Annotated in this window: 197 protein-coding genes, 2 tRNA genes, 1 pseudogene and 1 riboswitch (1 of these 201 running past the window's edge); of the genes and pseudogenes, 123 read left to right on the forward strand and 77 right to left on the reverse strand. The window is 66.2% G+C overall.

The window, feature by feature from the left end; genetic code table 11:
- The 3 genes in view from gcvPB to Q9Q95_RS08625 are tightly spaced (at most 23 nt apart) and all read left to right on the forward strand, a layout consistent with a single transcriptional unit that may run on beyond the window.
- Positions 1-717, forward strand: partial view of an aminomethyl-transferring glycine dehydrogenase subunit GcvPB gene (gcvPB, locus tag Q9Q95_RS08615; protein WP_306095999.1) — the 3' portion only. The gene continues 912 nt to the left of window position 1, outside the view; the window shows 717 of its 1,629 coding nt (coding positions 913-1,629); its start codon lies off the left edge, out of view; the stop codon is at positions 715-717.
- A 23-nt stretch (positions 718-740) separates the two neighbouring features.
- Positions 741-1,133 carry a DUF6481 family protein gene (locus Q9Q95_RS08620; RefSeq protein WP_306096000.1) on the forward strand — a complete coding sequence of 131 codons (393 nt, stop codon included), beginning with the start codon at positions 741-743 and terminating at the stop codon, positions 1,131-1,133.
- 19 nt (positions 1,134-1,152) lie between these two features.
- Positions 1,153-1,746 carry a DUF938 domain-containing protein gene (locus Q9Q95_RS08625; protein WP_306096002.1) on the forward strand — a complete coding sequence of 198 codons (594 nt, stop codon included), beginning with the start codon at positions 1,153-1,155 and terminating at the stop codon, positions 1,744-1,746.
- Positions 1,747-1,927: 181 nt separating this feature from the next.
- Here Q9Q95_RS08625 and Q9Q95_RS08630 read toward each other — a convergent pair whose 3' ends face one another.
- Positions 1,928-2,806, reverse strand: a complete 879-nt coding sequence (locus Q9Q95_RS08630) for a DMT family transporter (protein ID WP_371876717.1) — start codon at positions 2,804-2,806, stop codon at positions 1,928-1,930.
- 121 nt (positions 2,807-2,927) lie between these two features.
- On the opposite strand from Q9Q95_RS08630, the gene proS reads away from it, so the two are divergent.
- From proS to Q9Q95_RS08655, 5 genes are read left to right on the forward strand one after another with little or no spacing between them, the layout of a single operon-like run.
- Complete coding sequence (proS, locus tag Q9Q95_RS08635; protein ID WP_306096006.1) at positions 2,928-4,454, forward strand: proline--tRNA ligase; 1,527 nt, start codon at positions 2,928-2,930, stop codon at positions 4,452-4,454.
- A gap of 51 nt (positions 4,455-4,505) precedes the next feature.
- A complete protein-coding gene (locus Q9Q95_RS08640; protein ID WP_306096008.1) occupies positions 4,506-5,105 on the forward strand; it encodes a TIGR02466 family protein in 600 nt (199 codons plus the stop codon).
- Positions 5,106-5,118: 13 nt separating this feature from the next.
- Positions 5,119-6,141 carry a pectinesterase family protein gene (locus tag Q9Q95_RS08645; RefSeq protein WP_306096010.1) on the forward strand — a complete coding sequence of 341 codons (1,023 nt, stop codon included), beginning with the start codon at positions 5,119-5,121 and terminating at the stop codon, positions 6,139-6,141.
- Between the two features lie 32 nt (positions 6,142-6,173).
- Positions 6,174-6,524, forward strand: coding sequence for a DUF6152 family protein (locus Q9Q95_RS08650; RefSeq protein WP_306096012.1), 351 nt, complete (start codon positions 6,174-6,176; stop codon positions 6,522-6,524).
- 3 nt (positions 6,525-6,527) lie between these two features.
- The gene (locus tag Q9Q95_RS08655; protein ID WP_306096014.1) at positions 6,528-7,013 is read left to right on the forward strand and encodes a DUF6644 family protein; all 486 of its coding nucleotides are present in this window, start codon (positions 6,528-6,530) and stop codon (positions 7,011-7,013) included.
- A 6-nt stretch (positions 7,014-7,019) separates the two neighbouring features.
- Here the strand turns inward: Q9Q95_RS08655 and Q9Q95_RS08660 are convergent, their stop codons facing one another.
- The 6 genes from Q9Q95_RS08660 to Q9Q95_RS08685 are packed head-to-tail and all read right to left on the reverse strand — an operon-like array spanning position 7,020 to position 17,116.
- Positions 7,020-7,352 carry a PilZ domain-containing protein gene (locus tag Q9Q95_RS08660; protein ID WP_306096015.1) on the reverse strand — a complete coding sequence of 111 codons (333 nt, stop codon included), beginning with the start codon at positions 7,350-7,352 and terminating at the stop codon, positions 7,020-7,022.
- Positions 7,353-7,402: 50 nt separating this feature from the next.
- On the reverse strand, positions 7,403-8,860 hold the full coding sequence (glpD, locus tag Q9Q95_RS08665) for a glycerol-3-phosphate dehydrogenase (RefSeq protein WP_306096017.1): 1,458 nt from the start codon (positions 8,858-8,860) through the stop codon (positions 7,403-7,405).
- Between the two features lie 10 nt (positions 8,861-8,870).
- On the reverse strand, positions 8,871-10,226 hold the full coding sequence (locus Q9Q95_RS08670) for a peptide MFS transporter (protein ID WP_306096019.1): 1,356 nt from the start codon (positions 10,224-10,226) through the stop codon (positions 8,871-8,873).
- A gap of 10 nt (positions 10,227-10,236) precedes the next feature.
- Positions 10,237-12,045, reverse strand: a complete 1,809-nt coding sequence (locus Q9Q95_RS08675; protein ID WP_306096021.1) for an Svx/AvrXca family virulence/avirulence protein — start codon at positions 12,043-12,045, stop codon at positions 10,237-10,239.
- Complete coding sequence (locus Q9Q95_RS08680; RefSeq protein ID WP_306096022.1) at positions 12,045-14,786, reverse strand: DUF5695 domain-containing protein; 2,742 nt, start codon at positions 14,784-14,786, stop codon at positions 12,045-12,047. Before Q9Q95_RS08680 ends, Q9Q95_RS08675 begins: the two co-directional genes overlap by 1 nt.
- 8 nt (positions 14,787-14,794) lie before the next feature.
- Entirely contained in the window at positions 14,795-17,116 is a 2,322-nt protein-coding gene (locus tag Q9Q95_RS08685) for a DPP IV N-terminal domain-containing protein (protein ID WP_306096025.1), read from the reverse strand.
- A gap of 159 nt (positions 17,117-17,275) precedes the next feature.
- On the opposite strand from Q9Q95_RS08685, the gene Q9Q95_RS08690 reads away from it, so the two are divergent.
- The 5 genes from Q9Q95_RS08690 to Q9Q95_RS08710 all read left to right on the forward strand — a co-directional run bounded on the left by Q9Q95_RS08690 (position 17,276) and on the right by Q9Q95_RS08710 (position 24,817).
- Positions 17,276-18,022: a FadR/GntR family transcriptional regulator gene (locus Q9Q95_RS08690; protein WP_371876719.1), complete on the forward strand. Its 747-nt coding sequence runs from the start codon at positions 17,276-17,278 to the stop codon at positions 18,020-18,022.
- A 66-nt stretch (positions 18,023-18,088) separates the two neighbouring features.
- A complete protein-coding gene (locus Q9Q95_RS08695) occupies positions 18,089-20,473 on the forward strand; it encodes a glycoside hydrolase family 127 protein (RefSeq protein WP_306096027.1) in 2,385 nt (794 codons plus the stop codon).
- Between the two features lie 23 nt (positions 20,474-20,496).
- On the forward strand, positions 20,497-21,492 hold the full coding sequence (locus tag Q9Q95_RS08700) for an Ldh family oxidoreductase (RefSeq protein WP_306096354.1): 996 nt from the start codon (positions 20,497-20,499) through the stop codon (positions 21,490-21,492).
- A gap of 2 nt (positions 21,493-21,494) precedes the next feature.
- A complete protein-coding gene (locus tag Q9Q95_RS08705; protein WP_371876720.1) occupies positions 21,495-23,258 on the forward strand; it encodes a DUF885 family protein in 1,764 nt (587 codons plus the stop codon).
- Positions 23,259-23,260: 2 nt separating this feature from the next.
- On the forward strand, positions 23,261-24,817 hold the full coding sequence (locus tag Q9Q95_RS08710; RefSeq protein WP_306096030.1) for a family 43 glycosylhydrolase: 1,557 nt from the start codon (positions 23,261-23,263) through the stop codon (positions 24,815-24,817).
- 33 nt (positions 24,818-24,850) lie between these two features.
- Here Q9Q95_RS08710 and Q9Q95_RS08715 read toward each other — a convergent pair whose 3' ends face one another.
- Genes Q9Q95_RS08715 through Q9Q95_RS08730 form a run of 4 tightly spaced genes read right to left on the reverse strand, consistent with a single transcriptional unit; the run spans position 24,851 to position 28,126 of the window.
- The gene (locus Q9Q95_RS08715; protein WP_306096031.1) at positions 24,851-25,300 is read right to left on the reverse strand and encodes a hypothetical protein; all 450 of its coding nucleotides are present in this window, start codon (positions 25,298-25,300) and stop codon (positions 24,851-24,853) included.
- 35 nt (positions 25,301-25,335) lie between these two features.
- The gene (locus tag Q9Q95_RS08720; RefSeq protein ID WP_306096033.1) at positions 25,336-25,725 is read right to left on the reverse strand and encodes a hypothetical protein; all 390 of its coding nucleotides are present in this window, start codon (positions 25,723-25,725) and stop codon (positions 25,336-25,338) included.
- Positions 25,722-26,900 carry a Xaa-Pro peptidase family protein gene (locus Q9Q95_RS08725; RefSeq protein WP_306096034.1) on the reverse strand — a complete coding sequence of 393 codons (1,179 nt, stop codon included), beginning with the start codon at positions 26,898-26,900 and terminating at the stop codon, positions 25,722-25,724. Before Q9Q95_RS08725 ends, Q9Q95_RS08720 begins: the two co-directional genes overlap by 4 nt.
- On the reverse strand, positions 26,897-28,126 hold the full coding sequence (locus Q9Q95_RS08730) for an FAD-binding oxidoreductase (protein WP_306096036.1): 1,230 nt from the start codon (positions 28,124-28,126) through the stop codon (positions 26,897-26,899). The genes Q9Q95_RS08725 and Q9Q95_RS08730 overlap by 4 nt, the downstream gene beginning before the upstream one ends.
- 71 nt (positions 28,127-28,197) lie before the next feature.
- On the opposite strand from Q9Q95_RS08730, the gene Q9Q95_RS08735 reads away from it, so the two are divergent.
- The 5 genes from Q9Q95_RS08735 to Q9Q95_RS08755 all read left to right on the forward strand — a co-directional run bounded on the left by Q9Q95_RS08735 (position 28,198) and on the right by Q9Q95_RS08755 (position 33,831).
- A complete protein-coding gene (locus Q9Q95_RS08735; protein WP_306096038.1) occupies positions 28,198-29,112 on the forward strand; it encodes a dihydrodipicolinate synthase family protein in 915 nt (304 codons plus the stop codon).
- Between the two features lie 8 nt (positions 29,113-29,120).
- Positions 29,121-30,119 carry a 4-hydroxyproline epimerase gene (locus Q9Q95_RS08740; RefSeq protein ID WP_306096040.1) on the forward strand — a complete coding sequence of 333 codons (999 nt, stop codon included), beginning with the start codon at positions 29,121-29,123 and terminating at the stop codon, positions 30,117-30,119.
- A gap of 61 nt (positions 30,120-30,180) precedes the next feature.
- Positions 30,181-30,831: a GntR family transcriptional regulator gene (locus tag Q9Q95_RS08745; RefSeq protein WP_306096041.1), complete on the forward strand. Its 651-nt coding sequence runs from the start codon at positions 30,181-30,183 to the stop codon at positions 30,829-30,831.
- Positions 30,832-30,855: 24 nt separating this feature from the next.
- Positions 30,856-32,271, forward strand: coding sequence for an amino acid permease (locus Q9Q95_RS08750; protein ID WP_306096042.1), 1,416 nt, complete (start codon positions 30,856-30,858; stop codon positions 32,269-32,271).
- Between the two features lie 48 nt (positions 32,272-32,319).
- Complete coding sequence (locus tag Q9Q95_RS08755) at positions 32,320-33,831, forward strand: glycoside hydrolase family 27 protein (protein WP_306096043.1); 1,512 nt, start codon at positions 32,320-32,322, stop codon at positions 33,829-33,831.
- A gap of 88 nt (positions 33,832-33,919) precedes the next feature.
- Here Q9Q95_RS08755 and Q9Q95_RS08760 read toward each other — a convergent pair whose 3' ends face one another.
- Entirely contained in the window at positions 33,920-36,658 is a 2,739-nt protein-coding gene (locus tag Q9Q95_RS08760) for a TonB-dependent receptor (RefSeq protein ID WP_306096045.1), read from the reverse strand.
- Positions 36,659-36,966: 308 nt separating this feature from the next.
- Here Q9Q95_RS08760 and Q9Q95_RS08765 point away from each other — a divergent pair, with 308 nt between their 5' ends.
- Positions 36,967-39,885 (forward strand): TonB-dependent receptor domain-containing protein, encoded by a 2,919-nt coding sequence (locus Q9Q95_RS08765; RefSeq protein WP_306096047.1) that lies wholly within the window; start codon positions 36,967-36,969, stop codon positions 39,883-39,885.
- 97 nt (positions 39,886-39,982) lie between these two features.
- On the opposite strand, the gene Q9Q95_RS08770 is transcribed toward Q9Q95_RS08765, so the two are convergent.
- On the reverse strand, positions 39,983-40,147 hold the full coding sequence (locus Q9Q95_RS08770; protein WP_306096048.1) for a DUF899 family protein: 165 nt from the start codon (positions 40,145-40,147) through the stop codon (positions 39,983-39,985).
- Between the two features lie 302 nt (positions 40,148-40,449).
- Here Q9Q95_RS08770 and Q9Q95_RS08775 point away from each other — a divergent pair, with 302 nt between their 5' ends.
- From Q9Q95_RS08775 to gluP, 6 genes are all read left to right on the forward strand, one after another.
- Positions 40,450-40,830, forward strand: coding sequence for a hypothetical protein (locus Q9Q95_RS08775; RefSeq protein WP_306096050.1), 381 nt, complete (start codon positions 40,450-40,452; stop codon positions 40,828-40,830).
- Between the two features lie 139 nt (positions 40,831-40,969).
- Positions 40,970-42,016, forward strand: coding sequence for a LacI family DNA-binding transcriptional regulator (locus tag Q9Q95_RS08780; RefSeq protein WP_306096051.1), 1,047 nt, complete (start codon positions 40,970-40,972; stop codon positions 42,014-42,016).
- A gap of 119 nt (positions 42,017-42,135) precedes the next feature.
- Positions 42,136-45,021 (forward strand): TonB-dependent receptor, encoded by a 2,886-nt coding sequence (locus Q9Q95_RS08785; protein WP_306096054.1) that lies wholly within the window; start codon positions 42,136-42,138, stop codon positions 45,019-45,021.
- 151 nt (positions 45,022-45,172) lie between these two features.
- Positions 45,173-46,669, forward strand: a complete 1,497-nt coding sequence (locus Q9Q95_RS08790; protein ID WP_306096057.1) for a tryptophan halogenase family protein — start codon at positions 45,173-45,175, stop codon at positions 46,667-46,669.
- A gap of 19 nt (positions 46,670-46,688) precedes the next feature.
- Positions 46,689-48,107 (forward strand): glycoside hydrolase family 30 beta sandwich domain-containing protein, encoded by a 1,419-nt coding sequence (locus Q9Q95_RS08795; RefSeq protein ID WP_306096059.1) that lies wholly within the window; start codon positions 46,689-46,691, stop codon positions 48,105-48,107.
- Positions 48,089-49,366, forward strand: a complete 1,278-nt coding sequence (gene gluP, locus Q9Q95_RS08800; protein WP_306096060.1) for a glucose/galactose MFS transporter — start codon at positions 48,089-48,091, stop codon at positions 49,364-49,366. Before Q9Q95_RS08795 ends, gluP begins: the two co-directional genes overlap by 19 nt.
- Here gluP and Q9Q95_RS08805 read toward each other — a convergent pair.
- Complete coding sequence (locus Q9Q95_RS08805) at positions 49,308-50,255, reverse strand: AraC family transcriptional regulator (protein WP_306096062.1); 948 nt, start codon at positions 50,253-50,255, stop codon at positions 49,308-49,310. The genes gluP and Q9Q95_RS08805 overlap by 59 nt on opposite strands.
- A 368-nt stretch (positions 50,256-50,623) precedes the next feature.
- On the opposite strand from Q9Q95_RS08805, the gene Q9Q95_RS08810 reads away from it, so the two are divergent.
- The gene (locus Q9Q95_RS08810; RefSeq protein WP_306096064.1) at positions 50,624-51,535 is read left to right on the forward strand and encodes a diiron oxygenase; all 912 of its coding nucleotides are present in this window, start codon (positions 50,624-50,626) and stop codon (positions 51,533-51,535) included.
- A 25-nt stretch (positions 51,536-51,560) separates the two neighbouring features.
- Complete coding sequence (locus Q9Q95_RS08815) at positions 51,561-52,124, forward strand: OsmC family protein (RefSeq protein WP_306096066.1); 564 nt, start codon at positions 51,561-51,563, stop codon at positions 52,122-52,124.
- A 20-nt stretch (positions 52,125-52,144) separates the two neighbouring features.
- Here the strand turns inward: Q9Q95_RS08815 and Q9Q95_RS08820 are convergent, their stop codons facing one another.
- Both Q9Q95_RS08820 and Q9Q95_RS08825 read right to left on the reverse strand, forming a co-directional pair.
- Positions 52,145-52,828 carry an HPP family protein gene (locus tag Q9Q95_RS08820; protein ID WP_306096069.1) on the reverse strand — a complete coding sequence of 228 codons (684 nt, stop codon included), beginning with the start codon at positions 52,826-52,828 and terminating at the stop codon, positions 52,145-52,147.
- Positions 52,829-54,490, reverse strand: coding sequence for an amidohydrolase (locus Q9Q95_RS08825; protein WP_306096070.1), 1,662 nt, complete (start codon positions 54,488-54,490; stop codon positions 52,829-52,831).
- A 60-nt stretch (positions 54,491-54,550) separates the two neighbouring features.
- On the opposite strand from Q9Q95_RS08825, the gene Q9Q95_RS08830 reads away from it, so the two are divergent.
- On the forward strand, positions 54,551-55,795 hold the full coding sequence (locus Q9Q95_RS08830) for a threonine ammonia-lyase (RefSeq protein WP_306096072.1): 1,245 nt from the start codon (positions 54,551-54,553) through the stop codon (positions 55,793-55,795).
- A 441-nt stretch (positions 55,796-56,236) separates the two neighbouring features.
- Positions 56,237-57,022 carry an arginyltransferase gene (locus Q9Q95_RS08835; protein ID WP_306096074.1) on the forward strand — a complete coding sequence of 262 codons (786 nt, stop codon included), beginning with the start codon at positions 56,237-56,239 and terminating at the stop codon, positions 57,020-57,022.
- Position 57,023: 1 nt separating this feature from the next.
- Here Q9Q95_RS08835 and Q9Q95_RS08840 read toward each other — a convergent pair whose 3' ends face one another.
- The 5 genes from Q9Q95_RS08840 to Q9Q95_RS08860 form a co-directional block, all read right to left on the reverse strand.
- Positions 57,024-57,821 carry a transglutaminase family protein gene (locus tag Q9Q95_RS08840; protein ID WP_306096076.1) on the reverse strand — a complete coding sequence of 266 codons (798 nt, stop codon included), beginning with the start codon at positions 57,819-57,821 and terminating at the stop codon, positions 57,024-57,026.
- Positions 57,818-58,753: an alpha-E domain-containing protein gene (locus Q9Q95_RS08845; protein ID WP_306096359.1), complete on the reverse strand. Its 936-nt coding sequence runs from the start codon at positions 58,751-58,753 to the stop codon at positions 57,818-57,820. Before Q9Q95_RS08845 ends, Q9Q95_RS08840 begins: the two co-directional genes overlap by 4 nt.
- 199 nt (positions 58,754-58,952) lie before the next feature.
- Entirely contained in the window at positions 58,953-60,416 is a 1,464-nt protein-coding gene (locus Q9Q95_RS08850) for a circularly permuted type 2 ATP-grasp protein (protein WP_306096078.1), read from the reverse strand.
- A 105-nt stretch (positions 60,417-60,521) separates the two neighbouring features.
- Positions 60,522-61,133 (reverse strand): redoxin domain-containing protein, encoded by a 612-nt coding sequence (locus Q9Q95_RS08855; protein WP_306096080.1) that lies wholly within the window; start codon positions 61,131-61,133, stop codon positions 60,522-60,524.
- A 13-nt stretch (positions 61,134-61,146) separates the two neighbouring features.
- Complete coding sequence (locus tag Q9Q95_RS08860; protein WP_306096082.1) at positions 61,147-63,180, reverse strand: protein-disulfide reductase DsbD; 2,034 nt, start codon at positions 63,178-63,180, stop codon at positions 61,147-61,149.
- Positions 63,181-63,252: 72 nt separating this feature from the next.
- On the opposite strand from Q9Q95_RS08860, the gene Q9Q95_RS08865 reads away from it, so the two are divergent.
- Positions 63,253-64,878 (forward strand): alkaline phosphatase family protein, encoded by a 1,626-nt coding sequence (locus Q9Q95_RS08865; RefSeq protein ID WP_306096084.1) that lies wholly within the window; start codon positions 63,253-63,255, stop codon positions 64,876-64,878.
- A gap of 293 nt (positions 64,879-65,171) precedes the next feature.
- Here the strand turns inward: Q9Q95_RS08865 and Q9Q95_RS08870 are convergent, their stop codons facing one another.
- The 14 genes from Q9Q95_RS08870 to Q9Q95_RS08935 all read right to left on the reverse strand — a co-directional run bounded on the left by Q9Q95_RS08870 (position 65,172) and on the right by Q9Q95_RS08935 (position 79,788).
- Complete coding sequence (locus Q9Q95_RS08870) at positions 65,172-66,095, reverse strand: right-handed parallel beta-helix repeat-containing protein (protein ID WP_306096086.1); 924 nt, start codon at positions 66,093-66,095, stop codon at positions 65,172-65,174.
- Positions 66,096-66,256: 161 nt separating this feature from the next.
- Positions 66,257-66,847, reverse strand: coding sequence for an outer membrane protein (locus Q9Q95_RS08875; protein WP_306096088.1), 591 nt, complete (start codon positions 66,845-66,847; stop codon positions 66,257-66,259).
- Positions 66,848-66,991: 144 nt separating this feature from the next.
- Positions 66,992-67,870: a 3-hydroxyisobutyrate dehydrogenase gene (gene mmsB / locus Q9Q95_RS08880; protein ID WP_306096361.1), complete on the reverse strand. Its 879-nt coding sequence runs from the start codon at positions 67,868-67,870 to the stop codon at positions 66,992-66,994.
- A gap of 137 nt (positions 67,871-68,007) precedes the next feature.
- Positions 68,008-68,784 (reverse strand): enoyl-CoA hydratase, encoded by a 777-nt coding sequence (locus Q9Q95_RS08885; protein ID WP_306096089.1) that lies wholly within the window; start codon positions 68,782-68,784, stop codon positions 68,008-68,010.
- A 117-nt stretch (positions 68,785-68,901) separates the two neighbouring features.
- Positions 68,902-69,942 carry an enoyl-CoA hydratase/isomerase family protein gene (locus Q9Q95_RS08890; RefSeq protein WP_306096091.1) on the reverse strand — a complete coding sequence of 347 codons (1,041 nt, stop codon included), beginning with the start codon at positions 69,940-69,942 and terminating at the stop codon, positions 68,902-68,904.
- A gap of 238 nt (positions 69,943-70,180) precedes the next feature.
- On the reverse strand, positions 70,181-71,326 hold the full coding sequence (locus tag Q9Q95_RS08895; RefSeq protein ID WP_306096092.1) for an acyl-CoA dehydrogenase family protein: 1,146 nt from the start codon (positions 71,324-71,326) through the stop codon (positions 70,181-70,183).
- Positions 71,323-71,823, reverse strand: coding sequence for a hypothetical protein (locus tag Q9Q95_RS08900; protein WP_306096093.1), 501 nt, complete (start codon positions 71,821-71,823; stop codon positions 71,323-71,325). Before Q9Q95_RS08900 ends, Q9Q95_RS08895 begins: the two co-directional genes overlap by 4 nt.
- Positions 71,820-72,755 carry a polysaccharide deacetylase family protein gene (locus tag Q9Q95_RS08905; protein WP_306096096.1) on the reverse strand — a complete coding sequence of 312 codons (936 nt, stop codon included), beginning with the start codon at positions 72,753-72,755 and terminating at the stop codon, positions 71,820-71,822. Before Q9Q95_RS08905 ends, Q9Q95_RS08900 begins: the two co-directional genes overlap by 4 nt.
- Complete coding sequence (locus tag Q9Q95_RS08910) at positions 72,752-73,261, reverse strand: hypothetical protein (RefSeq protein WP_306096098.1); 510 nt, start codon at positions 73,259-73,261, stop codon at positions 72,752-72,754. Before Q9Q95_RS08910 ends, Q9Q95_RS08905 begins: the two co-directional genes overlap by 4 nt.
- Before the next feature lie 65 nt (positions 73,262-73,326).
- Positions 73,327-74,856, reverse strand: a complete 1,530-nt coding sequence (locus Q9Q95_RS08915) for a CoA-acylating methylmalonate-semialdehyde dehydrogenase (protein ID WP_306096100.1) — start codon at positions 74,854-74,856, stop codon at positions 73,327-73,329.
- Between the two features lie 266 nt (positions 74,857-75,122).
- Positions 75,123-75,902: an ABC transporter ATP-binding protein gene (locus tag Q9Q95_RS08920; protein WP_306096102.1), complete on the reverse strand. Its 780-nt coding sequence runs from the start codon at positions 75,900-75,902 to the stop codon at positions 75,123-75,125.
- The gene (locus tag Q9Q95_RS08925) at positions 75,893-76,864 is read right to left on the reverse strand and encodes an iron ABC transporter permease (RefSeq protein ID WP_306096104.1); all 972 of its coding nucleotides are present in this window, start codon (positions 76,862-76,864) and stop codon (positions 75,893-75,895) included. The genes Q9Q95_RS08920 and Q9Q95_RS08925 overlap by 10 nt, the downstream gene beginning before the upstream one ends.
- Before the next feature lie 115 nt (positions 76,865-76,979).
- Positions 76,980-77,804, reverse strand: a complete 825-nt coding sequence (locus Q9Q95_RS08930) for an ABC transporter substrate-binding protein (protein WP_306096106.1) — start codon at positions 77,802-77,804, stop codon at positions 76,980-76,982.
- Between the two features lie 145 nt (positions 77,805-77,949).
- The gene (locus Q9Q95_RS08935; RefSeq protein ID WP_306096363.1) at positions 77,950-79,788 is read right to left on the reverse strand and encodes a TonB-dependent siderophore receptor; all 1,839 of its coding nucleotides are present in this window, start codon (positions 79,786-79,788) and stop codon (positions 77,950-77,952) included.
- Between the two features lie 122 nt (positions 79,789-79,910).
- Positions 79,911-80,097, reverse strand: a riboswitch (cobalamin riboswitch).
- A 105-nt stretch (positions 80,098-80,202) separates the two neighbouring features.
- On the opposite strand from Q9Q95_RS08935, the gene Q9Q95_RS08940 reads away from it, so the two are divergent.
- Positions 80,203-81,516: a methyl-accepting chemotaxis protein gene (locus Q9Q95_RS08940; protein WP_306096107.1), complete on the forward strand. Its 1,314-nt coding sequence runs from the start codon at positions 80,203-80,205 to the stop codon at positions 81,514-81,516.
- Positions 81,517-81,591: 75 nt separating this feature from the next.
- A complete protein-coding gene (locus tag Q9Q95_RS08945) occupies positions 81,592-82,179 on the forward strand; it encodes a DUF4142 domain-containing protein (protein WP_306096109.1) in 588 nt (195 codons plus the stop codon).
- A 143-nt stretch (positions 82,180-82,322) separates the two neighbouring features.
- Here the strand turns inward: Q9Q95_RS08945 and Q9Q95_RS08950 are convergent, their stop codons facing one another.
- Complete coding sequence (locus Q9Q95_RS08950; RefSeq protein ID WP_306096111.1) at positions 82,323-82,766, reverse strand: polymer-forming cytoskeletal protein; 444 nt, start codon at positions 82,764-82,766, stop codon at positions 82,323-82,325.
- A 4-nt stretch (positions 82,767-82,770) separates the two neighbouring features.
- Positions 82,771-83,379, reverse strand: coding sequence for a hypothetical protein (locus tag Q9Q95_RS08955; RefSeq protein ID WP_306096113.1), 609 nt, complete (start codon positions 83,377-83,379; stop codon positions 82,771-82,773).
- Between the two features lie 298 nt (positions 83,380-83,677).
- Between Q9Q95_RS08955 and rpsL the strand changes: the two genes are divergently transcribed.
- From rpsL to rpmD, 25 genes and pseudogenes are all read left to right on the forward strand, one after another.
- The gene (rpsL, locus tag Q9Q95_RS08960) at positions 83,678-84,049 is read left to right on the forward strand and encodes a 30S ribosomal protein S12 (RefSeq protein WP_029936467.1); all 372 of its coding nucleotides are present in this window, start codon (positions 83,678-83,680) and stop codon (positions 84,047-84,049) included.
- Positions 84,050-84,103: 54 nt separating this feature from the next.
- Positions 84,104-84,574: a 30S ribosomal protein S7 gene (gene rpsG / locus Q9Q95_RS08965; RefSeq protein ID WP_306096115.1), complete on the forward strand. Its 471-nt coding sequence runs from the start codon at positions 84,104-84,106 to the stop codon at positions 84,572-84,574.
- 187 nt (positions 84,575-84,761) lie between these two features.
- Positions 84,762-86,858: an elongation factor G gene (gene fusA, locus Q9Q95_RS08970; RefSeq protein ID WP_306096116.1), complete on the forward strand. Its 2,097-nt coding sequence runs from the start codon at positions 84,762-84,764 to the stop codon at positions 86,856-86,858.
- A gap of 79 nt (positions 86,859-86,937) precedes the next feature.
- On the forward strand, positions 86,938-88,134 hold the full coding sequence (gene tuf, locus Q9Q95_RS08975) for an elongation factor Tu (RefSeq protein ID WP_306096118.1): 1,197 nt from the start codon (positions 86,938-86,940) through the stop codon (positions 88,132-88,134).
- A 272-nt stretch (positions 88,135-88,406) separates the two neighbouring features.
- A pseudogene (locus Q9Q95_RS08980) lies at positions 88,407-88,631 on the forward strand (GIY-YIG nuclease family protein); the annotation flags it as partial.
- A 253-nt stretch (positions 88,632-88,884) separates the two neighbouring features.
- Positions 88,885-89,196 carry a 30S ribosomal protein S10 gene (gene rpsJ / locus Q9Q95_RS08985; protein ID WP_010545719.1) on the forward strand — a complete coding sequence of 104 codons (312 nt, stop codon included), beginning with the start codon at positions 88,885-88,887 and terminating at the stop codon, positions 89,194-89,196.
- A 276-nt stretch (positions 89,197-89,472) separates the two neighbouring features.
- Positions 89,473-90,231, forward strand: a complete 759-nt coding sequence (rplC, locus tag Q9Q95_RS08990; protein WP_306096132.1) for a 50S ribosomal protein L3 — start codon at positions 89,473-89,475, stop codon at positions 90,229-90,231.
- A 2-nt stretch (positions 90,232-90,233) separates the two neighbouring features.
- On the forward strand, positions 90,234-90,863 hold the full coding sequence (rplD, locus tag Q9Q95_RS08995) for a 50S ribosomal protein L4 (protein WP_306096135.1): 630 nt from the start codon (positions 90,234-90,236) through the stop codon (positions 90,861-90,863).
- Positions 90,856-91,176, forward strand: a complete 321-nt coding sequence (locus Q9Q95_RS09000; protein WP_306096137.1) for a 50S ribosomal protein L23 — start codon at positions 90,856-90,858, stop codon at positions 91,174-91,176. The genes rplD and Q9Q95_RS09000 overlap by 8 nt, the downstream gene beginning before the upstream one ends.
- Positions 91,176-92,027, forward strand: coding sequence for a 50S ribosomal protein L2 (rplB, locus tag Q9Q95_RS09005; protein ID WP_306096138.1), 852 nt, complete (start codon positions 91,176-91,178; stop codon positions 92,025-92,027). The genes Q9Q95_RS09000 and rplB overlap by 1 nt, the downstream gene beginning before the upstream one ends.
- Before the next feature lie 6 nt (positions 92,028-92,033).
- The gene (gene rpsS / locus Q9Q95_RS09010; RefSeq protein WP_029936458.1) at positions 92,034-92,309 is read left to right on the forward strand and encodes a 30S ribosomal protein S19; all 276 of its coding nucleotides are present in this window, start codon (positions 92,034-92,036) and stop codon (positions 92,307-92,309) included.
- Positions 92,309-92,686, forward strand: a complete 378-nt coding sequence (gene rplV / locus Q9Q95_RS09015; protein WP_306096146.1) for a 50S ribosomal protein L22 — start codon at positions 92,309-92,311, stop codon at positions 92,684-92,686. Before rpsS ends, rplV begins: the two co-directional genes overlap by 1 nt.
- The gene (rpsC, locus tag Q9Q95_RS09020; protein WP_306096148.1) at positions 92,686-93,393 is read left to right on the forward strand and encodes a 30S ribosomal protein S3; all 708 of its coding nucleotides are present in this window, start codon (positions 92,686-92,688) and stop codon (positions 93,391-93,393) included. Before rplV ends, rpsC begins: the two co-directional genes overlap by 1 nt.
- Before the next feature lie 14 nt (positions 93,394-93,407).
- Positions 93,408-93,839 carry a 50S ribosomal protein L16 gene (gene rplP / locus Q9Q95_RS09025; RefSeq protein ID WP_306096150.1) on the forward strand — a complete coding sequence of 144 codons (432 nt, stop codon included), beginning with the start codon at positions 93,408-93,410 and terminating at the stop codon, positions 93,837-93,839.
- A 4-nt stretch (positions 93,840-93,843) separates the two neighbouring features.
- Positions 93,844-94,047 (forward strand): 50S ribosomal protein L29, encoded by a 204-nt coding sequence (rpmC, locus tag Q9Q95_RS09030; protein ID WP_306096153.1) that lies wholly within the window; start codon positions 93,844-93,846, stop codon positions 94,045-94,047.
- Positions 94,048-94,059: 12 nt separating this feature from the next.
- Entirely contained in the window at positions 94,060-94,329 is a 270-nt protein-coding gene (rpsQ, locus tag Q9Q95_RS09035) for a 30S ribosomal protein S17 (RefSeq protein WP_306096155.1), read from the forward strand.
- Positions 94,330-94,402: 73 nt separating this feature from the next.
- Positions 94,403-94,771: a 50S ribosomal protein L14 gene (rplN, locus tag Q9Q95_RS09040; protein WP_306096157.1), complete on the forward strand. Its 369-nt coding sequence runs from the start codon at positions 94,403-94,405 to the stop codon at positions 94,769-94,771.
- Positions 94,771-95,088 (forward strand): 50S ribosomal protein L24, encoded by a 318-nt coding sequence (rplX, locus tag Q9Q95_RS09045; RefSeq protein WP_306096158.1) that lies wholly within the window; start codon positions 94,771-94,773, stop codon positions 95,086-95,088. Before rplN ends, rplX begins: the two co-directional genes overlap by 1 nt.
- Complete coding sequence (rplE, locus tag Q9Q95_RS09050) at positions 95,081-95,668, forward strand: 50S ribosomal protein L5 (protein WP_306096160.1); 588 nt, start codon at positions 95,081-95,083, stop codon at positions 95,666-95,668. The genes rplX and rplE overlap by 8 nt, the downstream gene beginning before the upstream one ends.
- A 19-nt stretch (positions 95,669-95,687) precedes the next feature.
- The gene (gene rpsN / locus Q9Q95_RS09055) at positions 95,688-95,993 is read left to right on the forward strand and encodes a 30S ribosomal protein S14 (RefSeq protein WP_100283870.1); all 306 of its coding nucleotides are present in this window, start codon (positions 95,688-95,690) and stop codon (positions 95,991-95,993) included.
- 10 nt (positions 95,994-96,003) lie between these two features.
- Complete coding sequence (rpsH, locus tag Q9Q95_RS09060; RefSeq protein WP_100283871.1) at positions 96,004-96,399, forward strand: 30S ribosomal protein S8; 396 nt, start codon at positions 96,004-96,006, stop codon at positions 96,397-96,399.
- Entirely contained in the window at positions 96,399-96,932 is a 534-nt protein-coding gene (gene rplF / locus Q9Q95_RS09065) for a 50S ribosomal protein L6 (protein ID WP_306096162.1), read from the forward strand. The genes rpsH and rplF overlap by 1 nt, the downstream gene beginning before the upstream one ends.
- Positions 96,932-97,291 (forward strand): 50S ribosomal protein L18, encoded by a 360-nt coding sequence (gene rplR / locus Q9Q95_RS09070; RefSeq protein ID WP_306096381.1) that lies wholly within the window; start codon positions 96,932-96,934, stop codon positions 97,289-97,291. The genes rplF and rplR overlap by 1 nt, the downstream gene beginning before the upstream one ends.
- 2 nt (positions 97,292-97,293) lie before the next feature.
- Positions 97,294-98,055, forward strand: a complete 762-nt coding sequence (gene rpsE / locus Q9Q95_RS09075) for a 30S ribosomal protein S5 (RefSeq protein WP_306096163.1) — start codon at positions 97,294-97,296, stop codon at positions 98,053-98,055.
- Between the two features lie 5 nt (positions 98,056-98,060).
- Positions 98,061-98,240 carry a 50S ribosomal protein L30 gene (gene rpmD, locus Q9Q95_RS09080; protein ID WP_019369689.1) on the forward strand — a complete coding sequence of 60 codons (180 nt, stop codon included), beginning with the start codon at positions 98,061-98,063 and terminating at the stop codon, positions 98,238-98,240.
- A gap of 105 nt (positions 98,241-98,345) precedes the next feature.
- Here the strand turns inward: rpmD and Q9Q95_RS09085 are convergent, their stop codons facing one another.
- Complete coding sequence (locus tag Q9Q95_RS09085; RefSeq protein WP_371876721.1) at positions 98,346-100,052, reverse strand: DUF4157 domain-containing protein; 1,707 nt, start codon at positions 100,050-100,052, stop codon at positions 98,346-98,348.
- Between the two features lie 211 nt (positions 100,053-100,263).
- On the opposite strand from Q9Q95_RS09085, the gene rplO reads away from it, so the two are divergent.
- The 18 genes from rplO to Q9Q95_RS09175 all read left to right on the forward strand — a co-directional run bounded on the left by rplO (position 100,264) and on the right by Q9Q95_RS09175 (position 120,465).
- Positions 100,264-100,803 carry a 50S ribosomal protein L15 gene (rplO, locus tag Q9Q95_RS09090; protein ID WP_306096165.1) on the forward strand — a complete coding sequence of 180 codons (540 nt, stop codon included), beginning with the start codon at positions 100,264-100,266 and terminating at the stop codon, positions 100,801-100,803.
- Between the two features lie 160 nt (positions 100,804-100,963).
- Complete coding sequence (secY, locus tag Q9Q95_RS09095) at positions 100,964-102,325, forward strand: preprotein translocase subunit SecY (RefSeq protein WP_306096166.1); 1,362 nt, start codon at positions 100,964-100,966, stop codon at positions 102,323-102,325.
- A gap of 102 nt (positions 102,326-102,427) precedes the next feature.
- Positions 102,428-103,081: an adenylate kinase gene (locus Q9Q95_RS09100; protein WP_306096167.1), complete on the forward strand. Its 654-nt coding sequence runs from the start codon at positions 102,428-102,430 to the stop codon at positions 103,079-103,081.
- 78 nt (positions 103,082-103,159) lie between these two features.
- Positions 103,160-104,176 (forward strand): polysaccharide deacetylase family protein, encoded by a 1,017-nt coding sequence (locus tag Q9Q95_RS09105; RefSeq protein WP_306096168.1) that lies wholly within the window; start codon positions 103,160-103,162, stop codon positions 104,174-104,176.
- A gap of 25 nt (positions 104,177-104,201) precedes the next feature.
- Positions 104,202-104,702, forward strand: a complete 501-nt coding sequence (locus tag Q9Q95_RS09110; protein WP_306096171.1) for an SRPBCC domain-containing protein — start codon at positions 104,202-104,204, stop codon at positions 104,700-104,702.
- Positions 104,703-104,710: 8 nt separating this feature from the next.
- Positions 104,711-104,920: a hypothetical protein gene (locus Q9Q95_RS09115; protein WP_306096173.1), complete on the forward strand. Its 210-nt coding sequence runs from the start codon at positions 104,711-104,713 to the stop codon at positions 104,918-104,920.
- A 112-nt stretch (positions 104,921-105,032) separates the two neighbouring features.
- On the forward strand, positions 105,033-105,194 hold the full coding sequence (locus tag Q9Q95_RS09120) for a hypothetical protein (protein WP_306096175.1): 162 nt from the start codon (positions 105,033-105,035) through the stop codon (positions 105,192-105,194).
- A gap of 102 nt (positions 105,195-105,296) precedes the next feature.
- Complete coding sequence (locus tag Q9Q95_RS09125; protein ID WP_306096177.1) at positions 105,297-105,989, forward strand: response regulator transcription factor; 693 nt, start codon at positions 105,297-105,299, stop codon at positions 105,987-105,989.
- The gene (locus tag Q9Q95_RS09130; RefSeq protein ID WP_306096179.1) at positions 105,989-107,332 is read left to right on the forward strand and encodes a HAMP domain-containing sensor histidine kinase; all 1,344 of its coding nucleotides are present in this window, start codon (positions 105,989-105,991) and stop codon (positions 107,330-107,332) included. The genes Q9Q95_RS09125 and Q9Q95_RS09130 overlap by 1 nt, the downstream gene beginning before the upstream one ends.
- 259 nt (positions 107,333-107,591) lie before the next feature.
- Positions 107,592-107,960: a 30S ribosomal protein S13 gene (gene rpsM / locus Q9Q95_RS09135; protein ID WP_306096181.1), complete on the forward strand. Its 369-nt coding sequence runs from the start codon at positions 107,592-107,594 to the stop codon at positions 107,958-107,960.
- Between the two features lie 14 nt (positions 107,961-107,974).
- Positions 107,975-108,364: a 30S ribosomal protein S11 gene (rpsK, locus tag Q9Q95_RS09140; protein WP_066652168.1), complete on the forward strand. Its 390-nt coding sequence runs from the start codon at positions 107,975-107,977 to the stop codon at positions 108,362-108,364.
- A 102-nt stretch (positions 108,365-108,466) separates the two neighbouring features.
- Positions 108,467-109,537 carry a DNA-directed RNA polymerase subunit alpha gene (locus Q9Q95_RS09145; RefSeq protein ID WP_306096185.1) on the forward strand — a complete coding sequence of 357 codons (1,071 nt, stop codon included), beginning with the start codon at positions 108,467-108,469 and terminating at the stop codon, positions 109,535-109,537.
- 133 nt (positions 109,538-109,670) lie between these two features.
- Positions 109,671-113,330 carry a hypothetical protein gene (locus Q9Q95_RS09150; protein ID WP_306096187.1) on the forward strand — a complete coding sequence of 1,220 codons (3,660 nt, stop codon included), beginning with the start codon at positions 109,671-109,673 and terminating at the stop codon, positions 113,328-113,330.
- A gap of 220 nt (positions 113,331-113,550) precedes the next feature.
- Positions 113,551-115,833, forward strand: coding sequence for a TonB-dependent receptor (locus tag Q9Q95_RS09155; protein WP_306096189.1), 2,283 nt, complete (start codon positions 113,551-113,553; stop codon positions 115,831-115,833).
- Positions 115,834-116,047: 214 nt separating this feature from the next.
- Positions 116,048-116,470, forward strand: coding sequence for a 50S ribosomal protein L17 (gene rplQ, locus Q9Q95_RS09160; RefSeq protein WP_306096191.1), 423 nt, complete (start codon positions 116,048-116,050; stop codon positions 116,468-116,470).
- Positions 116,471-116,551: 81 nt separating this feature from the next.
- On the forward strand, positions 116,552-118,699 hold the full coding sequence (locus Q9Q95_RS09165) for a prolyl oligopeptidase family protein (RefSeq protein WP_306096193.1): 2,148 nt from the start codon (positions 116,552-116,554) through the stop codon (positions 118,697-118,699).
- A 49-nt stretch (positions 118,700-118,748) separates the two neighbouring features.
- Complete coding sequence (locus tag Q9Q95_RS09170; RefSeq protein ID WP_306096195.1) at positions 118,749-119,330, forward strand: hypothetical protein; 582 nt, start codon at positions 118,749-118,751, stop codon at positions 119,328-119,330.
- A 76-nt stretch (positions 119,331-119,406) separates the two neighbouring features.
- Positions 119,407-120,465, forward strand: coding sequence for a serine hydrolase (locus Q9Q95_RS09175; protein ID WP_306096197.1), 1,059 nt, complete (start codon positions 119,407-119,409; stop codon positions 120,463-120,465).
- A gap of 24 nt (positions 120,466-120,489) precedes the next feature.
- On the opposite strand, the gene Q9Q95_RS09180 is transcribed toward Q9Q95_RS09175, so the two are convergent.
- Positions 120,490-122,448 (reverse strand): beta-N-acetylglucosaminidase domain-containing protein, encoded by a 1,959-nt coding sequence (locus Q9Q95_RS09180; RefSeq protein WP_306096200.1) that lies wholly within the window; start codon positions 122,446-122,448, stop codon positions 120,490-120,492.
- A gap of 236 nt (positions 122,449-122,684) precedes the next feature.
- On the opposite strand from Q9Q95_RS09180, the gene Q9Q95_RS09185 reads away from it, so the two are divergent.
- The 11 genes from Q9Q95_RS09185 to Q9Q95_RS09235 all read left to right on the forward strand — a co-directional run bounded on the left by Q9Q95_RS09185 (position 122,685) and on the right by Q9Q95_RS09235 (position 131,696).
- Positions 122,685-123,074, forward strand: coding sequence for a hypothetical protein (locus tag Q9Q95_RS09185; RefSeq protein ID WP_306096202.1), 390 nt, complete (start codon positions 122,685-122,687; stop codon positions 123,072-123,074).
- Positions 123,075-123,155: 81 nt separating this feature from the next.
- Positions 123,156-124,712, forward strand: coding sequence for a glutamine-hydrolyzing GMP synthase (gene guaA / locus Q9Q95_RS09190; RefSeq protein WP_306096204.1), 1,557 nt, complete (start codon positions 123,156-123,158; stop codon positions 124,710-124,712).
- On the forward strand, positions 124,712-125,308 hold the full coding sequence (locus tag Q9Q95_RS09195) for a hypothetical protein (protein WP_306096207.1): 597 nt from the start codon (positions 124,712-124,714) through the stop codon (positions 125,306-125,308). The genes guaA and Q9Q95_RS09195 overlap by 1 nt, the downstream gene beginning before the upstream one ends.
- Entirely contained in the window at positions 125,293-125,721 is a 429-nt protein-coding gene (locus Q9Q95_RS09200; protein ID WP_306096208.1) for a GNAT family acetyltransferase, read from the forward strand. Before Q9Q95_RS09195 ends, Q9Q95_RS09200 begins: the two co-directional genes overlap by 16 nt.
- Positions 125,718-126,065 (forward strand): ArsC family reductase, encoded by a 348-nt coding sequence (locus tag Q9Q95_RS09205; RefSeq protein ID WP_306096210.1) that lies wholly within the window; start codon positions 125,718-125,720, stop codon positions 126,063-126,065. The genes Q9Q95_RS09200 and Q9Q95_RS09205 overlap by 4 nt, the downstream gene beginning before the upstream one ends.
- 71 nt (positions 126,066-126,136) lie before the next feature.
- Complete coding sequence (locus Q9Q95_RS09210) at positions 126,137-126,577, forward strand: hypothetical protein (RefSeq protein ID WP_306096212.1); 441 nt, start codon at positions 126,137-126,139, stop codon at positions 126,575-126,577.
- Positions 126,578-126,625: 48 nt separating this feature from the next.
- A complete protein-coding gene (gene panB, locus Q9Q95_RS09215; RefSeq protein WP_306096215.1) occupies positions 126,626-127,483 on the forward strand; it encodes a 3-methyl-2-oxobutanoate hydroxymethyltransferase in 858 nt (285 codons plus the stop codon).
- A gap of 79 nt (positions 127,484-127,562) precedes the next feature.
- Entirely contained in the window at positions 127,563-128,270 is a 708-nt protein-coding gene (locus tag Q9Q95_RS09220; protein ID WP_306096216.1) for a tetratricopeptide repeat protein, read from the forward strand.
- A complete protein-coding gene (locus tag Q9Q95_RS09225) occupies positions 128,267-129,589 on the forward strand; it encodes a PQQ-binding-like beta-propeller repeat protein (RefSeq protein ID WP_306096217.1) in 1,323 nt (440 codons plus the stop codon). Before Q9Q95_RS09220 ends, Q9Q95_RS09225 begins: the two co-directional genes overlap by 4 nt.
- 175 nt (positions 129,590-129,764) lie before the next feature.
- Positions 129,765-131,135, forward strand: a complete 1,371-nt coding sequence (gene der / locus Q9Q95_RS09230) for a ribosome biogenesis GTPase Der (RefSeq protein WP_306096218.1) — start codon at positions 129,765-129,767, stop codon at positions 131,133-131,135.
- 141 nt (positions 131,136-131,276) lie between these two features.
- The gene (locus Q9Q95_RS09235) at positions 131,277-131,696 is read left to right on the forward strand and encodes an Hpt domain-containing protein (protein ID WP_306096384.1); all 420 of its coding nucleotides are present in this window, start codon (positions 131,277-131,279) and stop codon (positions 131,694-131,696) included.
- Between the two features lie 90 nt (positions 131,697-131,786).
- Here Q9Q95_RS09235 and bfr read toward each other — a convergent pair whose 3' ends face one another.
- From bfr to purL, 6 genes are all read right to left on the reverse strand, one after another.
- The gene (bfr, locus tag Q9Q95_RS09240; protein ID WP_306096219.1) at positions 131,787-132,269 is read right to left on the reverse strand and encodes a bacterioferritin; all 483 of its coding nucleotides are present in this window, start codon (positions 132,267-132,269) and stop codon (positions 131,787-131,789) included.
- Between the two features lie 90 nt (positions 132,270-132,359).
- Positions 132,360-132,530, reverse strand: coding sequence for a bacterioferritin-associated ferredoxin (locus Q9Q95_RS09245; RefSeq protein ID WP_135965161.1), 171 nt, complete (start codon positions 132,528-132,530; stop codon positions 132,360-132,362).
- Between the two features lie 76 nt (positions 132,531-132,606).
- Positions 132,607-133,833: a DUF418 domain-containing protein gene (locus tag Q9Q95_RS09250; RefSeq protein WP_306096223.1), complete on the reverse strand. Its 1,227-nt coding sequence runs from the start codon at positions 133,831-133,833 to the stop codon at positions 132,607-132,609.
- Positions 133,834-133,844: 11 nt separating this feature from the next.
- Positions 133,845-134,519: a nitroreductase family protein gene (locus Q9Q95_RS09255; protein WP_306096226.1), complete on the reverse strand. Its 675-nt coding sequence runs from the start codon at positions 134,517-134,519 to the stop codon at positions 133,845-133,847.
- Positions 134,520-134,556: 37 nt separating this feature from the next.
- Entirely contained in the window at positions 134,557-134,982 is a 426-nt protein-coding gene (locus tag Q9Q95_RS09260) for a hypothetical protein (protein WP_306096227.1), read from the reverse strand.
- A gap of 183 nt (positions 134,983-135,165) precedes the next feature.
- On the reverse strand, positions 135,166-137,385 hold the full coding sequence (purL, locus tag Q9Q95_RS09265; protein ID WP_306096229.1) for a phosphoribosylformylglycinamidine synthase subunit PurL: 2,220 nt from the start codon (positions 137,383-137,385) through the stop codon (positions 135,166-135,168).
- 183 nt (positions 137,386-137,568) lie between these two features.
- Here purL and Q9Q95_RS09270 point away from each other — a divergent pair, with 183 nt between their 5' ends.
- A complete protein-coding gene (locus Q9Q95_RS09270) occupies positions 137,569-137,925 on the forward strand; it encodes a hypothetical protein (protein ID WP_306096231.1) in 357 nt (118 codons plus the stop codon).
- 16 nt (positions 137,926-137,941) lie between these two features.
- On the opposite strand, the gene Q9Q95_RS09275 is transcribed toward Q9Q95_RS09270, so the two are convergent.
- From Q9Q95_RS09275 to aroQ, 5 genes are all read right to left on the reverse strand, one after another.
- Positions 137,942-139,402, reverse strand: coding sequence for a phospholipase D-like domain-containing protein (locus Q9Q95_RS09275; protein WP_306096233.1), 1,461 nt, complete (start codon positions 139,400-139,402; stop codon positions 137,942-137,944).
- Positions 139,399-139,737 carry an arsenate reductase (glutaredoxin) gene (gene arsC / locus Q9Q95_RS09280; RefSeq protein WP_306096235.1) on the reverse strand — a complete coding sequence of 113 codons (339 nt, stop codon included), beginning with the start codon at positions 139,735-139,737 and terminating at the stop codon, positions 139,399-139,401. The genes Q9Q95_RS09275 and arsC overlap by 4 nt, the downstream gene beginning before the upstream one ends.
- A gap of 72 nt (positions 139,738-139,809) precedes the next feature.
- Positions 139,810-141,165, reverse strand: a complete 1,356-nt coding sequence (accC, locus tag Q9Q95_RS09285; RefSeq protein ID WP_306096237.1) for an acetyl-CoA carboxylase biotin carboxylase subunit — start codon at positions 141,163-141,165, stop codon at positions 139,810-139,812.
- A gap of 2 nt (positions 141,166-141,167) precedes the next feature.
- A complete protein-coding gene (gene accB, locus Q9Q95_RS09290; RefSeq protein ID WP_306096239.1) occupies positions 141,168-141,647 on the reverse strand; it encodes an acetyl-CoA carboxylase biotin carboxyl carrier protein in 480 nt (159 codons plus the stop codon).
- 35 nt (positions 141,648-141,682) lie between these two features.
- Positions 141,683-142,117: a type II 3-dehydroquinate dehydratase gene (gene aroQ, locus Q9Q95_RS09295; protein WP_306096241.1), complete on the reverse strand. Its 435-nt coding sequence runs from the start codon at positions 142,115-142,117 to the stop codon at positions 141,683-141,685.
- Positions 142,118-142,296: 179 nt separating this feature from the next.
- On the opposite strand from aroQ, the gene thiS reads away from it, so the two are divergent.
- The gene (gene thiS / locus Q9Q95_RS09300) at positions 142,297-143,301 is read left to right on the forward strand and encodes a sulfur carrier protein ThiS (protein ID WP_306096243.1); all 1,005 of its coding nucleotides are present in this window, start codon (positions 142,297-142,299) and stop codon (positions 143,299-143,301) included.
- A 35-nt stretch (positions 143,302-143,336) separates the two neighbouring features.
- Here the strand turns inward: thiS and Q9Q95_RS09305 are convergent, their stop codons facing one another.
- Entirely contained in the window at positions 143,337-143,930 is a 594-nt protein-coding gene (locus Q9Q95_RS09305) for a class I SAM-dependent methyltransferase (RefSeq protein WP_306096244.1), read from the reverse strand.
- A gap of 92 nt (positions 143,931-144,022) precedes the next feature.
- Between Q9Q95_RS09305 and Q9Q95_RS09310 the strand changes: the two genes are divergently transcribed.
- Positions 144,023-144,193, forward strand: a complete 171-nt coding sequence (locus tag Q9Q95_RS09310; RefSeq protein WP_306096246.1) for a CsbD family protein — start codon at positions 144,023-144,025, stop codon at positions 144,191-144,193.
- Positions 144,194-144,259: 66 nt separating this feature from the next.
- Here the strand turns inward: Q9Q95_RS09310 and Q9Q95_RS09315 are convergent, their stop codons facing one another.
- From Q9Q95_RS09315 to Q9Q95_RS09325, 3 genes are all read right to left on the reverse strand, one after another.
- Complete coding sequence (locus Q9Q95_RS09315) at positions 144,260-144,499, reverse strand: hypothetical protein (protein WP_306096247.1); 240 nt, start codon at positions 144,497-144,499, stop codon at positions 144,260-144,262.
- A 39-nt stretch (positions 144,500-144,538) separates the two neighbouring features.
- Positions 144,539-146,191 carry a thiamine pyrophosphate-dependent enzyme gene (locus Q9Q95_RS09320; RefSeq protein ID WP_306096249.1) on the reverse strand — a complete coding sequence of 551 codons (1,653 nt, stop codon included), beginning with the start codon at positions 146,189-146,191 and terminating at the stop codon, positions 144,539-144,541.
- An 87-nt stretch (positions 146,192-146,278) separates the two neighbouring features.
- On the reverse strand, positions 146,279-146,797 hold the full coding sequence (locus Q9Q95_RS09325; RefSeq protein WP_306096250.1) for an outer membrane protein: 519 nt from the start codon (positions 146,795-146,797) through the stop codon (positions 146,279-146,281).
- A 302-nt stretch (positions 146,798-147,099) separates the two neighbouring features.
- On the opposite strand from Q9Q95_RS09325, the gene Q9Q95_RS09330 reads away from it, so the two are divergent.
- From Q9Q95_RS09330 to Q9Q95_RS09355, 6 genes are all read left to right on the forward strand, one after another.
- Positions 147,100-147,807 carry a CoA transferase subunit A gene (locus Q9Q95_RS09330; protein WP_306096252.1) on the forward strand — a complete coding sequence of 236 codons (708 nt, stop codon included), beginning with the start codon at positions 147,100-147,102 and terminating at the stop codon, positions 147,805-147,807.
- A complete protein-coding gene (locus tag Q9Q95_RS09335; RefSeq protein WP_306096254.1) occupies positions 147,804-148,880 on the forward strand; it encodes an HAD family acid phosphatase in 1,077 nt (358 codons plus the stop codon). Before Q9Q95_RS09330 ends, Q9Q95_RS09335 begins: the two co-directional genes overlap by 4 nt.
- A complete protein-coding gene (locus Q9Q95_RS09340; protein ID WP_306096256.1) occupies positions 148,877-149,191 on the forward strand; it encodes a DUF5076 domain-containing protein in 315 nt (104 codons plus the stop codon). Before Q9Q95_RS09335 ends, Q9Q95_RS09340 begins: the two co-directional genes overlap by 4 nt.
- Entirely contained in the window at positions 149,191-149,835 is a 645-nt protein-coding gene (locus Q9Q95_RS09345; protein WP_306096258.1) for a 3-oxoacid CoA-transferase subunit B, read from the forward strand. The genes Q9Q95_RS09340 and Q9Q95_RS09345 overlap by 1 nt, the downstream gene beginning before the upstream one ends.
- 154 nt (positions 149,836-149,989) lie before the next feature.
- Positions 149,990-151,198 carry a hypothetical protein gene (locus Q9Q95_RS09350; protein WP_306096260.1) on the forward strand — a complete coding sequence of 403 codons (1,209 nt, stop codon included), beginning with the start codon at positions 149,990-149,992 and terminating at the stop codon, positions 151,196-151,198.
- A 44-nt stretch (positions 151,199-151,242) separates the two neighbouring features.
- Complete coding sequence (locus Q9Q95_RS09355) at positions 151,243-151,923, forward strand: ferritin-like domain-containing protein (protein WP_306096262.1); 681 nt, start codon at positions 151,243-151,245, stop codon at positions 151,921-151,923.
- 111 nt (positions 151,924-152,034) lie between these two features.
- Here the strand turns inward: Q9Q95_RS09355 and Q9Q95_RS09360 are convergent, their stop codons facing one another.
- Complete coding sequence (locus tag Q9Q95_RS09360) at positions 152,035-152,184, reverse strand: hypothetical protein (RefSeq protein ID WP_306096264.1); 150 nt, start codon at positions 152,182-152,184, stop codon at positions 152,035-152,037.
- A 429-nt stretch (positions 152,185-152,613) separates the two neighbouring features.
- Between Q9Q95_RS09360 and Q9Q95_RS09365 the strand changes: the two genes are divergently transcribed.
- The 13 genes from Q9Q95_RS09365 to nadA all read left to right on the forward strand — a co-directional run bounded on the left by Q9Q95_RS09365 (position 152,614) and on the right by nadA (position 164,512).
- Positions 152,614-153,576 carry an NAD(P)-dependent oxidoreductase gene (locus tag Q9Q95_RS09365; protein WP_306096266.1) on the forward strand — a complete coding sequence of 321 codons (963 nt, stop codon included), beginning with the start codon at positions 152,614-152,616 and terminating at the stop codon, positions 153,574-153,576.
- Positions 153,577-153,635: 59 nt separating this feature from the next.
- Positions 153,636-154,475, forward strand: a complete 840-nt coding sequence (locus tag Q9Q95_RS09370) for a cytochrome c (protein ID WP_306096267.1) — start codon at positions 153,636-153,638, stop codon at positions 154,473-154,475.
- Between the two features lie 222 nt (positions 154,476-154,697).
- On the forward strand, positions 154,698-156,140 hold the full coding sequence (leuC, locus tag Q9Q95_RS09375; protein ID WP_306096269.1) for a 3-isopropylmalate dehydratase large subunit: 1,443 nt from the start codon (positions 154,698-154,700) through the stop codon (positions 156,138-156,140).
- A gap of 345 nt (positions 156,141-156,485) precedes the next feature.
- Entirely contained in the window at positions 156,486-157,115 is a 630-nt protein-coding gene (gene leuD / locus Q9Q95_RS09380; RefSeq protein WP_306096271.1) for a 3-isopropylmalate dehydratase small subunit, read from the forward strand.
- The gene (locus tag Q9Q95_RS09385; RefSeq protein ID WP_306096272.1) at positions 157,078-158,073 is read left to right on the forward strand and encodes an NADPH:quinone oxidoreductase family protein; all 996 of its coding nucleotides are present in this window, start codon (positions 157,078-157,080) and stop codon (positions 158,071-158,073) included. Before leuD ends, Q9Q95_RS09385 begins: the two co-directional genes overlap by 38 nt.
- A gap of 226 nt (positions 158,074-158,299) precedes the next feature.
- A complete protein-coding gene (locus Q9Q95_RS09390) occupies positions 158,300-158,623 on the forward strand; it encodes a DUF1476 domain-containing protein (protein ID WP_306096273.1) in 324 nt (107 codons plus the stop codon).
- Positions 158,623-158,859 carry a BolA family protein gene (locus tag Q9Q95_RS09395; RefSeq protein WP_306096275.1) on the forward strand — a complete coding sequence of 79 codons (237 nt, stop codon included), beginning with the start codon at positions 158,623-158,625 and terminating at the stop codon, positions 158,857-158,859. Before Q9Q95_RS09390 ends, Q9Q95_RS09395 begins: the two co-directional genes overlap by 1 nt.
- A gap of 5 nt (positions 158,860-158,864) precedes the next feature.
- Positions 158,865-159,197, forward strand: a complete 333-nt coding sequence (gene grxD, locus Q9Q95_RS09400) for a Grx4 family monothiol glutaredoxin (RefSeq protein ID WP_025494857.1) — start codon at positions 158,865-158,867, stop codon at positions 159,195-159,197.
- Between the two features lie 558 nt (positions 159,198-159,755).
- Complete coding sequence (locus Q9Q95_RS09405; protein WP_306096278.1) at positions 159,756-160,124, forward strand: BlaI/MecI/CopY family transcriptional regulator; 369 nt, start codon at positions 159,756-159,758, stop codon at positions 160,122-160,124.
- On the forward strand, positions 160,121-161,626 hold the full coding sequence (locus tag Q9Q95_RS09410) for a M56 family metallopeptidase (RefSeq protein WP_306096280.1): 1,506 nt from the start codon (positions 160,121-160,123) through the stop codon (positions 161,624-161,626). Before Q9Q95_RS09405 ends, Q9Q95_RS09410 begins: the two co-directional genes overlap by 4 nt.
- A gap of 265 nt (positions 161,627-161,891) precedes the next feature.
- Positions 161,892-162,749, forward strand: coding sequence for an MBL fold metallo-hydrolase (locus tag Q9Q95_RS09415; protein WP_306096281.1), 858 nt, complete (start codon positions 161,892-161,894; stop codon positions 162,747-162,749).
- On the forward strand, positions 162,731-163,429 hold the full coding sequence (locus Q9Q95_RS09420) for a DUF4230 domain-containing protein (RefSeq protein ID WP_306096283.1): 699 nt from the start codon (positions 162,731-162,733) through the stop codon (positions 163,427-163,429). Before Q9Q95_RS09415 ends, Q9Q95_RS09420 begins: the two co-directional genes overlap by 19 nt.
- A gap of 54 nt (positions 163,430-163,483) precedes the next feature.
- Entirely contained in the window at positions 163,484-164,512 is a 1,029-nt protein-coding gene (nadA, locus tag Q9Q95_RS09425; protein WP_306096285.1) for a quinolinate synthase NadA, read from the forward strand.
- A gap of 124 nt (positions 164,513-164,636) precedes the next feature.
- Here the strand turns inward: nadA and Q9Q95_RS09430 are convergent, their stop codons facing one another.
- The 5 genes from Q9Q95_RS09430 to Q9Q95_RS09450 form a co-directional block, all read right to left on the reverse strand.
- A complete protein-coding gene (locus Q9Q95_RS09430) occupies positions 164,637-165,035 on the reverse strand; it encodes a Dabb family protein (RefSeq protein WP_306096287.1) in 399 nt (132 codons plus the stop codon).
- 149 nt (positions 165,036-165,184) lie between these two features.
- The gene (dinB, locus tag Q9Q95_RS09435) at positions 165,185-166,282 is read right to left on the reverse strand and encodes a DNA polymerase IV (RefSeq protein WP_306096289.1); all 1,098 of its coding nucleotides are present in this window, start codon (positions 166,280-166,282) and stop codon (positions 165,185-165,187) included.
- Positions 166,283-166,332: 50 nt separating this feature from the next.
- Positions 166,333-166,716: a type II toxin-antitoxin system VapC family toxin gene (locus Q9Q95_RS09440; RefSeq protein ID WP_306096291.1), complete on the reverse strand. Its 384-nt coding sequence runs from the start codon at positions 166,714-166,716 to the stop codon at positions 166,333-166,335.
- Positions 166,713-166,955 carry a type II toxin-antitoxin system Phd/YefM family antitoxin gene (locus tag Q9Q95_RS09445; protein WP_306096293.1) on the reverse strand — a complete coding sequence of 81 codons (243 nt, stop codon included), beginning with the start codon at positions 166,953-166,955 and terminating at the stop codon, positions 166,713-166,715. Before Q9Q95_RS09445 ends, Q9Q95_RS09440 begins: the two co-directional genes overlap by 4 nt.
- A gap of 132 nt (positions 166,956-167,087) precedes the next feature.
- Positions 167,088-167,408 (reverse strand): hypothetical protein, encoded by a 321-nt coding sequence (locus tag Q9Q95_RS09450; protein WP_306096294.1) that lies wholly within the window; start codon positions 167,406-167,408, stop codon positions 167,088-167,090.
- A gap of 163 nt (positions 167,409-167,571) precedes the next feature.
- Between Q9Q95_RS09450 and nadC the strand changes: the two genes are divergently transcribed.
- A complete protein-coding gene (gene nadC, locus Q9Q95_RS09455; RefSeq protein ID WP_306096296.1) occupies positions 167,572-168,417 on the forward strand; it encodes a carboxylating nicotinate-nucleotide diphosphorylase in 846 nt (281 codons plus the stop codon).
- Between the two features lie 180 nt (positions 168,418-168,597).
- On the opposite strand, the gene Q9Q95_RS09460 is transcribed toward nadC, so the two are convergent.
- Together Q9Q95_RS09460 and Q9Q95_RS09465 are read right to left on the reverse strand one after the other, a co-directional pair.
- Positions 168,598-169,008 carry a DUF4112 domain-containing protein gene (locus tag Q9Q95_RS09460; RefSeq protein WP_306096386.1) on the reverse strand — a complete coding sequence of 137 codons (411 nt, stop codon included), beginning with the start codon at positions 169,006-169,008 and terminating at the stop codon, positions 168,598-168,600.
- A 22-nt stretch (positions 169,009-169,030) separates the two neighbouring features.
- On the reverse strand, positions 169,031-170,488 hold the full coding sequence (locus tag Q9Q95_RS09465; protein ID WP_306096298.1) for an ABC transporter substrate-binding protein: 1,458 nt from the start codon (positions 170,486-170,488) through the stop codon (positions 169,031-169,033).
- Between the two features lie 177 nt (positions 170,489-170,665).
- Here Q9Q95_RS09465 and Q9Q95_RS09470 point away from each other — a divergent pair, with 177 nt between their 5' ends.
- Entirely contained in the window at positions 170,666-170,899 is a 234-nt protein-coding gene (locus tag Q9Q95_RS09470) for a hypothetical protein (RefSeq protein WP_306096300.1), read from the forward strand.
- A gap of 5 nt (positions 170,900-170,904) precedes the next feature.
- Here the strand turns inward: Q9Q95_RS09470 and Q9Q95_RS09475 are convergent.
- From Q9Q95_RS09475 to aroA, 7 genes are all read right to left on the reverse strand, one after another.
- Positions 170,905-170,991 (reverse strand) — tRNA-Leu (locus tag Q9Q95_RS09475).
- 79 nt (positions 170,992-171,070) lie between these two features.
- On the reverse strand, positions 171,071-171,349 hold the full coding sequence (locus Q9Q95_RS09480) for an HU family DNA-binding protein (protein WP_306096301.1): 279 nt from the start codon (positions 171,347-171,349) through the stop codon (positions 171,071-171,073).
- 175 nt (positions 171,350-171,524) lie between these two features.
- Entirely contained in the window at positions 171,525-173,237 is a 1,713-nt protein-coding gene (rpsA, locus tag Q9Q95_RS09485) for a 30S ribosomal protein S1 (RefSeq protein WP_306096302.1), read from the reverse strand.
- A 267-nt stretch (positions 173,238-173,504) separates the two neighbouring features.
- Complete coding sequence (cmk, locus tag Q9Q95_RS09490; RefSeq protein ID WP_306096303.1) at positions 173,505-174,134, reverse strand: (d)CMP kinase; 630 nt, start codon at positions 174,132-174,134, stop codon at positions 173,505-173,507.
- A 61-nt stretch (positions 174,135-174,195) separates the two neighbouring features.
- Positions 174,196-174,918, reverse strand: coding sequence for a hypothetical protein (locus Q9Q95_RS09495; RefSeq protein ID WP_306096304.1), 723 nt, complete (start codon positions 174,916-174,918; stop codon positions 174,196-174,198).
- 82 nt (positions 174,919-175,000) lie between these two features.
- Positions 175,001-176,002, reverse strand: coding sequence for a hypothetical protein (locus tag Q9Q95_RS09500; protein ID WP_306096305.1), 1,002 nt, complete (start codon positions 176,000-176,002; stop codon positions 175,001-175,003).
- Between the two features lie 454 nt (positions 176,003-176,456).
- A complete protein-coding gene (gene aroA / locus Q9Q95_RS09505; protein ID WP_306096306.1) occupies positions 176,457-177,785 on the reverse strand; it encodes a 3-phosphoshikimate 1-carboxyvinyltransferase in 1,329 nt (442 codons plus the stop codon).
- A 101-nt stretch (positions 177,786-177,886) separates the two neighbouring features.
- On the opposite strand from aroA, the gene Q9Q95_RS09510 reads away from it, so the two are divergent.
- Together Q9Q95_RS09510 and Q9Q95_RS09515 are read left to right on the forward strand one after the other, a co-directional pair.
- A complete protein-coding gene (locus Q9Q95_RS09510) occupies positions 177,887-178,204 on the forward strand; it encodes a TIGR02300 family protein (RefSeq protein ID WP_306096308.1) in 318 nt (105 codons plus the stop codon).
- Between the two features lie 88 nt (positions 178,205-178,292).
- A tRNA-Ala gene (locus tag Q9Q95_RS09515) sits at positions 178,293-178,368 on the forward strand.
- Between the two features lie 579 nt (positions 178,369-178,947).
- Here Q9Q95_RS09515 and Q9Q95_RS09520 read toward each other — a convergent pair.
- Positions 178,948-179,433 (reverse strand): MucR family transcriptional regulator, encoded by a 486-nt coding sequence (locus Q9Q95_RS09520; RefSeq protein WP_306096309.1) that lies wholly within the window; start codon positions 179,431-179,433, stop codon positions 178,948-178,950.
- A 396-nt stretch (positions 179,434-179,829) separates the two neighbouring features.
- Between Q9Q95_RS09520 and Q9Q95_RS09525 the strand changes: the two genes are divergently transcribed.
- The 6 genes from Q9Q95_RS09525 to Q9Q95_RS09550 all read left to right on the forward strand — a co-directional run bounded on the left by Q9Q95_RS09525 (position 179,830) and on the right by Q9Q95_RS09550 (position 185,498).
- The gene (locus tag Q9Q95_RS09525; protein WP_306096311.1) at positions 179,830-181,968 is read left to right on the forward strand and encodes a TonB-dependent siderophore receptor; all 2,139 of its coding nucleotides are present in this window, start codon (positions 179,830-179,832) and stop codon (positions 181,966-181,968) included.
- On the forward strand, positions 181,965-182,282 hold the full coding sequence (locus tag Q9Q95_RS09530; RefSeq protein WP_306096312.1) for a ketohydroxyglutarate aldolase: 318 nt from the start codon (positions 181,965-181,967) through the stop codon (positions 182,280-182,282). The genes Q9Q95_RS09525 and Q9Q95_RS09530 overlap by 4 nt, the downstream gene beginning before the upstream one ends.
- Positions 182,279-183,775 (forward strand): PepSY domain-containing protein, encoded by a 1,497-nt coding sequence (locus tag Q9Q95_RS09535; protein ID WP_306096314.1) that lies wholly within the window; start codon positions 182,279-182,281, stop codon positions 183,773-183,775. The genes Q9Q95_RS09530 and Q9Q95_RS09535 overlap by 4 nt, the downstream gene beginning before the upstream one ends.
- Complete coding sequence (locus tag Q9Q95_RS09540) at positions 183,772-184,116, forward strand: DUF3325 domain-containing protein (protein ID WP_306096316.1); 345 nt, start codon at positions 183,772-183,774, stop codon at positions 184,114-184,116. The genes Q9Q95_RS09535 and Q9Q95_RS09540 overlap by 4 nt, the downstream gene beginning before the upstream one ends.
- Before the next feature lie 104 nt (positions 184,117-184,220).
- Positions 184,221-185,225 (forward strand): LacI family DNA-binding transcriptional regulator, encoded by a 1,005-nt coding sequence (locus Q9Q95_RS09545; RefSeq protein WP_306096318.1) that lies wholly within the window; start codon positions 184,221-184,223, stop codon positions 185,223-185,225.
- A gap of 105 nt (positions 185,226-185,330) precedes the next feature.
- Positions 185,331-185,498, forward strand: a complete 168-nt coding sequence (locus Q9Q95_RS09550) for a hypothetical protein (protein ID WP_306096320.1) — start codon at positions 185,331-185,333, stop codon at positions 185,496-185,498.
- 37 nt (positions 185,499-185,535) lie between these two features.
- Here Q9Q95_RS09550 and Q9Q95_RS09555 read toward each other — a convergent pair whose 3' ends face one another.
- A complete protein-coding gene (locus tag Q9Q95_RS09555) occupies positions 185,536-186,828 on the reverse strand; it encodes an MFS transporter (RefSeq protein WP_306096321.1) in 1,293 nt (430 codons plus the stop codon).
- Positions 186,829-186,979: 151 nt separating this feature from the next.
- On the opposite strand from Q9Q95_RS09555, the gene pgsA reads away from it, so the two are divergent.
- Genes pgsA through Q9Q95_RS09570 form a run of 3 tightly spaced genes read left to right on the forward strand, consistent with a single transcriptional unit; the run spans position 186,980 to position 188,225 of the window.
- Positions 186,980-187,534, forward strand: coding sequence for a CDP-diacylglycerol--glycerol-3-phosphate 3-phosphatidyltransferase (gene pgsA, locus Q9Q95_RS09560; RefSeq protein ID WP_306096323.1), 555 nt, complete (start codon positions 186,980-186,982; stop codon positions 187,532-187,534).
- Positions 187,534-187,785: a molybdopterin converting factor subunit 1 gene (gene moaD / locus Q9Q95_RS09565; protein ID WP_306096325.1), complete on the forward strand. Its 252-nt coding sequence runs from the start codon at positions 187,534-187,536 to the stop codon at positions 187,783-187,785. Before pgsA ends, moaD begins: the two co-directional genes overlap by 1 nt.
- Positions 187,782-188,225 (forward strand): molybdenum cofactor biosynthesis protein MoaE, encoded by a 444-nt coding sequence (locus Q9Q95_RS09570; protein ID WP_306096327.1) that lies wholly within the window; start codon positions 187,782-187,784, stop codon positions 188,223-188,225. Before moaD ends, Q9Q95_RS09570 begins: the two co-directional genes overlap by 4 nt.
- Here Q9Q95_RS09570 and Q9Q95_RS09575 read toward each other — a convergent pair.
- The 5 genes from Q9Q95_RS09575 to Q9Q95_RS09595 form a co-directional block, all read right to left on the reverse strand.
- Positions 188,222-189,217 carry a cupin-like domain-containing protein gene (locus Q9Q95_RS09575; RefSeq protein ID WP_306096329.1) on the reverse strand — a complete coding sequence of 332 codons (996 nt, stop codon included), beginning with the start codon at positions 189,215-189,217 and terminating at the stop codon, positions 188,222-188,224. The genes Q9Q95_RS09570 and Q9Q95_RS09575 overlap by 4 nt on opposite strands.
- 19 nt (positions 189,218-189,236) lie before the next feature.
- Entirely contained in the window at positions 189,237-190,136 is a 900-nt protein-coding gene (locus Q9Q95_RS09580; protein ID WP_306096331.1) for a hydrogen peroxide-inducible genes activator, read from the reverse strand.
- A 194-nt stretch (positions 190,137-190,330) separates the two neighbouring features.
- A complete protein-coding gene (gene ahpF / locus Q9Q95_RS09585) occupies positions 190,331-191,911 on the reverse strand; it encodes an alkyl hydroperoxide reductase subunit F (RefSeq protein ID WP_306096333.1) in 1,581 nt (526 codons plus the stop codon).
- Between the two features lie 235 nt (positions 191,912-192,146).
- Positions 192,147-192,710: an alkyl hydroperoxide reductase subunit C gene (gene ahpC / locus Q9Q95_RS09590; RefSeq protein WP_306096334.1), complete on the reverse strand. Its 564-nt coding sequence runs from the start codon at positions 192,708-192,710 to the stop codon at positions 192,147-192,149.
- Between the two features lie 237 nt (positions 192,711-192,947).
- On the reverse strand, positions 192,948-193,706 hold the full coding sequence (locus Q9Q95_RS09595) for a sulfite exporter TauE/SafE family protein (RefSeq protein ID WP_306096336.1): 759 nt from the start codon (positions 193,704-193,706) through the stop codon (positions 192,948-192,950).
- 156 nt (positions 193,707-193,862) lie between these two features.
- Here Q9Q95_RS09595 and epsC point away from each other — a divergent pair, with 156 nt between their 5' ends.
- The gene (epsC, locus tag Q9Q95_RS09600; RefSeq protein WP_306096337.1) at positions 193,863-194,555 is read left to right on the forward strand and encodes a serine O-acetyltransferase EpsC; all 693 of its coding nucleotides are present in this window, start codon (positions 193,863-193,865) and stop codon (positions 194,553-194,555) included.
- Complete coding sequence (locus Q9Q95_RS09605; RefSeq protein WP_306096339.1) at positions 194,555-194,893, forward strand: DUF2794 domain-containing protein; 339 nt, start codon at positions 194,555-194,557, stop codon at positions 194,891-194,893. The genes epsC and Q9Q95_RS09605 overlap by 1 nt, the downstream gene beginning before the upstream one ends.
- An 89-nt stretch (positions 194,894-194,982) precedes the next feature.
- On the opposite strand, the gene Q9Q95_RS09610 is transcribed toward Q9Q95_RS09605, so the two are convergent.
- Positions 194,983-195,218 (reverse strand): hypothetical protein (locus Q9Q95_RS09610; protein WP_306096341.1); only part of this gene is annotated, 236 nt, incomplete at its 5' end.

The following is a 195,218-nucleotide window of genomic DNA, read 5'->3' on the forward strand; positions in this document are numbered from 1 at the left end:
GGCATCGACGCGATGCACATCAATCTGCACAAGACCTTCTCTACGCCGCATGGCGGCGGCGGGCCGGGCTCGGGGCCGGTGGTGTTCTCCGAAGCGCTGACGCCGTACGCGCCTCTGCCGTTCGTCGAGAAGCAGGGCGATCATTTCGTTCTGGTCGAGGAAGAGACGGCGGGCGAGCATCACGCATCGAGCTTCGGCCGGATGGTCGCGTTCCATGGCCAGATGGGCATGTTCACCCGGGCGCTGACCTATATCCTCAGCCACGGCGCCGACGGGCTGCGCCAGGTCGCCGAGGATTCGGTGCTCAACGCCAATTACATCCTGCGCTCGATGGAGGATGTGCTCGACGCGCCCTTCGCCAAATCGGGGCCGTGCATGCACGAGGCGATCTTCAGCGATAAGGGGCTGCCCGAGGGATTCTCGACGATCGATGTGGCCAAGGGGCTGATCGACGAGGGATTCCATCCGATGACGGTATATTTCCCGCTGGTCGTGCACGGGGCGATGCTGGTCGAGCCTACCGAGACCGAAAGCAAGGCCACGCTGGATCAATTCATAGGCGCCTTCCGTTCTGTGGCCGAACGGGCTAAGGGCGGCGATCTCGCGATCAAGACCGCGCCGCATTTCGCGCCGCGCCGGCGACTCGACGAGACCCTCGCCGCGCGCAAGCCGGTGCTGGTGTACAAGGAGCCCCAACGGGCGGAAGCGGCGGAATAGCCGCGCAGGAGTTTGATTACCGAATGACGTATAACGATACTTTCCGCGACCGCGCCGGTCGCTCGGCCGATGCCAAGAAGGCGCTGCTCGAGAAGCTCAAGGCCGCGCCGAAGCTGAGCGAGGCCGAGCTGGCCGAGCGCAAGGCCGCGCGTCTGGCGCGCGAGAAGGCCGAGGAAGATGCGCGCGCGGCGAAGCTGGCGGCGATCCAGGCCGAGAAGGATGCGATCGAAAAGGCCAAGGCCGACGCCGAGGCGGCGAAGCTCGCGGCGCAGCGCGAAGCCGAGGCGCAGGCCGCGGCCAAGGCAGCCGAGAAGGCCGAGGCGGCACGGGCAGCCAAGGAAAAGCTGGCCGCATCGTTCATGCTGCCGAGCAAGGGCAGCGAGAGCCGCTACCCGGCGCGCAAGGGCAAGAAGTAAGCGCTTCGGTGCGCCCGGCATGAGCCCCCGCCGCTACGCCCCGGCCACCGAACGCAACCGCGAATCGATCGCGGCGGTGCTCGCGGCCGAATTGCCGACGAGCGGGCTGGTGCTCGAGATCGCCAGCGGCAGCGGCGAGCATTGCGCCGCCTTTGCCGAGCGATTTGCCGCGCTGCAATGGCAGCCGAGCGATCCGGAGGAAGCGGCGCGCGCGTCGATCGACGATTGGTGCGCCGAACGGCCGAATGTCCTGCCGTCGCTCGCGCTCGACGCCGCGGCGGAAAGCTGGCCGATCGCTGCCGCGGACGCCATTCTCTGCGTCAACATGGTGCATATCAGTCCGTGGGAAGCGACCCTGGGGCTGATGGCGGGGGCGAGGCGGCTGCTCGCGCCGGGCGCGCCGCTGGTGCTTTATGGGCCGTATCGCCAGCGCGACGTGCCCACCGCCGAATCGAACGAGGCGTTCGACATCTCGCTCAAGGCGCGCGATCCGCGCTGGGGGCTTCGCCATGTCGAGGACGTATCGGCCGCCGCCGCGACGCGTGGACTGGCGCTTCAGCGGGTCGTGACGATGCCCGCGAACAATCTGACATTGGTGTTCCGGCGGAATTAGATCTGTCGCTGTCAAATCCCCCTCCCTTCAAGGGTGGGGTTAGGGTGGGTAGCCTCGGGCGAGGCTCGATGCCTCGTCCGAGGCTTGCTGCTGCGAGGCCGCTGAGTCCCTTGAGCGCGCAGACGCGCGCACCCACCCCCCGGCCCCTCCCTGCAAGCAGGGAGGGGAGCCAAATGAGTCTTTACGAAGCCGCGGCGTCGCTGACGCCTTCGGTGTTGCGCAGGTGGAGCAGGCGCTCGCGCCAGACGATGTAGAGCCCGCTGGCGATGATGATCGGCGCGCCGAGCCAGGTCCATGGCGTCGGCCAGGCGCCGAAGATCAGCCAGCCGTAGAAGGTGCCCCAGATCAGGCTCGAATAATCCATCGGGATCACGGTGGAGACCGGCGCGAAGCGCACCGACGCCGTGAGCGCGAGCTGCGCGACGCCGCCGACCACGCCGATCGCGACGAGGTTCGCCCATGTCACCCAATCGTGCGACTGGAGCTGGAAGGCATAGGCCACGCCGAGCGGCGGCAGCGACAGTACCGAAAACCAGAAGACGGTGGTGCCGGCGCTCTCGGTCTTGCCGATCTGGCGCAGGGTGATCGCGACGACCGCGACGAACAAAGCGGCGAGCAATCCGACCACCGCGCCGAATAGCGGAAACTGGCCGCTGCCGGGCTGGGCGACGATCAGCACGCCGGCGAAGCCGAGGATCACTGCGCCCCAGCGGTGCCAGCCGGTCTTCTCGTGGAGCACCAGCGCGCCGAGAATGGTGGCGAAGATCGGCACGGTGAACTGGAGCGTCGTCGCCTCGGCGAGCGGCAGCAGCAGCACCGCGCCGAACGTGAAGACCATGCCGGTGAGGCCGATCGCCGTGCGGGTGACATGCGCGCCGAAGCGGCTGGTGCGGATCGAGCCGAGGCCGGGCCCCATCATGATCCACGCAGTGACGATCGGCACCGCCCAGAGCTGGCGGTGGAACATCGTCTCGACCAGAGTCGCGCCGCGCGTTTCGGCGAGCTTGATCAGCGCCGACATCGTCGACAGGCACAGGATCGCGATAAGACGCAATGCCAAGCCTTTGAAGACGCTTTCGGTTCGCGCTGGTGCCACGCCCGCCCGGTTAGGCGGCGGTGTTGCGCCGCACAACCCCGCATAGGTGCTACCCAGCGCGCGATTCCCCCGCTAATCGGGCGGCATGATCAAACACGCTCTCAACGTCACCCGCGAACAGGATTTCGCCGCCTGGTATCAAGCCGTCATCTCGGAGGCCGATCTGGCCGAGGAGAGCGGCGTGCGCGGCTGCATGGTCATCCGGCCGTGGGGATACGGCATCTGGGAACGGATCCAGCGGCTGCTCGACGATCGCATCAAGGCGACCGGCCACGAGAATTGCTATTTCCCGCTGTTCATCCCGCTCTCCTATTTCGAAAAGGAGGCCGAGCATGTCGACGGTTTCGCCAAGGAGATGGCGGTGGTCACGCATCACCGCCTCGTCCAGAAGGACGGCAAGCTCGTTCCCGATCCCGAGGCGAAGCTCGAAGAGCCGCTCGTCGTGCGGCCGACCTCGGAGACGGTGATCGGCGCGGCCTTTTCGCGCTGGGTGCAGAGCTGGCGCGATTTGCCGGTGCTGATCAACCAATGGGCGAACGTGGTGCGCTGGGAGATGCGCACCCGGATGTTCCTGCGCACCTCCGAGTTCCTCTGGCAGGAGGGGCATACCGCGCATGCCAGCGAGGCCGAGGCGCGCGAGGAGACGATGAAGATCCTCGAACTCTATCGCAGCTTCGCCGAGGATTGCCTCGCAATGCCGGTGGTCGCGGGCGAGAAGCCCGAGAATGAGCGCTTCCCCGGCGCGGTCTCGACCTATTCGATCGAGGCGATGATGCAGGACGGCAAGGCGCTCCAGGCGGGGACCAGCCACTTCCTCGGCACCACTTTCTCGAGCGCGCAGAACATCAGGTTCCAGAACGCCGAGGGCGAGCTCGAGCTGGCGCAGACGACGAGCTGGGGCGTCTCGACCCGAATGATCGGCGGCGTGATCATGGTGCACGGCGACGACGATGGCTTGCGCGTGCCGCCGCGGATCGCGCCGTGGCAGGTGGTGATCGTGCCGATGCTGCGCGATCAGCCCGAGGATTCCGAGATCGTCGCTTATTGCAAGACGCTGCAGCAGGAATTGTCGGTGTTCGGCGTGTTCGGCGAGCCGGTTCGCGCGCTGCTCGACCTGCGCCCGGCCAAGGCGGCGACCAAACGCTGGGGCTGGGTCAAGAAGGGCGCGCCGATCGTGATCGAGGTCGGCGGGCGCGACATGGCCGGCGGCAACGTCTCGGTGATCCGCCGCGACCGGCTCTATCGCGAGGACGGCAAGCTCGACAGCATCGTGGTCGCGCGGGGGCAGTTCGTCGACGAGGCGACGCAGATGCTGGAGAGCATCCAGCAGGCGCTGCACGCGCAGGCGCGCGCGCGGATGGACGCCAATATCCGCCGCGACGTGAGCGATTTCGCCGCGCTGGAAGCGGCGTTCGAAGGCGACAAGCCGGGCTGGCTCGAAGTGAACTGGTCGCGGCCGAGCGGTGCCGAGCTCGACAAGGTGGTCGAGCGGCTCAAGGCGCTCAAGCTCACCTTCCGCAACGTGCCCGGCGACGCCGCAGCGGCGGAGGGCGCGTGCATCTTCACCGGCGCGCCCGCGGTCGAGCGGATTTTGGTCGCGCGTGCGTATTGATCTTCCCCGGATCGTCGTCCCGGCGTTCGCCGGGATGACGGGGTAGGGCTGGTGCGCACGCTTTTTTCCACGCTGCTCTATCAGCAGAAGCTCGGCGACGACGCGTTGATCGAGGAGCTCGAAGCCTCGTGCCTTCAGCTCGCCCAGGACGATCGGGCGGGGCGCAGCTGGGCGAAGGAGCATGGCTATCAGGGCTATACCTCCTACGCCTCGCTCGACGATCTGCCGATTCGCGATCCCGCATTCGCCGATTTGAAGCGCCTGCTCGACAAGCATGTCGCGAAGTTCGCCGAGGCCTGCGGGTTCGATCTGGGCGGCAGGAAGCTCAAGCTCGACAGCCTGTGGGTCAATGTCCTGAACGGTGGCGGCGGGCATAGCGGGCATGTCCATCCGCACAGCGTGGTCTCGGGAACGGTCTATGTCGCGCTGCCCTCGGGCGCGCGCGGGCTGCGGCTCGAGGATCCGCGGCTGGCGATGATGATGGCGGCGCCGCCGCGGCGCGCCGATGTCGCCGAGGCGCTGCGCAGCTTCGTCGAGGTGGTGCCCGAGCCGGGTACGGTGCTGCTCTGGGAGAGCTGGCTGCGGCATGAGGTGCCGCCCGGATCGGGCAAGGGCAAGAGGATCAGCGTGAGCTTCAACTATCGCTGGTAGCGGGAGGGGGGACATGGTCGATCGACGGACGTTGCTCGCCGGTGTGCTGATGCTTCCGGCGGCGGCGCGCGCCGGGGAGCAATGGGACGCGATCGTCGATCCGCGCACCGGCACGCTCGGCAAGGCGCTCGATCAGGCCGCGGTGGCGGGGGGGCGTCCCTTTCGGATATTGGTGCGCGAAGGCGCCTTGGTCGAGAAGCCGACGATCACCGTTCCCAACGTCACGATCGTCGGAAGCGGGCGGAACACCGTACTCAGCTTCGGCAGCTATGCCGGGCTCAAGCACCCCGACGGCGCCAATACGGGCACCGGGCGCACCGGCACGCTGACGCTGGCCGCGCCGGGAACGACGCTTCGCAACCTCACCATCCGCAACAGCTTCGATTATATCGGTGCGAAGCGCGACAGCGCCGGCAATGGCGCGCAGGCCGTGGCGCTGGTGATCGGGCGCGAAGCCGACCGGACGCTGATCGAGCATTGCTGGCTCGAAGGCTATCAGGACACGCTCTACGTGCAGGGCCGGTCGCGGATCGCCGACTGCCGGATCGCCGGCGGCGTAGATTTCATCTTCGGCGGCGCGGCGGCTTGGTTCGAGCGCTGCGAGATCGTCACCCGCTTCGTCCCGAACGTTCCCGAATTCGGCTATCTGACTGCGCCGAGCACGCCGCTGGACCAGCCTTTCGGACTGGTCTTCTCGCATTGCCGCCTGACCCACGAGCCCGGCGTCCGCGCCCGTTCGACCTGGCTCGGCCGGCCGTGGCGCGCGGGCGGCGACATGAAGCTGACCGGGCAATCGGTGTTTCTGGATTGCTGGATGGGCGCGCACATCAAGCGCGCGGGCTGGACGTGGATGGGCTATAAAGGCCCCGACGGCGGGCAGCGCCGGCTTCCTCCCCAGGAAGCGCGGTTGTACGAACATGCCAGCCGCGGGCCAGGGGCGGGGCCCGCTTCGCCGACGCGGCGCTTCCTGAGCGCGACGGAGGCAGCGCAATTCACGCGCACGAACATACTCGGCGATTGGAACGGTTTGGGTTAGGGTGCTGCGGCGGGGGGCGTCTGGAGGAAGCGATGTCTCGCATCACCTTGTTCGCCGCGGCGCTGGCGGTCACCATCCCGGCTGCAGCGCTCGCGCATCACGGCTGGAGTTCGTACGACGAGAGCAAGCCGCTCACCGTCACCGGCGCGCTGCAAAAGGTCGCCTGGTCCAATCCGCACGGCAGCGCCGAGATGCGCTGGCAGGGCAAGCAATGGCATGTCGTGCTCGCGCCGGTCGCCCGAATGGAAGCGCGCGGGCTGACCGCGGCGATGATCGACAAGGGCCAGACGGTGACCCTGACCGGCTATGCCCGCAAGGACGGTACCGCCGAGATGCGGATCGAGCGCGTCCAGGCCGGCGGCAAGACGATCGAGCTGCGCTGAGGCGTGGACGCAGCGCTGCTGACCTTCGCTTCATGGCTCGACGCGATCGGCGTGGGGCAATGGGCGAAGGGCAGCGCGTGGGTCTATCCGCTGGTGAACAGCTTGCACCTGCTCGGGCTGGTGATGCTGGTCGGCGGTATCGGCGTGGTCGATCTGCGGCTCGCCGGATTCTGGCGCGGCCTGCCTGCCGCCGCGTTGTCGCGTGCGCTGACGCCGATTGCGCTTGTCGGGCTGGCGCTGCTGGCGACTAGCGGGACGGTGTTGTTCGCAGCCGATGGCACGGCACTGGCGCGCTCGGTGACCTTTCACCGCAAGCTGGTGCTGATCGCGCTCGCGCTCGCAAATGCGCTGCTGTTCCGGCTGGTGTGGCAGCGGCGGGTCGAAGCCGGCGAAGAGGTGCCGCCGCTGATCGGGCGAGCGAGCGCGCTGGGGTCGCTGGCGATGTGGCTGGGCGTGGGAGCGTTGGGGCGCCTGATCGCCTATAGCTGAGCCGGGTCAGCAGATGACGAGGGTCAGTGAACGCATCAGGCTGCGTTCGATCGGTGCGTCGAAGCGGCAGCCGATAGTGTCACCGTCGTTCCACACCACCGTCGCGGCGATCGGCAGGCCGCCATGAAGGCGCAGCCACAGGCGTTCGCCTTCGGGATGTTCGCCGGCGCAGGCGAGGCGGCAGCCATAGACCGAGAGATCGTCGAGCGTGGCTTCGACCGCGGCTTCACCCTGTTTGCGGACGGTGGCGCGGCTGACAAGGATACGGTGACGCGGCGCGCTGCGCTGTTCGACGAGCGCAGGTCCTACCGTTCGATACTGCGAAAGCCTCGTTGCCATGTTCGTCCTGCCCCCGGCGGAAACGCTAGGGAGCAGTTATCAACAAGTGGTTAAGCGAATGTTGCAGTCCACCACCGGGTAAATGCGTCGCGCTCGGCGTCGGTCAGGTGCAGCCCGAGCTTCGAGCGGCGGAACAGCGCGTCGTCGGGGGAGCGCGCCCATTCGCGGTCGTGCATCCAGCGCGCCTCGATCTCGGTCAGGCCCGCGCCGAACGCTCGGCCCATCGCCGCTTCGTCGCGCGCGTCGCCGAGCAACTCGCCGATCAAGGTGCCATAGGCATGCGCCATCCGCCGCGCGCGATCCTCGCCGAGAAACGGCCAGCGCGCCCGGACATGATCGAGATGCAGATCGAACCCCGCGATCATCCCGCCGGGAAAGGCCCGCGCACGCGTGCGGCAACGCGGCGCGATGCCGAGCAGCGGGCCGATCTTGTCCATCGCCTCTTCGGCAAGCGCGCGGGCGGTAGTGATCTTGCCGCCGAAGACCGAGAGAAGCGGCGGGCCTTCGCCGTCGAGCTCGAGCACGTAATCGCGGGTGACTGCCTGCGCCCGGTCGGCGCCGTCGTCATGAAGCGGGCGCACGCCGGACCAGCTCCACACAATATCGGCGGGCGAGACCTGTCGCGTGAAATAGCGGTTCACCGCGTCGCAGAGATATTGGATCTCCTCTTGCGAACAGACCGCATCTTCGGGGCGCTCGACGGGTATGTCGGTGGTGCCGATCTCGGTGAAGCCGCCCTCATAGGGGATGGCGAAGACGATCCGCCGGTCGGGCTGCTGGAGGATATAGGCATGGTCGCCTTCGAACAGCCGCGGCACGACGATATGGCTGCCTTTGACGAGACGAACCTGCGACAGAGTCGCAATAGATAGCGTATTGAGAATCGTTCGCACCCAAGGTCCGGCGGCGTTGACCAGTCCTCGCGCCTCCACGACGCGTCCGTCGGACAGGCGCGCGCGCCATATGTCGCCGGCGCGATCGGTGGAGAGGAGTTCGGTACGCGTCGCGACTTCGGTGCCGTGGGCGGCGGCGTCGAGGGCATTGGCGAGGGTGAGGCGGGAGTCGTCGACCCACGCGTCCGAATAGACGAACCCGCGATGCTCGCCGGCGAGGGGGGCAGTGAACGCGGTGTCGGTGGGTCTCAGGCTGCGCGAGCGCGGCAGCGAAGATCGGCCGGCGAGCATATCATAGAGCCACAGCCCGGTGCGGACGACCCACCACGGCCGCACCGAATGGGCATGCGGCAGCACGAAGGTGAGCGGTCGGATCAGGTGCGGTGCGGCTTCGAGCAGCCGCTCGCGTTCGTGGAGCGCTTCGCGGACGAGGCGGAACTCGTACGTTTCGAGATAACGCAGCCCGCCATGGATCAGCTTGGTCGAGGCCGAGGAGGTGTGGCTGGCGATATCGTCTTTTTCGACCAGCAGGACCTTCAGGCCGGCGAGCGATGCCTCGCGGGCGATCGCGCAGCCATTGATCCCGCCGCCGACGATGAGGAGGTCGTACGCCACCGCGACATCGCTAGAGCAAATCCGAAGCGGGATCGAGCAAGTGTTGCAGCGGCTTGCGGACGAGGAAGATCAGCAGCGCGCCGCCAAAGGCGATCGCCGCATCGAGGATCCAGAAGCCGGCATTGCTCATCTGATCGTAGAAACCCCCGACCCAGCCCATCAGCGTCGACCCGACGAACAGCGAGAGATAGGCGCCGCCCATCAAGGTCGAGGTGAAGCGCTCGGGCGCCGCCTGCGAGATCAATGCGAGCAGGATCGGCCAGAACCACATGAACGCCACGCCCATGCCGAAGAAGCCGGCGAGCGCCCAAAGCACCGAAACTCGGCCGTCCGCCCCCGCGGTGGCGCAGCCCAGCGCGAAGAGCAGTGCCGAGGCGCCGATGATCACCGATCCGATGCCCATCTTGGCGATGCTGCCCGGCTCGCGCCCGCGCCGCGCCTGCCACGCCCAGAGCGCTACGAGCGGCGTCGCGATGGCAATGCTCGAAAAGGCCTCGACTGAATTGAACCAGCTCGCCGGGACGGCGCCGAACGGCGAGAGCAAGTCGACATGCTGATCGATCCAGACGATCCCGATGTTCCAGATCATCGGATAGGCGATGTTCGCCGGGATGGTAAGCGCGATCAGGCCGATCAGCGCCCAGGTCCGCCGCCGTTCGTGCGCGGTCAGCGGCGGCAGGGCGACATGGTCGACTCGTTTCGGCTCGACATCGACGAAATGACGCTGTCCGGCGAGATAGATGCAGAAGGCCACCAGCATCACTGCGGCGGCGAGCGCGAAACCCGCATGCCACCCATAGATCGCCGCGACGCTCCCCGCGCCCAGCGGTCCGAGCACCGCGCCGATATTGATGCCGGTCGCATAGAGCGTGAAGCCGCGGGCGCGCAGCGATTCGGCTTCGGCGGGGTAGAGCGCGCCGACCTGCGCCGCGATATTGCCCTTGAGGCAGCCCGAGCCGAGGATCAGCATCACCAGAGCGACGAGAAAGGTCGTATCGAACGACATAGCCAGATGCCCTGCGCTCATCAGCAACGCGCCGAGGATCACCGTCCGCCGTGCGCCCAGCCAGCGATCGGCGAGTAACCCGCCGAGGATCGGGGTGAAATAGACCAGTCCGCTATACCAGCCGAAGATCAGCGAGGCGAAAGCCTGGTTCGATATCGGGCCGCGCAGTTCGAAGAGGCCGCGCAGCTGCGCGAGCCCAAGGACTTGCCCGGCATGATCGGGCAGGAGCAATTGCTTGACCAGATAGAGCGCGAGAAGTCCGGTCATCCCGTAATAAGAGAAACGTTCGGCCAGCTCGGTCGCCGCGAGAAAAGCGAGACCCTTGGGGTGGGCGGCGCGGGGTATAGTGCTGTCAGTCATCGTCGCCACCTCATTTGCGCCAGACATAATTCGGTTTCGCGGTGACTTCGGCGGGCGCGCCGGTCAGGTCGGCGCCGCGCTTCGGATCGCTCGCCGCCGCCTGATCGACGAAGCCAGAATAGGCGCCGCGGGCGAAGGACGCGCCGCGTTGCTCGACATCGCCGATCAGCTGCGCGGTGCCCGAAAGCACGATGTTCTTCTCATATTCGCCGATGCCCAGAAAGGTCGTGGCGACGCGGGCGTCGTCTTTCACGATCGTATTGCCGCGGATCACCGACAGCGCCGAGACGCGGGCGCGGCCGAACAGCTCTCCGCCATCGATCACGGCATGGTCCTCCACCTGCGCCTGATCGCGCACGCTGCCCGAAAGCACCCGCGCATAGGGACCGACATAAGCGGATGCGTCGACCTTGGCGCCCGCCGCGACCCAGCCGCCGCCATTCTTATGCCGATGGCCGCCCGCAATCGGCGCGAGAGCCACGGGCGTGGCACCCGCGAACTGGACCATCCACGGATAGCGGTAGATCGAGTGCCAAGGCTGTTCCCAGCGGATATGCTGGAATTGCGCGGGGGTGGCGACGACGATCAGGTACAGGCCCTGGTCGTCAGGCCGGAGCGCCAGCGTCGTCTCGGCATCGGCACCGCGCTGGAGCGGCGAATAGCGGCTCTTGCCGGCGACATCGACTGCGATCAGGCCCCAGCGCCAGTCCGGGGCGGGGGCGGGGATCGCGGCGGGTTCGTCGGCAAGGCCGGGCAGTTTGGTGGTGGCCGAGGCGCGCTGCACGACGCCGCGGAACGTGGCGGTGACGCGGGTCGCGCCGGTATCGGGGGCCAACCTGACCAAATTGTAACCCCAGCGTTGCGGCGCCCACGCCGCAGGAACGGCGAAGCGACGCTTCGCCAGATCGAGCGGATCCAGCAATGTCGTGCGCAACAGCCGGTCGCCGGTCTGCGGTTCGTAGCCGCCATATTCGCGGCGATAGATCGCGCCCTGATCGGATCCGTCCGGATTGGTATAGTCCCAATGGGCATTGTGCATCGCCCAGTCGCCGAATGCGTCGTTGAGCTGCGTCAGAGTCCAGCCCTGATTGCGCATCAGCACTTCGATCGGATCGGCCCGGTCCGCGCCAGCGCTTCCCTGTCCGGGAGCCTTGCGCCAGATGTCGTTGACCACGGCGTAGCCGAAGCGGTTCTTCAGATATTCGAGGAACTGCCAGTTGCAGTACCGCACCCGGCTCGAGCCGTAATAGAGATGCGGGTAATTGACCGACAGCACCGAGCAATGGGTGTTGCCGCGGAATTCGGGAAGCTGGGTGGTCATCCAGTTGGCGTGGCTCTCCCACAGCCAGCCGCCAAAAGGCGTATCGCGGAACGATCCGGTGCCGCCCTGCAGCGAATGGGTCAACTCGTGGGCGAGGCCGAAGCGGTCCTTGAGCCCGCCGGGCCCGATCCACATGCCGATATTGCCGGCATCGTCGACTCCGCCGGTCAGGCCGTAGCTGGCGTCGATGAAGACATTGGTCTTACGCTTGGTGGCGGTGACGCAATCGGGCTCGGGGAAATCGAGCGTGCCGATGAAATAGGACCAGACGGCCTCGAGATGTTCGCCCGCCGCTTTGGCGACCTGCGTGGACACGAGATCGCCGGTCCAATGGAAGGCGAAATGCGGCGTCTCGTAGCGCAGCGGCAGCTTCGCATTGGGATCCGCGGGATCGGTGGCAACCGGCGACCACGCGCCGGCGACGCATGCAGCGCTCGCGCTACCGCCGCCGGAGACCAACGCGAGCCCCAGGGCGGCGGCGGTAACGCGAAGCCGCATCAGCGCGGGCTGAGCTTGACCAAGGTCGGCGCGCTGCCGAGCGCGATGGTATAGCCGTCGCGTTCCAATGTGCCGGTCGAGGGGGTCAACGCCTTCGCGCCTTGTGTCGTGGTTTCGATCCGCAGCCGCGCCGCGGGGGTCGTCGGGGTCGCCGGATCGAGCATCAGCGTGATCGCGCCGTTCACCGGCGTGTAGACCACATTGGCGATCTTGCCGGCGTCGAGCGTGATCCACGCGCCTGCCGGCGCGACGAACACGCGCGCGCGTGCGCCGTCCTTCGGCTGGATCTGCACGCCGTCCTTGCCGTGCGTCACCTCGCCGCCGAAGCCGAGCCAGCCGAAGGTCGGATCGTTGACGAGATAGGTCGCCGCGGTCAGCGCATGGCCATAGAAACCCATGCCGTAATCGCCGGTATAGGGATCCCATTTCATCATGTCGGGCCAGGCGTGGAACGCGGCGGAGGAGAATCCCTGCTGGTCGATATTGGTGATGCCGCCCATCATCCCGCCATAGGCGACGCGCAGCAGATGCAGGTCCGTGGGGTTCTGGCGATAGGCGTCGAACAAAGGGACGGCGTTCAGCGCTGAGCCGTAATGGTGGATCTGGCGCTCGATCCGCGGATATTTGCCGCCGTAGAGGAAGTCCCAATAACGGCGGGCATTGCCGTTATAGCCCCAGCTCGGGATCGTCGGATCATAGCCGAGGATCACTTCCCGCGTGACGTCGGCCTGCGGCTGGTAGCCGAAATAGCGCATCCACGCATAGACTTCGGGCTGGCCCGTCGAATCCCACGGCATTTCCGATCCGAACGGGAATTTGAGCGTGCGCCAGTGATCGGCGCGCTTCTTCATCAGCCGTTCCATCTCGGTCGCCTCGGCCGTCAGGCCCTCGCGCTTGAGATCCTTGAGGATGTCGACGAACACGTCGCCCTCCATCAGCCCGAACTCGGCATAATAAGGCGCGTCGCGCATCATCGCGACGGTGGTCTGGTAGGCCTTGCCGAGATACCAGCGCCAGTCGTGGCGGGTGACCGTGCCCGGATGGTTGCGCGCAGTGCGATAGAGCACCCAATGGCCAATTGCGACGTGCGGATAATTATAGGCGCGGCCGAGATCGTTCGCGTCCTTCTCCTTCCACGAGGTCCACGACTTCCACTTGTCGGCATCCTTGTAGAGATCGGGGAATTTGGCGGGATCATAATAGAACAGGCTCTTCTTGACCGCGCCGGCCTGCGGGCCGTCGGCGATCTGGAGGTTGCCGACCACTGTCTCGTCGACCATCCGCTCGATCTTGGCGACCTCGGCCGGATCGGGATTGTCGAGCTGCTTCATCGTCGCCGCGACCCAGGCGCCGCCGCCGCCTTCGTCGCTCATCCCCGCGATCCAGACGCGCGGCTCGACGTCGACGATCTTTTTCGCTTCGTTGTCCCAGGTCAGGATCGCTGGTGAGCGACCGAACTTGTCGCCCTTGCCCTCATACCATTGCTGCGTCGTCGAGAAGCGGCCGAGATCGGCCATGGTCTGATCGAGCGGCTTGGTGACGAAATAGCTGACCGTCTGCACCTGCCCGTCGGCATAAGTGAGCGTGAGGCGAACCTGGCCCCATTGCTTGCCGCGCACGGTCAGCTTCGCCCAGCCTTTCTGATTGCCGGCGGGGCTTGCCTCGATCGCGCCCGCCGGGAAGCTCTCGATCTTGCGGATCGCGCTCGGCGCCTTGACGAACAGCGACGCGGCCTGGTCGGTGGGGACGACGTAACCGGGAATGCCGACCGCGACCGGGCGCCTGTTGGCGATCAGCGTCCCTTCGATCGCGCGGATCGACGGCGTCTGGGTCATGCGGACGCCCACCTCGATCGCCTGGCCCGGCGCGAGCGTGCGGCCGGTGGGCGCATTCCACTGCTCGCCGGCTTCTTTCCACTCGCGGTCGGCATAGCCGAGGCTGTGGACGGTCCAGTCGTAGAACCCCTCGGAAGTCTGGCCGCGCGGGCTCTTGTCGGTGAAGATCGACTCCCTGGCCTCCCGCGGATTCTTGAGCGGCGCCCAGGATTCGAGCGCGCTGCCTTTCTCGGGCAGCACCAGCAGCGCTGGGCCCTGGCCGTTGAGCCGGGTGACCTGCAGATAGCCGGCGTCGCGCCCGATATAGGGATCGACGAAGCTAGCTTCGGCATGCGCCTGGTCGAGGTTGCGATCGGTGATGATGTTGTCGAACACCATCGGCATGCCGAGCGCGCCGATCTCGAGCGGCTGTTTGGTCGTGTTGGTGATTCGGAAGCGGAGCCCGAGCAGGCCAGCCTCGTTCACCCAGCGACGCTCGACCGTGAAGGGAGCATCAGCGCCCATGCTCTTCGTGATGTCCGCCGCGGCGATCACCCTGCCCGTCGCGGGCAGCAGCCGGATCGGCTTGCGCGCGTGCGCCGAGGCGAAGTCGCGCCATTCGCCGCCGGGCGCGCGGACGCGCAGATTGAGGTCGCCGATATGATTGTAGCCGTCGCCGGCGCGTTCGGGCTCGCGCGCGGTGGGGACGAAGCTGAACGCCGGGTCTGCCGCAGGCGACAGGCGTGCGAGCGTCTGGGTGTCGCTGCGCAAAGCGACCTCGAAACTGCCGACCTTGTACGGCGTGGTGTGGATCGGCGGATAGACCGGCTTGGGCTGCTCCTGCGCGACCAGCGCCGGGACGAAGACGGCGGACGACGCGCCGGCGAGAAGAAGAGCCACGGGGCCGAGGATGCGGGCGTTCAGCATGATGTCTCTCATTTGGTGGCCGCGCCGATCGCAGGCATGGCAGGGGCGGGCGCCGGGAGCGGCAGCACGGGCGGCTTCTCGTCGAGCAGATGGCGGGTGAAATAGTCGCGCAGCTTGCGCCAGAAGAAGGGCTGGGCGACGCGGTGCGTGGTGTTCGGCAGGATCACCACGTCGACGTCGCGCCCGGCGGTGATCAGCGCATTGGCGAGGCGGAGGCTCTCGGTCACCGGCACATTGTCGTCGATGTCGCCGTGAATCAGCAGCAGCTTGCCCTGCAAATTCTTCGCCACCGACATGTTGGAGTTGCGCTCCCACACGGCCTCGTCGGGATTGCCCATCGAGACTTCGGGCCACCACGCCTTGTCGAGGCGCAGATCGTGATTGCCCGACGAGGCAACCGCGACCTTGAAGAAATTCGGCCGGCGCAGCACGAAGCGCGCGGCATCATACCCGCCCGCCGAACCGCCATAGACGCCGACGCGGCCGGCATCGATATACGGGTATTTCGCGGCCATTTGGCGAATCATCGCGATATGATCGTCGAGCCCGACCTCGCCGAGATTCTGGTATGCGGGGAGGCGGAAGGCCTGGCCGCGGCGCGAGGTGCCGGTGCCGTCGATACTGACCACGATCGCGCCCAATTGCGCGACGCTGCCCGCACCCGCGGTGACCGCGCCGCTCCAGCTGGTCGGCACGTTGGTGGTGGTCGGGCCGGTATAGACGGCGTCGATGATCGGATAGCTGCGCTTCGGATCGAAATTCGCCGGGCGCCAGATCATCCCGTAGAGCCGGGTCTTGCCGTCCGCGGCGAGGCCGGCGAACGGCTCGGGCGCGGTATATCCGGTCGCGAACAGCGCGCTGGCATCGGCGCGTGCGAGCTCGGTGACGATGCGGCCGTCGCGTGCGTCGCGGACGACGGTGCGGGTCGGCGCGGTCGGGCTCGACATCGCGTCGATGAACCATTTGCCGTCGGACGATACTTCGATCTCGTGATCGAGCGGCTCGGGCGTGAGCAATAGCGGCTGCTGGCCGTCGAGAGTGACCCGATAGAGTGCGCGATAATAGGGATTGCGATCACGCTCGCGGCCGACGCCGGTGAGCAACAAAGTGCGCGCCTTCGCGTCGATATGCGCCACGTCGAGCACTTCCCAGTCGCCGCGGGTGAGCGGGAGCGCGCGATCGGGATCGTCGGGGCGGATCAGATAGAGCTGCGCCCAGCCCGAGCGTTCGGACACGTCGAGCTCGCCGCCCAGCTCGGGAGCCGGCCGCAAATAGCTCGACGTCACGGTGACGATCGGCGCGACTGACTCGCGCGCGGTGACGGTCGATTTGCCGGTTTTGGGATCGGCTTCATAAACGACGAGCTGCCTGTAGCCGCGCTCGGTCCACTGCACGCGCGCCTTGCCGCCCGCCCAGCCCATGTCCGGCGGCGACGGGTAAAGGATCGATTCGGAAGGGATGTCGAGCGGCACGATCCGCGCGCGCCTGCGCTTCAGGGCATCCTCGACGTCGACCGTGAACCGCGTCGCCTGCGGCAGCTTCGCGGCGCCGGCGAGCGGGTATACGTATTGGAAGCCGCGCGGATAGAAGCTGCCCGGCGGGTTTTCCTGGGTGATCGACAGCCGCGCGACGCCGCGCGTGTCGAGCCGCCAGCTCAGTATCTGACGGCTGTCGGGTGCCCAGACCACCGACACCGGCATCTTGGGCTCTTCGGTGCCGGCCTTGAGGATGTCGGCGAGCTGCGGGATGCTGCGGCCATAGGGCTGTTCGCGCGTCCCGTCGGTGGTGAGCGCGACTTCGCGGCCCGACTTGCGCTCGCGCGCGAACAGGTTGAAGTCGCGCGCGACGATCTCGAACCGGCCATCGGGCGAGACCGCGCCTTCGCCCTCGGGATCGCCTTTCTTCGCTTCGACCAGCGTACCGGCGGAATTCAGCGTCCATTGCCTGTCGGCGACGCCGAAGGTGAGCGCGCCGTCTTTGGCGCTGTAATCGGGATCGTCGAGGCGGAGTGCGGCTGGATCGACTTCCTTGCCGGTCGCCTCGGCGAGCAATCGGGCCAACCGGACCTCGTCGACGATCGGGCGCGATTGGCCGGTGGCGAGATCGAGATAGCGGATCTCCCGCTCGCCTGCGCTGCCGAGCCGGTAGAGGATGCCGGTGCCGTCGCGGGTGAAGGTCGCGCGCAGGTCGGAATTGACGATCAATTTATCGAGTTCGGGCCGCAAATAGCGATCCGCACGGGCATAGCGCTCGGCGACGGTCGGCCCTGTCGTCGGGCCGGCATGGGCCGATGCAACCGGAATGGCGACCAGCGCGAACACTGCTCCCACACGGTTTGGCTTCCAATGTCGATTGCCTGGCATTCGCGCCCTCCCTCGCAGATGCATATCACGCGAATATCGCAGCTCAAGAAAATTATACGGTATATTGTATGACGGATTGTATTTACGTGCGCATACGATAGCGTTGTCGGCGGAGAGGGAGCGGGATTGGCTGAGTACGGCACCCATATCAGGAAGGGCTCGATGCTGCAGAGCCTCAGCGCCCAGCGCCTCAAGGGCTCGCTGGCGCAGCAGCTCGCGGTGATGATCCTGTCGGGCGAGCTGCCCGAGGGGCATGTTTTCCCGAGCGAACTCGATTATGCCGAGCAGATCGGCATCTCGCGGCCGGCGCTCCGCGAGGCATTTCGCATGCTCGCCGCCAAGGGGTTGGTGGATAGCCGGCCCAAGGCCGGGACGCGCGTCGCGGCGCGGCGCCACTGGAGCCTGCTCGATCCCGATTTGCTCGCGTGGCAATTCGAAGCGGCGCCGAGCCCCAAATTCGTGGCGGATCTGTTCGAACTGCGCATGGTGGTGGAGCCCAATGCCGCCGCGTTTGCCGCGCAGCGCCGCAGCGAGACGCAATTGTCGGCGATGCGCGAGGCGCTTGATGCGATGGCGCTGCACGGGCTGGCGACCGAAAAGGGACGCTTCGCCGACCAGCGCTTTCACATGATCATGATGGAGGCGACCCGGAACGACGCGATGATCGCGCTGGCGAGCTCGATTCTCGCGGCGATCGCGTGGACGACGATCTACAAGCAGCGCAAGCGCGCGCTGCCGCGTGATCCCATCCCGGATCACCGCGCCTTGCTGGATGCGATCGCAGCCAGCGATGTCGAGGCGGCGCGTGCTGCGATGACCGAACTGGTGCGCCTTGCGCTGGCGGATACCGAGGACTCGCTGCTCGACGATTAGGCCGGAATGCGGGATTGACGCTCTCAATCTCGCTGCGTAATCGTATACGGTATTCAGGAGATCGAGATGCAGACGATGCGCGCTTCCCGTCGTGAATTGATGTTCGGAGCTGCCGCGCTGGCGGTGACGGCGCAGACGGGGATCGCACGCGCTGCGGCGGTCGGGGCGTTCGCGCCGAAGGGGGTCAAGCCGCTGCCGCTCGCTTCGGTGCGGTTGCGGCCGTCGGATTACGCCACCGCGGTCGAGGTCAACCGCAAGTATCTCCACCGGCTTAGCCCCGATCGGCTGCTCCACAATTTCCGCAAATATGCCGGGCTCGAGCCCAAGGCCGCGATCTATGGCGGGTGGGAGAGCGATACGATCGCCGGTCATACGCTGGGCCATTACCTTACCGCGCTGGTGCTCACCTGGCAGCAGACCGGCGATATGGAGATGCGCACCCGCGCCGATTACATCGTCGACGAACTCGCCGAGGCGCAGGCCAAGCGCGGGACGGGTTACGTCGGCGCGCTCGGCCGCAAGCGCAAGGACGGTACCGTCGTCGACGGCGAAGAGATCTTCGGCGAAGTGATGAAGGGCGAAATCAAGTCCGGCGGATTCGATCTCAACGGCTCCTGGTCGCCGCTCTACACCGTCCACAAATTGTTCGCGGGGCTGCTCGACGTCCATGGCGCGTGGGGCAACAAGAAAGCGCTGACGGTCGTCGAAGGGTTGGGCGGTTATTTCGAGCGCGTGTTTGCCGCGCTCACCCCGGCGCAGGTGCAGGAAGTGCTCGGCTGCGAATATGGCGGACTCAACGAGAGCTATGCCGAGATGCACCAGCGCACCGGCAACCCGCGCTGGCTCAAGATGGCCGAGACGCTCTACGACAATCGCGTGCTCGATCCGCTGAGCAATCGCGAGGACAAGCTCGCCAATTTCCACGCCAACACGCAGGTGCCCAAGCTGATCGGACTGGCGCGAATCTACGACATCACCGGCGACGAGAAGCGCCGGACCGCGGCGACCTTCTTCTGGGAGCGGGTGACCGGGCATCACAGCTTCGTGATCGGCGGCAATGCCGACCGCGAATATTTCTTCACGCCGGATACGGTAGCCGACCACATCACCGAGCAGACCTGCGAGCATTGCAACACCTACAACATGCTCAAGCTGACCCGGCATCTCTATGGCTGGCAGCCAGACGGCGCGCTGTTCGATTATTATGAGCGCGCCCACCTCAACCACGTGATGTCGGCGCAGGATCCGGCGACCGGCGGGTTCACCTATATGACGCCGCTGATGACCGGTACCGAGCGCGGTTATTCCACCGTGGACGATGACGCCTTCTGGTGCTGCGTGGGCAGCGGCATGGAAGTCCATTCCAAGCACGGCGAGTCGATCTTCTGGGAAGACGATGCCGGCGGGCTGATCGTCAACCTCTACATCCCGGCCGACGCCAGCTGGGCGAAGCGCAATGCTTCGCTGACGCTGGACACCAATTATCCGTTCGCCCCCGAAAGCACGCTGACCTTCGCGAAGGTCAAGGCCGGCCGTTTCCCGGTCGCGCTGCGCGTACCGGGCTGGGCGGCCGGCAAAGCGGCGGTCAAGGTCAACGGCCAGCCTGCGCAGCCGGTGTTCGAGCGCGGCTATGCCGTGGTGAACCGGCGCTGGAAGGCGGGCGACACGGTGTCGATCACGCTGCCGCTCGAGCTGCGGATCGAATCCGCGCCGGGCGACGAGAATACGGTTGCGGTGCTCAGCGGTCCGATGGTGCTTTCGGCCGACCTGGGACCGAAAGACGTGAAATGGGAGCAGGCCGATCCGGCGCTGGTCGGGGCCGATCTGCTTGCGGCCTTCACGCCGAGCGATCCAGCCAAGGGCATCTTCAACACGCGCGGCATCGTGCGCCCTGCGGATCTGCAGTTCGTGCCCTTCTATCGCCAGTATAACCGCCGCAGCGCGACCTATTTCAAGCGCTTCTCGGAGAGCGCGTGGGCGGCCGAGGAAAAGGCATTCCTCGCCGAGCAGACCCGGCTCAAGGATATCGCTGCGCGCTCGGTCGACGTCATGTTCCTCGGCGAGATGCAGCCCGAGCGCGATCACAACCTCACTTCCGAGATTTCCTATCCGGTCACCTATCGCGGCCGGCAGGGGCGCGACGCGCGCTCGGGCGGGTTCATCGAGTTCGCGCTCAAGACAAAGGAAGGGCCGCTGATCCTGCAGGCGACCTATTGGGGCGGCGAGCGCAAGCGGGGCTTCGACATATTGGTCGATAACGTGAAGGTCGCCACCCAGACGCTCGACAACGACAAGCCCGGCAAGTTCTTCGACGTCGAATATCCGCTCGCCGAGGCGCTGACCAGGGGCAAGAAATCGGTGCAGGTGCGGATCGTGCCGCATGATCGCAGCACCGCGGGTCCGGTGTTCGGAGTGCGGCTGTTTACCGCCAAGGCGGGTGCCGCAATTTGAGCGAGGCCGGGCCCGGCGTCGCGATGACGCTCGACGAATTGCGCGAACTCGCCCGGGCGAAGCTGCGCGCGGCAGAGCTGGCCGGGGATCATGCCGATGCGGTGGCCGAGACGATGGTCTCGGGCGAGCGCGACGGTTGCGCCAGCCACGGAATCTATCGCCTGCTCGTCGCCGATCGCAGCATCCGCGCCGGGGTGGTCGTGCCCGATGCCGTGCCGCAGGTCTCCGAGCCCAGGGCGGGATTGGTGCGGGTCGATGGCAGGGGCGGCTTCGCGCAGCTCGCTTTCGAGCGCGGCATGCCGTTGTTGGTGGAAAAGGCGCGCGCCAACGGCATCGCAGCACTGGCGCTCAACAACGTCGTTCACTTTGCCGCGCTGTGGCCCGAGGTCGAGGCGCTGGCCGGGCAGGGGCTGGTCGCATTGGCCTTCACCCCCAGCCACGCCTGGGTTGCGCCCGCCGGTGGCACGAAGCCGGTGTTCGGCACCAATCCGATCGCGTTCGGCTGGCCGCGCCCCGGCCGCGATCCGTTCGTCTTCGATTTCGCGACCAGCGCGGTCGCGCGCGGCGAGATCGAGTTGCACCGCCGCGAAGGTCGGGCTGTCCCGGGAGATTGGGGCTATGATGCCGAGGGCCGCGCCACGACCGATGCCGAGGCAGTGCTGAACGGCGCGATGCGCACCTTCGGCGGCCACAAAGGCTCGGCGCTGGCGGCGATGGTCGAATTGCTCGCCGGACCGCTGATCGCCGACATGACCAGCATGGAATCCATCGCGGCGGATGGCGCGCGCGGCGGCTCGCCGATCGGAGGCGAGTTGATCCTCGCGATCGATCCGGCGGGGTTTCTCGGCGATGCGGTGCAGGCCCATCTCGCACGCGCCGAAGCGATGTTCGGGGCGATCGAAGGGCAGGGCGCACGGCTGCCATCGCAGCGGCGCTATGCCGCGCGGAAGCAGAGCCTTGCACGGGGCGTGACGATCCCGGCGGCGCTCTATGCGGACATCATGGCGATCGGAGGTTAAACGTGCAGGCTTGGCACAAGGTGGCGATTTTGCTCGCAGGGGTGGCGACGCTGACGACTGCGACGCATGCGGGCGCGCCGGCATCCGGGCCCGATGCGCAACTGCGCAAGCTCTATACCGAGGAATATGCGTGGCGGCAGCGCCAGCAGGCGCCCAACGAGGACAGCCCCAAGGACCAGAAGCCGGGGTTGCCCGATGTCGGCCCGGCCGCCCAGGCCGAGCGGCTCGCGCGCTGGACCGCGACACTGGCTGCGTTGAACAAGATCGAGCCCGCGCGGCTCTCGCCCGCCGAGCGCGTGAATTACGCGGTCTACAAGGGCCAGATCGAGGCTCTGCTCAACGAACAGAAATATCGCGATTACGAGAAGCCGCTCAACGCCGATTCGAGCTTCTGGGGCGACCTTGCCGGATCGGCGCGCGACGATTTCGTCCGCGAGGAGGATTATCGCCGCTACATCGCGACGCTACGCGACATCCCGCGCTATTTCGACCAGCAGATCGTCAATATGCGCGCCGGGCTGAAGCGGGGCTTTACGCCGTCGCGGATCACGCTGCAGGGCCGCGACGCCGGTGTCGCCAAGGTCGCCGAAGCGAAGACGCCCGCGGATTCGCCGTTCTTCGCGCCCTTTGCCAAATTCCCCGCGGGCATGCCGGCGGAAACGCAGGCGAAACTGCGCGCCGAGGGTGAAGCGGCAATCCGCGAGGCGGTGGTGCCCGCCCATGCCAGGCTGCTGCGCTTCCTGCGCGACGAATATATCCCCGGCGCCCGCACCGCGCTCGCGGCGAACGACCTCCCCGATGGGCGGGCTTATTATCGCTCGAAGGTTGCCGAATATACCACGCTCGATCAGACGCCCGAGCAGGTCCATGCCATCGGTTTGGCTGAAGTCGCCAAGATCCGCGCGCGGATGCACGAAGTGATGCGACAGGTGGGGTTCAAGGGCGACCTCGCCGCCTTCCTCAAGTTCTTGCGCACCGATCCGCAATTCTACGCCAAGACGCCGCAGGCTTTGCTCGACCGCGGTGCGTGGATCGCCAAGACCTTCGACGGCAAGGCCTCGAAATATTTCGGCCGGCTGCCGCGCAGCCGTTTCGCGGTTATCCCGGTGCCCGACGACATCGCGCCGTTCTACACCGGCGGACGCGGCGGGCCCGGCGTGTATCTGATCAATACCTATAATCTGCCCGCACGGCCGCTTTATTCGCTACCCGCGTTGACGTTGCACGAAAGCGCGCCGGGTCACGCCTTCCAGATGCCGCTCGCGGCCGAGAACAAGGATTTGCCGGCGTTCCGCCGCGACACCTATCTCTCGGTCTATGGCGAGGGCTGGGCGCTCTATTGCGAGGCGCTGGGCGAGGAGATGGGCATGTACGAGACGCCCTACGAGGTGTTCGGCATGCTCTCGTACCAGATGTGGCGCGCGGCGCGGCTGGTGGTCGATACCGGGATCCACACCAAGGGCTGGACCCGCGAACAGGCGCAGCAATTCCTGCTCGACAATACGGCGCTTGCGAAGCACGAGATCGAGACCGAGGTCGATCGCTACATCGCGTGGCCGGGCCAGGCGCTGAGCTATTATACCGGCGAGCTTGCGATCTTGCGCGCGCGTGCGCGCGCCGAAAAGGCGCTGGGGGCGAGGTTCAACATCCGCGCTTTCCATGATGCGGTGCTCGCGCTCGGATCGGTGCCGATCCCCGAGATCGACCGCCGCGTCGACCAGCTCATCGCCGAGGGCGGCAAGGGCCCCTATCCCGACGAGGAATGACGATGATTCGATTGCCTGCCCTCGCCGCATTGCTGGCGATGCCCGCGGCTGCCTGTGCCCAGAACGCGCCTGAGACGGTGACCTCGCCGGGCAATCCGATCCTCGCCGACGGCCGCAATTACACCACCGACCCCGCGCCCGTGGTCGATGGCGATACGCTGTACATCCTGACCGGACGCGACGAGGCCGCGCCCGAGGTCAACGACTTCATCATGCCCGAATGGCAGCTGCTCGCGACCAGAGACCCCGCGTCGCGCAAATGGCAGCGCATTCCCGGTTTCATCCGCCCTGAAAATGTCTTCGCCTGGGCCGAGCCCGCGCGCGCTTATGCCGGGCAGATCGTCAAGGGCATGGATGGGCGCTTCTATTTCTACGCCCCGGTGCTCGAGCGTGACAGCGATGCGAAAGACAAGTTCGCGATCGGGGTGGCGGTGGCGGACAGCCCGCGCGGACCATGGAGAGACGCGCATCCGTCAGGACCGATCATCTCGCAGAAGGTGCCGGAGGCGAACGACATCCAGAATATCGACCCGACCGTGCTGCTCGACGACGATGGCCGGGTCTACATCTATTGGGGCACGTTCGGACGCTTGCTCGGCATGGAGCTCGAGGGCGACATGATCACCCCCAAAGGGCCGGAAAAGCGGATCGAGGGCCTTACCGGCTTCTTCGAGGCGCCATGGGTGCTCAAGCGCAAAGGCACCTATTACATGCTCTATGCCGGCAACAAAGCCGGGCCCGGCAGCGATTGCACTCCGGCGGTCTATCATGCCTGCCAGGCTTGGGGCACCGCGACTTCGCCGCTGGGACCATGGAAGTATCGCGGCGTCGCGCTGCGCCCGGTCTCGTCGACCACGTCGCATGCCGGAATCGTCGAGTTCAAGGGCCAGTGGTACATGGCCTATCACACAGCCGACGCGGTCGGGGGCGGGCATTTCCGCCGCAGCGTCGCGATCGATCGGCTCGAATGGGATGATACGATAACCCCCGCGGCGATCCGGCCGGTAGTACCCACGCGCGCGCCGCAGCCGGCACCGGGACCGACGCGCAACATCGCCGGATCGGCCGCGGCGGCGTCGTCGAACGTGGTACCGGTGCAATATTGGATCGCCGCGCTCAACGACGGCAAGGTGCGCGAAAATCCGTTGCCACCCGAGATGTGGGGCACGTGGAACGGCAACAACCCGAAACAGCCCTGGGTCGAATATCGCTGGGACAAGCCGGTGGCGATCGACGGTTCACGAATCTACTTCTTCGCCGATCAGCCCGCCGGATCGGGGGTCGGAGTCGCGCCGCCCGCGGCGTGGCACCTCGAATATTGGGACGGGGGGTGGAAGCGGGTGTCGGACGTGGGCGGGTACGGCACGGTGCCTGGAGCGTATCAGGAGGTGCGTTTCGCGACGGTGACGACGCGGTGCCTGCGTGCGGTGTTCAATGCGTCGAGCAGTGGTGGCAGCGTTGCGGGGCTCGGTGTGCAGGAATGGGAAGTGCTCGCGCCGACCGCGCGGATCCCTGAACCCGTGCGGGGAACTGCACCGTCCGCTTGCGAAGCCAATTAAAACCCCTCCCCTTCAGGGAAGGGGCTTGAGAAATCAGCAAATCTCTGCGGTGCTCTTCGGGGTCGGCCCAGGCGGCACCCTTGCAGGATGCTTGTAGAAGGGGTCGCCCGGCAGCCGGTGCCGGTCGCCATAGACCGCGCGCAGCACCCCGGCGAGCGCGGGGTCGTGCCGCGCCAGATCCTTGTCGGAGAGGATGCGGACTTCGTTCACCACTGCGAGCTTGTTCGAATTGAACCAGAATTGCGTGCCCTCGGCCCAATATTCCTGGACCGTGATCGCGCCATATTCGCCGGCCCACAGACCCTTGTCCTTCGCGGCGGCATAGGCGCGTTCGACCCGCGCGTAGAGCGCCGGGTCCACCGCCTGCACTGCGTAGAGAATAGCGTGCGAGAATTCGTGGACGAGGATCGTCTCGCCAAAATATTTGGTGCCGGGGATGGCGAGCAAATTCTCGGTCGCGGCGCTCGTCAGCAGCCCGCCCATGCCCCGCGCCCGCTTGCCCCAATATTCGCGGTCGGTCAGCCGGCCGATCCGTTCGTCGTAGGCTTGCGTTCGCAGCGGGTGAGCCGCGGATCGTCGATCGCGGGCTTCTTCCAGTCGCGCTGCTCGGGCACGTCGAGCGTCTGCTCGTCCACGCCCATGATCATCACCCGCTGCCCGGCACGTACCAGCTCGCGGCCGATGTCGGGGCGGCGCGCGACCATCGCCACCATCATCCGCCGGGCGACCTGCAGCGCCGCGTCGGGCACCGCCCCGGACGACGAGATCGGAATGCCGTTCGCATCGACCGATTTGACGTAGAATGGATCGAGCTTGAGCGCCGCCGGCGGCGCACCGATCGGTGCAGGCTTGCCCGCGCAGGAAGCAAGAGCGCCGGCGGCGACCAGCAAGGAAGACGCGCGCTTCATGCAAAGGGCCGATCGAGCGAATGCTGCGGCTCGGTGAACCATGCGGCCCCCGTCTCGGTCACGTACATATGGTCCTCGAGCCGGATGCCGAAGCGCTCGGGCACGACGATCATCGGCTCGTTCGAAAAGCACATGCCGGGGGCCAGCGGCGTGCGGTCGCCGCGGACGAGATAAGCGGGCTCGTGAATCGCGAGGCCGATGCCGTGCCCGGTGCGATGTGGCAGGCCGGGCAGGCGATAATCGGGGCCGAGTCCGGCGCGTTCGAGCACCCGACGCGCCGCCGCGTCGACGCTCTCGCACGGTTCCCCCGGTGCAACCGCGTCGAAGGCGGCGGCCTGAGCCTCCTTCTCCAGGTCCCAGAGCGTGCGGATGTCTTCGTCGACCTGGCCGAACGCGTAGGTCCGGGTGATGTCCGAATGGTAGCCGTCGACGGTGCATCCGGTATCGATCAGCACCAGTTGGCCCTCCTCGAGCTGCTGGTCGCCGGGCAGCCCGTGCGGATAGGCGGTGGCGGTGCCGAACTGCACCGCGCAGAAGGTCGATCCCGCGGCGCCCAGCGCCCGATGGGCATCGTCGATGAAGCGCTTGACTGCGCTCGCGCGGATGCCGGGGACGAGGATTCGGGCGGCGGCGCGATGGACGTCGAGCGTCATCGCCTTCGCCTGTCGCATCAGCGCGAGTTCGGTCGTGGACTTCACCATGCGTAGCCCGTCGATCACCCGCGCGCCGGAGACCGGCCGGAACGATGCGCGCAGCGGCTCTGACCAGGCGAACGGCAACAGCGGATCGAGCGCGAGCACGGCATTGGCGGCAAGGCTATCGGCGATCAGCGCGAGCGGGCTCTCATCCTCTTCCCACAGCAGCAGTTCGGCATCGATCGCCAGCTCGGCCTCGAGCGAGCCGCGCTCGAAGGCGGGGCAGATAATCCGCGGCTTGCCGCTCGCCGGGAGCAGCATCGCCACCAGCCGCTCGGTCGGCGACCAGGCGATGCCGGTGAAATAGCGCAGGCTCGGCCCCGCATTGACCAGCAGCGCATCGGCGCCGATCGCCGCCAGCCGCTCGCGCGCGCGCGCGAGCCGGTCGTTACGCTCGTTCCTGCCGATTTGCGGGACGGGGGTGGGCCATGGTGCCAGTGCAGCCAGCTCCGCTGCGATTGTCGAGCCGCCGATGGTCATGCGCGTCCTCCTTTTCCGCCGAATCGTTCGAGGTCGAACGGCGTGAGATCAATGTTGGGGTTCGAATCCTCCGCGAGCGCGGCCACCAGTTCGGCGGTGAGCGGTGCGAGCGTGAGGCCGAGATGCTGGTGTCCGAAGGCGTAGAGCAGGTTGGTCGCGCGGCGCGACCGGCCGATCGCCGGCAGATAGTCGGGAAGGGTGGGGCGGGCACCCATCCAGCGCGTAAAAGGCGGGCGCATCGGCAGCCCCAGTTCGACGACATGATGCTCCAGCCTTTCCCATTTGCGCGGGTCGGGCGGCGCCTCCGGGCTGGCAAGTTCGACGAAGCTCGCGGCCTGGACGGTGTCGGCGTAGCGCGTCACGATCATCGAGCGATCTTCGAACACGATCGGCGGCAGGTCGGCCGGCCAGTCGTCCGCGGCGGCGCGGATATGATAGCCGCGCTCGGCGACGATCGGGGCGTGGTGGCCGGCGCGCTCAACCAACGGCTTGCTGCGCACGCCGGCGGCGACGAGCACGAGATCGGCATCGTGACCGGGTATCCGTGCTTGCCCTTGCTCCACGATCAGAGCGCCCGTCTCACGCAGGATCTGCCCGCCTCGCCGGGCGACGTCCCGTTCGAGCGCGGCGGCGAGCTGGTGGAGGTCGCTGATCTGGCCGGTGCCGCTGAAGCGCAGCGCGCCCGCGATCGGCGCGCTGGTCACTGCCCGTATCCGGTCGATGTCTTGCGGGGCCGCCTCTTCCAAGTGCGCGGTGCCGATATCGGCGCTCTCCCAGGCCGCTTTGCCGGCCGTCGCCTTGCCCGCCTCGCCCCACACGACCAAATGTCCGTCCGTCTTCACCAGCTCCGACGCCCAGGACGCGCGCTGCCAGGCGGGGAGTGCTTCGGCAAGAAGGGCGCGCAACGCATCGCTGCCGGCGCGAAAGCGATCGGGGCGGGCGGAAGAGAGCAAACGTAACGCGAACGGAGCCCATGCGCGTATGCCATGCATCGGCAGGTCGAGCGCACCGCCCACGGCAAAGCGTCGGCCCCATGCCGATCGCAGGCTCGCCATCGACGCCAGCGGCGCGACCTGCTCGGTTGCGATATGTCCGGCATTCCCCCACGATGCCGCATCACCGGACGCGCTGGACTCCAGTACGGTTACGGCATTCCCTGCGCGCAACAGCGCGGACGCGCAGCAGAGGCCCACCACGCCGCCGCCGATGATCGTTATCCGCCTCAACCATTTATCCTCTATTGCAACGCAAAAACCATTATCGTATACGTTATTCAACTTCAAGAACGGGGTACGAGATGACGATCGGTTGGAAGGGCGTTTTTCCCGCAGTGACGACTCAGCTGAGGGAGGATCTGTCGATCGACCTTGCCGACACGCAGCGCGTAGTGGACGATTTGATCCGGGACGGCGTCACCGGCGTGATCGCGCTGGGCACGGTGGGCGAGAACAACTCGCTCGATTTCGGTGAAAAGGTCAGCGTGCTCTCCGCAATCGTCGAGGTGGTCAATGGCCGGGTTCCGGTGATCACCGGCGTATCCGAATATGACACGCGCCGCGCGGTTCGCTATGCGCAGGCGGCCGAAAAAGCGGGCGCCGACGGCCTGATGCTGCTGCCGCCGATGGTCTATGTGCCCAAGCCGCACGAAATGGTCGCGCATTTCAAGGGCGTTGCCGAGAAGACCGGGCTGCCGATCATGCTCTACAACAATCCGCCGGCCTATCGCTCGGTGATCGACAATGAGGTTCTCGAGGCGCTCAAGCCGGTGAAGAACATCGTGGCGGTCAAGGAGTCCGCACCCGACACCCGCCGTTTCACCGATTTCCGCAACGATTTCGGCGATCGCTACGTGCTGTTCGCCGGGCTCGATGACGTGGCGCTGGAAGGGCTCTTCCTCGGCGCACAGGGCTGGGTGTCGGGCCTCACCAATGCCTTCCCCAAGGAATCGGTCGAGCTCGTCGCGGCGTACGAGCGCGGCGACTATGCCAAGGCGCTCGAAATCTATCGCTGGTTCATGCCTTTGCTCCATCTCGATGCCGAGCATGACCTCGTCCAGTCGATCAAGCTCGCCGAGCAGGTGATGGGCCGCGGTTCCGAACGGGTTCTGCCGCCGCGCTATCCGCTGGAAGGTGCGCGCCGCGCCGAGGTGATCGCCATGGTCGAGAAGGCCGCAGCGACGCGACCGACTCTGACCGTCGCGCAGGCTGCCTGACGCGCAAGATGCGGCACACCTTCTTCTGCATCGACGGCCACACCGCCGGCAATCCGGTCCGGCTCGTCGCCGGCGGTGCGCCTTTGCTCAAGGGCGCGTCGATGTCGGAGAGGCGGCAGGACTTCCTTGCCCGCTTCGACTGGATTCGTACCGGACTGTGCTTCGAGCCACGCGGGCACGACATGATGTCGGGCGGTTTTCTCTACCCGCCGACGCAGCCCGATGCCGATATCGGCATCTTGTTCATCGAGACTTCGGGCTGTCTGCCGATGTGCGGCCATGGCACGATCGGCATGGTCACCTTCGGGCTCGAGCACGGGCTGATCCAGCCCGCCGAGCCGGGCAAGCTGCGGATCGAAGTGCCGGCCGGAGCGATCGACATCGTCTATACCCGCGAGGGCGACAAGGTCACGTCGGTGCGGATCACCAATGTGCCGGCCTATGTCGCGGCGACCGGCATTCAGGTCGATGCCGAAGGGATCGGCCCCCTGTCGATCGACGTTGCTTATGGCGGCAATTATTACGCGATCATCGAGCCGCAGGGCGATTATACCGGGCTCGACGATTTCGATGCGTCGCGTTTGATCGATCTCAGCGGACGGATTCGCGAGGCAGTGCGCGCGAAATTCGAGCCGGTGCACCCGCGCGACCCGACGATCCGCGGGGTCAGCCACATTCTCTGGGCCGACAAGCCGAGGGGCGACGGCGCGGATGGCCGCAACGCCGTATTCTATGGCGACAAGGCGATCGATCGCAGCCCGTGCGGGACGGGCACCTCGGCGCGGCTCGCGCATCTCGCCGCGGCGGGGAGGCTCGCGGTCGGCGATCGCTTCGTCCACGAAAGCTATATCGGCAGCCGGTTCATCGGCCGGGTCGAGGCCGAGACGCGCCTCGGCGACCAGCCGGCGATCATCCCCTCGGTGGAGGGATCCGCAATCGCAACGGGCTTCAACACGATCTGGATTGATCGGGCTGACTCATTCTGGGAAGGGTTTCAGGTCAAGTAATGCTTCCGATTCCGCGCCGTTCGTTCGAACACAGGCGGTTCCACTTCCAGGAGAGACGGTCATGAGCATCGTCGTACGTACGCTGGCCGAGCGTGTTTTCGAAATCGTGCGCGAGCAGATCGTGACCGGACAATTGCGCGATAATCTGCCGATCCGCCAGGATGCGCTCGCCACCGAGCTCGGCGTGAGCAAGATCCCGCTGCGCGAGGCGCTGGCGCGGCTCGAGCACGAAGGGCTGCTGACCAGCCACGCCAATCGCGGCTATTTCGTCCAGCCGATGTCGGCGGGGCAGGTCGACGAAATCTATGTGCTCCGGCTCGCGATCGAGCCGCCCGCCGCGGTCTACGCCGCCGAACGCGCGACCGAGGCGGATCACGCCGCCGCGATCGAGGCTTTCGAGAAGCTCGACGGTGCCGCGACCAGCAACCTCGCCGAAGTAGCGGTGCGCAATCGCGATTTCCATACGGCGCTGGTGCGCCCCGGCGGCCGGCTTCTCACCACCCAATTGGTCGAGCGGTTGTCGATCCTCGCCGAGCGCTACGTGGTCGCACATCTGCAGCCGGCAGGACGCGAATCGCGGGCGCACAACGAACATCAGGATTTGCTCGACGCATGGCTGGCGCGCGACGGCGTCAAGCTGACCGCGCTGCTGACCGGGCACCTTCAGGGCACGCTCGACGATCTTCGTCAGCAATTCGGTTCGACGACCTAGACAAAAATACCGGGGGGAAGCTGCATGTTCGGTCCGCGCAAGTCGCTCGATTCAGTCACGAAGCACGCGGAGGGCCATGCACTCGCCAAGACGCTCAGTTGGCCGCATCTGATCGCACTCGGAGTCGGCGCGATCGTCGGCACCGGCATCTACACGCTGACCGGCGTCGGCGCCGAACGCGCCGGGCCGGCGGTGATTCTCGCCTTCGCGATCGCCGGCGCGGTCTGCGCCTGCGCGGCGCTCGCTTATGCCGAACTGGCGACGATGATTCCCGCCGCGGGAAGCGCCTACACTTTCAGCTATGCCGCGCTGGGCGAGAAGGTCGCCTGGGTGGTCGGCTGGAGCCTCGTGCTCGAATATTCGCTCGCTTGCTCGACCGTTGCGGTCGGCTGGTCGGGCTATCTGGTCGGCTGGCTGCAGGCCGCCGGCGTGCATTTGCCGGCCGAGCTGCTCGCCGGTCCGCATGCGGGCGGCATCATCAATCTTCCTGCGGTGGTCGTCGCGCTGGGCGTGATGGGGATGCTGGTCGCCGGCACCCGCGAGAGTGCGACGCTCAACATCCTCCTCGTCATCATCAAGCTCGTTGCGTTGGGCGTGTTCGTCGCCTTCGCGCTTCCCGCGTTCGACGGCAGCAACCTCGAACCCTTCATGCCTTATGGCTTCGGCTCGACGGAAGTCGGCGGCGAGAAGCGCGGGGTGATGGCCGCGGCGGCGATCGTCTTCTTCGCCTTTTACGGCTTCGACGCCGTCGCGACGTCGGCCGAGGAGGCCAAGCGCCCGGGCCGCGATCTGACGATCGGCATCGTCGGCTCGATGCTGGTCTGCACGATCATCTACATGCTGGTGGCGGTCGCCGCGGTGGGCGCACTGCCCTATCAGCAGCTCGCCAATTCGGCCGAGCCGCTGGCGCTGGTGCTGCGCACGCTCGGCCAGCCGGCGGCCGGGCATCTGATCGCGCTGGCCGCGGTGATCGCATTGCCCTCGGTGATCCTCGTCATGATGTACGGCCAGAGCCGGATCTTCTTCGTAATGGCGCGCGACGGACTGCTGCCGCGCAGCCTCGCCAAGGTGAGTTCGCGCACCGGCGCGCCGACGCGGATCACGCTGATCACGGGCGTCGTGATCGCCGCGGTCGCGGGCTTCTTCCGCCTCGACGAGATCGCCGAGCTCGCAAATGCCGGAACCCTGCTCGCCTTCGTCGCGGTCGGCGCCTGCCTGATGGTGCTGCGGCGGCGCGCGCCCGATGCGCCGCGGCTGTTCCGTTGCCCCGCGCCTTATGTGGTCGGAACGCTGGCGATCCTCGGCTGCCTGTATTTGCTGTTCAGCCTGCCGTCAGCGACGATCCTGCGCTTCATCGAGTGGAACCTGATCGGGCTGGCGGTCTATTTTGCTTATGGCTGGCGGCACAGCGAAGTGAAGCAACAGGCACTGCCCGCCTGACCTGAGTTTTCGAGTTCCGTACCCGCCCTACCGAAAAGGAGTAGCCCCGTGCGACACCTGCTGACTACGCTTGCCCTCGCCACATCGCTCACTCCCCCGGGTGAGGCGCTCGCGCAGACCCGCTTCGACGGCGTCTGGCTGTTCGACGATGCCGGGCCCAATCCCGGCGTCACCATGCTGCAGGTCGCCAGCGAGGGGACACGCATCACCGGCGCGGTGACCACCGAATGGTACGGCCCGGTGACGATGCAGAATGCGCGGCTCGACAAGGGCGTCCTCACTTTCGAGGTGCGCAATCTCAACGACCGCGAGCATCCGACGCGCACATGGCGCGTGCGCTCCACGCCCAAAGGCGTGCAGCTCGAAGGGCAGATGTGGTTCTCGAAGATCGACGCGAGCGGCCGCCGCGGCACGGTGAAGCAAGCCGAGGCGCGCGCGTTCCGCTTCCAGACCTTGCCCGCCTGGGCCGAAGTCGAGCAGCTTCCGCTCGCGCCGACTCCGCCGATGGGCTGGAGCAGCTGGAACAAGTTTGCCGAGAAGATCGACGACGCGACGATCCGCGCGATGGCCGATGCGATGGTTTCCACCGGGTTGCGCGACGCCGGCTACCTCTATGTCAACATCGACGATGGCTGGCAGGGGACTCGTGGCCCTGACGGCAAAATCCGGGCCAACGCCAAGTTTCCGGACATGAAGGCGCTGGCCGACTATGTCCATTCCAAGGGCCTGAAGATCGGCATCTACAGCTCGCAGGGACCGCGCACCTGCGCGGGGTTCGAGGGCAGCTACGGCCATGTCCAGCAGGATGCGCAGACCTTTGCCGATTGGGGCTTCGACTATCTCAAATACGATCTGTGCTCGGGCGAGTATTTCTACGCCGACGCGGACACGGTGAAGCGCAGCTATGCCGAAATGGGCGCCGCGCTCCGGGCGACCGGCCGCCCGATCATCTTCTCTTTATGCGAATATGGCCGGTTCGATGTCGGCGCATGGGGACGCCAGGTCGGCGGCCAGCTATGGCGCACGACCGGCGACATCACCGACGATTACAAGACGATGGCGCAGATCGGCTTCGACAAGAACGGCAAGCCCGAATATGCCGGCCCCAACGGATTCAACGACCCCGACATGCTCGAAGTCGGCAATGGCGGCATGTCGCTGGACGAATATACCACGCACATGACCCTGTGGGCGATGTCGGCCGCGCCGCTGCTGATGGGGCATGACTTGCGCCAGACGCCGCCCGCGATGCTGGCGCTGCTCGAGAATCGCGAGGTGATCGCAGTGGATCAGGACTCGAAGGGCATCCAGGGCAAGGCGGTGCGCAAGGAGGGGAAGCTGGAGATCTGGTCCAAAGCGCTCGCCGACGGCTCGGTGGCGTTGGCGTTGTTCAATCGCGGCGATGCCAGCGCCAGGATGGAAGCGCGGGCCGCGGATGCAGGCTTTGCCGCAATCACTGCGGCGCGGGACTTGTGGCGCGCGGCGCCGGTGGCGCCCGATGTGCTGACCTTCGACGTGCCGGCGCACGGCGCGGTGATGCTCCGCGTCCAGGGCGCGTAAAGGGAGGGCGAACGCTTCCAGCGTGCCAAGAAAAAGCGGGCCGCGGCATCCGCCGCGGCCCGCCAAGGTTGAGAGCGGGGTGGCTCTACTAGAAACGGAAGCGGGCGCTGGCCTGTACCGTACGGCCCAGCGTGCGCACGCCGAGCGGCAGCAGTTCCTGCTGGCCATGGTAACGGTACACATCGTCGCCCAGCAGGTTGCTGCCTTCGAGCGACAGGGTCAGGAACTTGTAGGGCGTGACGTTGATTGCCGCATCGAGCCGCTGGGTGGACGCCTGATAAGGTGAATATTCGGGATTCTCGAACCAGATCCCCATCCGGTAGCTCGAGCGGTAATTGTAGGCGACGCGTGCGCTGAAGCTCGGCGTATCGTAATAGAGCGCCGCATTGGCGGTCCATTTGGACGTGTTGGGCGAGTCGAACGCGCCGGGGAAATCCTCCGGATAGGGATATTCGATCCGCGCCTTGGCGATGTAGCTGGCGTTCACGCTGGCGCCGAAATTGCGCCAGATACCGGGGAGGAAATCGAAGAAGCTCTGCGCCGCGAACTCGATGCCCGCGAAGGTGCCGTCGCCGGCATTGCGCTCCTGCTCGACGAACCCGATACCGGGCAGGCCATAGGGCGCGAGGTCTTCTTCCTCCCGGCTGTAATAGAGGAAGCCGGTGACCTTCTTGTAATAGCCCGCCAACGTGATGAGGCCGCCGCGGCCGAAATAATGTTCGAGGCTGGCATTGAAGCTCTGCTCGTCCTGCGCCTTGAGGTCCGGATTGCCCGCGAAGACGATCACCGGGTTGGCGCGCGTTTCCAGGAAGGCGAACGGCCGCGTGTTATAGAAGTTCGGGCGCTGAACGTTGGTGCTGTACGACAGGCGCAACTGGGTCTTGGGAGTGAAGTGCAGGATCGCCGTGGCAGTCGGCAATATGTCGACGTAATTGCCCCGGCCATAGGAGCGCTCGATAATATCCGGGCCGTTGGTCGGCCGGTAATTATAGCTCTCGATGGCGCCCCAGGTGTTGGTGTAGCGCACGCCGACAATACCATCGACGGGGAAGCCCATGTCGAACGCGTAATCAACCTGCGCATAGGTCGAGAAGATGTTCTCGACCGAGTCCCAGGTCTGGCCGAGATCGCCGAGCGGCAATTCGCTGGCGAAGCGTGCCGCGTTGCCGGGATCGTTGGTCTGGATGTAGTTGCGGATCGCTTCGATATTATCGAGCAGCACCGAGCCGGGAACCCGGAACCACGACGCGCCGCCATTGCCGATCGTCGCCGAGACTTGCGACGCCTGATCGGCGCCAGGGAAACTCGAGAGCGGCGCCATCTGGCCGCCGATGCGTGGGAAGCCGTCGCGATAGCCGTAATAGCGACTGGTATCGCGCTTGTTGTAGCGCGTGCCGATCTTCAGCGAGCGGAGGAACGAAGCATCGCTGAGCTTGAGCGTCAGATCGACCTGTCCGGCCAGTTCCTTGTTGTGCGACTTGCCGACACGATCCTGGAAGCGGTCGACGCCGTAATTGGCGATGTTGCCGAGGTCGGTCGCGCCGAAGTCGATCCGTGGCACGCCGCGGGGATAGTCATCGGAATCGAAATCGACATTGACCGAGGTCTGGTTACGCAGGCGCAGGATCTGCTGGACGTTGTAATCATTCGAATCCGACCAATTATACTGGACGGCGGCGTTGATCTGCGCGCGCTCGCTGCGCCAATGCGCCTCGAAATTGCTGGTGTAGAGATCATTGTCGAACACGTTCAACATGCTCTCGAAGCCGGCGGGAACGCCGTTCGGATTGTTCTCGGTCAGCGAGCGGATCGTGCGGCCGTCCTCGCCGACGACGACGTTGCTGATCGTCGAGCCGGGCTCCCGGGCCTGGACATACATGCGATCGATGGTGCGTCGCTCACGCGAGCCGAGATATCCCCCCTCCAGCACGAAATCGAGATTGTCGTTCGCACGCCACTGGCCGACGATGTTGATCGAAGGCCGCTCGCTGTAGCCGCTCTCGGTGCCGTAATACGCGCGATAGGGGATCACGACGTTGCGCAGGTTCGCCGGCATCGAGTCCAGTACCGAGCAGCAGGGGACTGAGGGCGATTCGCTCTCGATATAGGTCTCGAGATAATTGGTCTTGCTCCACGACGCGTTGACGAGGAAGCCGATCTCGCCGATCCCGGTCTCGAAGCGGTCGCCCACCAGGATGCTGGCATAGGGGCTGACCTTCTCGGCGATGTCGTCATAGACTCCGCGCACGCTGCCCGCGAGGGTGAGGCCCTTTTTCAGGTCGAGCGGACGGCGCAGCTCGATATTCACCGTGCCGGCGATGCCGCCTTCGACCTGATCGGCGCTGCGCGTCTTGTAGACGTCGACCGACTTGAGCAGTTCCGCCGGGATGTCGGCGAGGTTGAGCGAGCGGCCCTCGCCGAGATTGGTCTGATTGCCGTTGATCGTCGTCTGGATCTCGCTGAGGCCGCGGATGGTGATGCCTTGGCCCTGGCCGCGGGCGCGGTCGATCTGGACGCCAGTAACGCGCGCCAGCGCTTCGGGAACATTGTTGTCGGGGAGCTTGCCGACATCCTCCGAAACAACCGAATCGACGATCTGCTTCGAATTGCGCTTCTTGTCGGCGGCCGAGGAGATGCTGCCGCGGATACCGACGACGAGAATGTCCTCGGGCCGTTCCTGTGCGGCATCGCCGCTGGCCTCCGCTATTTCCGCCGGCGCAGTTTCCTGCGCCATCGCAGGCGTTGCGCTCAGCGCGCTTGCCGAGACCGTCGCCAGCGCCAGAACGCGTGCGACATTCCGATATCCGTTGCGAACCCGAATGCTCATGTCTGTCTCCCCCTCTGCCGTTATCGGCTATACTATATAATGTATACCATATGACAGCTATCGCCCCTGTCAAGAGATTGAAACACACCTCGCTCGGCGGCGTGGGACGAGGCGATGAAGCGAGAAACTGATCTGCCGATACCGCCAGAGTGCTGATCGTTCTCAGCAACCGGCAACGGCGTGTGGAGCCTTGGTGATGCGATCACCGGCGCGCTGTGTCTGGCTCGTTACAAGGCCGTTGCAAAACATCTCATTCGCTGACATTGTATACCGTACACGATATGAAATATATCAAGGGGACGGAGAATATGAGGAAGCATCGTGCATTGCTCGTAGGGACTGCTCTGGCAGCGGCTTTGGTCGCCGCTTCGTCGGCCGCCGCACAGACGGTCCCGTCCGCATCCGAGGACGGCGGCTCCGCCCAGGATTCAGCGCAGCCCGAAATCCTCGTGACCGGCACGCGCATCCAGCAACCGGGTCTCGTCAGCAACAGTCCGATCACCGCGGTCGATTCGGCCGAGATCCGCCTTCAGGGTGCGACCAACATCGAGAATGTGCTCAATCGGCTCCCCCAGATCACCCCTGACGCCAACGAGAACGTATCCAACGGTTCCGACGGCACCGCGCGGATCAACCTGCGCAATCTCGGCAGCAACCGGAACCTGATCCTCGTCGACGGGCAGCGCATGCTGCCGATCCAGGCCACGGACGTGAATTTCCTGCCGTCGTTCCTCGTCGAGCGCGTCGATGTGGTCACCGGCGGCGCCTCGGCGGTCTATGGTTCGGACGCGATCTCGGGTGTGGTCAATTTCATCCTGCGCAAGGATCTGAACGGCGTGCTGGCCGACGTCCAATACGGCTTCTCGAATCATCACAACGACGATCAGGCACGCCGCAGCCTGGTGACCGCCAGCGGCTATCAGAACGCTTTGTCCTCGCCGATCGACGGGCAGCGCTTCGACGCCAACATCGCCGTCGGCAAGAGCTTTGCGGACGGGCGCGGCAACATCATGGCCTATTTCGGCTATCGCGAGGTCCAGCCGATCACCCAGGCCAATCGCGACGTGTCGGCGTGCGCGCTCGATCCGGCGCAGAACAACACGACGTTCACTTGCGGTGGTTCCTCGAACAACGAATTCGGGCTGTTCCAGCCGCTGGGCGGGCCGAATGCCGGGGTCGCGTTCAACAACACCCGCGACGGTGCCAAGACCTGGGTCCCGTACAATAGCAGCTTCCGCTACAATTATGCGCCGCTCGTCTATTTCCAGCGCAACGACAAGCGCTATTCGGCAGGCGCCTTCGCGCGCTTCGAAGCCGATCCGGCCGCGGAAGTCTATGCCAGCTTCATGTTCATGGACGACCGCACCAATTCGCAGGTCGCCCCCTCGGCATTGTTCCAGGGGACGACCTACACGGTCAATTGCGACAACCCGCTGCTCAGCGCGCAGCAGGGGCAATTGCTGTGCGGGGGCGCCTATGGCACCGCCGCGTCGCAGGACCTGTTCATCGGATACCGTCCGGTGGCAGCGCCCGCGCGACCGCGTCGCGACGATCTGCGCCACACCGACTTCCGCGTCACCGGCGGCATTCGCGGCGAGATCGCACCCGGAATCAGCTACGACGTCAACGGCCTGTTCTCGCGCGTGCTGTTCAACGAGAACTACCAGAACGACATCGATCCGGTGCGCGCCAATCGCGGGCTCCAGGTCGTCAACGTCGGCGGGGTGCCGACCTGCAAGTCGGTGGTCGACGGCACGGATGCCAATTGCGTGCCGCTCAACGTCTTCCAATATGGCGGGCTGTCGGCCGAGTCGCTCGATTATATCTATTCGCCGACCTTCACCCGCGGAATGGACAAGGAGACGGTGCTCAGCGGCACGCTCACTGCCGATCTCACCAGTTACGGCGTGAAGAGCCCATGGGCCGATCAGGGCGTCGGCGTGGTGTTCGGCGTGGAGCATCGCCGCGAGAGCCTGGTGTTTCATGCAGATGCGCTGGCCCGGCAAAAGGGCACGCTCGAGAGCCGCGGCGCCTTCGACGTGACCGAGTTCTTCACCGAGATCCGCGTCCCCGTGTTCGAGAACCGTCCCTTCGCCGAGGAGCTGACGCTGACCGGCGGCTATCGTTACTCGAAATACAGCACGCGCGACGACGGCATCTCGACCTACAAGGGCGAGATCGCTTGGGCGCCGATCCGCGACATCCGCTTCCGCGCCGGCTACAACCGCGCGATCCGCGCACCCAATATCTCCGAGCTGTTCGCGGCGCAGGGGCTCGGCAACATCTCCGCGCAGGATCCGTGCTCGGGCGCGACCCCCAGCGCCACCGCTGCGCAATGCGCAGCGACCGGCGTCACCGCGGCGCAATATGGCCACATCATCGAATGCCCCAGCGAAGTCTGCGTCGCGCAGGGCGGCGGCAATCCGGCGCTGCGGCCCGAACAGGCCGACACCTATACCGTCGGCGTCGTTCTTGCGCCGAGTTTCCTGAAGCGCTTCTCGCTGTCGGTCGACTATTTCGACATCAAGGTGCGCGACTATATCTCGTCGATCCCCGCGTCGTTGACGATCAGCCAGTGCATCGAGACCGGCGATCCGTTCTTCTGCTCGCTGTTCCACCGCGATCCGCGCAACGGCGTGCTGTTCGGCGAACAGGGCTATGTCATCTCGACTACCCAGAACACCGGCTCGCTCAAGACCTCGGGCGTCGATGTGGGCGCCAATTATGCGATCGACACCGGAGTCGGCGGGTTCAGCCTGTCCTTCATCGGCACGTGGCTCAAGGAACTCCGCAACGAGCCGCTGCCCGGCCTCGGCAGCTATGATTGCGTCGGATTGTTCGGCCCGACCTGCGGCCAGCCGAGTCCCAAGTGGCGGCACCAGGCGCGGCTCAGCTGGTCGGATACCACCGACATCGCGTCGGTTTCGCTCAACTGGCGCTATATCGGCGGGACCAAGCTGACCAACAACACCGACGATCCGTTCCTCACCGGTCCGGCCTATGTCCTCAACGCGAGCCTGCCGGCGTACAGCTATTTCGATCTGGCGCTCACCGCGAAGGTCGAAGGGGGCATCACCTTCCGCGCCGGCGTGAACAATCTGCTCGACAAGGATCCGCCGGCGATCGCGCAGGGCCTGCTGTACAGCTTCGGCAACGGCAACACCTATCCCGGCACTTATGACGTGGCGGGCCGCACCTTCTTCATCGGCATGAACGCGGAGTTCTGATCTCTTCCGGCCAATGGTCGTCGCGCAAACGGAACGGCAGCCTTTCAGATCGCTGAAAGGCTGCCGTTCGAGTTTCGGGCGCGGGTCGGGTTCCGCTTCAATATTCGTCGTGTAGCCGGACCCAGCTCATCGTGCCGCCGGTTTCGTTGCGTCCCTTGGGCGTGAGATCGAGCCAGTTGAATGCACCCATCAGCTGCTCGGTGCCGCGGTGATAGGTCGAGTAGCTGTGGAAGATGCTGCCCGCATCGTCGTTCGCGAACACAGTCCGAACATGTCGGCGCTGGGCTGGATCCTGGTCAGGCCGTAATTATAGGTTGCGCGGCCCGCTTCGCGGTCCTTGGCGGTGAACGATACGCCGAAGTCGTAATTTGCGGGGATCGACCCGGCTACGGGCCAGATACTGACGCGGCTCGATATGCCCGCGGGCATCGGCGTGTCCGGGATCGAATCCGATGGCGGCGATCTCCTGTTTTGCGGCGGCGGCAAGAGCGGCAAGATGCGAGTGGTGCGCCGGCCCCGAAACGTGGCACAATAGTTCAGGATCGCGCGCCGGGAGGTCACGTCATGACGAAACTGACGCTTGCTCTGTCCAGCCTCTATCTCGCTGCTGTCGGCCTCGCACTGACGTTCTTTCCGCTGCAGTTCGGTCGCGGCGCAGTGCCGGCGGATGCGGCACCGGAGCTTCTGGCATTGTTGCGCCTGCTCGGTGGGCCGTTCCTCGGCATAGCGGTGCTGAACTGGCTCTCGCGGAGTGCCGAGCCCTTCACCCTGCGGACGGTGCTGCTGGCGAACCTGGTCGGTTTCGGGGCGGTCGCGGCAAACGATGTCTGGGGCGTGATCAGCGGCGAGGCGCGCGAGATCGCCAAGCTGTTCCTGATCGCCCATCTGCTCTTCACCTTCGCCTTCGTGGCGACGGTACGCCGGACGCTGCGGACGGGCGATTGATCGCATACACGTGTCACCCGCTCGCTTGACAGCGCCACGGTTGCCCCGCCAAGCCGGCAACCAAATGGGGTCACATTCCAAAACCGGGCGTGGCGGCGAGGGAAGACATCCCGATCCCGCGAGCGCGACTCAGCCCACGATGGACGACGTCGCGGCGCTTGCCGGCGTGGCGCGCGCCACGGTTTCGCGCGTGCTCAGCAATCACGCCAATGTGCGCGGGGCGGTGCGCGAACGCGTCATGCAGGCAGTTGCCGCGCTCGATTATCGAGTCAATCCGCAGGCGCGAGGCCTCGCCAGCAAGATCAGCAAGACTCTGGTGCTCGTCCACTGCACCAATCCCGATGCCGAACCCAATTCCTACTATGATTCGGCGCTCGAGCTCGGCGCGTTGCGCGCCGCGGCCGCGGCGGGGTTCGAACTCTCGACGCTGAGCCTGTTCACCGATGACCCGCGTCGTTCGGACAAATTGATCGAGTTGCTCGCCTCGGGACGCTGCGCGGGCGCGATCCTCACGCCGCCGATGTCCGACGATGTCGCGCTGGCGAAGCGGCTGGTCGAATTCGGCTATCCCGCAGTCTGCGTCGCGCCGGGGGACGAGGTGCGCGGGCTGCTCGCCGGCGTCGGGCTCGACGAGGAAGCGGCGGGGCATGCGATGGGGGCGTACATGCTGTCGCTCGGGCATCGTCGGCTCGGCTATGTGCTCGGAATCGAAGGGCATCGGTCCGCCGAACTCCGCTATGCCGGCTTCGTCCGCGCACTTCGCGAAGTCGGGATGTCGGAAGATGCCGTTGCTACCGCGCGGGGCGATTTCACCTTCCGCGCCGGCGTTATCTGCACCCAGCGACTGCTCGATTCCGGCGACGGGATCAGCGCGATCGTCTGCGCCAATGACGATATGGCGGTGGGGGCGCTGTTCGCGGCGCACCGCATGCGGCTCGCGGTCCCGACCGAGTTGTCGATAGTCGGCTTCGACGATGCTCCGATCTCCGCGCACACCTGGCCACCCTTGACCACCGTTCACCAGCCCGTTCGCGCGATCGCCGGGCGCGCGGTGGAGCTTCTGGTCGAGTCGGTGGGGCGCGGCGCGGCGTTGGCCCCGGCGTTCGAGGCCGTCGAGCACCGGCTGGTCATCCGTGATTCGGCCTCCGCGCCGAACGTCCAGGCGACAGATTCACGGCGCCATTGACGCGAGCGGCCATCTGACGATACAAAATTGAAAGCGCTTCCAATTTGGCAACGCTGTCAGGTTGGGGTCGATAATGATGCAGGACGATAAATCGTCCGCACCCTAGGGGAGAGAGCAAGATGGGCCAACGGGCCGGCGCGCGCCGTTTCAAATCGACATTGTGGAAATTCGGCCTGACGGCTTCGTCGCTCGCGCTGATCGCAGGGCTACCGTCGGTCGCGCAGGCGCAGGAAGCTACGGCCCCGGACGATCAGGTCCAGTCCGAGGACGAAATCGTCGTCACCGGGCTTCGCGCCGGGCTCGAAAGCTCGATCAATACCAAGCGGGACGAGACCTCGATCGTCGAGGCGGTCTCGGCCGAGGATATCGGCAAGCTGCCCGACGTCTCGATCGCCGAATCGATCGCACGCCTGCCGGGCCTCGCGGCGCAGCGCGTCAACGGCCGTGCGCAGGTCATCTCGATCCGCGGCCTCGCGCCCGATTTCACCACCACCTTGCTCAATGGCCGCCAGCAGGCGAGTTCGGGCGACAACCGCGCAGTCGAATTCGACCAATATCCGTCCGAATTGCTGTCAAGCGTCGTCATCTACAAGACTCCCGACGCCCAGATCTCGGGAATGGGGCTGTCGGGCACCGCCGATCTGCGCACCGTGCGGCCGCTCAACTTTGGCAAGCGCGCGATCGCGGTCAACATCCGCGGCGAGAAGGTCGAGGGCGACCGGCTGAACAGCGACGTCCGCAACTGGGGCGGCCGCGCCAGCATCTCCTATATCGATCAGTTCGCCAACGACACGCTGGGGATCGCGATCGGCTATGCCCATCTCGATTCGCCGTCGCAGAACAAGCATTACAAAGCCTATGGCTATGAGGCTTTCGGCGGGGTGTGCGAGCCCGTTCCGGTGACCAATGAGTGCGGTACCGACACGGTTCAGCCCGATTCGGCGGATTCCGCGCTGCTCCTCAATGGTCAGGAGGTGTTCGCGACGTCGCGGCTCAACCGCCGCGACGCCGTGATGGGCATCCTCGAATGGCAGCCGAGCGACCGGGTGCATTCGACTCTCGATGTCTATTATTCAAAGTTCCACCAGGAAGAGACCACCCGCGGCGCGCAATGGTTCTCGAACGGCTGGGCCGACGGCGCATTCTTCCGCGACGTCGTCACCGAGGATCGCGGCGGAACACCGGTGGCGGCCAGCGGCACTGCCAACCGGGTGGTTCCGATCATCCGCAACGACCACAACACCCGCGACGACGAGCTGTTCTCGATCGGCCTCAACAACGAGTTCAAGCTCGACGACCGCACCAACTTCTCGGCCGACCTTTCCTATTCGAAGAACCGCCGCAAGGAGCAGATCCTCGAAACCTATGCCGGCTATGGGCGTGGCACCGGCTTCGTCAACGGCGCGACGCCCGATGCCGGCCGTACCTTCGACACCATCGGCTTCGACGTGCCCGACGACGGCTTTCCGACCTATTCGGAGGGGCTGAACTATGCCGATGCCGCGCAGGTTTCGCTCGGCGACCGCGCGGCTTGGGGCGGCTGGGCACATGACGGCGCGATCCGCTTCCCCGATGTCGAGGAGAGCATCTACGCGATCGACCTCAAGCTCGATCACGAGTTCGATGGCCTGCTGAACAAGCTGACGGCGGGGGTCAATTTCACCCAGCGCCAGAAGAGCAAGACGGTCGACGACAATGATCTGTTCCTCAAGAACGGGCGCCAGCAAGTCCTCGTCGATCCGCAATATCTCGTGGCGCCCACCTCGCTCGGTTATACGGGGTTCGGCGATGTGCTGAGCGTTGATCTGGAGAAAGCGCTCGGCGTCTATTACGATCGAGCGCCGATCCGCGACGCCAATTATTACGACAAGACATGGGAGATCAGCGAAGATCTCACGACCGCCTTCGTGAAAGCCGATTTTAAGGCAGGGCCGATCCGCGGGAATATCGGCGTGCAGGCGGTCTGGCAGTTCCAGTCGTCGAGCGGCATGGTGATCAACGGCACCGGCGGCCTGCCGGTCGTTCCCACGCAGCGAAACGCCAGTGCCGATTATTTCGACCTGCTGCCGAGCGCGAACCTGATCTGGGATCTCGGCGGCGGGCACCGCTTTCGCCTCGCCGCCTCGCGGACCATGGCGCGTCCCCGCATGGACGAGATGCGCGCCAATGTGACGCCATCGTTCGACACGCTGGTCTGCACCCGACAAAATGCCTGCGACGCCGGCAATACGGTCCATCCATGGTCGGCGTCGGGCGGCAACCCGCTGCTGAAGCCGTGGCGTGCATGGGCATTCGACGCCGCCTATGAATGGTATGTCGATCGGACGACCTATTTCTCGATCGCGGGCTTCTACAAGAAGCTGCAGACCTATATCTACCAGCAGACGAGTATATTCGACTTCACCGGGATCCCGGTTCCCGCAGGCGCCGGAATTCCTGCGACCGTCATCATCGATCCGATCGGCCAGCTCACCTTGCCGGCGAACGGTAATGGCGGGACACTCAAGGGTGTCGAATTCAGCGGCGCGATCGATTTCGGGACGCTGTTCAGGCCGCTCGAGGGACTGGGCGTGATCGGCAGCCTGTCGCTCACCGAGTCCGATCTCAACCCGACCGCCGGCAACGACGAGGTTCGTATCCCCGGCCTGTCGGGGACGATCTACAACATCACCGGCTATTACGAGCGCGGCGGCTTCCAGGCGCGTGCGAGCTATCGTTACCGCTCGGCCTTCAAGGGCGAGGTGGTGCAGCTGTTCGCGACGCGCGGACAGACCGAGATCCTCGCCGACCGCCAGGTCGACGCGCAAATCGGTTATACGTTCGAGAGCGGATCACTCGAAGGCTTCGGGGTGCTGTTCCAGGTCAACAATCTGACCGACTCGCCCTATCGCACCCGGCTGGGTCTCGACAACGGCGGTACGCACACCGCCGATGGATCGAGCCTGCTCGAGACCTATGAGAAATACGGGCGGTCGTTCCTGCTCGGCTTCAACTACCGGTTCTGAAACCCTCCTCGGAAACGTCTCCGAGAGCTTCGGGGAGGCGCCGGCCCGTCCGCGCCTCCCCATTTTTTCGGCCGGGTGCGCGACCGGCGAGGCCTTGCCAAGCAGGCCGGCCAATTGCGACATCATCGCACGATAAGGGAGAGGAAGCGCGATGGAGCAGATCAAGCGGATCCTGATCGTCGGCGGCGGATCGGCGGGCTGGATGACGGCCGCGTTGCTCGCCCGGCTGTTCCAGGGCCTCTACCAGATCACTTTGATCGAATCCGAAGAGATCGGCACGATCGGCGTCGGCGAGGCGACGATCCCGGCGATCAAGAAGTATAACGAGCTGCTCGGCCTCGATGAGAATGATTTCCTCCGGCGTACCCAAGGGACGTTCAAGCTCGGCATCCAGTTCGTCGACTGGCTCCGCCAGGGCTCGAGCTACATCCACGGCTTCGGAGTGATCGGGCAGGACCTCGGTTGGCTGCGCTGCCATCAATATTGGCTGAAGATGCACGGCCTCGGCCGCGCTTCGGACTTCGCCAATTATTCGATAAACACCGCCGCGGCGCTTGCCGACAAGTTCCGCCGCGCCGATCCCAAGATGGCCGAATCGCCGATCGGCCACATCGCCAACGCCTTCCATTTCGACGCCAGTCTCTATGCCAAATTTCTCCGCGGCTTTGCCGAGGAGCGCGGGGTCGCCCGCCGCGAGGGCAAGGTCACCGATGTCGCGCTCGATCCGGAGAACGGCTTCGTGCGATCGGTGACGATGGCCGACGGCGCGGTGGTCGAAGCCGATCTGTTCGTCGACTGCTCGGGCTTTCGTGGGCTGGTCATCGAGCAGGCGATGCGGACCGGCTACGAGGAATGGACACAGTGGCTGCCCTGCGACCGCGCGATCGCGGTGCCCTGCGCGCGCAGCGACGCGTTCACGCCCTATACCCGCGCCACCGCGCGCACCGCGGGCTGGCAATGGCGCATCCCGCTCCAGCACCGCACCGGCAACGGCCATGTCTATTCGAGCCGATTCATCGACGATGCCGATGCCGAGGCGATGCTGCTCGCCAATCTCGACGGCGAACAACTGGCCGAGCCCAACCGCATCCGCTTCGTCAGCGGCAAAAGGCGCGCGACGTGGAACCGCAATTGCGTCGCGATCGGGCTGGCGGCGGGCTTTCTCGAGCCGCTCGAATCGACCAGCCTGCACATGATCCAGTCGGCGATCATCCGGATGGTGCGGCTGTTGCCCGATGCGCGCTTCGATCCAGCGTCGATCGCCGAGTTCAATCGCCAGACCGATTTCGAATATGAGCGCGTCCGCGACTTCATCATCCTTCACTACAAGGCCACCGAGCGCGACGACACGCCGTTCTGGCGGCATTGCCGCGACATGGCGGTGCCCGACACGCTGCGGCACAAGATCCGGGTGTTCGCCGCCAATGGCCGCATCTTCCGCGAGGACGAGGAATTGTTCGCCGAAGAGAGCTGGATCCAGGTCTTTCTCGGCCAGGGCGTGATCCCGCAGGGCTATGACCCTTTGGTCGACATCCGGAGCGAGCCGCAGATCGAGCAATATCTCGGCAATATCGAACGCGTGATCCGCAAATGCGTCGAGGTGATGCCGACGCATGCCGACTATGTCGCGCGGACCTGCCCGGCGTGAACGGATGAGGAGAGTTGCGATGAGGATGCTTGCGCTGTCGCTGGCCTGTGCGAGCGCAGCCTGCGCGCCGGTCGAACGGCCCGGCGCCGCGCCGGCGGCGGTCGAAGTCTGGCTCACCACGCCCGACAAGGCCGCGTTGCTCGCGCCGCAAGCGCCGCTGGCGTTCGAACCCGGTGCGCCCGCCGACGCGATCATGGTCGACCCGGCGAAGCGCTATCAGCGCATGGTCGGGTTCGGTGCCTCGATCACCGACGCGTCGGCGTGGCTGATCCAGAAGAGGATGACCGCGGCCCAGCGCGAAAAGCTACTCGCGGAGTTGTTCGGTCCCGCGCCAGGGCTCAATTTCGCGTTCACCCGGCTCACCGTCGGCGCCTCGGATTTCTCGCTCAGCCATTACAGCTATGACGATGTTGCCAAGGGGCAGACCGATCCCGGACTCGCGCATTTCTCGATCGCGCCGGCGCGTGCCGAAGTGCTGCCCACGGCCAAGGCCGCGCGCGCGGTCAATCCGCAGCTCGCGGTGATGATCTCGCCGTGGAGCGCGCCGGGCTGGATGAAAACCAGCGACTCGCTGATCAAGGGCAGCCTGCGCGAGGCGGCCTATGCGCCGTTCGCCACCTATCTGCGCCGCACGGTGCAGGATTTCGCCGCCGCGATCGGCCCGATCGACTATCTCAGCATCCAGAACGAGCCCGATTTCGAGCCCGAAAACTATCCCGGCATGCGGTTGAGCGCGGCGCAGCGCGCGCGGATCATCGGCGATCATCTCGGCCCCGAATTCGCGCGCGCGGGATTGAAGACCCGCATCCTCGACTGGGACCATAATTGGGATCAGCCCGCGCAGCCGCTCGGCGTTCTCGCCGATCCCGCGGCGGCGCGCCACGTCGCCGGGGTGGCATGGCATTGCTACAATGGCGATGTCGCCGCGCAGAGCGAAGTGCGCGACCGGCATCCCGACAAGGGCGTGTTCTTCACCGAATGCTCGGGCGGCGAATGGTCGAAGGCATGGCCAGACAGCTGGGCGTGGACGATCCGCACGCTGATCATCGGCAGCACCCGCAACTGGGCGCGCGGGGTGCTGATGTGGAACCTCGCGCTCGACGAGAATTTCGGGCCGCACCTCGGCGGCTGCGGCAATTGCCGCGGGGTGGTGGCGATCGACAGCAAGACCGGGGAAGTCACGCGCAACCCCGAATATTATGCGTTCGGCCATGCCAGCCGCTTCGTCGCAGTGGGCGCGCAGCGGATCGCGTCGGAAAGTCGGCCGGGCGGCATAGAGACGGTCGCCTTCGCCAATCCGGATGGTTCGCGGGTGCTGCTCGCCTTCAACGCCGGCAAGGAAATGGCGGCCTTCCCGGTGGCCGAAAGCGGTCGTTATTTCGCCTATCGGCTCGCCCCGAACGCGGCAGCGACCTTCCGTTGGCGAGACCCGCGCTGAACCGCAGCACGCCCGCCTTCGCCTCGGTCACCGCGCTGTTTTTCGCCTGGGGTTTCATCTGCGCGAACAACGACCCCCTCGTCGCGGCGGTCCGGCGGATCTTCGACCTTTCTTACACCGAGGCATTGTTTACCCAGATCGTCTTCTTCGCGGCGTTCGGCATCCTGTCGCTGCCCGCTGCGGCACTGCTCGGTCGCGTCGGTGCCGTTCGCGCGATGCTGATCGCGCTGGCGGCGATGATCGGCGGTTGCCTGATCGTTCAGACCACCGCGCTCGTACCCTGTTTCCCGTTGCTGCTCGCCGGTCTCTTCGTCCTCGCGTCGGGAATCGCGATCTTGCAGGTCGCCGCCAATCCGCTGGCGGCGAGCCTGGGGCCACCCGATCGCAGCCACTTCCGGCTGGCCCTTGCGCAATCGTTCAATTCGCTCGGGGTGGTCGCGGGGGTGCAGTTCGGTGCGGCGCTGATCCTCGGCGATCCGGTGTTCGAAGGTGCGGAGCCGCTGCTTTCGGAAACGGCGCGCACGACGGGATTGGCGGCAGTCCAGCGCGCCTTCCTGACGATCGCGGCGCTGGTGCTGATATTGATGGCACTGCTCTGGGTAGTTCGCCGTCCCATCGAGCAGGCGTCGCCCCGGGCCACCGGGGCGGCGAACATCGGTCAGGCCTTTCGTTCGCGCTGGGCGCTGTTCGGCGCGGTCACGATCGCGCTCTATGTCGGCGCCGAAGTGGCGATCGGCAGCACGATGATCGGGTTCCTCGCCGATCCACGCACGCTCGGCCTGTCGATGGATCGAGCGGGAGCGTGGCTCGCGACCTTCTATTGGGGCGGCGCGCTGGTCGGCCGTTTCCTCGGCAGCTGGCTGCTGACGCGGATCGCGGCACCCCATCTACTGCGCGCTGCGGCGGTCTCGGCGGTTTTGCTCTGCGCCGCGGCTTTGCTCGCTCCCGGGCCCGTCGCAGCGCGCTGCGCGCTGGCGATCGGGCTATGCAACGCGATCATGTTCCCGACGATCTTCTCGCTGACCCTCGAACGCTCCACCGCCTCGGCGGAAGCGACTTCAGGGCTGCTCTGCGTCGCCATTTCGGGCGGCGCGATCGTGCCGTTGCTGGTCGGGCAGGTGGCTGATCGCGCGGGGCTTGGCTGGATATTCGTGGTGCCGCTCGCCGCTTACAGCGTGATCGCGGCATTCGCGGCGCTCGCTATGCGGCGACTGCCTCGCGCGCCCAGGTCGCGGGCGGCGCGCCGAACTCGCGCTTGAACGCGCGGTTGAACGCGGCCTCGGAGTTGAACCCCACCGAATAAGCGACGCTGCTCGCATTGTGGCGATTGCCGCGCAGCATCTCGGCCGCCGCCTTCATCCGCCAGCGCGCGCAATATTGCATCGGTGCTTCGCCCAGCAGCGCGCGGAAGCGATCGGCGAGTACGGTCTTGGAAACCGCTGCCTCGCGCGCGAGCGCATCCAGCGTCCAGGCTTCGGCGAAGCGCTGGTGGATCAATGCGAGCGCCCGGCCCACCGCGGGATCGCGCAATCCCGCCAGCCAGCCGCGTTCGTCTGCGGGGAGGTCGTCGACATAGCGGCGCACCGCCTCGGCGAAGAGGCCCTCGGCGAGCTTGCCGACCATCTCGGGGGCGTTGGTCGCGACGCCGTGCGCGGCGAAGTCGATCGAGCGCGCGACCCAATCGCCTTGCGCCGCGTCGATCCCGATCACCAGCATCGGCGGCAGGCTCTGGAGCAGGGTATTGTCGGGCGTGGTGGTGCCGAGATAGCCGCAATACATCGACACGCTCGCGCCGTCCCCGCCGCCGCGCAATCGCAGGATGCCATTGTCGATGGTGCGGAGCACGTTCTGCGTATCCATCGGCGCGGGCCAGGGCGCGGGGCCATGGAGATAGTGCGGCGTGCCGTGCGGCAGGATGACGATCTCGCCCGCATGCACCGCGCGCGCAGGCCCGCCGGGAATCCGGCAGGTGAACGATCCCGACCGCACATAATGATAGGCGATCAGCTGACTCGGTATCTCGAAAAAGGGTGCGCAGTCCTCGGGCGTATAGTCCGACAGCACCGTCCATGGCGCCCGGAACTCCGCATCGACGAATACGCCACCCGACAGGCGCAGCGCCGCGAGCATCTCGCTGAGCACGTCCATCCCACATCCCCTGAAACGCAGTCCGCGCGACCCGCCCGTCGATCCGGTCGATCGATCAATGTTTTCGTCCGCCCGATCATATCGCGTTACCGCCGCCGGGGCTAGTTCGACACCATAGAGTCGCAGTCGTTGCGCGGACGGGTCGGGGCGACCGCTGCGCGCGGCCAATCAACAGCCTGAACATCACCAGTCGAGCTGCCTTAGGGGCGCCGGCTAACCATGGGAGATTATTCGTGAACTTCTATTCCAGTTCGTTGCTTTGCGTGCAGCCTGCGGCAGTAGCCGGCGCCACCATCCTGACAACCGTGATCCTCACCTTTCATGCCCTGGTATTTGCCTGAGGGCATAGGGTTCCAAGGAGAAACGATATGTACCACCAATTCACCTGGTCGGACGTGCTCGCGGCATCCTCGCGTGCCGCCTGGCAACTGGACGACGTGATGCCCGAAGGCGCTGCGCTCGACTTCCGCCGGCCGTTCATGCCCGAGAAGCTGGCGCGCATCGCCGAGACCCCCGGGGTGGCACCCGACGAACGGCTGCTGCTCAACCAGATCCGCGGGCATGAATATCTGAGCATGTTCGGGCTGATCGAGGAGATGATCCTGCCCTTCGTTCTCGATCATGCCCGGCCGCTGCTGCGCGATGACGACGATCGGGTGCGGGCGTTGCTCGGCTTTGCCTCTGAAGAGGCAAAGCACATCCATCTGTTCAAGCGCTTCCACGCCGCGTTCGTGCGCGGATTTCCGGTGGAGTGCGGGATGATCGGGCCGGCCGAGGCGATCGCCGCCGAGATCCTCCGTCACGATCCGCTGAGCGTCGCGCTGGCGGTGCTCCACATCGAGTGGATGACGCAGGCGCATTACCTCGAAAGCGTGCGCGACGATGCCGGGCTCGATCCGTTGTTCAAGAGCCTGCTTCGCCATCATTGGATGGAAGAGGCGCAGCACGCGAAGCTCGACACGCTGATGGTCGAGGCGCTGGCCGAGGGATGTGATCCGGCAGGCATCGATGCGGCGATCGACGAATATCTCGAGATCGGGATGTTCCTCGATGGCGGATGCAAGACACAGGCAGAGCTCAACCTCGCCGCGTTCGAGGCGGCGGCGGGCCGGCCGGTCGACGAAGCCGATCGCGAGGGCTTCCTTGCCGTCCAGCATCAGGCGCTGCGCTGGACCTATCTCGGCAGCGGCATGACCCACCCGCAGTTCCGCGCCACGCTGGGCGCGATTTCCCCCGCCGCGCGCGACCGCATCGACGCCGTCGCGCCGGCCTTTTGCTGAACGAATTACCCCAAGGAGAGAGAAGATGAGTGACGTGATGACGCGTAATGTCGTGAATGGTATCGATCTCGACGCGGTCGGCGAAGTGGTCGAGGCGATCGGCCGCGATCCCGGCCAGGCACTGGTACGCTTCAGCGTGGCGACGCGTTGGACCGGGCAGACCGGCAGTGTGACGCGGGTGCGCGACATCGAACTCGGTGGCGAGCGGATCGCGCGCGATTTCGAGATCCGCGCCGATGAACCCGAGCAGTTGCTCGGCCAGAACAGTGCGCCCAATCCGCAGGAATTGCTGATGGCGGCCGCCAATGCCTGCATGACGGTAGGCTATGTCGCCGGCGCGGCGATGCACGGGATCGCGCTCGAGCGACTAGAGATCGAGATGACCGGCCAGCTCGATCTGCGCGGTTTTCTGGGTCTCGATGCGAGCATCCCGCCGGGGTACGACCGGATCGACTATGTGGTGCGGATCGCAGGCAACGGCACGCCCGCGCAGTTCGACGAGATCCACCGTACGGTGATGGCGACCTCGCCCAATTACTTCAATCTCGCGCGGCCGATCCAGATGAACGGAAGGCTCGCGGTCGGCTGACTATCGGACCGCCGCGCATCTCAGGTGCGCGGCGGTCTCCCGGTCGCGATGCGGCGCGCCGCGGCATGGCGTTCGGCACGGTCGAGCAGTGCCTCGAGATCCTCGCGGCTGACGTCGAAGGTCTCACCAGACTCGGCCAGTGCCGCGTCGATATCCTCCATCAGCAGCCGCGGTCGATCATGGATTTTCATCGGGCGATGCGGATAGCTGTGGCCCGAGATTCGGTGGAAGGCGATCCCGATCGCGGTCAGCGCCACGGCGTTGAGTCCGACCGGCAGCAGCGCGAAGCCATAGCCTTGCGCGAGCACCGCAGGCGCCAGCAGAGGAAGCAATACGGTGCCCCCGCCCGGCGGGTGCAGACAGCGCAACACTGACATTGCGAGGATCGCCGCGCCCACCGCAACCCCAACTGCGAGTGCGTCGCTTCCCAGCAAATGCGCCACCGCGACGCCTACCAGCGCCGAAACCACATTCCCGCCGACGATCGGCCAAGGCTGGGCGAGTGGGCTCGACGGCACTGCGAACAACAATACCGCAGATGCCCCGAGCGGTGCCGCCAGCAACAGACCGTGGCTCGGCACTGCCAGCGTGGAGATCGCTGCGCACAGCCCGATGCCGATCACCGCGCCGATCCCCGCGATCAGCCGCTCTCGCCAATTGGCCCCCGCCAGCAACAGGGTGAAATGTCTCCCTTTCGCAATCATCTATTTGCGTTGCCACACCCTGTCGCCGCCGACCCAGGTCTCGATCACCTTGGTGGCGCGCAGATCGCCTGGCCCGGCGAGCAGCGGATCGCGATCGACGATCAGGAAATCGGCGCGCATTCCCACCGCGATGCGGCCGATCTTGTCCTCTGCGAACCCCGCATAGGCCGCGCCGGTGGTGAAGCCGGCCCAGCCTTGCTCGCGCGTCACCGCCTCCTGCGGACGCCAGCCGCCGAACGGCTGGCCGCTGGCATCCTGCCGCGTGAAGCTCGCTGCCCAGCCCGCCCAGGGATCGGGGCTCTCGACCGGGAAATCCGATCCGAAAGCCAGCCTCGAACCGTTCTGCAGCATCGAACGCCAGGCATAAGCGCCGCCCAGCCGAGCCTCGCCCAGCCGGGCCTCGGCCATGTGCATGTCGCTGGTCTGATGGACTGGCTGCATCGACGCGATCGTGCCGAACTTGCCGAAGCGCGGCAGGTCCTTGGGATCGACGATCTGGGCGTGCTCGATGCGCCAGCGCCGATCGCCCTTATAAGTTTCGGAGAGTATTTCGATCGCATCGAGTACTTGCTGGTTGGCGCGGTCGCCGATCGCGTGGACCGCGATCTGGAAGCCGTCCATCGCGCCCCGGATCATGCTGTTGAGCAACTGGTCGTCGGTGAGGAAAGGCAGGCCCTTGTTTCCCGGCGCATCGGCGTAATCGGCCTTGAGCCACGCGCCGCGCGAGCCGAGCGCGCCATCGTCATAGAGCTTGATCCCGCCCATGCGCAGCCGCTCGGCATAGAGCCACGGCGTGGGGCCTTGGCCGGCCACCGCGAGGGCCGTGTCGACGCCGCTCGCATAGCTGAGGATCCGCACCTTGAGCAGATTGAGGTCGCCCATGCGGCGATAGGTCAGCCAGTCGGCCTGGCTGGTGCCCATGTCCGCCGTCGCGGTCACGCCCAGCGAGAGCAATCGCTCCTGCGCGGCGAGGAAAGCGGCATTCTGTTCGCGCGGCGTGGGCGCGGGGATCATCCTGGTGACGGAGTCCATCGCCGCATCGACGAAGACCCCCGCGGGTCTGTCGCCGGCACTGCGTTCGATCCGGCCGCCCCTCGGGTCCCTGGTCGCCGCGGTGACACCGGCGGCAGCGATCGCGCGGCTGTTGGCCCAGCCGGCATGGCCGTCGACGCGTTCGAGCCAGGCCGGGCGGTCCCCGACCGCAGCGTCGAGTTCGGCGGCGGTGGGAAAGCGGCCGAGCTTCCAGCGTTCCTGATTCCAGCCACCGCCGAGGATCCATTTGGTCGGATTGGCAGCGGCGTAGCTGCGGATCTTCGCCAGCGCCTCTTCGAGCGAGTTGGTCTCGGACAGATCTAGCCGGAGCAGTTGCGCGCCCAGACCCATGACATGGCCGTGCCCGTCGATCATCCCGGGCACCATCGTCTTGCCGCCCATGTCGAGCTTCCAGTCGACCTTTTTCGGACGCCGCTCTCCGCTCTTCAGCACATAGGTGATCTTGCCGTCGCGGTTCATCATGATCCCGGTGAAGCGGATCACTTGCCCCTTCTCGTCGAGCGTCATGCCGTTGACGTTGTCGATCAGCGCGTCCGCTCGGGCAGTGACAGGAACGGCGAGCGCGAGGAGCGGGGCCAGCAGGCGCGCGAGCAAGGGCAGCTTGTGCATAGGCGATTGCGCATAGGGCCTGTTCCCCCGCCGCGCCAGATGGTCTAGGCCGAAGCCATTATGGCTACCAAAGCAGCACCGGCGCAGACGCCGCTTCCCGTATCGATCACCGAGGTTCGGGACGCTGCGCAGCGGATTAGGGGCTCGGTCGTGCGCACGCCGACTTTGGTGAGCAAGACGCTGTCCGACCTCACCGGCGCCACGGTCTATCTCAAGTTCGAGAATCTCCAGTTCACTGCCGCCTATAAGGAGCGCGGGGCGCTCAACACCTTGCTCCAGCTCGACGAGACGGCGCGGTCCAAGGGCGTGATCGCGGCGTCGGCCGGCAATCATGCGCAGGGGCTTGCTTATCACGCGACGCGGCTCGGCATTCCCAGTACGATCGTGATGCCGCTCAACACTCCTACGGTGAAGGTCACCCAGACCGAGGGGCACGGCGCCAACGTCATCCTTCACGGCGAAACCTTCGACGCGGCCTATGCCCATTCGCGCGAACTGGAGGCCGAGAAGGGATACACCTTCGTACACCCGTTCGACGATGCGCGGATCATCGCGGGGCAGGGGACAGCGGCGCTCGAGATGCTCGAGGACGTTCCGGAACTCGACGCGCTGGTGATCCCGATCGGCGGCGGCGGGCTGATCTCGGGCGCGGCGGTCGTCGCCAAGTCGGAGGGGCGCGCGCTCGAAGTGGTCGGCGTCGAGGCCGAGCTCTATCCGTCGATGTACAACCGTATCCGCGGTACCAGCATGCCGTGCGAAGGCGATACGCTCGCCGAGGGCATCGCGGTCAAGGAGCCGGGCGGGATCACCTCGAAGATGGTCGAGGCTCTGGTCGACGACATCGTCCTCGTCAGCGAGCGTCGGCTGGAGGAGGCGGTCAGCCTGCTCCTCCAGATCGAAAAGACCGTGGTCGAAGGCGCGGGCGCCGCAGGGCTCGCGGCGTTGCTCGCCGAGCCGAAGCGGTTCCGCGGCAAGAAGGTCGGCACCATTCTGTGCGGCGGCAATATCGATCCGCGGTTGCTCGCCAACGTGCTGCTCCGCGATCTCGCCCGTTCGGGCCGGCTGGCGCGCTTGCGGATACGGCTGCAGGATCGTCCGGGCGCTTTGTTCAACGTCGCGCGGATCTTCCACGAGCAGGGCGTCAACATCATCGAAGTCTATCATCAGCGGGTGTTCACCACGCTCCCCGCCAAGGGCCTGATCACCGACATCGAGTGCGAGACGCGCGACCGCGACCATCTCGACCGGCTGATGACGGCGCTGCGCCGGGCGCAGTACGAAGTGAGCCCGGTCGAGCTGGCCTAGGCGGACGCGCCTTATTATCGTCATCCCGGCCTTGTGCGGAGATCCACCGTGCATCGCGCGAGAGGGCTGAAGGCTCTTGTCCTTCGCTTCCGGCATGATGGACCCCGGAACAAGTCCGGGGTGACGATTATGTTCCGACGAGTCGAATCGCATGCGGGGTGAACCGAGTCGCGGCGGGATTCACATGTGATTCCCGCGGCAATATAGTGGCTTGCAGCGCAAGATTGTGCGTGCGGCCATGTCGCCCGACGCCACTTGCCATGGTTAACGATCTCCGGACGCGTATCAGCGCGGAACGGTGCAACCTCTTGGTTTCGCTGGTTCGCACCTATGCCTAATCGTTAACTCTCTTTCTTGGTAAAGCGGCTTTTCATCATGCATCCGCCGCTCCATAGTCGCGTTGATAGGGCCAGATGGGGCCTGGCAAAGGGCGACTCAGCGGTGACTGCACTTTCCCGTTTTCCGCGCTTCTTCGTGACCAGTCCGAGTCCGTGCCCCTATCTGCCGGGCCGGCAGGAGCGGAAGATCTTCACCGAGCTGACCGGACAGCATGCCGGCGAGCTCAACGATGCGCTCGGCCGGATCGGTTTTCGCCGCAGCCAGTCGGTCGCCTATCGGCCGAGCTGCGCGAGCTGCACCGCCTGCGTTTCGGTGCGCGTCGTCGCCGATCAGTTCCAGCCCAACGCCACCCAGCGCAAGCTGATGAAGCGGCACGGCGATCTCGAAGTCACGGCGTGCAAGCCGTGGGCAACCGAGGAGCAGTTCGAACTGCTGCACCGTTATCTCAAGACCCGCCACCCCGGCGGCGGCATGGCGGCGATGGACGAGAACGACTATGCCGACATGGTCGAGCAGTCGCCGGTCAGCTCGTACGTCATCGAGTATCGCGAGCCTTCGGTGGATGGCGAGCGCGGTCGCTTGATCGGCGCGTGCATCACCGATCAACAGGCCGACGGCCTGTCGATGATCTATAGTTTCTTCGAGGCGGACAGCGAAACCCGGCCGGGCCTCGGCAACTTCATCATCATGGATCACATCCTGCGCGCGCGCTCGGCGGGCCTGCCCTATGTCTATCTCGGCTATTGGGTGAAGGGCAGCGAGCGGATGGCGTACAAGACGCGCTATCGCCCGATCGAGGTGCTCGGCCCCAATGGCTGGTCGCTGCTCACCGACGAGGACATGGCGGTGTCGATGCCGGTTCCGGCACGGGTGCGCGAACTGGCCTGAGCTATTCCTCGGAGACGCGGAGCGCCACGTCGAGCTCCTCGTCGCCTGAGCCGATCCGGGTGCCGGCGATGGACGCGGCGCCGAGCGCATCCAGGCCGACCGCAACCCGGACATAACCGTCGTCGGGCGACATTCCCGTCGCCGGATCGAACCCGACCCAGCCAAGGCCTTCGACATGCGCCTCCGCCCAGGCGTGGGGCGCCGACTGGGCGGTATCGTCGATGCGGTAACCTGAGACATAGCGCGCGGGCAACGCGAAGCTGCGCGCCGCCGCGATGAACATCTGGGTGACGTCGCGCGAGGTGGCACGGCCGCGCGCAAAGGCTTCCGCCGCAGTGAGTCCGGTATCCCGCGCATCGGGTACGCAGGGAAAGCGGGCGTGGAATGCCGCATTGAGCCGATGCAGGCGGTCCAGCGGATCGCCGGAACCGCTGATGCTCTCTGCTGCGAAAGCGGGAAGGCCGGCGCCCAGAATCGTGCGTGCCGTCGTACGCAGATAGACCATCGGCGGCAGCGGCTCGATCGATCCGTGCACCACGCCGTCGCTATTGGTGGTGAGCACTTCGCCGGTCACGGTGATGTCGATTTCTTCGATCGGGCCCTCGGCGTAGAGCATCGTCACGGCATTGCCGAAGCCGTCGGTGGCGTCGCGTAGCCGGGCGTCGCAATCGACGCCGACCATCCAGCTCACCACGGTCTGGTCGCGCGTGTCGCACGGTGTGAGGCGGAGCATCTGGACGATCCGCGCCTGCGGCTCGGTGAAGCGGTACCGCGTGCGGTGGTCGATCGCTATTCTCATATGAACCTGAATTGCCGCGCCACCGCGGCATTGAGCATCGCATTCTCGCGGATAAACGCTTCGAGATATTCGTGGAGCCCGCTGACGATGACCTCGGAAGTGCGCGTCTTCTGCATCCGCGCCATCCGGGCACGCGCCATGCGATCGGCTTCGCCCTGCAGACCGGTGCGCCGCGCGAGCTGGCTGAGCAATTGCACCGCTTCCTCGACGCAGGCGGCGAGGCTGCGCGGCAGTTCGAACCGGCTGATCAGCAGATCGATCACGTTCGCGGGCTGGAGCCCGTCGCTATAGAGCCAGCGATAGGCGGTGACCGCCGAGACGGTCTGGAGAATCGTCGTCCATTGATCGCGATCGACGACGCCGCCGACCGCCTCGCCCTCAGGCAGCAGCAGGTGATATTTGACGTCGACCAGCCGCGCGGTGTTGTCGGCGCGCTCGATCGCAGCGCCGAGCTGGATCAGCCACGTCGCCTCGTTGCGCATCATCCGGTGGATCGAGCCTTCAAAGCCGCGGGTCTCGCCCTTGACCTGCTCGACCAGATTGAGCGTCTGGGTGGCACCACCGGTCGAGGCGCGGTTCTGGAACAGCCACCACGCGCGATTGATCGCGGTCCATGCCTCGCGGGTCAGCGCGGTGCGCACGGCACGGGCGTTGTTGCGCGCCATTTCGAGGCAGCGGACGATCGAGCCGGGATGCGATGCGTCGAGAGTCAGGAAACGCGCGACATGGCTCTGGGTGTAGCTTTGCCCGGTCGCGGCGAAAGCCTCGTCGGTATCGGTGACCGCGAGCGCGCTCTGCCACGCCGCCTCGCCCGCGGGGCGCGCGGAGAGCGCATCGAGCCGCACCGTGGCTTCGACGAGCCGCGCGATGAAGTCCGCGCGCTCGACATAGCGGCCGAGCCAGTAGAGCGCCGCCGCAGTGCGTGAGAGCATCAGCATGTTGGCAATCCAATTCCTCCCCGAGCTTCGCTCGGGGAGGGGGACCATGCGAAGCATGGTGGAGGGGAGCCGCCGAAGGCGCGGTTTTCGCTCTCCGGCAGCGCGTCCGCCGTCTCCGCGGCGACCCCTCCACCGCCTTCGACGGCGGTCCCCCTCCCCGAGCAAGCTCGGGGAGGAATTCGGCCGAGCGCCCTCACGATCCCTGCCTCTGCGATTGCGAAGCTCCGAGATCGTCCATCAGCACGAAGCTGTCCTTCGTCCCGCCGCCCTGGCTCGAATTCACCACCAGCGAGCCTTCGCGCAGCGCCACCCGGGTGAGCCCGCCGGGCACCACATGCACCCCATCGCTGCCGGTCAGCACGAACGGGCGGAAATCGACATGGCGCGGCGCCAGCCCGGAATCGCTCATCGTCGGCACGGTAGAGAGCGCGAGGGTCGGCTGGGCGATGTAGCGGTGCGGCTCGGCGATCAGCGCCGCGCGGAAGTCGGCAATCTGCGCTTTGGTCGCTGTCGGGCCGACGAGCATGCCGTAACCGCCCGAGCCGTCGACCAGTTTGACCACCAGTTCGTCAAGATGGTCGAGCACGTACTTCAGCGCCTGCGGTTCGCGGCAGCGGAAGGTCTCGACATTGGGCAGCTTCGCGTCGCCGCCCGAATAGAATTTCACGATCTCGGGCATGTAGCTGTAGATCGCCTTGTCGTCGGCGATGCCGTTTCCGGGCGCGTTGATCAGCGCGACATTGCCGGCGCGATAGGCGGCGATCAGCCCGGGCACGCCGAGCAGCGAATCCGGCCGGAAGGTGAGCGGATCGAGGAAATCATCGTCGATCCGGCGATAGATCACGTCGACCTTCACCCGCCCGGCGATCGTCTGGACCCAGACAATGTCGTCATCGACCACCAGATCGGCGGCCTCGACCAGTTCGATCCCCATCGAATCGGCGAGAAAGCTATGCTCGTAATAGGCCGAATTGAAATGGCCCGGGGTGAGCACGACGCAGATCGGGTGCGGATTGTCGCCCGGCGCGACCGAACGCATCGTCTCGAGCAGCATGTCAGGATAGGAATCGACCGGCGCGACGCGGAGATCGCGGAACAATTCGGGGCAGAGCCGCAGCATCGCCTCTCGATTTTCGAGCATGTACGAGACGCCTGAGGGCGTGCGGGCATTGTCCTCGAGCACGTAGAATTCGTCGGGCCCGACGCGGACGAGGTCGATCCCGCAGATATGCGCCCACACTCCGTGCGGCGGACGTATACCGGCGACTTCGGGGCGGAACTGCTCGTTGCGATAGATCAGCTCGGGCGGGATCAGCCCTTCCTTGAGGATCCGGCGCTCGCCGTAAATATCCTCGAGGAACGCGTTGATCGCCTGCGTGCGCTGGACCAGCCCCTCGCACAGCCGCGACCATTCCTGCTGGAGGAAGACGCGGGGGACAATGTCGAACGGGATGATCCGCTCGGCGGCGTCGCTGTCGCCATAGACCGCGAAGGTGATGCCCAGTTGGCGGAACGCGGCCTCGGCGGATTGCTGGCGGCGCTGGAGTTCGGCGGCTGGCGTGTCGGCCACCCATTGCGACAGCGCCGCGAATTCGGGCCGCGGTGCCTCCGGCCCGCCATGCCCCCAGATCTCGTCGAACGCCCCGCGTGTTGCCATCAACGCTCCCAAGTGCAGAGAAGGCCTGCCGGTTCCATGCTGCAACGCTTTGTTGCGTTGCACAAGAGAAACAATTCTCCCCGAGACGCGCTCGGAGAGATGGCCTCAGCCTGCGTATTTCACGGTGCAGCCATAGGGCCGGCTTTCGGGCACCGACACCGGCTTGCCGGCGCGCAATTCGCTCAGCGCGGCGAGGACATGGTTGCGCGCCTTGGCGATGTCGGCCTTGTCGGCAGTCGGCCTGTCGTCGATGGCGCCGTTATAGGCCAGGCGCCCCTTGCCATCGATGATGTACATATGCGGCGTGGTCTTCGCGCCATAGCCCTTGCCGATCAGCCCTTGCGGATCGAGCAGATAGCTGCTGGGTTTCGCGCGCTGATCGGCGACGAACTTCTGCGCTTCGGGGCCGCTCATATGGCCCTGCTTGCCCGGCGCGCCGGAATTGATCGTCAGCCACACCGCGCCCTGCGCCACTGCCGCCGCCTGGGTCTTCTGCATGTTGCCGCCCGCATAGTGCTTCTGCACGAAGGGGCAGCCGGGGTTGTTCCATTCGAGCACGACGGTCTTGCCGCGGAACTGGGTGAGATCGACGATCTTGCCGTGCATGTCGTACGCGCGGAAATTAGGAACGGCGGTGCCGAGGCCGGGCTCGGCTGCGAGCGGCACTGCGCTGCTCATGCAGGCCGCGGCAATTCCGGCAACGATCAAACTGCGCATATGCGTCTCCTCGTCAGCCCCCGCTCGACAAGTCTCGCAGCATCGCCTTGGTCAGCACTTGCGGCAGGACCTCGGGCGCTGCGCTGTTCGGCTTGTACCACAGATAGAGCGGAACGCCCGCACGATTGTGCCGCTCGATGAAGCGGCCGAGCGCGGGATCGCCATTGGTCCAGTCGCCGACCAGTATCGCGACCTTGTTCTTGCCGAAGGCATCGGCGACGGCTGCGGTCTCGATCACGGTCTTCTCGTTGACCTTGCAGATCAGGCACCAGTCGGCAGTGAAATAGGCGAAGACCGGGCGGCCCTCGGCGCGCAGCTGCGCCAGCCGCGCCTCGCTGAACGGCTCGGCGCCGGCGACCGCGGGGCTTTCGGGCCCGGCGGGGGCGGGGCGGACCCATGCGGCCGCGGCGAGCGCGAGCAGGAAGAGCGGCAGCGCCGGGAGCCAGGCGCGGGACAGTCCGCGGGCCTGACGGCGGCCGGTCCACCACAGACCGAACGCCGCGAGCAGCGCCGCGCCGAGCCCGATCGTCATCCCGTTGACGCCGGACTGCTTGCCGAGCACCCAGGCGAGCGCGAGCGCGGTGAGGAACATCGGGATCGAGAGGATGTGCCGGAGCGTCGCCATCCACGCGCCCGGTCTGGGCAGGCGCCGTCGCAGCGCGGGGACGAAACCGAGCAGCAGGAACGGCAAGGCGATGCCGAGCCCGAGGCCGCCGAACACCGCGAGCGCGGCGGGCCAGGGCAGGATCAGCGCGGCGCCGAGCGCGGTCGCCATGAACGGTCCCGCGCACGGCGTCGCGACAAAGGCGGCGAGCGCGCCGGTGAGGAAGGCGCCGCCGGTGCCGCGCGCCGCGACGCGGTTGACGAAGCCCGGTGCCGAGAGCTCGAACAGCCCGGCGAGATTGAGCGCGATGCCAGTGACCAGCAGCAGCAGGAACAGGATCACCCGCGGATCCTGCAGCTGGAACGCCCAGCCCACCGCCGCGCCGCCGGCGCGCAGGCCGAGCAAGGCGCCGCCGAGCGCGAGGCAGGTCAGCACCACGCCGGCGGTATATGCCAGCGCCTCGCCGCGCGGATTGCCGGCATCGTCGCCCGCCTTGACGAGGCTCAGCGCCTTGAGGCTGAGGATCGGGAAGACGCAGGGCATGATGTTGAGGATCACGCCGCCGGCCACCGCGCCGAGAAAGGCGAGCAACGCAGTGGCGATCCAGCCGTTCGCGGCGCCGGCGGACGCGGAGGCCGGCGCGACCTTGCCCGGCACCGCTGACAGGGTGAAGCCCTGGCTGCCGAACGCGAGCAGGCCTTCGACCTTGGGCAATGCCCGCTTCGACGGCGCCTCGACCACGATGCGGTCGCCGTCGCGCACGACGCGTTGGGGGGCAGCATAGTCGATCGCACCATCGGTGCGCGGGAAGAAATAGCCTTCGCCCGACAGGGCGGCCGCGGCGGGGAAGGGCACGCCCAGCCGGAAGACCTTGCCGTCGACCTGATACGTCGCCTGCGTGCCGAGCAGGCGGGGCAGCGCGCTGCGCCAGCCGTCGAAACGCGCGCGGCGATCCGCCGGAACCGCGCCGTCGCCGATCGTCAGCAGGGTCGCCAGCTCGGCCTTTTCGGGGACGCAGATCTCGTTGGTGCAGACCAGATAGTCGAGCTTGACCCGGACCGGCAGCTGCTGGCCCGCATTGGCATCGGCGGGGACCCGCAGCGTCGCCAGGGGCGCGAACGGCCCCTCGTAGACATAGTTCATCAGCCCGGCGATCAGCAGTCGCTGCGGCACCGGATAGCGGAGCGGGCCCGCGGCGGCACCGGGCGGCAAGGTCCACGCCGCGCGGGCGGGGAGCCCCGCATCGCCGGGATTTTCCCAATATGCGTGCCAGCCGGGCTCGGGCGTCGAGGCCAAGGCAAGCGCGACTTCGCTCCCCGGCGCCGGCCGATCGGTCTCGGCGATCAGTTCGATGCGGACGTGCGGACTCTTGTTCTGCGCCCCTGCCGGGCTCGCTGCGAGCCACAGCGCCAGCGACATCAGGACGAAACGAATCCACATCATGCCCGTCCTTGCCCAGGATCGACCGATCGACAATAGCAGGGCGCATAATCCTCGACTGGAGTCGGCTCCGCAATGAAGTTCGTGCCCATCGCAGCGCTCGCGCTGCTCGCCGCCGCGCCCGCCGCCGCCCAGCAGGCGCCGGCGCCGCAGACCCCGCCAAAGCTGCTCGTGGTGATCTCGGTCGACCAATTCTCCGCCGATCTGTTCGCCGAATATCGCAGCCAGTTCCGCGAGGGCTTCGCGCGCCTGCTGTCGGGCGCGGTATTCCCCTCGGGCTATCAGAGCCACGCCGCGACCGAGACCTGCCCCGGCCATTCGACGATCCTCACCGGCGCGCGGCCTGCGCGGACGGGGATCGTCGCCAATGACTGGACCGACTTCAGCGCGCCACGCGAGGACAAGACGGTCTATTGCGCCGAGGACGAGAGCGTGCCCGGCAGCAATTCGAAAGACTATACCGTCTCGGACAAGCATCTGAAGGTGCCGACCCTCGGCGAATGGATGAAGCTCGCCGATCCCGCCAGCCGGGTCGTCTCGGTCGCCGGCAAGGATCGCGCCGCGGTGATGATGGGCGGCCACAAGGTCGACGAATTGTGGTGGTGGGGTGGCAAGGGCTTCGTCTCCTATGCCGGCCGCGCCGAGCCGGCGATGGTGACGCGGGTCAATGCCAGCGTCGCCGAGCGGATCGGCGAGGCGCAGGAGCCGATGGAACTGACGCCGTTCTGCCGGGCCCGCAGCCGCGCGATCCCGGTGACCGCGACGCTCTCGGTCGGCGACGGGCGGTTCGCGCGTGCCGCCGGCGACGTCCGCAGCTTCCGTGCATCGCCCGAGTTCGACGAGGCGATCCTCGCATTGGGCGCGGGTCTCGCCACCGACATGAAGCTCGGGCAGGGGCCACACACCGATCTGTTGATCGTCGGCGCCTCGGCGACCGACTATGTCGGTCACGGCCTCGGCACCGAAGGCAGCGAGATGTGCCTCCAGATGCAGGCGCTCGACCAGGCGCTCGGCAAATTGTTCGCGGTGCTCGACAAGACCGGCGTCGATTATGCCGTGGCGCTGACCGCCGATCATGGCGGGCACGACCTTCCCGAGCGCAATCGCGAGCATGCCGCGCCGATGGCGGCACGAGTCGATCCGGCGCTGACGGCCAAGGCGATCGGCACCGAGATCGCGACGCAGTTGAAGATCGCCGGACCGACTCTCGTCGGCGGCGCGGCGGGCGACGTTTATTTCGATCCGAAGCTGACCAGAAAGCAGCGCATCGCAGTGCAGGCCGAGGCGATACGCCGTTACGCGGCGCACCCGCAGGTTCAGGCAGTGTTTACGCGCAGCCAGATTGCCGCGACGCCGGCGCCCAAGGGGCCTCCCGAGACATGGAGCTTGCTCGAGCGCGCCCGGCAGTCGTACGAGCCTTCGCGGTCGGGCGATCTCGTCGTCGCGCTCAAGCCGCGGGTGACGCCGATCGCCGCCCCGGGGCCCGGCTATGTCGCGACGCATGGCAGCTTCTGGGACTATGACCGGCGGGTGCCGATCCTGTTCTGGCGCAACGGCATGACCGGGTTCGAACAGCCGCTGTCGGTCGAGACGGTCGACATCGCGCCGACCTTGGCGGCGCTGATCGGCGTGAAGGTGCCGGTGGTGATCGACGGACGCTGCCTCGATCTGGATGCGGGGACGGGGACGACCTGCAAATAGGATTTGCGGGATCAAGTTTCACGGTTTGCTCGGTGAATCGGCAATGTTGTTGCGCGGGAGTGTAATAATGTTCCGCTGAGTGCCGTAGGGTTGTTGACGGATTCAAAGAGCGACGTGCGGAGCATCGCATATGAAATCCTACATTGCGAGAGGGTTTCCCTCTCCCATCGGGAGAGGGAAGGGGCCCGCCGCGAAGCGGTGGGAAGGGTGAGGGTGAAGATAGGTCGCCCCACTCACCCTCACCCTTCCGCGCCTCCGGCGCTCCCTCCCTCTCCCGATGGGAGAGGGATTTTTTAACGCCGCTCGAAGGCGCGCATGCCGCTCAGCCGGTTGTTCGAAAGCTCGATCGTCGATCCGCTGAGGTCCGCGACGAAGGCGGGGTTGGGCGGCGCGCCGGGGGCCATGCTTGCGACATTGTCCTCGATGCGCAGCCCGGAGGACGGATAGGTCCGTCCTTCCGCCGCGACGACGATCAGCCCCGAATGATTGTCCTTGCTCTTGCCCTGGACGAAGGTGTTGCGCGCGATCAGCCCGGCGCCGCCTTCGGACAGGTCGATCATGTAATTGGTCTTCTTGCCGGCGCTGTCGTCGAAGCTCGAATCGGTGATGTTGACCCGGCGCGCGCGCAGCTTGACGTAATGCCCGCCGGTGCCGCGCTCGAAGCGCGAGCGGGTTACCGAGACTTCGCCGTCGACCGCGAGATAGATCGCGTGGCTGCAATTCTCGGTCTCGCACTGGCCGAGCCCGGCAAAGGTGGTGCGATCGATGCTGACCCGGCGGACGGTCTCGTGCCCCCCGCCCAATATGCCTTCCTGGCTGTCGAGGAACATCGAATTGGTGATCGTCAGATCGCCCATTTCGTGGCGGATGCCGGCGCCGTTGCCGTCGGAGACCGCATAGCCGCGAAAGACGATGCCATCGATCGTCGAGCCGCGGCCGCGCAGCACGAAGCCGGCTTTCTCCTCGCATACGGTCTTCTCGAAGATCACGGTGCCGGGCTGGCGCGCCTTGAAGAGGATCTTGCCGCCGGTCTGGACGGTGCACTGGCGATAGGTGCCGGGCGCGATCAGGATCGTCGCATCGTCGTCGCGGATCGCAGTGACCGCTTCGTCGATCGAGGCATAGCCTTGGCCGGTCTCGGCGACGACGAAGGGAGCGGTGCGTTCCTGCGCGGCGACAGGAGCGGCGAGGGCGAGGAGCAGGATGGAAGCGCGCATGCTGCGGTCATGCGCCTGCAGGTGGAAAGTTCGGGTTAATCCGGGTTCGGAGGAGCCGGCGGGCCACCGGCTCCTCCTCCGCCCATTGGCGGATCGGGATTTGAGCATATTGGCTCCCCTCCCTGCTTGCAGGGAGGGGGAAACGGGCTGGTGATACGGCGCTAGAAGCGGATGCCGAGGCCGGTGGTGACCTTGTTCGAGGTCATGCCCTGCGCATAATCGGTGTAGCGATATTCGCTCTTCCAATAGGCGCTGGGGGTGAGCTTCACTTCGACCCCGGCGCCGACCAGCACGCCGTCGAGATCGTCCTTCACGCTGGTGGTGACCCCGGCGACGGTCTGGTCCTCGCGGAGCTGGAGATTGGCGTAGCCGAGCTTGCCGTAGAGCAGGGCATTGGGGGTGATCGAAGTGCCGATCCGGCCGGCGAGAGTGAGTTCGCGGCGTTTCCGAAGCTCGCTGCCGTCGGCCGCGTCGCCGCTGGCGAAACGGACGTCGGACAGGTTCACGCCGCCCTCGATGCCGGCGATCAGCTTCGGAGCGATCGCCGCGTCATAGCCGATCGCGATGCCATAGCCGAGATCGCTCTGTTTCGCCTTGCCGTCGCCGCCGAGCGTGGCGAGATCGAAGCGCAATTGGTCGAGCCCGATGCTGGCCTCGGCGCGCGGACCGGTGAAGTCGGTGGCGTCCTGCGCGAGCGCGGGGGCTCCCGCGAACATCGCCGCGGTGAGGAGGATGAGGTGGAAGCGGGTCATGGATACTCCTGTACTGGCGCGCCCTAGGGGCGCTGGAGCCAGATGCGGAGCGGGAGTCTCGGCGGGATTTCGCTTCGTTGCGAAGGTTCGCGAGTTTGTGACGGGGGCATTCTGCTCCCCCCTGCAAGCAGGGGGGAGTTGCAACTAGCCGCGCAGCATCTTGATGATGCCCGAGAAATCGAGCGTTGCGCCTTCGCCGTTGGCGAATTGCTCGTAGAGCTCCCCCGCCCGCGCGGCCATCGGGGTCTCGGCATCGACGCTGGCCGCCGCTTCGAGCGCGAGCTTGAGATCCTTGAGCATCAAGGCTGCAGCGAACCCGCCCTGATAGTCGCGATCGGCGGGGGTTTCGGGGCCGATCCCGGGGACCGGGCAATAGCTGGTGACCGACCAGCTCTGGCCCGAGCTGACCGAGGCGATGTCGTAGAGCTTCTGCAAGTCGAGTCCGAGCTTCTCGGCGAGCGCGAAGCTCTCGCAGGTGGCGATCATCGTCGCGCCGAGCATCATGTTGTTGCAGATCTTGGCGCCCTGGCCCGCGCCGCTGCTGCCGGCATGGATCACCGCCTTGCCCATGTCCGACAGGAAAGGCTCGGCGCGGCTGAACGCGGCCTCGCTGCCGCCGACCATGAAGGTCAGGGCGCCGGCATTGGCGGCGGCGATCCCGCCCGAGACCGGGGCATCGACCGCGGCGAGGCCGTGCGCGGCGGCGGCTTCGGCGACGCGGCGCGCGGTGGCGACGTCGATCGTCGAGCAATCGATCAGGATCGTCCCGGCATCGGCATGGGGCAGGATGCTGTCGGTATAGACCGCTTCGACATGGCGGCCGGCGGGGAGCATGGTGATCACCGCCTCGGCGCCGAGGATCGCGGCATTGGCGTCCTCGGCGGGGAGGCAGCCGGCCTTTTTCGCTCGGTCGAGCGCTTCGGCGGAGAGATCGAAGGCGCGGACGTCGTGGCCCGCTCTGGCGAGGTTGGCGGCCATGCCGCCGCCCATATTGCCCAGCCCGATAAATGCGATGCGTGCCATGTTGTCCGGTCCTCTCATGTTCCCCTCCCGCTTGCGGGAGGGGCTAGGGGAGGGGATGGAACTCCCCTTCTTGTCTCAGCCCCTCCCCCGACCCCTCCCGCAAGCGGGAGGGGAGCGCAGGAGGCGCGAGCGGCTGCCTATTTCCCCGCCCAGTTGCCCGGGCGCTTTTCGACGAAGGCGGTCATGCCTTCCTTCTGGTCGGCGGTGCCGAACAGGGCATGGAACAGCCGGCGCTCGAACGCCACGCCCTGCGCCAGATTGGTCTCGTACGCCGCGTTGACCATCTCCTTGTTGGCCAGCACCGCAAGCGGCGCCATGCCGGCGATCGTCGCGGCGGTCTTGACCGCGTCCTCGACCAGATCGGCGGCGGGGACGATGCGGGCGACGAGGCCCGCCCGCTCGGCTTCGGCGGCGTCGATCATCCGGCCGGTGAGGCACATCTCCATCGCCTTGGCCTTGCCGACCGCGCGGGTGAGGCGCTGCGAGCCGCCCATGCCGGGCGAGACCGCGAGTTTGATCTCGGGCTGGCCGAATTTGGCGTTGTCGGCGGCGAGAATGAAGTCGCACATCATCGCCAGCTCGCAGCCGCCACCCAAGGCATAGCCGGCGACTGCTGCGATGATCGGCTTGCGGGTGCGGGTAAAGGCGTCCCAGCCGGCGAAGAAATCATGGCCGTACATGTCGGCGAAACCCTGCGCCTGCATCTCCTTGATGTCGGCGCCGGCGGCGAAGGCCTTTTCGCTGCCGGTGATCACCGCGCAGCCCTGCGACGGATCCTTGTCGAACGCGGCCATTGCGTCGAGCAATTCGGACAGCACCTGGCCGTTGAGCGCGTTGAGCGCCTGCGGGCGGTTGAGCGTGACGAGGGTGACGGCGCCGCGCTGCTCGACGAGGATGGTTTCGTAGTCAGCCATGATATTTCTCCAACGTCACCCCGGACCTGTTCCGGAGTCCACCGCGCCGCCCGGCAACAGACGTGCGGCCCCTGCCGGACCGTGGATGCCGGAACAAGTCCGGCGTGACAGAGTGGGTTATGCGGGCGCCCATTCATCCTCCGCCGGCAGCGGCGCGAAAATCTGGTCGATGACGTGATCGGTGACGCCTTCGGGGGTGGCGGGCTGCCAGCGCGGCGCATTGTCCTTGTCGACGATCACGGCGCGGACGCCCTCGGCGAAATCGGGGCGCTGGACGACGCGGCTGGCGACGGCGAATTCCTGCCGCATCTCGTCCTCGAAGCTCGGCATGTGGCGGCCCTGGCGAACGAGATAAAGCGAGACCTTGCACGCCTGCGGCGATTTGGTCGCGAGGATGGCGAGCTGTTCCTGCGCCCAGAGCCCCGGATCGGCGGCGAGCGCGGCGAGGATCTCCTCGAGCGTGTCGCCGGCGAACAGGCGGTCGATATCGGCGCGATGTTCGAGGATGCCGGCCGCGCCCGGGGACTCGGACAATGCGTCGAGCGTGGCGGCGATCGCCTGCGGATCGGCGGCGATCTCGGCCTTTGCCCGGTCGAGCTTTTCGGCCGGGAGGTAATGGGTGGCGAGGCCGAGCGCGAGGCAATCGGCGCCGTCGAGCCGGGCGCCGGTCAGCGCGATATATTCGCCGAGATGGCCGGGCAGGCGCGAAAGATACCAGCCGCCGCCGACGTCGGGGAACAGCCCGATCCCGGTCTCGGGCATCGCGAATTTGGTATTTTCGGTGGCGACGCGGAACTTCGCCGGCATCGCAATGCCGACTCCGCCGCCCATCGTGATTCCGTCCATGAACGCGACCACCGGCTTGGCATAGGTGAACAGCGCGTGGTCGAGCTGATACTCGACCCGGAAGAAAGCACGCGCTTCGGCGCCGTCGCCCGCACCGCTGGCCGCGATCATGCGGATATCGCCGCCGGCGCAGAAGCCGCGACCTTCCGCATGATCGATCAATACGGCCTCGACCGCGGCATCGGTGCGCCACGCGGTCAGCGCGTCGAGCATCGCCGCGCACATATCGGTGTTGAGCGCGTGGAGCGCTCTGGGCCGGTTGAGCCGGATGCGTCCGGTGCGGCCTTCGGTGAGGGTGAGGACGTCGCTCATTGAAAATTCTCACGCGAAGCCGCGAAGGCGCGAGGGAAGAAAGCGGAGTTCGCGCAGAGGCGCAGAGGACGCAGAGATATAGCCCGCGGCATCGTCTCGCGCCACTCGAGCGCTGAAGCGCGCCGGAACCCGGTTGCGCGCCGCTGCGCGGAGCCCGAATGCGAAACCCTCTGCGTTCTCTGCGCCTCTGCGCGCACTAAAGGCGTCGCGTCGTCGCGTCGTTGCGTGAACATCAGACTCACTGCCGGGTCAGCTCGCGGCCGATGATCATGCGCATCACCTGATTGGTGCCTTCGAGGATCGAATGGACGCGCAGGTCGCGCCAGAAGCGTTCGATCGGATAGTCCTGCAGATAGCCATAGCCGCCATGCAGCTGCAGCGCGCGGTCGACCACCGACGAACCGGTGTCCGTCGCCAACCGCTTGGCCATCGCGGCGAATTTGGTCTTGTCGGGCGCGCCGGCGGTGACCTTGGCGGCGGCGAGATAGAGCAAGGCGCGCGCGGCCTCGAGCTCGGTCGCCATGTCGGCGAGAGTGAACTGGGTGTTCTGGAAGTCGGCGATCGGCTTGCCGAATTGCTGACGGTCCCCGGTATAGCGGATCGCTTCGTCGAGGCAGCGCTGCGCCCCGCCGAGCGAGCAGGCGCCGATGTTGAGCCGGCCGCCGTCGAGGCCCATCATCGCGAAGCGGAAGCCTTCGCCCTCGCCGCCGACGCGGTTCTCGACCGGCACGCGGACGTCCTCGAAGGTCACTTGCCGGGTCGGCTGCGAATGCCAGCCGAGCTTGCGTTCGTTGGCACCGAAGCTGACGCCCGCCATGTCCTTCTCGATGACGAGGCACGAAATGCCCTTGGGCCCGTCCGCGCCGGTGCGGACCATCGTGACGTAGATCTCGTTCTCGCCCGCGCCCGAGATGAACTGCTTCGATCCGTTGACGACATAATGATCGCCGTCGAGCACCGCCCGGGTCTTGAGCGCCGCGGCGTCGGAGCCCGAGGAGGGTTCGGTCAGGCAATAGCTCGCGATCCGCTCCATCGTGATCAGCGAGGGGAGATATTTGTCCTTCACTGCCTGGCTGCCGAACGTGTCGATCATCCAGCTCGCCATGTTGTGGATCGAGATGAACGCGCTGGTCGACGGGCAGCCATAGGCCATCGCCTCCATGATCAGCGCCGCCTCGAGCCTGCCGAGGCCGATCCCGCCCGATTCCTCGGAGACGTAGATCGAGGCGAAGCCGAGCTCGGCCGCGGCGCGGATCGTGTCGCGCGGGAAGAGGTGCTTCTCGTCCCACTCCGCGGCGTGCGGGGTGATGCGATCGGCGGTGAAGGCCCGCGCCATCTCCTGGATCTGGAGCTGCTCGTCGGTAAGGTCGAACTGCGTGGTCATTCTGTCTCCGGTGGCAGGAAATATTCCCAGCCATATCGATATCGCATGATGCAAGGTTCGGCCGCCGGGATGCCGAGCTTGAGGCGGGAAAGGATGCGGCGCGCGCTCCGTTCGCGATTCAGCGCGTCTCCGCGGATCGAAACGAAGAACTTGTCCTCCGGTTCGGCCAGTGCCTCGCCGTTCAGCGTGAAAGGCAGCTTGCCTCGGAAGGCATAGACGCCGTGGCCGAGCGAATAGATCCGCGCATCCCGCCGCGTCTGCAAGAGCTGGTGTCGGCTCTCCGGCCCACCCATCAGCTCGCTTTCCACGATAATATATTGGCCGTGTGGGCCGTCGATCTGGAGCTGCATGTTCTCGATGTCGAGCGCTCTCTTTACAACGCGCTCGCCGGGAGCGAGCGCGAAGCTGCTATACTTCAGGCACAATTGGCCCGGCCCGACGACAGGCGCGCCTTGCTGTGCAGGCAGCATCAGCAAATATGCCAGCAGGGCGATCACGGCGCGGGCTTCTCGTGTAACACGCGCTCGGCGAAGAGCGGGTTGGCGATGGCGAGGTCGTTGCGTTCGTACCAGCGCGGGGCGGGGAGGCCCTTTTCCCAGGCGAGCAATTCGGTGAGCGTGCCGTTGGCGCTCGGCACGTCGGGCGCGGCGGACTTGAGCGGATCGGCATAGGCCGCATCCGCCGTGACGATCTCCCAACCGTCGGCGCGCAAGGCCTTGACCAGATCGGCGATGTAGAGCGCGGCAATATCGGTCTCGTGGAGCAGCATCACATGCGGCGGCGAGCGGCCGATCGTCCGGACCATCAGCGCGTCGGCGAAATCGGCGGCCTGGACATGGGTCTCGACATAGAGATCGCGCAGGCCCGCCCTGTCGATGGTCTTGCCCGCTTTTTTCGCGGCGATCGTCAGCGTCTCGATATTCCAGTCCGAACCCTCGGCCGTGACATAGCCGTTGGTCAGCCCGCGCGCGGCGAGCCCGGCGCGGACCGCGTCGCGCTTCGCCTTGTCCTTGCCGCCCTCGTCGAGGAACGGATAGCGGAACCACGGACGATAGCCGCGGCGCGGCTTGAGCCACGCTTCGGCCTTGTCCAGATCGGCGAGATAGTCGGCCGCCGCGAGTCTATTGAGATGCGGATGGCTGAAGCTGTGATTGGCGATGACATGGCCGGCGCGGACATAGGAATCGATCAGGGCCGCGTCCGATGCGTCGCGCACCTGGCCCGGATTGACGAAGAATGCGGCTTGCGAGACCCGCGCTTTCTTCAGCGCCGCGATCAGCCGCTTCGTCCGCTCGGCCTTGGTGAAGAAGGCGCCGACATTGCGCGGCGCATCGTCGAAGGTCAGCGCGATCCGCTTCTGCGCCGCCGCCGCGGGAGCGAGCACGAGCAGCACGCAAGCGGCGAGCGCGGTGGCGAGGCTTCGGGTCACGCGCATTTCTGATAGCGTAGCGGATCGGGCATTGCATCGGCACCCTGTTCGCGGCGGACGAGCGTCTTGCCGCCGTCCGCGGCGTCCAGCGTCATCCGGCGCGTCCATTCCCGCCCCTCGCCGGTCATCGCGAAATCGGCGACGATCCGGTTGGCGTCGCGCTCGGCCACCTTGCCCAGCGTGCCGACCGATTCGTAGAAGCGCAGCGTGGTGCCGTCGATCGTCAGCAGACCCTTATTGTCGCCGCGGGTCGAGGTGCAGTCGGCGGGGACGAGGCCCCAGCGACCATGCAGCGCAACGGGAATTCCGCTGCCGCTGTCGGGCGCGGCCGAGGGCGACGGCGACGGCGACGGCGACGGGGCGGGTTCCGGCGTTTCGGGCGGGGCGGGCAGAGTCACGGCGGCATTGTCGGGCACCGCGATCGTGTCGTTGGCCGGCGGCTGTCTGCCACCGTCACCGCAGGCGGCGAGCGACAGCAAGGCAGCGAGCGTCACGAAATTGCGCATGGTCGGTCCCTTCGATCGTTTCGGTCGCGCAGCCAACGCCGCGCGGCGCAAGGTCGATCCGCGGCTCATCCCATCGTCGGGATGACGAACGCGTCCTGGATACGCGACGGGCCGCCATCCTCGCTGCCGCCCGGAAGCGCCGAGCCGTCGGGCCAGCGCTGGGTAACGGTCTTGGTCTTGGTCCAGAAGCGGACGCCCTCCATGCCGTGCTGGTTGATGTCGCCGAACGCGCTGCGCTTCCAGCCGCCGAAGCTGTGATAGGCGACGGGTACCGGAATCGGCACGTTGATCCCGACCATTCCGACATTGACCCGCGCCGCGAATTCGCGCGCGGCGTGGCCGTTGCGGGTGAAGATCGCGACGCCGTTGCCGTACTGATGCTCGCTCGGCAGGCGCAAAGCGGTCTCGAAATCGGGGGCGCGGACGATCTGAAGGACCGGTCCGAAAATCTCTTCCTTGTAGGATTCCATTTGCGGCGTGACGCGGTCGAACAGCGAGGGGCCGATGAAGAAGCCCTGCTCGTGCCCCTGCAACTGGAAGCCGCGGCCGTCGACGACCAACTCGGCGCCTTCGTCGACCCCGGTCTGGATCCACTTCTCGACGCGGGCCTTGTGCGCGGCGTTGACGACCGGGCCGTAATGCGCGTCCGCGTCGGTCGAGACGCCGACGCGGAGCTTCTCGATCGCGGGGATCAGTTTGGCGCGGAGCGCGTCGGCGGTCTTGTCGCCGACCGGGACCACCACCGGCAGCGCCATGCAGCGCTCGCCGGCCGAGCCGAACGCGGCGCCCGAGAGATCGGCGACGACCTGGTCGAGATCGGCATCGGGCATGACAATGCCGTGATTCTTGGCGCCGCCCATCGCCTGAACGCGCTTTCCGGCGTCTACGCCGCGGCGATAGACATAATGGGCGATGTCGGACGAGCCGACGAAGCTCACCGCGCTGATCGCGGGATGATCGAGGATCGCGTCGACCATTTCCTTGTCGCCATGGACAACCTGGAGGATGCCCTCAGGGAGGCCGGCTTCGCGCATCAATTCGGCGAGGCGAACGGGGACCGACGGGTCGCGCTCGGAGGGCTTGAGCAGGAAGGCATTGCCGCAGGCGATCGCGACGCCCGACATCCAGAGCGGAATCATCGCGGGGAAGTTGAACGGGGTGATGCCGGCGCCGATGCCGAGCGGCTGGCGCATCGAATAGACGTCGATGCCGGGGCCGGCGCCTTGGGTATATTCGCCCTTGAGGACGTGCGGGATGCCGCAGGCGAATTCGATCACTTCGAGCCCGCGCTGGATGTCACCCTTCGAGTCGGCGATGACCTTGCCGTGCTCCGACGAGAGCAGATGCGCGAGCGCGTCGATATTCGCTTCGACCAGCTCCTTGAATCTGAACATCACGCGGGCGCGGCGCTGCGGATTGGTCGCGGCCCATGCCGGCTGGGCCGCCTGCGCGGCGGCGACGGCGCGGTCGAGATCGGCTTTGGTGCCCAGCGAGACGCGGGCCTGGACCTGGCCGGTATTGGGATCGAACACGTCGGACTGGCGACCCGCGCCGCCACCCGGATTCCCCGCGATGAGATGGTCGATCGTGCGCATAAACTCTCCTGCGGCGGGCGCGAGCCCGACTCGTCGTGTAATTTTATTGCGCAATGGCACAGCGAGGTTCCGCTGTCAGCCCCATCCATAAGCCGTCACCCCGGCCTTGTGCCGGGGTGCACCGGGCCGCGCACATCCGCATTGAAAATGTCGCGAGCCAGCACCGCGTGCGGCCAGCGAAGGCAGAGGCCTCGGGCGGGATCGCTAGTGGTGCGGTGGACCCCGGAACAAGTCCGGGGTGACGAAGGTGACAAGGGGAAACCCCGTCAGACCTTGCTCCGCCCGATAGGCACGGGCAATAGCCGGCCTTGCTCGTCGGGGACGATCATCACCTCGACCCCGAACGCTTCGCGCAGCGGCTGGTGCGCGAGCGCTTCGGCGGCGGGGCCGAACGCCACCACTTCGCCGGCCTTGAGCAGCAGCACGTCGTCGGCGGCGCGGGCGGCCTGGATCAGGTCGTGCAGGACGATGACCACGCCCATGCCGGTGGCGGCGAGCGCGCGGAGCTGGTCGAGCAAAGCGAGCTGGTGGACCGGATCGAGGCTGGCGAGCGGCTCGTCGGCGAGCAGCCATTGCGGTTCGCCGGCAAGGACGCGCGCGAGCAGGACGCGGGCGCGTTCGCCGCCGGAGAGCTGGTCGGCGCCGCGATCGGCGAGGGGGTGGGTGTCGGTCGCCGCCATCGCCGCGCCGATTGCCATCGCGTCCTCCTGCGAGATTCCCGCGAAGGGCGAGCGATGCGGCAGGCGGCCCAGCGCGACGAGTTCACGGACCGCGAGGTTCCAGTGGACCGTCGAATCCTGCGGCAGATAGCCGATCAGCCGGGCGCGCTCGCGCGGCTCGATCCGGGCGATCTGGCGGGTGCCGAGGCGGACATGGCCGGCATCGGCGTCGAGCAGGCCGGCGAGCGTCCTGACCAGAGTCGATTTGCCCGAGCCATTGGCGCCGAGGATCGCAGTGACGCGGCCCGGCTGAAAAGCGGCGGTGACGCGGTTGAGCACGCGGCGGTTGCCGAGGCTGACCGCGAGGTCGGTGACGCTCAGCTCCATGCCGAGCGCCGCATCTTGAGCAGGAGCAGAAAGAAGAACGGCGTGCCGAGCAAGGCCATCGCGACGCCGAGCCGGATCTCCGACGCGCCGGGGCCGAGCCGGACGAGGCTGTCGGCGGCGAGGACCAATGCGGCGCCGCCGAGCGCGCTGGGGAGGAGCAATGCCGAGGGCTTGGCGCCGGTCAGCGGGCGCAGCAGGTGCGGGACGATCAGCCCGACGAATCCGACCACTCCGGTCACCGCGACGCTGGCGCCGACCGCGAGACCCGCACCGAGCACGATCAGCAATTGGGTGCGCTGGAGGCGGATGCCGAGCGAACGTGCGGCTGCCTCGCCCAGCGTGAGTGCGTCGAGCGCGCGGCCGGTGAACAGCAGCAGCAGGCAGCCGATCGCGATGAAGGGCAGCGCCAGCCGGACCTCGGCGAAGCTGCGATCGGTGAGCGCCCCCATGATCCAGTCGATGATCTCTGCGGTGGCGAAGGGATTGGGGGCGATCGAGATGAGAAAGGCAGTGAGCGCGCCGGCGAGGCTGGCGAGCACGGTGCCGGCGAGGATGAAGGCGATCTGGCTGTCGGCGCGCCACGCCAGCCCGGCGAGCAGCAGCATCGATCCGCACGCGGCGAGCATCGCGGCGGCGAAGATGACCAGTGGAGCGCTCGCGGCGAAGATCACGATCGCGGCGACCGCGCCCAATGCCGCCGAGGAAGAGACGCCAACCACCGCGGGGTCGGCGAGCGGATTGCGCAGATAGCCTTGCAGCACTGCGCCGGTGAGGCCGAGCGCGGCGCCGATCGCGAGACCGAGGATCGCGCGGGGCAGGCGCAGCTCGGCGAGGATCCACCAGCGCGCGTCGCCGGAGAACCACACGGCAGGCGGCACCCAGATCTTGCCGGCCATCAGCGCGCCGGCGAACAGCAGGGCGACGAGGGTGATGAGGATAGCGAGGAGGAGAGGGCGGTTCACTTCGGCTCACCCTCACCCTTCCGGCGCTCCGCGCCTCCCTCCCTCTCCCAATGGGAGAGGGAGGGGGCCCGCTCGGCACAGCCGAGTGGGAAGGGCGAGGGTGAGCCGATCTTGATCATTTCCCCACCTCGCGCCGTACCTGCGCCAGCCGTGTCATCGCCCGCGCGATCACCGGGCCGCCGCAATTGACGAGGCTGCGCTCGAACCGCGCCTGATGGACTCGTGCCCCCGAGCGGGCGAGCGCCCAGCCGCGCATCTGTGCGGCGCGCGAATCCGGGTCGCGACCTATGGAATCGGGGACCAGCATCACTTGCGGCGGGTCCGCCACGACATGCTCGATCGGGAGATAGCCGGTGCCCTGCAGTCCATAATGCGCTGCATGGTCGCTGAAGCCGGCTTTGACCATCATCTCGTCGAGCAGGGTGCCGCTGCCCGAGACGGTGTTGCCGCCGATCCACAGCAAAGCCGGGACGAGGGGGCGATCGGTGTGCGCCGCGGCGACCGCGCGGTCGATCCTGGCGACCATCGCCTCGCCCGCGGGTCTCGCGTCGAGCGCTGCGGCGAGATCGCGGATCTGCGCCTTGCTGTCGGCGATATTGCTCGCCCAGCCGAGCGTGAGCGTCTTCACCCCGGCGCGCGCGAACGCTTCGCGCGTCGAGATCGAAGTGAAACTATCGATGATCGCGAGATCGGGGCGCAGCGCGATGACCTCTTCGGCGGTGCCGTTGTTGACCGGCAGGCGGCGCGCCACGACGGGATCGATCGAGGACGCTGCCGGATCGCGCGAATAATGGCTGATCGCGGCGATCCGGTCGTGCGGCACCAGCTCGACCAGTATCGCGTCGGCGCACGGATTGAGCGAGACGATCCCGCCGCCCTTCGCGGAAGGTTGCGCCGCGCATCCCGATGCTAGCAGGCACAGAAGCGCGGCGCGTTTCATCCTTCGCCCTCTTCGTCATGCCGGACTTGTTCCGGCATCCACCAGGCGGCCTGACGGTGAGGGCGCGGCTGGATCCGCCCCGCTTTCACCTGCCCGTGCGGTGGACCTCGGAACAAGTCCGGGGTGACGATGAAGGGCAGGGACATCAGTCGAACTTGATCCGCACGCCGCCATAGGCCGCGCGGCCATAGGTGCCGTAGCCCGACACGACTTCATACTTCTCGTCGGTCAGGTTCTCGACCCGGCCGTAGAGCGCGAAACGGTCGCCGATCGGCATTTCGGCGCGGATGCTGCCGAGCGCGAAGCCGTCGATCCGGGTAAAATTGCCCTGGTCGTTGAAGCTGTCCCCGACGATCGTCACCGTCCCCCCCAGCGAAAGCCCGAACGGCAGGCGGTAATCGGCCGAGAGGCTGGCGGTGTCCTGCGGACGGCGTGCCAGCTGATTGCCTTCGAACCCCGCCGAGCGATTCTCGGTGTCGGTATAGGTATAGTTGGCGGTGACGGTAAACGCGCTTGCCGGCCGCAGCACGAGCTCGACCTCGACGCCCTCGGCGCGGGCGCGCGCGATATTGGCATAGGTGAAGCTCACCAGATCGAAGTCGATCTGGTTGCGCGTGTCGCGATGGAACCAGGTCACGCCGAGCTTCGCCGCGCCGTTCAGCGCGCTCTGCTCGACCCCGACTTCCCAGCTCTTCGCGGTCTCGGGCTGGAGCGTGTCGGTGCCGTAGAAGGGCGCGAACAGCTGATAGAGGGTCGGCGCCTTGAAGCCCTCGCCATAGCTGGCGCGGAGCAAGGTGCCGTCGAGCGGCCGCACCGCGAAATTGGCGCCCCAGCTTGTGTGAGCGCCGAAGCGGCTGTGATCGTCGTTGCGCACGCCCGCGGTGATCGACACCTGCTCGACCGGGGTGACGATCGCCTGGCCGTAGAAGCTGGTGATGTCGGCGCGATAGGTGTCGGCGCCGTCATGGAAGCGCAGGTTCTCGCGCTCGGCGCCGAAGGTCAGGCGGAGCTGGTCGATCAGCTTCGCGTCGCCGCGATATTCGTAGCGTTCGCTCCGGCCGCGATAGAGATAGGCCGGCGCGCTGCCGATCGCCGGATCATAGCCGTCGCGGTTGATGTCGGCGATGGTGAAGGCGATCCGGTTCGCCACCGGGCCGATATCGGCGAACAGCCCGGCATAGCCGTACAGCTCCTGCGCGGTCGAATATTCGTCGGTGTCGGCGAAGCTGTAGGTCGGGGCAGGGAAGCCGTCGATCTCGAGACGCGAATCGGCATAATAGCCCCGCAGGTCGACGCCGACGCCCGGCGCGAACTCGTAGCGCAGCCGGCCGCTGGCATTATATTGGCGATAGCCGTCGGCCTCGGTGCCGGACGCGGCCTGCGAGACGCCGTCGGTGCGGAACCAGCCGCCGGTCAGCGCGCCCTGGAGCTTGTCGTTGCCCGCCGCGATCGCGGCATTGGCCGAGATCTGATCGGCATAGCCATATTCGGCATTTGCGCGCGCCGTGATCCCGTCGACCGACCTCTGGGTGACGATGTTGACCACGCCGCCCAGCGCCTGGCTGCCCCAGATCACCGAATTGGGCCCGCGCAGCACCTCGACGCGCTCGATCGAGCTGGTCAGCAGATTGCCGAAGTCGAACGCGCCGGCGGGGGCGGAGGGATCGTTGGCGCGGACGCCGTCGATCAGCACCAAAGTCTGCGCGTCCTCGGCCCCGCGGATGCGCACCGCGGTGATCCCCCCCGGGCCGCCGTTGCGGGTGGACGTCACCCCCGGCGTGGTGGCGAGCAGATCGGAGAGGGACACGGTCTGGCGGGTCTCGATCGTGGCGCGGTCGAGCACGGTGATCGAGCGGCCGGTGGTCCCGGCTTCCTGCTCGACGCCCGATGCGACGACGACGATCTCGTCATCCTCTTGCGACTGGGCATGCGCCACCGCCGGCAGCAGTGCGGCGGAGGCCAATAGAAACAGCTTGAACTTCATCACGGCAAGACACCCTTGTCTGGGGTCGTCTCGCCGATGGAGCTGGCGCGGCGACCCGGTTTACGGTGTCGCTCACACGAGGAGACAGGCTCCCCGTTCGCCCGGTGCACCCCGCCCGCGCAAAGGAATCGACCGCGACGGGCAGGTCTCCTGGCTCCCGGGTCAACAGGTGCGCGCCGCCTTCCCGGATGTCTCCAGTGGCACGATGGCACGAACGCTCGCCGGTTACAGTTGCGGGGGCAGCCTCGGGTTCGAACCGAGTTCCCATTTTCATCCCCTTGCGGGGACACCCGTCACGGCCCGATCTCTACGCGGCGCATGGGTTCGCTGCAACTGCGAAAAAATTCCACTTGTCACGCAGGTGTAACCAACGGTGAAGCTCGTCTTTACCAACCGCGCCTAGGCACGGACGGCATGAAGGTCGCACCATCTCTTCGCCCGCAACCGGAAAATCCGGGCTGGCTCACCGGCACCGAAGCCGATCCGCCGTGGCTGACGCTCGAGGATTCGCTGTTCAAGGCCGTCGATCTGTTCAATTCGGACATCGATCTGCGGCTGATGCCCGTGGTGGATGCCGCGCATCGCCCGGTCGGCGCGATCTTCGAGAAGGACGTACGGCGGCTGCTGCTCAATCCGTTCGGGCACGCGCTGCTGCGCAATCCCTATTTCGGCCATGGCGTGGTGCGCCACGTCCGCGCCTGCCCGGTGGCGGAGATCGCCGCCGATATCGGCACGTTGATCCACACCTATCGCGCGGCCAACGGCAGCGAGGGCATGATCCTGACCCGGAACGGCCGGCTCGCCGCGGTGATCGGCAATCGCCGGCTGCTCCATCTCGCCGCCGAATATGAGCGGAGCAGCGCCGCCGCCCGCATCGCCCGCGCCGAGCGGATCGAGCGCGCCAGCGAGCGTTTCGAAGGCGAGGTGGCGTCGCTCGCCAAGGCGCTGGGCAATCTGTCGGCGGAGCTGCAGCAGGGCGCCGCCGCCAGCGCGGAGCGCGCCGGCGAGGTCGGCAGCCGCGCCGTTGCCGTCGCCTCGGCGGCATCGCAGACCAGCGACAGTATGCGCGAGATCGCCGCGCGCGGACGCGAGCTGGCCACCGCACTGGTCCGGGTCGAGCGGAATACCGAAGCCGCCGAAGCGGCCGCGGGCAAGGTTTCCGAGCTGGTCCGCGCCGGCAGTGCCCGCACCCGCGAACTGCACCGCGCGGCGCAACGGATCGATTCGGTGATCGGGCTGATCAGCGACATCGCGGGCCAGGTCAATTTGCTGGCACTCAACGCGACGATCGAGGCGGCGCGGGCCGGAGCGGCAGGCCGCGGCTTTACCGTGGTGGCCAATGAAGTGAAGCAGCTGTCCAACCAGACCGGCGTGGCGGCGGGCCGGATCGCCGCGCATGTCGACGAGATCCGCCGCGGGATCGACGACGTCACTGCGGGGCACGGGCAGGTCGAGGAGGCGATCGCGGCAATGGTCGACCTTGCCGGCGGCGTGCAGATGGCGGTCGTCGCGCAGGAGACGGCGACTCACATGATCGCGCGCAATGTCGAGGAAGCGGTCGGCGCGAGCACTGCGATCCGCCACGACGTCGAGGCGATCGGCGAGGCGTCGAGCGCGGCCTCTGCCAGTGCGAGCGGAATGCGCGGCGTCGCCGCGAGGCTGCACGACGGCGCGGCAGCGCTCTCCGCGGAGTTGCAGGGCTTTCTCGCCGAACTGCGGGCTGCCTGACCGGCGCATCCCATTGAGAAAGCGGAACACTGGCGCGAGGGCGGCGTTGTGGGTCCCCGAGGAGGACGCCTTGCCATGAAGAAGCATCATCTGATCCTGGGGCTCGCCCCGGCCCTCGCGCTCGCCGCGTGCGGCGGCAACGAGACTGCCACCAACACCGTCACGACGGACAATGTGACCGGCCTGGACACGCCCGCGGACGTCAATGCCGCCGATAACGTAGTTGCCGCCGACGCGGTCGCGTCACCCGGCCAGAAATTCGCCAACGATGTCGGCGCGAGCGACTGGTTCGAAATCGAGGCCGGCAAGCTCGCGCAGGAAAAGGCACACGATCAGAAGTTCAAGGACTTCGGCAAGCTGATGGTCGAGCACCACACTGCGTCGACCGACAAGCTCAAGGCGGCCGGCGCCAAGGCGAGCCCGGCAATCACGCCGAGCCCTGCGCTCAATACCGAGCAGGAAGCCAATCTCGAGGCGCTGCGCGCGGCCGACGGCGCGGCGTTCGACGCACTCTACAAGACCCAGCAGGTCGCGGCGCACGAAAAGGCGCTGGCGGCGGTCAAGGACTATGCCGCGAGCGGCGACGTTCCCGAGCTCAAGAAGTTCGCGGGCGAGGCCGAGAAGGTCGTCCAGGCGCATCTGACCAAAATCAAGGCGCTCTGAGCCGGTTTTCCAGAGGCGCGATCTGTTGCTGGCCGCGCCTCTTCTCGTCCGTGCTCCTGCGAAAGCAGGAGCCCAGAGTTACGGAAGATGTCGCCTGCGGCCTTGGGCTCCTGCTTTCGCAGGAGTACAAGTATCGAGACAGGCTAGGCCGCTTGTTCGTGCTCGGGCGACGTCAGTTTCGGCACCGCGCGCGGCCCGGTCACCGCCGCGTCGCCGCCGGTGCGCTTGAGCCGTCCATCGACATGGCCGCCATTCTCGATGGTGATGTCTTCATATTCGACATCGCCGATGATTCGGGCCGAGCGCTCGACGGTCAGATGCTTGACGCGGACGCTGCCTTCGATCGAGCCGGCGATCCGCGCGGTCTCGGCAGTAACTCCGCCCTGGATCCGGCTCTCCGATCCCTGGACCAGGTTGCCGCAATGCACATCGCCTTCGATGCCGCCGTCGATATGGAGATCGGCGGTCGCGCGGACATTGCCGGTCACCATCATGTCGGGGCCGATCACCGAAAACATGCCGCGCCCGCGGCCATTGGTCTGGCCCGAAGGCGAAGTCCGTTCGTCGCGACCCTTGTTGCTAAACACAAGCTCACTCCCCCAAGACGGGACTCGAAGTCCGGGCGGGCTGCCTAGCACGAAGGGGGTCTTCGGGCAGCCTCCAAAACGCAGTGAACGGCGCGTTGTGGACGTTGTCGTTCACCGCCGGACGCGCGGCGCGGCGAATCAGCAGCGTCGCCGCGGCGAGCATCGCGAGCGATCCGGCGAGGGGAAGGATCGGGCCGTGCAGCCCTGCCCCGAAGAGCGCGAGGGTCGCGCCGCCGAGCCCACATAGCGCCGGCTTTCGCGCCGGGCCGCGGAAGGCCGCATATGCCGCAAGCATCGCCGGCACGAGCAATGCGGCCGCTCCGAGCCCGGGCAGCGCCCCGGCGATCAGCGCGGCGGGCAGCGCGCTCGCGAGCCGGGACGGGCGCGGGGCGACGCTCAGCAGCGCGAGATGGCAGGCGAGGAGCCCGGCAGCGCTCGCGAAGACGAGTCCGATCACCGGCAGCAGCGCCGCCGATTCGAACCAGTGCCAGCGCGGCGCAAACGGCAGCGCGATCGCGCCGGACAGCAAGGTCGCCGCCAATGCCAGCAGCGCCGGCGCCAGCCGGGCGGGGATCGGCCGGATGACGGCGCCATATCCAGATTGTAGAAGCATGTGGCATGCGCTTTAGCGCGCGATGCGTTGACGCACCGTTATCCCCGGTGCGTCCCCATTGCGCGCCCATTGACCCCGCATGCCTGCGCAGCTATAGGCGCCCCCGTTCCGCGAGGGTCCTGGTGGCCGCAAGACTCGGGGAACAAAGAGCTGAACGTTGCTGGAGACGCAATGGCCCGGGGGGTCGCAGACACCCGGGGCCTTTTCGTATTCTATAGAGATTTGATTTTTCGAGAAGAATCTGGGCTCCAGCAAAGTAACCGCCGGATCATCCGGTAACGCAAAGGTGAAGGGCTTCATGCCAACGATCAACCAGCTGGTCCGCAAGGGCCGCGAACCGCAGAAGGCCAAGTCGAAGGTCCCTGCGATGGAGCAGAACCCGCAGAAGCGCGGCGTCTGCACCCGTGTCTACACCACGACCCCGAAGAAGCCGAACTCGGCACTTCGCAAGGTTGCGAAGGTCCGCCTGACCAACCAGCGCGAAGTCATTTCGTACATTCCGGGCGAGGGCCACAATCTTCAGGAGCACTCGGTGGTCCTGATCCGCGGCGGCCGCGTGCGCGATCTTCCCGGCGTTCGGTACCACGTCCTTCGCGGCGTGCTCGATACGCAGGGTGTCAAGGATCGTCGCCAGTCGCGTTCCAAGTACGGCGCCAAGCGTCCGAAGTAAGCCGGCCGGCTTATGCCCGCCATTCACGGCTGAAGTTTAGAAGGAAGATATCAGATGGCTCGTCGTCGTCGTCCCGAAAAGCGGGAAATCCTGCCTGATCCCGTGTACGGGGATGAGGTCCTTTCGAAGTTCATGAACTCGGTGATGCTGGACGGCAAGAAGTCCGTCGCCGAGAACATCGTCTATTCGGCGCTCGAAACCGTCGAGCAGCGCGCCAAGCGCGAGCCGATCGGCGTGTTCCATGACGCGCTCAACAACATCAAGCCGGGCATCGAGGTCCGTTCGCGCCGCGTCGGCGGTGCGACCTACCAGGTTCCCGTCGAGGTCCGCCCGGAGCGTGCCCAGGCACTTGCGATCCGCTGGCTGATCTCGTCTGCGCGCAACCGCAGCGAGCACACCATGTCGGCCCGCCTCTCGGGCGAGCTGCTGGACGCCTCGAACAATCGCGGCAACGCGGTGAAGAAGCGCGAAGACACCCATCGTATGGCCGAAGCGAACCGCGCCTTCAGCCACTACCGCTGGTAATTTTCGTACCTACATGGGGTGGGAGTTTCGGCTCTCACCCCAATTACCGTTCGCCCCGAGCTTGTCGAGGGGCGGTCTCGCGACCGAGAGGCGCCTTCGGATTCGGTCCGGCGCCCGCGCGAACGGATGAGGGTGTAAGTCCCTCGCAAATTTTAGCCCGCCGCCCGTCGGCACAGGAGTGAACATCATGGCCCGCAGCCATCCGCTCGAGCGTTATCGCAATATCGGCATCATGGCGCACATCGACGCCGGCAAGACGACGACGACCGAGCGCATCCTCTATTACACCGGCAAGTCCTACAAGATCGGCGAAGTGCATGAAGGCACCGCGACGATGGACTGGATGGAGCAGGAGCAGGAGCGCGGGATCACGATCACGTCCGCCGCCACGACGTGCAAGTGGCGCGCCGAAGAGGGCAAGGGCGACGAGCATCTGATCAACATCATCGACACCCCCGGCCACGTCGACTTCACCATCGAAGTCGAGCGTTCGCTGCGCGTGCTCGACGGTGCGGTCGCCTGCTTCGACGGCGTTGCCGGCGTCGAGCCGCAGTCGGAGACCGTGTGGCGCCAGGCCGACAAATACGGCGTGCCGCGGATGTGCTTCGTCAACAAGCTCGACCGCACCGGCGCCGACTTCTATTTCTGCGTCAACTCGATCATCGAGCGCCTCGGCGCGCGCCCGGCCGTGCTGTATCTGCCGATCGGCATCGAAGGCGGCTTCAAGGGCCTCGTCGATCTGGTCGAGAACCGCGCGATCATCTGGCTCGAAGAGAGCCTCGGCGCGAAGTTCGTCTATCAGGACATCCCCGAGGACATGGTCGAAAAGGCTGCCAAGTACCGCAGCGAGCTGATCGAAATGGCCGTCGAGCAGGACGACGACCTGATGGAGGCGTATCTCGAGGGCAATGAGCCGTCGGTCGCCGATCTCAAGAAGCTGATCCGCAAGGGCACGCTTTCGATGGCGTTCGTGCCGGTGGTGTGCGGCTCGGCGTTCAAGAACAAGGGCGTCCAGCCTTTGCTCGACGCCGTGGTCGACTATCTGCCTTCGCCGCTCGACGTTCCCGCGATCAAGGGCGTGCTGCTCGACGGGGAGACTCCGGACGAGCGTCCGTCGTCGGACACCGAGCCGTTCTCGGCGCTCGCGTTCAAGATCATGAACGATCCGTTCGTCGGCACGCTGACCTTCGCACGCATCTATTCGGGCAAGCTCGAGACCGCGTCGCAGGTGACCAACTCGGTCAAGGACAAGAAGGAAAAGGTCGGCCGCATGCTGCTGATGCATGCGAACGAGCGCGAGGACATCCAGGTGGCCTATGCCGGCGACATCGTGGCGCTGGCGGGTCTCAAGGACACCACCACCGGGGACACGCTCTGCGCGATCAACGCGCCGATCATCCTCGAGCGGATGGAGTTCCCCGAGCCGGTGATCGAGCTGTCGGTCGAGCCGAAGACCAAGGCCGACCAGGAGAAGATGGGCGTCGCCCTGAATCGCCTGGCGCGCGAGGACCCGTCGTTCCGCGTGACTTCGGACGCCGAGAGCGGCCAGACCATCATCAAGGGCATGGGCGAGCTCCATCTCGAGATCCTGGTCGACCGCATGAAGCGCGAGTTCAAGGTCGAGGCCAATGTCGGCGCGCCGCAGGTGGCGTATCGCGAGTATCTCGCGAAGCCGGTCGACATCGACTACACGCACAAGAAGCAGTCGGGCGGTACCGGCCAGTTCGGTCGCGTGAAGGTCAAGCTCACGCCGGGCGAGCGCGGTTCGGGCTTCGTCTTCAAGGACGAGATCAAGGGCGGCAACATTCCGAAGGAATATATCCCCGCGATCGAGAAGGGCTTCCGCGAGACCGCGGAGACCGGGTCGCTGGTCGGCTTCCCGATCATCGACTTCGAGGTCCTGCTGTACGACGGTGCGTATCACGACGTCGACTCGTCGGCGCTGGCGTTCGAAATCTGTGCCCGCGGCGCCATGCGCGAAGCGGCCCAGAAGTCGGGCATCAAGCTGCTCGAGCCGATCATGAAGGTCGAGGTCGTCACTCCGGAGGATTATCTGGGCGACGTCATCGGCGACATGAACAGCCGCCGTGGCCAGATCCAGGGCACCGACACCCGCGGCAACGCGCAGACGGTGGACGCGATGGTCCCGCTGGCGAACATGTTCGGCTATGTGAACGCGCTCCGCTCGTTCACCCAGGGCCGCGCGCAGTACAGCATGCAGTTCTCGCATTACGACGAAGTGCCCGCGAATGTGGCCGACGAAGTGAAGGCGAAGCTGGCGTAACCTGAAATGAGTCGTTAAGGGGCCGCGTTCGCGTGGCGCCCTGACCGGCCGCGAAATTGATCTAGAAGGTAGGAAAACAATGGCGAAGGCAAAGTTTGAGCGGAACAAGCCGCACCTCAACATCGGCACCATCGGTCACGTCGATCACGGCAAGACCTCGCTGACCGCCGCGATCACCAAGATTCTGGCGGAGAACGTCGCGGGCAACGCGGCCGTCGACTTCGCCAACATCGACAAGGCGCCGGAAGAGCGCGAGCGCGGCATCACGATCTCGACCGCGCACGTCGAGTATGAGACCACTGCGCGCCACTATGCGCACGTCGATTGCCCGGGCCACGCCGACTATGTGAAGAACATGATCACCGGCGCCGCGCAGATGGACGGCGCGATCCTCGTGGTCGCCGCCACCGACGGCCCGATGCCGCAGACCAAGGAGCACATCCTGCTCGCCCGCCAGGTCGGCGTGCCGACGATGGTCGTGTTCCTCAACAAGGTCGATCTGGTCGACGACGAGGAAATCCTCGAGCTGGTCGAGATGGAAATCCGCGAAGAGCTCAGCAAGCGCGAGTTCGACGGCGACAACATTCCGATCATCCGTGGTTCGGCGACCGCCGCGCTTTCGGGTTCGGACGACAAGCTCGGCAAGGACGCGATCCTCGCGCTCATGTCGGCAGTCGACGAGTCGATCCCGCAGCCCGAGCGCCCGCTCGACAAGCCGTTCATGATGCCGATCGAGGACGTGTTCTCGATCTCGGGTCGCGGCACCGTGGTCACCGGCCGCGTCGAGACCGGCATCGTCAAGGTCGGCGAGGAAGTCGAGATCGTCGGCATCCAGGAGTCGGTCCGCAAGACCACCGTCACCGGCGTCGAGATGTTCCGCAAGCTGCTCGATCAGGGCCAGGCCGGCGACAATATCGGCGCGCTGATCCGCGGCGTCGGCCGTGAAGAAGTCGAGCGTGGCCAGGTTCTCGCCAAGCCGGGTTCGATCAAGCCGCACACCGACTTCAAGTCGGAAGTGTACGTGCTGTCGAAGGACGAGGGTGGCCGTCACACGCCGTTCTTCGCCAATTATCGCCCGCAGTTCTACTTCCGCACCACCGACGTCACCGGCACGATCGAGCTGCCGGAAGGCACCGAGATGGTGATGCCGGGCGACAACGTCGCACTGGGCATCAAGCTCATCGCGCCGATCGCCATGGACGTCGGTCAGCGCTTCACGATCCGCGAAGGCGGCCGCACCGTCGGTGCAGGCGTCGTCGCCGAGATCCAGAAGTAAGCTTCGCCCTTTAGGGTAAGGTTCGAAGAGCCCGGTCTCCCCCAGCGGAGGCCGGGCTTTTCGTTTGTGGGGTCGCGTTCGCAATCCTTCCTCGTCACCCCGGCCTTGAGCCGGGGTCCCGCTTGATCGATGCGGTTGAAGAAGCGGGATCCCGGCTCAAGGCCGGGATGACGAAGAGTTGAACGGCTTGTGCTGACCTAGGGGTGCCGCCGACGTGGACCTTGCCTCCATAACCTCTTGACCGAAGCACCCGCTTCTTCTGTCCTGCAGCGATGGAGCAGGGCGGGTGGGTCTATATCATGGCGGACCGCTACCGTGGCGGGATGTACACGGGCGTCACGGCGAACCTGGCCGCACGAGTGCACCAGCATCGCACCGGCGACGGTTCGGACTTCTGCAGGCGCTATGGTCTCGACCGACTCGTCTGGGCGGAGCACGCTCCGGATATCATCGACGCGATCGCCCACGAGAAGCGCGTCAAGCGGTGGCGACGGGAGTAGAAATTCGCACTGATCGAGCGAGCCAATCCCGAGTGGCGAGATTTAGCCGACACGTTCCTTGAAGGCGTCGGAGGAAAGAGCTGGACCGCGGGTCGAGCCCAGGGTGACGCAGAAGGGGAGGTCGGGCGCAGATTTCACGCGCCAACCCCTTGATCCGAATCGCTTCCCCGTGTAGGGGCCGCGCCTCAGTTTCGTTCAACACAGCAAGAGCCTCGATTACGGGGCCCGCTCTTTCGCATCGGTAGGACCCATGGAAACGCAGAATATCCGCATTCGCCTGAAGGCGTTCGATCATCGCGTGCTCGACCAGGCTGCCGGCGACATCGCCGACACCGCGCGTCGCACCGGCGCTCTCATCCGTGGTCCGATCCCGCTGCCCACGCACATCGACAAGTTCACCGTCAACCGCGGCCCGCACATCGACAAGAAGTCGCGCGAGCAGTTCGAGACGCGCACCTACAAGCGCATGCTCGACATCGTTCAGCCGACCCCGCAGACGGTCGACGCGCTGATGAAGCTCGACCTCGCCGCCGGCGTTGACGTGGAGATCAAGCTGGCGTAATGCGCCGCCTCCACGTGAGATTCGCGATTCTCCGCTAAGGAGATTCGCTGGTTCCTCGACCGGATCGATCTCGATCCAACGCAAGGAACACGAGAGCGCCAAGGCGCACTCAACTACGAGATGGGATACCGCCGGGCTTGCCCGGGTCTGCGTCCCCCGTCGTTTCCGCCTTCTGGTGGAAACTCAGCCCAGACGGGGGCTCGCATCGAATTTTGGGTTGAGGCACGCACCCGAGGGAATGGTCCCGAGGGTGCCTATGCATAGGAGCATAAGATCATGCGCACTGGCGTGATCGCGAAGAAGTTGGGGATGACCCGCCTGTTCCAGGACGACGGCCGCCACGTGCCGGTCACCGTTCTGGCACTCGAAGGCGTTCAGGTCGTCTCGGTTCGCGAACAAGATCGTGACGGCTACACCGCCGTCCAGCTCGGCGCCGGCTCGGCGAAGAGCAAGAACGTTTCCAAGCCGCAGCGCGGCCACTTCGGCAAGGCCGAAGTCGAGCCCAAGGCGGTGGTCCACGAGTTCCGCGTCGACGCCGACGGCCTGCTCGAAGTGGGCGCCGAAATTTCGGCCGACCATTATGTCGCCGGCCAGTTCGTCGACATCCAGGGCAAGACCCAGGGCAAGGGCTTCCAGGGCGGCATGAAGCGCTGGGGCTTCGGCGGTCTGCGCGCCACCCACGGCGTCTCGGTCTCGCACCGTTCGCTCGGTTCGACCGGTCAGCGCCAGGATCCGGGCAAGGTCTTCAAGAACAAGAAGATGGCCGGCCACATGGGCGACAAGTATCGCACCCAGCAGAATCTCGAGATCGTCGGCACCGACGTCGAGCGCGGCCTGATCTTCGTCAAGGGCTCGGTCCCTGGCTCGAAGGGTGGCTGGCTGTTCGTCAAGGACGCCGTCAAGGTCGACCGCCATGCGGACGCGCCGTTCCCGGCCGGCCTCAAGCAGGTTGCCAACAACAACGACGCCGCCCCCGCGGAAACCCCGGCCGACACGGTCGAGGCTCCCGAGGCGACCGAAGGCCAGGAGGGCTGAACGTGAAGGTCAAGGTTCAATCCTTCGACGCCAAGGCGAAGGCCGCGGACATCGAGCTCAACGACGAGGTCTTCGGCCTCGATCCGCGCGCCGACATCCTGCATCGGGTCGTCACCTGGCAGCTCGAGAAGCGCCGCGAGACGGCACGTGGCACGCGCGAGCGCGCCGACGTCGCCCGCACCGGCAAGAAGTTCGGTCGCCAGAAGGGTGGCGGTACCGCCCGTCACGGCGATCGCCGCGCTCCGGTGTTCATCGGCGGTGGTAAGGCGCACGGCGCCCGCGTCCGCGACTTCAATCCGTCGCTGAACAAGAAGATCCGCGCGCTCGGCCTCAAGATGGCGCTTTCGAGCCATGCCAAGGCCGGCTCGCTGATCGTCATGGACAGCCTGACGGTTGCCGACAGCAAGACCAAGACGCTGCTCGGCAGCCTCGAGACGCTGAACTTCGGCAAGAAGACGCTGGTGATCGACGGCGACGCCGTCGAGAACAGCTTCGCGCTGGCCGCCGGCAACCTGCACACGGTCAACGTGCTGCCGGCCCAGGGCGCCAACGTCTACGACATCCTGAAGAGCGACACGCTGGTCCTGACCCGCGCTGCCGTCGAGAAGCTGGAGGCGCGCTTCAATGGCTAAGAAGCAGAAGGACGCGATCGACAACCGTCATTATGACGTGATCGTCGCGCCGCACATCACCGAGAAGTCGACGCTCGTCTCCGAGCACAACGCCGTTGTGTTCAAGGTCGCCGGCGACGCCACCAAGCCTGAGATCAAGGCCGCCGTCGAGGCGCTCTGGAACGTCAAGGTGACCGGCGTCAACACGATCGTCCAGAAGGGCAAGACCAAGCGCTGGAAGGGTGCTCCCTACAAGCGCTCCGACATGAAGAAGGCAATCGTGACGCTCGCCGACGGTGAGCAGATCGACGTGACCTCGGGGGTCAATTCGTAATGGCACTCAAGAATTATAACCCGACGTCGCCTGGCGTCCGCGGCCTGATCCTGATCGACCGTTCGAGCCTGTACAAGGGTCGTCCGGTCAAGGCGCTCACCGAGGGCAAGACCAAGACCGGCGGTCGCAACAACAAGGGCCACGTGACCTCGCGCGGCATCGCCGGCGGGCACAAGCAGCGCTATCGCATCGTCGATTTCAAGCGCCGGCTGTGGGATGCCGAGGGCACCGTCGAGCGGATCGAGTACGATCCCAATCGCACCGCCTTCATCGCGCTGATCAACTACGGCGCCGATGCGAACGGCAAGGACCGCGTCGCCTACATCATCGCGCCGCAGCGCCTCGCTGTCGGCGACAAGGTGATCGCCGGCAAGAAGACCGACGTGAAGCCGGGCAACGCCATGGAGCTGGGCTCGATGCCGGTCGGCACCATCGTCCACAACGTGGAGATGAAGCCGGGCAAGGGCGGTCAGATCGCCCGTTCGGCAGGCACCTATGTCCAGGTCGTCGGTCGTGACCGCGGCATGGTCATCGTCCGCCTCAACTCGGGCGAGCAGCGTTACATCCATGCGAACTGCATGGCGACGGTTGGTGCGGTGTCGAACCCCGACAACCAGAACCAGAATCTCGGCAAGGCCGGCCGCAATCGCTGGAAGGGCATCCGCCCGCTGACGCGCGGTGTCGCGAAGAACCCGGTCGACCATCCGCACGGCGGTGGTGAAGGCCGGACCTCGGGCGGCCGTCATCCGGTCACCCCGTGGGGCAAGCCGACCAAGGGTGCGCGCACCCGCCACAACAAGGCGACGGACAAGATGATCATCCGTTCGCGTCACGCCAAGAAGAAGGGCTAACCGCTCATGGCTCGTTCCGTCTGGAAGGGTCCTTTCGTGGACCTCCACCTCCTGAAGAAGGCGCAGACCGCGCAGGAGACCAACGCGCGTGCGCCGATCAAGACCTGGTCGCGCCGCTCGACGATCCTCCCCGACTTCGTCGGCCTGACCTTCAGCGTCTATAACGGCCGCAAGTTCGTGCCGGTGTCGGTCAACGAAGACATGGTCGGCATGAAGCTGGGCGAGTTCGCTCCGACCCGCTTCTTCCCCGGCCACGCTGCCGACAAGAAGGGTAAGCGCTAATGTCCAAGCCCCAGGCACCCCGCAAGGTCGGCGACAAGGAAGCGCTGGCGGTTGCAACCCAGATCCGCGGTTCGGCCCAGAAGCTGAACCTCGTCGCGGGCCTCATCCGCGGCCGCAAGGCCGGTGAGGCGCTGAACATCCTTCAGTTCTCCACCAAGGCGATGGCGGTCGACGCGCGCAAGGTGCTGGCCTCGGCCATCGCCAATGCGGAAAACAACCACAACCTCGACGTCGACGCGCTCGTCGTCGCCGAGGCCTCGGTCGGCAAGTCGATCACGATGAAGCGTTTCGCGACCCGCGGCCGTGGCAAGTCCACCCGCATCCTGAAGCCGTTCAGCCGTCTTCGCATCGTCGTCCGCGAGCAGGAAGAAGCATAATGGGTCACAAGAGCAACCCGATCGGTCTGCGTCTCCAGATCAACCGCACCTGGGACAGCCGCTGGTTCGCCGAGGGCGCCGATTACGGCCGTCTCCTCATCGAGGACCTCAAGATCCGCAAGTACATCCTGAAGACGCTGCCCCAGGCCGCGATCTCCAAGGTGGTGATCGAGCGCCCGGCCAAGCTGTGCCGCGTGTCGATCTATGCGGCCCGTCCCGGTGTGATCATCGGCAAGAAGGGCTCGGACATCGAGAAGCTGCGCAAGACGCTCGGCGCGATGACCTCGTCCGACGTGTCGCTGAACATCGTCGAGATCCGCAAGCCCGAAGTCGACGCCAAGCTCGTCGCGCAGGGCATCGCCGATCAGCTGGAGCGCCGCATCGCGTTCCGTCGCGCCATGAAGCGCGCCGTTCAGTCGGCGATGCGTCTGGGCGCTGACGGTATCCGCGTCGCATGTGGCGGCCGTCTCGGCGGCGCCGAGATCGCGCGTTCGGAAGGCTATCGCGAAGGCCGGGTGCCGCTGCACACGCTGCGCGCCAACCTCGACTACGCCGAGGCCGAGGCCCACACCGCTTATGGCGTGTGCGGCGTCAAGGTCTGGATCTTCAAGGGCGAGATCCTCGGCCACGATCCCATGGCGCAGGACCGGCTCAACATGGAGGCCCAGACCTCCGGCGTGCGCCCCGCGCGCGACGATCGTCGCTAAGGGAGTAGAGAGAAATGCTGCAACCGAAGCGCACCAAGTTCCGCAAGGCGTTCAAGGGCCGGATTTCCGGCGACGCCAAGGGCGGCACCTCGCTCAACTTCGGGTCCTACGGCCTGAAGGCGATGGAGCCGGATCGGATCACCGCGCGTCAGATCGAGGCGGCCCGCCGCGCGATCACGCGCCACATCAAGCGCCAGGGGCGCTTGTGGATCCGCATCTTCCCGGACGTTCCCGTGTCGTCGAAGCCGGCCGAAGTCCGCATGGGCTCGGGCAAGGGTTCGCCGGAATATTGGGCAGCCCGCGTCAAGCCCGGCCGCATCCTGTTCGAGCTGGACGGCGTTCCCGGCCCGCTCGCAGCGGAAGCGTTCGAGCGCGCGGCGATGAAGCTGCCGATCAAGGTCAAGGTTGTTGCCCGTCTCGGCGACACCTCGCACCTGGAGGGTTGATAGAATGACCAAGCCAACCGATCTTCGTGCGAAGACCGACGACCAGCTGGGCGAAGAGCTCGGCAACCTGAAGCGCGAGGCATTCAACCTGCGCTTCCAGGCCGCGACCAGCCAGCTCGAGAAGCCGAGCCGGGTCAAGGAAGTCCGTCGCGACATCGCGCGCATCAAGACGCTGCAGACCGAGCGTGCGCGCTCGGATGCGAAGTAAGGAAACGAGACCATGCCGAAGCGCGTGCTGACCGGGAACATTGTCTCGGACAAGGGCGACAAGACGGTCGTCGTGCTGGTGGAGCGTAAGGTCAAGCACCCGCTCTACGGCAAGATCATCCGTCGCTCGAAGAAGTACCACGCCCATGACGAGGGCAACGAGTATCATGAGGGCGAGACCGTGCGGATCGAGGAGATCGCGCCGATTTCGAAGCTCAAGACCTGGAAGGTGATCGAGCGGGTCAACACCCATGCGACGCCTGCCAAGAGCGACGCCGCTTAAGGGCTCGCGCCCCGGATTTTAACTGGAACCACCGGGCAGGTCCCGGCAGGCCGAACGAGAAGGAACCGGATCGATGATCCAGATGCAATCCAATCTCGACGTCGCTGATAACAGCGGCGCGAAGCGGGTGCAGTGCATCAAGGTGCTGGGCGGGTCGAAGCGTCGCTTCGCCGGCGTGGGCGACGTCATCGTCGTCAGCATCAAGGAAGCTGCTCCCCGCGGCAAGGTGAAGAAGGGCGACGTGCACCGTGCCGTCATCGTCCGCACCGCCAAGGATGTCCGTCGCAACGACGGCTCGGTGATCCGCTTCGACGGCAATGCCGCCGTGCTGGTCAACAAGAATGAGGAGCCGATCGGCACCCGTATCTTCGGGCCGGTGGTTCGCGAGCTGCGTTCGCGCGGCTTCATGAAGATCATTTCGCTCGCGCCCGAGGTGCTGTGATGGCTGCTGCCAAGATCAAGAAGGGTGACCAGGTCATCGTCCTGTCCGGCAAGGACAAGGGACGGACCGGTGAGGTCGTCAAGTCGCTGCCCAAGGACGGCAAGGTCGTCGTTTCGGGCGTCAATGTCGCGGTCCGCCACGTCAAGCCGAGCCAGGGCGATCCCCAGGGCGGGCTGAAGCGTTCGGAAGCGCCGATGCACATTTCGAAGGTCGCGCACGTGACCGCCGACGGCAAGCCGACGCGCGTTCGCTTCGAAGAGCGCGACGGCAAGAAGGTCCGCGTCGCGGTCAAGACCGGGGAGGTCATCAATGGCTGATAAGTATACCCCGCGCCTCAAGGGCCTGTACGACGAGACCATCGCCAAGGCGATGACCGAGAAGTTCGGCTACAAGAACGTCATGGAAGTTCCGCGGATCGACAAGATCGTGCTGAACATGGGCGTTGGCGAGGCCACCCAGGACAAGAAGAAGGTCGAGCAGGCTGCTTCGGAGATGGAACTCATCGCCGGCCAGAAGCCCGTCATCGCCAAGGCGAAGAAGTCGATCGCACAGTTCAAGCTGCGCGAAGGCATGCCGATCGGTTGCAAGGTGACCCTGCGCCGCGAGCGGATGTACGAATTCCTCGACCGCTTCATCACGATCGCGCTGCCGCGCGTTCGCGATTTCCGTGGGCTGAACCCGAAGAGCTTCGACGGACGTGGCAATTATGCCTGCGGCCTCAAGGAGCAGCTCGTGTTCCCCGAGATCAACTATGACCGCATCGACAAGGTGCGCGGCATGGACGTGATCGTCACCACCACCGCCAAGACCGACGACGAGGCGCGTGAGCTTCTTCGTCTCTTCGGCTTCCCGTTCCCGCAGGAAAATGCGGACGGCGAAGCGAAGCAGGCAGCGTAAGGGAAAGAGAACTTAAGTCATGGCGAAACTGAGTTCCATCAACAAGAACGAGCGTCGCAAGCTGCTGGTGAAGAAGTATGCCGGCAAGTATGCGAAGCTGAAGGCGACCGCGAACGACGAGAGCTTGGACGATACCGAGCGCCTCATCGCGCGGCTGAAGATGGCCGAGATTCCGCGGAACGGTAACCCGACCCGCATTCGCAACCGTTGCGAGCTCACAGGCCGCCCGCGCGCCTATTACCGCAAGTTCCGTCTCGCACGCGTCATGCTGCGCGATCTGGCCAACAAGGGCCTGATCCCCGGCGTCACGAAGTCGAGCTGGTAAGGACTACGAGATGGCTTTGACCGATCCCCTGGGTGATATGCTCACCCGCATCCGCAACGGCCAGCGCGCCAAGAAGGACTCCGTCCTGACCCCGGCGTCGAAGCTGCGTGCGCGCGTTCTCGATGTTCTCCAGCGCGAAGGCTACATCCGTGGCTATAGCGAGGAGCAGATGGGCCCCGCCGCGGGCATCCGCATCGAGCTGAAATATTTCGAGGGCCAGCCGGCGATCAAGCACGTCGCGCGCGTCTCGAAGCCCGGCCGCCGCGTCTATTCGGGTTCGCAGGAACTGCCCCGGATCCGCAACGGCCTCGGCATCACGATCGTCTCGACGCCTCGCGGCGTTCTCTCGGACGCGGAAGCGCGCGAGCAGAATGTCGGCGGCGAAGTGCTCGCGGAGGTGTTCTGATGAGCCGCATCGGCAAGAAGCCGGTCACCGTGCCGGCGGGCGTCACGACCTCGATCGAGGGCAAGACGCTCAACGTGAAGGGGCCCAAGGGCACCCTCAGCCTCGCGATGCGCGACGAGATCAGCTACACGATCGAGGACGGCGGCATTTCGGTGCAGCCGGCCAACGAGACCAAGCAGGCGCGTGCCTTCTGGGGCATGCAGCGCACGCTGGTCCAGAACCTGATCACCGGCGTGACCGAGGGCTTCTCCAAGAAGCTCCTGATCACCGGCGTCGGTTATCGTGCGGCTTCGCAGGGCAAGGTGCTCAAGCTCCAGCTCGGCTATTCGCACGACGTCAATTTCGACATCCCTGAGGGAATCGAGATCAAGACGCCGGATCAGACCACGGTCGAAATTTCGGGCATCGACAAGCAGAAGGTCGGCCAGGTGGCCGCGGAAATTCGTCGTTGGCGCAAGCCGGAGCCCTATAAGGGCAAGGGCATCAAGTATGACGGCGAGTTCATCTTCCGTAAGGAAGGAAAGAAGAAGTGATCAGCACCAAGGGTCTTTCGCTTTTCGCAAAGCGTCGTCGCCGCAACCGCACTGCGCTTCGTGCGCGCGCTGGTGGCCGTCCCCGGCTTTCGATCCATCGCTCGGGCAAGCACATCTATGCCCAGGTGATCGACGATGCGCAGGGCCGGACGATTGCCTCGGCATCGACGCTCGAAAAGGACGTGCGCGGCACGACCGGCGCGACCGTCGCGGCGGCGCAGGAAGTCGGCAAGCGCGTCGCCGAGGCAGCCAAGGCTGCCGGCGTGACGCAGGTCGTCTTCGATCGCGGCGGCTTCCTTTATCATGGCCGCGTCAAGGCGCTGGCGGATGCCGCTCGTGAGAGCGGACTGGAGTTCTAAACATGGCTGACGAGAACAACACGCCGGAAGGCGCGCCCGTCGAGGCCGGCGCTCCCACCCAGGACAGCGGTGGGTATCAGGGCGGCGGCGGCGGTGGTCGCGGTCGTGGCGGCCCCGGCGGCGGTGGTCGCGGTCGTGGCGGCCCGGGCGGCGGTGGTGGCCGCGGCGGTCGTGACGGCGGTCGCGGCGGTCGTGACAATCGCGGCGGTCCGCGCGGCGCGCAGGACGATGGCGGCGAAGAGCTGATCGAAAAGCTCGTCCACATCAATCGCGTCTCGAAGACCGTGAAGGGCGGCAAGCGCTTCGGTTTCGCGGCTTTGGTCGTCGTCGGCGACGGCAAGGGCCGGGTCGGCTTCGGTCACGGCAAGGCGCGCGAAGTGCCGGAAGCCATCTCCAAGGCCACTGCGGCTGCGAAGAAGGCGATGGTCCGCGTTCCGCTCAAGGAAGGCCGCACGCTGCATCATGACGGCAACGGGCATTTCGGTGCCGGTCGCGTCACCGTCCGCTCGGCGCCGCAGGGTACCGGCATCATCGCGGGTGGCCCGATGCGCGCCATCTTCGAGAGCCTGGGCGTTGCCGACGTCGTCACCAAGTCGGTCGGCACGTCGAACCCCTACAACATGATCCGCGCCACCTTCGAAGCGCTCGGCGAGCAGACCTCGCCGAAGAGCGTTGCGCAGCGCCGCGGCAAGAAGATCGCCGACCTGCTCGGCCGTGGCGGTTCGAACACCGCCGAGGCCGATGCGGCCGCGATCGCGGAGTAACTGACATGGCGAAGATCAAGATCAAGCAGATCGGCTCGCCGATCCGCCGCACCAAGGATCAGCGCGCAACGCTGATCGGCCTTGGCCTCAACAAGATGCACAAGGTCTCGGAGCTGGAAGACAGCCCCGAGGTTCGCGGCATGATCCGCAAGCTGCCGCACATGGTCGAGGTGATCGAGGGCTGAAGCTTTCGACCTTCGTATGGAAACGGGGAAGGGGCGGCAGGCGACTGTCGCCCCTTTCATTGTCGGGAAGCGGAGCGCGCACGCCTCGAAAAAGGGTGATGGCGTCTACGGTGCCGCGCCGCCGGCGACGAGCTTGTCGATGTCGATCCAGCCGATGAGCGAGGTCTTCGACGACGACCAGGGATTTTCGGGGTTGCCGAACTGCACGCGCAGATCGGAAATGCAGACGAAGAGCTCGGTCGTCCGTGCGGTGCTCCCGCCGCCGTCGATCGTGTGCCACTTCTCCCATTTCTCGCCGGGCTTGTCCTTGGGGCCGGGCGCCGGCTCGGACGATTTGAAGACCGCGATGTGCTTGAACGCGCCTTTCGCCAGCGTGACCTGCGTCGCCGTGCTCACGCCGTAGGGCTGGGCCGAGCCGGCGCCGAGCAGGATATATTCGCCGGGCCTCGGACGGCCGGTCATCGGCGTGGCGGGGCGGACCAGCGCGTCGTCCTGCGCATCGAGCGCGGCCTGATCGATCTTGAGCTTGTCGATCTTGGCCTGGAGCTTGTCCTTCTCCCGTTTCATCGCAGCGATAGCCGCGCCGATCTGCTTGATTGCGAGGTCCTGGCCCTTGATCTGCTGATCGACGCCTTTGTCGTGAAATTTCTCGCCCGTCTTCGAATCCGCCAGCTCGATCTTCTTTTGCTCGAACTTGGCGATACGCGCATTCTGTTCATTCGTCGGCTTGACGAACATCTGGATCGCCTTGTTGAACGCGTCGATCTGCGCCTGGATGCCGAATTCCTTGTTGTAGATCGCGAGGATCCCGGAGAGCAGGCGGGTCATCCGAAGCGACTCCTTCGCGTCCCTGCCCAATGCCTTCGACCTGATTTTCGATGCGTCGGAGAAGGTCTGACCGGCGAATTCGATGCAGGTCGTGAAGTTCTTGACCGGTGTCGCGGTCTGCACGCTCATCTCGATTTCGGTGCCGTCGTCGAGTTTGACCGGCCGCATCCGCCAGCGGCCTTCCTGGATGTCCTTGATCTCCGCCTCGGAGACGATCGTGGTCTTGTCGCCATAGCGTCCTTCGGCTGCCTCGAGGATCGCCCGACGCATCTTGTCGCCCTCGGTCTCGACCGCCTGCTCTGTCGCCGGGACGGACGCCGCTGCCGGGGCTTGCTGCCGCTGGATGGCCGCGCCACCGGCACCGCTGCCGCCTCTCGGGCGATTGGCGAGGAGCGTCGCTGCTGGACGGTCCGCGACCACGGCGTCCGCCACGGCGTCGGCGTGGCGCTCGTATGCATCGCCGATTTGGCCGATGCCGCCCTTGAGCGAAATGCCCTGACGCTGCTGTACGACATGGGTGAGCTCGTGCGCCAGCAGCCGTGTTCCTTCGGTCGTGCCGGGGGTATATTCGCCCTGCCCGAAGACGATGTTCTGGCCCAGCGTATAGGCACGCGCATCGACTGCCCGTGCCGCATACGCGGCCTGAGTGCCGGCGTGGACGCGTACGGAAGAGAAGTCGTGCCGCAAACGCGCTTCCATGAACGTCCTGGCGGCGGGGTCGAGCGGTCGACCTGGTGCGCGCGCCACGTCATACGCGATCGGCGGTGCCGCCGGGCGGGCTTCTCGCGCATCGGCGCTTTTGGTTTGTATAATGCCCGCCGAAGGATGGACCGGAGTCCGGCAGAAATCCCGCATGGACGCAAGGGCCGCGTCCGAGGATGTGGCGGCGGAGTTTTCAATGTCGTTTTGCAACTGCCGCGGCACGGCTTGCCGGGGCGCCTTCGGTTTCTCCAGACGAGTCCGCAAGCCTGGCCTCCTTTTCATTGCACGCGTTGCAGGCGAAACAAGAGATCGGGCCAGATACGTCCATTAAACCCGATCGTTGTCGAGTCATTCTTGTGCAGGATTGGCGGGGCCTGCCGAGCGTATGGCAGGAACTGCCCGGGCAACATAAGGGGTGACAAATCGCGATGCCGCCGCTATGCGCCCCGCTTCCTTTCCATCAGCGCGACAAAAGCGAAAGCGAGTGCACGACATGAAACTGAACGATCTCCGCGACAACGCAGGTGCCCGTCCCTCCAAGATCCGCGTCGGACGCGGCATCGGCTCGGGCAAGGGCAAGACCGCCGGCCGCGGCCAGAAGGGTCAGAAGAGCCGCGAAGGCGTTTCGATCAACGGCTTCGAGGGCGGCCAGATGCCGCTCCACATGCGGATCCCGAAGCGCGGCTTCAACAACATCTTCGCCAAGGACTATTCCGAGGTGAATCTCGGCGCGATCCAGAAGGCGATCGACTCGGGCAAGCTGACCGCGACCGACATCACCCAGGCCGAGCTCAACGCCGCCGGCCTGACCCGTGGCGGCAAGGACGGCGTCCGCCTCCTCGGCAAGGGCGAGCTGACCGCGAAGCTCAACTTCACCGTCGCCGGCGCGTCGAAGACCGCGATCGAGGCAGTGCAGAAGGCTGGCGGTTCAGTGACGATCCCGGAAATCGTGCCGGCGCACGAGAAGCACAAGGCGAAGCATCGCTCGGTGCAGAAGGTCATTGCCGCCAAGAAGGCCGGCAAGCAGGGCTGAACGTCTCGGGAGGGCAGGGCGCACGTCCTGCCCTCCGTTCGCTCAGGGCGAACGGTTCGGGGGCAGGCGCCGCATTGCCCTTGAGACCGGAGGACTTATATGAGCGGCGGGGGCGGTCGAACGCTTTCCCGCCGCTTTGGTTTCCAGGATAATCGCGCACATGGCATCCGCAGCCGACCAACTCGCCTCCAGCATCAATCTGTCGAAGTTCAGCAAGGCGACCGAACTCAAGAAGCGCCTGTGGTTCACCCTCGGCGCGCTGATCGTCTTCCGGCTGCTCAGCTATGTGCCGCTGCCCGGCGTCGACCCCACCCAGCTCAACCTGCTCGCGCAGCAGACCAGCGGCGGCGTGCTCGATTTCTTCAACAGCTTCACCGGCGGCGCGCTCAACCGCATGTCGGTGGTCGCGCTGGGCGTGATGCCCTACATCACCGCCTCGATCGTGGTGCAGCTCGCGACCTCGCTGTCGCCGCAGCTCAACGCGATCAAGAAGGAAGGCGAGAGCGGCCGCAAGCGCCTCAACCAGTACACCCGCTACGGCACCGTCGGCCTCACCGCGGTGCAGGGCTGGTTCATCGCAGTGGGGCTCGAGAGCTTCGGCGCGAGCCAGGGGCTGCAGGCGGTGATCGAGCCGGGCCTGCTGTTCCGCATCGGCGCGGTGATCAGCCTCGTCGGCGGCACCTTGTTCCTGATGTGGCTGGGCGAGCAGATCACCAGCCGCGGCGTCGGCAACGGCATCTCGCTGATCATCATGGCGGGCATCGTCGCGCATCTGCCGATGACGGTGGTTCAGCTGTTCGAGAGCGGTCGCACCGGCACGATCGATCCGCTGCGCCTCGTCACGATCATCGCCGCGGTGGCCGCGATCGTGCTGTTCATCTGCTTCATGGAGCGCGCCCAGCGGCGCATCCTGATCCAGTATCCCAAGCGCCAGACGGCGCGCGGGGTGCAGGCCGAGCGCAGCCATCTGCCGCTCAAGCTCAATACCGCCGGCGTGATCCCTCCGATCTTCGCGTCGTCGCTGCTGCTGCTGCCGCTGACCATCACCCAGTTCGCCGGCCAGGCGACCGCGGGCGAAAGCGCGTGGGGCGATTTCGTGATCAGCCTCAACACCTGGCTGCGCCACGGCTCGCCGGTGTACATGGCGCTCTATGCCGCCGGCATCATCTTCTTCTCGTTCTTCTATACCGCCGTGGTGTTCAATCCTGAGGAGACTGCGGACAATCTCAAGCGCTATGGCGGGTTCATCCCCGGCATTCGCCCCGGCAAGAACACCGAGACCTATTTCGATTACGTGCTGACCCGCATCACCGTGATCGGTGCGGCCTATCTCACGATCATCTGCCTGCTGCCCGAATATCTGGTGACGGCGATGGGCATTCCGTTCCTGATGGGCGGCACCAGCCTGTTGATCGTGGTCAACGTGACGATGGACACGGTGACGCAGATCCAGTCGCATCTGCTGGCGCACCAATATGGCGATCTGATCAAGAAGGCGAAGCTGAAGGGCCGCATGCGCTGAGGCGAGGACCGCCCTGCGCTTGTCGAAGGGCGGTACTTCCCGGTACGGGTATATTGAACGGTGCTTCGTCAATCGCGGCACGAACGGTTTTTGGGGAGCCGCATGAACATCATCCTGTTGGGGCCTCCGGGTGCGGGCAAGGGCACCCAGGCGAGCCGCCTCGAGGCGGAACGCGGCATGGTGCAGCTTTCGACCGGCGACATGCTGCGCGCCGCGGTCAAGGCGGGCACGCCCACGGGCATCAAGGCCAAGGCCGTGATGGACGCGGGCGAGCTGGTGTCGGACGATATCGTCTCGGGCATCATCGGCGAGCGGCTCGACATGGCCGATACCGGGAGCGGCGCCATCTTCGACGGCTATCCGCGCACTGCGGCGCAGGCCGAATCGCTCGATAGCCTGTTGTCCGAGCGCGGCCGCAAGCTCGATTACGTCATCGAGCTGCAGGTCGACGAGGATGCGCTGGTCGATCGCATCACCGGCCGCTTCACCTGCGCCCAGTGCGGCGCCGGCTATCACGATCGCTTCAAGCTGCCCAAGGTCGCCGAGACCTGCGACGTCTGCGGCAGCCACGAGTTCAAGCGCCGCCCCGACGACAATGCCGAGACGGTGCGCACCCGCATGGCCGAATATCGCGCCAAGACCGCGCCGATCCTGCCCTTCTACGAAGCGCGGGGGCTTGTCCGCCGGGTCGACGGCATGGCCGATATGGACGAAGTCGGCGCGCAGATCGCGGCCATCCTCGACGGACGGGACTGAGCGAGCAACCCTCGCTTAACGCTTTGAAGTGCAAGCTTTCCGCAATGGCCGCGCCGGCCGTGGGGAGGAGTTTGCGCAATGTCGCCCAAACAGGCAGTGCTGAAGCTGGCATCGGCCACCGGGCTGGCCGCGCTCGCCCGCGCCGCCACTGCGTCGCAGCTGCGCATCCTGTGCTATCACGGCCTGTGGCTTGCGCCCGGCAAGCCCTATGGCAATTGCCTGTTCATGGCGCCCGAGCAGTTCGAGGCGCGGATGGCCCGGCTGCGCCGGTCGCGGCGTCCGGTGCTGCCGCTCGGCGAGGCGGTGGCGCGGCTCGCCGCGAACGATCTGCCGCCGGCCGCCGTGGTGATCACGATCGATGACGGCTGGGCTTCGACGCGCAGCCATATGCTGCCGGTCCTCGAACGCTACGCATTGCCGGCGACGCTCTACGCCACGACCTGGTATTCGGGGCGCGACTTGCCGGTGATCAACGTCGCAGTCGATTATCTGCTCACCGCAGCCGGCCGCGGCGACGCGCGCCAGCCGATCGTCCGGCGGATCGAGGCGCTTCCCGAAGCCGAGCGGCTCGCCGCGCTTCGTGCGTTGGGGCGCGAGGCGGGGGTAGCCGAGACGTGGCTCGCGACCCGGCAATTCCATTTGCTCGGCCCCGCCGAGCTCGCCGACGTCCAGCGCCGCGGCCTCGACGTTCAGCTGCACACCCATCGCCACATCGATGTCGGCGCGCTTCCCGGCCGGCTGGTCGACGAGGTCGAGCAGAACCGGGCGTTCATCGCCTGCGCGACCGGCGCGCGTCCCGCGACGCATTTCTGCTACCCCAGCGGCACGTGGCATCCTGCCGCGCCCGAATTGCTCGCCGGCTGCGGAGTCGAATCGGCGACTTTGGTGACCGAAGGCATCAACGCGCCGGGATGCGATCCGCGCGCATTGCGCCGCTTCGTCGATGGGCCCTCGGTCCATCCGGTCGCGTTCGATGGCTATCTCGACGGGACGCTCCATTATCTCACTGCCGCGCGGGGCGTTGCCGCAGACGTGCGGCTCGAGGCGCCGCGCCGCGCTGCCGCGGCTTCGAGCATGCTTCTCTGCGCGATCTAGGCTAGGCTGGCGGCGGGAGGCTGCCATGACCCTGCGATCCATATTGCCGCTGATGCTGCTCGCCGCGCCCGCCGCCGCGGAAACCCGCGACGTTTCGGATGCCGGCTTCACCAGCGCGCATCGGCTCACCATCGCCGCGCCGCCGGCCAAGGTGTGGGAGACGCTGCTGCGCCCCGGCCTGTGGTGGGAAGGCGGCCACACCTATAGCGGCGATGCCGCCAATTTGAGCATCGAAGCGCGTCCCGGCGGCTGCTGGTGCGAGAAGACCGCGAGCGGCGGCGTCGAGCATATGCGCGTCGTCTATGTGGCGCGCGGCGATATGCTGCGCATGACCGGCGGGCTCGGCCCGCTCCAGGCGCTGCCGGTCACCGGCGTGATGACGATCGGCCTCAAGCCCGCCGGCACCGGCACCGAACTCACCGCCAGCTATAACGTGGCGGGCGCGGGCCTGGGCGGCTTCGCCGTACCGGTCGACAAGGTGCTGGGCGTGCAGTGGCCGCGGCTCAAAGCCGCCGCCGAGCGTTGAGCGCGGACATGAGCGGCACCGATCTCGTCTCCACCGAGACCTCGACCCCACAGGAATTTGCCGCGCCGCAGCGCGCCGCGGCGCGTCTTCGTCTCGGCGATCGCTTCTCGGCGGTTGCCGAAGTCGAGGTCACGCCGGCGGGCCTGCTGGCGATCGGCGGCATGGTCGGCGCGATTCTGCTGGGCAGCGCCGCTGTGATTCGCGCCGCACGGCGCTGAAGCCGCTTCATGACGAAATCTTCATCCGCGCGTCACCGCGGCGTGAAGCGGCGCCGGTTAGGAAGAGGCAGGGCCGGCAGCTCGCCGGTTCCTTCTTCCACGGAGGATTTCGATGAAGCTTTCCCGCACCCTGCTTCCGATCGCCGCAGTCGCGATGATCGCCGCGCCGACGATCGCCAGCGCCGCGCGCGCGCCTGCCGCCAAGCATCACAAGGCCGAAAAGCCCGCCAAGGCCGCCAAGACCAAGACCGTCAAGGTCAAGAAGACCAAGTAAGCCCGCGCGATCCCGGTGCCTTTGCCCTGCGCACCGGTGCGGCCGGCGGAAGACCCCCTCTTCCCGCCGGCCGCTTCGCGTTCTAGGACGGGACCGCCGCGCATGACTCGGAAAATCCTCCTCGTCGAAGACGACACCGCCTCGGCGGCATATGTGGCCAAGGGGCTGCAGGAGGCCGGCTTCGCGGTCGAGAGTTGCAGCGACGGCCGCGACGGGCTGTTCCTCGCTTCCGAAGGCATTTTCGATCTGGTAATCGCCGATCGCATGCTGCCGGGTCTCGACGGCCTGGCGATGCTCGGCGCGCTCCGCGCCGCGAACATCCGTGCCCCGGTCCTGATCCTGTCCGCGCTCGGCACGGTCGACGATCGGGTGAAGGGTCTCCATGCCGGCGCCGACGATTATCTCACCAAGCCTTTCTCCTTCGCCGAACTGCTCGCACGGGTCGAAGCACTGTTGCGCCGGGCCGACGGCGCGGGCGCCGAGCCGCAGGTGACGCGCTTGACCGTCGGCGACCTCGAGATCGATCTGCTCGCCCGCAGCGTCGCCCGCCAGGGTCGGGCGATCCCGATCGGCGGACGCGAGTTCAACCTGCTCGAGTTCCTCGCCCGCCACGCGGGGCAGGTCGTCACCCGGACGATGATGCTCGAGAAGATCTGGAACTATCATTTCGATCCGGGCTCGAACGTCGTCGATGTCCATATCGGCCGGCTGCGCCGCAAGCTCGAGGAAGGGTTCGATACACCGATCCTCCACACGGTGCGCGGCGCGGGCTATCGCCTGTCGCTCGACGGCTGATGCGGATCTCGATCACCGCGCGGCTGGCGCTGCTCGCGGTGCTGCTCTCGCTGATCACCAGCCTCGCGCTCGCCGGGTTGATCTGGCAGCAGACCCATGACGATGCGATCGAAGTGCTGCGCCGCGACACCGCGCAGCAGACCGATGCCTTCGTCGCCGTCTACCGGTCCGGCGGCATTCCCGCGCTCGCCCAGGCGATCGCCGATGCAGAGGCGGACGACGACTCGCTGGTGGCGGCGCTGGTCGACCGCAACGGGACGCGCCGGTTGGGCGCCGGACCGGACCGGCTCGTTTTCGCGCCTTCCGCCGAAAGCTTTCGTGTCGAAACGCTCGGCACGGACGGGGAATGGGCCGGGCAAGAGGCGGGGGTGACGATCCGGCCGCTCGGACGCGACTGGCTGGTCAGCGGCCGGCTGCTCGACGATTGGGAGCGTACCCAGCGCAATATCGAGCGCGCATTGCTGCTCGCGATACTGCTGTCGCTGGTGCTCGGCGTCGGCGTGGGCCTCGTCCTCGCGCGCTACGTCACGCGTCGGCTCGATCGCATCGCCGGCGCCGTAGATGCGGTCGCCGCCGGCGATCTGACCCGGCGGGTCGGCACCGAAGCGGGCGGCAGCGATGCCTTCGACCGGCTTTCGCTGCGCATCGACGGCATGCTCGACCGGATCGACAGGCTGATGGCCGAACTGCGAATCGTGACCGATTCGATCGCCCATGACCTGCGCTCGCCGATCGCCCGGCTGCGGGCCCGCGCCGAGGCCGCCGCCACCGCCAGCCATCCCCAACAACGCGAAGTCGCGCTCGCCGGGCTGATCGCCGAGACCGATCTGGTGATGCGGATGCTCGCGGTCTTGCTCGAGATCAGCCGGTCGGAGGCGGTCACCCGCGACATGCTGACGCCGCTCGATCCCGCTGCGCTGATCGAGGAGATCGCCGATCTCTATGCGCCGGTGGTCGAGGAGGCCGGGTTGCGCTTCGTCGTCGCGGTGCCGCCCGAACCCGGGCTGGAAGTGAAGCTGCACCGCGAATTGCTGTCGCAGGCTCTGGCGAATCTGATCGACAATGCGCTTCGTCACGCCGCGGCGGGGGGCGAGATAGCACTCACGCTCGAACGTGCCGCCGACGCGATTCGCTTTTCGGTCGCCGATCGTGGCCCCGGCATCCCGGCTGCCGATCGCGCGCAGGCGTTGAGCCGCTTCGGCCGGCTCGATCACGCGCGTAGTCTACCGGGGGCGGGGCTGGGGCTGGCACTGGTCGAGTCGGTCGCGCGGCTGCACGGCGGCCGGCTGGAGCTCGGCGACAACGATCCCGGCCTCACCGCGACGATCATGGTGCCCCTCTAAGGCCCTCTCCCGTGAGCCGGAGAGGGAGCGTCCACGGCTTGGCGGCCGCGCAACGTTCGTGTATGCACTCGGTTCCGCGATAGCTGGCCGCAGCGCTTGACAGCGCCGTTGCGGCTGCATATGTCGCCCATCTTCCGAAACACCGGTTGCACGGCGGCGCTCCTCTGCGCTCGCTGCGTCACTGCATTTTCGGATCAACGCGACGAGATGGGGTGCGAAGCTGCCATGCGGCACCCCGTGGAGCTGGGAGAATAAATTCATGGCTCGTATTGCGGGTGTCAACATCCCGACCAACAAGCGCGTCGTTATCGCGCTGCAATATATCCACGGCATCGGCCAGACCAAGGCCAAGGAACTCACCGAAAAGCTGGGCATCTCGCCCGAGCGTCGCGTGCAGGACCTGTCGGACCAGGAAGTGCTGCAGATCCGCGAGGCGATCGACGCCGGCTACACCGTGGAAGGCGATCTGCGTCGTCAGACCGCGATGAACATCAAGCGCCTGATGGACCTGGCCTGCTATCGCGGCCTCCGTCATCGCAAGGGCCTCCCGGTCCGTGGCCAGCGCACGCACACCAATGCGCGCACCCGCAAGGGCAAGGCCAAGCCGATCGCCGGCAAGAAGAAGTAAGGGAGCGCTGACCAATGGCACGTGAACCGCAGCGCATTCGCCGTCGCGAGCGCAAGAACATCACCTCTGGCGTCGCGCATGTGAACGCCAGCTTCAACAACACCATGATCACGATCACCGATGCCCAGGGCAACGCGATCTCGTGGTCGTCGGCCGGCATGATGGGCTTCAAGGGCTCGCGCAAGTCGACTCCTTACGCCGCCCAGGTCGCCGCCGAAGACGCCGGCCGCAAGGCCGCCGAACATGGCGTTCGCACTCTCGAGGTCGAAGTGAAGGGCCCGGGCTCGGGCCGCGAGAGCGCGCTTCGCGCCCTCCAGGCAGTCGGCTTCCAGATCACGTCGATCCGCGACGTGACCTCGATCCCGCACAACGGCGTTCGTCCGTCGAAGCGCCGTCGCGTCTGATTTGCAATTCCTGTCCGGTTCACGGGCCCCGAGGGCGGGGTCCGGACCGGGCAGCAGATACCCGGCAGGATGGCCCCGTCCTGCCCAACATGAGGAAAGCCCGTGTCGGTGAACCCTAAGAACTGGCAGGAACTCAAGAAGCCCAACGGCCTGGAAAAGAAGGCCGGTGGCGATCCCAAGCGCAAATCGACCTTCGTGGCCGAGCCGCTCGAGCGCGGTTTCGGCCTCACGCTCGGTAATGCACTGCGCCGCGTTTTGCTCTCGTCGCTCCAGGGCGCTGCGGTCACTTCGATCAAGATCGAGAACGTGCTTCACGAATTCTCGAGCCTCGCCGGCGTGCGCGAGGACGTGACGGACATCGTCCTCAACGTGAAGCAGATCGCGATCCGCATGCAGGGCGAAGGCCCGAAGCGGCTCCAGCTCTCGGCCACCGGCCCGGCGGAAGTGAAGGCCGGCGACATCGCCGTCTCGGGCGACATCGAAGTGATGAACCCCGAGCTGGTGATCTGCCATCTCGACGACGGCGCGACGCTCAACATGGAGCTGACGGCCGATACGGGTAAGGGCTATGTCCCCGCCCAGTCGAACCGTCCGGCGGATGCGCCGATCGGCCTGATCCCGGTCGATGCCCTGTACAGCCCGGTCCGCCAGGTTTCGTACAAGGTCGAGAATACCCGCGTCGGTCAGGAGCTCGATTACGACAAGCTCACGCTGACCGTCGAGACCGATGGCACGATCACGCCTGAGGACGGCCTCGCTTATGCGGCGCGTATCCTCCAGGACCAGCTCGCGCTCTTCGTCCACTTCGACGATTCGGCGGTGACTCGCTCGGCGCCGATCGGCATGGTCGCTCCGGCCGCTGCGGAAGGTGGCGTCGCTTCGGGCGATACCGCGCAGATCAATCGTTACCTGCTCAAGAAGGTTGACGAGCTCGAACTGTCGGTGCGTTCGGCCAATTGCCTCAAGAACGACAACATCATCTATATCGGCGATCTGGTCCAGAAGACCGAAGCCGAGATGCTGCGCACGCCGAACTTCGGCCGCAAGTCGCTCAACGAGATCAAGGAAGTCCTTTCGAGCATGGGTCTCCGCCTCGGCATGGAAATCCCCGGCTGGCCGCCCGAGAACATCGAAGAGATGGCCAAGAAGCTCGAGCAGGAGATCATGGGCTGACGCTCACGATCGCCGCGAGGAAAGTAGAGAGAGGCCGTCCCGAAAGGGGCGGCCTTTTTCGTTTCGGGCCGCTCGTTCGAGGCAAGCTCCTGATAGTGTTGACGATCTTGAGGCGCTGATCCACCATTGCCGGATGGAGGCGGGCGGTCGTAAATTTCAGAACAGGGCGCGGCGCGTCAAGGATAACGGTGAAGACTTCGAGGATTTCGTCCTCGAATGCTTTCGAATTGCCAAAGAGGAACGCAATTTCGCGAAGCGGCTAGCGCGTGGGCGCGACGGTGCGATCGATCTGATCGACTGCGCGAGCGATGCGAGTGCGGCGACCGTGGCGGAATGCAAATATATCGGGTCGGGACGCGCCGAAGAGGCGATCGCGCGGTGGCGCGAGGTGCAGCGCAACCTGACCAAGAACTTGCGTGAGCTATGTGCCGAGCCCGACCGCATCGCGCGATCCGACTATGGCGCGTGGCTCGATCCGGACCGCCCGGTCACGCGGTATCGGTTCTGCGTGACTGCAGAAATGAAGGAGCGGGAAATCTCGGCGCTGGAACGCCGGATCGCTGATGATTTCGCGAAACTGGTCGCACAGGGCGTCGAACCGCTGCGGCCGCTCGCAGAGACTCCCGGCGCTGTGCGCGTTCTGCCCTGGGATTGGTTCGCCGGTGAGATCACCGAGCATCCTTCCCTCGCCTTCCGTTGGTTCCGCGGCCTGCCGCGAGGCGTGGAGCTTTTTGCCGGGCAGGACGACGCAGAAGCGACCTTCCGCGACTTTCTGAACAGTGGGCAGCTTCGATATTTCTCGCGCGACGAATATGCCCGTGACGGCATTGGCCGCGTCGATCGAGGCGAGGCCGAACTGATCGCGCAGCTCAAGGGAGAGGCGGGGGTCGCGCTGTTGATCACCGGGCCGGGCGGCGTTGGCAAGACTCGCCTTTCCTGGGAGCTCGCCAACGAGCTTGCCAAGCCCGAGCATGGGTTCGACGTCTATCGCCTCGGGCGGAGTGCAGGGAGCGATTCGATAGCGCAACTGGCGGCGAGCTATCCCGGCCCCGCTTCGATTCTATTGCTGGTCGACTATGCGGAAGCCGCGCCGGGGCTCGCGGAAATTGCCGATGCGATAGGGCATGTGACGTCCAACAGCGGGCATCGGCTGCGGCTGGTCGCAACCTGCCGTGCGAGTGCCGTCAATCAGGTGAAGGATGCAGTCAGTGCGCTGCCGTTCGAGGAGAAGAGCCTCGGATCGGTGCGGACGGGCGAGGACGACTATGTGCAATGGGTGACCCAGTCGATCCTGTCACTGGAGCCGATATCCCGGCTGGCGGCGATCGAACGTGTCTGCCGAGGCGTGCCGGCGCTTGCCGCCTTCGCCATATTCCTGTTTCGCCGGCACCGTCGGCAGTTCGACGCGCAGTTCGGCGCACTGCACGGGCTCGACGATTTCGAAAACTGGGCCAGCCATCGCATCGCCGCGTTGACTGTGCGTTTCGGCGGCGACGTTTCGATCGGGCGGACCCTCGCGCGCATCGGGCTGGCGCTGCCGCTACAGGCCGATGCATTCGAAGCGATCGAGGCGGAGAGCCCGTTGAACCGATCGCTGCTCAGGGCATTGATCGACGATTGCTGGATCGAGCGCGAAGGCGACTGCTATTTCGCCGCGCACGACGTGCTCGCGGACGCCCTGATCGCGCGATGGGTGCTCGAGGCGGACCATGCGGCGACCGAGCGGGCGATCGACCTGTTGCAAGATGCGGCCCGGCAGGACCGTCTCGCCGGCGCACTGGTCGCGCTCGAGCGACTGGCATTGCATCCCAAATTGATCGAGATCGATGGCCTGGCTGTGGCGGATCAGCTCCTCGCGCGCCATTCTGAGCAGGCGCTGCAATGCTGCGGCATCTTGCTGGGGGGCTCGCTGCTGGTCCTGGAAGAGAAGCTCGCCCTGCTGCATCGTTCCGAGGCGCTCCGCGAAGCTCTCGAGGAGCCGGCATATGACATCGGTCTGAGCTTCCTCGCTGCAGAGGCCGCTCGCCGGAAGCTCAGCGTGACCGAGGTGCCCGCGCTCGCGACGCTGGTCGAGCTTCTCGACCGGGCGGCCGGGCATGCGCACATGTCCAACATGGTGCTGCGGCGAGCCTATGCGCTCGATCCCGAAAGATTTCGGCTGCGCGCGCTGGCGAGCGTCGGGACATTTCCCCACGCGGAGCCGACTCATTTCCTGCTCGCGCAGATGCTGCGGTCGGGCGAGGCCGCGATGTTCTTGGGCGACGCGGTCCGCGTGTGGCTGGAAAGCAATGCGAGGGCGCTTCGAGCGAGTTTCGTCTACACGGCGTGGCTCAATGCGCAGGGACCGATCGAGGCCGTATCCACGCAGCTATTCTCGTGGATCGAGGCGCACAGGCTGGCGCCCGAGGCCAGTTTCGTCTTCGCTGCCTGGCTGAATGCGAAGGGACCGGTCGAAGCGGTTTCCGCGCAATTATTCTCGTGGCTCGAAGCGCACAGGCAGGCGCCCGAGGCCAAATTCCTCCTCGCTGCCTGGTTGAACGCGAAGGGGCCGGTGGAGGCGGTATCCGCGCAGCTATTCTCCTGGCTCGAGGCACACGGACAAACGGTCGACGCAAGGTTCGTCTTCGCTGCCTGGCTGGGTGCGGAGGGATCGATCGAGGCGGTATCCGGACAGCTGTTCTCGTGGCTCGAGACGCACAGGCAGGCGACCGAGGCCAGTTTCGTCTTCGCCGCCTGGCTGAACGCGAAGGGGCCGATCGAGGCGGTCTCCGCGCAGCTATTCTCGTGGCTCGAAGCGCACAGGCAGGCGCCCGAGGCCAAATTCCTTCTGGCGGCGTGGTTGAACGCGAAGGGACCGGTCGAGGCAGTCTCGGCGCAGCTATTCTCGTGGCTCGAAGCGCACGGACATACGATAGACGCCAGGTTCGTCTTTGCTGCCTGGTTGAATGCGGGGGGACCGATCGAGGCGGTATCCGGGCAGCTGCTCGCCTGGCTCGATGCGCATGGGCAGGCGCTCGAGGCGCAATATGTTTATACTGCCTGGCTCGATGCGAAAGGTCCGATCGAGGCGGTATCCGCTCCGTTGCTCGCCTGGGTAATGCGCCACGGCGCGACCCGATACGCCAGCCATGTATACAGATCGTGGTTCAACAGCGCAGGAGACTTTGAGCCCATTCGCGACTCGATCTGCGCGTGGCTCACGATCTGGCACGGGGAGCCGGACGCAGTCTTCGTTACCCGGCACCTTTGTAAACGTCACGACCTGCCGGAGGGAGTGATTCTCGCAATCGCAAACTGGTCGGCCACGTTCGCCGGTCATGAAGACAGTCTCGACAGGCTGGCTACTCTATTGGGGCATGCCCATGGAGAAACGTTATCGGATGCCGGATTCGTAAAGCTGATAGCATTGACCGAAGATGCGACGATAAATCATCTGGCTCAGGAACGCTTGTCGAGCGTTGACCGATCTCGCTTGTGGGCGATCGCGGCCAGCCTGGCGAAGGGCCGGCTTTTCGACGTCAACTCGCGAGGATGCCTGAGAACCATAGCGAATATCATCAGATCAGGACGGGTGTTCACCCCGGACCTCGACATGAACGGGGCTGATTTCCTTCGCTACTCCTACGGCAGGATGCTGAACGCAGCGCTGAATGCATCGCTATGGGGCGAACTTTCGATCGAAGCGGATGCCGCGGCGCTACGCGACTTCGTGGCATGGTTACGCGCTGGTGACCCGCAGATCGATCGATGGGAACGCCTGCTCGCCGTGTCGGAACCAGGCGCCGGGACCTAGCATCGCGCGCGCTGCGTCGGGCATGGGACAGGAAGGGCTCTGCAGCGATGCGGGGCCCTTTCCATTTTTGGCGCGCACCGGGCCAGTTCGAGCCCAGTTTGCGAAGGTCGCGCGGCAAACACCGACGTTCAATAAAACTTTTCCCCGCGACAGCACGTGTCGCCAGCGAAACGACCTATAATTCGGGGGCAGAAATACTGCGGGTAAGGGGAAAATTTCAATGATGCGGTTTGATCTATCGGTTTGCCTTGGCGCGCTCGCCGTGTCGCTGTTGGCCAGTTCACAAGGCCATGCGCAAACCAGCGACGCGAATGCTGTCGCAGCGACTGAATTGGTCACTGCCGACGTGATTGGGGGGAAGGACGACGAGATCGTCGTCACCACGACCGCACAGAAAAGATTCGAGAACCTTCAAAACGTCCCGCTCGCGGTGCAGGTGGTCACGCCGGCACAGCTCGAGGCGCAGGGCGTCCGGCACTTCCAGGATCTCGGCAAGGTCGCGCCGTCGCTGACGATCCGCACGGCCGAACATCCGGTCAATGCCAACGTCTCGCTGCGCGGCGTCGGCACCTTCGCGTTCGGCATCGGCGTCGAGCCGAGCGTCGCGGTGACGGTCGACGGTGCGGCGGTCCCCTTCCAGGCGCGCGCCTTCGCCGACCTTCCCGACGTGGCGCAGATCGAAGTGCTGCGCGGGCCGCAGAGCACCTTGTACGGCAAGGCGGCTTCGGCCGGCCTGATCAAGATCATGACGATCCAGCCGACCGACACGCTGCATGTGCGTGCCAATACGCTGGGGACCACCGACAGCGAGTTCGGCGGCAATTTCAGCATCACTGGGCCGATCAGCGAGACGCTCGGCTATGTGTTCTCGGCCGGTTACAACAATTGGGGCGGCAATGTCCGCAACGTCGTCAATGGCGAGAAGGCCAATGGCCGCGAGACGCTCAACACCCGCGCCAAGCTCCGCTGGAAGGCGACGCCGGACCTCACTTTCACGCTGTCGGGCAATTATCTGAACGGCAACACGACCGTCGGCCGCCCGTTCATCCGCATGGCGCCCGATGCGCTGCTGCGCAACCAGGCCGGCCTGACCCCTGCAGTGGCGTTCCCCGGGGTGACGATCGACGAGGACAATCAGGACATCGCCAACAACTCGCCGTCGCGCACCAAATATTGGGGCTGGGGCACGCTGCTGCGCAGCGAGGCCAATATCGGCAAGATGAACATCCTCTCGCTGACGTCGTACGATCGCTACCGCCTCGACGACTATCTGGATCATGACGATACCGCGGCGCCGGGTCCATTCGGCAGCAATTTCAACGTCGGGGCGTTCAAGTCGCGGCTGTTCACCCAGGAGCTTCGCCTGCTCTCGCCGGGGGACGAGGCATTCCGCTATGCGATCGGCCTCTATTACGCGAATGTCGGCTTCGAGCGCCCGTTCAAGCGCGGCCCGGCCTTCTCGCCCGCCGATTGGGATGCCAGTTCGGGATCACGCCAGATCGCCGGCTTCGCCCAGATCGACTGGGAATTCCTGCCGCATCTGACGGCGACGGCAGGTGGCCGCGTCCAGAACGAGGCGATCAAATATACCTTCCACGACAAGATCGCCGGGACCAACTTTGCCGGCGATGCGAGCGACAGCACCGCCACCTATCGCCTCGGCCTCAGCTATCAGGCGACGCCGGACATCATGTTCTTCGGAAGCTATACGACCGGCTACAAGGGGCAGACCTATGATCTGACCACCGGCTTCAACGCCGCGCGCGCGGCGGCCGGCCCGATCCGGCCCGAGACGTCGCGCGACAAGGAGTTCGGCGTGCGCACCCAGTTCTTCGATCGGCGCGCGACTTTCAACGTCACTTATTTCGACACCGACTATACCGATCTGCAGGCGCAATCGATCGAGACGGTCAACGGTACGTCGAACTTTCGCCTCACCAATGTCGGCGGGCTCAACACCAAGGGCCTCGAGTTCGAGCTGGGCGCCCGGGTCACGCACGATCTGAGCTTCAACGGCGCGGCGACCTATCTCGACGCGACCTACACCTCGTTCCCGTCCGCCCAATGCTATGTGCTGCAGACCGCGGCGCAGGGTTGCGTTTCGGTACCCGGTTCGCCGGCCAGCCAGAACCTGACGGGCACGCGCGCCGTGCAGTCGCCGAAATGGAAGACCTCGGCGGGCATGGAATATGCGCCGTCGCTGGGCGAGAATCTCAAGGGTGTCGCGCAGGCGAGCTGGCAGTATCAGTCGAGCCTCTATTACGTCGCTCGCGATCCGCAGGCCTTCCAGCCGGGGTTCAGCGTGTTCAATCTGGGCCTGGGCGTGCGCGAGCAGAATCGCCGCTGGGAAGTGACGGCGTTCGTCAACAACCTGTTCGACAAGCAGTATTTCCAGTCGCTGGTGAACTCGGCGGGCAATTACGGCAATCGGATCGGCACCCAGGCATTGCTGCCGCGCGACTTCCGCCGCTACGGCGGGGTGCGGGTCGGCGTGAATTTCTGACCTCGAAGCGGGGCGGGACGGGTTCCCGCCCCCAATTTTGCGGATTATGCGACGACCGCCGCGAAGACGGGACGGCATCGAATCCTTGACTTTCGATGCCGAATCCGCTTTGGGCGCGCCTTCCGCGGAAACGCGCAGGGTTTCGGCAGCACCCCAAGAAGCTGCCTGGTCTGGGGTACCTCACACGGCCCCTTAACGAACGAAGGAAAGACATATGCGCCATCGCGTAGGCGGCCGTAAGCTCCAGCGGACCTCGGCTCACCGCATCGCCCTGTTCCGCAACATGAGCGCCGCGCTCATCAAGCACGAGCAGATCACCACCACGCTCGCCAAGGCGAAGGAGCTTCGCCCCTATGTGGAGAAGCTGATCACGCTCGCCAAGAAGGGCGGCCTTTCGAACCGTCGTCTGGCGCATGCCCGCTTGCTCGACGACGCACAGCTGACCAAGCTGTTCGACGTGCTCGCCGCGCGCTACGCCGATCGCAACGGCGGTTACACCCGCGTGATCAAGGCCGGCATTCGCGCTTCGGACGCGTCGCCGATGGGGATCATCGAGTTCGTCGATCGCGACGTCTCGGCCAAGGGCCAGGATTCGGGCCCGGTCCTGACCGACGAGGATTTCGACGAAGCCGCCTGATCGCAGCGTCGATTTCAAGGACTTGAGAAGGAGGCCGGCCCTGCATAGGGTTCGGCCTCCTTTCCATTTCCGGGGTCGTCGATGCGCCGCCTGATTCTTGCTTTGCCTCTGCTTTTCGCCAGCCCGGTCTTTGCCCAGACCCCTTCGGAGCCGCATTCGACGATGACCAAGCCCGCTTATCCCGAGACCCGCCGTGTCGATGTCGTCGAGGAGCAATTCGGCGTGAAGGTCGCGGATCCGTATCGCTGGCTCGAGAACGACGTGCGGAACGACAAGGAAGTCGCCGACTGGGTCGCCGCACAGAACAAGGTCACCGACGCCTATCTCGCGACCCTGCCGGGGCGCGACCAGTTCGCCGCCCGGATCAAGGCGCTGTTCAATTACGAGCGCTTCGGCGCGCCGGTGAAGAAGGGCGGCCGCTATTTCTATGCCCATAATGCGGGCTTGCAGAACCAGGCCGTGCTCTGGGTCCGCGACACGCTCGGCGGCGAGGGGCGGGTGCTGATCGATCCCAATGGCTGGTCGAAGGACGGCGCCACCGCGCTCGCCGAATGGCTGCCTTCCGAAGACGGCAAGCTCCTCGCTTATTCGATCCAGGACGGCGGCACCGACTGGCGGACGATCAAGGTGATCGACACCGTCACGGGCAAGGAGACCGGCGACGAAGTCAACTGGGCGAAGTACACCATGGGTCTGAGCTGGGCCAAGGACGGCTCGGGCTTCTTCTATTCGCGCTATCCGGAGCCGCCCGCCGGGGAAAAATTCCAGGCGCTCAACGAGAACCACAAAGTCTATTTCCACAAGCTCGGCACGCCGCAATCGGCCGACCGGCTGGTCTATGAGACCCCGGCGAGCCCCAAGCTCAGCCATTATGCCGGAATCACCGACGACGGCCGCTATCTGGTCATCGGCACCACCGAGGGCACCGACAACAAGAACCTCGTCCACATCGTCGACCTGGCCGATCCCAAGGGACAGCCGCGCGAGATCATCGGCCAATTGGCGAACGAATGGTCGGTGATCGGCAATGTCGGCTCGAAATTCTGGTTCGCGACCGATGCCGGCGCGCCGCGCCAGCGGATCGTCACGCTCGACATCGATGACCCGTCCCTGACCGCCAAGACGATCGTCCCCGAGCAGAAAGAGACGCTGGCGGGCGCCTCGATCATCGGCGACCGGCTGATCCTCAACTACATGGTCGATGCCAAGACCGAGGTGCGCCGCTACAAGCTCGACGGCACCGCCGACGGCAAGGTCGCCTTGCCCGGCATCGGCACCGCGAGCGGGTTCGGCGGCGAGGCGGACGATCCCGAGACCTTCTTCGCCTTCACCAGCTTCAATTACCCGACGACGATCTTCCGCTACGACGTCGCCACCGGCAAGGCCACGCCATGGGCGCAGCCCAAGGTCGCCTTCGATCCGTCGCAGTACAAGGTCGAGCAGCGCTTCTACGCGTCGAAGGACGGCACGCGCGTGCCGATGTTCGTGGTGCGCAAGAACACCACCACCGGCCCGGCGCCGACCTTGCTATGGGGCTATGGCGGGTTCAACGTGCCCTACACCCCGGCTTTCTCGGCGGCGCGGGTGGCGTGGATGGAGCAAGGCGGGGTCTTCGTCCTCGCCAATATCCGCGGCGGCGGCGAATATGGCAAAGCTTGGCACGATGGCGGCCGCCTTGCCAACAAGCAGAACGTGTTCGACGATTTCATCGCCGCGGGCGAATATCTGATCAAGGAAGGGATCACCGGCAAGGAACAGCTGGCGATCCAGGGCGGATCGAATGGCGGGCTGCTGGTCGGCGCGGTGGTCAACCAGCGCCCCGATCTGTTCGCCGCGGCTTTGCCCGCGGTCGGCGTGATGGACATGCTGCGCTTCGATCGCTGGACCGCCGGCCGCTATTGGGTCGACGATTACGGCTATCCGTCGAAGGAAGCCGATTTCAGGCGGCTCTATGCTTACTCGCCCTATCACAACATCAAGGGCGGCAAGGCGTATCCGGCGATCCTCGTCACCACCGCCGACACCGACGACCGCGTCGTGCCCGGACACAGCTTCAAATATACCGCGGCGCTGCAGGCCGCCGAGATCGGCGACAAGCCGCACCTTGCCCGCATCGAGACCCGCGCCGGCCACGGCTCGGGCAAGCCGACCGACAAGATCATCGAGGAGGCGGCGGACCTGTACGCCTTCGCGGCGAAATGGACCGGCCTCGAGGTGAAGCCCCGCTGAGCGACGTCATTCGCGGGAACGGGCGCAGTTCGCGGCTCGTTTCCCGCGCATGCATCATATTCGACTGCTCTACGCCGCGCCCTTGCTGCTCGCGGCCTGTTCCGATCGCGCCGCCGCGCCTGATGCGGAAAATGTAGCCGCCACGACCAGTCCGGCCCCGCCGATCGTCGAGAATCGGGCCGATCCGTTGCCGCAGCCCAGCCCGGCCGCGCGCGAGAAGGAGCTGGCACCGTCGCCAACTGCGGGCGGCGACGGATCGCAGATCGAGCTGACGGCGCTGCAGCCCGACGATGCCGAGAGGCTCGAAGGCGAGCTCGGCTGCGCTTTCGCGGAGCGCCGCGGCGGACCGGCGCTGCTCGTCGGCAAGGCCGATGTCGGCAAGGCGGCGCGCGCCTTCGCAGTGGTCCGCAACGGCGGCGTGCGCGAAACCTTGGCCGCTTCCGCGACCGGCGGCTTCGGCGCGATGGAGAAGGGGCTGCGTTTCGGCGGCAAGGGCCTGACGGTGCGGGTAACCCCGCACGACCGCATCGCCACCGGCGACGAGAGCGTCGCGCAGCGCGCCACCCTGCTCGTCCAGCGCGGCGACGGCGCCGAGCGCCGCTTCGAGGGGCTGTGGACCTGCGGGCCCTGAGCCGCGCACGGCGCGGCATTCATCGCATCGTCAGCATCGCTGGCGCAGCTTTCGCCGAAAAGGGGGAAGGGCAGCGATGTTGAGGCATTCGATGATCGTGCTGCTGGCGCTCGCGCCGCCGGCTTTCGCGCAAGCTGCGGGGGCAGACGTCGTCGCGCGCGCCGCCGCGAGCGAATATCTCGCCGCCGAACAGGGCGTCGGCCTGTCGATCGGCGTGGTCCGGAACGGCAAATTCACCAGCTGGCATTTCGGTGCGATCGCCAAGGGCGGTCCGGCGCCCACGGCCGACACCGCCTATGAGATCGGGTCGATCTCCAAGACGATCACCAGCCTGTTGCTCGCCCGCGCGGTGGTCGCGGGCAAGGCGAGCCTCGACGACTATGTCCGCAAGTATCTCGACGGCGACTGGCCGAAGCTCGAGTTCGACGGCCAGCCGGTGCGGCTGCTTCATCTCGCGAACATGACGTCGGCGCTGCCCGACAACCTGCCCGATCTCTCCGGCATCGGCGAAGATCCCGGCCGCTTTCGCATGGCGAAGGCGATCGCGGCCTATGGCGAGGCCGATTTCCTCGCCGACCTGCAAAGGGCCTCGCCGGGCAAGCGTCCGGGGGAGGAGGTCGCGCATTCGAACGTGGCGGCGCAGCTCATGATCTATGTGCTCGAACGCGTCTACGGCGTGCCGTACGAGGATTTGCTGGTCCGCGAGATCGAGCGCCCGCCCGGTTTCACCCACAGCGCGGCGGCGACCGGCTATGACGCGGAAGACAATGTCGCCGCGGTGCTGCCGCGCGAGAAGTTCGGCTGGCGTTATTCGACCAACGACATGCTGCGCTACGCCGCGCTCCAGCTGAACGAGAAGGACCCGGCGGTGGCGCTCAGCCACAGGGGCAGCTGGTTCACGCTCGACAAGAAGACCGCGGTCGCGATGAACTGGATCGCCACCGATCTCCCCGGCGGCGGGCGCCAGTTGCGGACCTCGGGCGGCACCTTCGGCTTTGCCAGCGTGATCCAGCTTTACCCCGAACGCCGGCTCGGCATCGTGCTGATGGCCAATCGCTCGAAGCCAACGACGCAGGGCAAGCTTTCCGACATCGCCGATCGGATCGTCGGCGCGCTTGCGCCGCCCCCGCGCTGAGCCTGCCCGGGACCCGCTAACGCCTCAGCGGGCGCTTCCCGACGCAAGGACGAGATTTCGCGCGTCGCGAATGAAAATGTCGAGCACCCCGTCGGCGATCTTGATCGGGCCATCGAACCGGACGGCGCCGGGGATCGACTGGATCGCCTCGGCCTGTGCGGCGAGCCGCTGGGCTTCGGCTAAGAGCCGGTTGGCGGTGTCGCCGCTGCCCGGCGTCTGGTCCAAAGCTGCGGCGAGGCCGCTGACCGTGAGCTTGAGCGCGCGGCCCCAGAGTTCGGTGGCGTCGAGCCACGGCTTGGCCTCGGCGGCAAAGCCCGGCACGGTCACGCCCGCGCGGATGAGATCGGGTGCGGTCGCCAGTTCCTCGGCAGCGACGGCGAGGCCGTCGAGCGCTTCCGCCTGCGCGCTGGCATCGCCCGATGCCAGCGCGTCGCGAGTGCGATCGATCAGCACCTTGAGGCGCGGGGCCTGCGGCTGCCACGGGTGGGTGCCGAAGGTCGGGGCGAGATGCTGGGTGTCGAAGAAGGTGAGCAGCGCCGCCGTCACCTGGCGGTCGCCGCCCGCCAGATAGCGCGCCGCGGCGTGCCAGGTGCGATCCGAATCATAGCCGCGATCGTTCCACGCAAAGGCGATCAGGCCCATCACCGCCGGACGGCTCGCCGCCTCCTGATTCATCGGATTGGAAACGATCCCGCTCAGCTCCCCCGACAGCCCCGCCTCGCGGCGGGCATAAGGCGCGAGCAGCAGCCGGCCCGCGGATTCGCGGTAATCGTTGACCGGATAATTGTCCCACAACAGGGTCTTGCGTCCGAACGCCCTGGTCGCGTTGCGGGCGTCGTTGACCGAGATGGAAGGCGGCACGACATCGGTGCCCGTCCACTGGACGACCACGCGCGGATCGAGCTCCTTGCGCAGCGTCGCTTTGTACGGGCTCTCGGTGGCGTTGTAATATTCGGTCGGCACCATGATCAGCGAGCCGTGATCGTTCGCAGCGATCAGATCGGCCTGAACCGCGTTGAGCAGCTTCGCCTGTGCGCTCGCCGCGGCCTTTTCGCCCGGCTTGCCGAACGCCGCCTCGTCGCCGGGGCAGTTCCATTTGGTATATTCGATATCGTCGAGCGCGACATAGAAGCTGCGCACCCCGATGCCCCGCATCGCGCTGAACTTGCGGCGGATCGCATCGAGATCGGCCGGGTTCGAATAGCAGATCGAGGGGCCGGGCGAGATCGCATACACGAAATTGACGTGGTGGCGGTTCGCCGCATCGACCAGCCCGCCCAATGCCTTAAGCGTCTCCGCCGGATAATCCTCGCGCCAGCGATCGCGCGCGAAGACCTCGTCCTTGGGGCTGTAGATATAGGTGTTGGCCTTGAGCTCGGCGAGGAAACCGATATGCGATGCCCGCTCGGCCATCGACCAGGGCTTCCCGTAAAAACCCTCGATCGTCCCGCGAACCGGCATCGCCGGATAGTCCGCGACGGTGAGGGCGGGGACGCCGTGGCCGGTGACGATCTGCCGCAGCGTCTGTGCGGCATGATACAGGCCGTCGCCATCCTTGCCGGCGAGGACGATCAGCGTGCTGCCGTCCGCCGCGGCGCTGGTCAGCGCATAGCCTTCGTCCTGCGTCGGCAGCGTCGCGCCGGTGCGCGCCAGCGCGCTTTTCACCAAAGGCGCGCCGCCGGTGCCGAGCACTATATGAGTAGCGTCCAGACGGGCGGGGAGGCGGGCCGCGGTGCGGATCTGCTCGACGCCCGCGGCGGTCAGGATGCGGCGCACCAGCGCATCGGTTTCCGGATCGTGCTTGCCCGCCTGCACCAGCACCACTGTCTTGCCGAGTGCCAGCTCCCCGCCGGTCAGCTTCGCCGAGACCGGCGCAGGAAAGATGGCGGGCAGGGTCTGCGCGCCGGCAGGGGCGATGAGCGCGAGCGGCAGCGCGACGCTCGACGAGAGCAGGAGGCGGCCGAGCAGAAGCGATACGCGCATCAAAATCCCCTACGGTTCTATAAAGGTACTAGATAGGTTCTATGTTTTAGATGCCCGCTTAGGGCAAGCCGCTATGCCATCAAAATGCACAGGCTGTCGGTAATGTAGCGAGGCGCGAGATGCACGCTGGTCGCGCGCGGGCGACTCCGACTGCATTTGACCTGAGGCGGGCGACGTAACAACACCTTCGCTGAGCGGCGCGGATTGCGTTCGGCTCGTGTTCAAGAGGGGGATATATGACGATCTTTCGTTGCTTGCTGGGCCATGCCGCGCTCGCCGGGGTGATTGCAGTGCCGACGGCTGCGCAGGCCACCACGCGTGAGTGCCGGGTCAAGCCGACGCTCGTCGCCACCGACCGGCACGGCATGGTGTTCGTCAGCGGAGAGGTGACTTCGGGCGCGAAGGGGACCTGGACCTGGGTGACCGTTTGCAATGCGACCAGTGTCTGGAACAACATCTCCACCAACGTCTGCGGAAACTGGTACGCCGCATTGCTCTCCGCCCAGGCTACGGGGAAGACGATTCACATCTATTATGACGACGTGAACAACAATAGCATCGCCGATTGCGCGACGTTTCCCGGCTGGGTCCCCCGGATCGTCGATTATCTGGGCCTGGTGAACTGAGCGTCCCGGCACGCGGCGAGCGCGCAATAAGCTTGCCGCGATGCCTTCCCATGCCGGCCGCATCTGCTATGCGCGCTGGGCATGGAACATCATGCCGATTCAGTCCTGATCGTCGATTTCGGGAGCCAGGTGACCCAGCTGATCGCGCGCCGCGTGCGCGAGGCCGGGGTCTATAGCGAGATCGCCCCCTTCAACACCGCCGCCGAGGCGTTCGAGCGGATGAAGCCCAAGGGGATCATCCTGTCGGGCTCGCCGGCATCGGTGCTCGACGAGGGCAGCCCGCGCGTGCCGCAGGCGATCTTCGATTCGGGACTGCCGATCCTCGGCATCTGCTATGGCCAGCAAGTGATGATGCATCAGCTGGGCGGCGAGGTTCAGCTGGGCGATTCGGGCGAGTTCGGCCTCGCTTTCATCGAGATCGAGGATAGCTGTGTGCTGTTCGACGGCCTGTGGGCCGAGGGTGAGAAGCATCAGGTCTGGATGAGCCATGGCGACAAGGTCACCACGCTCGCCCCCGGCTTCCGCCCGGTCGCGGTCAGTCCGGGATCGCCCTTCGCGGTCGTCGCCGACGATGCCCGGCGCTATTACGCCACCCAGTTCCACATGGAAGTGGTCCACACTCCCGACGGCGCGAAGCTGCTCGCCAATTTCGTCCGCCATGTCTGCGGGCTGCAGGGCGACTGGACGATGGCCGAGTTCCGCGCCGCCAAGATCAAGGAGATCCGCGAGCAAGTCGGCCCGGGCCGGGTGATCTGCGGGCTTTCGGGCGGCGTCGACAGTGCAGTGGCGGCAGTGCTGATCCACGAGGCGATCGGCGAGCAGCTCACCTGCGTGTTCGTCGATCACGGGCTGTTGCGGGCCGGCGAGGCCGATCAGGTCGTCAGCCTGTTCCGCGGCCATTACAACATCCCGCTGGTCCATGTGAACGCCGAGACTTTGTTCCTCAACGGCCTTGCCGGCGTGACCGATCCCGAGGCGAAACGGAAATTCATCGGCAAGACCTTCATCGAAGTGTTCGAGGAAGAGGCGAAGAAGATCGGCGGCGCCGATTTCCTCGCGCAGGGCACGCTCTATCCCGACGTGATCGAGAGCGTCAGCTTCACCGGCGGGCCGTCGGTAACGATCAAGAGCCACCACAATGTCGGCGGGCTGCCCGAGCGGATGAACATGAAGCTCGTCGAACCCTTGCGCGAATTGTTCAAGGACGAGGTCCGCGCACTCGGCCGCGAGCTCGGGCTGCCCGACATCTTCGTCGGCCGCCATCCGTTCCCGGGGCCGGGTCTCGCGATCCGCATCCCCGGCGAAGTCACCAAGGAACGCTGCGACATCCTTCGGAAAGCCGATGCGATCTATCTCGAGGAGATCCGCAACGCCGGGCTCTACGATGCGATCTGGCAGGCCTTCGCGGTGCTGCTGCCGGTGCGCACCGTCGGAGTGATGGGCGATCACCGGACGTACGATTATGTGCTGGCGCTGCGCGCGGTGACCTCGACCGACGGGATGACTGCGGTGGCGTTCCAGTTCCCCGGCGATTTCCTGCCGCGAGTGGCAACCCGGATCGTCAACGAGGTCAAGGGCGTCAACCGCGTGACCTACGACTATACCTCAAAGCCGCCGGGCACGATCGAGTGGGAGTGATGCGCCGCGGCCTGCTGGTATTGCCGCTGCTGCTCGCGGCCTGTGGTGGTCCCGAGGCGGAGCCCAATGCGGCGCGGACCGTGGTGATCACCGGTAACGACAATGAGTTGATCGTCCCGGTCCCGCGCGTCGCCGGGAATGCCATCGACGTGGTGGAGCCTGTGGTGACGCTCGCGCCCGACAGTCTCGGCCTCGGCGCCGGCCGCCGCGCGACGTTCGGCATGCCCCGCGCTGCAGTGACCGACATGCTGGCAAAGATGCTCGGCAGCCCGATCGAGGAAGGCGACGACCAGGAATGCGGCGCCGGCGCTTTGTCCTTCGCCAGCTTCCGCGGCGGGCTCGGCCTCTATTTCGAAGACGGCAAGTTCGTCGGCTGGGATCTTGACGGCCGCGATGGCGCCCAGTTCTCCACTGCATCGGGCCTCGGCATCGGTGCGACCCGCCAGCAGCTCGATTCCGTCGGGCCGGTCACCGTCGAGGATTCGACGCTCGGCGTCGAATTCAGCGCCGGCGGCCTTTCCGGGTTGCTCAGCTCGCGCGACCCCGAGGGCGAGATCACCAATCTCTGGGCCGGCGCGACGTGCATCGCCCGCTGATCGAGCCGGCGGCGCCCGATGACGCCGCCGCGGTGGTGGCGTTGTGGCGCGCCTGTGGGCTCACCCGCCCATGGAACGACCCCGAAGCCGATTTCGTCCTCGCCCAGGGCGGCACCAGTTCCGCGGTGCTGGTCGCGCGCGGTGCCGATGGCCTCGCCGGCAGCGTCATGACCGGCTTCGACGGCCATCGCGGCTGGGTCTATTATCTCGCCGTTTCGCCGGACTGCCGCGGCGCCGGCCTCGGCCGCGCGCTGATGGCCGCCGCCGAGGATTGGCTCCGCGCCCGCGGCGCCCCCAAGCTCCAGCTCATGGTCCGCGAGGACAATGCGGCCGCTCTCGGCTTCTACGAAAAGCTGGGGCTGGCGCGGCAGCAGGTCGTCACGCTCGGCCGCTTCCTGAAGGATTCCGCATGACCGTCACGATGTTCGGCATCAAGAATTGCGACACGATCAAGAAGGCGCGCGCCTGGCTCGACGACAATGCCGTCGCCTATGACTTCCACGACTACAAGACTGCCGGCGTGGACGCGGCCCGGCTCGCCCGCTGGATCGCGGCGGAAGGCTGGGAGGCAGTCCTCAATCGCGCCGGCACTACCTTCCGCAAGCTCCCCGATGCCGACAAATCGGGTCTCGACGCCGACAAGGCGACCGCGCTGATGCTGGCCCAGCCGTCGATGATCAAGCGCCCGGTGCTCGAGCATCCCGGCGGCCTGCTGATCGGCTTCGCGCCGGATCGCTACGCCCGCGCCTCGCTCTGAAAGCCGTAGCGGCATCGTTCGATTTCCGTTACGATCCTGCCTGCATGAAATTGCAGGCATGGGAGGGATGCGTGGCAACCTGGATTCGGCAACGGCCCCCGGGCTGGTTCGTGGTGGTCGCGGCGGTGCTCGTCATATGGGGGCTGCTCGGCTGCGTCGCTTTCTACATGCACGTCACGCTGGGGCCGGCGATGGATCCCGCCGCCACCGATTGGGACCGCGCCTATTATGCCGCGCTGCCCGGCTGGTTCACCCCGGTCTACGCGGCGGCGGTGGGCGGCGGGTTGCTCGGCGCGATCGCATTGCTGCTCCGCTCGAAGCTGGCCTTGCCACTGTTTCTGGTCTCGCTGATCGCGGTGATCGTCCAGTTCGGCTATGTCTTCCTCGGCACCGACATGCTCGCGCACAAGGGGGCGGGCCCCACCGTGCCGTTCCCACTGTTCATCGCGGCGGTCGCGGCGTTCCAGATCTGGCTGGCGCAGTTCGCCCGGCAGCGCGGCTGGATTTCCTGACCGCGCCCTCGCTGGCGCCGACGCGCGCGAGCGACTAGAGCGAATTCCATGTCCACCTATACGCTCGATACCGGCACCAGCCGCGCCAATCCCACGCCCGCGCCGATGAAGCGGCTCACCGTGCCCGCGATCCGCGATCGCAAGGGCAAGGATCCGGTGGTGATGCTCACCGCATACACCACCCGGATGGCGCAGTTGCTCGATCCGCATTGCGATGTGCTGCTCGTCGGCGACAGCCTCGGCCAGGTGATCTACGGCCTGCCGTCGACCCTGCCGGTGACGCTCGATATGATGATCGCGCATGGTGCGGCGGTGGTGCGCGGCAGCTGGCATTCGGTGGTGATCGTCGATCTTCCCTTCGGCAGCTATGAAGCGAGCCCCGAGCGTGCCTTCGAATCGGCCGCACGCGTCCTCGCCGAAACCGGCGCGGCGGGAGTGAAGCTCGAGGGCGGCACTGCGATGGCCCCGGTGATCGAATTCCTCACCCGGCGCGGCATCCCGGTGATGGGGCATATCGGCCTGACCCCGCAATCGGTGAACGCGCTCGGCGGCTATGGTGCGCGCGGGCGCAGCAATGCCGAGCATGCCCAGATCCTCGACGATGCCCGCGCGATCGCCGATGCCGGCGCGTTCGGGATCGTCGCCGAAGGCGTGGTCGAGGGCCTCGCCAACGAGATTACCGCCGCGGTGCCGGTCCCGGTGATCGGCATCGGCGCCTCGGCCGGGTGCGACGGGCAGGTGCTGGTGACCGAGGACATGCTCGGCCTGTTCGAGCGCACCCCGCGCTTCGTGAAGCGTTACGACGACCTTGCCGGCCGCATTTCCGCCGCGGTTGAGACCTATGCCGCCGAAGTCCGGTCGCGGGACTTCCCGGGCGCAGAACAGGTCTATCCGGCGCGCAGCTGAAGGGCTAGCAGCACGCTTCCTTTAGGCGAACCCCGCGGCTAAGGTCCGCCGCGCCCGCACCAACCCCATGGAGTCACTCTTGGCGCTTCCTCCCGGTACCACTGACGAAGCCTTTCTGCGCGAAGTCGACGAGGAATATCGCCGCGATCAGGCGATGCACATCTTCCGGCGCTACGGCCGGTGGATCATCGGCGCGATCGTGGTGGCGCTGATCGCGCTCGCCGGCTGGCTCTATTGGCAGCATCACAGCCAGGCCGAAGCCGGCAAGCAGGGCGAGGAATATGATGCCGCGATGCGGCTGGTCGAACAGGGCCAGGTCGACAAGGCGGTCCCCGCGCTCGACAAGATCGCCACGAGCGGCGGCGAAGGCTATGCCGCCATGGCGCGGATCGCACAGGGCAATCTGCTGCTCCAGAAGAACGACGCCAAGGGCGCCGCAGCGAAGTTCGCCGAAGTCGCCAACAACGCCGGGCTCGAACAACCCTATCGCGATCTCGCGCTCGTCCGCCAGACGGTCGCCGAATATGACAGCCTCAAGCCGCAGGTCGTGATCGACCGCCTGAAGGGGCTGACCAATCCCAATTCGCCGTGGCTGGGCACCGCGGGCGAGCTCGTCGCTGCGGCGTATCTCAAGGCGGGCAACCGCGCCGAGGCGGGCCGGCTCTACGGACAGATCGCACAGGGGGGCGAGAAGGTCCCCGAATCGATCCGTCAACGTGCGGTTCAGCTGGCGGGCGTACTCGGTGTCGACGCCATCGATCAGTCGAAGGAAACCAAGGCTAAATGAACAACAAGGTGAGGGTGGCTGCCGCTCTCGCGGCGCTCGCGATGGTGAGCGGCTGCGGGATCTTCAAAGGCGGCGGCAAGAAGACCCCCGTGCTCGGCGAGCGCGTGCCGATCCTCGTCTCGGAGAGCGATGTCGTTGCCGACAAGACGCTGGCCGCGGTCGACGTGCTGTTGCCGGAAGCGGCGGCGAACGACGGCTGGCGTCAGCCCGGCGGCAACGCGTCCAAGTCGATGGGCCATCTCGCACTCGGCGCGAGCCCGACGCGGATCTGGTCGAAGGACATCGCCAAGCCGTCCAAGAAGGAACGCCTCGCGGCGTCGCCGGTGGTGTCCGACAACAAATTGTTCGTGATCGACACTGCTGGCATCGTCCATGCGATGGCCGCCGACACCGGCGCCGAATTGTGGCGCGCCAACACCGCCAACGAGGAAGGCAATAAGGGCGCCCGCTTCGGCGGCGGCGTCAGCGTCGAGGGCGAGCGGGCGTTCGCCAGCAACGGCCTTGGCGACGTGGTCGCACTCAACGTCGCCGACGGCGCGGTGGTGTGGCGCAAGCGCCCCGGCGGTCCGCTGCGCGGCGCGCCGACCCTCGCCAACGGCAACGCCTATGTCGTCACGCAGGACAACCAGCTGTTCGCGCTCTCGCAGGAAACCGGCGAGATCGGCTGGACGGTCTCGGCCAGCCTCGAGACGCAGGGCGTGTTCGGCGTCGCCGCGCCGGCTTCGGCGCAGGGCACCGTGATCGCCGGCTTCTCGTCGGGCGAGCTCAACGCCTATCGCTACGAGAATGGCCGGTCGCTGTGGGACGTGGTGCTCTCGCGCACCTCGATGTCGACCTCGGTGTCGTCACTGTCGGACATCGACGCCGAACCGGTGATCGACCAGGGCCGGGTCTATGCGATCGGGCAGGGCGGCCGCATGGTCGCGATGGACATCGCCAGCGGCAATCCCTTGTGGGAGCAGACCATCGCCGGCATCTCGACGCCCTGGGCGGCGGGCGAATGGCTGTTCGTCGTCACCGACGACGCCCGGCTGCTCGCGATCGCGCGCGGCACCGGCAAGATCCGCTGGATCTCGCAGCTCCGCCACTTCCGCAACGAGAAGAAAAAGAAGAACCCGGTCAGCTGGGTCGGCCCGGTGCTCGCCGGGGGCCGCCTCGTGCTCGGCAACAGCGAAGGCGAGATCGTCTTCGCCTCGCCGACCGACGGCAGCGTGACCTCGACGATGGATACCAAGGAACCGATCACGCTTCCGCTGACGGTCGCCAACAACACGCTCTACGTGCTCGACGACAAAGGCCGGTTGAGCGCGTATCGGTAAAATGCGTTTTTCCCCTCCCTGCTCGCAGGGAGGGGCAGGGGGCGGATCAAGTAGCGGGCGGGGCTCGATGCCTCGTCCGCTACTTTGTTTCCGCCGCCCGAGAGTCTATCAGGCGCGCAGACGCGTGCACCCACCCCCAGCCCCTCCCCTGCAGGGAGGGGAGAGGTAGTTTCAAATGCCCCTTCCCATCGTCGCCATCATCGGACGCCCGAATGTCGGCAAGTCGACCTTGTTCAACCGGCTGGTCGGCAAGCGGCTGGCGCTGGTCGACGATCAGCCCGGCGTGACCCGCGATCGCCGCGAGGGCGAGGCGAACCTGCTCGGGCTCGAATTCCGGGTGATGGACACCGCCGGCTACGAGGACAAGGACGTGGCGACGCTTCCCGGCCGGATGCGCGCCCAGACCGAGGCCGCGGTGCGCGACGCCGATGTCTCGCTGTTCCTGATCGATGCCCGCGCCGGCGTGACTCCGCTCGACGAGGAGATCGCCCGCTGGCTGCGCAGCACCGATCGCCCGGTCGTGCTGATGGCCAACAAGGCCGAGGGCAAGGCCGGCGAAGCCGGCATTCTCGAGGCGATGGCATTGGGTCTCGGCGATCCGATCCCCTTCTCGGCCGAGCATGGCGAGGGCGTCGTCGATCTGTTCGAGGCGCTGCTGCCGCATGTCGAACGTGACGAAGCGGAAGAAGCGCCCGAGGACGAGGAATCGCCCGACGCGCCGCTCAAGCTGGCGATCGTCGGTCGTCCCAATGCCGGCAAGTCGACTCTGGTCAACCGGCTGCTCGACGAGGACCGCATGATCACCGGTCCCGAAGCCGGAATCACCCGCGATTCGATTTCGGTCGACTGGGAGTGGGAAGATTTCGAAGGCGCGATGCGCAAGGTCCGCCTGATCGACACCGCCGGGCTGCGCAAGAAGGCGCGGGTCGAGGAGAAGCTCGAAAAGCTGTCGGTGATGGACACGCTGCGCGCGATCGATTTCGCCGAGGTCGTCGTGCTGTTGCTCGATGCCACCCGAGGCCTCGAGGTGCAGGACCTCAAGATCGCCGACCGCGTGCTCCAGGAAGGGCGCGCACTGATCATCGCGCTGAACAAATGGGACGTCGCCGAAAACGCCTCGAGCCTGTTCAACGGCGTCAAGGGCGCGCTCGACGAGGGGCTCGCGCAGGTCAAGGGCGTGCCGCTGCTCACCGTTTCGGCCGAGACCGGCAAGGGGCTCGACATGCTGATGAAGGTCGCGTTCGAGACTCGCGAGGCATGGTCGCGCCGCGTCTCGACCGGCCAGCTCAACCGCTGGTTCGAGCGCGCGATCGAGGCCAATCCGCCCCCCGCGCCGGGCGGCAAAAGGATCAAGCCGCGCTACGTCACCCAGAACAAGTCGCGCCCGCCCAGCTTCGTCCTGTTCGGCACCCGCGTCGATCTGCTCCCGGTCAGCTATCAGCGCTATCTGATCAACGGCCTGCGGAAGGAATTCGATTTCGGCGCGGTCCCGGTCCGCCTCACCCTGCGCGCGCCGAAAAACCCGTTCGATCGCGAGAAAAGTTAGAGCTGTCGTCCCGGCGAACGCCGGGACCTCGTGCCGCGCGCCATTCGCTCGCCGCCCGGGATGACTTGGGTCGCATCAACGCCCTGTTTACGTTCCTGCTCTATCACTGCTCCGGTACGGGCAGGGGATGTGCTTCGGGATATGGACGTGACGATCGGCAATGATCCGCTGGTGAATTGGGAAAGCTACCAGCAGGCGCGCACCGAGCTCGGGGCGAACTTCGTGCGCATCCTCGGCTATTTCCGCGAGGACGGCATCAAGTCGGTCGATCGTATCGAGGATGCGATGCGTGGCCACAACGCCACCGCGATGGTGATCCCCGCGCACACGCTCAAGGGCGAGGCGCGCCAGTTCGGCGCGGACCCCCTGGCCGACCTCGCTGAAACGATCGAGATGATCGCGCGCGGCTGCATCGAGCGCCGCGAGACGCCGACCCAGGCGCTCGAACATGTCGTGAAGCTGCGCCCGCTGTTCGAGACCACACTCGACATGCTCGAACGCGAGGCCAACCCGTTGGTCGCCCGCAAGCCCGCCGCCTTCGGCCGCCGCCCGGTTCTCTGATCAACCGTCATCCCGGCGAAAGCCGGGATCTCATGCCGCATTCCATGCGCTTGACGACTGAGATCCCGGCTTTCGCCGCGATGACGGCTATCAGCTCGCCTCTTCGGCCTTGCTGTTGAGCTGGATGTAATTCTCCAGCCCCATCCGGGCGATCATGTCGAACTGGCGCTCCAGCGTGTCGACATGCTCTTCCTCGCTGGCGAGGATATAGGCGAACAGGTCGCGGCTGACGAAGTCGCGCACCGCCTCGCAATGCGGGATTGCTTCCTTGAGCACGGCGATCGCCTCGACTTCCACCGCGAGATCGGCGCGCAGGATCTCCTCGACGGTCTCGCCGATGCGCAGCCGCCCGAGCAACTGGAAGTTGGGAAGTCCTTCGAGGAACAGGATGCGCTCCGCCAACTTGTCGGCGTGCTTCATCTCGTCGATCGATTCGTGACGCTCGAGCTCGGCGAGCTTCCTGATGCCCCAATTGTCGAGCAGCCGGTAATGCAGCCAATATTGGTTGATCGCGGTGAGCTCGTTCTTGAGCACCTCGTTGAGATATTCGAGGACCTTTGCGTCGCCCTTCATGGCCGTCATCCCTATGCTTTACAGGGATGCCATAGCGCTAAAATTGGGGCGCGAAAACCGCAGAAATCCGCGGTTTTTTAGTTGCGAACGCTACGCAGCCGCACGCTCGTCGTTGATGATCTCGCGGGCGAAAGGCACGCATTGGCCGCATTTGGGGCTGCGGCCGAGCGCGCGATAGGCCTGACAGGCGCTGGTCGCGCCATCGCGGGCCGCCGCGCGGACATCCTGCTCCCGGATTGCATTGCAAACGCAGACGACCATCGCACCCTCACGCTTCGATCGTAGCGATGTACGGCTAATGAGACCGATTCGCAAGGGTATTGCGAGGCATTCGCAGTTATACGGAGGCGGCACCGCGCAGTTGCTGCCAGCGCCATCGCGCCAGACTCCGCCACAGCCATTCGAACGGGCCGAATCGGAAGCGTGCGAGCCAAGGCTTGGACCATAGCAATATCAGTCCCCAGATCGCGAACACCACCGGATAGAGCTGCCAGCGGCTCAGATGCCCGAACCAGCCAAGCCCATAGCCGTAGAACAGCATGGTGCAGATCAGGCTGGTCAGCAGATAATTGGTGAACGCCGTCCGCCCCGCCGCGGCGAGCCGCTCGGTGAGCGCGCCGCCGGGTCTCGCCAGCAGCAGGATCAGGCAAGCCCAACCGACGATCATCGGCGGGCGCAGCGGCGCGGTGAGCGTCCAGCTGCCCAGCGCTACCGAGAACAGGCTGAACTGCGCACGCACGATATAGACGGCAAGCGCGATATAGCCCGGCAGCGCGATGCCCCAGCAAATCCACAGCCAGCGCCGGTAGCGCGCGCGCGGCCATTCGCCGCGGAGCAGGCCGCTACGCAGCGCGGCCATGCCGAACAGCATATAGGCCAGCGTCTCGGGCCCGTAGAACCACAGCATCGGCAGCGGCGTGACGGCATGTTCGGCCAGTCGCGTGCGCAGGATGGCCGGATAGTCGCTGCGATAGAGCGTCAGTTCGCGCGCGATCTCGGCAGGGGCGGGTACGCCGATCGTCCGGTTGAGCGCCGCGAGGTCCTGCCCGTGGTGCACTGCGATCGGCACGGTAGCGAAGAACACCAGAGTCACGCAGATCAAGGTGATGCCCAGCGCCAGCAGCCGCGCGGTCGGTAGATTGCGGAGGCCGAACGCGATCATCCCGACCAGCGCATAATGACTGAGGATGTCGCCGTGCCAGACCAGCCAGAGATGCGCGAGCCCGAACGCCAGCAGCCACAGCATCCGCCGGTAATGGACCTTGGCCGCGCTTTCGCCGCAAGCCTCTGCCCGTTCGATCACCAGCAGCATCGAGGCGCCGAACAGGAACGAGAAAAGCCCGCGCATCTTGCCGTCGAACAGCAGGAAATTGATCAGCCACGCCGTCAGATCGGCACCGTGCCAGCCGCCATAGGCGCGCGGATTGAGATAGGCGGCTTCGGGCAAAGCGAAGCTGGCGATGTTGAGCAGCAGGATGCCGAGCAATGCGACACCGCGTACCACATCCAGCGCGGCGAGGCGGCCCGGGCCGCGCGCGTCTTCGGGGGGCGGGGCCGCGCTCATGCGGCCCAGCGCTACAGCCAGCTGGCGATCTGCTCCAGCGACTTCTTCTCGAGCGCGTGCGCCGGGATGGTCGCGTCGGCGGCGGCATGGCCCGCGACGATCACCATCAGCGGCTTTTCATGATCGGGCCGGCGGCACACCCGGTTGAGGAAGCGCATCGGGTTGGGGGTGTGGACCAAGGTGGCGATCCCCGCCTGATGCAGCGTGGCGATCAGCAGGCCGCAGGCAAGGCCGACGCTCTCGGTGACATAATAATTCTGCTTGAGATCGTCCGGATCGGGCCCGCCGCGGCGCTGGGCGAAGACGACGATCAGCCACGGCGCGGTCTCGAGATACGGTTTGTCGGCACCGGTGCCGAGCGGGACGAGGGCCTCGAGCCATTCGCTGCCGGCGCGGCCATCGTAAAAGGCGCGTTCCTCTTCCTCGGCGGCGATCCGGATTGCGCATTTCGCCTCGGGCGACGAGACCACGCAGAAGTGCCAGGGCTGGCGGTTCGCACCGTTCGGAGCTGATCCGGCTGCCGTCAACGCCGCCTCGATGATCGCGCGCGGCACCGGCGCTTCGCTGAACGCGCGGCAGCTGCGGCGCGACTGCATCGAATCGCTGAACGCCCGGGCGCGGGCGACGCGTTCGGCGTCGGTCAGGTCAGGATATGGCTGCCAGGGCAGCACCTCACGGTCGAACATATTCCGGATCGTGCACAATCTCGGGGCAAAACGCCAGTCAGCGGTTTCCCGTAGGACCGCGATTTTCCTTTCGTATCACAAGCTTGAGGCCCGACCATGTGTCATCTACGGCGCACACCTTGATGTCGACCAGACCGGTGGGCAGCGCGACGTCGCGGATCACGTCTTCCGTAACGTCGGTCTCGACCCGCGCGGCTTTCTTGGGCCACGAGACCCAGATGAACCCGTTGGGCGCCATCAGCGGCTGCAGCGCGCGGAGCTCGCGTTCAAGCTTTTCGCGTTCGGTGACGAACAAATGCGCGCATTGGAGGCCGTCCGACGCGGTCGGCTGTTCCTCGATCTCTGCGCCTGCCGGATCGATCACCGCACGCACGCTTTCGGGCATGTTGTGGAACCAGCAGCGCATGCCGCGCTTGAGCCCGAGCTTGTCGGCGAGCGGCGTCCCGGAATAGCCAGCGGTCATCAGCACCTCCGGCGGGACAGCTTAGCGGCGATTGGCGCGAGGGGAAGGCCCCTAATCCTCCCCCGCCCGGGGGAGGTGCCGCCGAAGGCGGCGGAGGGGGAGGGATCCCGAAGCGCCGTGCTTTCCTCGTCCTCCGTCATGCTTCGCATGTCACCTCCCTCTGGCGGGGGAGGATCGAGACGCTCAGGCGAGCGCCGCGTCGGCTCCCATCAGCGTGGGGAAGAAGCCCTCATGCGCAGTGCGGAGATCGGCGAGCGATACCGTCCAGTCGCCTTCGTCGAGTTCGAAGATGATGCGGTCCTTGATCGTCCGGCCGAGATGGTCGGCGGGGACGTCGGCCTTGTGCGCCGCGACCATGAAGTCGGCGAGGCAAGAATCGCAGACCGTGACGACGTAGAGCCCCTGATCCTCGCCGAATAGCGAGCCGGCCACGCCGAAGGGCTGGGGCTCATTGACCAGCGCGCCGATCCCCGAGGCGAGCGCCATCTCGGCGACCGCCACCGCGAGCCCGCCGTCCGCGACGTCGTGGCACGCGGTGATCGCGCCCTTGGCGATCTGCGCGCGGATGAAGTCGCCGGTGCGGCGCTCGGCGGCGAGATCGACCGGCGGCGGCGGGCCGTCCTCGCGGCCATGGACTTCGCGCAGCCAGATCGACTGGCCGAGATCGCCGCCGCGCTCGCCGATCGTGAGGATGGTGTCGCCGACGCCCTTGAAGGCGATCGTGCAGCTGGTGGCGTAATCGGCGAGCAGCCCCAGCCCGCCGATCGCGGGAGTGGGCAGGATCGCCGAGCCGCCGCCGGTCGCCTTGCTCTCGTTGTAGAGCGATACGTTGCCCGAGACGATGGGGAAGTCGAGTGCGATGCACGCCTCCGACATGCCTTCGAGGCAGCCGACGATCTGGCCCATGATCTCGGGGCGCTGCGGATTGGCGAAGTTGAGGCAGTTGGTCACCGCAAGCGGAGTCGCGCCGACCGAAGTCAGGTTGCGCCACGCTTCGGCGACCGCCTGCTTGCCGCCCTCGACCGGGTCGGCGAAGCAGTAACGCGGGGTGCAGTCGGTGGTGATCGCGAGGCCCTTTTGCGTGCCGTGGACGCGGACCACCGCGGCGTCGCCGCCCGGGCGCTGGACGGTGTCGGCGCCGACCATGTGGTCGTACTGTTCCCAGATCCAGCGGCGCGATGCGATGTCGGGCGAGCCCATCAGCTTGATCAGGTCCGCGACCGGATCCGCACTCTCGGGCAGGTCGGTCAGCGGCGCGCGCTTCGGCGTCGGCACGTGTGGGCGATCGTAGAGCGGCGCCTCGTCGGCGAGCGGGGCGAGCGGAATGTCCGCAACCACGTCGCCTTTCCACTTGAGCACCATCCGGCCGGTGTCGGTAACATGGCCGATCACCGCGAAATCGAGCGCCCATTTCTCGAAGATCGCCTTGGCGAAATCCTCGCGGCCGGGCTTGAGGACCATGAGCATCCGCTCCTGGCTTTCCGACAGCATCATCTCGTACGGCGTCATCCCGGTTTCGCGCTGGGGGACATCGTCCATGATCAGCTCGATGCCGACGCCACCCTTGCTCGCCATCTCGACGCTGGAGGAAGTGAGGCCCGCCGCGCCCATGTCCTGGATCGCGACGATTGCGTCGCTGGCCATCAGCTCGAGGCAGGCCTCGATCAGCAATTTCTCGGTGAAGGGATCGCCGACCTGGACGGTGGGGCGCTTTTCTTCCGAATCCTCGCCGAAATCGGCCGAGGCCATGGTCGCGCCGTGGATGCCGTCGCGGCCGGTCTTCGAGCCGACATAGACGATCGGATTGCCCACGCCCGAAGCGGCCGAATAGAAGATCTTGTCGGTCTGGGCGACGCCGACGGTCATCGCGTTGACGAGGATGTTGCCGTCATAGGCGGGGTGGAAATTCACTTCGCCGCCGACGGTCGGCACGCCGACGCAATTGCCATAGCCGCCGATGCCGTGGACCACGCCCGCGATCAGATGGCGCATCTTCGGATGATCGGGCCGGCCGAAGCGCAACGCGTTCATGTTGGCCACCGGCCGCGCGCCCATCGTGAACACGTCGCGCAGGATTCCGCCCACGCCCGTCGCCGCGCCCTGATAGGGCTCGATGTAAGACGGGTGGTTGTGGCTCTCCATCTTGAAGATCGCCGCCTGGCCGTCGCCGATATCGACCACGCCGGCATTCTCGCCGGGCCCGCAGATCACCTGTGGGCCGGTGGTCGGCAGCTTCTTGAGATGGATGCGGCTGGATTTGTAGCTGCAATGCTCGGACCACATCACGCTGAAGATGCCGAGTTCGGTCAGATTGGGCTCGCGCCCCATCGCGTGCAGGACGCGCGCATATTCCTCGGGGGACAGGCCGTGCTCGGCGACGATTTCGGGCGTGATTCCGGTCATGAGGCGAGCCCATAGCGAGGGCGTGCGGGTTCGTCACCCCGGCGCGGAACATGGCCGGCAGGTCGGGGATCCGACGTGCGGTTCCCGGCTGTGCGGGATCTCCGTTTCCGGAACATGAAAACATGCCAGCATTGGCGTCCGCGAACGATCATAGTATCGGGGAGCACCAATATAGGGGGCGATATGACCGGAAAACTCGCTGCGAAACTGGGAACGTTGGTCGGGATGGTCGCGTTGGCATCGCCGGCGCTGGCCGATTGCACTAATACGCCCACCAATCGTTTGTGCGACAACGTTCAGGTTATCCAACTGGTCACCAGCGAGGACGGTTCGAACAGCATTCGAATATCCGGAAACTATAGTGATTTGACTTGCACGCCATATCAGGGCGGATATATCCGGATCGACATGACGAAACCTTTCGCCAACGTCATGTATTCTCATATCCTATCGGCGCATTTGCAGCGAAAACCGTTGAGCGTCAGGCTGTCGGACAGCATCAACACCTGCACCGTGGTGTATGTCTATTCGACAAACTGAGACGATGGTTTAGTCATCACGCGCGGGGCCTGCGCAAGCGGCGGAACAGCCCGCCGCTGGCGATCGGCTCGAACAGGTCCTCGGGATTCTCGGGGTCGAGCACTTCATGATCGGCGAGCCACGCTGTCACGCCTTCGAGATCGGGCACCGCGTAGGGCCGCAGCGTCTTGCCGGCGCATCGGCGGAGCGATTCGACCGCGGCGATCAGCCCGCCGCGCTCGATCTCCCCGGCGACTTGCTCGGGCGTGCAGCCGAGATGCTCGGCGAGCAGGCCGTCGCGGATCGCGGCGATACGGCCGCTTTTGTCCGTTTCGCCCGGCTCGGCCTCGATCGTGACGTCGCATTCGGTGTCGAGCCGCAGCGAGCGGTTGTTGAAATTGGACGAGCCGACCCGCAACACCAGATCGTCGATCACCAGCACCTTGGCGTGGACGTAGATCGGCGCGCCGCCCGCGGTGAACGGGTGGTAGATATGCAGCCGGCCGTGGGTGTCGCGCCGGCGCAGCGCCTCGACCAGACGGGCGCGGGCAGTGTCCATCGCGACCTGCTCGAGCCAGCCATCGGCTTGCTCGGGATTGACGATCACGATCTCGGGACCATCGGGTTCGTCGAGTCGTTTTGCGATGGCTTCGGCGATGCGGCGCGAGGCGAAATATTGGCTCTCGGCATAGATCCATCGCTCGGCGCGGGCGATCAGATCGAGATAGAGCTGCTCGATCTCATGGACCGCCGCGACACCCTTCATCTCGGGCTGGGTACGCGAGATCGCCGCGGGAACCTGGGTGAAATCCGGCGTCAGCGTTTCGGGCCAGCACGCCTCGCGCGCGGGCGGCGGTGCGATCGGCTTGCCACCCGCCAGCTCCCAGCGCTCGCGGCAGAGCTCGCCGAGCGCACGGGCGACCGGACCTTGCAGCGCGGTGGTGGCGTCGTGCCACGGCATATAGCTCGACCCGGCGGGATCGATCCGGCCGGGCTCGTCGTCGCGGTGCGCGCTGGTATCCCAGCGCTTGCTGGTCATGTCGATCCCGCCGCAGAAAGCGAGGCAATCGTCGATCACGACGATCTTCTGATGGTGCGACGCGCCCGGCGGGTGGCGGCTGTCGAGCCGCGGATGGATCCGCGGGTGGGCCATCCAGCGCAGCGTCGTGCTCAAGGTCCTGGGGCGGAGATAGGTCTTGAGCGCGCCGACGTCCCAGCGCAGCAGATAGATTTCGAGCGCGGGGTTGCGCTTCGCCAGCCAGGTGAGGAACGGCCCCACGCAATCGGGCGCTTCGGGGGCCTGGTCGCAGGCATCGGCCAGCCGGATCCGCGCATCGAAGTCCCAGCCGATCAGCAGGATCTGGTGCCTGGCCATCAGCATCGCGTCGCGCGCAGCGCGGAAATAATCCTCGGCATCGACGATCACCGAGACGCGATCGGCATGCTCGACGCGCCACGCATTACGGTCGGGGCGGACGACCTTGCCCGCCGCGCTCACAGAATTTCGCGGACCTTTTCCGGCGGACGTCCGAGCCGCACGCCCTTTTCGGTGGCGACGAGGGGGCGTTCGATCAGGATCGGGTTCGCCGCCATCGCGTCGAGAATCGTGTCGTCGTCGGCGCCCTTGAGCGGCTTGGCGGCATCCTCGCCGATGCGCAGCCCCTCGCGCGCGGTCATCCCTGCGCGGGCATAGAGCCGCACCAGTTCGTCGCGCGACAGCGGGGTCTTGAGATATTCGACGATCTCGACCTCGATGCCCGGCGTCCCGGTCAGGATCGCCAGCGCCTCGCGCGATTTGGAGCAGCGCGGATTATGGTAGATCGTGGCCTTCATTCCATCTCCGTCACCCCGGCGCACGCCGGGGTCTCGCGCCGCATGAGATCCCGGCCTTTGCCGGGATGACGGCTAATTTGCGTCCTGCTTCGCCAGCCACTCTTCGAGCCATTTGATCGTATACGCGCCCTGCTGGAATTCGGGATCGTCGAGCAGCGCCTGATGGAGCGGGATGGTGGTCTTCATCCCCTCGATCACGAATTCCTCGAGCGCGCGCCTGAGCCGCATCAGGCAGCGTTCGCGAGTCGAGCCATAGACGATCAGCTTGGCGATCATGCTGTCGTAATAAGGCGGGACCTTGTAGCCGGTATAGAGCCCGCTATCGACGCGGACGTGCATGCCGCCGGGAGCGTGGAACTGCTTCACCGTGCCCGGCGAAGGCGCGAAGGTCCGCGGATCCTCGGCATTGATCCGGCATTCGATGGCATGGCCGTGGAAATTGATCTGGTGCTGCTCGCACGACAGACCATGGCCCTCGGCGACGCGGATCTGCTCGCGGACCAGATCGAGCCCGGTGATCATCTCGGTCACCGGATGTTCGACCTGCAGCCGGGTGTTCATCTCGATGAAGTAGAACTCGCCATTTTCCCACAGGAACTCGATCGTTCCTGCGCCACGATAGCCCATATCGGCCATCGCCCTGGCGCAGATGCCGCCGATCCGCTCGCGATCGGCCTGGCCGAGCACGGGGGAGGGGGCCTCCTCGAGCACCTTCTGGTGGCGGCGCTGGAGCGAGCAGTCGCGCTCGCCCAGATGCACGGCATTGCCGTTGCCGTCGCCGAATACCTGGATCTCGATATGGCGCGGATTGCCGAGATATTTTTCGAGATAGACGGTAGCGTCGCCGAACGCGGCCTTCGCCTCGCTGCCCGCCTGCTGCATCAGGGTCTCGAGCTGGTCCTCGGACGTGCAGACCTTCATGCCGCGGCCGCCGCCGCCCGAGGCCGCCTTGATGATCACCGGATAACCGGCCTTCGCCGCGATCGTCTTGGCCTCGGCGAGGTCGCTGATCGCGCCGTCCGAGCCGGGGACGAGTGGCAGCCCGAGCGTGCCCGCGGTGCGCTTGGCCTCGATCTTGTCGCCCATCGTGCGGATATGCTCGGGCTTGGGCCCGACGAAGATGATCCCGTGCGCCTCGACGATTTCGGCGAATTGCGCATTCTCGGAGAGGAAGCCGTATCCCGGGTGGATCGCGTCGGCGCCCGATATCTCGGCGGCGCTGATGATGTTGGGGATGTTGAGATACGAATCGGTCGCGCTCGGCGGCCCGATGCAGATCGCCTCGTCGGCGAGCCGCACGTGCATCGCGTCGGCATCGGCGGTGGAGTGCACCGCGACGGTCTTGATCCCCATCTCGTGGCAGGCACGGTGGATACGCAACGCGATCTCGCCGCGATTGGCGATGAGGAGCTTCTTGATCTCTGGCATGCTTACTCGACGACCACGAGCGGCTGATCGAACTCGACCGGCTGGCCGTTCTCGACGAGGATCGCCTTGACCGTGCCCGCGGCCGGGGCGTGGATCGCGTTCATCACCTTCATCGCCTCGATGATCAGCAAGGTGTCGCCCGCGGCGACCTTGTCGCCCACGCCCACAAAGGCTTTCGCCTCGGGATTGGGCTTGAGATAGGCGGTGCCGACCATCGGCGACTTGACGGCGTTCGCCGCTGCAGCCGGTGCCGGCGCGCCGGTCTCGGCGGCGGCAACAGGCGCGGCGGCGGCGACCGGCGCCGGCGCGGCCGGGGCATAATGTACCGCCGGTGCGGCGGTGACGGTGCGCGCGACGCGCACCCGGCGTTCACCGTCCTCGACCTCGATTTCCGTAAGTTGTGTCTCGTCGAGCACGGCGGCGAGCTGGCGGACCAGCTCGATATCGACGTGCATCGCCCCTTGTTTGTTATCGTCGGCCATTGCGACCCTTTACCCGATGAAAGCGCGCGCTCATGTCAGAGACGCGCGGCGGCTTCAAGCGCAAGCATGTACGACAGCGCTCCGAAGCCCGCGATGGTTCCGCGTGCGGCACGACCGACATAGGAGATATGCCGGAATTCCTCGCGCGCATGCGGATTCGAAAGATGGACCTCGATCACCGGCGTCGTGATGCTCTTGACGGCATCGTGCAACGCGATCGAGGTATGCGTGTACCCGCCCGGATTGAGAATGACCGCTTTGGCGCCCCGGGCCTGTGCCTCGTGCAGCCAATCGATGAGGTGGCCCTCGTGATTCGACTGGCGCAGGTCGATTTCGAGATCGAGTTCGCGGGCGCGGTCCTCGAGCTCGCCGGCGATGTCGTCCAGGGTCGCCGAACCGTAGATCTCCGGCTCGCGCAGTCCCAGCAGGTTGAGGTTGGGACCGTTGAGGACGTAGATCGTGTCGGCCAAGCCGGTGCCTTTCGGTTGCGGGTCTGCGCATCGCCTCTATATGAGCCAGCGTCAGCGATCAAATCGGGCCGCTCGTTTCCCGTTCGCCCTGAGCTTGTCGAAGGGCCGTCCTTCTTCCTCCAACCGGAAGCCGAAGAAGAACAGGGCTTCGACAAGCTCAGCCCGAACGGAGGTTAAGCGTGCATACCGACGGTACCGTCAGCATTGTCGTCAACGGCGAGCACAAGCGCGTCACCGCGGGGCTCACCCTCATCCAGCTGGCCGAGCAGCTCGGGCTGGTGCCCGAAAAGATCGCCGTCGAGCGCAACCTCGAGGTGGTGCCGCGCTCGACGCTGGGCGAAGTCGTGGTCAGGGACGGCGACGAGCTCGAGATCGTCCATTTCGTCGGCGGCGGCGACCATGCCGGACGAGTCGCGGACGACAGCTGGAGCGTCGCCGGCAGAACCTTCCGCTCGAGGCTGATCGTCGGCACCGGCAAGTACAAGGATTTCGAGCAGAATGCCGCGGCGGTGGCGGCGTCGGGCGCCGAGATCGTCACGGTGGCGGTGCGCCGGGTCAACGTGTCCGATCCCAACGCGCCGATGCTCACCGACTATATCGACCCGAAGAAGATCACCTACCTTCCCAACACCGCGGGCTGCTTCGACGCCGAATCGGCGATCCGCACCTTGCGGCTGGCGCGCGAGGCTGGCGGCTGGGAGCTGGTCAAGCTCGAGGTGCTCGGCGAGGCGCGGACGCTCTATCCCGACATGGTCGAGACCTTGCGTGCAACCGAGGTGCTGGCGAACGAAGGCTTCAAGCCGATGGTCTATTGCGTCGACGATCCGATCGCGGCGAAGCGGCTCGAAGATGCCGGCGCGGTGGCGATCATGCCCTTGGGCGCGCCGATCGGCTCGGGGCTGGGCATCCAGAACCAGGTGACGATCCGGCTGATCGTCGAAGGCGCGAAGGTGCCGGTGCTGGTCGATGCCGGAGTCGGCTCGGCGAGCGACGCGGCGGTGGCGATGGAGCTCGGCTGCGACGGCGTGCTGATGAACACCGCGATCGCCGAGGCGAAGGATCCTATCCTGATGGCATCGGCGATGAAGGCGGCGGTCGAGGCGGGGCGGCTGTCCTACCGCGCCGGCCGGATGGCCAAGCGTCGCTATGCCGATCCGAGCAGCCCGCTGGCGGGACTGATCTGACATAAATGCCTCCCCGAGCTTTGCTCGGGGAGGCTTCACGCCTTTCGCGCCAGCCAGACCGATCGCCCGCCGGTCATGACGTCCTCCGGCGCGAACGCCACTTCGAGCAGCCCATGCTCCGCGAACAATGCGCGATATTCGGCCGGGGCGAGGCTGGCATGGTACAGTTCCTCGCCGAACTGGCAGCCCATCGCTTCGCCCTGCGCGGGGCCGGTGTTGAACAACAGCGTGCCCCCCGGTTCGAGCAGATCCGCCACCTTGGCCAGCGCCGCGTTCTGCTCCCCCGGGCGCAGATGGAACAGGCTGTCCCACGCGATCACGCCATGGAAGCGCGTGTCGAGCGCCAGTTCGCGCATGTCGCCGCAGATCCACTGGTGCCGGCTGAAGCGCGTGCGGGCGAGCGCGATCATCCGTTCGGAAACGTCGATCCCGGTCAGCCTCCGGTCGCGGTCGATCAGATAGCGGGCGATCGGTTCGCCTGCGCCGCAGCCGAGATCGAGGACATGCCCGTTTTTGGGTACCCCGAGCAGGAAGCGGTCCAGCCAGCCGCGCTCGACGAAATTCTGGCGGCGCGCTTCGTCGAAAGCACGGGCATGGCGTTCGTAATGTTCGGCAATCCGATCGGGCATTGCAGGAACCCCGCCCGGCGCGAACCGTTGTTGGAAGTGCACGCAATACAGGGCGCAGCTACGCGCCGGTTCGCGGCCAGGAGATTGAAATCATGGGTGAACTTGTCGACAAGATCAAGGGCAACCTCGACGAGGCTGCCGGCAAGATCAAGCAGCAGAGCAACGACCCCGAGACCCGCGACGAAGGCGCCGCGCAGGAGCTCAAGGGCAAGGGCGAGCAATTCGCCGGCAAGATCAAGGGCGCGCTCGGCGACGATATCTGACGCCGGGCGTCGACGCAGGAAAGGGCGGTCCCGGCCGGGCCGCCCTTTTCGTGTCGGTCGGTTCGATCAGTCGGGGACGTAGAACGACCAGAGCCCGCTTGCCAGCTTGCTCGCCGCGAACTTGACCGGGCGGTGCGAATTTCCGACCTCGCAGATCATGTAGGACTGGGTTTCGATCGGCTCGAGCGGATTGGGCAGCATCACCGTCTTGCTGCCGAGCCAGCGCCATTCCTGCTGCCACACTTTCACACCGGAAAGCGCGAGCTGGTCGCCTTCTCTGCCGATGTGCGCCGTCTTCCAACCCATTTCAGTCTCCTTGCCCCCATTATAGAGGCAAGCGGCCGGTCAGCGGTTTCGGATCGCCGCGATTGTGGTGCCGGGCGTGATGAATTCCACATCGGTCTTGAGGTGGAGCAGCCGGACGCCCTTCTGCCGCAACGCACGCTCCAGCGCGGGCGCGAATTCCGCGGTGCGCTCGACCGTCTCGGCCCAGCAGCCATAGGCCCGTCCGAGCGCCGCGAAGTCCGGATTGTGCAGCCGCGTGCCCGAGAGCCGCGCCGGATATTCGCGCTCCTGATGCATGCGGATCGTGCCGTACGCGCCATTGTCGATCACCAGCACGAGGATGTTCGCGTCATGCTGGATCGCCGTGGCGAGTTCCTGCCCGTTCATCAGGAAATCGCCGTCGCCGGCGAGCGCGACCACCGCGCGATCGGGCGCGCGCAAAGCCGCGGCGACCGCGGCGGGGACGCCATAGCCCATGGCGCCCGCGGTGGGCGCGAGCTGCGACGGTTGCGCGCCATAGCGCCAGAACCGGTGCCACCAGCTCGAGAAATTGCCCGCGCCGTTGCAGATGACCGTGTCCGCCGGCATCGCCTCGCGCATCGCCGCGACGCATTGGCCGAGATCGAGCGTCACGCCCTCGCGCGGGCTCGGAGTCGACCAGTCAAGCCATTCGGCATGCGCCTCGGCGGCCGCGCCTCCGCGGATCGCGCCGATATTCTCAAGCCCCGCGGCGCCGGCAAAGCTCGCCATGTCGGCGCAGATCGCGACATCGGCGCGATAGACTCGGCCCAGTTCGTTGGGATCGGGATGGACGTGGATCAGCGTCTGGCCGGGATGGTCGGGGGTGATCAGCGTATAGCCGTCGGTGGTCGCCTCGCCGAGCCGCGCGCCGACCGCGAGGATCAGGTCGGCGCCCTTGATCCGCGAGACCAGCTTCGGACTGGGGCCATAGCCGAGATTGCCGGCAAATGCCGGCGATCCGGCGGGAAGCGCGTCCTGCCGCCGGAATGCGCTGGCGACCGGCAGGCCGATCCGCTCGGCGAAGGTGGCGAAGGCCGCGCCCGCCGCCGCGGTCCAGCCGGCGCCGCCGACGATCGCGACCGGCCGCTCGGCCTGCTGGATCAACGCGGTCATCGCCTGCATCGCATGCCGGTCGGGCGCCTGGGTGATCCGCGGCAGAGGCGGGCGGTCCGTGGCGGCCACCACGTCGCACAGCATGTCCTCGGGCAATGCGATCACCACCGGGCCGGGCCGGCCGGTAGTCGCGACGTTCCACGCCCGCGCGACATATTCGGGAATCCGCGCGGCATCTTCGATCCGCGTCGCCCATTTGGCGATCGGGCCGAAGAATGCGGGGAAATCGACTTCCTGAAAGCCTTCGCGGTCACGCATGCCGCGGTCGACATCGCCGATGAACAGCAGCATCGGCTGCGAATCCTGCATCGCGACATGGACGCCGATGCTGGCGTTGGTCGCGCCGGGGCCGCGGGTGACGAACGCCACGCCGGGCCGCCCGGTCATCGCGCCGTCGGCGCACGCCATGAAGCCGACTCCGCCTTCCTGCCGGCAGGTGACGAGGTCGATCGCCGGCGTGTCGTGCAGCGCGTCGAGCACGGCGAGGAAGCTCTCGCCCGGGACATGGAAGATGCGGTCGCAGCCTTGCGCCACGAGATTGTCGACGAGGATGCGGCCGCCGGTGCGAAGTTCGGTCATGCCGGCTTCCTACCGTGATGCGCGCCAAACGCAAAAAGGGCCGCGCGAGCGATTGCCCGCGCGACCCGATTTTGCGTGATCAGACGATCAGAAACGGATGCCGAGGCCCGCGGTCACCTGGTCGCGATTGAGGTCGAGTTCCTCGTAGCGCGAATAGCGATACTCGACCTTGCCGTAGAAGCGGCCGAAATTGTGCTCGACGCCGCCGCCGAAGCGATAGCCGTCGGTGTTGGCCGAGCCGAGGCCCTCCACGTTGACGCGCGCGTTGGTCAGACCGCCCTTGGCGTAGACCAGAGTGTTCGGCAGTGCGACGAAGCCGATACGGCCGCCGACATAGAGGTCGCGACCGGCGCTGGCGCCGTCTTCCTCGGTGGTCGAGCCGGTGATCTCTGCCTCGGCGCCGATCACGGCGCGACCGATCTGCGCATCATAGCCGAGCGCGCCACCATAGGTGAAGCCCGACGAACCCTCGCCGAGGCCGCCGACATGATCCCAGCCGGCGACGACTTCCGCGCGCGGGCCAGTGAAGCTCGAAGCCGCATCCTGAGCGAAAGCGGGCGTGGCAAGAGTTGCGAGGGCAAGCGCCGACACTGCGAACAAACGCATTATTATATCCTTCGTACTATACTACACCGGTCCCAGAAGAGGGCCGGGGAGCGCTACGTAGGATTGAAAATTTCCGGGTCAACGTTTGCAATGCTGCAGCGCGGTAACAAAATTGAAACCGTAACTATTTTGCAACATCTGCAATGTTCTGCAGTCGTTCCGTGCGCGTATCATATAGGGGTCCTGGCGAGGTTTCCAAGGTTGCGCTGCAACAAAAGCAAAGTTGAAAGTCGATTCAGGTTCGCTTGACCGCGCGCCCGGGGGCGGATTATCGCGGCGCCAGGTCAGGAGAGAATCGCGCGATGAACAAGCTCTATCCCAACGCCGAAGCAGCGCTGGAAGGGCTGCTGTTCGACGGCATGACCCTGTGTGCCGGCGGCTTCGGGCTGTGCGGCATCCCCGAGCGGCTGATCGACGCGCTCCAGGCCGCGGGAGTCAAGGACCTCACCATCGCCTCGAACAATGCCGGCATCGACAATGAGGGCCTGGGCAAGCTGCTCCGCTCGCGTCAGGTGAGGAAGATGATCAGTTCCTATGTCGGCGAGAACAAGGAATTCGAGCGCCAATATCTGAGCGGCGAGCTCGAGGTCGAATTCTGCCCGCAAGGCACGCTTGCCGAGCGCTGCCGCGCCGGCGGGGCGGGGATCCCGGGCTTCTACACCAGGACCGGCGTCGGCACGCAGGTCGCCGAGGGCAAGGAGGTCAAGATCTTCGACGGCGAGGAATATGTGCTCGAGCGCGGCATCCGCGCCGATCTGTCGATCATCAAGGGCTGGAAGGCCGACGAGAGCGGCAACCTCATCTTCCGCAAGACCGCGCGCAACTTCAACCAGCCGATGGCGACCGCGGGCAGGATCTGCGTCGCCGAAGTCGAGGAAGTCGTGCCGGTCGGCAGCCTCGATCCCGATGCCATCCATTTGCCGGGCATCTATGTGAAGCGGCTGATCGTCGGCGCGCCGTACGACAAGAAGATCGAATTCCGCACCGTGCGCGCCCGCGAGGCGGCGTGATCCCGGCGCGGCTCCCGGCCGGCTTCGCGCTCGTGACGGCAGGCGCTGTTCTGCTGTCGGGTTGCGCCGCCGCCGTGATCGCGGCGCCGCTCGCGGCCGGCGCGGGCGTGCTCAAGGCAGGCAGTCAGGACCGCCCGTCAAGGCGTCAGCGCGCGCAGACACAGGCAGCGCCGAAGCCCGGACAGGTCCTCACCGCCGCGGACGGAAGCAAGGTCCAGGTCACCGCCCTGACTGCGCTGCCCCCGCCGGACGGGGCCCCGGCGGCCCCGGCCGCGCCCGGCAACGCCCCGCCGGGGATGCAATATCTCTACGGCTCCGGCGAGGCGGCGGCGCTCAGCATGCAGGCCTATCAGGCGCTGTGGAACTATCTGCGGACCGAGATCGGCTATCGCCGCGACAAGACGCAGGTCCGCTCGGTCGTGCTCGCGCCCGGTTCGACGCTCGACAATCCGCGGTTCGAGACCTGTGGCAAGCGCCCGCACGCCGTGGTGCTCGATATCGACGAGACCGCCTTGCTCAATCTCGGCTACGAGCGCGACGAGGCGACGCGCGGCGGCGCCTATGATGCCGCGCGCTGGAGCCGCTGGGAGCAGACCGGCGCCGACAAGGTCGCCGCGGTCCCCGGCGCGGCCGAGGCGCTCGCCGCCGCCCGGCGCGAAGGCTTCACCGTGATCTTCAATTCCAACCGCTCCGCCGCCAGCGCCGCGCAGACCGCCGCCGCGCTCGAACATGCCGGTCTCGGCCCGGCGGCGCTCTTCGACACCTTGTGGCTGCGCGGCGAGGGCGAGACGAGCGGCAAGGATTCGCGCCGCCAGAAGATCGCCCAGCGTTATTGCGTCGTCGCGATGGCCGGCGACCAGCTCGGCGATTTCAGCGATCTGTTCAACGCGCCCGAGGCCCCGGTCGCGACGCGGCGCAACAGCGTCGGCGGCACCTTGCTCGCCCCGCTCTGGGGCGCCGGCTGGTTCATGCTGCCCAATCCGGTCTACGGCACCGGGTTGAAGGGCGGCGTCGACGAGATCTTCCCACCCGACGCGCGCTGGACCGATCCGGGGCAGGGAGCGAAGCCATGACGTTCGGACGCAAGGGTGTCGTCACCGACGAACTCGACCTTTCGGGCGCGGCGCATTTGCTGCAGGGCAGCCGCGAATTCCTGCGGATGTGGGCCCGGCCGGGCGGCCCGGCGACCTGTCTGGTCGATCCCGCGGCGCTGGGTGCCGATCCCGCATTGCTCGGCATCGCCCTGGTCGATTGCGCACGCCACGGTGCGCGTGCCTGGGCGAACGCCACCGGCATCACCGAGGCCGAGGCGCTCGCCCGTATCTGGTTCGGCATGGATGCCGAACGTCAGTCTCCCACCGATCTTGGCAAGGAAGTGCATTGATGCCCTGGACCCGTGACGAAATGGCGGCGCGCGCCGCACGCGAGCTCGAGGACGGCTTCTACGTCAATCTCGGCATCGGCATCCCGACGCTCGTCGCCAACCATATCCCCGACGGCGTCGAGGTCACGCTCCAGTCGGAGAACGGCATGCTCGGCATCGGGCCTTTCCCCTATGAGGGCGAGGAGGATCCCGATCTGATCAACGCGGGCAAGCAGACGATCAGCGAACTGCCCAGCTCGGTCTATTTCAGCTCGTCGGACAGCTTCGCCATGATCCGCGGCGGACATATCGACCTGACCGTGCTCGGCGCGATGGAAGTGAGCGAGAAAGGCGACATCGCCAACTGGATGATCCCGGGAAAGATGATCAAGGGCATGGGCGGGGCGATGGATCTCGTCGCCGGAGTCAAGAAGATCATCGTGGTGATGGAGCATGGCAGCAAGAACGGCGATCCCAAGTTCATCCCGGCATGCACCTTGCCGCTCACCGGCAGGAACGTCGTCGACATGATCATCACCGATCTCGCGGTGTTCCAGCGCGCCGATCATGACAGCCCGTTCCGGCTGATCGAACTCGCGCCGGGCGTGACCGCGGAGGAAGTCGCGGCAAAGACCACCGCCGCATATTCGGCGCTCGTTTCCTGAACCAGATCCTCCCTCGCGAAGCGCGGGAGGATCTTCGCGGTTCGCCCGAAACGCCAAGTAGCGTTGCAGTTCCGCTATAGTATAGCTTCGCGACCGATATTCTGGCATTGATGTCCGATCGGATCATTGCTCCGGACTATACGGGGGTTCGACTGTGCCCAGCGACGAAGCGTGTGCCAGCAAGGCCGGGGACATCGTCAAGGGTGCGAGGGACCCGGCCGGCGAACGCATCCTCAAGGTCTATTCCTACAATCCGCCTTTCTATGCGATCTACCGGACGCGTGACCGCATGATCGTGCATTTCGCCGATCAGGACCAGGACCCGCTGCGGTCGCAGCAGCGCGCGCGGATCGTTCCGCTGATGCCGATGCGCGGGCAGATCAACGGGCTGATCGACGGCTGGCGCACCGCCAATGACGACGGGACGGCAGAGGGCGAGACCGCCGGCCGAGCGCACGGCGCGCACGGCGGCGAGAAGCCCGATGAATCCGCTCCGGGCTTCTGGAGCCGGGCGTTCGACTGGCGCGGCGCGAAGGGCAAGCGCGAACAGTCGCGCAAGGTGTATCGCTACGATCGCCGCGTGGCCGACGCGATCATCACCGTGCTCGAGGACGGCAAGAACCTCAAGCTCGCGCAGGAGCTGCTCGCGCAGGTCAAGAACGATCTCATCGCCGAGCGCACCGCGATCGCGCGCGGGCAATATGTCAATCGCGCCTTCCTGCTGGTGATCCTCATGGTCGGGGTGGCCTGGCTGCTGACGGCTGGCATGCTGGATCCGATCTATCGCTTTCCGCCCGAGCTCGGGCCGGTATGGACCGCGGTTGCGGGGGGCACGATCGGCGCCTTCTTCTCGATCGCCACAGGATTGAAGAGCCGCGACGTCGTGATCGATCTGCAGAATCGCGAGAACCGCATCGATGTGATGCTGCGCATGACGATCGGCGCGATCTCGGGCGCGATCCTGTACAGCCTGTTCGCGACCGATCTGGTGTCGACCGCGGTGTTCGACAATCAGGCCATCGTCCACGGGCCCGACGACGGTTCGTACAACGGCCTCACGGTCTTCCTGATCGGCTTCGTCGCGGGCTTCTTCGAACGCCTCGTTCCGAACCTGCTGAGCAAGACCAATTTCGGCAGCGCCGAGCCGGCCGGCAAGGATACGCCGGTGCAGGTCGTCCCGGCCGGCGCGCCGGCCGCGGAGAGCATCGATGTCGATGCCGGGATCGGGCCCGCCGGGGAGGCGGTCGCCGCGCCGGAGCCCCTGCCGGTCGACGGTCCCGACCCGGCGGAAGCGACGGCGGTGGTTCCCGACGATCCCGATGCGGCGCTCGCCGGGGAGCAGGCCCGCCCGCAGGGTAGCTGACGCGCCGCGTTGACGCCCGGGCGGGGCAGGCGTAGCCTCGGCGCATGGGCTGGTTTCGCCGCCGTTATCTCGACCTGCTGGGCTCGATCTACATCTATAACGAGCATCGCGGTTATACGAGCATCGATCGTGTTCTCGAGGCGGTGCGGGCGCGGGCGCCGGACGATCACGCCCTCATCGCCGCGATCGAGAAGCACCGCGCCGACGAGCGCAAACATTATCTGATGTTCAAGCGCTGGTTCCAGCTGCAGGGCAAGATGCCGCTCGAGGTCGATCGCACCTGCGGCCATATCGACCGCTTCGTCGAGATCATGTTCCGCCGCACGATCGACGATCTCGATACGCAGGCGATCATCGCCAGCGACGACCAGTTCGAGAAATTGTGCCGGGTGATCTCGCTCACCGAACGGCGCGGCTATCGTCAGGTCGACGTGCTGCTGCGCCACCCGCTGGTGACTGGCGACAAGGTGCTGATGAAGATCTTCGGCATCATCGAGAAGGACGAGCCGAGCCATTGGGCGCCCTATGACAATTGGCTCGAGGCGCACGGCAGGCGCGAGTCCGCGTGGTGGGAGCGCGCGATCGACACATTCATTCACTCCGAGCTGCTGTTCCTCAAGCTGCCCCTGCTGTTCGTCAATCCCTTCGTGAGGCGCCGCACCGACTGGGCGGACGCGCGCGAACCCGCCCAGCGATTGGCGACGCCGCTCCCCGCGGGGCTGTAGCCGGTCGACGCCCGCCCGGATGCCGTCGCACGCATCGGAGATGTATCCCGCACTCCGAAAATGCCCGTCACAATGGCCGGCAGGCGCCTCGCGGCGCCTGCCGGGGTCGGGTCAGGGGGCGGTGCAGCCGATATCCTGAACCAAGGTGTCCCAAATCCATTCCGCGGCCGAGCAGGCGCGCACTTCGTGCTTCGGCAACAGCGCGGCGACCGACGGCAGCACGACTGCAAAAGCAGCGACCGCAAATGCAATGGACTTCATGATATTACCCTTTTCCATGAGGAAGTAATCATCACAACTGGTTGCGGAGATTCAGACTTCATATGCCCCGCGGGTCTCAAGCTCGGGCCAACAAAGAATCAAGTCAAGGCGGGATCTATTCTATACCGGGCTCGGCTTCCTGCTCGCCTGTTGCTGAAACTTGCCCGGCCGGGAAGCAGCATCAGGGTGCGGCTGCGGCGGGTCCCGACGGCGCGTCGTCGACTGCGCGGCGCCAGCACGACAACCGGCGATCCTCCGCGTCGAAGCGTTCGCCGACGCGCCCGGATCGGTTGCGCGAGCACCTGTTGCGACGCGATATCGTCGATCGCGGTCTCGGCCGTGATCGCGCGGAGCCCAACGACCTTGCCCTGTCGGCGATCAGCATCTCCCGTATTTTCAGGTCGCCCGCGCCTCGGCTATCGGGCGCGCATGCGTATCCTTCTCACAGGTTCTTCGGGCTGGCTCGGCCGCTTCCTCGCCCCGATGCTGCGCGCGCGCGGCGATTCCGTGATCGGCCTCGACGTCGCGCCGGGCGTGGACACCGACATGATCGGCTCGGTCGCCGATCGCGCCCTTGTCGATCGCATCTTCGCCGAGCATCGGATCGAGGCGGTGATTCACGGCGGCGCGCTGCACAAGCCCGATATCGTCCGCTATCCGGCGCAGGCGTTCGTCGAGGTCAACGTCACCGGCACGCTCAACCTGCTCGAAGCGGCCGCGGCGGCGGGGCACGACCGCTTCGTCTTCACTTCGACCACGTCGCTGATGATCTCGAACGCGATCCGCAACGAACTCGCCGATCATGCCGTCTGGCTCGACGAAACCAGCGGGCCATTGGAGCCGCGCAACATCTATGGCGTCACCAAGCTCGCCGCCGAACAGCTTTGCCGCCTCGCGCATCTCGAAAGCGGGCTGAACTGCGTCGTGCTGCGCACCAGCCGCTTCTTCCCCGAGGAGGACGACACCCACCGCGCGCTCTCGGGCGAGAATATGAAGGCCAACGAACTGCTCCACCGCCGCCTGACCGTGGAGGACGCCGCCCGCGCGCACATCGCCGCGCTGGAGCGCGCGCCGCAGATCGGCTTCGGCAGCTTCATCGTCTCCGCCCCGACCCCGTTCGACCGCAGCGAATGCGACGCGCTCAAACGCGACGCCGCGACAGTAATCGCAAGGCATTTCCCCGATGCACCTGCGTTATACGCCGACAAAGGCTGGGAACTGCCCAGGTCGATCGGTCGCGTTTATGACGCCGTGCGAGCAGAGCAAGTTTTGGGCTTTCGCTGCGAGACCGATTTTCATGCGGTGTTGGAAGCATTGAGGGGCGGCGCCGCGTTGCCCTTCGCGCATGATCCGGATTACGTCTCGCCAAAGGAAGTTCCCGGGATCGCATGACTTGACGGCTTCCGGCATGCATTGCCGGCGTAACAAGTATTTGATCTTGGGGGAGGAATATGCGTTGGATATTGCGCGGACTGGCGGTGCTCGCCGGTCTGGTCCTGCTCGTGCTGGTCCTGGTCTATGCCGGATCCGAATGGGTGATCCGCAAGGGCCATTCGGTGCCGATGGTCGAAGTGGCGATTCCCCGGGATGCCGCGTCGATCGCCGAGGGCGCGCGCATGGCGCGCATCGCCAATTGCCGCGACTGTCACGGCGGCAATGGCGAGGGCAAAGTCCTGTTCGAGGATCCGATGCTCGGCCGCATCGCCCCGCCGCCGCTGGCGCGGGTCGCCGCGGACATGACCGATGCCGAACTGGTCCGCGCGATCCGTCACGGCGTCCGCAAGGACGGTTCGTCGCTGTTCATCATGCCGACCGCTGCGCTCGGCCATCTCTCGGATCAGGATGTCGGCCGCATCGTCGCGTGGATCCGCACCCTGAAGCCCGGCCCCGGGGATTCGCAGGCCAGCATGTCCTGGGGCCCGATCGGCCGCGCGCTGATCCTCGCGGGCAAGCTCCCGGCAATGGCCAACGCCGCCAGATCGTCGCAGCCGACCCGTCCGGCCGATATGGGCCGCTACGTCGCCGATTTCGCCTGCCTCGCCTGCCACAAGCTCCATCGGGACGGCACGATGGAGGATGGCAGCACCAAGGTCCCCGCGCTCGCTCCGGTGGTCGCGGCCTATGATCCCGCGCGGCTCAGGAAGCTGCTCCGCACCGGGGTCGGCACGAAGCCCGACCATGGCCTGATGAGCAAGGTCGCGCGCGAGAGCTTCTTCGTGCTCACCGATCCGGAGATCGACGCCATCCAGACATATCTCAAGGGCGAGGCGGAGAGGGCGCCGGCGCAGTAAGCCCACTTCGTCACCCCGGCCTTGGGCCGGGGTCCACCGGGAGACGGCGGCTGGACAAGAGGTTGGAGGGCATCCCGTGAGGCTGGGTGGACCCCGGAACAAGTCCGGGGTGACGGTTTTGGCTGCCTCGGGCAATTTTCGGACATCGGGCGAAAGCTCGGCTTGCTATCGCAAAATTGCGTAGCGGCTTGCTCTCGCGCACGATCGGATTAGATCGCCTGCATGGCCAGCAAACCCCGCACGCTGTACGAGAAGATCTGGGCGGATCACGTCGTCGAACGCCGCGACGACGGCACCTGCCTGATCTATATCGATCGGCACCTCGTCCACGAAGTCACCAGCCCGCAGGCGTTCGCCGGGCTCCGCGCCGCCGGGCGTCCGGTGCGCCGGCCCGATCTCACCCTTGCGGTCCCCGACCATAATCTGCCGACCACCGCGCGCGTCGACGCCGCGGGCACTGCGCTGCCGATCGCCGATCCCGCCAGCGCCGGCCAGCTCGCCGCGTTGCGCGCCAACGTCGCCGAGTTCGGCGTGCCCTATATCGACGCGCTCGACGCGCGGCAGGGGATCGTCCATGTCGTCGGCCCCGAACAGGGCTTCACGCTCCCCGGCACCACGCTCGTCTGCGGCGACAGCCATACCTCGGCGCACGGCGCGCTCGGCGCGCTCGCCTTCGGCATCGGCACCTCGGAGGTCGAGCATGTCCTCGCCACCCAGACCCTGCTGCTCCAGCAATCGAAGACCCTCGAGATCCGCGTCGACGGATCGCTCGGTTTCGGGGTGAGCCCCAAGGACGTCGTCCTCGCGATCATCGGCCGGATCGGCGCGGCCGGCGGCACCGGTTACGTCATCGAATTCACCGGCGACGTGATCCGCGCAATGTCGGTCGAGGGCCGGCTGACCGTCTCGAACATGTCGATCGAGGGCGGCGCGCGCTCGGGGCTGATCGCGCCCGACGAGACGACGTTCGACTATATCAGGGGCCGTCCGCTCGCGCCCTCGGGCGAGGCGTGGGACAAGGCGGTCGCCTATTGGCGCACGCTCCCCACCGATGCCGGCGCGCGCTACGACAAGAGCGTGATCCTGCAGGCGAGCGACATCGCCCCGTCGCTGACCTGGGGCACCAGCCCCGAGGACGTGGTGTCGATCACCGGCGCGATCCCCGATCCCGAGAGCTTCGCCGACGCCTCGAAACGCGTCGCCGCGCAGAAGTCGCTCGATTATATGGGCCTTACCGCGGGCACCGCGATGCAGGACATCGGAATCGAGCACGTCTTCATCGGCAGCTGCACCAACAGCCGGATCGAGGATCTGCGCGCCGCCGCGGCGGTGGTGAAGGGGCGTCATGTCGCCGACCGCATCCGCCAGGCGCTGATCGTCCCCGGCTCGGGGCTGGTCAAGCGCCAGGCCGAGGCCGAGGGGCTCGACCGCATCTTCACCGAGGCGGGCTTCGAATGGCGCGAGCCCGGCTGCTCGATGTGCCTCGCGATGAACCCGGACAAGGTGCCGGCCGGCGAACGTTGTGCTTCCACCTCGAATCGAAACTTCGTAGGAAGGCAGGGTCCGGGCGCACGAACCCACCTGCTTTCCCCCGCCATGGCGGCGGCGGCGGCGGTCACGGGGCGCCTCACCGATGTCAGGGAGCTGATGTCGGCGGATGCGTAAGGGGAGTTGGTATGAAACGGGCCTTGATCGTTTTGATCGTCGGAACCGTGCTGAGCGGCCTCGCCGCGGCCTATGCTTCGGCACACAGCAAGCCGTCGTCGGTGCAGGCGCCCGACCCGAACTGACCCTTTCCGCCCCTCGCCCCCTGCAAGGGGGAGAGGGTTGCGCAGACTTGGGCTCGCAGAGCCTTGGTCGGAGCTGGGTGAGGGGGTGCGGCCGCAAGACGGCCGCGCGGCGCTGCGCGCCGCTCTATCCCTCACCAAGCTACACTAGCCAATTTCGCTATCCTCTCCCCTATCAAGGGGAGAGGGATTTTGAGGTCATTGCTTCTCGGAGTGCCCGCTGATGGAACCCGTCCGCCAGGTCGAGGGGCGCGCCTATCCGTGGGGCGCCAAGAATATCGACACCGACATCATCATCCCCGCGCACTGGCTCAAGACCACCACGCGCGAGGGGCTGGGGCAGGGCGCGTTCGAGACCGTCCGCGCGCAGCCCGGCAATATCTTCGACGATCCGCGTTATGCCGGCAGCCCGATCCTCATCGCCGGGGACAATTTCGGCTGCGGGTCGAGCCGCGAGCACGCCGCCTGGGCGCTCGCCGATCTGGGCATCAAGGCGGTGATCGCGCCGAGCTTCTCGGACATCTTCTCGGGCAATGCCTTCAAGAACGGCATCGTCCCCGTCGTCCTGCCGCAGGAGGCGATCGACCGGCTGGTCGAGGTCGCCCGCGACGATGAAGTCACCGTCGACCTCGAGACGATGACCGTCACCACGCCGTTCCAGGACCGCTTTCCCTTCCATCTCGATCCGTTCCGCCGGCAATGCCTGCTGGAAGGGCTGGACGAGATCGGCATGACACTGGCAAAAGATACCGAGATTTCGAAATACGAATCCGGTGCCGCCACTTCGCGTCCCTGGATCGCAGTGGGAGCGGGCAATGAAGGCACTATTGTCGCAGGCGCCGGGCGGACCTGAAACTCTAAGCATCGCCGAGCTGCCCGATCCCGTGCCGGGCAAGGGCCAGGTTCTGGTCTCGGTCCGGGCCTGCGCGATCAACTATCCCGACGTGCTGATCATCGAGGACAGATATCAGTTCAAGCCGCCGCGCCCGTTCGCGCCGGGCGGCGAGATCGCCGGCACGGTCGAGGCGCTGGGCGAGGGCGTCACCCAATTCGCGGTCGGCGATCATGTGCTCGGCGTGATCGGGCATGGCGGGCTGGCCGGGAAGGTCGCGGTCGACGCCGCCCGGCTCTATCCGTTGCCCGAGGGCCGCAGCTTCGCCGAAGGCGCGGCACTGCTGCTGACCTATGCGACGACGATCCACGCGTTGCGTGACCGCGGGCATCTGCAGGCCGGCGAGACCTTGCTGATCCTCGGCGCGGCCGGCGGGGTAGGGCTCGCGGCGATCGAGCTCGGCAAGGCGTTCGGCGCGCGCGTCGTCGCCGCGGTGTCGTCCGAGGAAAAGGCCGAGGCCGCCCGCACGGCCGGTGCCGACGAGACTTTGGTCTATCCCCGCGCGCCGTTCGACAAGGAGCAATCCAAGGCGCTGAGCGAGGCGTTCAAGGCCGCGGTCGGGCCCAAGGGCGCCGATGTGATCTATGATCCGGTCGGCGGCGATTATGCCGAGCCGGCGCTGCGCGCGATCGGCTGGGAAGGACGCTATCTGGTGGTCGGCTTTCCCGCCGGCATCCCGAAGCTGGCGCTCAATCTGACCCTGCTCAAGAGCTGCGACGTCTGCGGCGTGTTCTGGGGCGCCTTCGCCGCACGCGACCCGAAGGCGAACCAGGCACATGTCGAACATCTGTTCAAGCTGTGGGGCGAGGGCAGGATCGCGCCCCGCGTGACCGAGACCTTCGCGCTCGAGGATGGCGGCAAGGCGATCGCCAGGATGGCCGCGCGGCAGGCGATCGGGAAACTGGTGGTGACGTTCTAAATTCCTCCCCGAGCTCCGCTCGGGGAGGGGGACCATGCGAAGCATGGTGGAGGGACCGCGCCGCAGGCGCGGGGACGCCCTCTCCACGGCAGGCACGCCGCTGTGCGACGCCCCTCCACCGCGCCCTGCGGGCGCGGTCCCCCGCCCCGAGACAAGCTCGGGGAGGAGCTTGCCTGCCTTGCGCCTTCCTCCTATCTCGGCGGAAACCGTATCAAAGGGCGAGCACATGACCACTTTCGACGATCGCGAGCGCGCATTCGAGGCGAAATTCGCCCGCGACGAGGATATCGCCTTCCGGATCAGCGCGCGGCGCAACCGTTTGCTCGGGCAATGGGCTGCAGCCAGGATGAAGCTCACCCCCGAAGAGACCGATGCCTATGCCAAGGCAGTGGTCCAGGCCGATTTCGAAGAAGCCGGCGACGAGGATGTGGTCCGCAAGCTGCTCGGCGACCTGCTCGCCGCAGGGGTCGAGATCGACGACGCGACGATCCGCACTGCGATCGAGGAGCAGACCGTCGAGGCGCGCCGCCAGCTGATGGGCGAAGCCTGATGGCGATGGCCGCAGCCGAGATCGAGGAATTGATCCGCGCGGGCATCCCCGATGCCCGGGTCGAGATCACCGACCTTGCCGGCGACGGTGACCACTATGCAGCGCGGGTCATCGCCCCCATGTTCAAGGGGATGCCGCGCGTGCGTCAGCACCAGGCGGTTTATGCAGCGCTCGGCGGGCGCATGGGCGGCGTGCTCCACGCGCTCCAGTTGACCACCGAAGCGCCAGAGGAGTGACGATAGTGACCGACGACGTTCAGGCGCGCATTCAGGGGCTGGTCGATGCCAATCCCGTGCTCCTCTTCATGAAGGGCAGCCCGCTCTTCCCGCAATGCGGCTTCTCGAGCCGCGCGATCGCGATCCTCAACCATCTCGGCGTCGAGTTCGAGAGCGTCGACGTGCTCCAGGACCAGGGCGTCCGCCAGGGCATCAAGGCGTTCTCCGATTGGCCGACGATCCCGCAGCTTTATGTGAAGGGCGAATTCGTCGGCGGATCGGACATCATGATGGAGATGTACGAGAGCGGCGAGCTCGCGCAATTGCTCGCCGACAAGGGCGTCGCCGCACAGGCCTGAGTTCACCGGAATTAGACGTCGTCACCCCGGCCTTGGGCCGGGGTCCACTGTGCCGCGATGGAGAAGCAAGAGGCTCTTGCTGCTCGTTTGGCCTTCCGGTGGACCCCGGCGCAAGGCCGGGGTGACGTGTATCTGGCCGTCCCCGTGCTCCGGCGAAGGCCTGAGCACTGGCGGCAGCGGCGCACACAGGCCAACGCTCCGGCCCCCGCCAGCAGAGAGCGGCGCGTCCGACTCGGACATCGATTTGGAAAACCCGGGTCGGGTGGGTCGACGCGAGACCGGTAAGTAAGCGGTCGACCCACCCTGGAATGAAGCGTCGAAACGCTCGGGGTGCCCGATACTTTGCACTCGCCGTGCCAGTTTGCGCGAACCGCGCTTTCGCAGCCCTTTCAGTGGTTAACGAGTCCCATCGTCCCGACGGACCTGTAAATTTGCCCGACAGGCCGCGCGTCGGGCCGTGCACCGGTCTCGCAGCGGACATAATCCATTCACCCGCCATTCAGCCACTTGACTACAGACGTAATCGTGACGATTACACAAGTAGTCAGAGAGGGACTCATGACCGAGCGGATCAGCGAAGCCGAACAGGCGGTGATGGAGGTGCTCTGGGAGGAGTCGCCGCTCACGGCGCAGGAAGTCGCCGAGCGGGTTCCCGCCGAGCGCGACTGGAGCGCCAACACCGTCAAGACCCTGCTCGGCCGGCTGCTCGCCAAGAGCATCATCGCGCACGAGGAAGACGGTCGCCGCTATCGCTATCGCCCGCTGGTCGAGCGCGCGGACTATGTCGTCGGCGAATCGCGCCGCTTCATGGATCGGCTGTTCGGCGGCAAGCTCACGCCCCTGGTCGCCCATCTCGCCGAGCGCGACGCGATCACCGATCAGGACATCGCCGAGATCGAGGCGCTGCTGAAGGAGCTGAAGTCATGATCGGCTGGGCACTCGAAACCTTCGTCGCCACCAGCCTGCTGATGCTGTTGGTCCTCGCGGTCCGCGCGCCCGTGCGCAAGAGCTTCGGCCCGCACATGGCCTATGCCTTGTGGCTGCTGCCAGTGGCGCGGCTGGTGCTGCCGCCGCTTCCGCAGAGCTGGCGCGAGCAGGCGGTGGCGCCGGTCGCCGCGGCAAGCGACATCGTCGCAGTCTATTTCGTCGAGCCGCTCGGCGCCGCACCCTCGGCGGGGGCCGAAGGCAGCTTCGGGCTGTGGATGGCGGTGCTGCTCGTCTGGGCGCTCGGCGCCGCGGCATTCCTCGTCTGGCACCTGATCTCGCACCGCCGCTACACCGCCAATCTGCTCCGCGCAGCCCGCGTCGACCGGACGATCGCGCAAGGGCGCGTCCGCGTGATCGAGACCGACGCCGCGCATGGGCCTCTGGCCTTCGGGGTGTTCCGCAAATATGTCGCGTTTCCGCGCGATTTCTCCGAGCGTTACGACGAGCTCGAGCGCGACCTCGCGCTCGCGCACGAGCTTGGCCATCATGTCCGCGGCGATCTGATCGCGAACTGGGTCGCGCTGATCGTCCTCGCGCTCCATTGGTTCAATCCGATCGCGTGGAAGGCCTTCCGCGCCTTCCGCGCCGATCAGGAGATGGCCTGCGACGCCCTCGTGCTCGCCGGCCGCGCCCAGGCACTGCGCCATGCTTATGGCCGTGCGATCGTCAAGTCCGCGCATGGGGGTGCGGTCTCGGCGGCCTGTCACTTGCACACCATCAACGAAGTCAAAGGGAGGTTACGCATGCTTTCGAAGACCCGGCAATTTTCCCCCACCCGCGCCGCTGCGGGATTGATCGGGGTCGGCGCGCTCTCGGTCGCCGCTCTCGGGCTCACTGCCTCGGGAACGCAGGCCGCCGAGACGCTCAAGAGCAAGGTCGAGACCGTCACCGGCATGGATCTCGGCCAGGACATGCCCGCGCCGCCGGCGCCGCCCGAGGCACCCGAAGCGGTCGAGGCCCCCGAAGCGCCCGAGCCGCCCGAGGCGATCGCAGCGCCGCGCCACGAGCGCCACGTCGTCCGCTTCAACGTGCAGGACGACGACAAGAAGGACGGCAAGAAGATCCGCAAGATGGTCATCGTCCGCTCCGACGGCAGCAAGGACGAGATCGCGATGCCCGACATGGAAGCGATCCGCATCTCGGTCCCCGAGATCCGCGACGGCAAATGCGGCAAGGGCGAACCGAGCGTCGAGCACCGCAAGAACGGCGACAAGAACGTCATGATCATCTGCACCGACCGGATCGAGGCGATGAGCGAAAACGCCACCCGCATGGCGATGCGCCACAAGGCGCTGGGCATGGACAGCGCCCGGATGGGCCTGCGCATGGCGCGCCGTTCGATCGAGAACGAGACCGCCATGGGCGCCGAGGAGCGTGCCCGGGCGCTCAAGGGGATCGACGAGGCGATGGCCGAGCTCGAAAAAGAGCGCGACGCGGACTGACGAGAGGGGAGGGGCGTCCGCATGCCCCGCGGACACCCTTCACGAACGGGGCCGGCTGAACTCCTTCGCAGCCGGCTCCGTTTTGCTTTTCTGCCTTTTATCCCAACTCGCTATCGTCATCCCGGCGAAGGCCGGGATCCACCAGGCGCCCAGGCGAGTGCTTCAAACTTCCTGTCCATCGCTGTCGACGCGGTGGACCCCGGCGCAAGGCCGGGGTGACGATGGTGGCCTTGTCTAAACCCCCGCCACCCGCCACATCCCCCCGATGATCGAGGCTCCCACTGGCATCGCGCTCGCGGTCGAGCCGCTGGTCGCGCGCGTCCTCGCGCCCAACCCGTCGCCCTTCACTTTTACCGGCACCCAGACCTATCTGGTCGGCACCGCCGAACTCGCAGTGATCGATCCCGGCCCCGACGATCCCGCGCATCTGGACGCCTTGCGCGCCGCGATCGCCGCGCGCCCGGTGACCGCGATCCTCTGCACCCACACCCACCGCGACCACAGCCCCGCCGCCGGCCCGCTCAAGGCCGCCACCGGCGCCCCGATCATCGGCTGCGCGCCGCTCACCCTCGAGGATGCCGGCCCGCGCGCCGACGCCGCCTTCGACACCGATTACGCGCCCGATCGCATCCTCGCCGATGGCGAGCGCATCGCCGGCCCCGACTGGACCCTCGTCGCGGTCGCCACCCCCGGTCACACCTCGAACCATCTCGCTTTCGCGCTGCCCGAGGCAGGGGCGCTGTTCACCGGCGACCATGTCATGGGCTGGTCGACCACCGTGGTCGCGCCGCCCGACGGCGACATGGCGGCGTACATGGCGAGCCTCGACAAGCTGATGTCCCGCGAGGACCGCATCTATTACCCCGCCCACGGCGATGCGATCGAGCGCCCGCAACGCTTCGTCCGCGGGCTGATGGGGCATCGCAAGCAGCGCGAAGGCCAGATCCTCCGCCTGCTCCGCGAGGGGATCGGCCTGATCCCCGAGATGGTCGCGCGCATGTATGTCGGGCTCGATCCGCGGCTCACCGGCGCCGCCGGTCGCTCGGTGCTGGCCCATCTCCTCGATCTGCGCGGCCGCGGCCTCGTCCAGGGGGAGGGCGAATCGTGGAAGCTCGCGGCATGATGCGCTGGGGCTGCCTCAAATTCCTTGCCCTGCTGGTCGCTTTGCTTCTCGCGATCGGCGCGGGCTTCTGGTTTCTCGGCGACACCGTCAAGAGCCAGTTCCGCGGCCCCGATCCGGTGACGGTCGCGCAAGCCAGCCTGCAGGGGCTGCGCGAGCAGAACCGCCTGTCCACCTTCGCCGCGCGCTACGTCGCGGTGGTCACCTCGAAGCAGAACCGCCTCGGCATGACCGCCGAGAAGACGCTGATCATGCCCGGCATGGTCCGCTACGAAGTCGATCTGGCCAGGCTCCAGCAGAAGAGCCTGTCCTGGGACGCGGCGAACAACCGGCTGACCATCCTGCTGCCGCCGCTCGAGGTGATCGGGCCCGATGTCGATCTCGACGGCATCCGCGAATATTCGCAGGGCGGGCTGCTGATGCGCTTCACCGATGTGGAGACCCAGCTCGATGCCGCCAATCGCAAGGCCGGCCGGCAGGAATTGCTCAATCAGGCGCGCAGCCCGACCCCGGTCAAGCTGGCGAAGGAAGCCACCCGCCGCGCGATCGAGCGCAGCTTCGCGATGCCGCTCAAGGCTGCCGGGCTCGATGCCAAGGTCGCGGTATTCTTTCCCGACGAACGGCCGAGCGAGGATTGGGACCGCTCGCGCCGCCCCGAGGATGTGCTTGCCAATCGCTGGTAAGGATGGCGGTCGATAAGCCTTGATCCCGACCCCTCCACGGGCCATCTGCCCCGCATGGACGCACGAAACGGAATGGGCGGAAGCCTCGCTGGCCTCGACCTTCGCGCCGAGATCGATCGGCTGCGCAAGGAGCGCAACGCCGTCATCCTCGCGCATTATTATCAAAAGCCCGAATTGCAGGACATTGCCGATTTCGTCGGCGACAGCCTCGATCTCTCGCGCAAGGCCGCCGAGACCGATGCCGACGTCATCGCCTTTTGCGGCGTGCGCTTCATGGCCGAGACCGCCAAGATCCTCTCGCCCGACAAGATCGTCGTGCTCCCCGACATGAACGCCGGGTGCAGCCTCGAAGACAGCTGTCCGCCCGAGCAGTTCGCCGCCTTCCGCGCCCAGCACCCCGATCACATCGCCTTGACCTACATAAACTGCTCGGTCGAGGTTAAGGCGCTGAGCGACATCATCGTCACCAGCTCGTCGGCCGAGAAGATCCTCAGCCAGATCCCGGCGAGCCAGAAGATCATCTTCGGCCCCGATCGCAATCTCGGCGGCTATCTCACCCGTACTCTCGGCCGCGAGATGCTGCTCTGGCCGGGCGTGTGCATCGTCCACGAGGCGTTCTCGGAAACCGAATTGCTCAAGCTCGAGGCGCAATATCCCGACGCGCCGATCGCCGCGCATCCCGAATGCCCGCCGCATATCCTCGACCATGCCGATTATGTCGGCTCGACCCGCGGCATCCTCGATTTCGCCAAGAGCTTCCCTGGCGACACGTTGATCGTCGCCACCGAGCCGCACATCATCCACCAGATGGAAAAGGCGCTGCCCGAGAAGAATTTCATCGGTGCCCCCGGCGCCGACGGGAACTGCAACTGCAACATCTGCCCGTACATGGCGCTCAACAACATGGAGAAGCTCTATCTCGCGCTGCGCGACCTCGAGCCACGCATCGAGATCGAGGAAGGCATGCGGCTCAAGGCAAAGCAGAGCCTCGACCGGATGCTGGAAATGGCGAGCGCGAGCGTCGGGCAGGGCGATCTCGGCCCGGTCCCCGCAGTCGGCGGCGATCCGCGCAAGGGCGACTGACGGCCAGGCCCGTCATCCCGGCCCTGTGCCGGGATCCACGGTGCCGCGTCGGAAAAGCAAGAGGCGTTAGCGCACCGCCTGCCTCCCGGTGGACCCCGGCCCAAGGCCGGGGTGACCCGTAGGTTCAGACCGTCACCATGTCGTACACGACCACCTTGCCCCACAAATGCCCGCACTTCGCGATGAAGTCCTTGTGCACCGGGTGGTCCTGATAGGTCTTCTGGTCGGCGACATTGTCGAACACCAGCATCTCGGAGACGTGGAAGCTCGAATCGACCACGTCGCGCTGCTCGGTCGAAGCCGGCACGCCCACTTCGAGGCTGCGCACCACCTCGACCTTGCCGAGCCCGCGTACCCCCGCGATCAACGCGTCGCGATCGGCCGTCGAGCCCGGATTCTTCAGCCAGAAGAACACATGATGGACGACCTTGCCCGCGGCCGGCGCGGCGGAGGCGGAACCCGCACTCATCGCGGCCGCGCCCAATGCGACACCCTTGACCACGTCCCTGCGATTGACCGGCATCCTGTCATCTCATCCTTTCGAGGCCCTGCGGCGGGCGGCGTTGCTTCGGCGGCACTGTCTCCACGCGGCGATCCGCGGTCAAGGCGCCGATGGTCGTAGGCGTCCGATCCTTGTCGACGCGCTTTCGCCCCCGAGGCTCCTGCAAGCTGTCAGCCTCGGCTGCTTCCCCCCGTCCCGAACAACGGCAGCGCCTCGCCCCCGCCTGCCTCCGCCTCGAAATTCGACACCGTCACCCCCACCAGCCGGATTCCCTTCTCGGGCGGCAGCACCAGCCCGATCAGCTCGCGGCTCGCTCCCCGCAGCGCCTCCTGCGTCCGCACCACGCCGGCAAAGCTCCGGCTCCGGGTAATCAGCTTGAAATCGGCGAACTTGACCTTCACCGTCACCGTCCGCCCGAAAGCCTGCGCCTTGTCGCACCAGCTCCACACCTCGTCTGCCATGCGCAGCACGCCGGCCTCGATCTCGCCCGGCTCGGTGAGGTCGCGGTCGAACGTCGTCTCCGAACCCGAGGATTTGCGCTCGCGCGACGGATTCACCGGGCGATCGTCCCGTCCGCGCGCGATCGCATGATACCATTCGGCCGCGCTGCCGAAATGCGCGCGCAGGAAATCGATCGATTTGTCGCGCAGATCGGCGCCGGTCTCGATCCCCAGCCGCTTCATCTTGGCCGCGGTCACCGGCCCGATGCCATGGAAGCGCGCCACCGGCAGTGCCTCCACCCATGCCGGACCCATTTCGGGCGTCACCGCGAACTGGCCATTGGGCTTGCGCTGGTCCGAGGCGAGCTTGGCGAGAAACTTGTTGTACGAAATCCCCGCCGAGGCGGTCAGCCCGGTCTCGTCGAGGATCCGCGCGCGGATCGCCTTGGCGGTCGCCCACGCAGTTTCGATTCCCCGGCGGTTGGCAGTGACGTCGAGATAGGCCTCGTCGAGCGACAGCGGCTGGATCAGCTCGGTATAGTCGGCGAAGATCGCGTGGATCTGCTTCGACACTGCCTTGTACACCTCGAACCGCGGCTTGACGAAGACCAATTCGGGGCAGCGCCGGAGCGCGGTCACCGAAGGCAGCGCCGATCGCACTCCGAAGGTCCGCGCCTCATAGCTCGCCGCCGCCACCACCCCGCGCGCCGCGGCATAGCCCACCGCCACCGGCCGCCCGCGCAATTCGGGCGCGTCGCGCTGCTCCACCGACGCGAAAAAGGCGTCCATGTCGATATGGATGATCTTTCGGACGGGCGGTGCGCTCACGAATGCGGTTTAGTCCGCATCGAACAATCAGGGAACAAAAACCTGCTGCTTCACCACAGTATCCGGCAGGGAAACGCGGCGAATGCCGGATCGCGCGAAACGAGCGTCAGGTCTTCCAATTCGGCTTGTGCGGCGAGCATCCGGTCGAAGGGATCGGCATTGGGAATCGCATAGCCGCCTGCTCGCAGTGCATGTGCTATCTCGATCTGCAGCGGAACGAAGCCGCTGCGCACGAGTGACTCTTCGAAGCGATCCAGCGCTGGCCCGGGATCGAGCTTGCCGAGTCGATGCTTGGTGGCGATCTCCCATGCCGTGGCAGCGCTGACGAAGATATCGCCGCCTCCGGCGATCGCCTGGGCGGCGTCGGTACCCTGGATCGCTTTGCTGTCCGCCCACCACCAGATCAGCGCATGCGTGTCGAGCAACAGCCTCAACGGCCTTCCCAAAGCTTTAATTCGTCCCCGGGCAAAGGTTCGAAGAAAGACGCGTCGTCAAAGCGGATCCGGCCTTTGAACATCCCCGGCTGACGCTGGCTCGGTCGTTCGGGGTCGATCGGCACCAGCTTGGCGACAGGCTTGCCGCTCTTGCCGATCACCACTTCCTCGCCGGCCGCTACGCGCGCGAGCAGCCTGGAGAGATGCGTCTTGGCATCGTGCACATTGACGATCGTCATCCCGGAAGCTTAGCTAAGTTTCATGACTAAGTCCACTTTCCGCGCGATGTACATCACCCTTGCGGACCGGCTGGGGCGAGGTCGCGACATAGGGGACGGGCAAGCCGGCGCGCCTGGCACGCCGGTCCGATCCTACCACACTTGCCCATGCACGAAGCGGACGGCCAGCTGCGCGCCCGTGCCCTCGCATGCCGGGATCCAGACTGCCAGCTTCTTCCCGGTGGAAAGCGCGGACAGGGCGATCGCAAGCGCGTCGGAATAATAAACGGCGGTCCGCGGCACGTACACCAGCGGGCTCCCGCAGAATGTCGAATCGGCGAAACGGATGTACAGCACGCCCGAATCGCCGACATCCACGCCCACGACCGTGGAGGCGGTGGTGAATCCCGCCTCGGCGGTTGCCGGAATCAGGCCAAATACCGCAGCAACGGCAGCAGCGAACAGCTTGCGCATCTTACCCCCATGACGTTGCGCCCGAACCGGGCAGCGAGACTATGCCCCGCTCGCGACGAACTGCCAGTCCAATGTTGCCGGCCGACGAAAGAGCCGGGTGCACCGCCGTCTTGCGCGCTGCATCCTGCTTCCACCGTGCCGATGCCAGCTGTAGAGCGCTCCAATGTCCTTCGCTCTCGACCGCTTCGACCTCTCCGCCTTTGTCCGCGCCACCCTCGCCGAGGATCTCGGCGACGCCGGCGACATCACTTCCACCGCGGTGATCCCCGCCGATGCGGTGTTCGAAGGCGTGATGGACAGCCGCGACGCGATCACCGTCGCCGGCCTGCCCATCGCCGAAGCGTTCTTCCGCGCGCTCGATCCCGATGTCGCGATCGAGCGGCTGGTCGAGGAGGGGCAGGGCGTCACCGCGGGCACCGATCTGCTCCGGCTGCGAGGCAGCGCCCGGGCGATGCTCACCGCCGAGCGCTCGGCGCTCAACACCGTCCAGCACCTCTCGGGCATCGCGACGATGACCCGTGCCTATGTCGATGCCATCCAAGGCACCGGCGCAATCCTGCTCGACACGCGCAAGACCATTCCCGGCCTGCGCGTGCTCGAGAAATACGCCACCCGGATGGGCGGCGCGCAAAACCATCGCATGGGGCTGTGGGACGCGGCGATGATCAAGGACAATCATGTCGGCGTCGCCGGCTCGATCGGCGAGGCGGTGCGCCGCGCGGTCGCGGCGGGCATCGATCGCATCATCGTCGAGGTCGACCGGATCGATCAGATCGATCCCGCGCTCGCCGCCGGCGCGACGCATTTGCTGCTCGATAATATGGGTCCGGACACGCTCCGCGACGCCGTCGCTGTGGTCGCCGGCAGGGTGCCGACCGAGGCTTCGGGCGGGGTCCGCCTCGACACGATCCGCGCGATCGCCGAAAGCGGCGTCAGCTATGTCAGCGTCGGCCGTCTCACCCAGTCCGCGCCGGCTGCCGATATCGGGCTCGATTTCACTGCGGCCTGAGCGGGTCTTGCAAAATAGGATTTGCGCTGATCTGCTGCGGGAGGCGCGGCGCGTTTTTCGGGCCGGGCCATCGCTCTTTGAACGCGTCGATCACGTTCGCAACTTCGCAAGATAATTTCACGCGGGCGTAACGGAATTGCGCGATTGCCGGGCAAACCGTGAATCTTTCCTGGCCGAATCCTATTGTTCGATCGTCACGCTCGCCGGGTGATGCTTGTCGAGATGCTTGCGGATGATCTTCAGGTTGCGCGAGTTCGAGCGGAAGAACAGATCGGGGATCGCGCCGACCCATGGGATCATCCCCAGCGCCCAGTCGAATCCGACATTGCCCGCCATCCGCGCAATCTGGGTCTTCGACATGCCGAGATTGCGCGCCTCCCACGCCATATAGGCACCCATCGCCGCGGCGACGGTGGTGCCGATTCCCGGCACCAGATCGAGCACGACGTCGAGCCCCACCGGGAAGCGCGTGCCCGGAATGGTGAAGCTGCGCTCGAGCAGATGCTCCATCGCCTCGATGCGGCGGCGGATATGAGCAGGGTCCTTGCCCAGCGGCAGATCCTTCGCCGCCGCGGTCCATCCCGTCGCCATGCGTTCCGGCCGTGCCACCACTTCACTCCTTCTCGTTTCGCAAGTGGTTCAACGGGTGCCAGCCGCGCGCGTTCCCCTGCCACGCCCCCAGTCGCAGCGCGACCAGCGACCAGCGCAGCGGCTGAGCGATCGGAATATAGGCGGCCTCGGCGGTCAGCGCCGCATCGGCCTCGGCGATCCGCTGCGCGCGCGACGGCAGATCGATCGCCTCGCGTCCCGCGGCGATCAGCGCTCTGGCTTCGTCCGAACAGACCAGGCAGGCGGTCTGCACGAACCAGCGGCCGCTGTCATACGGCGCGATCGTGTCGATCAGCCGCAGGTCGGCGGCGGCCTCCGGACCGACGCGCTGCGGCGTGATGCCGATCCCCAGCATCGCCTCGGCAAGATGCGCCCAGACCAGAGTCGCGCCGGGGCCGGCGGGAAGCGCGATGCGCAGCGTCAGCGGATCGGGATGCGTCCGCCGCCACGCCGCCACCCGATCGCGCGCCGTCTGCCGCCGCGCGTCGGGGGCGAGGGGCGTCCATTCGGGGCGGGTCGGCGGAGCGGCGGAGTCGAGTTGGCCCGGCAGCAAGGTCTCCGCCGGCGTCCAGCCGGGGCGTACCGCCTCGGTCAGTGCGGCACGGTCGATCGCCATTGCGATGGCGGCGCGGTTGCCGGGCTCGGCAAGGAAGCCCTCGCGGGCGACCACGACGAGGCCGAACAGCCCCAGCGGCTGCTCGATATGGAGATTGGCGGGCGCGATCTCGGCCTGCGTCACGATCGGCCAGTCGGTGAAGCTGCCGCCGAGGATCAGGTCGGATTCGCGCGCCTTGAACCGCGCCAGCGCGAGCGCCGCGCGTTCGCCGAGCAGGTGCACGGTTTCCTCGGGCTCGGGAGCGCCCTTGTCGCTGCCCGGGTCAGGTATGGGGCGCAGCAGCATTCCCCGGGCCGCGGGCAGAGCGCGGAACGGGCCGCTGCCGTCGAGCGTGCCGGTGCGGAACACCGCCAGCTCGGGCTGGGCGAACAATTTGAGCAGATCGGGCCGCGGCCGCTTCAGCCGCACCTCGATCACGGTAGGGGTCATCTCGACGATCTCGTCGATCACCGCGAGGAACGGCGCCAGCGCGTTACGGCTGCCCGGCGCCGCGGCGCGGCGGAGCACGCGCACCACTTGCGCAGCGGTGACGGGGGCGCCGTCGGGCCAATAGGCCTCGCGCAGGCGGAAGATGTAGCTGCGTCCGTCGTCGATCACGATCCAGCGCTCGGCCAGCGCCGGCTCGATCTGGCCGGCGGCGTCGAACCGCACCAGTCCCTGCGCGGTCGCCCCCATCAGCACGCGTTCGGCGGAGTCCAAGGGGCCCGCGCTCGGATCGGCCGCCTTCGTCTCGCCGCCGATGACGCTCACCACCACGGGGGCGTCGTCCTTGCGCTGGCCGCTGCTGCATCCTCCCGCCGCCAGCGCGAGGCCCAGCAAGGCAACAAGGATAGTCGATCGCTGCATCATCGCTTTCACGGACGGGAGACGCGGCGGGTGTATGATCCAGGCCGCGCGCTGCCAACCCCTTGCCCCGCTCTCCGCCCGGGGTCGGCGTCCTTTGCCGCGGCGCGACCCTTCCGCCGGAACCCGCGACTTGCCCGAGGGGTTTCTCTCCCCGACCCCAAAGCCGAGGAGTATTCAATGGCGTATCATCTGGGAAAGGCCATGGCCGCGGTGGCTGCACTTTCGCTGGCGGCGACGCCTGCGGTGGCCGCGCAAGGCCCGGCGTCGAAGCTGTCGCTTCGCGCGTCGACTGCGACCGAGAAGGAATCGGATCTCGCCGGAGCCCCGATCATCGCGATCATCGGCGTTGCGGCGATCGTCGCCGGCGGCGTGATCATCGCCACCGACGACGACGATCCCGACAGTCCCTAGGAAGTTGGTGCGGACGGCGGGACTCGAACCCGCACGCCCCGAGGGGCAGAAGATTTTAAGTCTCCGGCGTCTACCGGTTTCGCCACGTCCGCACGATGAACCCTGAAACGCGATGAGGCCGGAACCGTCAAGCGGTTCCGGCCTCATCTGCGTTCAGCGGAAGCAAGTCGCTCAGACGTTGAGGCGGACGCGCATTTCCTTGCCGGGCTTGAAATAGGGGACGCGCTTTGCGGCGACGTCGACCGTCTCGCCGGTGCGCGGGTTGCGACCGGTGCGGCCGTCGCGCGCGCGGGTGGAGAAAGCGCCGAAGCCACGCAGCTCGACCCGGCCGTCCTCGGTCAGGCGGCCGACAATGTCGTCGAAAAAGACCGAGACGATCTTCTCGACCTCACGTGCCGACAGGCCGGGATTGTCGTCGACCAGCATTTGCACGAGTTCCGAACGGATCATCCGCACCCTCCCTTGGCACACGCGGACCGCGGTTCGTCCGACGCGGCAAAATCCCCGACGCAGGGACTGCTCTAGCGCCGATTCCCAACTTGCATCAACCCGAAGATTAACAGTTTAGGGGATTTATTTGAGGCGGGAGAGGGGAAGCGGCCGAAACCGCTCCCCCTAACCTGCATCAGTTCTTCTCGTTGCGGGCCTTGAGGGCCTCGCCGAGGATGTCGCCCAGCGACGCGCCCGAATCGGACGAGCCGTACTGCTGAACGGCCTGCTTCTCTTCGGCGATCTGCATCGCCTTGACCGAGAAGGTCGGCTTCTTCGAGCGATCGAAGCCGGTGACCATCGCGTCGAACTTCTGCGCGACCTGGAAACGCTCCGGACGCTGCTCGTCGCGGTCGCGGCCGAGATCGGTGCGCTTGATGAAGCCGGTCGCGCCGTCTTCGCCGACCTGCACCTCGAGGCCCGCGTCGCGGACTTCGAGAACGGTGACGGTCACGATCTGGTTCTTGTTGAGCTTGTCGCCCTCGCCGGCCGCAACCGCTGCCGACGGACCGCCGCGCTCGAGCTGCTTCATGCCGAGGCTGATGCGCTCCTTGTCGGGCTCGATCGCGAGCACGATCGCCTTAACGGTCTCGCCCTTGCGATGCAGGTTGAGCGCGTCCTCGCCCGAGATGCCCCAGGCGATGTCGGACATGTGGACCATGCCGTCGACGTCGTTGTCGAGGCCGATGAACAGGCCGAACTCGGTGGCGTTCTTGACTTCGCCCTCGACTTCGGTGCCGACCGGATGCGCGGCCGCGAAGGCCTCCCACGGGTTGTTCTGCGCCTGCTTGAGGCCCAGCGAGATGCGACGCTTCTCGGCATCGACCTCGAGCACCACGACTTCGACTTCCTGCGAGGTCGAGACGATCTTGCCCGGATGGACGTTCTTCTTGGTCCAGCTCATCTCCGAGACATGGACGAGGCCTTCGATGCCCGGCTCGAGCTCGACGAACGCGCCATATTCGGTGATGTTGGTCACGCGGCCGCTGAGCTTCTCGCCGACCGGATACTTGGCGGCGGCGCCATCCCACGGATCGCTCTCGAGCTGCTTCATGCCGAGGCTGATGCGCTGCGTGTCGCGGTTGATGCGGATGATCTGCACCTTCACCGTGTCACCGATGTTGAGCACTTCGCTCGGATGATTGACGCGCTTGTAGCTGAGGTCGGTGACGTGGAGCAGGCCGTCGATGCCGCCGAGATCCACGAACGCACCGTAATCGGTGATGTTCTTGACGACGCCGTCGATCACCTGACCCTCGGCGAGGCTCTGGATCAGGCCCGAACGCTGCTCGGCGCGAGTCTCTTCGAGAACTGCGCGACGCGACACGACGATGTTGCCGCGCTTGCGGTCCATCTTGAGAATCTGGAAGGGCTGGGGGATGTCCATCAGCGGGGTGACGTCGCGCACCGGGCGGATGTCGACCTGCGAGCCGGGGAGGAAGGCCACCGCGCCCGAAAGGTCGACGGTGAAGCCGCCCTTGACGCGGCCGAAGATGACGCCCTCGACGCGCGCGGTCTTGGCGAATTCGGTCTCGAGATTGTCCCAGGCGGCTTCGCGGCGGGCGCGGTCGCGGCTGAGCATCGCTTCGCCATTGGCGTTCTCGACGCGGTCGACATAGACCTGCACTTCGTCGCCGACCTTGAGGTCCGCCTTCTGGCCCGGCGCGGCAAATTCGCGCAGCGGCACGCGGCCTTCGGACTTCAGGCCGACGTCGATGACCGCAAGGTCGTTCTCGATGCCGGTGACGGTGCCGATGACGACGCGGCCTTCAAAGCTTTCTGCGCCGCCGAGAGTCTGTTCGAGGAGTGCCGCGAAATCGTCGCGGCTGGGGTTCGCCGTAGTGGCCATAAGAGGATCAGTTCCCGTTTAACGTTTTTCCGGCCGGCCGGTTGGATCCGGCGGTCTTGAAAGGCCGAAATTGCCGCGGCGGCCGAATGCCGGTCGCGGCATCATGCGGACGAAACAGGCGGAGGAGCTAGACGCGGTCGAATGCGAAAAGGGCGCGGCAGAATCGATTCTCCACGCCTTACCTCCGCGAGCCACGCTCGCAGGACGCGGGCCCCATAGCCGAACCGGGCCGCGGAGGCAAGGCGAACGGCCCTACGCTTCCGGTGCTCAGCCTCCCGCGCGCGTCCGCTGTTCGACCAATGCGATCGCCCGCTGCACCGCCGCGTCGATCGAGAGGAAACTGGTGTCGAGCACGAACGCGTCCTCGGCCTGGCGCAGCGGTGCCTCGGAGCGTTTCGAATCGCGTTCGTCGCGCGTGCGGATATCGGCCAGCACCTTGTCGAGGCTGGTCTCGGCACCCCGCTTGCGCAGCTCGAGATGGCGGCGTTGCGCGCGGATCGTCGGGGTCGCCTTGACGAACAATTTCACTTCGGCCTCGGGCGCGATCACGGTGCCGATGTCGCGTCCGTCGAGCACAGCGCCTCCCGGCTGTTGCGCGAACTTGCGCTGGCGCTCGAGCAAGGCGGCGCGCACTGCCGGATGCGCCGAGACCAAAGATGCCAGCCTGCCGACCTCGTCGGTGCGCAGCCAGGGATCGTCGAGCAGCGCGTCCTCGAACGCGCATGCGGCGACGGACTCGGGCTCCGACGCGGGATCGCCCCCCGCGCGCAACACCGTCGCCGCAACCGCGCGATAGAGCAGGCCGGTATCGAGATGCGGCAGATTATAGTGGCGCGCCAGCGCACGGGCGATGGTGCCCTTGCCCGAAGCGGCCGGTCCGTCGACGGCGATGATCATGCGCCCCGCGTTCGCGGCACGCGCACGGTGCGTCAAGGGGCAGGGGCTCAAAACATTGTCGTTAACCGCATGGATCGAGCGGCGCGGGTTGTGCGATCAGCGGCGTCACCACCGCGGAGACCAGCATGTCGCACAAATTGGTCCCCGCGGGACATTGCGTCGCCCAACTCTCGGTATTCGCGGCCCAGTTGGTGTTGAGCGAATAGGTCACGCTGCGCGAGGTCGCGCCGTCGAGCGAGACCAGCAGGCTCGGCGCGGACAGCGTCGCCACGGTCTGCCCCACCGTGCGGGTTCCGGATTCGAAGGCGAGGAGTACCGCGTTGCGCGGACGCACCAGGACGTTGTTGCCGCCGAACAGCTGGAGCGCGCAGCCGGGGGTCGGCGGGCCGGCATTGGCGCCCCGCGCCGGCCCGCAGGTGAACTGGCTGGTGGTCAGATTGGCGATGGTGATGCAGTCCGCGGGCCCTTCGTTCGATACCGAGCCGGTTCCGCTCGTGCCGGTGACCTTGAGCGTCTGGCCGGTCGTGATCTGATAGGAAGCGGTTGAGGCGACGATCTCGGGCGGCGCGACATCGGTCTGCAGCGCGGTATAGGCCGCGCCCGACGCCGGCCAGGCGAGCGTCATCGCGGGGGAAAGGGCGTCGGTGGCGTACCACACCGTCGGCCAGCCAAGGATATTGGTGTCCTGTGCCTGATACGCATAAAGCTGGAAGCCGTTCTGGGACAGCGTCTGCGCCGCGTCGCCCTCGAGCGCGATCTGGATCGAGAAGTCCTGCGCCGCCATCACCAGCCCCTTAGCATGAATCGCCTGCCGTCGCGGGGCAAGCGGGCGGGGCGACCGGCTGGTCGCCCCGCCCGGGCAGGCGTTACTTGAAGTCGGAGGTTGCTCCGGCGTTCACGCAATTGCCGGGGAACTGATAAAGTTGCCCGTTGCTCGAATTGGTGGCGATGATCGTATAGTTCTTGCTCACCTGGGGCAGATTGTTCTTGTCGAAGCTGCCGCACGAGAACATGCCGAACGACGCCATCGTCCCGGTTCCGCCCGAAAGCGACCCGGTGCCGTCGATCGGCGTCACCGTGACGTTGTTGTATGCGCCTTCGGGGATGCTGATCTGCTCCACCTCGGCGGCGAGCTGGGCGCGCGTCACTTCGACCTGCCTGAGCGACGCCACCGCCGCATCCTGCATCTGGGGGCTGGTGGTGATCAGCAGCGGCGCGAGCTGGGTGCTGGCGCCATATTGCGTCGCCCAACCTTGGGTATTGGCCTGCCAGTTGCTGTTGAGATCGTAGCTCACCGTCCGGGTATTGCCGGGCGCGCCGGTCATGTCGACGAGCAGCGCCGGCGCGAAGGCCTGGTATACCACGGTGCCGGTGCTCATCGCCTTCGTGGCGAAGGTCAGCATCACTTTCTCGATCGGCTGGATCGCGTCGATATTGTTGCCGAACAGCGGCAACGCGCAGAGGATGTTGGTTCCTGCGCTCGACGTCTGGCCGATGCCGCAGGTGAACTGGGTGTTCACCTGGCTGGCGATCTCGATCGCGCCGGCGATGCCGGTCGTGACCACGCTGCCAGTTCCGGTCGACGATTGTACCTGCAGAGTCGAGCCGAGATTGATCGGATAGGTGGCCGAAGCGGTGATCTTGGTCCCGTCGCTCAAATTGGTGTTGGTCGAGGTGTAGGCCGAGAATTGCTCCTGCCACGTCACGTTGGTGGTCAGGCTGAAATTCTGGGTCTGGACCCACACCGTCGGTTGACCCCCGCCGATGCTCGAGCCGACGGCTTTGAACGCATACAAATAATAACCGTACTGGGCGAGGTTGTTCACCGTATCCTGCGACATGTCGATCGTAATACTATAGGTGTCCATTTCTCCGTCCTCCAAAATCGATCTCTGGATCACCGCAAGAAAGCCTAAGTAATCATGCCGTACGGCAACAATACATGCCGCCAACGGAATCTATCGGTGAACAAGAAATCCCTCATTGCGCCATAATGGCTGCAGTACGACTCACGTCAAATCGTTCGCGACTCGCTGCGATTACCAATAATAATGAAGTGAAGATATTGAGTCGAATCCAAGACTCGATTTGCTTAAGTTTATTGTTCGGAGATGGAGGATTTTATATCCAAAACGGATATGTACTGAAGGTTCCAAGGTGCGGCGCCGCGAATACATGACCGCGCGAAGATGCGCCGCGATCGGGAAGGGGCTCTATAATCCTCTCGCGTGGGTGAGGGTGGTGGCACGCGCAGCGCACGGAGGCGCTGGGCCGCAAGCGATGGCGCCTGCGGAGGGACCAGGGATCAGCAGATTCCGGCAATCACGCCTGCAGCAGCGACTCCACGGCGTCGAAAAAGCCCGGATAGCTGGTGGCCACGGGCGATACGTCGTCGATCGTGATCGCCCGCCGTGTGGCAAGGCCGGCGATCGCCATGCTCATCGCGATCCGGTGATCGAGCTTCGAGGCGATATGTGCCCCGCCCGGAAGAGGCTCGCCGCCCGATCCCTCGATCGTCAGTCCGTCTTCGTGCTCGATTGTGACGACGCCCGCGGCCTCGAGCGCGATGCGCATCGTCGCGATCCGGTCCGATTCCTTGACGCGCAACTCGTGCGCGCCGCGTGCGACGGTACGACCTTGCGCGAACGACGCCGCTACGAACAACACCGGATATTCGTCGATCATGCTCGGGGCGAGCTCGGGCGGCACTTCGATCGCGCGGAGCGGGGCGTGGCGTACGCGCAGGTCGGCCACCGCCTCGCCGCCCATCTCGCGCGCGTCGATTTCGGCGATGTCTGCACCCATCAGCCTGAGCGCAGTGATCAACCCGGTCCGGGTCGGATTCATGCAGACGTTACGAATCATGACCTCGGATCCGGGCACGATCGACGCCGCGACCATCCAGAAGCCTGCGGAAGACGGATCCCCCGGCACCACGATATGCTGCGGCTTGAGTTCTGCCTCGCCGGTGATCGAGATGATCTTTCCGTCGGGGCCGTCCTCGACGGTCAGCCCGGCGCCGAACCCGCGCAGCATCCGCTCGCTATGATCGCGCGTCGGCACCGGCTCGATCACCCGGGTGATTCCCGGCATGTTGAGGCCGGCGAGCAGCACTGCCGACTTCACCTGCGCCGAGGCGACGGGGAGAGTATATTCGATCGGCACCGCGGGATTGAGTCCGCGCACCATCAACGGCAGCCGCCCGCCGGGCGAGGCTGTGATGTCAGCGCCCATCCGTGACAGCGGTTCGATCACGCGCCCCATCGGGCGCCCCGAGAGCGACGCGTCGCCGGTGAAGGTCGCGGTGATCGGGTGGCTGGCGACCAGTCCCATCAACAGGCGGGTGGACGTGCCCGAATTTCCCATGTCGAGCGCCTGTGCGGGCTGGAGCAATCCGCCGACGCCGACGCCGTGGACGCGCCAGACGCCGTCGTCGCCGCGCTCCACAGCGGCGCCCATCGCGCGCATCGCCGCCGCGGTGGCGAGTACGTCCTCGCCCTCGAGCAGTCCCTCGATCCGGCTTTCGCCCACCGCCAGCGCGGAGAACATCAGCGAACGATGGCTGATCGATTTGTCGCCGGGAACGGTGACGGTGCCGCGCAGCGGGCCGCGCGCGGAGACGGTGAGGGGGCGGGGCTCTGGATGCGGCATCGCGCGCGGCTTTGACAGCCGCCTTGCGTCATGGCAAGGCGCGCCCCACTTTCCGGGACACACCCGAAATCACGATATCTTTGAAAGGCAAGAGGCAACACATGGTGAAGCCGGAATGGGGCACCAAGCGCGCGTGCCCGAAGTGCGGGACCCGCTTTTACGATCTGACCAAGGATGAGCCGGTGACCTGCATCAGCTGCTCCTTCGCGTGGGAGCCGGAGCCGATCCTGAAGTCGAAGCAGCCGCTGCCGTTCGAGGCAGTCAAGGCCAACCCCAAGCCCGCGGCGGTCGACTCCGATCTGGGCGACGAGGATCTGGACATCGCCGAGGACGAAGAGCCGTCTCCGGACGACGATGTCGATCTGGGCGGTGACGACGATCTCGGCGTCGAGACCGGCGGCGATCAGGACGAACAGTAAGAAAAATCGGTAGGGCAGGGGCGCAATCGAAAAGCGTCCTTGCCAAACCCGCGGAGCCCTTCTAATGGGCCCGTCTTCCCGGGGATTTGGGGCCGTAGCTCAGCTGGGAGAGCGCTGCAATGGCATTGCAGAGGTCAGGGGTTCGATCCCCCTCGGCTCCACCATTCCCCCCAGAGCCCGTGAGCACCGCGAGATAGCGGTAACCGGGCTTTCCCCTTGCTCGCTGGCACTCGCCGCAACGCGCGTCGGTAGAAGCGGGGCAGGGTCGATACGCACCTGACGAGCCGGGCCTTCGCTGGGCGTATGCAATGCTCGACGCCAACCATGCGGTTTGCCTTGATAGCAGCCTCGAAGGGCGACGGGTCGATCACTCGCGAAAGGTTTCGCTCGAGAAAGGCCGGAACTTCACCAGAGCCATCACCGGGTGGACCGCGCCGCAGGCCCGGCGCTCGACCAAGGCATTGTCGACCTGCAATTCGGGCCAGCCGTCCCCGGCTCATCGACAGGGCCTGAGCGCCAGAGTGAGGCACTCCCCAAAGTTGCTGTCATCCTCGCCCCCCTTTTGGGGCGGGTCGCCAGCCGTCCGGTGGAATGCATCTTTGGACGGCGCTAGACCGTGGCGATGCTTTTGGTTGCGGGATTTGCTGCGTCGTATCGGCGGGTCGACGATCTGGCTGGCGCGTAATACTGGCGCGCCCGCGCCACGCCTTGGGTGCCGCGCCGGACGCGGCACCCGTTCGTTGTCAGGCCGACTTGCTGCGGCCGCGTGCCGCCGGCGCTGCCGGTGCCTGCGACCGGGCGGCGCGACCCTTGGCGCCGAGGCCGATCTTCTTCGCCATTGCACGGCGCTGCTCCGAATAGCTCTCGGCGACCATCGGATAGTCGGCCTTGAGATTGTACCGGCGCCGATAGTCCTCGGGGGTCAGGCCGTGCGTGGAGAGATGGCGACGCAGCGTGCGATATGGCTTGCCGTCGATCATCGACAGGATGTGATCCTTCGATGCGAGCGACTTGCGGACCGAGACCGCCGGCGCGAAATCCTGCGTCGGGCTGGCATCGTCGGCGTCCGTCGTGGCGCTGCCCCCGGCGAGCTCAGTTACCGTCGCGTGCATCGTTCGCAGGAAGGTCGGGACGTCCTCCGCCGAAACGCGATTGTTCTGATTTCCCAGCCACGCGATCGTCAACTCGGTGGCGAGTTCGACTGCGCTCAAGCTGTTTTCTTCCGACATTGCGACTCCTTATCTTTGAATATGACAACGCCTTTTCTGCGCGTCGCGCCGGGACCATAGTGAAAGATATGAGGTTGTCGACTACTTGTGTTAGCTTTTTTGAATTCAGGCCGCTCTGTTATTCAAAGCCGCCAATGTTGGTTGAAGTTTAGACCGCTGTCCGGATCATCGCGCCGGAGATATGGGCGAGCTGGCGCCGTCAACAAATACAATCCTTTAGAAAGCCAAATTGCCACATTTGTGGGGAAGCGAGCTAGGTCGAAGCCGACGGCCGCGCTTATGGCGTGCCCGTCGACGCAGCGGTCCAGGCGGCCCGTCCAGTAAATGCTATTGCGATTGACTAGCATTAAGATGCCCCATATGGCGCCTGCGAAATCACCGGACAAAGGAATGCAAATGCTGGCTCCGCGCCATCTCCTGCTGGCGAGCACCTTGCTCGCCGCCGCGCCAGTCCAGGCTTTTGCCGCGCCGGATCCCGCAGCGCCTTCCGACGAGCAGGATCAGTCGAAGAGCGAGATCGTCGTGACCGGGACGATCGCCCAGCAGTCGAGCTCGGCGACGGGTCTCGCGCTCACGCCGCGAGAGACGCCGCAGTCGGTCACCATCATCGATCGCCAGCGCATCGAGGATTTCGCGCTGACCAACGTCAACGATCTGCTCGATCAGACCGTCGGCATCAATGTCGAGCGCGTCGAGACCGATCGCACCTATTTCAATTCGCGCGGCTTCGACGTTTCGAACTTCCAGGTAGACGGGATCGGCCTGCCCTTGCTCTGGGGGATCCAGTTCGGCGAGATCGACACCGCCTTGTTCGACCGGGTCGAGACGGTGCGCGGCGCGAATGCGATCATGACCGGCATCGGCAATCCCTCCGCCACGATCAACTATATCCGCAAGCGCCCGACCGACACGCTGCAGGCGAACGGCGGGATGCAGGCCGGATCATGGGGTCGCTGGCGCGGCGAGGCCGACGTCTCGGTGCCGCTGGGCGACGCCGTGGCCGCGAGGCTGGTGTTCGCGCATGAGGAGCGCGATTCCCATCTCGACTACAACCACGTCAATCGCGACGTCTATGGCGCGATCCTGAGCTGGAAGGCGACGCCGCAGCTGACGCTGACCGCCGGCTATACCCGTCAGGAGAATAATGCCGACGGCGTGCTGTGGGGCGCGCTGCCGCTCACCTATACCGACGGCACGCGCATCGACTTGCCGAACTCCGCCTCGACCTCGGCCGACTGGACCTATTGGAACGTCAAGGATCAGAGCCTCTTCGGCGAGATCGGTTACGCGTTCGCCGGCGGTTGGTCGGTCAAGGGCATCTTCACCTACAAGCGCTTCGAGGAAGAATCGAAGCTGCTCTACGCCTTTGGCTATCCGGACAAGGCGACCGGGCTCGGCGTCGAGGGCATGTCGGGCATCTATCCCTCGATCTATGACCAGTATCTCGGCGATTTCACTGCTTCCGGCCCGATCAAATTGTTCGGCCGCGAGCATCAACTGGCGTTCGGCGTGTCGACCGCGCGCTCCGACGCGCTCGAATATGAGGATTTCTCGCCCGACGCGATCGTCTATCCCTCGGTGGAGGAATGGGATCAGGGGCTGATCCCCGAGCCGGGCTATGGCAACGAGTATCTGGCGGCGGATTACACCGATCGCCTCACGCGCGTTTACGGCGCCGCGCATCTCGATCTGGCCGACAATCTCAAGGCGGTGGTCGGCGCCAGCGCGATGTGGATCGATTCGACCGGGACCTCCTATGAAACCGATCAGTCGCGCAAGGACAGCAAGGTCAGTCCCTATGTCGGCGCGATCTTCGACGTCACGCCCAATGTCTCGCTCTATGCGAGCTATACCGACATCTTCAATCCGCAGATCGAAGTCGACGCGACCAACGCCAAGCTCGATCCTGCGCAGGGCAGCAGCCTCGAGGGCGGCATCAAGAGCACCTGGTTCGGCGGGCGGCTCTACGCCACCGCATCATTGTTCCGCGCCAAGCAAAAAGGTCTCGCCTCGTTCGCCGGCGTGTTCACCGACCCCGATGGCGCGGGCCAGGTCGGCGACAGCTTCTACGAAGGCGTCGATACCACTTCGAAGGGCTTCGAGATCGAGGTTGCCGGGCGGATCACCGACAAATGGAGCCTGAGCGGCGGCTATACCGGCCTCAGGCTCGAGGACGCGGCAGGCAATCGCGCGCGTAGCTGGCTGCCCCAGCGCACGCTCAAGCTCGCCACCACCTGGGCCGAACCGCAGCTCAACGACCTCAAGCTCGGCGCGCAGTTGCGCTGGCAGAGCGCGATCCGCTACGCCGATGCCGGGGTGCAGGATTATGGCGTCGTCGCCGGCGACGTGATCCTCAGGCAGGAAAGCTATGCCGTGGTCGATCTGATGGCCGGTATTCGCGTGTTCGACCGCATCCGGGCGAGCGTCAACGTCCGCAACGTCACCGATCACAAGCATCTGGCCAGCCTGATGTGGGGGCAGGCTTTCTACGCGGCGCCGCGCAGCGCGATCTTCTCGCTCAACTTCGCATATTGAGCGACGGAATCGTGGCGGGGGCGCAATCCGGGCGACGAGGCTGGCGCTACCGCGGCAACGTCGCCGCGCGAGTCGTGACCGGCACTTTGGGCGCCTATGCGGTCGCCGCGCTGCTCGCCGCGGCGCTGGCGCGCACCTTGCCCATGCCCCGGGTCGAGGCAGTCACCGTGGCGACGCTGCTGGCGTTCCTCGTCGCGCCTGCGGTGACGATCTGGGCATTTCTCGCCCGCGGGCCGTGGAGCGCAATCGCCGGCGTGGTCCTGGTGGCGTTGCCGCTCGCCGCAGTCGCGTGGATGGCGGGGTCGCCGGTATGAGCGCGGTGCGCGAAGGCGCGCGGCAGGTGATGGCGTGGCTGCACGGCTGGACAGGGCTATTGCTCGGCTGGGTGCTGTTCCTGATGTGCCTCGCAGGCACGTTCAGCGTGTTCAAGCCCGAAATCGGACGATGGATGCGGCCCGAGGCGACTGCCGCCGCCGACCCCGTCGACGCGATCGCCGCCGCCGGCAGTTGGCTTTCCCGCAATGCGCCCGATGCGACCGGCTGGTATCTCGCGGTACCCGACAGCCGGATGAACACGGTCGAGGCGGGGTACGACAGCGGCGGCGCCTTCCTCTATCGCGCGCTCGATCCGGTCAGCGGTGCGCCGGTCGCGCGCGAGACGCTGGGCGGCGAGTTCTTCTACCGGCTCCATTTCGAGCTCGAATTGCCTTTCCCTTGGGGGCGGATGCTCGCCTCGCTCGCCGCGGCGTTCATGCTGGTCGCTTTGATCACCGGGATCATCGCGCATCGCCGCATCTTCCGCGACTTCTTCACCTTCCGGACAGGCAAGGGCCAGCGCTCGTGGCTCGATGGCCATAATGCGCTCGGCGTGCTGGCTTTGCCCTTCCATCTGATGATCACCTTCACCGGATTGGTCACGCTCGCCGCGTTGAACATGCCATGGGGTATCAACGCAGCCTATGGCGACGATGTCGCCGCGATGTACCGCGAGCAAATCCCCGGCATCGCCGAGCGCGCCGCCACCGGCGTCAAGACGCCGCTCGCGCCGCTCGCTCCGATGCTGCGCGACGCGCAGCGCCGGTTCGGTGGCGCCACGGTGGGGCGGCTCTATGTGATCAACCCCGGGGATTCCGCCGCAGTGGTGACGGTGTTCCGCGCCGATTCGGGCCAGATCGGCTACACCCCGGCCGAAATCAGCTTCGATGGCGCCACCGGACGCGTGCTGACGGCGTGGACCGAGGCGCGCCCAGCAATCCAGACCTACAACGTGCTTTACGGCCTGCACATGGGCCGCTTCGCGCCCTCGCTGACCCGCTGGCTCTATTTCCTCGGCGGCGCGATGCTGACGCTGGCGATCGCCACCGGCCTCGTCCTGTGGATCGTCAAGCGCCGCGAGCGTGCGCCGCTCTCGCTGGCGAACCGGATTCTCGAGCGGCTCAATGTCGGGGTGCTGGCGGGCGTGCCGCTCGGTTGCATCGCTTTTCTGCTCGCCAATCGCTTGTTGCCGCTCGGCCTGCCGGATCGTTCAGCCGCAGAGGTCTCGGCTGCCCTGTGGACTGCCGGGATCGCTCTGGCCGTCGGCGCGGCACTGCCGCCGAGGCGCGCCTGGCCGCTGCTGCTGGGGCTGCTGGCGGCGGGCTGCGCGATCGCGCCGTTGTTCGTGCCGCTGGGGCAAGGCGACGCAGTGATCCTCATCGGCAATCTGATGTTGCTCGGCGTGGCCGCTGCGCTCGTCCCGCTGGTCCGGCGCCAGATGCGGCGCCCCGCCGCGCCCGTCTCGCGCCGCGCAGCACGGGTGGCCGCATGATCGTTGCCGGGCTGCTCTATCTCGGGCTGTTCGCTCTGGCGGCGGGGATGTCGCGCCACGCGCCGGCGCTGCTTGGATCCTGGCACGCCCCCCATCGCGTCGCTCGCTTGCCGCGTGTCGGCTGGGCGCTGATCCTCACGTCGCTGGCAGCGGCGCTGATCACGCCGGACTGGTCGCGTGCCCTGGTCGCCTGGTTCGGACTCGCGCCGCTCGCCGCCGGAATCGTGCTGCTCAGCCTCACCTTTGCGCCGCGGCTCGCGCGTATGGGCCTGGTTCCAGCCATCGCGCTGGCGATCGTCGGGCTGGCAACGACATTCGCGGGAGCGGACGCCGCGGCCTGAAGCAGGGCCGAAGCGCGCACCTGCGGCGCATATCTTGGCTTGCGCGATGGCAGCGCTGTCAAATATGCCGGGTATCGGGGCCGATTTCGGCCGGGGGTTCCGCAATGTCCAGCCGTCCGACGATCAAGGAAGTCTCGAAGATCGCAGGCGTGTCCTTCAAGACCGTCAGCCGCGTGCTCAACAACGAAAAGCATGTCAGCGAAGAAACGCGGCGACGCGTCGAGGAAGTCGTTGCCCGGCTCAATTTTCGTCCCAGCCACGCTGCGCGCACCCTGGCGGGGCGGCGCTCGTTCCAGGTGGCTTTGCTCTACGATAATCCCAGCCCTTATTACGTCTATCACATCCAGATCGGCGCGCAGCAGCGCTGCAGCGAGCTCGGCTATCGGCTGCTGCTCCAGCCGGTCGACAGCCAGTCGCCCGATCTGGTTTCCAACGTGATGGCGCTGATCGACGAGGCGCATCTCGACGGCGTGATCCTGTCGCCGCCAGTCACCGAGATGCCGGCCTTGCTCGACGAACTCGACCGGCGCGGGCTGCCTTATGTCCGCATCGCGCCCGGCGCACGCAAGGATGCCGGCATGGCCGCGACGATCGACGACGTCGCCGCGGCGCGCGAAGTCACCGAGCATCTGATCGGGCTCGGCCACCGTTCGATCGGGTTCATCCGCGGGCTGGAAAGCCATGTCTCGACCTGGGAGCGTCTGCAGGGCTATCGCGACGCGCTCGAAGCGCATGGCATCGCGTTCGATCCGGACCTCGTCGCGGCGGGCGAGAACAGCTTCACGTCGGGCGGCGAAGCGGCGCGCAAGCTGCTCGAACGCGATCCCCGCCCGACTGCGATTTTCGCCGGCAACGACGACATGGCCGCGGGCGTGCTCGCGGTCGCGCACGAGACCGACGTGGACGTGCCCGGCCAGTTGTCGATCGTCGGCTTCGACGATTCGGATCTCGCCAAGGCGGTATGGCCGCCGCTCACGACGATGCGCCAGCCGGTCCGCGAACTCGCTTATGCCGCGGCCAATCTGATGCTCGCGCCCGAAGCCGGGTCCCGGGTCACCCTCGAGCATAAATTGATGGTCCGCTCGACCACCGGTCCCGCGCCGCGTTAACCGCCGTGCGCAGGATGGTTCCCCACTAAATATGTCCCGCGCCAATACGCGCGTTAACCATCTTCCGTGCTGGCCATAAAAGTAAACAAGTCGTTAACTGCAGCCATGCAGACTCGCCTCGTCGCTGAGGGCCATGCCCGCCGCCATCCCTTCCGGGTGCAGATGCGCCGTGTCGTGGCGATCGAACGCAAGATCAGCGACGACAGCGACTGGAAGCTCTTCGCGCTGAGCTTCACGGCGTTTTTCGTCTGCTTCTCGACGTTCATCGCCTGAGCATTTTCCCTCCCTGCGGGGCAGGGGAGGCGTTCACTCAGGGAATCGGATCGAGCCCGTGGGGCAGGTCCTCGGCCTTGTAGAGGCGCCACGCGCACCAGGCCGAGGCGAGGCAGAGCAGGAACACGATCCAGATCGCATGGACCACGTCGACGCCCGGGATGTTGGTGAAGCCGAGGATGCCGACCGATCCGGCGACCATCGCGCCTGAGTTGACGATGTTGTTGGCCGCCACCGTGCGCGAGGTCTGCGACTTGTCGACCGTAGTGGTCAGGAAGGCGTAAAGCGGCACCACGAACATGCCCCCGGTGATCGCGATCATGCCGAGATCGAACAGCACGCGCCACGCATCGGGCAGTGCGAGGAAGTTGGCGGTCTTGAGCAGCGGCCCGTCGCTCACTGGAAAATAGCTCGCCGCGAAGAAGAAATCGACGACGAACAGCGACATCGCCAGCACCGAGGCAGTGGCATATTTGGCCGAGACATGCCCTTTGAGCATGCGGTTGATGATCACCGATCCGATTGCGATGCCCACGGAGAAGATGGCGAGAAACACGCTCGCGACGTCCTTCTGCGCGTGGAAAACGTTCTTGACCAGCGGCGGGAACAGCACGCCGAGCACCGCCGCGATGGTCCAGAACACGCTGATCGCAACGATCGCGAGATAGAGCCGCGGGATGTGCATCGTCGCGCCGATCAGCCGGGCCGAGGCGCGGAAGATGTTGTAGTCGAGCTTCAATTTGGTCAGCGGCGGTGCCGGCGGGATCCTGAGCGAGGCGAACCAGCCGATCAAGGCGACGCCGACCACCGCAAAGGCGGCGAAGGTCGGGCTGATCAGCCCGCCGGCGATCGTGCCGCACAGGATCGCGATATAGGTGCCCGCCTCGACCAGCCCGGTACCGCCCAGAACCTCGTCCTCGTTCAGGTGCTGGGGCAGCACGGCATATTTGATCGGCCCGAAAAAGGTCGAATGCACGCCCATGCCGACGAGCGCGACCAGCATCAGCGGCAGGCTCTTGATGAAGATGCCCAGCGATCCGACCAGCATGATCAGCACTTCGGCGGCCTTGATGATCCGCATGATCTTCGCCTTGTCGTAGCTGTCGGCGAGCTGGCCGGCGAGTGCGGAGAAGAGGAAGAAGGGCAGAATGAAGATCCCGGTGGCGATCGCACTGAACCGGGTTTCCTCCTCCACCGAGTTGAAGATCTGGTAGGTCGCGAAGAATATCATCGCGTTCTTGAAGAGGTTGTCGTTGAAGGCGCCGAGGAATTGCGTGACGAACAACGGCAAGAAGCGGCGCTCCTTCATCAACCCGAGCGCACCGATCATATCGTACCATGTCCTTGAAGCGCGAGGAGCGAGCCCCGCCGAACGACGGGCCCGCATAGCCGAGCCGGACGGAACGTATCAACCGCCATGTGCGTCCCACCATGATGAAGACTGTTTCGGCGGCCGCACGACCGATGCTAGGGGAGGCGCGATGCTGACGTTGCCCAACATCCTGACGCTCTCGCGTATCGTCACGGTGCCGCTGCTCGCGGCCTTCCTGTGGTGGCCGGAATGGCGGACCGGCTATGCGGTTGCCTTCGCGATTTACTGCCTGATGGGCATCACCGATTATTTCGACGGCTATCTGGCGCGCGCGCAGGGTACCGTCTCGAAGCTCGGGGTGTTCCTCGATCCGATCGCCGACAAGATCATGATCGCCGCGGTGATCCTGATGCTGGTGGGGAAGGGCGTGATCGCCGATTATCACCTGATCGCCGCATTGATCATCCTGCTGCGCGAGATCACCGTATCGGGGCTGCGCGAGTTCCTCGCCCAGCTCCAGGTGTCGGTGCCGGTGTCGCAGCTGGCCAAGTGGAAGACGACGCTCCAGCTCGTCGCGTTCGGCGCCTTGATCCTCGGCCAGGCGGTGCCGCAATATTCGTGGGTGGCGCTGCTCGGGCTGGTCACCCTGTGGGGCGCTGCGGTGCTGACTGCGATCACCGGCTGGGACTATCTGCGAGTCGGCCTCAAGCACATGGATACGTGATGGACCTGCTCTATTTCGCCTGGGTGCGCGAGCGCATCGGGACCGGACAGGAGCAGCTCGACCCGCCCGAGGCGGTGCGCAATGTCGCCGATCTGATCGGCTGGCTCGCCACTCTGAGCCCCGGTCATGCCGAGGCGATGCGCGAACCGGAGCGGCTGCGCGCGGCGATCGACCAGAAGTTCGTGCCGCTCGATGCATTGCTGGGCGATGCGCGCGAAGTGGCGCTGTTCCCGCCGGTGACCGGCGGATGATCCGCGTCTCGGTCGATTCCGCGCCGATCGAGCTGGCGGTCGAGGTCGCGGCACTCGAGGAACGCGGGGCGGGAGGCGTCGCCACTTTCACGGGGGTCGTGCGCGGCGACGACGGGATCACCGCGCTCGAGCTCGAACATTATCCGGGCATGACCGAGCAGGCGCTGATTGCGTTAGCCGAGGATGCGACCGAGCGCTGGTCGCTGCTCGGCGTGACGATGGTCCACCGCGTCGGCGTGATGGTCCCTGGCGAGCGCATCGTCTTCGTCGGCACCGCCGCGCATCACCGCCGCGAGGCGCTCGATGCCTGCGCCTGGCTGATCGACCGGCTCAAGACCGACGCACCGTTCTGGAAGCGCGAGCGACTGGGCGACGATGCCCGCTGGGTCGAGGCGCGGGAGAGCGATGCCGCCGCAGCGGCGCGCTGGAATGTCGACTAGCCCTTCCGCGCGAGCATCTGCGCGAGTTGCGCGCGCAACGCGCGGACCTGTTCGGGCGACGCGTGGCCGAGCAATCCCTGCATCTCGTGCGGCAGATGCGCCATCGGATCGCCGTGCGCGCGGAACACGAAATGGTCGAACATCCCCGCCCATGCCGCGCGTTGCTCCTCGGGCAATTCGCGCAAGGCGAGCAGGGCATGGACGAAGCAGTCGAGCGGCGCGAGCACCGCGCCTTGCGCTTCGCTCCACCAATAATTGACCAGCACATTGAGCGCGTCGAGCGAGCGCACATGGTGCCACCACATATACGGGATGTAGAGCGCGTCGCCCGGCGCCAGTTCGGCGATCTGCGCCACGGCCATTGCCTCGGCAAAGCGCGGGAAGCGTTCGAGATCGGGCGCGTCGAAATCGACGAGGCTGATCGGCGCGCCGGCAGGCGTCGATTCGTACGGCCCGACATAGAGGTTGCGCACCTGATCGGGCGGAAACAGCGTGAAGCGCCGCCTCCCGGCGACCACGCACGCGAGATTGCTCAATGCGTCATAATGGCAGGCGACGATCACCCGGCTGCCGATCCACATGCGTGGCTCGACGGTATCGTCGACCAGCGCCAGCCGGTTCTCGGCGGCGAAAGCGGGCAGGATCTGGGGGAGGATCAGCGCCTGCGCCGCCAGCGCGGATTCGCTGCCTTGCTCGAGCTTGTCGACCAGCGCGCCGAGCGTGGCGGCGCGCTTCTGAAAGTTCATCACCCCGAAATGGTCGCCATAGAAGAAGCGTCCGCCGGCAGAAGGCGCGCCGATCAGCACCTCGCAATTCGCCGACAGGTCGAACCCGCGCAGATAGGAGCCGATCGATTCCGCCTGCACTGCCGGCCAGTCGGCAACCGCCCCGCGCAGCACTGCCGGTTGCCCGATCGGCATGATCTCTTCGCGAAAGCGCGTCTTGTCGACATCGCGCCATTCGCGGACGGGGCGCGGGATGGGAAGAGTCATCGTCGGAGGATAAAGCTGCTCAGGCGGCGTCCGCCAGCACTTTCGCGAGCAACCGGAAGTCGCGTTCGCGTGGGCTAGCCTTGCGCCACACCAGAGCGATGTGCCGCGATGCGTTCTCGGCATCGAGCGGCCGTGCCGTCACCCGGGTATGCTCGAGGATCCCGGCGTCGACCGCCATCTGCGGCAGCATCGTCACGCCGAGGCCGTTGTCGACCATCTGCACCATGGTATGGAGCGAAGTCCCCAGCATCGTCGCCTCGGCGCGCAGTTCGGGCCGGTTGCACGCCGCCAGCGCATGATCCTTCAGGCAATGCCCGTCCTCGAGCATCAGCAGCCGGTTGGCGTCGATATCGGCGGGGCGGATCGTCGGGGTCGGATCCATCTCGCCTTCGGGAAAGGCGACGAACAGCCGATCGTCGAACAGGCGTTCCGCCTCGACCTCGCCGCAGGCGAAGGGCAAGGCCAGCAGCACACAATCGGTGCGGCCATGGTTGAGTTGCTCGCACGCCTGCCCGCTGGTTTCCTCGCGCAGGAACAGCTTGAGGTCGGGATAGTCGCGGCGCAGCCGCGGCAGGATGCGCGGGAGCAGAAAAGGCGCGATCGTCGGGATCACGCTCATCCGCATTTCGCCCGAGAGCGGCCGCCCGGCCGCGCGCGCCAGATCACCGAGTTCGTCGGCCTCGCGCAGCACCCGCCGCGCCTTGTCGACGATCCGCTCGCCCAATGGCGTGAAGCGCACCACCCGGCGAGTCCGCTCGACCAGCACCACTCCGATCAGGGTCTCGAGTTCGCGGATGCCCGCGGACAGCGTGGATTGGGTGACGAAGCATGCCTCGGCGGCACGGCCGAAATGCCCGGCATCGCGTAGCGCGACGAGATATTGGAGCTGCTTGAGCGTCGGAAGGTAAGTCGCGGCCACTGATCGATCCGTTCGATTGAAGATGCGATATGGAGTGGCAGGAGCGATTAAGCTACCCCGTCACCCCGGCCGAAGTGCCGGGGTCCACTGCGCGGCCGGGTGAGACCCTAAAGCCCCTGGCTGCTCGTGGGCGGATCGGTGGACCCCGGCACAAGGCCGGGGTGACGGAGGAGGCGATTGCCCCCTCCGTGTCCTTACGCCGCCGCTTCGACTAATTCCTCGGCCGGCAGCCGGATCAGATAGTCGAACGCCGAAAGCGCGGCAGTCGATCCCGTGCCCATCGCAATGACGATCTGCTTGTACGGCACCGTCGTCGCATCGCCCGCAGCGAAGATGCCGCGCTGCGAGGTCTCGCCGCGCGCGTCGATCTCGATCTCGCCGCGGTTCGACAGCGCGACCGAATCCTTCAGCCACTCGGTGTTCGGCACCAGCCCGATCTGGACGAAGATGCCTTCCAGAGCGATTTCGTGCGACGTGCCATGGTTGCGGTCCTTGTAGACCAGCCCCGACACCTTCTCGCCGTCGCCCTGCACCTCGGTGGTCAGCGCCGAAGTGATCACCTTCACATTGGGCAGCGTCGCCAGCTTGCGCTGGAGCACCGCGTCGGCGCGCAGATCGCTGTCATATTCGATCAAAGTGACGTGCGCGACGATCCCCGCGAGATCGATCGCCGCCTCGACGCCCGAATTGCCGCCGCCGATCACCGCAACGCGCTTGCCCTTGAACAAAGGTCCGTCGCAGTGCGGGCAATAGGCCACGCCCCTGTTGCGATATTCGTCTTCGCCGGGGACGCCCATCTGGCGCCAGCGCGCGCCAGTCGACAGGATCACCGTCCGCGCCTTCAGCGACGCACCGTTTGCCAGCCGCACTTCGTGCAGGCCGCCCGCGGTCGGCGCCGGGATCAGCTTTTCGGCGCGCTGCAGGTTCATCACGTCGACGTCATAGTCCTTGACGTGCTGCTCGAGATGCGCGGCGAGCTTGGGTCCTTCGGTGTGCGGGACCGAGATGAAATTCTCGATCGCCATCGTGTCGAGCACCTGGCCGCCGAAGCGTTCGGCCGCCACGCCGACGCGGATGCCCTTGCGTGCCGCATAGATCGCCGCCGCGGCGCCGGCCGGGCCGCCGCCGACCACCAGCACGTCGAACGCGTCCTTGGTCTTGATCTTCTCGGCCGCGCGCGCCTCGGCGCCGCTGTCGATCTTCGCGACGATCTGCCCGAGCTCCATCCGGCCCTGGCCGAAGGGCTCGCCGTTGAGGAACACCGTCGGCACCGCCATCACCTTGCGGCTGTCGACTTCGTCCTTGAACAGCGCGCCGTCGATCGCGACGTGCTTGATCCGCGGGTTGAGCACCGCCATCAGATTGAGCGCCTGCACCACGTCGGGGCAATTCTGGCACGACAGCGAGAAATAGGTCTCGAATTCATAGTCGCCGTCGAGGTCCTTGACCTGATCGATCAGCTCCTGCGCCGCGCGCGAAGGGTGTCCGCCGACCTGCAGCAGCGCCAGCACCAGCGACGTGAATTCATGCCCCATCGGCAGGCCCGCGAAGCGCACCCCGATATCGGTCCCGGCGCGGCGGATCATGAAGCTCGGTTTGCGCGCATCGTCCTTGCGGATGACCGAAATGTCGTCCGACAGCGCCGCGATGTCGTTCAGCAGCCGCTCGAGCTCGCCCGACTTGGCGTCGTCGCCCAGGCTGGCGACGAGCTCGATCGGCTGCCTGATGTTGACCAGATAGGTCTTGAGCTGCTGCGTCAGATTGGCATCGAGCATGGGGGAACTCCACTAAGCATTCATTGATTCGAACTGAGCAAACGGTGCTCCTGCGAAAACAGGAGCCCAGGGTCGCAAGCCCTGTTGCCTGTAACTCTGGGCTCCTGCTTTCGCAGGAGCACCATTCCGCTTGGTCGCGGACCAGGTCAGGCTCTCATGAAAACGGCCCGGGATGGTGAACCACCCCGGGCCGAATCGGCGCCCCCACAGGGGGGAGGGGAGGGGCGCCTTAGGGTTAGATCTTGCCGACGAGGTCGAGCGAGGGCGCGAGCGTCTCTTCGCCCTCTTCCCACTTGGCCGGGCAGACTTCGCCCGGATGCGCGGCGATGTACTGCGCGGCCTTGATCTTGCGCAGAAGCTCGGCGGCGTTGCGGCCGACGCCTTCGCTGGTGATCTCGACCAGCTGGATCACGCCCTCGGGATCGACGACGAAGGTGCCGCGGTCCGCAAGGCCCTGGCCTTCACGCAGCACCTGGAAATTGGTGCTGAGCTTGTGATTCTGGTCGCCGAGCATGAAATAATCGATCTTGCCGATCGCCGGCGAGGTATCGTGCCACGCCTTGTGGCTGAAATGCGTGTCGGTCGACACCGAATAGACCTCGACGCCCATCTTCTGGAGCTGCGGATAGATGTCGGCGAGGTCCTCGAGCTCGGTCGGACACACGAACGTGAAATCCGCCGGGTAGAAGAAGAACACGGCCCATTTGCCGCGGGTGTCGGCGTCGGTGACCTCGACGAACTTGCCCTGCTTATAGGCCTGCGCGGTGAACGGCAAAATCGTGCTTCCGATGAGCGCCATGCGTAATTTCCTCCAAAGGCGGTGTGTTGCGATGCGGGATATAGGCGCGCTGCACTAGCGTTCCAAATGGGAAGCCTCACTTGCGCTGATCGATTGCGTCACTCAATCCGGGTGGATTAATCGAGCAAGCATCTAAGCCCGCTTCAACGCATTACGTGCGCATATTTGCAAATATGCAGCCCGATGTCTGCGGAGCACGTAGCTCCGTATTCTCATTTTGCGGCGCAGTGAAAAAATCTACCGCAGTGCGAGATAGAGATTGTAGACGCTGGTTAGCGTCAGCACCACGCCGACCATCAGCATCAGCGTCTTGGGCTCGACCCTTTTGGCCAGCCGCGCGCCGAGCGGCGCCGCGATCACGCCGCCGATCAGCAATCCGATCGTCGCGACCGTGAACGCCTCGAGCCCGAGCTGGGTGATGAAGGTCGCCGAGATCGTGGCGGTCACGAAGAACTCGGCGGTGTTGACCGTGCCGATCGTCATCCGCGGGCTCGATCCCTGGACCAGCAGATTGCTGGTCACCACCGGACCCCAGCCGCCGCCGCCGGCCGCGTCGAGGAAGCCGCCGGCCAGCCCGAGCGGCTCGACGATCTTGGGACTGCGCTCGTGCGGCGGATAATGGCGGCTGCGCCACAGCAGATAGAGGCCGATCGCCGTCAGATAAGCGAGGATGAACGGTTTGGCATCCTTGGCCTCGATATTGCTCAGCACATAGGCGCCCAGCGCCCCACCGATCACGCCGGGGACGGCGATACGCAGAAACAGCTTCCAGTTGACGTTCTTGTGGATCGCATGGCTGATCCCCGAGACCGCGGTGGTGAAGGTCTCCACCGTATGGACTCCCGCCGAAGCCATCGCCGGGGGTACGCCGAGGCTCAGCAGCAGCGTATTGGAGATCACGCCGAATGCCATGCCCAGGGCGCCGTCTACCATCTGCGCGGCGAAGCCTACGGCGATGAAGGGAAGCAGCGCCGTGAGGTCAATTCCGAAGATCATCCGCGCCCTTCACATCCCGTTGGACGCGCAGGAATGCCGTGCCCGTCGAATTCCCACAAGATACATCGTGTTTAGACCGGCCAAGCCGCGCGAGGGGCCGTTCTGGAAATCGGGCGCGCAGTGCATTAAATAAGCGCGACAAAAGGGGAACCGGCCATGTTCCGTCGTCTGAAGGCCTATCTGGATTCGATTCACGCGCGCGATCCCGCGCCGCGCAGCCGTGCCGAAATTCTGCTCTACCCGGGCGTCTGGGCAGTCTTCTATCACCGCATCGCGCACCGTCTGTTCAAGGGCGGCTGGTTCTTCCTCGCCCGTGCGGTCAATCACTGGTCGCGCTGGATGACCGCGATCGACATCCATCCCGGTGCCACGATCGGCCGCAATTTCTTCATCGACCATGGCTTCGTCGTGATCGGCGAGACTGCCGAGATCGGCGACAACGTCACCATGTACCAATGCGTGACGCTCGGTGGGACCAGCCCCGACAACGGCGTGGCCGGCAAGCGCCATCCGACTATCCTCGACGGGGTGATCATCGGCTCGGGCGCACAGGTGCTCGGCCCGATCACCGTCGGCGAGCGCTCGCGGATCGGCGCCAATGCGGTGGTCACCAAGGATGTGCCCGAGGGCGCGGTGATGGTCGGCATCCCCGCCAAGGCGACTCTCGTCGAGGCTGCGACCTGGCAGAAGGATTTCGTCCCTTACGGCACGCCGTGCAGCGAGATCTTCGATCCGGCGACGCAGAAGCTCGAAATCATGCGCTGCGAGCTCGAGACCCTGCGCAAGCGTCTCGACGCGATGATCGCGGGGGAAGCCGATAGCAAAGCGGGGCGCCGCGACCGCGCCTGATGGGAACCGTCACCCCTTTGCCCCTCGGCCGCCCGTCGCAGGTCGGCTTCGAGCGTCTCGAACTGACGCGCATCCTCGATCTCTACGGCCGCATGGTCGCGGCGGGGCATTGGAAGGACTATGCGATCCAGTTCGACGGCGACGCCGCGATGTTCGCCGCCTTCCGCCGCACCGCCGAGCGCCCCGAATACCGGATCGAGAAGCGTCCGGCGCTGCGCAATCGCCAGGGCATGTGGGCATTGGTCAACGAGGCCGGCATGATCCTCAAGCGCGGCCATGAGTTGGGCCCGGTGCTCGCCCCGGTCGAACGGCGGCTGATGAAGCTGGTCGGCGAGTAGGGCGCGCCGAAACGATCCTCCGTGGTTGGCGATCATTCCGCGATACGCCCGTCGGTCCGCGGCGCTAATTCCGCTGATCCGCTATGCCGTCAGACGATGTGCCAGCTCAGCGAGGTCTGCGAATTGGTGTAGCCGGCACCGATATCGTCGTCGACGCCGTCCATAAACCACATGAAGGTCGCGCCGTTGTCGTGGCGCCAGAGGATGTCGGACTTGCCGTCGCCATTATAGTCGCCGACGTCCTCGACGTGCCAGACGTTGGAGGTCTGCGAGACGGTGTTGCCGCCGCCGATGAGGCTCCTGCCGTCCATCAGCGAGATCCGCG

This window comes from Sphingomonas sp. DG1-23, assembly GCF_030730875.1.
Taxonomy (GTDB): Bacteria; Pseudomonadota; Alphaproteobacteria; order Sphingomonadales; family Sphingomonadaceae; genus Sphingomonas.

Bases quoted from the DNA above. Each gene is read 5' to 3' on its own strand.
- Q9Q95_RS08620 (WP_306096000.1), top strand. From the start codon at position 741: ATGACGTATAACGATACTTTCCGCGACCGCGCCGGTCGCTCGGCCGAT.
- Q9Q95_RS08625 (WP_306096002.1), top strand. From the start codon at position 1,153: ATGAGCCCCCGCCGCTACGCCCCGGCCACCGAACGCAACCGCGAATCG.
- proS (WP_306096006.1), top strand. From the start codon at position 2,928: ATGATCAAACACGCTCTCAACGTCACCCGCGAACAGGATTTCGCCGCC.
- Q9Q95_RS08645 (WP_306096010.1), top strand. From the start codon at position 5,119: ATGGTCGATCGACGGACGTTGCTCGCCGGTGTGCTGATGCTTCCGGCG.
- Q9Q95_RS08650 (WP_306096012.1), top strand. From the start codon at position 6,174: ATGTCTCGCATCACCTTGTTCGCCGCGGCGCTGGCGGTCACCATCCCG.
- Q9Q95_RS08660 (WP_306096015.1), bottom strand. From the start codon at position 7,352: ATGGCAACGAGGCTTTCGCAGTATCGAACGGTAGGACCTGCGCTCGTC.
- Q9Q95_RS08670 (WP_306096019.1), bottom strand. From the start codon at position 10,226: ATGACTGACAGCACTATACCCCGCGCCGCCCACCCCAAGGGTCTCGCT.
- Q9Q95_RS08675 (WP_306096021.1), bottom strand. From the start codon at position 12,045: ATGCGGCTTCGCGTTACCGCCGCCGCCCTGGGGCTCGCGTTGGTCTCC.
- Q9Q95_RS08680 (WP_306096022.1), bottom strand. From the start codon at position 14,786: ATGCTGAACGCCCGCATCCTCGGCCCCGTGGCTCTTCTTCTCGCCGGC.
- Q9Q95_RS08695 (WP_306096027.1), top strand. From the start codon at position 18,089: ATGCAGACGATGCGCGCTTCCCGTCGTGAATTGATGTTCGGAGCTGCC.
- Q9Q95_RS08700 (WP_306096354.1), top strand. From the start codon at position 20,497: ATGACGCTCGACGAATTGCGCGAACTCGCCCGGGCGAAGCTGCGCGCG.
- Q9Q95_RS08710 (WP_306096030.1), top strand. From the start codon at position 23,261: ATGATTCGATTGCCTGCCCTCGCCGCATTGCTGGCGATGCCCGCGGCT.
- Q9Q95_RS08715 (WP_306096031.1), bottom strand. From the start codon at position 25,300: ATGGGCGGGCTGCTGACGAGCGCCGCGACCGAGAATTTGCTCGCCATC.
- Q9Q95_RS08720 (WP_306096033.1), bottom strand. From the start codon at position 25,725: ATGAAGCGCGCGTCTTCCTTGCTGGTCGCCGCCGGCGCTCTTGCTTCC.
- Q9Q95_RS08725 (WP_306096034.1), bottom strand. From the start codon at position 26,900: ATGACCATCGGCGGCTCGACAATCGCAGCGGAGCTGGCTGCACTGGCA.
- Q9Q95_RS08735 (WP_306096038.1), top strand. From the start codon at position 28,198: ATGACGATCGGTTGGAAGGGCGTTTTTCCCGCAGTGACGACTCAGCTG.
- Q9Q95_RS08740 (WP_306096040.1), top strand. From the start codon at position 29,121: ATGCGGCACACCTTCTTCTGCATCGACGGCCACACCGCCGGCAATCCG.
- Q9Q95_RS08745 (WP_306096041.1), top strand. From the start codon at position 30,181: ATGAGCATCGTCGTACGTACGCTGGCCGAGCGTGTTTTCGAAATCGTG.
- Q9Q95_RS08750 (WP_306096042.1), top strand. From the start codon at position 30,856: ATGTTCGGTCCGCGCAAGTCGCTCGATTCAGTCACGAAGCACGCGGAG.
- Q9Q95_RS08760 (WP_306096045.1), bottom strand. From the start codon at position 36,658: ATGAGCATTCGGGTTCGCAACGGATATCGGAATGTCGCACGCGTTCTG.
- Q9Q95_RS08765 (WP_306096047.1), top strand. From the start codon at position 36,967: ATGAGGAAGCATCGTGCATTGCTCGTAGGGACTGCTCTGGCAGCGGCT.
- Q9Q95_RS08775 (WP_306096050.1), top strand. From the start codon at position 40,450: ATGACGAAACTGACGCTTGCTCTGTCCAGCCTCTATCTCGCTGCTGTC.
- Q9Q95_RS08780 (WP_306096051.1), top strand. From the start codon at position 40,970: ATGGACGACGTCGCGGCGCTTGCCGGCGTGGCGCGCGCCACGGTTTCG.
- Q9Q95_RS08785 (WP_306096054.1), top strand. From the start codon at position 42,136: ATGGGCCAACGGGCCGGCGCGCGCCGTTTCAAATCGACATTGTGGAAA.
- Q9Q95_RS08790 (WP_306096057.1), top strand. From the start codon at position 45,173: ATGGAGCAGATCAAGCGGATCCTGATCGTCGGCGGCGGATCGGCGGGC.
- Q9Q95_RS08795 (WP_306096059.1), top strand. From the start codon at position 46,689: ATGAGGATGCTTGCGCTGTCGCTGGCCTGTGCGAGCGCAGCCTGCGCG.
- Q9Q95_RS08805 (WP_306096062.1), bottom strand. From the start codon at position 50,255: ATGGACGTGCTCAGCGAGATGCTCGCGGCGCTGCGCCTGTCGGGTGGC.
- Q9Q95_RS08810 (WP_306096064.1), top strand. From the start codon at position 50,624: ATGTACCACCAATTCACCTGGTCGGACGTGCTCGCGGCATCCTCGCGT.
- Q9Q95_RS08815 (WP_306096066.1), top strand. From the start codon at position 51,561: ATGAGTGACGTGATGACGCGTAATGTCGTGAATGGTATCGATCTCGAC.
- Q9Q95_RS08820 (WP_306096069.1), bottom strand. From the start codon at position 52,828: ATGATTGCGAAAGGGAGACATTTCACCCTGTTGCTGGCGGGGGCCAAT.
- Q9Q95_RS08825 (WP_306096070.1), bottom strand. From the start codon at position 54,490: ATGCACAAGCTGCCCTTGCTCGCGCGCCTGCTGGCCCCGCTCCTCGCG.
- Q9Q95_RS08830 (WP_306096072.1), top strand. From the start codon at position 54,551: ATGGCTACCAAAGCAGCACCGGCGCAGACGCCGCTTCCCGTATCGATC.
- Q9Q95_RS08840 (WP_306096076.1), bottom strand. From the start codon at position 57,821: ATGAGAATAGCGATCGACCACCGCACGCGGTACCGCTTCACCGAGCCG.
- Q9Q95_RS08845 (WP_306096359.1), bottom strand. From the start codon at position 58,753: ATGCTCTCACGCACTGCGGCGGCGCTCTACTGGCTCGGCCGCTATGTC.
- Q9Q95_RS08850 (WP_306096078.1), bottom strand. From the start codon at position 60,416: ATGGCAACACGCGGGGCGTTCGACGAGATCTGGGGGCATGGCGGGCCG.
- Q9Q95_RS08855 (WP_306096080.1), bottom strand. From the start codon at position 61,133: ATGCGCAGTTTGATCGTTGCCGGAATTGCCGCGGCCTGCATGAGCAGC.
- Q9Q95_RS08860 (WP_306096082.1), bottom strand. From the start codon at position 63,180: ATGATGTGGATTCGTTTCGTCCTGATGTCGCTGGCGCTGTGGCTCGCA.
- Q9Q95_RS08865 (WP_306096084.1), top strand. From the start codon at position 63,253: ATGAAGTTCGTGCCCATCGCAGCGCTCGCGCTGCTCGCCGCCGCGCCC.
- Q9Q95_RS08870 (WP_306096086.1), bottom strand. From the start codon at position 66,095: ATGCGCGCTTCCATCCTGCTCCTCGCCCTCGCCGCTCCTGTCGCCGCG.
- Q9Q95_RS08875 (WP_306096088.1), bottom strand. From the start codon at position 66,847: ATGACCCGCTTCCACCTCATCCTCCTCACCGCGGCGATGTTCGCGGGA.
- mmsB (WP_306096361.1), bottom strand. From the start codon at position 67,870: ATGGCACGCATCGCATTTATCGGGCTGGGCAATATGGGCGGCGGCATG.
- Q9Q95_RS08885 (WP_306096089.1), bottom strand. From the start codon at position 68,784: ATGGCTGACTACGAAACCATCCTCGTCGAGCAGCGCGGCGCCGTCACC.
- Q9Q95_RS08890 (WP_306096091.1), bottom strand. From the start codon at position 69,942: ATGAGCGACGTCCTCACCCTCACCGAAGGCCGCACCGGACGCATCCGG.
- Q9Q95_RS08895 (WP_306096092.1), bottom strand. From the start codon at position 71,326: ATGACCACGCAGTTCGACCTTACCGACGAGCAGCTCCAGATCCAGGAG.
- Q9Q95_RS08910 (WP_306096098.1), bottom strand. From the start codon at position 73,261: ATGCGCAATTTCGTGACGCTCGCTGCCTTGCTGTCGCTCGCCGCCTGC.
- Q9Q95_RS08915 (WP_306096100.1), bottom strand. From the start codon at position 74,856: ATGCGCACGATCGACCATCTCATCGCGGGGAATCCGGGTGGCGGCGCG.
- Q9Q95_RS08920 (WP_306096102.1), bottom strand. From the start codon at position 75,902: ATGGAGCTGAGCGTCACCGACCTCGCGGTCAGCCTCGGCAACCGCCGC.
- Q9Q95_RS08930 (WP_306096106.1), bottom strand. From the start codon at position 77,804: ATGAAACGCGCCGCGCTTCTGTGCCTGCTAGCATCGGGATGCGCGGCG.
- Q9Q95_RS08935 (WP_306096363.1), bottom strand. From the start codon at position 79,788: ATGAAGTTCAAGCTGTTTCTATTGGCCTCCGCCGCACTGCTGCCGGCG.
- Q9Q95_RS08940 (WP_306096107.1), top strand. From the start codon at position 80,203: ATGAAGGTCGCACCATCTCTTCGCCCGCAACCGGAAAATCCGGGCTGG.
- Q9Q95_RS08945 (WP_306096109.1), top strand. From the start codon at position 81,592: ATGAAGAAGCATCATCTGATCCTGGGGCTCGCCCCGGCCCTCGCGCTC.
- Q9Q95_RS08955 (WP_306096113.1), bottom strand. From the start codon at position 83,379: ATGCTTCTACAATCTGGATATGGCGCCGTCATCCGGCCGATCCCCGCC.
- rpsL (WP_029936467.1), top strand. From the start codon at position 83,678: ATGCCAACGATCAACCAGCTGGTCCGCAAGGGCCGCGAACCGCAGAAG.
- rpsG (WP_306096115.1), top strand. From the start codon at position 84,104: ATGGCTCGTCGTCGTCGTCCCGAAAAGCGGGAAATCCTGCCTGATCCC.
- fusA (WP_306096116.1), top strand. From the start codon at position 84,762: ATGGCCCGCAGCCATCCGCTCGAGCGTTATCGCAATATCGGCATCATG.
- tuf (WP_306096118.1), top strand. From the start codon at position 86,938: ATGGCGAAGGCAAAGTTTGAGCGGAACAAGCCGCACCTCAACATCGGC.
- rpsJ (WP_010545719.1), top strand. From the start codon at position 88,885: ATGGAAACGCAGAATATCCGCATTCGCCTGAAGGCGTTCGATCATCGC.
- rplC (WP_306096132.1), top strand. From the start codon at position 89,473: ATGCGCACTGGCGTGATCGCGAAGAAGTTGGGGATGACCCGCCTGTTC.
- Q9Q95_RS09000 (WP_306096137.1), top strand. From the start codon at position 90,856: ATGGCTAAGAAGCAGAAGGACGCGATCGACAACCGTCATTATGACGTG.
- rplB (WP_306096138.1), top strand. From the start codon at position 91,176: ATGGCACTCAAGAATTATAACCCGACGTCGCCTGGCGTCCGCGGCCTG.
- rpsS (WP_029936458.1), top strand. From the start codon at position 92,034: ATGGCTCGTTCCGTCTGGAAGGGTCCTTTCGTGGACCTCCACCTCCTG.
- rplV (WP_306096146.1), top strand. From the start codon at position 92,309: ATGTCCAAGCCCCAGGCACCCCGCAAGGTCGGCGACAAGGAAGCGCTG.
- rpsC (WP_306096148.1), top strand. From the start codon at position 92,686: ATGGGTCACAAGAGCAACCCGATCGGTCTGCGTCTCCAGATCAACCGC.
- rplP (WP_306096150.1), top strand. From the start codon at position 93,408: ATGCTGCAACCGAAGCGCACCAAGTTCCGCAAGGCGTTCAAGGGCCGG.
- rpmC (WP_306096153.1), top strand. From the start codon at position 93,844: ATGACCAAGCCAACCGATCTTCGTGCGAAGACCGACGACCAGCTGGGC.
- rpsQ (WP_306096155.1), top strand. From the start codon at position 94,060: ATGCCGAAGCGCGTGCTGACCGGGAACATTGTCTCGGACAAGGGCGAC.
- rplN (WP_306096157.1), top strand. From the start codon at position 94,403: ATGATCCAGATGCAATCCAATCTCGACGTCGCTGATAACAGCGGCGCG.
- rplX (WP_306096158.1), top strand. From the start codon at position 94,771: ATGGCTGCTGCCAAGATCAAGAAGGGTGACCAGGTCATCGTCCTGTCC.
- rplE (WP_306096160.1), top strand. From the start codon at position 95,081: ATGGCTGATAAGTATACCCCGCGCCTCAAGGGCCTGTACGACGAGACC.
- rpsN (WP_100283870.1), top strand. From the start codon at position 95,688: ATGGCGAAACTGAGTTCCATCAACAAGAACGAGCGTCGCAAGCTGCTG.
- rpsH (WP_100283871.1), top strand. From the start codon at position 96,004: ATGGCTTTGACCGATCCCCTGGGTGATATGCTCACCCGCATCCGCAAC.
- rplF (WP_306096162.1), top strand. From the start codon at position 96,399: ATGAGCCGCATCGGCAAGAAGCCGGTCACCGTGCCGGCGGGCGTCACG.
- rpsE (WP_306096163.1), top strand. From the start codon at position 97,294: ATGGCTGACGAGAACAACACGCCGGAAGGCGCGCCCGTCGAGGCCGGC.
- rpmD (WP_019369689.1), top strand. From the start codon at position 98,061: ATGGCGAAGATCAAGATCAAGCAGATCGGCTCGCCGATCCGCCGCACC.
- Q9Q95_RS09085 (WP_371876721.1), bottom strand. From the start codon at position 100,052: ATGAAAAGGAGGCCAGGCTTGCGGACTCGTCTGGAGAAACCGAAGGCG.
- rplO (WP_306096165.1), top strand. From the start codon at position 100,264: ATGAAACTGAACGATCTCCGCGACAACGCAGGTGCCCGTCCCTCCAAG.
- secY (WP_306096166.1), top strand. From the start codon at position 100,964: ATGGCATCCGCAGCCGACCAACTCGCCTCCAGCATCAATCTGTCGAAG.
- Q9Q95_RS09100 (WP_306096167.1), top strand. From the start codon at position 102,428: ATGAACATCATCCTGTTGGGGCCTCCGGGTGCGGGCAAGGGCACCCAG.
- Q9Q95_RS09105 (WP_306096168.1), top strand. From the start codon at position 103,160: ATGTCGCCCAAACAGGCAGTGCTGAAGCTGGCATCGGCCACCGGGCTG.
- Q9Q95_RS09110 (WP_306096171.1), top strand. From the start codon at position 104,202: ATGACCCTGCGATCCATATTGCCGCTGATGCTGCTCGCCGCGCCCGCC.
- Q9Q95_RS09115 (WP_306096173.1), top strand. From the start codon at position 104,711: ATGAGCGGCACCGATCTCGTCTCCACCGAGACCTCGACCCCACAGGAA.
- Q9Q95_RS09120 (WP_306096175.1), top strand. From the start codon at position 105,033: ATGAAGCTTTCCCGCACCCTGCTTCCGATCGCCGCAGTCGCGATGATC.
- Q9Q95_RS09125 (WP_306096177.1), top strand. From the start codon at position 105,297: ATGACTCGGAAAATCCTCCTCGTCGAAGACGACACCGCCTCGGCGGCA.
- Q9Q95_RS09130 (WP_306096179.1), top strand. From the start codon at position 105,989: ATGCGGATCTCGATCACCGCGCGGCTGGCGCTGCTCGCGGTGCTGCTC.
- rpsM (WP_306096181.1), top strand. From the start codon at position 107,592: ATGGCTCGTATTGCGGGTGTCAACATCCCGACCAACAAGCGCGTCGTT.
- rpsK (WP_066652168.1), top strand. From the start codon at position 107,975: ATGGCACGTGAACCGCAGCGCATTCGCCGTCGCGAGCGCAAGAACATC.
- Q9Q95_RS09150 (WP_306096187.1), top strand. From the start codon at position 109,671: ATGGAGGCGGGCGGTCGTAAATTTCAGAACAGGGCGCGGCGCGTCAAG.
- Q9Q95_RS09155 (WP_306096189.1), top strand. From the start codon at position 113,551: ATGATGCGGTTTGATCTATCGGTTTGCCTTGGCGCGCTCGCCGTGTCG.
- rplQ (WP_306096191.1), top strand. From the start codon at position 116,048: ATGCGCCATCGCGTAGGCGGCCGTAAGCTCCAGCGGACCTCGGCTCAC.
- Q9Q95_RS09165 (WP_306096193.1), top strand. From the start codon at position 116,552: ATGCGCCGCCTGATTCTTGCTTTGCCTCTGCTTTTCGCCAGCCCGGTC.
- Q9Q95_RS09170 (WP_306096195.1), top strand. From the start codon at position 118,749: ATGCATCATATTCGACTGCTCTACGCCGCGCCCTTGCTGCTCGCGGCC.
- Q9Q95_RS09175 (WP_306096197.1), top strand. From the start codon at position 119,407: ATGTTGAGGCATTCGATGATCGTGCTGCTGGCGCTCGCGCCGCCGGCT.
- Q9Q95_RS09180 (WP_306096200.1), bottom strand. From the start codon at position 122,448: ATGCGCGTATCGCTTCTGCTCGGCCGCCTCCTGCTCTCGTCGAGCGTC.
- Q9Q95_RS09185 (WP_306096202.1), top strand. From the start codon at position 122,685: ATGACGATCTTTCGTTGCTTGCTGGGCCATGCCGCGCTCGCCGGGGTG.
- guaA (WP_306096204.1), top strand. From the start codon at position 123,156: ATGGAACATCATGCCGATTCAGTCCTGATCGTCGATTTCGGGAGCCAG.
- Q9Q95_RS09195 (WP_306096207.1), top strand. From the start codon at position 124,712: ATGCGCCGCGGCCTGCTGGTATTGCCGCTGCTGCTCGCGGCCTGTGGT.
- Q9Q95_RS09205 (WP_306096210.1), top strand. From the start codon at position 125,718: ATGACCGTCACGATGTTCGGCATCAAGAATTGCGACACGATCAAGAAG.
- panB (WP_306096215.1), top strand. From the start codon at position 126,626: ATGTCCACCTATACGCTCGATACCGGCACCAGCCGCGCCAATCCCACG.
- Q9Q95_RS09225 (WP_306096217.1), top strand. From the start codon at position 128,267: ATGAACAACAAGGTGAGGGTGGCTGCCGCTCTCGCGGCGCTCGCGATG.
- der (WP_306096218.1), top strand. From the start codon at position 129,765: ATGCCCCTTCCCATCGTCGCCATCATCGGACGCCCGAATGTCGGCAAG.
- Q9Q95_RS09235 (WP_306096384.1), top strand. From the start codon at position 131,277: ATGGACGTGACGATCGGCAATGATCCGCTGGTGAATTGGGAAAGCTAC.
- bfr (WP_306096219.1), bottom strand. From the start codon at position 132,269: ATGAAGGGCGACGCAAAGGTCCTCGAATATCTCAACGAGGTGCTCAAG.
- Q9Q95_RS09245 (WP_135965161.1), bottom strand. From the start codon at position 132,530: ATGGTCGTCTGCGTTTGCAATGCAATCCGGGAGCAGGATGTCCGCGCG.
- Q9Q95_RS09250 (WP_306096223.1), bottom strand. From the start codon at position 133,833: ATGAGCGCGGCCCCGCCCCCCGAAGACGCGCGCGGCCCGGGCCGCCTC.
- Q9Q95_RS09255 (WP_306096226.1), bottom strand. From the start codon at position 134,519: ATGTTCGACCGTGAGGTGCTGCCCTGGCAGCCATATCCTGACCTGACC.
- Q9Q95_RS09260 (WP_306096227.1), bottom strand. From the start codon at position 134,982: ATGACCGCTGGCTATTCCGGGACGCCGCTCGCCGACAAGCTCGGGCTC.
- purL (WP_306096229.1), bottom strand. From the start codon at position 137,385: ATGACCGGAATCACGCCCGAAATCGTCGCCGAGCACGGCCTGTCCCCC.
- Q9Q95_RS09270 (WP_306096231.1), top strand. From the start codon at position 137,569: ATGACCGGAAAACTCGCTGCGAAACTGGGAACGTTGGTCGGGATGGTC.
- arsC (WP_306096235.1), bottom strand. From the start codon at position 139,737: ATGAAGGCCACGATCTACCATAATCCGCGCTGCTCCAAATCGCGCGAG.
- accC (WP_306096237.1), bottom strand. From the start codon at position 141,165: ATGCCAGAGATCAAGAAGCTCCTCATCGCCAATCGCGGCGAGATCGCG.
- accB (WP_306096239.1), bottom strand. From the start codon at position 141,647: ATGGCCGACGATAACAAACAAGGGGCGATGCACGTCGATATCGAGCTG.
- Q9Q95_RS09305 (WP_306096244.1), bottom strand. From the start codon at position 143,930: ATGCCCGATCGGATTGCCGAACATTACGAACGCCATGCCCGTGCTTTC.
- Q9Q95_RS09310 (WP_306096246.1), top strand. From the start codon at position 144,023: ATGGGTGAACTTGTCGACAAGATCAAGGGCAACCTCGACGAGGCTGCC.
- Q9Q95_RS09315 (WP_306096247.1), bottom strand. From the start codon at position 144,499: ATGGGTTGGAAGACGGCGCACATCGGCAGAGAAGGCGACCAGCTCGCG.
- Q9Q95_RS09320 (WP_306096249.1), bottom strand. From the start codon at position 146,191: ATGACCGAACTTCGCACCGGCGGCCGCATCCTCGTCGACAATCTCGTG.
- Q9Q95_RS09325 (WP_306096250.1), bottom strand. From the start codon at position 146,797: ATGCGTTTGTTCGCAGTGTCGGCGCTTGCCCTCGCAACTCTTGCCACG.
- Q9Q95_RS09330 (WP_306096252.1), top strand. From the start codon at position 147,100: ATGAACAAGCTCTATCCCAACGCCGAAGCAGCGCTGGAAGGGCTGCTG.
- Q9Q95_RS09340 (WP_306096256.1), top strand. From the start codon at position 148,877: ATGACGTTCGGACGCAAGGGTGTCGTCACCGACGAACTCGACCTTTCG.
- Q9Q95_RS09345 (WP_306096258.1), top strand. From the start codon at position 149,191: ATGCCCTGGACCCGTGACGAAATGGCGGCGCGCGCCGCACGCGAGCTC.
- Q9Q95_RS09355 (WP_306096262.1), top strand. From the start codon at position 151,243: ATGGGCTGGTTTCGCCGCCGTTATCTCGACCTGCTGGGCTCGATCTAC.
- Q9Q95_RS09360 (WP_306096264.1), bottom strand. From the start codon at position 152,184: ATGAAGTCCATTGCATTTGCGGTCGCTGCTTTTGCAGTCGTGCTGCCG.
- Q9Q95_RS09365 (WP_306096266.1), top strand. From the start codon at position 152,614: ATGCGTATCCTTCTCACAGGTTCTTCGGGCTGGCTCGGCCGCTTCCTC.
- Q9Q95_RS09370 (WP_306096267.1), top strand. From the start codon at position 153,636: ATGCGTTGGATATTGCGCGGACTGGCGGTGCTCGCCGGTCTGGTCCTG.
- leuC (WP_306096269.1), top strand. From the start codon at position 154,698: ATGGCCAGCAAACCCCGCACGCTGTACGAGAAGATCTGGGCGGATCAC.
- leuD (WP_306096271.1), top strand. From the start codon at position 156,486: ATGGAACCCGTCCGCCAGGTCGAGGGGCGCGCCTATCCGTGGGGCGCC.
- Q9Q95_RS09385 (WP_306096272.1), top strand. From the start codon at position 157,078: ATGAAGGCACTATTGTCGCAGGCGCCGGGCGGACCTGAAACTCTAAGC.
- Q9Q95_RS09390 (WP_306096273.1), top strand. From the start codon at position 158,300: ATGACCACTTTCGACGATCGCGAGCGCGCATTCGAGGCGAAATTCGCC.
- Q9Q95_RS09395 (WP_306096275.1), top strand. From the start codon at position 158,623: ATGGCGATGGCCGCAGCCGAGATCGAGGAATTGATCCGCGCGGGCATC.
- Q9Q95_RS09405 (WP_306096278.1), top strand. From the start codon at position 159,756: ATGACCGAGCGGATCAGCGAAGCCGAACAGGCGGTGATGGAGGTGCTC.
- Q9Q95_RS09410 (WP_306096280.1), top strand. From the start codon at position 160,121: ATGATCGGCTGGGCACTCGAAACCTTCGTCGCCACCAGCCTGCTGATG.
- Q9Q95_RS09415 (WP_306096281.1), top strand. From the start codon at position 161,892: ATGATCGAGGCTCCCACTGGCATCGCGCTCGCGGTCGAGCCGCTGGTC.
- nadA (WP_306096285.1), top strand. From the start codon at position 163,484: ATGGACGCACGAAACGGAATGGGCGGAAGCCTCGCTGGCCTCGACCTT.
- Q9Q95_RS09430 (WP_306096287.1), bottom strand. From the start codon at position 165,035: ATGCCGGTCAATCGCAGGGACGTGGTCAAGGGTGTCGCATTGGGCGCG.
- Q9Q95_RS09445 (WP_306096293.1), bottom strand. From the start codon at position 166,955: ATGACGATCGTCAATGTGCACGATGCCAAGACGCATCTCTCCAGGCTG.
- Q9Q95_RS09450 (WP_306096294.1), bottom strand. From the start codon at position 167,408: ATGCGCAAGCTGTTCGCTGCTGCCGTTGCTGCGGTATTTGGCCTGATT.
- nadC (WP_306096296.1), top strand. From the start codon at position 167,572: ATGTCCTTCGCTCTCGACCGCTTCGACCTCTCCGCCTTTGTCCGCGCC.
- Q9Q95_RS09460 (WP_306096386.1), bottom strand. From the start codon at position 169,008: ATGGCGACGGGATGGACCGCGGCGGCGAAGGATCTGCCGCTGGGCAAG.
- Q9Q95_RS09465 (WP_306096298.1), bottom strand. From the start codon at position 170,488: ATGCAGCGATCGACTATCCTTGTTGCCTTGCTGGGCCTCGCGCTGGCG.
- Q9Q95_RS09470 (WP_306096300.1), top strand. From the start codon at position 170,666: ATGGCGTATCATCTGGGAAAGGCCATGGCCGCGGTGGCTGCACTTTCG.
- Q9Q95_RS09480 (WP_306096301.1), bottom strand. From the start codon at position 171,349: ATGATCCGTTCGGAACTCGTGCAAATGCTGGTCGACGACAATCCCGGC.
- rpsA (WP_306096302.1), bottom strand. From the start codon at position 173,237: ATGGCCACTACGGCGAACCCCAGCCGCGACGATTTCGCGGCACTCCTC.
- cmk (WP_306096303.1), bottom strand. From the start codon at position 174,134: ATGATCATCGCCGTCGACGGACCGGCCGCTTCGGGCAAGGGCACCATC.
- Q9Q95_RS09495 (WP_306096304.1), bottom strand. From the start codon at position 174,918: ATGGCGGCGCAGGACTTCTCGATCCAGATCGCGCTCGAGGGCGACGCG.
- Q9Q95_RS09500 (WP_306096305.1), bottom strand. From the start codon at position 176,002: ATGGACACCTATAGTATTACGATCGACATGTCGCAGGATACGGTGAAC.
- aroA (WP_306096306.1), bottom strand. From the start codon at position 177,785: ATGCCGCATCCAGAGCCCCGCCCCCTCACCGTCTCCGCGCGCGGCCCG.
- Q9Q95_RS09510 (WP_306096308.1), top strand. From the start codon at position 177,887: ATGGTGAAGCCGGAATGGGGCACCAAGCGCGCGTGCCCGAAGTGCGGG.
- Q9Q95_RS09520 (WP_306096309.1), bottom strand. From the start codon at position 179,433: ATGTCGGAAGAAAACAGCTTGAGCGCAGTCGAACTCGCCACCGAGTTG.
- Q9Q95_RS09525 (WP_306096311.1), top strand. From the start codon at position 179,830: ATGCTGGCTCCGCGCCATCTCCTGCTGGCGAGCACCTTGCTCGCCGCC.
- Q9Q95_RS09535 (WP_306096314.1), top strand. From the start codon at position 182,279: ATGAGCGCGGTGCGCGAAGGCGCGCGGCAGGTGATGGCGTGGCTGCAC.
- Q9Q95_RS09540 (WP_306096316.1), top strand. From the start codon at position 183,772: ATGATCGTTGCCGGGCTGCTCTATCTCGGGCTGTTCGCTCTGGCGGCG.
- Q9Q95_RS09545 (WP_306096318.1), top strand. From the start codon at position 184,221: ATGTCCAGCCGTCCGACGATCAAGGAAGTCTCGAAGATCGCAGGCGTG.
- Q9Q95_RS09550 (WP_306096320.1), top strand. From the start codon at position 185,331: ATGCAGACTCGCCTCGTCGCTGAGGGCCATGCCCGCCGCCATCCCTTC.
- Q9Q95_RS09555 (WP_306096321.1), bottom strand. From the start codon at position 186,828: ATGATCGGTGCGCTCGGGTTGATGAAGGAGCGCCGCTTCTTGCCGTTG.
- pgsA (WP_306096323.1), top strand. From the start codon at position 186,980: ATGCTGACGTTGCCCAACATCCTGACGCTCTCGCGTATCGTCACGGTG.
- moaD (WP_306096325.1), top strand. From the start codon at position 187,534: ATGGACCTGCTCTATTTCGCCTGGGTGCGCGAGCGCATCGGGACCGGA.
- Q9Q95_RS09570 (WP_306096327.1), top strand. From the start codon at position 187,782: ATGATCCGCGTCTCGGTCGATTCCGCGCCGATCGAGCTGGCGGTCGAG.
- Q9Q95_RS09575 (WP_306096329.1), bottom strand. From the start codon at position 189,217: ATGACTCTTCCCATCCCGCGCCCCGTCCGCGAATGGCGCGATGTCGAC.
- ahpF (WP_306096333.1), bottom strand. From the start codon at position 191,911: ATGCTCGATGCCAATCTGACGCAGCAGCTCAAGACCTATCTGGTCAAC.
- ahpC (WP_306096334.1), bottom strand. From the start codon at position 192,710: ATGGCGCTCATCGGAAGCACGATTTTGCCGTTCACCGCGCAGGCCTAT.
- Q9Q95_RS09595 (WP_306096336.1), bottom strand. From the start codon at position 193,706: ATGATCTTCGGAATTGACCTCACGGCGCTGCTTCCCTTCATCGCCGTA.
- epsC (WP_306096337.1), top strand. From the start codon at position 193,863: ATGTTCCGTCGTCTGAAGGCCTATCTGGATTCGATTCACGCGCGCGAT.
- Q9Q95_RS09605 (WP_306096339.1), top strand. From the start codon at position 194,555: ATGGGAACCGTCACCCCTTTGCCCCTCGGCCGCCCGTCGCAGGTCGGC.